The following is a 212,338-nucleotide window of genomic DNA, read 5'->3' as shown; positions in this document are numbered from 1 at the left end:
GAAGAGGGTGAGGACGACGAGGACGAGGAAGAGGGTGAGGACGACGAGGACGAGGAAGAGGGTGAGGACGACGAGGACGAGGAAGAGGGTGAGGACGACGAGGACGAGGAAGAGGGTGAGGACGACGAGGACGAGGAAGAGGGTGAGGACGACGAGGACGAGGAAGAGGGTGAGGACGACGGCGGAGATGGTAACGACGAAGAGGAGGATGAAGAAGCCGAGGAGGATGACGAGAGCGATGAAGACGAGGACGAGGGGGACAGAGATGATGCGAACGAAGCGGACGGTGACGGCGACGGCCGAGACGATTTCGGCACGGAGAACACCTCGACGCCGGTGGCGACGCGGACTGCGACGGGAACGCCGGTCCCGACCGCTACCGGGACCCGGGCGGGAACCCCGGCGGTGACACCGACCCGGACCTCGACAGTCACGCCGACTCCTGTGCGGACGCGATCGCCGACGCCGACCGCTACCCGGACGCAGTCGCCGACGCTGACCCCGCCCCCGACGCGGACTCCGACGCGGACGCAGTCGCCGACACCGACGACAGCGCCATCGGCCTCGTCGACGGCGTCACCGACCGCGACGGCGGCGCCGACCGCGACGCCGACAGCAGCGCCGACGGCCGAACAACCGGGGACGCCGACGGCGACCCGGACGCGGGAACCGGGTGCGAGCGGAGCCGACACGACGGGGACGACGAGCGGGACGGCCACCGATCGGACCCGGGCATCGCCGCCGACAGTGGGGTCGACCGCCAGCCCGGTCCGGACCGAACCGCCCGCGTCGGCCGCGCCGTCCACGCCGGTCCCGACGACGACCGGCTCGGCGTTCGCGGTCGTCGGCGCCGGGCTCGCGAACCGGACGGTCACGGCGGGCGAGTCGGTCGTGGTCACCGCCCGGGTCGCAAACCGGGGCGAGCGGGGCCACGAGGGAGTCGTGACGCTGTGGGTCGACGGCCGACTGGTCGCGACCAAGGGCGTCGACCTGGCGGCCGGCGAGACGGGAGTGGTCACGTTCGACCGGACCTTCGAGGACCGCGGCACGCACGACCTGACGGTCGCGGGGACCGAACTGCCCGCGGTCACCGTCATCTCCGCCGACCGGGACGACGCGCCGCCGTCGCCGACGCCGGGGAGTGCGTCCGCAGTCGCGGCGAACGGCACCGGCACCGCGGTACGCAGCGGCGTGGCCGTGGTCGCGACGGAGGGACTCGCCGACTGGGTCCGCGAGGGGTACGACGCCTCGGTCGCCGTCACGCTGGTCAACCGGGCGAACCGGACGGTCACACGGACCGTCCCGGTCGCCGTCGACGGGCGACGGGTCGCCACAGAGACGGTCCGGCTCGGCGCGAACGCCACGCGCACGGTCTCCGTCTCGTTCCCGGCCACCGAAGGGCGGGTGTCGGTCGCCGGCGTCGCGGTCGGACACCTCTCCGTCCGCGAGTCGGGTGCGTCCCGGGAGCCGACCGCGAACGCGGGCGCCGAGTCGTCGAGCGGGTCCGGTCCAGGGTTCGGGGTCGTCGCCGTCCTCGTTGCCGTCTCCGCGGTGATACTCCGCGGGCGGCGTGCCGGCGGGGACCGGTGGCTGGAGTGAGCGTCGAACACGCTCGGCGTGTCGGGGTCGCCGTGCGACACCGCTCGTTGCCGAGTTGCGGTCCGCGGGGCGACCGAACTGGACGCGGGCGGGGACGGTGCTCCGGCGACGGATAGCAAGGCTTGTCTGGTGCGGCCGCCGTGGTTCGTGCAATGAGCCACTCCTCGTCGCCGGTCCGCCGCGTCGCGGACTGGGATTCCGACCGGTTGTCGTCGCTGGCGGCCGACCACGGCACGCCGCTGTACGTCGTCGACCTCGACAGGGTCGCGGAGAACTACGAGCGGTTCGCGTCGGCGTTCCCCGACGCCCACGTCATGTACGCCGCGAAGGCCCACACCGGCCGCGCGGTGCTCGCGACGCTGCTGGAGGCGGGCGCGGACATCGAATGTGCGGCCCGCGGGGAACTCCAGCGGGCCATCGGGGCGGGCGCCGACCCCGACACGCTACAGTACACGGCGGTCAATCCTCCGGACGCCGACCTCGACTACGCCGCCGAACTGGGCGCCGACCACCCCGGGCTGACCGTCACCGGCGGCGCGCGGGACACCTTCGACCGGCTGGAAGAACGGGGTTACGACGGCCGCGTCGCCATCCGGGTCAACCCCGGCATCGGCACCGGCCACCACGAGAAGGTCGCCACGGGGAAGGACGCCAAGTTCGGGATCCCCTACGACGAGGTCCCCGCGCTGGCAGACGACCTCCGCGAGCGGTTCGACCTCGTGGGGTTGCACGCCCACATGGGGTCGGGCGTCCTCCACGACGACCTGGACGACCACTGCCGGGCCATCGCGAAGGTGGCCGAACTGGCCCGCGAGGTGGGCGACGCGGACCTGGAGTTCGTCGACTTCGGCGGCGGCTTCGGCGTCCCCTACCGCGAGGACGAGGAGCCGCTGGACATGGGGGTCGTCGGCGAGCGAGTGCGCGAGGCCGTCGGCGACCTGGCGGCGCAGATCAAGCTCGAACCGGGGCGCTACGTCGTCGCCGACAGCGAGGTGATCCTGACGGAGGTCAACACCGTCAAGGAGACGCCGGAGACGACCGTCGTGGGCGTCGACGCGTCGCTGGCGACGCTGATCCGGCCGGCGATGTTCGACTCCTACCACCCCATCGGGAACGTCTCGGCGCCCGACCGGGCCCCAGAGCCCGTCTCGATCGGCGGCCCGTGCTGTACGAGCGCTGACGTGTTCTGCACGGACCGGCCGGTCGCCCGCCCCGAGCGCGGGGACCTGCTGGCCATCGGGAACGCGGGCGCCTACGGCTACGAACTCGCCAACCAGTTCCACTCCCAGCCCCGGCCGGCGGAAGTGGCCGTCGAGGACGGCGAGACCAGGGTCGTCCGCCGCCGGGAGTCGATGGACGACGTGACCCGCGTCGAGCGCGAGGCGGGCGAGCGGGCCGCGACCGACGACGCCGCGGAGGGGCCACGATGATCTTCGACGTGCTCGACTTCCACGAGCGGGCGGTCCGCACCGAGTCCCACGAGTCCGTCGACGGGATGCGCGACCTGCTGGTCGAGACGCTCGAAGGGAACGGTGCGAAGCCGGTCGTCGACGAGGCGGGCAACACGCTCGCGACGCGGACGGGCGCCGGGTACGAGCCCGGCGACACCGCCGTCGAGAGCGACGGAGACGGCGACGCATCGGGCACTCACCTCGTCCTGAACACTCACATCGACACGGTGCCGCCGCACGTCCCGTTCGCCGAGCGCGAGGACGGGGCCGTCGTTGAGGGGCGGGGCGCCTGCGACGCGAAGGGGCCGCTCGCGGCGCTCGTCGACGCGTTCCTCAGCGCCGGCGTCGGCGAGGGCAACCGGCTGACGCTGGCGATCACGCCCGACGAGGAGACCGTCCAGACCGGGGCCGCTCACCTCGCGGGGACGCTCGACGCGGACGGGTTCGTCGTCGGCGAACCCACGGGACTGGACGTGTGCAACGCCGCCCGCGGACAGTACGAGGGGACGGTCACGATCACTGGCGCGGCGGCCCACGCAGCTACTCCCGGGAGCGGCGCGAACGCGATCCGCGCCATCGCCCCGATACTCCAGGCGATGGAGAGCTACGATGAAAAACGGGGGCCCGGCGAACACGAGTCGCTCGGACGACCGACGCTCACGCCGACCGTCGTCGACGGCGGCGAGGCCTCGAACCAGGTGCCCGAGGAGTGTACCATCACCTTCGACCGGCGGCCGGTCCCGCCGGAGACGCCCGAGGCGTTCGAGGCGGACCTGGCGGAACACCTCTCGGAGTGGGTCCCCTCGGGGATGGACCTGGACGTGGCCCTCTCGCCGCGGGAGACGCCCTTCTTGACCGCGTTCGCGACCGACCGGGACGACCCGCTCGTCGAGGCGCTGGCGGCCGCCAGCGGCGGCGAGGTGCGGCCGTTCGGTGCCGCGACGGAGGCGTCGTACTTCGCCGAGCACGCCCCCACGGTCGTCTTCGGCCCGGGGGACCTGGCGGACGACGAGGGCGCGGTGGCCCACAGCGAGCGGGAGTACGTCCGCCGCGACGAGGTCCGGGCGGCCGCGCGAGCCGTCCGCGACACCGTCGACGCGCTGCTGTAACGCGGCCCGAGCGGTCCCAGGCCGATTTACTCGGCCGGCGGCGCGACGACCCCGGGGAAAACCCGTCTTCGCGCAGGTAGCGTCATCCCCGGTCGCGTGGCGTGTCACGGGGTCTGATATCACCGCTCCCGGTGAAGTTCTACCGTGAGTCCCTGTCACGCTGCCTCACGGAAACTCTATTGTCGGGTGTGGCGTACGGGGCGGCAATGCGAGAACTCCTGCTGGGACCGGTCGCCGAGGCGCTCGGCGTGGTCCTGTACGTCGCGATCGCCGGCGCGATGGCGGTCGCCGGCGTGCTCACCGAACGAGCCGGACTGCACGACCTCGGCGCCGGACAGACGACGTTCGGCCTCTGGGAGGTCGCCGTCGGCGCGCTGCTCATCTACGCGGCGCTGAGCGTCGCCTACCACATCGTCCTGCCGCGCCTGCGCGGCGCGGAACCGACGGCCTGAGCCGGCGGGAGCCGCGGGCATCGCTCGATCACGCCAGGTACGACATCGCCTCCTCGTCGCTGACCTGCGCGAAGTTCCGGTAGTGGGCGCCGACCGCCCGGAAGTTCCGGGGGCGCTCGACGGCGACCACCTCGTCGGCCAGCGCCGCGAGTTCGTCGAGCGTGTCCGGCGGCCCGACGGGGACGGCGACGACCAGTGATTCTGGACGCTCGTCGCGGACGAGCCGGAGGCAGGCGCGCATCGTCGCGCCGGTGGCGACGCCGTCGTCGACGACCACGACCCGCTTGCCGGTCAGGGCCGGCCGGTCGCCCTCGCGGTAGGTGGCGGCCTTCCCGGCGGCGACCTCGCGCTCGCGTTCCCGCTCGCGGGCGAGGTAGGCGTCGCTGACGTTCAACCGGTCGAGCGCGCCCTCGTTGAGCCACGCCGCGCCGTCCTCGGCCACCGCGCCGATGGCGTACTCCTCGTTGTGCGGCGCGCCGATCTTCGAGGCGACGACCACGTCCAGCGGGGCGTCCAGCCGGTCGGCGACGGCTCGCCCCAGCGGGAGTCCGCCCCGTGGGATCGCGAGGACGATGTCGGCGGCGACCCCGCGGTCTTCGAGCGCGTCCGCGAGCCGTTCGCCCGCGGCAGTCCGGTCGCGGAACATGCCCGCGGGTACGCCTCACACGGGCAAAGGTCTGTGGCCGTCCGTCGCCGGTGTCCGACGCGGCCGGTGCCGATCCCGCTACTCCCGCGCGTCGTCGACGAGGTCGCTCGCGACGCCGGTGTAGCCCGCCGGGGTCAGCGCGTGGAGTTCTTCCCGCACGTCCTCGCTCACGTCGAGGTCGTCGATCATCGCCGCGAAGTCGGCCATCGACACGTCGCGGCCGCGGGTCGCCTCCTTCACGTGCTCGTAGGCGTCGTCGAAGCCCTCGCGGCGGAGGATCGTCTGGACCGCCTCGCCGATTATCTCGGGCGTCGCTTCGAGGTCGTCGGCCATCACCTGCTCGTTGGGGACGACCTTCGCCAGCCCGTTCTCCAGCTTCGAGTAGCCGATGAGACAGTGGGCCAGTGCGGCACCGATGTTCCGCTTGACCGTCGAGTCCGAGAGGTCCCGCTGGAGCCGCGAGGTCGTGACGTAGTCGCCGAGGAAGACCAGGTCCGAGTTGGCCTTCGAGAGGTTGCCCTCGCTGTTCTCGAAGTCGATCGGGTTGACCTTGTGGGGCATCGTCGACGAGCCCGTCTCGCCCGCGGCGGCCTCCTGGCCGAGGTAGCGGTCGGAGACGTAGAGCCACACGTCGAGGTCCAGGTCGAGCAGGACGTTGTTGGCCCCGCGGAGCGCGTCGAAGACCGCGGCCAGGTCGTCGCAGGGGTTGACCTGCGTCGTCAGCGGCTCGTGCTCCAGTCCCAGGTCGCGGACGAACGACTCGGAGAACGCCCGCCAGTCCACGTCGGGGTAGGCCGCGTCGTGGGCGGCGTAGGTGCCCGACGCGCCGGCGAGTTTGCCCGAGATCTCCGCGGTCGCCCGCTCGATGCGGCCGAGCGCCCTGCCCAGCCGGGAGGCGTAGACGGCCAGTTCCTTCCCGTAGGTCGTCGGGGTGGCGGGCTGGCCGTGGGTCCGAGCGAGCATCGGCAGGTCGCGGTGCTCGCGGGCCTGTTCGACCAGCGCGTCGCGCACGTCGCGCAGTTGCGGGACGAGCACCTCCTCGACGGCGGGCTTGACCAGCAGGCGGTGGGCGAGGTTGTTCACGTCCTCGCTGGTGAGCCCGAAGTGGATCCACTGGGCCGCGTCGAGCCCCTCGGGGAGGTGCTCGCGGACGAAGTACTCGACGGCCTTCACGTCGTGGTTCGTCGCCGAGTAGTCGCCGTAGCCCTCGGTCTCGATCTGTTTGATCAGCTCCGCGTCCCCGGCGTCGAACCCCTCGTAGACGGCCCGGAGACCCTCGCGCTGGCCGGCGTCGATTTCGAGGGGCGTCTCGGGCAGGTCGGCCAGCGCGATCAGGTACTCGATCTCGACGCGGGTCCGCGCCCGCATGAGCGCCTGTTCGCTGGCGTAGGGGACCAGCGGTTCGGTGTAGCGGGCGTAGCGTCCGTCCAGGGGCGAGACGGCCTGGAGCGGCGATCGGTCGGTCATGGTCGACCGTGTGACGAGTCGGCCAAAGAGCGTGTCGGTCGGCGGTCGCACGGTGAGTCGACCGACGCCATCGCCACAGCGGATCGCTCGGGCGCGGCGGCGCCCGAGCGATTGTGTCGCCCGTGTCGACTGTGTCTCACGCCATTCGCAACTACTTTGCGCGGCCCCGACCGCCCTTCGGACATGAAACTCGCAGGGATGGCCAGCAACCGCGGGCGGAACCTGTTGAACATCGCCGACCGCGCCCCGGGAGGGGCGGAGTTCTCCGTAATCGTGACTAACGACGCCGACGCGCCCGTCCTCGACGCGGCGGCCGAGCGCGGTATCCCCACGGAGGTCGTCGAGCGCGACGAGGGCGAGGACCGTCGCGCCCACGAGGAGCGGGTCCTCGACGCCCTCGCCGACTACGACTTCGACCTCGTGACCCTGGACGGCTACATGCGCCTGCTGTCGGACACGTTCCTCGACGCGGCGCCGACCACGCTGAACGTCCACCCGTCGCTGCTCCCCTCGTTCCCCGGCATGGACGCGTGGGGCGACGCGCTCGACTACGGCGCGAAAGTGGTGGGTTGCACCGTCCACGTCGTCACCAACGCCATCGACGAGGACGGCGAGATCATCGAGGCGGAGGTCGACGGCGGCCCCGTCGTCACCCAGGAACCGATCCCCGTCTACGAGGGCGACGAGAAGGAAGACCTCCAGGACCGCGTCCTCTACGAGGGCGAGTTCAGGGCCTATCCCCGCGCAGTCAAGTGGTTCGCCGACGGCGACGTGACCGTCGACTACGAGGCCAACACCGTCTCGGTGGAGAGCGACACCGGCGGCGACCTGCCCGCCCGCCTGTTCAGTTCCGAGGACCGCGCCGCCGACCTGCGCTACGGGGAGAACCCCCATCAGGACGCCGCGGTCTACGCCGACAACACCGTCGACGAGGCCAGCGTCGTCGGCGCCGACCAGCTCAACGAGGGCGCCAAGGCCCTGTCGTACAACAACTACAACGACGCCGACGGCGCCCTGAACCTGATCAAGGAGTTCGACGAACCGGCCGCCGCGGTCATCAAACACACCAACCCGGCGGGCTGCGCCACGGCCGACACGCTCGCCGACGCCTACGCCGACGCGCTCGCCACGGACCCCAAGAGCGCCTTCGGCGGCATCGTCGCCCTGAATCGCGAGTGCGACGAGGCCACTGCCGAGCAGATCATCGACTCGTTCAAGGAGGTCGTCGTCGCCCCCGGCTACACCGACGCCGCGCTGGAGACGCTGTTCGAGAAGGACAACCTCCGCGTCCTCGACGTGAGCGACCGGTACGACGTGACAGAGACCGTCACCGAGAAGAAGCTCGTCGGCGGCCGCCTCGTCCAGGAACGGGACACCCAGTCGCTGACCCCCGACGACCTCGAAGTGGTCACCGAGCGCGAGCCCACCGACGAGCAGGTCGAGGCGATGCTCTTCGCCTGGCAGACCATCAAGCACGTCAAGTCCAACGCCATCGTCTTCGCGAAGGGCACCGAGACCGTCGGCGTCGGCGCCGGGCAGGTCTCCCGGGTCGACGCGGTCGAGATCGCCGACATGAAAGCCCGGAAGGACGCCGAGGGCAAGAGCCCCGAGGGCGCCGTCATGGCCTCCGACGCCTTCTTCCCGTTCCCGGACGGCATCGAGAAGGCCGCCGAGGCGGGCGTCGAGGCGGTCATCCAGCCCGGCGGGTCGAAGAACGACGACATCGTGACCGAGGCCGCCGACGAGCACGACATGGCGATGGTCATGACCGGCCAGCGCGCCTTCCGCCACGACTGACCGACCGCCTCGCGGTCGCCGCTCCCGCTCGGGACTCCGTCCCGAACCCGTTCGCCGGCGTCTAGCGAGCGCGAATCGACTCGTTACTTTGAACTGTCGGGCGTCGAGTAATTCCGCCGTGCGCAGTCGACGGGCACGCCGCGGGCTCTCGCCGGTGATCGGGACGGTGCTGCTGGTGGCGATAGTCGTCCTGCTGGCGTCGGCCGCGGCCTACGTCGCCTTCGGCGCGACCGACCGCAACGAGCCCGCCCCGGAGGTGACGACGGAGCTCGAACCGGTCGACCGGCCGGCCGCCTACGAGCTCGAGCTCACGAACGGCGAGCGGCTGGACGGCGAGCGGGTCGAACTCCGCGGGGCGGCCGACGAGCGCGCGCTGGCGAACCGGGATCTCATGGCCGGCGACTCGGTGACGGTCTTCCCGACCGACGAGCGGCTGCAGCTCGTCTGGTTCGGCGACCACGGCGCGAGCTACGTCCTGCGGGAGTTCGAGGTCGAGCCGGGGGTCCCGGAGGCGGACGAGGGATGCTCGTTCGTCGACGGCAAGACGACCGTGGACATATACGCCGTGGTTCACTGTGACGTGATACTCCCGGGAGACATCGACATGGAGTCCGGCGGGACGGTCATCGGTCGAGTCGAAAGCGGCTCGGGCGGGATCGACATCGACAACGGCGGTCTGACGGTTTACGGGCCGGTCGCGGCGGACCAGTCCGTCGACATCGACGACTCGAACGTCACCGGGTCGGTCACGGCGGGCGACGACATCGCGGTCGACGGCGCGGAGATCTGGGGCGACGTGCGCGGCCCCGACGTGGACCTCGACACCGCGACTGTCCACGGGTCGGTCAGGAGCGCCAACCAGGTCGACCTCGACGGCGTGACCGTCACGGGCCACGTCTACGCGCCGAGCGTGTCGTGTACCGACAGCCCGACGGTCGACGGCCGGGCCTGTTCGAGCTACACGCCGAAGGACCCCGACGACTACTGAGCGGCTGCGCCGGTCGCGGTCGGCGGCCTCGCGGCACGGCCGAGCCGGTCGGACTCTCCCCGACCGGACGATTTACGGTCCGGTGGGGCGCGCGATACGCCATGACCTACCGAGCGATCCAGGTCGGGACCGGCGGCCAGGGCGGCCGCTGGTGCGAGACCTTCCTGCCGCCGAACGTCGAGAAGGGGCTGATAGACGTCGTCGCCGCCGTCGACGTGGACCCCGACGCTCACGACAACGCCGTCGAACACCTCGGGCTCAACCCGGCCGACTGCTACACCGACGCCGAGACCGCCTTCGCGGAGCACGACGCCGACTTCTGTACCATTGTGACGCCGCCGTGGGCCCACGAGGAGGTCGTCGACGCCGCGGTCGACCACGACCTGGACGTCCTCTCGGAGAAACCCATCGCCGACACCCTCGAAGCGTCGGTCCGCATCGCCGAGAAGGTCGACCGCGCGGGCCTGAAGATGGGCGTGACGATGAGCCACCGCTTCGACCGGGACAAGACGACCGTCCGCCGGCGCCTGCGCTCGGGCGAGCCCGGGCCGCTCGACTACCTCGTCGGCCGCTTCACCTGCAACGCCCGCACCTACGGCCGGTGGGGCGAGTTCCGCCACGAGATGGACAACCCCCTCCTCGTGGAGGGCGCGGTCCACCAGCTCGATTACCTCGCGGACATGGCCGGCGCGAAGTGCGAGCGGCTCTACGCCGACACGTGGCTCCCCGAGTGGGCCGAGTACGAGGACGACGTGCAGGCCACCGTCCAGATGCGCTTCGAGAACGGCGTGCGGGCGACCTGGGAGGGCGCGAAGGCCAACGCGACGACGCTGAACGGCTGGGGCAGCGACTACCTCCGCGCGGAGTGCCGCGACGAGACGCTCGTGCTCGACGACCGCGAGATCGAACGCTACCCCTACGAGCAGGAGCGGGAGTCGGTCGTCGGCGCGACCGACGCCGAGGGCGAGCCGGTCCCGCTGGACGAGCAGGACGCGTGGGGCAACACCTGGCTCGTCGAGCAGTTCGTCGAGTGGCTCGATACGGGCGAACCGATGGCGACGGACGTGCGGTCGAACCTCCAGTCGGTCGCGCTCGTCGAGGCGGCCATCGAGAGCAGCGAGCGCGACGAGGCCGTCGACCCGCAGGCGCTGCTCGCCGAGGCCCGCGAGGCCGTCGAGCTCTGACCCACGCGACGCTTTCGGGCGACCCCCGGACGGCACCCCGGCCGTGAGCCTTAGGTGCGCCCGCGTCGTGGTCGGGACATGGAACTGACGCACTGGGCTCGCGACCACGTCCCGGCCGCGGCGGCGCTGACGGTCGCGTTCGCCGCGCTGTCGGCCGTCTCGCTCGCCGGCGCGACGGGGTGGCTCCTCCTCGCCGCGCTGGAGGTCGGCGCGGCGTCGACGCTCGGGACCTTCCTCCCCCTGTTCGCCCTCGGAACCGTCCTCGGCCTCCCGCTGACCGTCGCCGCCGCGGTCGTCGCGGCGGTCGGTGCGGTCGCGCGGGTCTCGACCGCCGCGGCGGCGAAGCGTCGTGCGGCGAGCACGCGCCTCGGATTGATCGCCTCTCGGATCGAGCGGAACCCGCTCGCGGGGCTCCTCGGGATCGCCGCTCTCGTCGACGATCTCGACACCCGCTCGCCCGAACGCCGGGCCGACGACCGGATCGAGCGGCTGAAGGAGCGCTACGTCGACGGCGGCCTCTCGGAGTGGGAGCTCGAAGAGCGGACGCGGATCGTCCTCGACGAGGAGGGCGTCCACCGCGACCGCGTCCCGGCCGTCGACGACGAACTCCGCACCGGCGAGCGGAACTGAGCGGGCGCCGGGGGAGAGCGGTATCGTGCTACGGGTTCGCGGCGGCGGCTGAGCGGCCGGCCGCGACGTGCGACCGGCTACACCACGCAGTTATTTCCGGCGGCTGGCCCAACGGGGAGACATGGGACGAACGCTGCTGGGGATCGACCTCGACGAGTCGCCGGTCGGCGGGCTCATCGAGGGACTGCTCTCCGACGAGGACCTGGAGAAACTCACCGACGGCGGCCGCGACGTGGACGACGAGCACGGCGCGGACTCGCCCGACGACCCCTCGGTCGCGGACGACGCCGAAGCCGATGTCGGGACCGGTCTGGTCGACGACGCCGTCGAGTCCGGCGAGGGCGACCGTGACGGGGCGACCCGGTCGGAGTCCGGGTCGATCCCGGTGGGGACGAGCGGGGACAGCGACGCGTGGGACTCGCCGAGCCCGGACGGGCCGGACCCGGTCCCCTCGCCCGGCGCGGAGGACGTGGACGACGAGGACGGCGGCTGGAAGGCGAAGCTCCGGCCGGTCCTGCTGAAGGCGACTGCGGCGCTGGCCGTCCTCGCGGTCGTCGCGTTCCTCGCCTATCGCTACCTCGGGAAGGCCAGGTCCGTCGCGAGCGACAAGCTCGGGAGCGACGACGAGGCGGACTCGCCGCCGACCACCGGCGCGGCCGCGGGCGACGCCCCCGAGGCCCGCCGGCGGGCGAAGGCGCCGGACCGCGACGACCGCGAGGAGTTCGCCGACCGCCCCGTCGACGAGACGGTCGGGTACGCCGAGCGCGCGGCGTCGGGCGGCGAGAGCGACGTGTCCGGCGACGGCGAAGACGAGGCCGACGACGGGGAACCGGACACCGTCGGACGGCCGGCCGCCGACTCGGACGTGGGCGCGCTGGTCGGGCTGGCCGCGCTCGCGCTGGTCGCCGCGGTCGTCCGGAAGTTCGGCGAGGACCGCGAGTACGACCCGCTCGTCGACGGACCGGCCGACGACCGCGACGATGAGTGAGGGCGGCGCGAGCGACGGCGAAGACCGGGTGGACGCCGAGGGGGAGCGCGACCCGCTCGCCGGCCTCGCCGAGCGCGAGGGGTGGCACGTCGAGGGGGCGGCCGCCCGCGTCCACTACGAGGGCGAGGGCGACCGCTACAGCGTCGAGTATTACGCCCCGAGCGGCTGCGTGCTCTACTGGAAGGTGCCCCCGGAGGGCGGCGGCGAGACGGCGGTCCCGGTGGGCCGGGAGACGGTCCCGGGCCCGCTGCGAGAGCGCATCCGGATGGACCTCGACGCCGCCGGTATCGACCCCGAAGTCGAGCGACGGTCGCTGTAGTGTGGCGTCCGCGCTACGGGCGCTCGGTTCCGTGTCGACCGTGTCGACGGTCACGTTCCGGAGACTTCGCAGTTCGTTAGGCTAAAGCGCGCCCGTCCGGAACCGGGAGGCATGGAGTTTCACGAGGCGGCGGACTTTCTCTTCGATCTGCGACGGTTCGCGCCGCGGCCGGGCCTGGACCCGACCCGGGACCTGCTCGGCCACCTCGGCGACCCCCACGAGCGACTCGTCCCCGTCCAGGTCGCGGGGTCGAACGGCAAGGGCAGCACCGCCCGGATGGTCGAGCGGGCGCTTCGGGAGGCGGGCCTCTCGGTCGGGCTGTACACCTCGCCGCACCTCGACGACGTGCGCGAGCGGGTCCGCGTCGACGGCCGGCCGATGACCGAGTCGGCGGTGACGGAGTTCGTCGAGTCGTTCCGGGAGTACGCGACCGACCGGGCGACCGACGGCGACTCGCCCACCTTCTTCGAGACGCTGACCGCGATGGCGCTGTGGGAGTTCGACCGCCAGGACGTGGACGTGGCCGTCCTCGAAGTCGGCATCGGCGGGACGCTCGACGCCACGAGCGTCGTCGACCCGATCGCCAGCGCCGTCACCGCGGTCACGCTGGAGCACACCGACCTGCTCGGCGACACGGTCGCGGAGATCGCCCGCGACAAGTCGGGGGTCGCGCCCGCCGGCGCGCCGCTCGTGACCGCGACGACCGGCGACGCGCTGGCCGCGATCCGCGAGGAGGTCGACGACGTGGTGACCGTGGCCGACGCCGACTGGACGGAGCCCGACGACCCCGACGTCGTCGTCGAGTACGGCGGTCGCGAGGGGCTGGAGGGGGCGGTGACGGTCGAGGGGACCGACACCGTCGCCGGCGGGGACGGCGGCGACCGAGCGGACAGGGGGACCGACGCCGACGGCGACGTGTGGACCGTCGATACGCGCCTTCCGCTGCTGGGGGCTCACCAGGCGCGCAACGCCGGGGTCGCGGCGGCGCTCGTCCGGCAGGTGGCCGACCGGCTGGACGCGGACGTGGCGACCGAAGCCGTCGAGCGAGGGTTCCGCAACGCCCACTGGCCGGGGCGGTTCGAGGTGATGGACCGGGAGCCGCTGGTCGTCCTCGACGGCGCGCACAACCCCGGCGGCTGCGAGACGACCGCCGAGGTGCTCTCTACCTTCGACTACGACGCGGCCCACCTCGTCGTCGGCGCGATGACCGACAAGGACCACCGCGGGATCGCCGCGGCGTTCGACGGCGCCGACCTCGGTCGCGTCGTCGCCTGCCGGCCCGACCACGACCGCGCCGAGTCCGCCGAGGTGGTCGCCCGCGCGTTCGAGGCGGAGACCGGCGCCGACGTGACGACCCACGAGCCGGTCGCGGGCGCGCTCGACCGCGCGCTCGACGCCGCCGGCCCGGACGACGCAGTCGTCGTCTCGGGCTCGCTGTACGCCGTCGCCGAGGCGCGCACCCGCTGGTCGCGCCCCACCGTCCCGCTCGACGTGGACTCGGTGGCCGACGCCGAGGCGGCGCTGGAGCGGGCGCACGTCCCGGCGGACGACGCGAGCGGCGTTGCGGGCGACGCCGTCCACCGCGTCCTGCGGACCCGACTCCGGCCGCGCCGCGCCCGCCGTCTGCAGTCCGAACTGCGGGCCCTGGGCGGCGAGGTCGCCCTTCCGGCGCTGGCCGGCCAGGACGAGGAGCGCGTCGACGCGGTGGCGATGGCGACCCGCGACCAGTTCGAACGGCTCGCCGACGCGCTGGCCGAGCGCTCGGACGACCTGACGCCGCTGGCCGGCGAGATCCGGACCGCGATCGACGCGTCGCCGACGCCGAACGCCGCGACGCCGACGCCCGACGCCGAGCGGACGGCCGCCGAGCGGGGCTACCCGTGGGCCGACGGCACCGCGGTCATGGGCATCCTCAACATCACGCCCGACAGCTTCCACGACGGCGGCGAGTACAACACCGTCGCCGACGCCCGCGAGCGCGCCGAGCGGATGGTCGAGGCCGGCGTCGAGATCCTCGACATCGGCGGCGAGTCGACGCGGCCGGGCGGCGAGGTCGTCCCCGCCGACGAGGAGAAAGCGCGCGTCGTCCCCGTCATCGAGGCGGTCTCGGATCTGGACGCGATGATATCTATCGACACGCGCAAGGCCGAGGTGGCCCGTGCCGCGCTCGACGCCGGCGCGGACCTGCTGAACGACGTGTCCGGGCTCGAAGACCCGGAGATGCGGCTGGTCGCCGCCGAACACGACGTGCCCGTGGTCGTCATGCACAGCATCGAGGCGCCGGTCGACCCGACAACGAGCGTCGAGTACGACGACGTGGTCGACGACGTCATCGACTACCTGGCCGAGCGCGTCCTGCTGGCGGAGAAGGCCGGCCTCGACCGCTCGCAGATCCTCGTCGACCCCGGGCTGGGCTTCGGCAAGTCCGCCGCCGAGAGCTTCGAACTCCTGGGCCGGCTGGACGAACTCGCGGCGCTCGGCTGTCCGGTCCTCGTCGGTCACTCCCGCAAGTCGATGTTCGAACTCACCGAGGGCGGCCGCGAGGGGGCGCTCGACGAGACGGTCGCCGGGACGGCGCTGGCCGCCGGGCGCGGCGCCGACGTGATCCGCGTCCACGACGCCCACGAGAACGTCGCCGCCGTCCGCGTCGCGCAGGCCGCCGCCGACCCCGAGCGGTTCGACGAGGAGTGAGCCGGCAGAGGCCGACGGCGCGTCGGCGGCCGATACACTTTTTTCGCTCTCTGTCGGCCGGGCACACATGGACGAGGAGTCGCCGAGCGAGTCGCGGGACCTCGACGAGTGGGCGAGCGCCGTCATGGCCGGCTACGACGGCGTCGCCGAGGCGTACGACGACGACCGGGACCCGGCCCACGAGACCGCTCTCGTCGAGGCGCTGGGGGCCGACCTCCCCGCGGACGCACGCGTCCTCGACGCCGGCTGCGGCGGCGGGCGGGCGGTGCTGGAGGCGCTCGCCAAGGACTTCGAGACGGTCGGGCTGGATATCTCCCCCGAACAGCTAGCGCTGGCCCGCGAGCGCGCCCCCGCGGCGGCGCTCGCCCGCGGCGACCTCACTCGGTTGCCGGTCGCCGACGGCGCCGTCGACGCGGTGACGGCGCTACACTCGGTGATCCACGTGCCGCGCGAGCACCACGAGCGGGCGTTCGCGGAGTTCGCCCGCGTCCTCCGGCCCGGCGGGCACCTCCTGCTGACGACGGGCGTCGGGGAGTGGGAGGGGCGCAACGACAACTGGCTCGACGGCGGCGCCGCCATGCAGTGGAGCTTCCACGGCCGCGAGCGGAGCCTCGAACTGCTCGACTCGGCCGGCTTCGACGTGACCGAGGCGACCGTCCGCGACGACGAACTCGGCGGCGGCGAGTGGCTGTTCGTCCGCGCTCGCCGTCGGGAGTGAGTCCGGCCGTGGCGGCGGCCGCGAGGCCCGACGCCCGGCGAAGCGTTGACCGGGCGCGAGCTCCAACCGGGCGTATGTCCGATGGCTTCGTCCCGCCGGACGTGACCGTCCGCGGGCCCGGCGAGCCGGAGCTGGCCGTCGTCGGCGGCGTCCACGGCGACGAACCCGGCGGCGTCCGCGCGGTCCGTCGACTGCGGGCCGCGCCGCTGGACCTCGAACGCGGCGTCGCGTTCGTCGTCGCGCACCCGGCGGCCGTCGCGGCCGGCCGGCGCTATCTCGACTCCGACCTGAACCGGCAGTTCCCGGGCGACCCGACCGGGGACCGCGAACAGCGGCTCGCGGCGCGCCTCTGCGAGCGGATCGGCCCGCTCACGGCGCTGTCGATCCACGGGACGCGCTCGCAGCCGACGCCGTTCGCGTTCGCCCACCGGTCCGAGCCGGCCGAGTTCGACCTGGCGGCGGAGCTTCCGGTCCCCCACGTCGTCGACCACACGGGCGTCACCGAGGGGACGGTCACCACCTGCGGCACCGTCGTCGAGGCTGAGGTCGGTCCCCAGGGAACCGACGCCGCCGCCGACAGCGCCGAACACCTCGCGCGGGCGTTCCTGCGGCGCCGGGGCGCGCTCCCCGACGACCACCCCGACACCGCCTGCGACTTCTACCGGATGGTCGACACCGTCCCGAAGCCCGCGGGCGACTCCCACGAGGTGTACGTCTCGAACTTCGAGCGAGTCGCCGCCGGGACGGCCTACGCCCGCGCCGACGGCCGCGACCTGGTCGCCGACGCCCCCTTCCACCCGATCCTCTTCTCCGCCGACGGCTACCCCGACGTGTTCGGCTACCGGGGCGAGAAACTCGGCGAGTCGCTCGCCGAGGCGCGCGAGGCGGTCGCCGCGCTCGGCGCCCCGTCCGGCCGGTCCGGCGGCTGAGCGGGGCCGGCGACGGGCCCGGTCAGTTCAGCGTCGGCCGGTCGACCGGCCGGAACCGGTGACCGCAGCGCGGGCACTCGACGCGTCGCTCCCCGTCGGCGTCGACCGTCTCGAACGACCGCGACAGGCCGGTCTTCCCGCAGTCGGGACACCGGCGGAGGAACGGCGGGATCATCGCTACCACCGATCGGTAAGCGGGCGAGCGACAAGGACCCGTCGCCGCGGGGCCCGACTCACAGCAGGCCGTACTCGGTCTGGAGGTCCCGGTAGGTCTGGAGATACCGTTCGAGGACGGCGTCGTGGTCGAACGCGGCGTACTCCTCGTCGACGGTCAGCCGCTCGAACTCGCCGGCGTCGACGATGGCGTCGGCGATCTGCTGGGGGTCGGTCGCGCGGAAGCTGCGCTCGACCTCCTCGATGAGCTCGTGGGCGCTGGACTCGGCCTGGTACTCGACGATGCCGACGCAGCCGCAGGCCAGCGCCCACAGCAGCTCGCTCGCGAAGTACTCCCGGCGGGCCGTCTGGACGAACGCGTGGGCCCCCTTGTAGTAGGCCACTCGCTCGGCGCGGTCGCAGGCGCCGGCGAAGGTGACCCGGTCGTCGATCCGGAGGTCACGGACCTGTCGCTCGTAGCCCTCCCGTTCCGGACCGTCGCCGACGACCGTCGCCGACCAGTCGCGGTCGCGCAGCTCGGCGAGCCCGAGCAGGAGGCTCTCCAGGTTGGCGCTCCCGTCGAGGGGGTGGGCGTAGACCACGTCGACCTCCTCGGCGGGCTCGGTCTCCCTGACCGTCTCCATGTCGATGCTCTCGGGGACGACCTGCGTGGCCTCGGTCGTCGCGCCGCGTTCGCGGACGCGCGTGCGAACCATCTCCGAGGGGCTGACCACGGTGTCCGGGAGGGTGGCGGCGCGGTCGGCGAACCGCGAGTCGTCGACCGACTCGTCGCCGAACCACTCGACGACGAGGGGCGCCCGGGCGAGCGTGCCGCCGAGGCTCGCGGCGAGGACTCCGACGGGCGGGTCGGGTCGGGCGTGGACCACGTCGGGGTCGTAGAGCGCGAGCAGCGCGGGCAGGCGGAGGGCGAAGGAGGTGAGCGCGGGCGAGATGGTGACGCCGCGGTAGGTGACGCCGTCGCGTTCGACGGTCTCCTCGTCGCCCTCCCAGAACTGGGCGCAGAAGACGGTCACGTCGTGGCCGCGGGCGGCGAGGTGGCGTGCGACGCGTTCGAACCGGCGGGCGCCTTCGGTGTCCCGATAGTGGGTCGTCTCCATCGAGACGAACGCGACGCGCATACGCCGGACGATGGCGTCGGGTATCAAAAATCCCCGCGATCCCTCGGGGCCGAGCGGGTAAGGCAGCCGTACCGCGGCGCCTCCGTAGCCGCTCTCGCCGGAGTAACTCGCACCTACCGCGCAACAACGCTTATCGCCGCCCTGTGGGGATCGGGCCGGTAGTGAATCGACGGGCGTTCCTTGCGAGCGCCGGGGTGGCGCTGTCGCTGGGAGTCGCCGGGCGCCGGGCGGCGAGCACGCCGGATGCGCTCGTCGTCCGCGTCTGGTTCAGCGAGTCCGCGGCCACGCACGACGCCCTCGAAGACAGGGTCGAGGGGTACCTCGGCGGGGCGCTCGACGAGGCGCTCGACGCGGCCACCGTCGAGTTCGCGCCGTCGACGGTCGCGCTGCCACACGAGGGCGGCAAGGCCTCGCTCGGGAGGGACTGGCCGATGCGAGTCGCCGAGGGGCTGGTCGGGCTCGGGGAGGTCGACCCCGTCGGGGACGTGAACCTGCTCGTCACCGACGGCGACCCGCGGCGCCAGCCCGCCGGGTACGCGCGCCCCCACGTCGCCGCGGCGACCGGCGGGGCGTACATCGCCCGGATGCCCCCAGTCGAGGAGAGACCGACGGTCGTCCCCTACTCGGTCCCGGCCGCCGCGACGCAGCTGCTCCTCCACGAGGTCGGGCACGCCCTCGGCGCCACTCACGCCCACGGGACGGCGCGGCGGGAGGGCGACGCGCTCGTCGCGAGCCCGATGGTCGGCAGCTACCTCTGGGCGTCCGAACGGGTCCGCGAGGAACAGCTCGCCGACGGGAACGTCTGCGGGGGCGCGTACCCGAGCGACGACGGCGCCTCGGAGCGGCGACTCGACCTGCGCTACGCGGACTGCGCTGCGCGTGCGCTACGGTGACGAAAAAAGCGGCGAACGTCGTCGCGCCTTAGCTCGCGGCGTCCGTCTCGGTCTCGGTGTCGTCCTCGGCGATACCGTCGTCCGTCTCGGTCTCGTCGCCGATGACACCGCCGTCGTCGGTCTCGGTGTCCGTCTCGTCGCCGATGACGCCGCCCTCGTCGGTGGGCGTCCCGTCCTCGGTCTCGGTCTCGTCGCCGAGGCCATCCTCTTCGGTCTCGGTCTCGTCACCGAGGCCATCCTCTTCGGTCTCGGTCTCGTCGCCGAGGCCATCCGCTTCGGTCTCGGTCTCGTCGCCGAGGCCGTCGTCCGCCTCGGTCTCGGTGTCCATCAGGCCGTCGCCTTCCGTCTCGGTCTCGTCGCCGATCGCGGGGGTGCCGTCGTCGCCGTCCTCGCCGACGGCGGCCGTGTCGGTTCCGGCGCCCGGGCCGGGGCCCCCGCAGCCGGCGAGGGCGACCAGGGCGACGATGCAGACTGTCGCGAGTGTGCGGTACATGCGTTTCGACGCTGGGGCGTCGGCCGTTTCGTTATTCGCGGGCATTCGAGGAAGGGACGCAACGTTTCCCCCGTTGTGTCCGTCCCACCGGCGCCAAACCCGCACTTACTGTGGCGGTCTGGCACGCCTACCGGAACCGCGGGACCGCCCGCACGGGCCGAGCGGGCCCCGCTCGGCCGCCCGGAAGGACTTTCTCCGTCCCGCCGCTTGCCCGGGGTATGTACGACCTCGACCGGTATCTCAACGTGCGCAGCGCCTACGGCGCCTCGTTCGCGCCCGACGGGACGCTGTCCTTCCTGCTTGACGCCACCGGCACTCCCCAGGTCTGGACGCTCGACGAACCCCGGGGCTGGCCCGTCCAGCGCACCTTCTTCGAGGAGCGGGTCACCTTCGCCTCGTGGTCGCCCGAGCGCCGGGAGCTCGCGTTCGGCATGGACGAGGGCGGCGACGAGCGCGCCCAGCTCTACCGGCTGGACGCCGACGACGGGACGATCACCGACCTCACCGCCCGCCCCGACGCGAAACACCGCTGGGGCGGGTGGTCCCACGACGGCGACCGCTTCGCGTTCGCCTCCAACCGCCGCGACGAGTCCGTCTTCGACGTGTACGTCCAGGGCCGGACCGAGACGGGCGACGACGCCGAACTCGTCCACGAGGGCGACGGCTGGCTGTCGGTCGGCGGCTGGGCGCCCGCCGACGACCGCCTGCTCGTCTCGCAGGCCCACTGGAACTTCGACCAGGACCTCTACGTCCTCGACCTCGACTCGGGCGAGCGCCGACACCTCACGCCACACGACGGCGACGTGCGGTTCACGAGCGCCCAGTGGAGCCCCGACGGCGACGCCCTGTACCTGACGACCGACTACGAGTCGGACACGAAGTACCTCGCTCGCCTCGACCTGGCGGCCGTCGGCGACGACCCCGACGAGTCCGACCTGGCCGATGCGCTCGATGTCGTGGCCGACGGGGGCGAGTGGAACGTCGGCGGCGTGGCGCTGGACGACGACACCGGTCGGCTCGTCTACTCCCGGAACGTCGACGGCTACACCGACCTCACGGTCGGCGAACTCGCGGGCCCGGCCGAGATCGACGAGTTCCCCGCGCCGGACCTCCCGGGCGGGGTCGCCGGCGGCGTCGCCTTCGACGACGACGCCGAGCGGTTCGCGTGCTCGGCGACCGGCCGGACGGAGAACACGAACGTCTACGTCGTCGATATCGGGACTGGGGAGTTCGAGCGCTGGACTGACGCCTCCACCGCGGGCATCCCGAGGTCCTCATTCGTCGAGCCCGAACTCGTCCGCTACCCGACCTTCGACGACCGGGCGATCCCCGGGTTCTTCTCGCTGCCCGACGACTGGGAGGCCGGCGAGACTCCGGTAATCGTGGACATCCACGGCGGCCCGGAGAGCCAGCGCCGCCCCTCGTTCGCCGGGCTCACGCAGTACTTCCTCTCGCGGGGCTACGCCGTCTTCGAGCCCAACGTTCGCGGGTCGACGGGCTACGGCCGGGAGTACACCCACCTCGACGACGTGGAGAATCGGATGGACTCCGTGGCGGACGTCGAGGCGGCCGTCGAGTGGCTGACGGATCACGAGGCGATCGACCCCGACCGCGTGGTCGCGATGGGCGGCTCCTACGGCGGGTTCATGGTGCTGGCGGCGCTGACGGAGTACCCCGACCTGTGGGCCGCCGGCGTCGACATCGTGGGGATCGCCAACTTCGTCACGTTCCTGGAGAACACCGGCCCGTGGCGCCGCGAACTGCGCGAGGCGGAGTACGGATCGCTCGACGAGGACCGGGAGTTCCTCGAATCCGTCTCGCCGATCAACAACGTCGAGTCGATCGCTGCGCCCCTGTTCGTCCTCCACGGGGCCAACGACCCGCGGGTGCCGCTGGGCGAGGCCGAACAGATCGCCGAGGAAGCCGCCGAGCAGGGCGTCCCCGTCGAGAAGCTCGTCTTCGACGACGAGGGCCACGGGATCACCAAACGGGAGAACCGGATCGAGGCCTACACCGCGGTCGTCGACTTCCTCGACGAGCACGTCTGAGCGATGGGAGAGGACGAACGGGCGCCGGCCACCGACCTCCCGGAACGCTCCCGCGAGCGGGTCGCCGGCTGGCTGGCCGACCTGCGTGGGCGCTACGACGGCTTCGAGCGCGTCGACAGGCGGTGGGAGCTCGCGCCCGACGCTTACGAGCGCGACCGCGAACGGATCGCCGGTGGCGCCAACGGCGGCGCCGGGATCTGGGTCACGAACGACGCCGGCGAGGTGCTGCTCGTCCGCAACGAGGGCGACGAGGGCTGGGCGGACCCCGGCGGCAAGCGCGAGGCCGGCGAGTCCTTCGAGGCGGCCGCCCGCCGGGAGGTCCGCGAGGAGACCGCCGTCGAGGCGACGATCACGGGCGTCCGCGAGGCGCACGTCCTCGAACTCGTCGACCGGACGGACCCCGAGCGGCCGGCGCTGGCCAGCCTCATCGTGATCTTCGACGGGGAGCACGCGGGCGGCGAGCCGCGGCCACGGGAGGGAGAGATCGCCGCCGTCCAGTGGGCCGCGGAGCCGCCGGAGACGGTGCTGTACCCCGAGGTCGCCGACCGGCCGTACCCGGCGGGCGAGTGACCGAGGCGGCCGGCGACCCGCTCGCGGGCCCTGAACGAAGGAACGGGTTTATGGTGGAGTGGGCGCTGGTGCGGACGATGTCCGTGGCCGAGGTCTCCCGGGACAGGGTGGAGGAGCGGCTGGTCGCGCTGGAGGACGAGTACAGCGGGTTCCCCGTCAACCAGACGACGCTCGCGGTGGCGAGCGACGCCTACGAGCGCGCCGGCGACCGCTGCGAGGACGGGATCGTCGACGCGTACGTCCAGCTGTACAACGACAGCGAGGACGTGCTGCTGGTCGAGCGCGACGGCGAGTGGGTCGTCCCTCACGGCGAACCGGCGACCGACGAGCGCGTCGTCCCCGGGACCGAGGCCGCGGTCCGGGAGGCCACCGGCGTCGCCTGCTCGCTGACCGGCCTCGCGCGCGTGACGATCCTGGGCGTCCGCGACGAGGACGACCCCGAGCGGCCGCCGGTCTACCGACTGATCGCCGTCTTCGTCGCCGAGACGGAGGGATCGGCCGCGGCCGGGACCACGCCGACGGAAGGGACGACCCGGCGAACCGGGGCGAACGGCGACCCCGCCGGCGACGCCACCGACGATGCGACGCCCGAGGGCGTCCGCTGGCACCCCACCCTGCCCGAGTCGGCCGTCCCGTCGCACTGACGGGACTCTCGCGGCACCTCTCCCCCGCCGGGGACTCGCTCCACCGGAACACTTACCGCGGCGCTGACCCCTACACCCGCCAGTGGCAGCCATCGAGACCGACGGGCTCACGAAGCGCTACGGGTCGGTCGCCGCCGTCGAGGGGCTGGACCTGACCGTCGACGCCGGGACTATCTACGGCTTCCTCGGTCCCAACGGCGCCGGCAAGACGACCACGATGCGGCTGCTGACGGGTCTCACACGGCCCAGCGACGGGACCGCGACCGTCGCCGGCGTCGACGTGCGCGACCGCGACCGGCTGGGCGAGCGGATCGGCTACGTCCCCGACACGCCGCCGCTGTACGAGAAGCTCACCGCTCGCGAGCAGCTCTCGGCGGTAGCCGACGTGCGCGGGCTCGACCCCGAGCGCGCCCGCGAGCGGGTCGACGCCCTGTTCGACCGGTTCGGGCTGGCGGCCGCCGACGACCGCATCGAGAGCTACTCGAAGGGGATGAAACAGAAGACCAGCGTCGTCCAGGCCGTCGTCCACGAGCCCGACGTGCTCTTCCTCGACGAGCCGACGAGCGGGCTCGACCCCAACGCCGCGCGGACGCTCAAGGAACTGCTCACCGAGCTGCGCGACGACGGGACCGCCGTCTTCCTCTCGACGCACGTGCTCTCGGTGGTCGACGAACTGGCCGACACAGTCGGCCTGCTCTCCGAGGGGCGGCTGCTCGCCGAGGACGACCCCGAGCGGCTGGTCGCCGCCCGCGACGGCGACACGCTGGAGGACGCCTTCGTCGAGTTGACGAGCGACGACGTGTCTGTCCGCCTGCGCGAGTCGCCATGACCGACCCGGCCGTCGTCGTCGCGCGGACGGCACTCCGCCAGACCTACCGGAAGGTCCGCGAGTCGACGCGGATGACGGCCTTCTTCCTCCTGATACCGGCGTTTTTCGGGCTGCAGGTGTCCGGCCTCGTCGGCCCGGGCGCCTACGACCTGGGCCGGCGGTTCGCCGCCGGCGAGGTCGCGCCGGTCGTGACCCGCCTCCGCGGGGCGGTGCTGGCGGGGCTCGTCCTGCTCGCGCTGATGGGCGTGCTCGGCGCCGCGGGCGGCAACAGCGAGTTCAAGGACCGCTACGTGGCGTTCCTGACGGCGACGGACACCCGCGCGGTCGCCGTGGGGAGCGTCGCCCGCCAGACCGCCGTCTGGACGGCGCTGTTCTGGCCGGTCGCGCTCGCCGGCGCGGTCGCCTTTTCGCTCGGCGCCGGCGAGCCGGTCGCCGCCGTCTCGCTGGTCGCCGGCAGCCTCTGGCTGTTCGTCGTCGCCGGCGTCGTGACGGCCCCCGTGGGCTTCGCCGCGCGGTGGGTGCTCGACGGCTACGGCCTCTCGAACAACGCCCGGTTCGGCCTCGGCGTCGGGATGCTCGGGCTGTTCTACCTCGTCCTGTTCACCCGCGAGGCCGTCGGCGCCGCGCTGGCGCCGACGCCGCTGTCGTGGGCCGGCGACCTGCTGCTCGTGACCGTCCCCGGCGCCGGCGCCTCGCTCGCCCGCGCCGGCGGGTTCCTCCTCGGGAGCCTCGGCCTCCTGTTCGCGTCGCTGGCCGCCACCGTCCGCCTCGCCGAGGCGGTCTGGTACGGCGACCGCGCGCTCGACGACGGGGACGACGAGACCGAGGGGCCGCCGGCGTTGACGACGCCGGTCAGGGACGTGCTCGCGTCGGTCGTCCCGCGGCCGACCGCCGCGCTCGTCGAGACGACCTGGCGCCGGACCAAGCGCACGCCGAAGACGCTGTGGTACGTCTACCCGGCCGTCTTCGTCGGGCTCGTCACGGCCGAACAGCTGGTCTACAGCGGCCCGTTCGGCGCCGCGATGTACGCGCCGCTCGTCGCCGTTACCGGCGCGCTGGCCGCCGGCAGCGGCTTCACGCTCAACCCGCTGGGCACCGAGGGCGACGCCCTGCCCGGCCTGCTGACCGCCGGCGTCTCGGGGGCGACGTTCGTCCGTGCGAAGGCCTACGCCGTCGTCCTCCCCGCGATGCCGTTGCTCGCCGGCGCCGCGCTGGGCACCGCTATCGGCGCCGGCGTCCGCTCGCCGCTGGTCGTCGCCGCCGTCGGCGTCTTCGCCGTCGCCCTGGCGGTCGCCGCGCCGCTGTGCTCGCTGGCCGTCGGGGTCCACTACCCGCCCGGCGACGAGGGGCTGCTCGGCGAGGACGTGCAGATCCCGAACAAGTCCGCCTCCGCGGCCTACACCCTCGGGATGATCCTCGTCGCCGCGCCGGGGCTCGGCACCCTCGGGGCCTACGCACGACCGGCCGCGGTCGACCCGGCGGTCGTCGCCGCCGGCGTCTGCGCGACCGCCGTCCTCGCGGCCGCCGTCTCCTGGCGGGCCTATCGCCACGCCGTCGCGAAGGTCGACGCCTACTCGATGGAGTGACGGGCCCGAACCGAAACCGACTCCCGTCGAGCGCGGGCTCCTGAAACCATGACGGAATCCGACGGCATCAGCGTCGAGGGGCAGAACGCGGTGGTCATCGGCGGCACGAGCGGCATCGGGCTGGAGATCGCCCGCGCGTTCGCCCGCGGCGGGGCGGACGTGGTCGCGACCAGCCGCTCGGAGGAGTCGGTCGCCGAGGCCGCCGCGGAACTGCGCGATCTCGGTGCGGAGACGGTCGAGGTGACCTGCAACGTCCGCGACCCCGACTCCATCGAGACCCTCCGGGAGACCGTCGAGGACGCGCTCGGCGCGGTCGACACGCTCGTCACCTCCCAGGGCTCGGTCGCGACGACGCCGGTCACGGAGATGAGCGACGAGGAGTGGGCCCAGGACATCGACGTGCTCCTGACCGGCGCCTTCCGCGCGATCCGCGAGTTCGGCGCCGCGATGGACGAGGGAGCCATCATCAACGTCTCCTCGATGTCGGCCCGCCAGTCCCGGGAGGCCCGCCCGAGTTACGTCTCCGCGAAGGCCGGCCTGGACGGGCTCACCCGCGCCGCGGCCGCCGACCTCGCGCCCGAGGTGCGAGTCAACGCCATCGCCCCCGGCTTCGTCAAGACGGAACTCGCCGGCCCGAAACTGGAGGACGGCTCCGAGTTCCGCGAGGGCGTCGACGAGCGCACGCCGATGGACCGCGTGGCGACCCCCGACGAGATCAGCGGCGCCGCGCTCTACCTCGCGAGCGACGCGGCCTCGTTCACCACGGGCGAGATCATCACCGTCGACGGCGGCTACGACCGAAGCTCGGTCTGACGGGACCGCTCGCGCTCGCCGGCGGGGTAGTCGCCGAACGGTCTATCGGTTCGAGTAGCGCTGACATGTGCCCGCGCCGGCCGGCGCGGACCCGGCGAGATCGACCGACCCCGGCGTCGCCGCCGGTCCGACGAACGGGGCCGTAACCGCGGGACTGCGCCGACAAATATCGTCTTTTTCGCGCTGTGGGTCGACCTACCGGCGGGCCGCGTGGACGCGTCGGGGCCCCTCCGAGCGGTCGTCAACCGGTCGAGGTGTCGGCGTGTCTCCGCGGAGCCCGCGGTCGGTCGCCGCGCGGGGTAACGAGGCGTTGTCGCGGCGCCGACCCGTGGTTACTCGCAGTGGTCGCCGAATAACAACGACTGCGGTATCCGTGGCCGGCACCATGTTCGAGTCGTTACTCGGTGGCGGATCGACACGGGGACGGACTCTCCTGGTCGTCGCAGTGGTGTTGCTCGGGAGCACAGTCGCCGTCGGCGCGGCCGGGCTGGTCGCCGGGACCGACGACGGCGAGGACGCCCCGGGAGTACACGCCCAGGAGGTACAGGAGTCGCCCGACGCCTACCCGCCGTCTGTGAACCTCTCGTCGGCGAACGCGACCCTCCGCGGTGAGGCGGCCAACGACACGGCCGGCTGGTCGGTCGCGTCGGCCGGCGACGTGAACGGCGACGGTGTCGAGGACCTGATCGTCGGTGCCCCGCGCAACGCGTCGGCGGGGCCGAACACCGGCGCGGCCTACATCGTCTACGGGCCGGTCGACGAGTCGTCGGTGAACCTCAGCCGGGCCGATGTCGTGCTGCGCGGCGCCGACAACAACGACCTCGCGGGGTGGTCGGTGTCGACCGCCGGCGACGTGAACGGCGACGGTTACGCCGACGTGGTCGTCGGCGCGCCGTACAACGACAGCACCGCGCCCAACGCGGGCGCGGCCTACGTCGTCTACGGGGACGAGTCGATGCCGGCGACGATGAACCTCACCGACGCCGACGCGGTGCTGACCGGCGCCGAGGCCAACGCCCTCGCCGGCTACGACGTGTCGGCGCTCCGGGCGAACGCGAGCGACGAGGCTGGCGATGCGAACGGCGCCGACGCGAACGGTGACGACGAGTCGGACGATGCGTACGGTTCGGACGCCGCGAACGCGAGCGCCGTGCTCGTCGGCGCGCCCGGCGTCGACACCGACGAGGGGAGCGACGCCGGCGCGGCCTACGTCGTCGACGGCGAGTCGATCGCCGACGCCGCCGACGAGGTGGGGGACGCGCCGGGCGAGGTGAACCTCTCCGACGCCGACGCGACGTTCGTCGGCGAGCGCGCGGGGAGCAGGGCCGGCTGGGCGGTGGCGCCGGCCGGTGACTTCGACGACGACGGCGCGGCCGACGTGGTCGTCGGCGCGCCGCGGTACAACGCCAGCGCCCCCGAGGACGCGGACGCGGAGTGGATCAACCAGTCCGGCGCGGCCTACGTCGTGAACGGCTCCAGCGAGGGGACGGTCCCGCTGTCGGACGCGACGGCGACCTTCGTCGGGGAGTCGGAGCGCGACCGCGCCGGCTACGCCGTCTCGACCGCCGGCGACGTGAACAACGACAGCGTCGCCGACCTCGTCGTCGGCGCGCCGTACAACGACTCGCTGAACCGGACGAACTCGGGCGCGGCCTACGTCGTCTACGGCGACGACGACTTCGCAGCGTCCGGCGGCGAGTCCGACGACAGCGGTGACGAGGCTGAAGACGGCGACGAGGCCCGCGAATCGTCGCTCGCCGGGGCCGACGTTCGGCTGGCGGGCGCCGAACCGTTCGACCGGGCCGGCTGGTCGGTCGCCGACACCGGCGACGACGGCGTCACCTGCGACGGCGTCGCGGACGTGCTGGTCGGCGCGCCGCTGAACGACTCGACCGCGCCGAACGCCGGCAGCGCGTACCTGGTCGCCGGCGACGAGTCGCTCCCGGCGGCGGCGAACCTCTCGGACGCGTCGACGGCGTTCCTCGGCGCGGCCGACGGCGACCGCGCCGGCTACTCGGTCGGTGCCGGCGACTTCGACGGCGACGGCTTCGCCGACGTGGCGGTCGGCGCGCCGTACAACGACTCGCTGAACCGGACGAACGCGGGCGCGGCCTACGTCGCCATCAGTGGCTGCGAAGTCGTCGAGCCGACCGAGACGCCGACCGAGACGCCGACGGCCACGCCCACCGAGACGCCGACGGAAACCCCGACGCCGACCGAAACGGCCACTCCGACGCCGACGGAGACGGCCACGCCCACCGAGACGGCCACGCTGACGGAGACGGCCACGCCCACCGAGACGGCCACGCCGACCGAAACGGCCACGCCCACCGAGACGGCCACGCCGACCGAAGCTCCCGACGAGACGGAGACGCCGGACGGAACCGAGACGCCCGACGAGACCGAGGTGCCGCCGGGCACGGAGACCCCGGACGACACGGAGACGCCGACCGCGACGCCCGGAACGGAGACGCCGACAGCGACTCCGACTGCCACGCCGGGAACCGAGACGCCGACTGCCACGCCGGAGCCGGCCGAGGAGACGATCGACTTCGTCGCGTTCTGTTTCCCCTCGGACCAGACCGAGCGGCGGGTGATCATCTTCTCGGACGTAGCGGAGGTTGACGGCGAGCCGGTCGCGGCCGAGTACGACGAGGGCGGGAGCGGTCCCGCGCCGGTCTCGGTCGTCCACCAGGCCGGCGGCGCCCTCTACGAGGTCTCCGGCAGTCCCGGAGAGATCGAGGCCGGAGAGGGGAGCGAAGTGACCGGCGAGCGCTCGGCGAGCGAGCCCTGTGCCGCGGGCCAGGCCGACCTCCGGTTCACGGCGGGTGAACTCGACGACGGCGCAGCCAAGGCGTTCCCGGACAACGCCGACGTGGACACGCCGACGCCGACCGCGACCCCCACCGCGACGCCGGACGACGGCGGCGCGGGTAACATGGCCGACGGCGACGCCACCGCGCTGGAGACGATGTCCCGGTCGCCGCTGTTCCCCGTCCCCTTCTTCGCGATGATGGGCCTCTCGATGGTCGTCCTCGCGGGCAACAAGCTCCGGACCGAGGAGTGATAGAGCCGTAGCGGGACGGCTCCCTTCGACCGTACTTTTTTCGCTCCCGTGGACGACCAGCGGACGATGGCGACGAGCATCGACCGCGGCTTCCTCCGGATCGACGATCCGCGAGCGCTGCTCGTCGGTGACCGACCGCGACGGACCGCGCTCGCCCTCCTCGCTTCGGCGGTGCTCGTCGTCGCTGGCGCGGCAGTCAGGTCCGCGTTCATCCGTTCGTACTACGATCCCGGATTCCCCCTGTCGCAGTGGTCGGTCGTCAACACGGCGTTGGGCCTCTCTGTCCCGGGGTTCCTGGTAGTGGTCGCGCTGACGGCCGGCTACGCGTATCTGAACCGCGGGTATCTGCCGACGCTCGCGCTCGGTACAGCGTCGAAACTCGGTGCCGCGTCGGTCGTCGTTACCGACCTCTCGGTCGGCCGCGGTGGGCCGCTGGGAGACCCGACCGGCACGGTCACGCTCGGGTACCAGTTGCCGTCGGCCGCGGCGTTCGTCCCGCCGGTTCTGGTCCTGTCGACGCTCGGCTTCGCGCTCGGGTTGCTCGTTCGCCGATACCGCCGAACGCGCGACGGGACCCGGTGAGTGTCGGTCGCGGGAGCCCCGGGTGCCGGCCGCGGGAACGCGTGAGGCGCAACGGATTTCCCGCGTCGCTGCCGAGAGGGGAGCAACGTGGACGAGACGATCCGCTGGCTGCAGGGCCGCCCCTACTACGAGGGCCAGATCACCGAGCGGCGGACGACGCCCGGCCGCGAGGCGACCTTCGGCGACGTGGAGCTGGACTCGCGGCTGGCGAGCGCGCTGGAGTCGGAGGGGATCGACCGGCTGTACGACCACCAGGCGCGGGCCGTCTCGGCGGTTCGGGACGGCGACAACGTCGTGCTGGCGACGCCGACCGCCAGCGGGAAGTCGGTCGGCTACACGGTGCCGGCCTTCGAGCGGGCGCTCGATGAGCGGGCGACGACCCTCTATATCGCCCCGCAGGTCGCGCTCATCAACGACCAGGAGGAGACGCTCTCCGACCTCGCGCACGGCCTCGGCTTCGGGTCGGGCGTCTCCGTCGCGCAGTACACCGGTCGGCAGGACAGGAAAGAGAAAGAGGCCATCCGCGACCGCCAGCCGACGGTGTTGCTGACGACGCCAGACATGCTCCACTACGGGATCATGCCCCACGGCCACCGGCTGTGGGACTGGTTCTTCGAGCGCCTGGAGACCGTGGTGGTCGACGAGGTCCACGAGTACCGCGGCGTGTTCGGCAGTCACGTCTCGCTGGTCTTCCGCCGCCTCCAGCGGCTCTGCGAACGCTTCGACGCCGACCCCGACTGGGTCTGCTGCTCGGCGACCATCGGCAACCCGGTCGACCACGCGGCGACGGTCACCGGCCAGTCGCACGGGTCGTTCGAACTCGTCGACGAGGACACGAGCGCGACGGGGCCGACCCACTGGCTGTTCTGGAACCCGCCGGAGTACGAGGGCGGCGAGGGGTTCGGGAGCGGCCGCCGGCGCTCCAGTCACGTCGAGACCAAGCGGCTGTTCGTCGACCTCGTGGCGAAGGGCCACCAGACCGTCGTGTTCACGCAGTCCCGGCAGGTCGCGGAACGGTACGCGACCGACAGCGCGAGCGACCTGCGCGAGCGGGGCGAACACGATCTGGCGCGGTCCGTCGAGGCCTACCAGGCGGCGCTCACCGACGAGCGCCGCGGCGAGATCGAGGACGGCCTCGACTCCGGGGAGGTCCGGGGGGTGTGGTCGACGAACGCCCTCGAACTCGGCGTCGACATCGGCGGCCTCGACGCGGTCCTGCTCGACGGTTACCCCGGGACGCGGATGGCCGCGTTCCAGCAGGGCGGCCGCGCCGGCCGGGGGACCGACCCGTCGCTCGTGGCGATGGTCGCCGGCGAGGACCAGCTCGACCAGTACCTGATGGCCCACCCGCGCGATTTCTTCGACGAGGAACCGGAGGAGGCCATCTCCAACCCCGAGAACGAACACCTCCTGCCGGAGCACGCCCTCGCGGCCGCCCGGGAGACGTGGCTGCGGCCCGACGACGACCGCCACTTCGGCGAGCCGTTCCCCGATATCGTCGCGGACCTGACCGAGACCGGCGCCCTCGACCGCCGGAACACCGACGCGGGCGTCCGCTGGCTGTACTCGGGAGAGGGCAGTCCCCAACACGAGATGAGCCTGCGGACCGTCGGCGACCGCGAGGTCCAGCTTCGCGACCGCCGGAACGGGAACCGGATCGCGGAGCTCCCCTTCGCGGACGCGCTGCGGGACGCCCACGAGGGGGCCGTCTACCACCACCAGGGCCAGGACTACGAGGTCGTGGACCTGGACCTGCGTTCGGACGTGGCGGACCTGGCGCCCGTACGCCCGGACTACTACACGCAGGTACTCCACGACAAGACGATCACCGTCGAGGACGACCGCCGGGAGCAGACCCTGCCTACCCACCCCGAGGTGACCGTCCGGTTCGCCGACGTGAGCATGCGCAAGCAGATCACGGGCTTCGAGCGCTACGACAGGCAAAGCGGCGAGCCGATCGGCCGGGAGTCGCTGGACCTGCCCGAGACGACGCTGGAGACCGAGGCCGTCTACTTCACGGTCCCGGGCGCGGTCGAGACCGATATCCGGGTCGCGGGCGACGAGCCCGACGCCTTCCCGGGGGCGATCCACGCGGCCGAACACGGGATGATCTCGCTGTTCCCGCTGTCATTTCTCTGTGACCGGCGGGACGTTGGCGGGCTCTCGACGCCGCTGCATCCCCACACCGACTGCGCGACGGTCTTCGTCTACGACGGCTACCCCGGCGGCGTCGGGCTGACCGAGCGGGCCTACGAGACGGTCGTCGACCTGATGGAGCGGACGCTGGGGATGCTCCGGGACTGCCCCTGCGAGTCGGGCTGTCCGGCCTGCGTCCAGTCGCCCCACTGCGGCAACGCCAACGACCCGCTGGAGAAGGACCTGGCCGCCGACCTGCTCGCCGCGCTCGTCGAGTAGCCGCCGTCGGCTCCCCTCCCGAACCCGTCGCTCGACGAGCCGCCGACCTCGCCCGACGAGCGGCGGGACCCGCGCGGCGATCGCCCCGTTCCGAAACGGTCGGCGTCGTGATTGTTTCGAGTGTTCCGGACGTACGCCCGTCCGTTTCGACCGTTTCGGTCCGATCGGCGGGACCGTCCGAACTCGGCCGTGTGTACCGATTTCGGGGGGTTCGGAGCGACGGGACGGCGGTAAACCGCTACAACTGACGGGACGTGTTTGCGGTTCTTTGGCACTGTCGGGCGTCCGAAGAGACACGGGGCGAGGTGGACCACCGGCGTCGGCGGCGCCGGCCCGGATCCCCCCGTCACGAATCATGTCAAACATGCACACGCGCACGGCAGCGACACGGGACAGCAGTCGGGTCGACTCGGCGGGCATCCGGACCATGCACGACATCTTCTCCGACTGGGAGCGGCGGGCGATCCTCTATCACCTGCAGTCGGTCGGCGGTCGGTCGTCGGTCGAGGCGCTGGCGGCCCACCTCGTGGGGTGGTGGCGGGGCCGCGAGGAGCCGGCCGAGGTCGACGGGGAACTCGTCGACCGCGTCCGTCGGCGCCTCGGATGCGCGCACCTGTCGAAGCTCGACGACTTCGGGGTCCTCGCGTACGACCCGCGCTCGGGGACCGTCCGCCTCTCCGAGGAGATGAAACTCTCCGTCAGCGAGCCGTGGACGGACCGCAGCGGGTGCGAGTCCGCGGGCCGTGTACTCGGCGACCTCGCCGACGACGCCGCGCCCGGGGCGGAAGCGGGGACGGGGGCGGAGACGGAGGTCGACGGGCCGTCCGGCTGCGACGCGGACGTGACGACCGGGGGCGGGCGCCTCTCCTAACGACGGCTTACCGACGCGGGCGCCCGAGCGGGCGTCCGGAAAGCGGCGCCTGACCGCGGAAGGGTGGGCATACCCTTCAGACGGGGGCGTAAGGTTCCTAACGCCCGGAACCCTACAGGTAGCAGTCCCGCCCGCACGTGCGCGGGGCGCGGGAGCGGCCGGCCACGGCGGCGACGGCACACGATCCACGACTCCATGGTACGGAACGTCCACGTCTGGGCCTTCGCGGCGCTCTTACTGGCCGGTACCGCGACACCGCTCGCCCCGGTGGCCCCCGAGGCGCCGACGGGCGTCTCACAGGCCGATGCGGAGATCACGGAGACGAGTTACGAGGGCGACGGCGCCGTCGACGCCCTCGGCGAGGACCTCACGCTCTGGCAGTCCGGGGCCCACCGCTTCGCCGTCACCGTCGAGAGCGAGCGCGGCCTCGACGGCGGGTCGGCCTGCGTCGCCGTCGCGAGCGACGACCGCCGGCTGGGCTGTCAGTCCGTCTCGGTGGCGGCCGGCGACAACCGGACCGTCACCGTCGGCGTCGGCTCGTGGCCCGCCAACCGCACCGGCGAGCAGCGGCTCCGCGTCTCGGTGACGGCGCCCAACGCGTCGACCCCGCTGGACACCGAGACCTACCCGGTCACCGTCATCACGCGGGGCGGCGACCTCGACGACGACGGCCTGACCAACGAGCGGGAGGCGTCGCTGGGGACCTCGCTCCGGTCGAACGACACGGACGACGACGGGCTCTCCGACGCGGCCGAGGTCGAGACCTACGAGACCTCGCCCACGAACCCCGACACGGACGACGACGGGCTCGAAGACGGCGCCGAGGTCGACCGCTACCAGACGGACCCGACGAAGGTCGACACGGACGACGACGGCCTCGCCGACCGGCGCGAGCTCGAACTCGGGACCAACCCGAACAAGGCCGACACGGACGGCGACGGCGTCGCCGACGGCGCCGAGGTCAACACCTACGAGACGGACCCGACTGAGCCCGACAGCGACGGTGACGGCCTCGACGACGGCGCCGAGATCAACGAGTACGAGACGAACCCGCTGGAGAACGACACGGACGGGGACGGCCTCGACGACAACCTCGAGGTCAACACCTACGAGACCGACCCCAACCAGGTCGACACCGACGAGGACGGGCTGGAGGACGGCGCCGAGGTCGACCGCTACGAGACGGACCCGACCGACCCCGACACCGACGACGACGGCCTCGACGACGGCGCCGAGGTCCACACCTACGACACCAACCCCACCAACCCCGACACGGACGGGGACGGTCTCGAAGACGGTCCGGAGGTCCACCGCTACGAGACGGACCCGACCGACCCCGACACGGACGGCGACGGGATCCCCGACCCCAGGGAGGTCGACACCATGGGTGACCGGCTGTCGCTCGCGCTCGCCGGCCTGGTCGGCGTGACCGTCGCCGGGATCGCGGTGGTCGCCCTGCTGGCGTGGTCCGGCCGCGCGCCGCTCGCGCGGCTCCGCCGGGTGTTCGGGTCCGGCGCCTCGGGAGACGACCCCGGTGACGCGGGCGGGCCCGAAGCACCGGCCGCGGCCGCCGTCTCCGGCGACGCGGCCGGGACGACCGAGGAGCCGTCGGTCGCCGACGAGGAGGTGCCGACCGAGTTCCTCTCCGACGAGGAGGTCGTGTTCACGCTGCTCGACGAGCACGACGGGCGCATGCGCCAGGCCGACCTCGTCGACGAGACCGACTGGTCGAAGTCGAAGGTCAGCCGCGTCCTCTCGGCGATGGAAGACGAGGACAGCATCGTCAAGGTCGACGTTGGCCGGGGCAACGTCGTCATGCGCCCCGAGGACCTCCCGCCTGGCGCCGAATCGGCCTTCGAGGAGTAGGCGCCCGCCCCGCGGCGGCCGAGTTATTTCACCCGTCCGCGAGAACCGACAGGTATGCACGCTCGCACGCTCGCGGCGGCCGCGGTGGCCGGACTGGCGGTCTTCCTCGCGGTCGGGGCCGCGGTCACCGAGTTCGCGCTCCGGTGGATCGAGTTCTCGCTGTTCGTGGGGCTCCCGGTCGGGCTGGTCGCGGGCGCGACCGCCGCCGCGGCGGTCGTCGTCGGGAGCGGCGCGGACGCCTCCGACCGCCAGCGTCGCGTCGCGGCCGCCGTCGGCGCGTTCGGCGCCGCCTTCCTCCTCGTGCTCGCCGTCGCGGTCGGGGCGTTCTCGCTGCCGCCCTCCCGGGCGCTCACCCTGGCGACGCTCGTCGCCGTCCTCACCGCGGCCGGGACGAACGCCCTGGAACTCGCCGAGACCGACTCGCTGACGAGGTGACCGACACGCGCCGGCGGGGGACGGTCAGTCGGGCCGGAACCGCTCCAGGACCGGGATCTCGTCGATCCGCTCCTCGGAGAGCGCCGACCAGTCGACCCCGTCGGGTCGCTCGAACGGCGAGTCGGTGCGGATCGTCCGCTCGGGGGTGACGACCACGTCGATGGGCACGTCGTGGGCGTCGGGGTCGATCCCCTCGCGGACCTGCCGCTCGTGGACGGTGGTGACGACGGTCGTCTCGGCGTCGACCAGCCCCAGCTCCGAGAGGACGGCGAATTCCAGGTCGCTGTAGCCCTCGCCCTTGCCGACGCGGGCGCCGGCGGGGGAGACGGCGACGCTGCCGACGAGGACGAGGTCGATCCGGTCGACGGCGTCGGGGCCGACCTGTTCGGCGTGTGCGTCGACGCCCGAGACCGTGGCGGCGGCGTCGGGGTCGTCGAGGTCGGCGGGGTCGAGGCGGTAGAAACAGCGCTCGTCGCGCAGGCGCGGGACGGCCATGTAGACGGTCTTCCCGGCGTCGAGAGCGCCGCGGCGGGCGGGCAGCTGCGGCGCGTCGGGGTTGGCCTTGAGCGTGTCGGCGTCGGCCCACTCGGGGAGGTCGGCCAGGCGGTCGGCCGCCCGGTCGGCACCGGCGAAGTTGGGGATGCGGCCGTGGGGCGGGAAGGGGAAGCGGGCCTCGCCGCTGTCTTCGAGGTCGTCCCAGACGGCCTGTCGGAGGGTCTCCTTGTCGGGGCTCATCGTTCGACCGGTCAGAGCACGTCCGAGGCGGCCGTGTCGGCGCCCACGTCGGTCGTCACGTCGATGTTCTGGATCAGTTCGACGAGGGCGGCCAGCTGCGGGAAGGTGTAGACGGTGACCTCCACGTCGGCGTCGGTGGCGACGATGTGGGAGTCGACGACGAAGGCGATCTCCTCGTCGGGCCAGCCGCCCATCTCGTCGACGATGTCGCTGGCGGGGCCGAAGACGAACGAGGGCGTCGACATGTCGATGGTCGTGTCGAGGACGTTCGCCCAGCCGTCGATGAACCCGCTCGTCATGATGTTGCCGATCTCCTGCATGGCCGACCGCTCCATCTCGGTGAAGAAGCCGTCTTCGGCCTCGCCGCTCCCCATGTCGCCGACCATGCCCCGGGCGAGCCGTTTGCTCCCGGCGGGTTCGAGCACGAAGAGGACGTAGCCGTAGGGCGGTTCGGTCAGCTCGACGTAGATGCCGACCTGCTCGTCGGCGCCGAGGTGGGTGCGCACGTCGGCCATGTCGAGGAAGTTGATCTTCGAGACCTCGATCTCGGTGTCGAGTCCCGACAGCTGGTTGAGGTGGTCGGAGACGGTGGCCGCCCCCTCCCTGGCCATCTCGTTGAAGAGTTCGAGTTTCCGCACGTCGACCTCGTAATCCATACGTTTCGGTGGGACCGGACCACCGTAAACGTGCTGGCAACGGCGCACAGCACGGCTCGCCGCCCCTGCGGCTTCGACAGCGGCGTCGAAGCGGTAGTCCCTCGATACCCGGCGATAGGGCGCATAAGCGACGTATACTCTTGGGCGTGTCGCTCCCGGTAGCAAACGGCGGGTGGGCGGTCCGACGTGCCCCCGGCGACCGACCGACCCGTCCCGACTCCACACATGCCGCTCGCCACGACCGATCCGACCGCCCTCGACTCGTCGGCCCTCGACGGGCACCTCGGCGCGGTTCCGGGTTCCGTGTCCGACCTGGAACTGCTGCTGTGGGTGCTCGTCTGCTGGGCGCTGGTGCTCGATATCGTCCTGACCGCGTACGGCCTCTCGATCGGTCTCGTCGAGCGCAACCCGCTCATGCGACAGGCGCTCGAGACGTTCGGTCTGGCAGCGCTCGGCCTCGCGAAGGCCGGCGCCGTCGGCGTCGCGCTCCTCTTCCGTTTCCTCTGGCCCGAGTACGCCATCGTCGCGCCGCTCGGGCTGGCCGTCCCGTGGGTGCTCGCCGTCCTGTTCAACGCCGCGCTCCTGGCGTCGCTGTGACAGCGGGGCCGCTTCCGTGTTCCCGGCGCCGCTGCGACAGCGAGGCCGCTCCGGGCCCGACGACGTGGCGGCCCGGCCGCTCCCCTGTCGTCGCTTCTGCCGCGCGCACCCGCTCCCGTCGAGGGGCGAGTGTGGCCCGAAGCGATCCTTTTTTCAGGGGCTGTGACGAGCACCCACACGCACGATCCACCCCTCTGGGTGGGGGGTGGCGTGCGGTGGGTACGATGCGCGGCACACCACTGGCGAGTACGGACAGACTGCGGGGGATCGGCGAGCTGCTCGGTCGCGCGGCCGACGGCCGGCACGTCGAGCGAGCGCTGTGGCTGGTCGTCGCCGCGTCGGTGGCACTCGACGTGTACACCACGTGGCTGGGACTGTCGATGGGGCTCGCGGAGGGCAACCCGGTGATGCGCCGGGCCATCGGCGGCCTGGGGATCGCCGCGCTCGGCGCGGCGAAGCTCCTGGTCGTCTGCGGCGCCGGCGCGCTCCGGGCGCTCCGCCCGCGATACGGGACGGCCATCGCACTGGGGCTCGCGCTCCCGTGGACGGCGACCGTCCTCGTCAACTCGGTCGCGCTCGCGACCGCCTGACCGACGGGGTCGTGTCCGGACGACCGGGACGGCCGTGGGATCCGTCCCGGCGGCTCCCCCCAACTCTCCACAGAGGGACACGCTCCCCGTCCGGTTCGGTCCGACGGTCCGGAGTCACTGCTCGTCCGGTCGCTACTCGTCGGGTTCTGCCCGTCCGGTCGCTACTCTTCCGGTCGCTTCTCCGCCAGCACCGTCCGGTCGAACTCGCAGACGAGCGTGTCCGTGCCGTCCTCGACGCGGTAGGCCTCGACGTGCATCGTCACGACGCCGCGCTCGCCGTCGCTCGTCTCGCGTCTGTCCGTCACCGTCGACTCGGCGCGGAGCGTGTCCCCGTGGAACACCGGCGCCGGGTGCTCCACGTCGTCGTACGAGAGGTTCGCGACGATGGTCCCGTCGGTCGTCTCCGGGATCGACAGCCCCACCGCGAGGCTCATCGTGTAGAGGCCGTTGACGACCCGCTCGCCGAACTGCGTCCCCTCTGCGAACTCGGCGTCCAGGTGCAGCGGCTGCTGGTTCATCGTCAGGTCGCAGAAGCGCTGGTTGTCCGCCTCCGAGACCGTGCGGCGCTTGTCGTGGACGATGGTCTCGCCCACCTCGAACTCCTCGTAGTAGCGCCCGGGCATACCCCGACGGTCGGCTCGGCGGCGGTTAACGGTTGGGTGGCGCGGAGGTCTCCGGGTCGCGAACGACGGCGTCGGGTCGGCACGTCGGTGCCTGCCCGGGACGGCCGTGGTTTCAAGCGGCCGCCGCCCGGAGCGGGAGGTATGACACGCCGGAGCGTCCTGTTCGCGCCGGGCGACCGGCCGGAACTCATGCAGAAGGCACCGGCGACCGGCGCCGACGCCGTCGTCTTCGACCTCGAGGACGCCGTGGCGCCGGACAGGAAGGCCGAGGCCGGCGCGGCCGTGCAGGAGGTCCTCGCCGACCTCGGCCCCGGCGCCGACCCGGAGGTGTGCGTGCGCGTCCGGCCGCCCGGTCGGGGCGCGGCCGACGACCTCGACGCGATACTGGCGGGCGACGCGCGGGCCGCCCTCGACGCGCTCGTCCTGCCGAAGGCCGAGTCGGCCGACGACGTGACCGACCTGGCGGACCTGGCGGCGGAACGCGACGCCGACCCGCCGGTCCTCGCGCTGGTCGAGACCGCGGCGGGCGTCCTCCACGCCGAGGCGGTCGCGGCTGCCGAGCCGACCGACGCGCTGATATTCGGCGCGGAGGACCTGGCCGCCGACATCGGGGCGACCCGGACCGACGAGGGGACGGAGGTGCTCCACGCCAGGGAGCACGTCGTCCTCGCGGCGGCCGCGGCGGGGGTCGACGCGGTCGACACGGTGTACACCGACTTCGAGGACGAGGCGGGCCTGCGCGCCGACACCGAGTTCGCGCTCGAACTCGGCTACGACGGCAAACTCGCGATCCACCCCTCGCAGGTCGGCCCGATCAACGAGACGTTCACGCCGGACCCCGAGCGCGTCGAGTGGGCCGAGCGGGTGCTGGCCGCGAAGGCGGACGCCGACACCGAGGGGCGGGGCGTCTTCGCCGTCGACGGCGAGATGGTCGACGCGCCGCTGGTCGCGCAGGCCGAGCGGGTGATGGAGCGCGCGCGGGCGGCCGGCGTCCGCGAGTGAGCGGCCTCCGAGAGGGGCGAGCGGTCGACCGGCCGGGCCGCCGGCCGAATCCTTATCCCCGCGGTGACCCTTATCTGACGCATGTCAGAGGAGACGAACCCTTTCGAGAGTCTCCGGGAGCAGGTCGACGACGCCGCCGCCCACCTCGACGTCGACGCCGGCACGCTCGAACGGATCAAACGCCCCGAGCGCGTCCTGGAGACGACCCTCTCGGTCGAGATGGACGACGGGTCGATCGAGGTGTTCCGCGCCTACCGCTCGCAGTTCAACGGCGCCCGCGGCCCCTACAAGGGCGGCATCCGCTACCACCCGCAGGTCTCCCGCGACGAGGTCAAGGCGCTGTCCGGCTGGATGGCCTACAAGTGCGCGGTCGTCGACATCCCCTACGGCGGCGGCAAGGGCGGCATCGTCGTCGACCCCGACGACCACTCCGCGGACGAGCTCGAACGGCTCACGCGCGCGTTCGCCACCGAGCTGCGCCCCATCGTCGGTGAGGACAGGGACATCCCGGCACCGGACGTGAACACGGGCCAGCGGGAGATGAACTGGATCAAGGACACCTACGAGACCCTGGAGAACACCACGGAACCGGGCGTCGTCACCGGCAAGGCGCCCGACAGCGGCGGGTCGGCGGGCCGGGTCGAGGCGACCGGCCGGTCGGTGATGCTCACCGCCCGCGAGGCGTTCGACTACCTCGACAAGGAAGTCGAGGGTGCGACCGTCGCCGTCCAGGGCTACGGCAACGCGGGCTCGGTGGCGGCGAAGCTGCTGGAAGACCTGGGCGCCAGCGTCGTCGCCGTCTCGGACTCCTCGGGGGCCGCCTACGACCCCGACGGGCTGGACGTCCGCGCGGTCAAAGAGCGGAAGGACGAGACCGGCGACGTGGTCGACTACGACGCGCCCGAGACGCTCCCGAACGAGGAGCTGCTGACGCTGGACGTGGATCTGCTCGTCCCGGCGGCGCTGGAGAACGCCGTCGACGCCGACCTCGCCGAAGACGTGCAGGCGGACGTGGTCGTCGAGGCCGCCAACGGCCCGCTGACGCCCGACGCCGACGACGTGCTCACCGAACGGGACGTACACGTCTTCCCCGACATCCTCGCCAACGCCGGCGGCGTGACGGTCTCCTATTTCGAGTGGGTGCAGAACCGCCAGCGCTTCTACTGGTCGGAGCAGCGGGTCAACGACGAACTCGAGACGGTCATTGTCGACGCCTTCGACCGGCTGGCGTCGACCTACGAGGACCGCGAGTTGCCGAACTTCCGGACCGCCGCATACGTCGTCGCCATCGAGCGCGTCCTCCGCGCCAGCGAGCAGGCCGGCGTCTGGCCGTAGCGGAGCGGCGAGTCGAGCCGGTCCGCTCCCCCGGCGGACCACACTCGTTGGACACGCCGGTTTTACGGCCCGGGGACCAACCGACGGGTATGCCGGTCTACGAGCGCGAGACGGTCGTCGACGCGCCGTTCGAGGAGGTCTGGGAGTTTCACTCGCGAGCGTCGGGGCTGGAGGCGCTGACGCCCGACTGGATGCGCCTCCGGGTCGAGTCGTCGGTCGGGCCCGACGGCGAGCCCGATCCCGAGGTGCTGGAGACGGGGTCGAAGGTCGAGGCGACCGTCGCGCCGTTCGGCGTCGCGCCGCGCCAGCGGTGGGTCTCCTACATCGCCGCCCGCGAGGAAGGGGACGGCGAGGCCCTGTTCCGCGACGAGATGCTGCGCGGGCCGTTCCCGGAGTGGGTCCACACTCACTCCTTCGAGGCGGTCGAGGGCGGCACCCGCGTCCACGACCGCGTCGAGTACGAACTCCCCGTCGTGCGGGGGCTGCTGGGCCCGCTCGGTCGGATCGGCTTCGAGCCGATGTTCCGGTATCGCCACCGGAAGACGAGGGAGCTGCTCGAGTGAGCGCGGTCGGTCGGCGCCCCGGCGCGCTTCCGGAAACCGACCCCGGGTAGGCCAACGACTTTCCCGTTGCCCGTACATTGCTCACGTATGACAGACGTAGCTGTCGTCGGCGGAGGTCCCGCCGGCCTGAGCGCCGCACTGTTCACCGCGAAGAACGACCTCGACACCGTCGTCTTCGACACCGACGAGACGTGGATGCACAAGGCCCACCTGTTCAACTACCTCGGCATCGAGAGCGAGGACGGGACGGCGTTCGTGGAGGACGCCCGGGAGCAGGTCGATAGCTTCGGCGTCGACCGCCGCCAGGGCGAGGAAGTCCAGACCGTCGAGCAGGACGGCGACCAGTTCCGCGTCGTCGGCGAGGACGACGACCTCGCCGCGGACTACCTCGTGCTCGCGACCGGCGCGAGCCGCGACCTCGCGGAGGAGCTGGGCTGTGAATTCACCGACGAGGACGTGGTCGACGTGGGCGTGGACATGGAGACCTCGGTCGACGACGCCTACGCTACCGGCGCGATGGTCCGCGCCGAGGAGTGGCAGGCCGTCATCTCGGCCGGGGACGGCGCCGCGGCCGCGCTGAACGTCCTCACCAAGGAGAAAGGCGAGCACTTCCACGACTTCGACACGCCCGCGGACGCGGAGTAGACTCGCTACCGGGACACCGGTGCGACGACCGTCGGTCAGTGGGACGGCTCGCTCGATCTGGTGGCTGCGACCGTAACCGAGAGTGAGCGCTGAAAGCCCTCGCCGCGCTCGCGGTCGCTGAGCGACATACCCTCGCGGCCTCGCGGCCGCTTCGGGTAGGGGTCGCTCAGGCGACTGGATAAACGCGAGCGCGCCTCGCCCGTTTAGTCCACCAGGGACCGCCCCGCACAGCACCGCGACCACCCCGCACAGCACCGCAGCCACACACCCCCAGCCGATTGCGCTCCGCGCGCCTGCGGCGTGCGGTGCTCATCCACCGTCAGAGCAAGCGCTGACGAGCCTTCGGTCACACGCTCCCGAAGACCTCGCGCGGCTCCGTCGCGCGCATGAACGCGCGCTCCAGCGCGCGCCGACCGCACCGTAAACCGGTCTTACTGCGACCCGATCCCCACTCACTTCGGCCACCGCAAGACGAAAGGGGTCGCTGCCGAAAGGGTCGCCAATGGCCGGTGAGACGCTGTCGCGGCGGCTGGAGGCGCGCGTGTCGCCGGCGGCGGCGCTGGTCGTCGCCATCCTCGCGGTGTCGACCAGCGCCATCCTGATCCGCTGGAGTTCGGCGCCGCCGACGGTGGCGGCGTTCTACCGGGTGGCCTTCACGGTCGGGTTACTCGTGCCGCTGGCCGCCTCGCGCCACGGCGAGACCCTGCGGTCGCTGGGCCGGGGGGACGCGCTCGCGGCGGGGGCGACGGGGGTCGCGCTGGCGGTCCACTTCGCGGCGTGGTTCCAGTCGGTCGAGTGGACGAGCGTCGCCGCCTCGGTGACGCTCGTGCAGGCCCAGCCGCTGTTCGTCGCCCTGGGCGCCGCCGCCTTCCTCGACGAGCGGCTGACGCTTCCGAAAATCGGGGGGATCGTGCTGGCCGTCGCCGGCGCGGCGGTCATGTCGGTCGGCGAGTTCCTCGCGGGGACCGCGGTCGGCCCGCACCCGCTGGCGGGCAACGCCCTCGCGCTCGTCGGCGCGGTGATGATGGCCGTCTACGTCCTCGCGGGCCGCTCGCTGCGCGCCCGGGTCGCGCTCGTCCCGTACGTCACCGTCGTCTACGCGGTCTGCGCGGCGGTCCTCGGGGGGGTCGTCGTCGCCCAGGGCGACCCGCTGGCGGGCTACGCCGGCCACGAGTGGCTCCTGTTTCTCGCGATGGCCGTCGGTCCCGGGATCTTCGGTCACACGGTGATCAACTGGGCGCTGGAGCACGTCGAGTCGTCGGTCGTCAGCGTCTCGCTGCTGGGCGAACCCGTCGGGAGCACCGTGCTCGCGCTCCTCCTGCTCGCGGAGGTGCCGGGCCGGTGGACCGTGGCGGGCGGGGCGGTGGTCCTCGGCGGCATCTACCTGACCGCGAGCGCGCGGGAGTCGGGATCGTAGCGCCCGCGATCACGCGGCGTGCTTCTCGATCTCGCCCTTGACGGCGGCGCCGTCGAAGTCGTGTTCGGGGCGGATGTTGACGAAGTCGAGGAACTCGCGGGCGGCCATGAGTTCGTCGGGGTCGTGGACTTCCAGCGCGGCGGCGACGGCGTCGCGGGCGCCGATCAGCGGTTCGAGCGCGCCCAGCGCGCAGGCGGTGTCGTAGGCGCGGGCGTCCTCGATGGCGCCCTCGTCGACCTTCGTCGCGTCGATGAAGTACAGCTCGCCGCCGGAGACGAGGACGTTCTCCCGCTGGAGGTCGCCGTGGGCGAGGTTGTTGTCGTGCATCCGTTCGAGGTTCTCGAACAGCTCGACGGCGTGGCCCCGCACCTCGTCGGGCGGCAGCTCGTCCAGCGACCGGAAGTCGGGGAGGTACTCGAGGACCATGACCGCCACGTCGTCGTACTCGAAGGCCTCCTTCGGCTCGGGGGCGCTGACGCCGATCTCGCGCATCCGCTCGTTGGCCTCCAGCTCGTGTTCGGCCATCTCGATGGGCGCGTCGAACCGCTCGAAGAAGCCCTCGGTCCCCGAGGAGAAGGCACCGAGGTTGCGCCCGGCGGTCAGCAGCGCGTGGACCAGCGAGTTCTGCTCGGTGACGACCTTGACGAACAGCTCGTCGTTGACGACGCAGGGGGTCGACAGCCAGTTGTTCGCCTCGAGGAAGACGACTCTGGCCGTCTCCAGGTCGTAGCGGTCCATCACTTCCCGGACCGCCCCCTCGAGCGTCGGCCAGGGGACCGTCCCCCTGAGAAATCGCCGGAACGCCATCCGTTCGCCGAGTCGCGCCCCACGGGTTTAGTGGTTCGGTCCCCGGTCGAGGCGTCGCCGTTCGGCGCGTGAGCGCGGGGCGCTCGCGGACTCGCGCGCGGCCGCCCCCGTCGGACCCGGCCAGTTGCCGAGCTGATACTTATTCGTTTCGCCGAGTTTCCCGTCGGGCACCCCTGGACGGGGGGCCTTTTAGGCAGGGGCCGTCGCTCGAACCACCGATGACGCCCTCCACGCGCGACGGACCGACCGACGAACCCGCGGACGAACCGACGGCCGACGGGCCGACGACCAGCGACCGCTCGACCGAACGACGGGCCGGCGACGCCATCTTTCGGAGCGACCTGGGCCGTGCGAACCGATCGACCGCCGACGCCGACCGACCGTCCGGATCGGGCGACGGTCCCCGCGTCCGGGTCGACGGCGTCGGCAAGCGCTACGGCGACGAGTGGGCGCTCCGGGGCGTGAGCCTCGACCTCGACCCCGGGGTCGTGGGCCTGCTCGGCCCCAACGGCGCGGGCAAGTCGACGCTGATGGGGATCCTGACGACGTTCACCGCACCGACCGAGGGAACGGTCACCGTCGACGGGGTCGACGTGAGCGAGGACCCCACGGCGGTCCGCTCGCGGCTGGGGTATCTCCCCCAGGAGTTCGGCGTCTACCCCGACCTGACCGCCAGGGAGTTCCTCGAATACCTCGGGGCGCTCCGGGGGCTCGACCGCGCGACCGCCCGCGAGCGCGCGGCGGACCTGCTGGCGGTGGTGAACCTCGCCGACGCCGCCGACCGGCGGCTCGACACCTTCTCCGGGGGGATGGTCCAGCGCGTCGGCGTCGCGCAGGCACTCCTTTCGGACCCGGACGTGCTCGTCGTCGACGAGCCCACGGTCGGCCTCGACCCGACCGAGCGGGCGCGCTGCCGGACCGTCCTCGCCGACCTGGCGCGCGACCGCGTGGTCGTCCTCTCGACGCACATCGTCTCCGACGTGGAGGCGACCGCGAGCGACGTGGCCGTCCTCGTCGACGGCCGCCTCCGGCGCCACACCGACCCCGAGACGCTGATCGAGACCGTCGAAGGCCGTGTCTGGGAGTGCGTCGTCGGCGACGACGCGGCCCTGGCTCCGGACCTCCTCGTCACGAACACGGCCCGCCGGAGCGACGGTCGACACGTCCGCGTCGTCGCCGACGATCCCCCTACAGAGGACGCCGCCCCGGCCGACCCGACGCTCGAAGACGCCTACCTCGCGCTGCTGGAGGGCGGCGGTTCGACCGGGGGTGGGCGGCCGTGAGCGAGCGCCCGGCGGACGCCGCCCCGCATCGACCGAACGGCGACGGGGCAGCCGCCGGCACCGGTGGCACCGCGAGAGTTCCCACCGACGGCTCCCGGCTCGGCGCCGTCCTCGCGATCGCCCGGTCGGACCTCCGCCGGCGGTCGCGCTCGCCGAAGTACCTCGCCGTGGCACTGCTCGTCGCGTACCTCGCCCAGAGTGTCACGGCCGGCGACGTGCGGCTGTTCGTCGGCGGCGGCTACACCGGCCGGCCGACGGCCGCGTGGTTCGGCGCCTTCGCGGCCGTCGTCGCGACGACGCTGCTCGCCCTCGGCGGGTTCTCGCTGGTCCGCGGTCCGATCACCCGCGACCGCGACGAGGGGATCGCACCGCTGGTCGCCACGTCGCCGGTCGGCGACGCGACGTACCTCGTCGGCCGCTGGCTCGGCTACTTCGCCGTCCTCGCGGCCGTCACCGCCGCCCTCGCGCTCGCGACCGTCGCGGGATTCCTCCTCCACGGCGTCGGCCCCCTCGTCCTCTGGGACCTGGTCGCCCCGTTCGCCCTGATCACCCTGCCGACGATGGCCCTCGTCGCCGCCGTCGCCGTCTGCTTCGAGGCGGTCGCGCCGCTCGCTCGAACGCTCGGCACGGCGGTCTACGTCTTCGGGGTGATGACGGCGATGTCCGTCACCGCCGTCGCGCCGGTGCCGGTCTTCGACTTCCTCGGGATCGTGGTCGTCCGCGGCAGTATGCTCGCGGACCTCCCCGCCGACGTGTCCGGCCTCGAACGGCTCACCTTCCGGATCGCCCCGCCCGAGCAGGCGGCGACGTTCACCTACCACGGCATGGACTGGGGGCTCGTCGAACTCGGATCGCGGCTCCCGATGCTCGCGGCCGCGGCGCTGACCCTCGGCGCCGCGACGCTCGCGTTCGACCGCCTGCGCGCCGACGCCGGGTTGGCGAGTCGGCTCCCGAACCCGCTCGCTTCCGCCCGGCGGGGCTCGCCCGCCGAATCCGGGGGCGACACTGCCGCCCGGCCGGCCAGCGCCGACGACTCCGCCACCGGAGACACCACCACCGACGACTCCGCCACCACCGGCGACTCCGCGGGAACGGCGGTCGACCGACTCGGCGGAGTCGACCCGGCGACGCCGCGGCTCCTCGACCCGCGCGTCGTCCTCGCGGAGCTCCGGCTGGCCCTCCGCGGGCACCGCAAACTGTGGTACCTCGCCGTCGTCGCCGCGCTCGCCGTTCAGACGGCCGCGCCGCTCGACGCCGCCCGCGAACTGGTCGCCCCGCTGGCCCTGCTGCTCCCGCTTTCGGTGTGGTCCGGTCTCGGCGTCCGCGAGCGGCGCCACCGCACCGAGGCACTCGTGTTCACCGCACCCCGACCGGCGGGGCAGACTATCGCCGTCTGGTTCGGCGGCGTCGCCGTCGGCCTCCTCGCCGTCGCCGGGTACGCCGCCCGGGTCGGTCTCGCCGGCGACGCCGCCGCGCTCGCCGCCCTGCTGGCCGGACTCGCGGCCGCCCCCGCGCTCGCACTGGCCGCCGGCGCCTGGCTCGGGACCGGTCGCGCGTTCGACACCGTCTACCTGCTGGCGTGGTACCTCGGCCCGCTGCAGGCGGTCGCGCCGCTGGACTTCGTCGGCGCTACCGCGACCGACCCCGGGCGGACGGCCGCCTACGCGGCGCTCGCGGTCGGCTGTCTCGCAGTCGCCGTCGTCGGCCGCCGGAGGCCCTGAGCGATGCACAGGCCCTGAGCGGTCGACGCCGTCGCGCTGCGGTCCGCGCTCCGTCGACGCGACCGCGGGCGCAGCGGCTGACCGGCGGAATAAACGGAAGGAAGGTGTCGGGAGTCCGGATCAGCCGAACAGCTCGCCGAGGCCCTCGCCGCTGGCCTCCTCGTCGTCGTCATCGTCGTCGTCGCCGCCCTCGTCGGCTTCGGCTTCCTCGGCCTCGTCTTCGTCGCCGCCCTCGTCGGCGGACTCGTCGCCGCCGGCGGCGCCGCCCGCGGCCCCGCCGGTCGCGGCGGGGACGGCGGCGGCCTGCTCGACGGCGTCGTCGATGTCGACGTCTTCGAGCGCCGCGACGAGCGCCTTGACGCGGGACTCCTCCACGTCGACGCCCGCGGCCTCGAGCACGTCGGTCAGGTTTGCTTCGTTGATCTCTTCGCCGGTCTCGTTCAGGATGAGTGCTGCGTAAACGTATTCCATTGTTAGAACATGGCTCCCATGGCGTCGCCGACGTCCTCGTCGTCGTCATCGTCCTCGTCGGCCTCCTCGGCCTCGGCTTCCTCGTCGTCGGACTCGTCGGCGTCGTCATCGGTTTCGGTCTGGTCGTCTGCCTGTGCGTCAGCCGCGGGCTCCTCGACGTCCTGCAGCTCCTCCGGCAGGGCCTCGGGGTCGTCGACCTGCGCCGCCAGGGCCCGTACCTGCGCGTCGGCCTTCGAGACGAGGTCGTCCATGACCCCGGGGCTCTCGATGGCGCCCTGCAGGGCGAGGCTCTTGGCGTCGCCGCGGGCCTTCTGGAGCAGCGTCGGAGCGGTCTGGGCCGTCGGGTAACTCGCGTTGACCGAGAGGTTGCGGCCGCGGGCGGCCGCCGCCTCGATGTCGGCCCGGTACTCCTCGACGTCGAGTTCGAGCTCCTCGGGCTCGAACAGGACGCCGTCGGCGTGGACGGCGCGCAGGTCCAGCCCGACTTCCTTGGGCTCGATGCCGAGCTCGCTGAGGACGTTGGCGAGGTCGTCCGAGACCTCCTCGCCCGCGTCGAGCACGGTCGAGTCCGAGAGCACCTGGATCGACCCGTCCTGGATGCGGGCGTCCGCGCCGACCTGCTGGAGGTCGCCGACGAACGGCCCGGGGTCGATGCCCGTGTCGCCCTCCGGGATGACGATGTCGTTGGGGGCGACCTCGCCGGCGTTGATCGGCGCCGGCGTCTTCGAGGCCTCCAGCTGCTGGTAGAGCCCGAAGGGGTTGTCGTTGGTGCCGATGAGGCCGACCTGACCCGACACGTAGTCGGTCAGGTCCTCGAGGCCGGCGTCGACCTCCTCGAGCGCGCGCTCGATGAGCGTGTTGCGCGAGACGCGCAGTTCGGCCGTCCCGTACAGGTCCCGGCGCATGTCCTGGAGCTGTCGGGAGGGGATGCCGGTGATGTCGACGATGCCGACGCTGTCGTACGATTCGATCATCTCGACGACGTCGGCGACCTCCTCCTGCTTCCACTGGGGGATGGTCTCGGTCTTGCGTTCGGCGCTCATGTCAGGCGACCTCCACTGCCGGCCCCATCGTCGTCTTCACGTAGATGGAGTCGATGTTGAGCGGACCCTTCTCGAGGTCTGCGTGCAGGCGACGGAGGATGACGTCGATGTTGTCGCCGATGTCCTCGGCGTCCATGTCCTCCGCACCGACGCGCGTGTGGAAGGTGCGCCGGTCGCCGCTCCGGATGGTGACGGAGTTTTTCAGCCGCTCGACCATCTCCACCACGTCGTCGTCCGGCGCGATGGGGTCGGGCATCTTCCCCCGCGGACCGAGCACGGTCCCCAGGTAGCGGCCGATGTCCTGCATCAGTGACTCCTCCGCGAGGAAGAAGTCGGTCTCGTCGGCCAGGTCCTTGGCCTCGTTGTCGTTGTCGCCCAGGTCGGCGAGATCGTCGCTGTCGAGGACCTCTTCGGCGACGTCCTCGGCGCGCAGGGCTGTCTCGCCCTCCGCGAACACGACGATCTGGGTCTCCTGTCCGGTCCCGGACGGGAGGACCACGTCCTGGTCGACGCGGTTCGACGGGTCGTCTAGGTCGATGTCGCGCAAGTTGATCGCGAGGTCGACCGTCTCCCGGAAGTTCCGGGGCGGGGCGTCCTCGAGTGCGCGAGAAACTGCGTTCTCTATTTCCTGATCTGCCATTGTTCACCTCCGTAGTGCGCCAGCGGCTCCTACGGGTCAGTGAAACAGGCGAAGCCTGTCTCATCTCGGCGAACGCCGATGCGACACTTAAAGCCGTCGAACGCGGCCTGCAGCGTCACGCGTTGGCACCCGTCTCCGCCGGCGTCGGGGCCGTCGGCGCGGATTCGGCCCCGCGCCCTCGCGACACGGTCGCGCGTGACCGGCGACCGCGACCCGCCCGGCTCCGATCCGAGCAGGCTCTCGTGTCGACACCACACATAGAAAAGAACACACTAACAGATAGTATTCAAGACTGTTCGGGATCTCTACCTGATAGTTAGTGTCAGTAAATATAATAATCGATAGGACTAAATATCGATGCGCGGTAACGTGGTCCATGTCCCGTGATAACACGGACATTACGGAGATCCGAGTCGGCAGGGGCGTATCGCGTCGCGAGGTGATGAAACAGCTCGGTGCGGTCGCCGCGGTGGGCGGCCTCGGCGGACTCGCCGGGTGCACTCAGGGCGACGATTCCACGGACACGCCGGGGGGTGGCGGCGCGACCGGGACCGACGGCGGGGGAGACGGCGGCGACGGAGGTGGCGCACCGAACTACCAGCTCGTGGAGCTGAACCCGCCGCCGACGACGCTCGACTTCTCGTCGGAGCCCGACGCGCGCCAGATTACGATGGTGACCCACGACGCCAGCACGTCCTTCTTCGACCCGACGATCGGCGGGCTCCACGACGCGGCCAGCCAGCTGGGCTGGGAGGCCACGTTCACCGGCCCCTCGGGCGGGTTCAGCGTGCAGGAGCAGGTCAACATCCTCAACTCCGTCGTCGACTCCGGACCGGACGTCATCGCGACGACGATCGCCGACCCCGAGGCGTACGACGACGTCATCAACCGGGCGCTGGAGAACGACATCCCGGTGGTGACCTACAACACGCTGGCGCTCGACCGCGAGGGGATGCGCGAGAAGTACGGCCGGGCGCTGGCCTACACCGGCCAGGACCAGGTCGCCGCGGGGTACGTCTGCGGGCTCTCCATGCTCGACAAGCTCCCCGACGACGCGTCGCGGGTGACCCCCGGCCTCTCGGACCCCGGTCACAGCGCGCTGTCGGCCCGCGCCGACGGGATGGAGATGGCGATCCGACAGAACTCCGACGTCGAGGTGACCGACCGGCTCAACTACACCGGCGACTCCAACGAGGGGGTCTCGCGGATCGAGAACCACCTCACCGCGAACCCCGACCTGGACGGCATCATGGGCGCCGACGCGTTCACCTGGTTCATCGGCAACGCCATCGAGAACCAGGGGATGGCCGACGAGGTCGTCGGCGGCGGCTTCGACCTGACCTCCCAGACGCTGGAACACATCAACAGCGGCAACCTCGACTACACGACCGGCCAGGACCCCTACAGCCAGGGGTACGTCCCGACGATGCAGATGTTCGCCTACGTGGACCGGGGGATGCCGCCGAAGGACTACCCGACCGGCGCCGAGGTCATCGACGAGTCGAACATCGAGTTCGCACAGGAACGGTCCGGCGGCTGGGGCCAGCTCCGCGAGTACCACGGCGCCTGACCGTCGGCCCGCCGCCGAAACCGGTATTCTCCACCCATGTCCCAACAGGATCCGATACTCTACACGGAACGACTCACGAAACGGTTCGGGAACATCCACGCCGTCGAGGACGTGGACTTCGAGGTGCGGGAGGGCGAGGTCATGGCGCTGGTCGGCGACAACGGCGCCGGCAAGTCGACGCTCATCAAGATGCTCTGTGGCGTCCACGAGCCGACCAGCGGGCAGATCTTCGTCGGCGGCGAGGAGGTGTCGTTCGACGACTACAACGACGCCCGCGCGAAGGGCATCGAGACCGTCTACCAGGAACTGGCGCTGGCGCCCAACCAGACCGTCGCCGCGAACGTCTTCCTCGGCCACGAGCCGACCAGGATGGGGCGGCTCGGCCGCTGGCTCAACCTCGTCGACGAGGAGCGGATGGTCGAGGAGGCGAAGACGAACCTCGACCGGGTGAAGATCCCGGTCGACCCCGAGGCGAAGGTCAAGAACACCTCCGGCGGCCAGCAGCAGGCGGTCGCCATCGCCCGGGCGCTCCAGTCCGACCCCGACATCCTCATCATGGACGAGCCGACGAGCGCGCTCTCGATCGAGGGCGCGCGCAACGTCCTCCGGGTGATCGACGACCTGCGCGACCAGGGGCTGACGATAATCCTCATCAGCCACAACATCCGCCACGTCCTCGGGGTCGCCGACCGGGTCTCCGTCCTGTCGCAGGGCCGGCTCATGGGCGTCCGCGAGGCGGCCGACGCGACGCGCAACGAGATCATCGCGCTGATGATGGGCGCCGAGGACGAGTCCGAGTTCGAGGAGTTCGACCTCTCGCGGACCGCCGACTCGGAGGAGACCACCGCATGAGCGACGCGTGCGAGCCCCCCTCGGACGGGACCGCTTCCGAACGGAGCGAGGCGACGCTCGCCACGGACGGCGGGACCGCCGACAGCGGCGACGCCCGGGCGGTCAGCCGGTCGGGCGACTCCGCACTGAAACGGCTGTTCGCCAGGCGCGAGGTCGGCGTGTTCTTCGGGTTCCTGGTCCTGTTCGGGCTGATCGCGGTCACGCGCCCGGACATCTTCTTCGACTGGGACTCGATGTCCGGGGTCACATCGCGGCTGTTCCGGTCGGTCGCCCCCTACATCATCATCGGCATCGGGATGACCTACCTCATCATCGGCGGCGAGTTCGACCTGTCGGTCGGGTCGATGTACGCCGTCGGCGGCATCGTCTTCGCGATGCTGATGAACGACTTCAACCTCACCGTCCTCGCCGCCCTCGCCGCGGTGCTCGCGGTGGGCGGGGCCGTCGGACTGGCCAACGGCGTCATCGTCACGAAGGTCGGCGTCCCGTCGCTGATCACGACCATCGGGATGATGAGCGTCCTCCGCGGGGTCGCCTACTACTTCACGCCGGCCGGGTCCAGGCAGACCCCGGACCTGGCGCTGATCGACGTCTTCGGGGGGAGCATCACCGTCGCCGGGCTGGAGATCCAGAACCAGATCTTCTGGGCGATCGGCCTGACGGTCGTCTTCGGGTTCCTGCTCCAGAAGACCCGCTTCGGCTACCACGTCTACGCCACCGGCGACGACCAGGACGCCGCGGAGATGGCCGGTATCGACACCGACCGGGTCAAGATCATCAACTTCGTGCTGACGGCGGTGCTGGCGTCGTTCGCCGGCGTCGTCGCCATCTCCTACTTCGGGTCGATGTTCGGCTCGGCCGGCATCGGCTTCGAGCTGCTGGTCATCGCCGCGGTCGTCATCGGCGGGACCAACCTCTTCGGCGGCGAGGGGACCCTGCTCGGCATGTTCCTCGGCTCGCTGGTCATCGGCGTCATCCCCGTCCTGCTCGTCCTGAACGGGATGCCCGTCGAGCTCCAGGAGTTCCTCACCGGCGTCGTCATCATCGTCGCCGTCGTCCTCGACATCCTCATCCGCCGCTGACGGCGATTCCGCCCGTCCGCCGTCTTCGCCCGACCGCTCCCGCCCCGGTCGGTCCGGCTCGTGACCGCCCTTTTTGCTCCCGCGCGTGGTACTCGGTGGCATGAAGCGCGACCCGGACGCCATCCTCAACGCCGAACTGAGCCACGCCGTCGCCAGCATGGGTCACACCGACCACCTGATGGTCGTCGACGCGGGGTTCCCGATCCCCGAGGACGCCCGGCGGATCGACCTCGCGCTGACCCGGGGGGTCCCGGAGGTCTCGACCGTCCTCGAAGCGGTCCACGACGAGCTGATCCCCGAGCGGGTGCTCTACGCCGACGACGTGCCGGAGATGAACCCCGACTTCGATGCGTTCCTGCGGGACCTCTACGAGGGGTCGGGCGCCGAACTCGACACGATCCCCCACGAGGCGGTCCTCGACCACGGCGAGGGGGCGAAAGCAGTCGTCCGGACGGGCGAGTTCCTGCCCTGGGGGAACGTCGTGATCCAGTGCGGGACCGACCCGAAACCCTGGTTCGACGGCGAGAACGTCGCGATGCCAGCGGCGTACCGCGAGCGCTACGAGGAGATGTACGGCGAGCCGCCCTGAGCGCGGACCGGCGGCAGTCGCCGCTGTAGTCGCCCGTTCGTCGACCGTCGGCGTCCTGCACGCCGGTCACCACGAGTCGGCGACCAGGTCGTCGACGGCGGCTCGCCCGGGGAGCCCGGGCACCACCTCCGGGGCGGTCACCGCGAGCGCGCCGGCCGCGCAGCCGAACCGCACGGCGGCCCGGTCCTCCAGCCCCTCCGCGAGCGCGACGGCGAGGGCCCCGTTGAACGCGTCGCCGGCGCCGGTCGTGTCGACCGCGTCGACCGGCGGCGCGCGGACGCGTTCGACACCGTCCCCGGAGACGAGCAACGCGCCCGCGCCGCCCAGCGTCAGGACGACGGTCCCGGCGCCGAGGTCGAGCAGCTCGCGCGCGACCGCCTCGTCGGTGATCGCTCCCCTGCCTTCGCCGTCCCCCTCGTCTCCGCTGTCCGTTCCTGCCCCACCGTCGCCGCCGGCGCCCGCCAGCGTCCGGGCCTCGTGTTCGTTCGGCGTGAGGTAGTCGACGCGCGCCAGCACGTCGGCCGGCAGTTCCCGGGCGGGTGCGGGGTTGCAGACGACCGTCGTCCCGGCGGCCGCGGCCGCCTCCACCGCCGCCCGGACCGGCTCGTCGCCGATCTCCAGCTGGACGAGCAGCGCGTCGGCGGTCTCGATGGCCGCCGCTCGCTCGCGCACGTCGGCCGCCGAGAGGCGGTCGTTGGCCCCGGGCGCGACGGTGATCTCGTTCTCGCCGTCCTCGTCGACGATCACGAAGCCGACGCCGGTGTGGGTCGCCTCGTCGCGGGTCACCGCGTCGGCGTCGACGCCCTCCGCGTCCCAGAGCGCGACCGCGTCGTCGCCGTAGCGGTCCGCGCCGACTCGGCCGACGAACCGCGACTCGGCGCCGAGCCTGGCTGCGGCGACGGCCTGGTTCGAGCCCTTGCCGCCGGGACCCTCCGCGAACTCGCGGCCGACGACCGTCTCGCCGGGCGCCGGGAACGCCGGGACCTGCATCGTCAGGCCGACGTTGTAGCTGCCGACGACGGCGACGACGGGGTCAGTACTCGCCATCGCCGACGGCCCCGGTGACGATCTCGACCCCGCTGGACGCCCCCAGCAGGTCCGCGCCCGCGTCGAGCAGTTCGTTCGCGCCGTCCAGCGTCCTGATCCCGCCGCTGGCTTTCACCTTCACGTCGTCGGGGACCCGCTCGCGGAGGAACTCGACGCGCTCGACGGTCGCCTCACCGCCCTCGCCCCAGCCGCTGGAGTTTTTCACGTAGTCGAAGCCCGCGTCGACGGCCAGCTCCACGATCCGCCTGGCCTCGGCGTCGTCGAGGGCGCCGAGTTCGAGCATCGCCTTGACGGTCGCGTCGCCGCTGGCCTCGACGACCAGCTCCATCTCGCGGCGAACGTCCTCGAAGCGACCGGACTTGACGAACCCGATGTTCGGCATCACGTCGACCTCCTCGGCGCCGGCGGCGACGGCGTCCCGGATGGCCGCCGCCTTCGAGATGGGGCGGTCGCCACCCATCGGGAAGCCGACGGCGCTGCACACCGTCACGTCCGTCCCCGAGAGCCGCTCCCGCGCCAGCGGGACCCAGCACGCCTGCACCATCGCCCCGTCGAAGCCGTGCTCGACGCACTCGTCGCACAGCTCCTCGATGCGCTCCTGGTCGGCCGTGGGACCTACCTCCGTGTGCTGGATACGCCCCGCGACCTGCTCCGGTGTCCGTGTCATGTGTTACCTCCACACTGAGTGTCGGCCGAGGCGCGTATAACGTTGTGGCCGACCGGGTCGTCGGTGGCCCGCCGACAGAGAACAGGACACGCGAGGCTGCGGGACGGGAGTACCGGAAAATCGCCGGAGCCGTCGAGCGGTCGCCTCGAACCCGCTTACGCGGCGGCCTCGTCGGCGGAGACTCCGTCAGAGTTTGCTCTGACGACCCTTCGCGTCGTCAGCGCCGGCTTACGCCGCCGCTTCCTCGGCAAATACGTCGTCGTACTCGCCGTCGTCGATGCGCTCCTTGAACTCGCGGGGGTCGTTGCCCTCGATGGTGACGCCCAGCGAGGTGCAGGTGCCGACGACCTCCTTCGCGGCGTTCTTCAGGTCGTAGGCGAGCAGGTCGGGGTGTTTCTGCTCGGCGATCTGCTTGACCTGATCGACCGAGAGATCGGCGACGAAGGTCTCCTGGGGTTCGCCGCTGCCCGTCTCGAAGCCGGCCTCGTCTTTGATGAGCTCGGCCGTCGGCGGGACGCCGACCTCGATCTCGAAGCTCCCGTCGTCGTCGTACTCGACGGTGACGGGGACCTCGGTGCCGTCGAAGGCCTCGGTCTGGTCGTTGATCTCCTGGACGACTGCCTGCACGTCCACGGGTGTCGGGCCCAGCTCCGGGCCCAGCGGCGGACCGGGGTCGGCCTGCCCGCCCGGGACGAGCACTTCGATAGTTCCAGCCATACACGACGAAACCGGCGGGGCGGGTTTAAGAATTGCTTTTCCCGGACGACGCGTGCGGGGACGACACATGTTGGGTACGGTACCCAAGCCCACGCCCCCACAACGTCGGTCCAGTGTCGACCCCGAACCGGATCCGAGCCCGCCCCCGTCGACCGCCCGAGATCCCGTGATAGCGGCCCGCCCCATGCTGTAACTACTACCATAACAACTCAACAGTAACTATTTACGTCAGTAGTACAAAGGATCGGGTGCGAACCACGGGTCGGCGGCGACACGCCGTCGGCCCGGAGACACAATGACAAGCACGAACCAGCGAGTCACGGGCCGTCACGTCCAGCCCGTCGAACGCACGGACGAGGAGACCGGCGCGGAGACCGAGTCGGGGCGCGAGCGCGACGAGTGCCCGGAGTGCGGCGCGTCGGGGGTCACCGACGAGAAGCGGGGCGAGACGGTCTGCCAGGAGTGCGGCGTCGTGCTGGAGGAGGACGTCGTCGACCGCGGGCCGGAGTGGCGGTCGTTCGACGCCCGCGACAAGGCCGAGAAGAGCCGCGTCGGCTCGCCGACGACCGAGATGCTCCACGACAAGGGGCTGTCGTCGGTCATCGACTGGCAGAACAAGGACGCCCACGGCCAGACCCTCTCGGCGAAGAAGCGCGAGCAGATGTCCCGGCTGCGCACCTGGGACGAGCGGTTCCGCTCCCAGAGCGCCCAGGACCGCAATCTCAAGCAGGCGCTGGGCGAGATCGACCGCATGGCGAGCGCGCTGGGCATCCCGAAGGACGCCCGCGAGACGGCCAGCGTCATCTACCGCCGGGCGCTCGACGAGGAACTCATCCCCGGCCGGTCCATCGAGGCGATGGCCACCGGGTCGCTGTACGCCGGCGCCCGCCAGGCCGGCGTCCCGCGCACGCTCGACGAACTCGAAACGGTGAGTCGCGTCGACCGCAAGGAGTTCGCGCGCGCGTACAGGTACATCGCCCGCGAGCTCGAACTCGCGATGGAGCCGACCGACCCCGAGCAGTACGTCCCGCGGCTGGTCTCGGACCTGGATCTGCCCGAGGAGACCAAACAGCGGGCGGTCGAACTGCTGGCGGCCGGCAAGCGCGAGGCGGTCCACTCCGGGAAGAACCCGGTCGGCCTCGCCGCGGCGGCCATCTACGCGGCCGGCCGGCTCACCAACGTCGACGTGACCCAGCACGAGGTCGCCGACGCCGCCGACGTGTCGGCGGTGACCATCCGCGACCGCTACACGGAACTGCTCGACGCCGACGACCAGGTCGCCTGAGGTGACGACCGTGCCGACAGGCGCCCGACCCGACGCCGCTCGATGTCCTGGCCGTCCGCCGACCGGGAGGCGGCCCGCAGCGCGGCGTCGCGAACGACCACCGTTATACCCTCGACCGCGCAATGTCCTCTGAGAGAACCCGCATGTCCAACGACGAGTCCGCCGTCGGTCCCGACGAAGACGACCTGGTCGCCGAGACCGCGTCGCTGCTGGAGACGTTCGGGCTGACGAGCTACGAGGCGAAGTGTTTCGTCGCGCTGACCCGGATCGGCCACGGCACCGCCCGCGAGATCGCCGAGGTGGCCGAGGTGCCCCGCCCCCGGGTGTACGACAGCGTCGAGTCGCTGGCCGAGCGCGGACTCGCCGACGTACAGGACGCACAGCCGCGCCGCTTTCGCGCGCCCGAACCGCGCGACGCCGTCGAGACCATCCGCCGCGAGTACGGCGAGCGTCTCGACCGCCTGGAGGGGCTGCTCCCGCGGCTCCAGTCGCCCGAACCCCGCGAGGAGCGGGCCGGCGTCTGGGTCGTCGAGGGCGACGACGCCGTCAGCGACCGACTCGCCGCGCTCGCCGACGACGCCGCCGAGGAACTGCTCGTCGTCGTCGCCGTCGAGAGCCTGCTGACCGAGGAGGTCCGCGCGGCGCTAGCCGAGGCGACAGACCGCGGCGTCGATATCACCGTGGGCTCGCCGAGCCCCGACATCCGCGCGGCCGTCGCCGACGCCGCGCCCGACGCCGCCGTCGTCGAGACCTGGACCTGGTGGGAGGACTACCCGATCCGCGCCGGCGAGATCAGCTCGATCCTCATGGCCGACGGCCGCGAGCTGATCGTCAGCTCCGACCTGGAGACCGATCTCCCGGGGGTCGACCGCCACAGCGCCGTCTGGACCGACGACGAACGGGCCCCCCTCGTCGGGCTGATGCGGCCGCTGCTCGCCGAGGCGATCCGCTCGGGCCCGTCCGCTCGCGGGTCGGCGTAGTTCCGGCGAGGATCCGGGCCCGTCGAGAATCGACCGCTGCTGTGCCGGCGTCGCCGTCAGGCGACGGAGATGCCGTTGCGCGCGAGGAAGTCGCTGGCGCTCTTTATCTCGACCGGACTGCCGATGATCCGCACCCGGCACTCCTCCCGGCGGATGGTGACGGTGAACTGCCGTTCGAGGTCCTCGCGGACCCCCTCGATGGCGTCCGCTGGCAGGAGGATCTCCGTACTGTCACGGAGTCGGGCCGGTTCGGACATGATCGATGTTGTTCGACGCTCGCGGTATTAGTGTGTCGAAACACGATTCATTCCGGACCGTGAACATTTATCCGTGACAGGGGACTGGCGGTTCGGCCCGCGCGTCGCCGCCCGGTCGGCACCGGGGCGGAGGAACACCTTTTTCGGTACCGGTTGCCGACCCACAGGTAATGGGGCTCGAAGAGGAGATCCGCGAGATCGAGGAGGAGATCGCCGAGACGCCCTACAACAAGTCGACCGAGGAGCACATCGGCCGGCTGAAGGCCAAGCTCGCGGAGAAAAAGGAGAAGCTCGAGAACCAGACCTCCGCCGGCGGCGGCGGGGGCTACGCCGTCGAGAAGACCGGCGACGCCACCGTCGCGCTGGTCGGCTTCCCCAGCGTCGGCAAGTCGACGCTGCTGAACGCGATGACCAACGCCGAGAGCGAGGTCGGCTCCTACGAGTTCACCACGCTCGACGTGAACCCGGGGATGCTCAAGTACAACGGCGCGAACATCCAGATCCTCGACGTGCCCGGGCTCATCGAGGGCGCCGCCGACGGGCGCGGCGGCGGCCAGGCGGTCCTCTCGGTCGTCCGGACCGCCGACCTCGTCGTGTTCGTCCTCTCGGTGTTCGAGATCGACCAGTACCAGCGCCTCTACGAGGAGCTGTACAACAACAAGGTCCGCCTCGACACCGAGCCCCCCAACGTCACCATCCGCAAGAAGCACAAAGACGGGATCAGCGTCACCTCCAGCGTCGACCTCGATCTCGACGAGCAGACGATCAAGAGCGTCCTGCGCGAGCGCGGGTACGTCAACGCCAACGTGAACATCGGCGAGCAGGTCGACATCGACCGCCTGCTCGACGGCGTGCTGGACAACCGCGAGTACCTCCCCTCCCTGGTCACCGTCAACAAGGCCGACCTCATCGAACCCGACTACCTCGACACCGTCCACGAGCAGCTGCGCGACCACGACATCGACCCCGAGGAGGCGATCTTCATCAGCGCCGAGGAGGGGAAGGGTCTCGACGCGCTCAAGGAAGCGATCTGGGAGGAGCTGGGACTCATCCGGATCTACATGGACAAGCCCGGCCGGGGGGTCGACTACGAGGAGCCGCTCATCCTCCGGGAGGGCGACACCATCGAGGACGCCTGCGAGAAGCTCGGCGGGGAGTTCGAGGAGCGGTTCCGCTTCGCCCGCGTCTCCGGCCCGAGCGCCAAACACGACGACCAGCAGGTCGGCAAGGACCACGAACTCGCCGACGAGGACGTGCTCCGTATCCTCACCACGCGATGACCGAACGAACGGGGGTCCTCGCACCGTTCGCCCGGCACCGGCGCGCGCTCGTCCGGTACCGCCGCGGGCTCGCCGTCCTCGTCGCCGGGCTCGTCCCGTGGCTCGTGATCCCCTACGAGGGCGGCGTCAGCCTCGTCCACTCGCTCGCGCTGGTCGCCCCCGGGACGGGTGCGGTCACGTCGGTCTACCACTACGTCTTCGTGTACACGCGCGAGGTCCCGACCGCCCTGCTGGCCTGGCCGACGGCGTCGCTCCTGTACGGGACGGGTGTCGCCAGCGCCGCGCTCGCCCGGATCGACCGGGAGGACCGCCGCGTCACCGCGGGGCTGTTCGCGCTGGCGGCGTTCGACGTGTGCTACGCCGCGGTCGGGTTCTCGTCGCCGCGACTGCGGACGGTCGCCTACCCGCTCGGGGCCGCCTTCCTCGCGCTGGCGGCGTGGACGAGTCGGCCCTGACGTTCCGGGTCCGGTATCCTTTTCGAACTGGCTACCCAGTTTTCGCCCATGGACGGAACGCTCGACCACACGATGATGCGCGTCGAAGACCTCGACGAGTCGCTCGACTGGTACACCACACACCTCGACTACGAGGAGAAGGGCCGCTGGGAGGCCGACACGTTCACCAACGTCTTCCTCGGCCCCGAGGACGTCCACGAGGAGGGCGCGCTGCTGGAACTCACCTACAACCACGACGGCCGCTCGTACACGATGGGCGACGGCTGGGGCCACATCGCCGTCCGCGTCGAGGACGTGAACGACGCCTACTACGAGCTGATGGACGAGGGCGTCGAGGACTACCGCCGCCCGGAGGACAACCCCGGCTACGCCTTCGTGAAGGACCCGGACGGCCACGAGATCGAGATCGTCGAGCGCGACTTCGGCGCCCGCTGGAGCATCGACCACACGATGATCCGCGTCGAGGACGCCGACGAACACCTCGGGTGGTGGACCCGGAAGTTCGAGTACGAACACACCGGCCGCTGGGAGGCCGACAGCTTCGCCAACTACTTCGTCAAGCCCGAGGACGCCGCCGAGGAGGCGATGGCCGTCGAACTCACCTACAACTACGACGGGCGCACGTACGAACTGGGCGACGCCTGGGGCCACCTCGCCGTCCGCGTCGACGACCTCTCGGAGGGGTGGGACCAGCTGATGACCCGCGAGGCCGAGGACTACCGCGACCCCGAGAGCTGCGACAACAGCTACGCGTTCACGAAGGACCCGGACGGTCACGAGGTCGAGATCGTCACGTCGTAGATCGTAGTACGACCGCGAACGGAGTGATCGGCCGCTTTTTGCCCCATCTCTTTGCCGCGAGCGGTGCCCGGAGCGAGCCGCGCGAGCGAGGACATCCGAGCGGGAAAAAGGTGGGCGAACGACAACTACGCATTCACGGAGGACCCGGACGGCCACGAGGTCGAGATCGTCACGTCGTAGGGATCCGTCGGCCGATAGCGGCGCCGACCACGTCACGTACCGGCGCGGTAAGCACGGCGTACTCCCGGATTTCGGTACTTAATATACCCATCGTCGGCTCCGTGTGGGACAGGCGTCTGACACGTGCCGAGGGCACGTGAAACAGTCACAAACGGGTTCTGCGGGCCGATCTATGGCGGGAGGCGGCCGTTCCTCCCTCGGCTATGACCACAAAGCATTTATTACATCCGCCGGTGGTTCCTACCGTACCCCTACCCATGGCTGCAGTATTGAGTACACCACTGGCGGTTCGGCGCGGCCGACTGATGGTCGCGTGTCCGCGTGGTCGGAAAGCTGCTGTGGCCGCTGACAGAAGATCCAACAAACTATGACAGGAACCAACGACAAGCTTCGCAGCTTGTTCCTGACGATGCTGATGGTCGTCTCCGTGTTCGGAGGCTCCATCGCGTTCGCGGGAACAGCTGCGGCCGCCAATACCGACCCCGGCGTGGACGCAGCCACGGAGGACGAGGGGACCGGTAACGGCGACATCGTAGTCGAATTCAACCGTAGCGTTCGCAAAGCAAACGGTCCGAACGCTGGCAACCCGCTCGACGCCAGCAACTTCACGGTCTACGTCCGTGAGGCCGGCACCGACGACTTCACCGAGTACAACCAGTCCACTCGGCCCGAAGTCGACGAGCAGCTGGCCAACTCCGACGTGATCCACCCGGCCGACGCCGGCTCGGGCGCGACCGACGAGGTCGTCCGCCTCGAAGGTAACGGCCTGTGGGGCGACCTCAACCCGGCCGACGAGGTCAAGGTCAACGTCGGTAACGGCACCGCCATCGGTAGCTGGAACGGCTCCGACGTCGTCGGCGAGCGTTCCATCGGGAACGTCACCGTCGAGACGGCCGCAGGCGAGCTCGACCAGGCCGACGGCGCGCACAGCGACCGCGGTAGCGCCCAGCGCGTCTACCAGGGTCAGAACGTGCGCTTCAAGGCCGACCAGCCCGACACGCCGATCCTGCTCCGTAACGTCGAGACCGGAGAGATCCTCCTCGACGGGAGCACCGGCGCCGGGACGTCCATCGTCTTCGACAGCGCGGACCTCGAGTCCGGCACCACCTACCGCCTGATCTACGACGAGGGCGCTGGTGCTGCCGAGACGAGCAAGTTCTTCAACGTGACCTCGCTGCAGCTGTCGGCCTCGCTCGACGAGGACGGCACGCTGTTCGAGCACAACGAGGACGCGGAGATCACCGTCGAGGGTAGTTCCATCCGCGGTGGCGAGCCGGTCGCCATCGAGGTCGACGGCCCGGACACCGAGTACGAGCGCGTCTCCTTCGACAACCGCGGCGAGTTCGAGGAGACGTTCAACTACGGCACCAGTCTCGACGCCGGTGACTACACGGTCACCGTGACCGACGTCGCGACCGGCGCCGAGGTCACCGCCGGCGAGTTCTCCGTCGACGAGTTCCCCTCGGCTGACTCCGCCTCCTTCGGTGGCGGCGTCTTCGAGGAGGAGCGCGGTGACGTCGTGGAGATCCCCGTCCAGCTGAGCGACAGCCAGGAGGGTGCCCAGGCCACGGTCGCCATCGGTGACAAGGCCGACACCGGCTACGTCACGAACGTGACGGTCGCCGACGAGGACGGCGACGGTGAGGTCGTCCTCGAGTGGAACACCTACATGGCCGGCACCGGCGAGAGCGAGCACATCTTCACCGCGCAGGGTGAGGACAACGTCACCGACTTCGGTGGCGAGAGCGGCTCCTTCGTCGAGGCCGTCCGTGTCTTCGAGAACGACACGGAAGCGCCCAACGCTTCCAGCCTCGAGTTCGCGGGTAACGGTATCCTCGACCCCGCGTCGTACGACCTCGCGGTCGTCGCGAACAACGAGGACCAGTCCGAAGTCATCAACAAGGGCAACTTCAACTTCACTGAGGTCGACGCCGACGCGGTCGGCGCAGTGTCGATCAACGCCCGTTCCACCGAGAGCAGCAACGTCTGGGTCGTCCCCTCGGACAAGAAGGACCAGGTCGACCTGACGTTCATCGACGAGAACACCGACAACAACGAGGACCCGATCGACGGGAACCTCACGCAGTCCGACCTGGTGGCCAGCGAAGAGATGATCGTCCACCAGATCAGCGCGTCCGGTCTGGAAGGCGTCTTCCAGAACCGCACCACGACGGGTGCGAACGCGACCAGCGCCTTCCTCAGTGAGGTCGACACCGGTCTGTTCAACGCCAGCTTCTCCGAGCTGGACCCCGGTCCGAACCAGCCGCGCGAACGGTTCGACCTGAACGTTGACAACACGGTCGTCCTCCCGGACTACCAGAACGACACCTACTACGTCGCTGTTGACCTCGCGGAGGTCGACGAGGACAAGCTCGAGGACGGTATCGAGTACAACGCCTCGTTCTCCTTCGAGAGCTACAGCTCGGTCGGTCCGCAGATCGGCGGCGAGGGCGCCGGCACTGTCGGCTCCGACTGGACGTACGAGGTCGCCGAGGCGTCGCTCGACACCAACGCGGACGACGAGGTCGTCATCCGCAACCAGGCCGGTCAGACCATCCGCGGCGACACGAACGTCGCCCCGGGCACGGAGCTCGGCCTCCGCATCAACAGTCAGTCGGACACGAGTCCGTTCCTGACCACGCTGAACACCCACGTCACCGAGGACCGCACGTTCGCGGCGACGGGTGACTTCAGCGAGCGCGGCTCGGACATCAACTTCACTGTCGCGGTCCGCCGCGGTGGCGACCAGATCAGTGACGGCACCTACAGCGGTGTCATCCTGGCTCAGCCGACCGCCTCGGTCACCTTCAGTGACCAGGCCGTCGCTGAGGGCAACCAGGAAGTCGTCGTCGACTCCGCCACGCTCTCGGACGGTGGCTTCATCGCCATCCACGAGGGTAGTGCCAGCGGCGACGTGATCGGCGTGAGCGGCTACCTCGAGGCCGGCCAGCACTCCAACGTGCGGGTCGACCTCGACAGCCCGGTCAACGGGACCACCACGCTGGTCGCGATGCCGCACCTCGACGACAACTCCAACAACCTGTACGACTTCCCCGAGGCCGACGCGCCGTACACTGCCGACGGTAGCGCAGTGACCGACAGCGCCGAGGTCTCGCTGGACACCGAGACGGCTACCCCGACGGACACGCCGACGGACACGCCGACGGACACGCCGACGGACACGCCGACGGACACGCCGACGGACACGCCGACGGACACGCCGACGGACACGCCGACGGACACGCCGACCGAGGCGCCGGAAGACGGCGGTGACGGTGGCGACGACACGCCGTCGCCGACCACCACCGGTGACGGTGCTGGCTTCGGCGTCGCCGTCTCGCTCATCGCCCTGCTCGCGGCTGCGCTCCTCGCGGCGCGCCGTCGCGAATAAGGTAGCACCATCGGGCTGACGCCCGACCCCTAACCGCTCGACATTTTTTCGGACGCTACCCGGTCAGCGACAGCTCCGTCCCGCTCGTCGTTCGAGCGTCGCGTTCGGCGGTCTCCGGGCGAACCGCGAGTCCGCGACCGTCTGTGTGCGCGGCGGGCGTCCAACGACAAAGCATATACTCCCGATACCGTTACGTTGGAGCAACCGATGCTCGACGCCGTTCTCTCGGGGCTGGACTGGGCCACGCGCTTCTCGGACCCGCTCGCGTGGCTCGTCCTCGCGGCGTTTCTCGTGACGGTCGTCCTGGAGGCGGCCGACCGGCGCGAGCACGCCCGGCTGGCCGGGGTCGCGGCCTGGGCGCTGTTCGGCGTCTTCTGGTTCACGCTCATCTACCACTTCGCCGTCGTCCAGCGGAGCGTCATCGAGGGGCTCGGGACGCTCGTCGCCGTCCCAGCCTCCCTCTACGTCGGCTACCTGCTGTGGTCCGGCCGCGACTCGCTCTTTGTCCTCTCGCGGGCCATCCTCCTGATGGGGGTGGTCTTCTTCCCGTTCGAGTCGATCCCCGTACTGCGGCAGTTCCTGGTCGAGACGGTCACCGACCAGACGGCGGTCCTGATCTCGCTGATCGGCTCGGACCCGGCGCTCGTCACGGGGTACGAGACCATCGTCGACGGCCAGCGGGTCGTCGCGTACGACGGCTACATCGTCGGCGAGAAGCACCACCTCTACGAGAACACGTTCGTCTTCGCCGACGGGGAGAGTCCGATCTTCTACACGATCGTCATCGCCTGCACGGGGATCGGGAGCATGGCGATCTTCGCCGGGCTGATCGCGGCCGTCGAGGCGCCGCTGACCCGGAAGCTCCGCGCGCTCGCGGTGTCGCTGCCGGTCATCTACGCGCTGAACCTGGGGCGCAACGTCATGATCGCCGTCGGGTTCGGGGAACAGCGGTTCCACCTGTTCCCGGAACTGGTCATGTCGGTCTTCGGGCTGTCGGACCCGCGGCAGGTCTCCTACATCGTCATCGACCGCATCGTCGCCCAGAGCCTGTCGGTGGTCGCGCTGGTCGGGATCACCTACCTCGTCGTCCGCGAGCTCCCGGAGGTGCTGACCGTCGTCGAGGACCTGCTGTTCGTCGTGACCGGCTCGGAGTACGACCTGCGGGCCGCGCTGGACCTCGACCCGTCGGTCGCCGAGGGCGACCCGGAGGTCGGCGCCGGCGCGGGCACCCGATCAGACGACTAGTTCTTCGAGAAGCGTGTCGGGCGCGCCACCGAGCGCTGCGAGGGCGTCCCGTTCCATGAGGTGGAGCTCCCCGGGGACGACCAGCAGGTGGAGCGGGTCGCCGAACGACTCCCCGGCGAGCGTCGAGAGCCGGTCGGCGCGGACGGCGGGGTCGGGGCTGCCCGCGCGGGCGACGACGACGCCGAGCGTGTCCTCGTAGGCGTCGGCCAGGCGGGCGGCCGCCCGGTCGGCGCGCATGTAGTCGTCGCTGGCGGCGTCGATGTCGAGGAAGACCAGCGTGTGGAGGCCGCGGTCGCGGTTCCCCTCGACCGTGTCGACGACGCTCCCGGGGAGGTCGTCGCCGGCGTGGGAGCGCTCGAACGGGAGCGTCGTCGCCTTGCCGAAGCGGTAGTTCTGGAGGCCGGTGAGCGAGCTGGCGGCGGCCTGGGCGGTCGTCCCGTGGACGACGCGGGTCTCGATGCCCCGCTCGTGAGCGCGCAGCCGCAGGTCCGTGTGGGTCGTCGAGATCATGGTGTCGCCGGCGGTGCAGAAGACGACGTCCGAGTCGGCGGCGTCGTCGAGGATATCCCCGGGCGACTGCTCGACGCCCGTGCGGTCGCGGACCTCGATCTCGGTGTCGTGGGCGGCTTCGAGGTCCTCGATCGCGGCGCCGGCGAGCTTGCTGGTGTAGAACTCGGCGACGACGCGGTCGGCCGACCGGATGGCGTCTCGGCCCGCGACGGTGACCGACCGCTCGTCGTAGAGGCCGAGCCCGACGAAGGTGAGCATACGCCCTCTCCGGCGCCGAACGGATTAAGCCCCGCGAAGCGACGGCGAGTCCGGGCGGCCGCGGTGTCAGAGCCGAGGGCGGCCGAAGCGTCAGGCTTACCGCGCGACGGCGACCTACCGGAGGTATGGAGGTCTCCTGCGTTCGGGTGCCACGCGAGGACGGCGAGGCGACGCGCCGCCGGCTGGCCGACGCCGACCTGGTCGCCGAGGACTACGAGATCGAGGTCGCCGACGGGTGCCTCTACGTGCCCGTCACCGACCCCGCTGCGGTCCCCGACGAGTTCGAGGTCGTCACGCGGGAGGTCGACGCGCGGGAGACACAGACGATGCCGGCGGATCTGCTGGAGTTCGACCCCTCCTACGAGCGGCTCGGCGACGTGGTCATCGTCGACGAGGACGACCCCGAGCGCGCGCGGGCGCTGGCCGACGCCGTCGTCGAGTCGGCGCTGCCGGTGAAGACGGTCGTGAATCGCGCCTCGAAGGTCAAGGGGACCGAGCGGGTCCGCGACTGGGAGGTGCTGGCCGGCGAGAGCACCGAGGCGGTCCACCGCGAGTACGGCTGCGAGTTCGCCCTGGACCTGGCGACGGTGTACTTCTCGCCGCGGCTGGCGACCGAGCGCCACCGCGTCGCCGAGCAGGTCCGAGAGGGGGAACGGGCCTTCGATATGTTCGCCGGGGTCGGCCCCTTCGTCGTCCCCTTCGCGAAGCGCGGCGCGACCGCCGTCGGCGTCGACATCAACGAGGACGCGGTCGAGTACCTGCGGGAGAACGCCCGCCGTAACGGCGTCGCGGACCGCGTGACGGCGATCTGTGGGGACGTGCGCGAGGTGGCCGACGAGTACACGGACTGGGCCGACCGGCTCGTGATGAACCTGCCCCACAGCGCCGACGACTTCCTCGACACCGCCGTCGAACTGGCCGGCGACGACTGCGTGGTCCACTACTACGACATCCAGCACGAGGACGACCCCTACGGGCCGGGCGAACGCGCCATCCGCGCGGCCGCCGAACCGGAGTACGAGGTGGCCGTCGAACGGCGCCACACCGTCCGGTCGTACGCCCCCCACGAGTTGAACGTCTGCCTCGACGTGCGACTGCGGCGGGCCGACTGACGGGCGTGGACGGACCGGTCGAGCGGCGAACGAGGTCCGGCGACGGGGACTCAGTTCGCGAACTCGTCGTAACTGATAGCGCCCCGCTGGACGATGGCCTCGCTGCTCGGGAGTTCGCCGTTGGGGGGCTGGCCCTCGGTCGCGGGACCGCCGGGTTCGCCGACGACGAGCCGGCCCACCATCCCGAGCGCGGCGTGGGGGATACAGAAGTAGTCGTACGTGCCCGTCTCCTCGAAGGTGTGTTCGAAGGTCGCCCCCGCCTCGCTCAGGATGCCGCTGTTCCAGGGTTCGGCGCCCTCGGGGATGCGGGTCACCGACGCGGCGTCGAGCGACTCGGCGTAGGCCGTCGCGGAGTGGCTCCCCGACTCGTTGACCCACGTGATCGTCTCCCCGGGTTCGACGGAGAGCCCGATCGGCGTGAAGTAGTAGTCGCTCCCCTCGGTCACCATCTCCACGGTGTTCGGAACCTGTCCGGCGGTCCCGGCCGCGGTATCGGTCCCGGTGCCGGCGTCGGGATCCGTGCCCGTCTCGGTCGCCGTCTCGGCCGGTTCCGCGGTCGGACTCGGGGACTCTTCCTCGTCGGTGTCGGTCGGGTCGGCGCCCGCACCGGGAGCGCCCTCGCAGCCGGCGAGGCCGACCGACAGTCCGGTGACCGTAGACCCGACTGTCGCGAGATAGGTACGTCGGTTCACGTCCGCGCTTGGGACAGCGGCCGTTTGTGTGGCGGGCTTGCGATGTCCCGATCAGGTCCACGGGACTGTCAGGTCGACGAGCCACGCCACCACGGCGGCCCCCAGGAGGAGGACGCCGAGGCCGGTAGTCGCCGGCTCCGGGATGAGGAACAGCACCGCGCCGACGACGACGAGGAGCGTGATCAGCCCCTCGTCCCACCAGCCGCCCTCGTCGTCGACGGTCGCGTCGTCCTCGTGGCGTTCCTCGGCCATCGCCGGGTCGTCCGTCGTCGGTTCCGAGCGCAGGCTCGGCGCCCACGCGGTCACGCTCCCCGTCACGGAGGGGATCGTCGTGGTTTCGGTGTCGCGGTCGTCGATGCGCTCCTCTGCGGTGTCGTCCGTGGACCGGCGCATGCGCGGGATCGGACCGCGACCCTGTTGGCCCGAGTGGTTGCAGTGCAAAGCGCCAGGCCCGGCCGTCCCGGTCCGACACGGCCTCACAGAGTCGGGTCGATTCGCAATCCTTATTGCGGTTATCGGCGGTACGTTGAAACGGAGCCACCGAACGCGCCGGTGTAGCTCAGACTGGCTAGAGCGAATCCTTCGTAAGGATTAGGTCGAGGGTTCAAATCCCTCCACCGGCTCTTTCTCGCGGACGCAAGCCGACGAGTCGCAACTCCGCCGAGTCGGACCGATCGACCGGTAGCATCAAGCGGGTAGGGTCGGTGGATCGGGACATGCGGTCAGAGGACGACATCCGGGAACGGATCGCCGAACTCGAGGACGCGTACGACAGAACGGACCCGCCGACCTCGGAGATGGAGGACGAGGCGGAGGTCGCGATCCTCCGGGCCATCGAGGAACTGGAGTGGGTGCTCGAAGAACACGACGCCGAGTCCGGGTTCACGACCTGAGCGGCGCAATCCCTATCTCTCCCCGACCCCGCGGTTCGCCCGTGCAGTCGACGACACGCGACGCGCTGCTGGCAGCGGCGAGCGCCGCAGTCTTGCTCGTCGTCCTCGCGGCCACGGGATCGCTGTCGGTGCTGACTCGACCTGGGGCCGCCGCGACGGGCGTCGTCACGGCGCTTGCCGTCGAGGCGCTGTTCGTCGCGGACACCACCGTCGCGTACCTGTGGGAACGGCCCGCGGTGCAGGTCGGCAGCGCCCTCGCCCTGGTCGTCGGCGGTGTCCTCGCGGTGTGGACCGCCGACCCGTGGCTCGTCGCGGCGGCCTGCTGGGGGCTGGCGACGTACTTCGTCCTGCTGGCGCTGCTGGTGGCCGGCGTCTGGGAGTCGGCGTCGGCGTAGCCGAGGAGGACGCACACCGCCGTCAGTGCGTGAGCAACAGTACCTGGCCGCCGGTGCGGACGACGCAGAACGGGCCGCCGGGGTTCCCGAAGGTGTTCTCGCGCTTCTCGGAGACGAACAGCTCCTCGAATGCGTCGCCGCAGGCCGGGCAGGCGAAGTCGTTCCTGTTTTCGAGGTGCATCGTGGCCCGGTCCTGGCTCACCAGCTTCAGGCCGTGGCGGTACTCGTGTACGTCGAAGCCGTCCTCGACGTCGAGCGGTTCCATACCCGGAGATGGGGAGAAGCGGCCTTGAAACTCCCGCTCAGATCTCGGCGCCGACGTAGAGGACGACGACGAGGAAGATCCAGACAACGTCGACGAAGTGCCAGTACATCGAGGCGGTGCTGACGGAGGTGTGGCGTTCGGCGGAGTACTGGCCCTTGAGCGCCCGGGCGAAGACGATGCCCAGCAGGACCGCGCCGAGGCTGACGTGGAGGCCGTGGAGGCCGGTCAGCCCGTAGAACGCCGAGCCGAAGGCGCCGCCGGTGAGGGTGAACCCCTCGTGGACGATGAACTCGTAGTACTCGTAGATCTGGCCGCCGATGAACACGACGCCCAGCAGCAGGGTCAGCCCCAGCAGCTGGAGGAACCGCGACCGGTTGCCCTTCCGGAGCGCGGTGTGTGCGAAGTGCAGCGTGAAGCTGCTGACGACCAGTATCGACGTGTTGATGATGATGAGACTCCCGAGCAGGTCGGGGAAGGTGTCCGTCGACCAGGTGCCGACGCGGATGAAGAAGTAGTAGACGAACCCGGCGCCGAAGGTGGCGATCTCCGACCCGAGGAACAGTATCATCGCGAGCCGGAGCGTCCCGGCGCCGTGTTCGTCGGTGCCCCTCTCCCAGAAGTTGACGACGAACGCGTGGTACAGCCAGCCGTAGAGGCCGACGAGGAACAGGCCGACGCTGGCGACGGTGGCGACCGGGCCGTACATCGGGTCGACGAGCGGTTCCTGGCCGCGACCGAGGACGAACAGCGCGGCGGCGACGTAGATGCCCGCCGCGCCGACGGCGGTGACGAACGGCCACCAGCTGGCCTCGCCGAACCCGCGCGGCCAGTCCTCGACCGCCGGCAGGTGGTGCCCGCCGTGGTCCCCGTGGTCCTCTGACGTATCGTCCGCGAGACTCATACTACGGGCTTGCGCCAGCAGCACCAAAAAGCCTCCCAAACCGTCCGCGCCCCGCCGATGTCCAGCGGATCTCCCGGACCGCTCCGAACGTGTTCGCAGTCAGTCACGGGCAGGGCTCTCGGCCTCCGGCCGGGCTTCGATACTTTGACCGGGAGGGGGGTCTAACTCCCGACAGATGGACCGACGGACTCCGACGACCGAGGTCGGCCGCAAGGCGGCGACTGCGCTGGCCGCCGGGCTGGCCGTCGCACTCGCGGCGCGGCCGGTCCTGGCCCACGGCGGGTCGCTGGGGGAGTCGGCCCGCGAGTCGCTGACCGTGCCGACGTGGCTGATGCTGGCGACCGGCGGGGCCGTCGTCGGCGCCTCGTTCCTGCTGGCGACGTTCGCGACCGACCGGTCGGCGCTGGACTGGCTGGTCGACAGCCGGCGGCGACTCCCGCTCCCGGCGCCGACGGCGCTCCGGTGGGCCGCCGGCGCGCTGGGCGTCGCGGCGCTGGTCGGCATCGTCGTCACGGGGTTCGTCGACCCGACGGACCCGCTCTCGAACCCCGCCGTCGTGGTCGTCTGGGCGGGGTGGTGGGCCGGCTTCGCGATGAGCACGTACCTCGTCGGCAACACCTGGCCGGCCGTCAATCCCTGGCGGGCGATCGCCGAGGTGCTACCCGATCTGGGTCGGGAGTACCGCTGGACGCTGGGCGCCTGGCCGAGCGTCGCGGGCCTGCTCGCGCTCGTCTGGATCGAGGTCGTGAGCCCGCTGGCCGACGAGCCGCGGGTCCTCGCGATTACGGTCGTCGCCTACTCCGTCGTGACGCTCGCGGGGGCGGTCGTCTACGGGACCGGGACGTGGTTCCGCGAGGCCGACCCCGTCTCGCGGGTGTTCCGCTACTACGGCGCCGTCGCGCCGGTCGGACGGGACGCCGACGGGTCGCTCTCCCTGCGGCTCCCCGGCGCGGCGCTGACGAGCGACCGCCTGGACGGGGTCGACGAGGCGGCGTTCGTCGTCGCCGTCCTCTGGGTGACCACCTTCGACGGGTTCGTCGCCACGCCGGCCTGGCGGTGGCTCGCCCGCTCGCTGGTGAACCTGGGCTACCCCATCCCGCTGCTGTACCCCGGCGCGATGGTCGTCGGGTTCGCGCTCTTTCTCGGCGTCTACCTGCTCGCTGCCCGACTGGCCCGCCGGACTGCTCCGACCTACGTCGCCGGCGAGACGCTCGCCCGGCGGTTCGCCCCGCCGCTGCTGGCCATCGCCGCCGGCTACCACGTCGCGCACTTCCTGGGCTACTTCCTCTCGCTGATCCCGGCCCTAGTGGCGGCGGTGACCGCGCCGATGGCGACGGTGAACCCCCCGCTGATCGTCGTCCCCGGCTGGTTCGGCGGCGTCGCCATCGCCGGCGTGCTCGGCGGCCACCTCCTGGCCATCCTCGCCGCCCACGTCACCGCCTTCGACCTGTTCCCGGGCCGCCTGCAGGCGATCCGCAGCCAGTACCCGTTCATCGCCGTCATGGTCTTCTACACGATGGCCAGCCTCTGGATCGTCACCCGACCGGACGTGCCGCTCCCCTACCTCACATGACCGAGCAACCACCCACCGGCGCCGCCGGCGCGAGCGACAACCCCGACGAGTCGGACGCGAGCGGCGACACCCGAGGACCGGACGGCCCCGGAGCCGACGACATCGCCTACGAGGTGCCGCCGGCGGAGACGGCCGCCGAGTGCGAGTACTGCGGGCGCCCCTTCGAGTCCGAGGGACTGCTCGCGCTGCACCACGGGCGGGCTCACGGGTCGGCACTCACCGACGACGAACGGGCGGCCTACGAGGACGCCTACGAGGCCGAGTCCGGCCAGCTCGGCCGTTTCCGGCTGAAGGCGCTGGCGATCCTGGTGTTGCTGTACTTCGGCCTGCTGATGGTGTACGCGGTGGTCTGACCGCCGCCGTCGGCGGGGCCGGGAACGTGTGTTCGGGCTCCTCCCGAGGTGGCGGGAGCGGGGCTCGGGCGCCAGGAACGTAAGTTTCATGCGCGCGAGGGGGCTGGACACGTGTATGGAACTGCGGGTCATCGAGAAAGAGCCGACGATGATCTCTATCGAGATCGCGGGCGAGGACCACACGTTCATGAACGTGCTGAAGGGCGCGCTGCTGGAGACCGAGGGGATCACGGCGGCGACCTACGACGTCAACCCCGAGCAGTCGGGGGGCCAGACCGACCCCGTGCTGACCATCAAGACCGACGAGAACACCGACGCGCTGGACGCGCTGGAGACCGGCGCCGAGCGCGTCATCGAGAAGTCCGACGACTTCCGCGAGGCCTTCGAGGCCGCCGCCTGAGCGCGGACCCCTTCTCCTCCCCGTCGACGCGGCCCGACGGCCGCGGCCACACGCTTTTGAGGCGGTCCGCCGTTCGTCCGGACGTGACCGACCGCGACGGGGCCGCGGGCGACGACCCGGACCGCGACCCGGATCCGGACATCGACGACGTGCTCGACGACCTGGAGGAGCTGGAGGAGCTGGTCGACCGGCCGGAGGAGCGCGAGCGGGTCCGCGAGGCGATGCGCACGGCCCGCCGGGCGAACAGGCCCCGCGTCGTCGGCCGGATCCACGACGCCTTCGACCTGCGTGACGCCGGCGAGGCGGTCGTCGGCGCCTTCCTCTTCGGCATCCCGATGGTCGTCGAGGGCGGCACCCAGGAGATCGGCGTGGCCATCGCGGACTCGCCGGTCGCCGTCGCGCTGACCGCCGCCCTCGGCTTCCTCGTCGTGCTGGGGATCCTCCACGCCGCCCGGTTCGAGGCGGTCGAGGCGGACCTGATAGCCGGCGTCGTCCCGCGGCGGCTGGTCGGGATCCTCGGCATCTCCGCGGGCATGGCCGTCGGGCTGATGACGCTGTGGCGGCGGGTCGACTGGAGCCAGCCGGACGTGGCCGCCGCCCAGTGTCTCGTGACCGCGGTCGTGATGGCCGTCGGCGCGTCGCTGGGCGACGTGTTGCCGGAGTAGCGCGACGGCTCCGGCGACCCCGCGGACGGTCAGTCCGCCCGCTCGGGCTCCGGGACGGCGTAGTCGTCGTAGGCGTCGACCTGTTCGGCCTCGCTGCCGATCCCGGTGGTGACGATCATCCGCATCCCCTGGCGGACGCTCATGTCCGTCTCGTGGATCTCCGACTCGGGCACCATCACGAGCCGGCCGGCGGTGGGGTTGGGGCTGTTGGGGAGAAACACCGAGTGGGCCCGGTCGCCGGTGGCCTCGTCGAAGGCCTCGGTCCCCTCGCCGGTGACGAAGCCGATGGAGTAGACGTCCTCGCGGGGGTACTCGACGAGGACCGTCCGCTCGAACTGCGAGCCGGTGTCGACCAGGGAGGTCGCCACCTGTCGGACGCCGCCGTAGATGGTGCTGACCAGGGGGACGATGTTGATCGTCCGCCCGAGGTTACCGAACAGGTGTCGGCCGATCGACCACTGGGCGACCAGGCCGAGGGCGGTCACCACCGCGACGATCAGGACGACCGCGAGCACCTGCGCGGCGAGTTCGACGTTCGCGGCCGTCTCGATGAGGCCGAGCCTGTCGACCAGCGGGTTGACGAACTGCAGGGAGAAGGAGACCAGGATCTGCAGGATGTAGAGGGTGATCGCCAGCGGCGCGACGAGGATGAGCCCGGCCACGAAGCTCTCCTTCAGACGGCTGGTCAGTGGCATACGCCCCGGTGGGGCGTCCGGACGGAAAGCTGTGTGGGGTCGGGAAGGGGAGCGCTACCGGACGGTAGCCGGTCGATACCGGCGGGTGCTCTCGCTCCCGGGACGCTCGCCGGGCGTCCGGTCCCGCCGCGGTCGGTGGTCCCGGGGCGGTCCGGGGTCGGCTCGGGAGCGCGCGAACGGTCGAAACGGTGTGGCGGTCGAGCGATACCGACCGGGTTACTCGCCCCTCCGGAATCCGTTACCGCGCCGTTCGAGCCGCTTACTCGCCGCTCGCGGGTGAACGGTCGGGCCGTTCAAGAGGGGCCCGCGGCTTGTCCGAGTCGACTGTGACACGAGACCGTTCGCATTCGACGGACACAGCGGACCCGGAGCCGACCGCTCGTTCCGGGTTCCACGCGTGGATGGACGCGACTGCCGACCGGTTCGCGACGGCCGACGAACGCCGGGTGGAGGTGTTCGTCCGGTCGATGCTCCCGCCGCTGGGCGCCAAGTCCCGACAGGAGGCGCTGATCGCGCGACTCGACGAACTGGCCGCGGCGTCGGCGCTCGACGGCGTCTCCGTGACGGTCACCGGGAACCGCCTCTGCCTGTGTGACACCTGTTCGGGCACCGACGGCGGCGGCGACCTCATCGACCGGATCGCCGAACTCGACGAGTGGGGCGACGAGTACGACGCGACCGCCAGCCCCTTCTTCGAGACGAGGGAACTCGACTCCTCGATCGCCGGCGAAACCGCGCGGGCGCTCGTCCCGCCGCGGGTGAGCGCCGCGCTCTACTGCGACGAGGCCCTCGCGGGCGTCTTCCCCTGCCGGATCGGGGGCCGCGAGTACACGGTCGCGGACCTGGTCGACGCGCTCGACCGCTTCGCCGGGGAGCGCCAGCTCGTCGTCGAGCCCTGACGGCCGTCCGCCGCCGGGCCGTGACCGGATCTCCGGGTCGAAACGCCCGCGAGCGTATCGACCGCCTACCCGCCCCCGCGGGGGGCAAGTCGATACATAACAATGTCACGTTCTCGGCTACGCGGAGGCATGGCAGAGTCGCCTGTCGCCCGAACCGACCGGACCGGAACCGAGGGAGCAGCGCCGCCGTCCGCGGGGTGGTCCTGATGTGCGGGATCACCGCCGCGGTCGGCGCCGACGACGCGGTGTCGACGCTGCTGACGGGCCTCGAGAACCTCGAGTACCGGGGGTACGACTCGGCGGGGGTCGCCGTCGCGAACGGCGCCGGCGTCGAGGTCGTCAAGCGCGAGGGGAAGGTCGAGGAACTGGCCGACCTGCTCTCGCGCAGCTCGATCGCCGGCCGCGTCGGGCTCGGACACACCCGCTGGAGCACGCACGGCCCGCCAACGAACGCCAACGCCCACCCCCACACCGACTGCTACGGGGACCTGGCGGTCGTCCACAACGGGATCATCGAGAACCACGGGGAGCTGCGCGACCGCCTCGCCGAGATGGGCCACACCTTCTCCAGCGACACGGACACGGAGGTCGTCCCGCACCTCGTCGAGGCCTACGTCGACGAGGGGGCGACGGTCGAGGCCGCCTTCCGGCGGGCCGTCGACGACCTCTCGGGGAGCTACGCGATCGCCATGGTCCACGAGGACGAGGAGACCGTCTACGCCGCCCGCCAGGGCTCGCCGCTGGTCTTCGGCGTCGGCGACGACGCGTACTACCTCGCCAGCGACGTGCCCGCGTTCCTGGAGTTCACCGACGACGTGGTGTACCTCGAGGACGGCGACGTGGTCCGGGTCGCGCCCGACGGCTACGAGGTCACCGACACGGACGGCCGGGCCGTCGACCGGTCCGTCGAGACCGTCGAGTGGACCTCCGAGGACGTGGAGAAGGGGTCGTTCGACCACTACATGCGCAAGGAGATCGACGAGCAGCCGACGGCCATCGCCCAGGCAGTGCGGGGCCGCGCCGACGGCGACGAGGTCGCCTTCGAGTCGCTGTCGCCGGGCGCGTTCGCCGACGTGGACCGTGTCCACTTCGTCGCCTGCGGGACCTCCTACCACGCGGCGCTGTACGGCGCGCAACTGCTGCGCGAGCGGGGCGTCCCCGCGCGCGCGTACCTCGCCAGCGAGTACGCGGTGACCGCGCCGCCGACGGAGGAGGGGACCGTCCTCGTCGGCGTCACCCAGAGCGGCGAGACCGCCGACACGCTCGCGGCGCTCCGCGAGGGGGCCTCCGAAGGCTTGCGGACTCTCGCAGTGACAAACGTCGTCGGGTCGACGGCCGCCCGCGAGTGCGACGACACCGTCCTGATCCGGGCGGGGCCGGAGATCGGCGTCGCCGCGACGAAGACGTTCTCCTCGCAGGTGGCGACGCTCGGCCTGCTCGCCGAGCGGATCGCGGCGGAGACCGGCGGGTCGGGCTCGGCGCCCCCGGGGCTGCCGGCGGCGCTCGAGGACGTGCCCGACGGGGTCGAGACGATCCTGGCGGACTCCTCGGCGAGCGCGCTGGCGGACCGCTACGACGACAGCGACGCGTACTTCTTCATCGGCCGCGGGACGGCCCACCCGGTCGCCCTGGAGGGGGCGCTGAAGCTCAAGGAGATCTCCTACGAGCACGCCGAGGGGTTCCCGGCCGGCGAACTCAAACACGGCCCGCTCGCGCTCGTGACGCCGTCGACCCCGGTGTTCGCGGTCTGCACCGGGCAACACACCGAGAAGCTCGTCGGGAGCATCGAGGAAGTGAGCGCGCGGGGGGCGCCGGTCGTGGCGGTGGCCCCGCGCTCGGAGCGAGAGGTGGCCGAGGCCGCCGACGACGTGCTGTGGGTGCCAGAGACCCATCCCGAGCTGGTCGGCGTCCTGGCGAACGTCCAGCTCCAGCTGCTGTCCTATCACACCGCGACGCTGCTGGACCGACCCGTCGACAAACCGCGCAACCTGGCCAAGAGCGTCACAGTGGAGTGACCCGCCGCTACTCGTCGCACTGACCGAAGCCGCGAGCCATCGTCGCCCGGCGGCTCATCGCTTGTTCGTCAGGTCACACACCGCGCTCTCGTCCGAGACGATGAAGGCGTCGTCGCGCAGCTGCTCCTCGGAGTCGGGCAGGAAGATGACCTGGTCCGGGTCGTCGACGACGTTGATCTTCTCCCACGCGACCAGCTCGTAGCCGAGGTTCTCTTCGAGGTCGGGGTCGACCGGCTGGTCGAGCCAGTCGGTCGGAAGGGACCGCTCGCCCCGCGACTTGGTCTGTCCGTCCGTCCACACGTCCGCGTTCTCGTTGTCTTCGGTCATATTTCGATGGCTCGTCCCGGTGGCGGCCGCGCCCGCCACGACTCGGGGGTCACACTTGCGGTAGTGCCCACCTACTCGTATAACGCTACTGTCCGTTTGAGATGACTTGTCCGAGAGACGGTTGCGGGTTCGGTACGTGATACGTACCACGTGCTAACGGCGAGAACTGCTACCACAGGCCGAGACTACCGCCGCGCAACCGGCGGACCCGCCGACTCACGCTCGCTCGCCGCGACGGCTCCGGGCTGTAGGTGTCGCTTACTCCGCGGTCGGGCCGGGGGAGTCGGCCCGTGTCGGCGAGACGACGTTCGTGAGGTGATCGTTTGACCGCTTGTCCAGAACCATCGCGAGGACGAGAAAGAGGAGGCCCAACCCGACGGCGGCGACGGTCGGGACGGCCGTCCCTCGCAGGAGCGCCAGGAGGCCGGCGCCGACGCCGGCTGCGACGCCGCCGGCCCCGAGCAGGTAACACAGCGCGACCGGGTGGGGACGGCCGGAGAGGTACTTGGCGCGCAGCCGCCACAGGAAGTTCCGCAGCAGCATGCCCGACACCCGGGGGATGTACGTCGAGTAGTCGATGTGGCTCTCCTCGTCGCCGTAGACGGCCGGCGTCGGCACGTCGACGACGCGCATGTCGGCGACGTTGAGCCGGACGAGCAGGTCGTTGCAGTAGCCGTAGAACTCGTACATCTCGTCGACGCCGGCGGCCTCGATGGCCTCCGCCGAGATGGCGGTGTAGCCGTTCTGGGGGTCGCCGATCTCCCAGTACCCGCTTGCGATCCGCGTGAGGTACGTGAGCGTGACGTTGCCGACGTAGCGGAACGGGGGCATCGAGTCGGCGTGGTCGCCCAGCAGGAGGCGGTTGCCCTTCGCGTAGTCGGCCCGGCCGTCGACGACCGGGTCGATGATGCGCTCGATGATGTCGGGGTCCATCTGGCCGTCGCCGCCCATGACGGTGACGACCTCGACCCCGTCGGCGACGGCGCGCTGGTAGCCGGTCTTGATCGCGCCGCCGACGCCCCTGTTCTCGCTGTGCTGGAGCGGGACGACGCGCCGCTTGGTCCCGCCGTCGCCGACCAGTTCGGGCGTCGGCGCGTTCTGTCGCTGTGCGTGTTCGCGGATCTCCGCCCAGGTCCCGTCCGTGGAGGCGTCGTCGACGGGGTAGATGCGGTCGACGAACGCCGGGATCGAGTCGATGACGTCACCGACGAAGCCCGCCTCGTTGTACGCCGGCACGACGACGCCGATTGTCGTGTCCTGATACATGTGCGTGGTAGTCGCCGGTCGGTCGTAGGCGAACCGCGGGTTTTGTTATGGTTCTCATACGGCCCCCGAGGCGGCCGGAACCGGCGGGCCGGCCCCCGGCGGACGCCCGGCCAGTTCGGAGCAGCCGGCCGGTCCCCCCGGGTAGTCGGCCGGCCGGCTCGGATCAGTCGGCCGGTCAACTCGGGACGGCCGCCCGGTCGACCAGCGTCGCCAGCCCCTCCTCGAGGTCGTAGGTCGGCTCGTACCCCAGCCGGCTGCGCGCCCGCCCGAGCGCCGCCCGCCTGTGCGTGACCGCGTTCTCGCGGGGCTCGACGTGGACGACCTCGCTGTCCGAGTCGACCAGATCGACGACCCGCTCGGCGACCTCCCGGACGGGGACGCCGGTCCCCGTCCCGACGTTGTAGGCTCGCCCGGTCGCGTCGGTCGTCGCCGCCAGGAGGTTCGCCCGCACCACGTCCGAGACGTGGACGAAATCCCGCGTCCGCGTCCCGTCGCCCTCGACCGGGAGCACCCGCCCCGAGCGCGCACGGTCGAGGAAGGCGCCGACGACGCCGTCGGCCCCGGACGGGTCGCCGCGGTCGTCCGTCCAGTCGGGCCCGTAGACCTCGAAGTACCGGAGGGCGACCGTCTCCATCCCGTAGCGGTCGGCGAACTGGCGGGTGTACTGGTCGGCGGCCAGTTTGTCGATCCCGTGCGGCGACACGGGCGTCTTCCGGTCGGACTCGCGGACCGGGAGCGTGTCGGGCGGGCCGTACACCGCGGCGCCGGTGGCGGTGACGACGCGGGCGTCCTCCCGGCGGGCCGCGTCGAGGACCTTCACCGTCCCCGACGCCGTCCGGCGGTGGCCCTCGACCGGCGACCGGGTCGAGGTCCGGCGGTCGGCCAGTGCCGCCTGATGGAAGATCACGTCGACGCCGCGCATCGCCGGCCCGAGCTCGGTCGGGTCGCGCACGTCGCCCCTGACCAGCTCCGCGCCCTCCGGCACGCGCGCCGGGTCGCCCGTCGAGCAGTCGTCCAGCACGGTGACCTCGCAGCGGTCGGTCAGCGCGGCCGCGAGGTGGCTCCCGACGAAGCCCGCCCCGCCGGTCACGAGGACCGACGCCCCGTCGAGGCCGCTCGCCGGGTCAGTCCCCACGCCGGGTCACCCCCGCGCCGGACGCCAGTTCGGTCGAACCGCCGTTTCGATGCCGCTCGCCGCTGTGCGGGGCCGCGACGCCCGCCCCGTCCGGTCCGTGACTGACACGCATTGCCCCGTGTCGACGCGCCGTCCGCATAGTTATACGTCGCCTGAACCGGCGGTTATCCACCGCCTTCGCGAGTTCAGTCGTCGGTTCCCGACTCCGCCCGCGGGCGCCGCCGGGCCGCGACCTCCGCCATCGTCTCGACGGGGACGGCGTCGCGGCGGTCGTCGATCGCCCGCAGGACGGCCTCGATCCGGTCGACCGCCGCGTCGTCGACCAGGTTGTTCGGGTGCAGCCAGAGGTGGAGCACGCCCTCGCCCTCCGCCGCGGCGTCCAGCCCACGCTCGACGAGTTCGACGACGGGGTCGCCGACGAACCGCTTCGTCGCCCGCAGCGCCAGCCCCTCGAAACTGTAGAGGAACAGCGACGCGGGCAGGTTCACGAGACCGCCGTCCTCGACCGTCGGCTGGACGAGCGGCGGGCGGCCGTCGCCGACGGCGACGGTCCGCAGCTTCTCCGGGAGCGACCGGCGCTCGACGGGGCGACGGCCGCGGTAGACCTCGAAGCCGTACTCGGGCAGGAGGTCGACGTGGCCGACGTCGTTCCGCGGGAAGACGAACGACCGGCCGTCGATCCCCCACTCGTCCAGCAGCGCCCGGCTGCGCGCGAGCTCGCCGGCCGCCATCGCGCGGGTCGTCCCCGGCGCGCCGAACTCGACGTGGGCGTACGTGTGACAGCCGATATCGTGGTCGACGGGCGACTCCCGGAGCTCCTCGACGAGCTCGGGACCCCGCGTCAGGTCCGGCCGGTCGGCCCACTCACCGCGCTCGCGGGCGAACCACCCGGGTCCGACCGGGTGGTCGGCGTGGCGCCCGTCGCAGTCGTCTTCGAGGAGGTGGGCGACGACCGCCCAGGTCGCCGGCACGTCGTAGGTCTCGCAGAGCCGCCGGAGGGTCCGCCACCCCGACCGGCCGCTCTCGACCCTGTCGCCCGGCGGCTCGTCGTAGTCGACGAACCCCCAGGCCAGCTCCGCGTCCACGGACAGGACTACCGATCCCACGCGTCTCGACTCCCCTTCATGCCAGCCCCGAGGCCCCACACGCTGATTGTAATGGCACGGCTACCCCGCCGATCCGCCGCCCGGACCCGCCGAGCGCTCACCGGCGCTGCCACTACGCCGATGTGCCGACATACCACTCCAACATTCATAGAAGAAATAATAGATTAAATATACTACCTCAACTGGCGCTCGATTCGGCTTCTCGACAGATATCGCGTTTCCGCCCCAAATAAACATAATACCGCTATATCGATCCGGGTGGCCGTGACTGGTCCGATCCGTCGCGGGCACGCTGATTCGAACCGCATAGTCGATTTAAGGGAGATGTAGAGGTTCTATCGAGTTCCCAGCCCGAATCTCCGGACAGGCGGCAACAAATAACATAAATCTTATCTTTGTGGGTTCTACATCTATCTCTGATGTTTTCGCGGGCGCCGGAAGTGCGGAGTCGGAGTTCGGTTCCCGGGCGCCGGGGACCGGTATCGCGATCGATAGCGCGGGACGGGGTGGTTCAGGGGCCGCATAACAATACCCGGATGCGGTCACGTCGGGGCCATGACGGGACTCATCGGACGATCGGCCGGCGGCGAACGGCTGGAGGAGCTGGCCGAGGCGATGGCGAGCGAGGACTGGTACGAACTCGACAGCGTACGGGCGGGAGCGGCGGCCGCCGGCGTGCTCGAACACGGGACCCGGGACCCGGACGCGAACGTCGTCTGGCGGGGCGACGGTCTGCTGGGCGTCGTCTACGGCGTCGTGTCGAACCGCGACCGGCTCGCGCTGTCGTGGGAGGACCTCTTCCGCGGGGTCGCCGACGACTCGCGGGACACCCTCTCGCGGCTCGACGGGCCGTTCGCGCTCGCCTGCGTCGACGCCCGCGCGGGCGCGGTCCACCTGGCGACCGACAGGGCCGGGACGCGCCCGCTCTACTACGCGGTCGGCGACACCCACGGCGAGGACGACACCGACGCACCCGAGGTCACTTTCGCCTCGGAACTCGGTCCGCTGGTCGCCGAGCGGGCGGACCCGGCGCTCGACGCCCGCGCGGTGAGCGACTTGCTGCTGTTCGGCGGCGTCGTCGGCGAGCGGACGCTCGTCGAGGGGGTCGCGAGCCTCCCGCCGGCGACGCGGGTGACCGTCGACGGCGGGGCGTCGACCGAGCGCTACTGGGAGCCGGCGTCGCCGGGGCTGGCGCCGTCGGGGTACCCCGACCGGTGGCTCGGCGACTACCGGCGCGCGCTCGCGGACGCCGCGACGACGGCCGGCGACCCCTCGCTGTGGTTCCCCGGCGACGCCGACAGCCGGATCGCCGCGGCGGTGCTGGCCGACCGGTCGCCGCCGGTCCGGACGCTGACCGCGGGGGCGCAGTCGAGCGGTGACAGGGAGGCGGCCGCACAGGTCGCCGCGTCGCTCGACGCGCCGAACAGGCAGGCCCACGGCGACCCGGACCACCACCTCGTCGACGCCGTCGCGGACGCGGTGGCGTCGACCGACGCGATGGTCGCGTGGTCGACGGTCGACGCCCTCCCCTACGTGACCGACCGGCTCCACGCGGACGCCGACGTGCTCGTCCACGGCGACGCCGCGCTCGACGCGGCGACGTGGGCCGGCGCGGTCGGCGCCGACGATTCGGTCGCGGGCGCGCTCTACGAGAACGAGCGCGTCTGCCCCGCCGGTGCGGTGCGGGACCTGCTCGCGGCCGACGTGGACCCGCTGGCCGCCGTCGACGCGCTCGTCGAGACCAGCGTCGACGGGCCGCCCGAGCGGACGGCGGTCGACGCGGCCGCGCGCGTGCGGGCGGCGACCGAGCTACGGGGTCGCGCGGTCCAGCGGGCGCAGGTCGGCACCAGGTCGCTCGCGAGCGGCCCGCTGCTGGACACCGCCGCGCGGATGCCCGCCGCCTACCGGGTCGGGACGCGCCCCATCTCGGCGCCGGTCGGCGCGGGCGCCCCGCCGATCCGGCGGGCGGTCGTCGAGCGCCTCGACGCCGACCTGGCGGGGCTCCCGGCCGGGCCGGTCGGCGTCGAACCGGCCGACGGGTCCGCGTCCGGGGGCGACGGATCGGGCGGGGCGCCGGGCACGGCACCCGACGTGACGACCGGTGACGCCTACGCCCGCCGGTACGCGACCGACGACCGATTCCGGCGGTTCGTCGACGACCTCCTCGACGGCGTCGCCGAGCGCGACCCGCTCGACGGCGAGGCCGTCTCCGCGCTCCGGGACCGGCTCGCGGCGGGCGAACTGCCGACGTTCACGCCGGTCGCGGCGCTGACGGGACTGGAACTGTGGGCGCGTCGGCACCTGGACGACGCCGCCGCCCGCGAGCGGTCGACGGTCGAGGCCTGAGTCGGCGGTCGAAGCCCGAGTCGTCGGTCGAGGACTGAGAACGGTCGGCGGTCGATATCCGAAAGCGGGCGGTCGTTCGCGGTCGGGACTCCTTCTCGCTACTGGGCCTGGTAGAGCGCGAGCGCGTCGGCGATCGCCTCGCAGTCGGCCTCGGAGACCCCGGGGTGGACGGGCAGGGAGACGACCTCGTCGGCGGCGCGCTCGGCGACGGGGAACCGCTCGTCGACGCCGTCGTAGGCCGGCTGTTCGTGGATCGGCGTCGGGTAGTAGACGCCGGTGTCGACCCCGTGGTCGTCGAGGTGTTCGACGAGCCGCTCGCGGTCGGGCGTCCTGACGGTGTACTGGTGGAAGGCGTGTTCGACGCCGTCGGGGACCGTCGGTGGGTCGACGGGCGCGTCGGCCAGCGCCTCGGTGAGCGCGGCGGCGTTGTCCCGGCGGGCGCGGACGAACCGCGACAGGCGCTTGAGCTGGACGCGGCCGATGGCCGCCGCGATGTTGGTCATCCGGAAGTTGTGGCCCAGTTCGACGTGGTCGTACTGGTCGTCGCGGCCGTGGTTGACGAACCGTGCGGCACGGTCGGCGACCGCCTCGTCGTCGGTGACGACCATCCCGCCCTCGCCGGTGGTCATGTTCTTCGTCGGGTAGAAGGAGAAGGCGGCGGCGTCGCCGAGCGACCCGACCGGCTCGCCGCGGTAGCGGGCGCCGTGGGCCTGGGCCGCGTCCTCGACGACGGCCGCGTCGTACTCCGCGGCCAGCGCCGTCAGTTCGTCCATCGGCGCGGGGAGCCCGTAGAGGTGCACCGGGAGGATGGCGTCCACGTCGCCGCCGCGGATCTCGATGGCCTCGCGGACCGCCGTCGGGTCGAGGTTGTAGGTCTCGGGGTCGATGTCGGCGAAGACGGGCTCGGCGCCGCAGAAGCGGACGGCGTTGGCCGTCGCGACGAACGAGAACGGCGTCGTGACGACGGTGTCGCCCTCGCCGACCCCGCAGGCCCGCAGCGCGGTGTGCAGCGCCGTCGTCCCGTTCGAGGTGGCGACGCCGTGGTCGACGTGGCAGGCGGTGGCGAACTCGCGTTCGAACGCGCGGACCTCCTCGCCGTCGGCGATCATCCCGCTGTCGAGCACTTCCCCGACCCGTTCGCGCTCCTCGGTGCCCAGCGCGGGCTCGGCGATGGGGATCTCGCGGTGGTCCTCGAGGCTCACAGCTCGTTCCCCCCGTCCAGTTCGTCGGGCAGGGGTTCGTGGCGCGCGGGGTTGCCCATCGCCAGCGTCCCGGGCGGCACGTCCTCGGTGACGACCGAGCCGGCGGCGACGAACGACCCCTCGCCGACGGTCACGCCGGGGAGGATCGTCGCGTTCGCGCCGACCGAAACGTCGGATTCCAGCGTGGCGCCGACGAGTTCGCTCGTCTCGCGGACCGGGTACGGGTCGTTCGTGACGACCGCGTGGGGGCCGAGGAACACGTCGTCGCCGACGACCGTCTCCGGCGGGAGGTAGACGCCGGTCTGGCAGCTGACCCGCGACCCGACTTCCAGGTCGCCGTCGAGGACCGCGTGGCTCCCGACGAGGACGTCGTCGCCGACGGTGGTCCCGCCGCGGACCAGCGCGTGGTGGCCGGTCGAGAAGCCGTCGCCGATCTCGACGTCGGTGTAGACGATGGTGCCGCCGCGGACCGTCGCGCCGTCGCCGATGCGGGTCGGTGCGTCGCCCGGGCCCCCGGGCTCGCCGACGACCGCCGTCTCGGCGATCTCGCAGTCGTCGCCGGTCCGGACGGTCGGGAGGTCGTGCTCGCTCATGTGACGGTCGACGGTCGGCACCGTGCGACCTTTGTTATGGAGCGCCTGTGGGCGTCCCCGCCGCGATACGCTCCCGGGCACCGCGCGGCGGCGGCCGCCCCAGGCCGCCCGCCGTCAGTCGCAGCGCGTCGCGCCGGTCGGTCCGTCGGCTCCCGTCACTCCGCGGAGAACTGGTCCATCGCGAGTTCGAGGTACGGGACGGCGACCGCGGTCGTCTCGGTCGGGCGGACGAGCCCCGCCTCGCGGTCGTACTCGACCAGCCCCGCGTCGTCGAGCTTCGGGAGGTTGGAGTGGACGAGCCTGGTTGCGACCCGGTCGCGGAAGTCCCCGGTCGAGAGGTCGTCCGGCGCCGCCCCGTCGACGACGTTCTCGACGAGGTCGTCGAAGGGGACCGGCCCGTCGGCCCGGTGCAGGTACGCCAGCGCGTACCGGTTGCCGGGCCGGGCCAGCAACTCGAACAGGTCGTCGACAGAGACATCGCTCGCGCGGGCGGCGTCGGGCCCCCCCTGTTCGGTCGGCGCGTCCGCGTCGGACGCCTCACTCTCCCCCCGGGAATCGCTCGGATCGCCGGTTCCCCGATGGTCGTCACTCGTCCGGCGCTCCGGTGGCTGCTCTGACCCCATACCCGCTACTTCTCACGGCGCTGTTATATATTCTCGCCCCTTACTACGGAGTTGTCGGTCCGTGAAACGGGACTCCAGTCACCCCGCGCGGTCAGGCCGGGGCGGACGCGGGAGGCCCGGCCGCCCGTCGACCGTCCAGACCCACCCCGCGAGGGCCAGCAGGAGGAGTTCGACGACCAGATAGGCCACTCCGAGCGGCGTCGCGAGGAAGGCGACGAACTGCTCGACGAGCGCCAGCAGGTACGGGGCGGTGTGTGCGGGGCCGTCGCCGGGCGCGGCCCGGAGCGGCCACAGCAGGAACCACAGTTTGGCGTCCCCGCCGAGGACCACCGGGTAGACCACGTCGCCGGGGAGGTGGCTCAGGTAGCCGACGGCGAACGCGAGGGCGGGTCGCCCGCGGCCGACCGCGGCGCCGACCGCCAGGACGGCCAGCGAGAGCGGGACCGCGGTCAGCAGCGAGTGGGCGAGCGTCGTCCCGCCCGGGAGCACGCCGAGCCACCAGCCCAGCGGCTTGTCGACGAGGTCGGGGAACTGCGTCCCGAGGGCGACGGCGGCGGCGGTCGCCCCCGTCGGCGGCTCGCGCCAGACGAACCGCCCGACGACGGCATAGGCGAGGTAGCCGACGGCGAGGTGTTCCCACGGCCACATGCTATCGCCCGCCGGCCGGTCGGGCGCGGTCGTCCGGCGGGCGCGGGGCGAGCGACACTCGGGGTGAACCGTTCATGCGCGGGGCCGCGCGAGCCAGCGGGATTGTTATGGCGAGGTTACGGCCGCGATCCGCGGGTCAGGCCGACCGTTCGAGCCGACGGAATCGCGGTACGGAGAGCGAAATTTCTGGAGCGTCGAAACCTCTTTACGTGGTAGCCGACTCGGTGTGAGTACAGCGGAAAGTGGGACACAAGCGGGTCCCGACGGCAATCTCCGCGTGAGTTCCCGGTCACAGACCGGCAGCAGGACGCACCCGTCCGACACTACATCGCAACAATGAGCACAGATTGGGACGACGTCAGCTTCGTCATCAGTTCGCGGTATCGCGTCGCGGTCCTCAAGCGACTCGCAGACGGCCCCTCGACGCCGTCGCAGATCGCCTCCGACGAGGACGTGGGCATCGCACACGTCTCGCGGGCGCTCCAGCGCCTCCGGGAACGGTCGCTCGTGGATCTCCTGGTCTCCGACGACCGCAAGAAAGGCCGCGTCTACGGTCTCACCGAGCAGGGCCGCGACGTGTGGGACAAGATCGAAGCCGAAAACATGGTCTGACGCCCCCGCCCGGCCGGCACGCGCGGCGCAGCTGTCGGCCGCCGACAGGCCGCCTCTCTCGGCCGTCCCGTCCGGAGCGGTCCGTCCCCGTCACGCCCGGGGACGCCCGTCGGTCCTGCTGCATCCACCGGGGTCGTTCGCCCGACCGCCGGGTACGGTCACCTTACTCCCGTATCGTTCGCACGCTACCGTCTCGTCTCGCGTTCGTGGGCGCCTGCGATCGCGACTGGCTTTACAGACATAGGTTTGTAATGGATACCCCGGCGGTAGGTGGCCGTTTCGGCGGCGGCCCGGTTGGAATACGTCCCGTTCGGGACCGGTTCGGTGGCGGCTCAGTCGAGCGATCGGCGGCGTCGAGCGCGCGCGAACCGCGCTGCGTGTCGAGTGCGTGCGGACTGGATACGGACACCGTGCGGGTCGGCTCCGCGGTCCCGCGGCGTGGCGACCCGGTGGCTAGCGAGTGCCTGCGAGTCGCGTGCCGCGACGCCGTCGGTCGGTCACGCGGCGCGAAGTGGCTTTAGGGCCCGGATTACTATCGGTCGATAGGACGGGATCACAGCCGATGACAGAACACCTCTCAGACAGCGACCTGGAGCGGATCGCCCAGTTCGTGGACACGCCGGCCTACGAGCGCGAGCCCGAGCAGCTGCTGCCCGAGGACGTCGAGGAGGAGTAGGCGGCGGCCGTCCCAGCCGGGTCCCTGTCGCGTGACCGCCGTCTTCTGGCGGTTCGTTCCGCTCGACCAGCGGCGCGACCGGAGCGCCGTTCGACCTGCGGCGCGGCCGGACCGACCCCGGTCGCCGGTCGGTGCCGGACCGGTCGACTCGCCGGGGGCTCCGTGCAGGCGGACCCGCCGGGTCACTGGCGACCGTCCCGTTCGCTGTCGCCGGAGAGGCGCGCGTGTGCGCTCGCGAGCGCGGGCTCCGACCACGACGGGGGTTCGCCCGGTGGCCACCGATCGCGACGGACAGCGGCTCGGCTCGGGCGTCGACGGACACTGGCCGCCCGCGGCGGCTCGGCCGGACGGTGGCTCCCGAACTCAGGGATGGCGGCGGAGGTCGTCGGGGACCTGCCGGCGGTTCATGGTCCACACGACGATGTGCGCGCCGACGGTGAGGAGGAAGCCGGAGAAGATGATGACGCCGAGGGTGACCTCGGTCATGTCCGCGAAGATCCACACGTTCAGGTTCGACAGGGCGACCAGGGCGATCCCGAGCAGCGCGAGCGGGAGGTACAGGTACTGCCAGGGGACCTCCCGCTCGCCCGGGTTCAGGTACTGGTCGACGTCGTTGGCCGCCGGCGTCAGCTCGACCTCGCCGGTGTCCTGGTCGTAGCGGACCAGCCCGGCGTCCTCGAGCTTGGGGACGTGGGTCTGGTACAGCGAGACGTAGACCCGCTTGCGCTGTTGTTTCGTCAGTTCTTCGACAGTCGTGTCGTTCTCCCAGGCCGCCACGTCCTCCGCGAGCTCCGTCAGTTCGACCGGCGCGTCCTCGGTGCGGAGCAGGTAGAGCACGTAGCGGCGTCTGGCGCTACTGAGGATGTCGAAGACGACGTCCTGGGTGAGCGTCTCCTCGTCCGTCGACATCCATCAGCAACCCCCGCGTCGGTCTGTCGGGGTACTGGCACTACTGGCAGCCACCCCATTGTCGTATCTCGACACAACCGGGGAGTTTAGTGGGTCTCACTTTGTTACGAACCGGTTACTTCGCCCCCGCCCACCCGGGTGCCACGGATCGACCGATACGGCCGATCTACCGTCCGTTCCGTCGATACCGGGGGCGCCTCGTCCCCCGGGTCGACCCGTATCGGCCGGCTACCGGTCAAAGGAAACGCATAACAAAGCCGACGCTCGGCGCTACCCCCGGGTGATTCATGAAGCACGGACGGTCGTCACCGGCGGTCAGGTCCCCGTTGTGTAGTCACGGTCGGAGCGGGTCGAACGACGCCCTCGCGCGGGTGAGACAGCGGCCGGGAGCGGTCGCTGCGCGCCGGCCGCGACCCGGTGTCGGCGCCGGGGACGGAGGGCGGGCATGAGCGAGCGGGTCCGCGCCGGCGTCGTCGGCGTCGGGAACATGGGCCGCCACCACGCCCGCGTCTACAGCGAGCTCCCCGGGGTCGAGCTGGTGGGCGTCGCCGACGCCGACCCCGACCGGGCCGCCGAGGTCGCCGCGGAGTTCGACACGACCGCCCGCGACCGCGACGCGCTGCTCGCCCGGGCGGACGCCGTCTCCGTGGCGGTCCCGACGCGGTTCCACGAGGCGGTCGCGCGGGCGGCCATCGACGCCGGCACCGACATCCTCGTCGAGAAACCGTTCGTCACCGACCCCGAGGTGGGCCGGGACATCCTCGCCGACGCGCGCAAGGCCGACTGCCTCGTCGGCGTCGGCCACGTCGAGCGGTACAACCCCGCGGTCGTCGCCCTGCGGGACGTGATGGTCGAGGCCGACCCGATCGCCTTCGCCGCCCGCCGCCAGGGGCCGCCGGTCGACCGCGACAGCGTCGACAGCGTCGTCTTCGACCTGATGATCCACGACGTCGACGTGATCTGCTCGCTGACCGACGAGCCCGTGACCGACGTGGCGGCCGCCGGCGCGGCCGACGGGGGCCACGTCGTCGCCCAGCTCCAGTTCGCCGACGGCCGCGTCGCGTCGCTGACGGCCAGCCGCGTCACCCAGGAGCGGGTCCGCGACCTGGCGGTGACCGCCGAGGACTGCCACGTCGAGGTCGACTACATCGACCAGTCCGTCGAGATCCACCGCCACTCGCTGCCGGAGTACGTCGCGGCCGACGGCGACGTGCGCTACCGCCACGAGAGCGTCATCGAGCGGCCGACCGTCGAGACGGGCGAGCCGCTGAAAAACGAGCTGTCCTCGTTCGCCGACGCGGTCCGCGAGCGGGCCGAGCCGGAGACGACCGGCGAGGACGGCATCCGCGCGGTCGAACTCGCCGAGCGGATCGAGGCGGCCATCGCGCGCGACGCCGACGTGACGCCCGCGGAGGTGTCCAGCCCGTGAGCAGCCAGCGCCCGGAGCCGACCGCCCTCTACGGCGCCGACGCCGGCGAACCCGACCAGCGCCGCGCGTTCACCGGCGGATCCGTCCCCGTGGCCGTCTACGGCCTCGGGAAGATGGGCCTGCCGCTGGCCGCCGTCTACGCCGATGTCTCCGGGAACGTGACCGGCGTCGACATCGACTCCGAGGTCGCCCGCGCCGTCGACGCCGGCGAGTGCCACGTCGAGGGCGAGCCCGACCTCCCGGCGCTCGTCGAGCGGCTGGCCGCCGACGGGTCGCTGTCGGCGACGACCGACGCGGCCGGCGCCGCCGCGGACGCGAGCGTCCACGTCGTCATCGTTCCGACGCTCGTCGCGGACGACCGGCCGGACCTGTCGGCGCTGGAGGCGGCCGTCCGGTCGGTCGGCGAGGGGCTCGACCCCGGCGACACCGTGGTCGTCGAGTCGACGGTGCCCCCGCGGACCTGTCGCGACCGCGTGATCCCGTGGCTCGAAGCCGAGAGCGGCCTCGAACTCGGCGAGTTCGGCCTCGCCTTCTGCCCCGAGCGGACGATGAGCGGCCGCGCGCTCGAGGACATCCGCGGCGCCCACCCGAAGGTCGTCGGCGGCGCCGACGACGAGAGCCGGCGGGTCGCCGAACTGGTCTACGGGGAGATCACCGACGCGGAGATCTACGCGGTCAGCGACCCCGCGACGGCGGAGTGCGTGAAGGTGTTCGAGGGGCTGTACCGCGACGTGAACATCGCGCTGGCGAACGAGCTGGCGACGCTCGCGGGGGAGTTCGGCGTCGACGTGCCCGAGGCAATCGCGGTGGCCAACACCCAGCCGTTCTGCGACATCCACGACCCCGGCCCGGGCGTCGGCGGCCACTGCATCCCCTACTACCCGTACTTCGTCATCTCGGAGTTCGACGGGGCGACGCCGCTTCTGGAGACGGCCCGGGGCGTCAACGAGTCCATGCCGGAGTACACCGTCGAGCGGGCGGCCGACGCGCTGGCCGCCGAGGGACGGGACCTGGCCGGGGCCACCGCGGCGGTGTTCGGCCTGACCTACCGGCCCGGCGTCGACGAGACGCGCGCCTCGCCGGGGGTCGACGTGGCCGAGCTGCTGGCCGACCGCGCCGACCGGGTGTACGCGGTTGACCCGGTCTGTACGGACTCGCCCCCGGCGGGCGTCGAGCGCGTCTCCCTCGACGACATCGGCGCCCGGGAGCTGGACCTGGTCGTGGTCGCCACGGCCCACGAGGCCTTCGAGTCGGTGCCCTGGGCGGCGTTCGACGACCTGGTCGTCCTGGACGGGCGTCGGCAGCTGGACCCCGAGAACGTCCCGCATCCGGTCGCTCGGCTCGGCGACGGGTCGGCGGGGAACTAGCGCGGGTCGGGCGGGGCGACTATCGCGGTCCGGTCTGTCTGACGAGCACGTCGCCGTTGGACTGGACCGTGACCTCGTGGGCCTCGAGTTCGAACACGACGCGCCCGGCGAGCTCGCCCGTTTCGCGGTCCGTGAACAGCCGGTCGAGCGCGTCCGGGTCGACGGCGTCGTACAGCGTCTCCTCCATCTCGGTCGGCGCGACGCCCTTCGCCTCGGCGACCGCCTCGACCACGGCGATGCTCAGGTCCGTCCCGGCCGGTCGGTCGGCCGCCTTGGAGTGAACCACGCTGGAGCCGCCCTCCCGGGCGGCGACGCGGTCGTCCCCGTCGGTCGTTCGTTCCGCCATCCTCACCCCTCCCGATGTCGTCCGGCAGTCGTTTCGGACACCATTCCAGTACTGCACGGAACGTTCGGCCCGTTCGCAATGAATCTTCGGGATTGTGGCGCGTCTGTCCGGGTCAGGGAGTCCTCGACCGCACTCGCCGGATCCCTCCAGGTGCGCGCCCACGGATAAATGGTCGCGTCCCGGACAGAAACGCGCGGGCCGAGCGCGGGTCGGGGTAAGCGGGGGATTGCGGACCCTAGACCGGCCCGAACGGCCCCGCTGCGGCCGGTCACTGGCCCCCGGTCGTGCACGCTCGAACGGCACCGATTCGGTCGGTACACGCGCTGATACGCGCGGAAATCACTCCCTTACGATGCGAACGGGTCCCATACCGCCGTCGGTTCGTTCGTAATCCCGACCGTACTCGCGGGCTCGCGCGGCCGACCGGAGTAACCGCCGCGTTATGCACCCGCTGTTGATTGTTCAATCAAGAAAGATTAAGTGGGCGTGCGCCATCACGCACACACGGCGCAACGCACTCTGTGGAGGGGTCTCCAGCGCCGGGGGTACGGACACATGAATGCCGACATATCCCACGGAATCACGAATCGCACGGTAACTGTCACGGACACGCTCCGGCGGGCGACTCATGAGTGACCGCTCACGAGCGCCCGTCGCCCGGGGCGTGGCCGAGGACCGGAGACGCGGGTATCGGGAGGTGAGCGCCTGATGTCCTCGACATCACAGCGCACGAGCGAGAGCGACCTCCTCTCGGAGGAGGCCGACGAGCCCGAGCCGGAGGCGGTCGACGAGACCGAATCCGTCCCGGAGGAGGCGGCCGACTCCGAGGAAGTCGCCGACCTGCCGCTCGACCACGTCTTCGAGATCCTCAAGAACGAACGGCGCCGCACGGTGCTCCACTACCTGCAGGAACACGGGGGAACTGTCTCGCTGGGGGAGCTCGCGGAGCACGTCGCCGCCGTCGAGAACGGCACGACCGTCGCACAGGTCACGTCCAACGAGCGCAAGTGCGTGTACGTCGGACTCTACCAGTGCCACCTGCCGAAGATGGACGACATGGACATCGTCGAGTTCAACCAGAACCGCGGCCGGATCTCGCTGGGCCCCAACGCGGTCCAGCTCTACGAGTACCTGGAGGAGTCCGACGGCGCCGACCGTCCGTGGCCGCTCTACTACGGGTCGCTCACGGGCGCCGGCGTCCTCGGGCTGGCCGCCAGCCAGCTCGGCGCCGCCGCCGTCGGCCTGACGCCGACCGTCGTCGCGACGGTCGCGCTCGTCGGGATCGCCGGCGTCGCCGCCGCGCAGACGCTCGACCGCCGCGACGGCTGAGTCGCGTCCATCTTCTCCGTTCTTTCGCGCCGACAGCGACGGCTGTCCGGGCGAGTCGTCGGTCGCGCGGCCACGGAAGTCGGACCGACTGTCGACAGCCGCGGCTATCGGGGTCGGGACGTGCGTCAGAAAGCGGGGCCGGATCGCCCGGTCGGCGGGCCGACAGGCCGGTCGGCGGGCGGCTTCCGGCGGGTGGGCCCGTCCCTAACGGACCGCGTCCAGTTCGACGAACGCGGGCGCGGTCGCCGAGATCCAGGTCGCCATGCGCGTGTGCTCGTCGACGCCCGTGGGATAGATGGTACACTCGTCGGGGGCGTCCTCGTAGCGCTCGACGACCGCCCGCAGCTCCCGGGTCGGCGCCTCGCGTTCGCCCTGACTCCGCGGCGTCGTGTCCGTCGACATATCGTCACGGACGGCCTCCCGACCTATTGTAATTGGTCGTCTACAGGGGCGGAAAATCCCGTATAGAGAAGTTAAAACCGAAGAACTGGGGGAAACGGTCGCAACCGTCACGTTCGGTGACGGGTCCGGGGCTCGCGGCGGTCACCGCCCGCAGCGGTAGACCTCCCGGCCGGCGACGACGGCGCGGGTCACCGTCGGCACCGGGTCAGGGTCGACGACGACCAGGTCGGCGCGGGCGCCGGGCGCGAGTCGCCCGCGGTCGTCGAGGCCGGCGACCCGGGCGGGCTCGCTGGTCACGCGGGCGACGCGGCGGGCGAGCGGCTCGCCGGTGTCGACGAACACCGAGGCCAGCAGGGCCTGGGGGCGGTAGTCCGAACACAGCAGGTCGACGACGCCGGCGTCGACGGCCTCGCGCGCGTCGAGGTTGCCCCAGAGGCTCCCGCCGCGGACGAGGTTCGGCGCGCCCATCGCGGTCGCGGCGCCGCGCTCGTGCGCGCGGCGGGCGGCCGCGAGCGAGACGGGGTACTCGCACAGGTCGACGCCGTGCTCGACGGCGTGGTCGACGGCCGCGGGATCCGCGTCGTCGTGGGAGGCGACCAGCACGTCCGCCGCCGACAGCTCCTCGGCCAGGTCCGCGACCCGCTCGCGGACGGTCGCCTCGGGGACGCCCCGCCGCTCGCGTCCGGCGCGGGCGGCCTCGTCGGCGGCGGCCCCGCGCCCGTCGGCGTAGCGGCTGGCGAACGCCGCCTCGTCCTCGAACTGGCCGCGGCCGGGCGCATGGGCCATCAGCGACGCGATATCGACGACCGGCCGCTCGACGAGGTCGCCGACCGCCGCGACGGAGGCGGGGTCGGTGACCTCGCAGCGGGCGTGGACGCGGTGGTCGGCCACCAGGTCCGCGCCCGCGGCGACGGCCGCCAGGAGCTCGGTCGCACCCTCGATCGACCTGTTCTTCTCCGGGGCGTCCTCGAACGCGATGGCGTCGAACTTGGTGGTCACGCCGGCGGCCAGCGCCAGCCGGTCGGCCGTCGCCAGCGCGGTCGCCGCGTCGACGCGCTCGCCCGACCGCGGGAAGCGGTAGCGCTCGACCTCGTCGCCGTGCAGGTCGACCAGCCCCGGGAGGACGACCCGGCCGCCGGCGTCGATCCGTCCGGTCGGTTCGACCGCTGCGATCCGCCCGCCCTCGACGACGACGCGGCCGCCGTCGAGGGTGCCGTCGGGCGTGACCACGGTCTCGCCCTCGACGACCAGCCGCTCGGTCCGTTCGCTCATTGCCAGTCCGTCAGGGGTGCGGGCCGGATAGTAATGGGTCGGCTACGCGGGCGACACCGGCGAGTCCGCGCTGGTATCGGACACTGGCGGCCCGTCGGCGGCGCCAAAGAATGGAGCGGGGAATGGGGCGAGGGCCCGCGGTCGTCCGGGACGGGTACCGGACCCGGCGGGCGTCCCGCGGCGAATCGACGGTGGTAGGGTCTTCCCCCGACCCCCACGTGGTGGGAGCGACGGATCGCACTTGGTTATACTCCGCATACGGCCCGTTTCGGGCTCGATACCGTCGGTACCCCGGTCAGAACCGTCGGTATCCAGATCGATCCCGTCGGATCTCGGTCGGTCGCTCCGCGGGCGGACCGGCGGCGCTCGCCCCCGGCGGTTCGGCGGCGGGCCGCGGTGGGGAAGCCGGTCGCTACTCGACCGGCGGGATCGAATCCCCCGGTTATCCGGCCACGTCGGGCCGTTACCCGGTGCGTACCGCCGTGAACGATTGGGGCCGTTTAACCGTCTCACTCCCCACTCTCCGGTTGCCGTCGACCCATCGACCGGCACCACCTGACACGCCCGAACCCCTGTGCATCGCCGACGCGGCTCCCGTTCCCGTCGGCTTCCCAGCCCACCGGTCGGCCGCTCCTTCGGTGTGGCGCCCCCGCCCGGGGCGCCGCGCGGGAAGACGGCTTCGTCTACCAGCGGTCCGCGGCGCGCCGCCGGCCACCCAGCCCGTGACCCGAGGGCCGGCGGCACGCCCGGTGTGACCGCGCCGCGAGTATTCTACGACCACCGACAGGTATACGGTCCCGGCCGACGAGGGCCGCCCATGGGTTCGGAGGACGCGGTCGAGGGCCGGCGGTCCAAGGTCGAACGGCTCGTCGCGGCGTACGGGCTCGACGGGATGGGCGACGAGCTCGTCGACAGGTGGACGGGCTCGGAGGGCTCGCGAACGAGTCTCAGGGACCTGGCCGACGAGTTCAACAGGGCGCTCCTGCGGGCGGCGCTGCGGCGGGCCGGCCGCAACCCGACCGAACACGCCGTCGCCGAGGCCTACGAGACGCTGGCCGACGACGACGCGAGCGAGGGGCGCAAGGCCGAGGTGCGCAACGACCTCTCGCGGGCCGGCGTCGACGTGGACGCGCTCCGCGACGACTTCGTCTCCCACCAGGCGGTCCACACCTACCTCACCGAGGTCAGGGGCGCGACCCCGCCGGAGTCGACGGCCGACCCGGTCGCGACCGACGTGGAGTCGCTCCAGCGGCTCGTCGGGCGGACGACCACCGTCGCACAGGGCACGCTCGCCCGCCACCGCGACGCCGACCGGGTGACCCTCGGGGAGTTCGACGTGTTCCTCGACCTGCGGGTGCTCTGTCACGACTGCGGCGCCGACCGGGACGCGGTCTCGCTGCTCCGCGACGGGGGCTGCGCGTGCGACGACGACCGCGCTCGCTGACACACGAACGCATTTAGGGCCGCCGCTCCCGGGGTCGAACATGGACGGTGGGGCGGACGACTCGGACGACGCCGACCTCGACGGCGCCGACCCCGGCGGCGCTGCCTTCGACAGCGACGGCCCCGACACCTGGGAGTCGGCCGGGGGGAACGACGCGGACGGCGACGGTCCAGCGAACGACGACCCGGCGAACGAGGAACTGGTCGACCCCGACGGCTCGGCGACCGGCGACGACCCCGGCGACGCCGGGGCGGGGACCGCGACGGTCTCGGTCAGGAACGTCGGCGGCATCCGCGAGACGACGGTCGAACTCGCCCCCGGCGTGACGGTGCTGGCCGGGCGCAACGCGACCAACAGGACCTCCTTCCTCCGGGCGCTCCGGGCGGTGCTGGGCGGCGACGCGACGCCGCTGCGACGCGGCGCCGACACCGGGAGCGTCGAGCTGACCGTGGGCGGGGAGACCTACACCAGGCACCTCGAACGGACCGACGGCGGCGTGGTCGCGTCCGGCGACCCGTACCTCGACGACCCGGTGCCGGCCGAGACCTACGCGGTCCTGCTCGAAGACAACGACGTGCGGCGTGCGGTCAGGGCCGGCGGCGACCTCGCCGATGTCGTCATGCGGCCGGTCGATACCGACGCCGTCGAGGCGGAGATCGAGCGGCTGACCGCCGAGAAGCGACGGGTCGACGACGAGCTGCGCGAGCTGGACGGCGTCGACGGCGAGCGGGCGGAGCTCGCCGGCGAGCGCCGCCGCCTCGAGTCGGAGATCGACGACCTCGAATCGGAGCTCGCCGACCTGGAGGACCGGATCGAGGCGGCCGACGCCTCGCTGGCGGACGGCATCGAGCGCGACGAGCGCCTGGAGGCGCGGCTCGACGAGCTGCGCGAGGCGCGGACGGAACTCGAGTCGGTGATCGACGACCTCGACGCCGAGCGGGACACGCTCGCGGCGGTCGAGCGCGAGCGCGACGAGATCGAGGAGGACCTCGCGGCGGTGTCGCCGGTCGACGAGGCCGAGATCGAGGCCCTCGCCGAGGACGTGGGGACGCTGCGCGAGCGCAAGCGCCGGCTCGACGGCGACGTGAGCGCCCTCCAGGGGATCGTCCGGTTCAACGAGCAACAGCTCGAGGCGGGGCGCCTCGACGAACTCGCCGGGATCGACCGGGACGACCTGGCACGGGACGAGGGGGGCCGCGACGGGGCGGCCGGCGACGGGGACGGAGACGGGGAGAACGACGCTCGGGCCGGCGACGCGATCGGGAGCACCGCGGAGGGCGACGAGGGGGGCCACGTGACCGACCGGCTGTCGGGGACCGAGCGGGTCACCTGCTGGACGTGCGGGTCGACCGTCGACCGGGGGGCCATCGAGGGGACGCTCGACCGGCTGCGCGACCTCAGGGAGCGGACGCTCGCGCGGCGGCGCGACCTCACCGAGCGGATCGACAGGCTCGACGCCCGCCGCGAGCGCCTGGAGCAGCGGCGGGCGCGGCGCGCGGACCTGCGGGCGGAACGCGACCGCGTCAAGTCGGAGCTACAGCGCCGCGAGGAGCGGATCGGCGACCTCGAACGGCGCCGCCGGGAGCTCAACGAGCGCGTCCAGGAGCTGGAGGCGGCGGTCGAGGACCTGCGGACCGACGACTACGCGGACCTGCTGGACCTGCACCGGCGGGCCAACGAGCGCCAGGTCGAACTCGAACAGCGGCGGTCGGACCTGGCGGCCGTCGAGTCCGAGCTGGCCGCCCTCGACGAGCGCCGCGAGGAGCGCGACCGCCTCCAGGCCCGCCGCGAGGAGCTGCAGTCCGAGCTCGTCGAGTGCCGGACGCGGCTCGACCGGACGGCGGCCGAGGCGGTCGAGACGTTCAACGAGCACGCCGACGCGCTCGTCGACGCCCTCGACTACGGGAACGTCGCTCGCGTCCGCCTGACGCGGACGACCGGGACCGACCGGTCGGGCGCGGACGTGGGTACGTTCGACCTCCGCGTCGTCCGCGACGGCGAGACCGGTGTGTTCGAGGACTCGCCGACCAACCTGAGCGAGAGCGAGCGGGAGGTGGTCGGGCTCGTCCTCGCGCTGGCCGGCTACCTCGTCCACGACGTCCACCGGGAGTGTCCGTTCCTCCTGCTGGACTCGCTGGAGGCCATCGACGCCGAGCGGATCGCCGACCTGGTCGACTACTTCGCCGACTACGCCGAGTACCTCGTCGTCGCGCTGCTGTCGGAGGACGCGGCCGCCGTGGAGACGGCCCACGACCGCGTCACGGGGATCTAAAGGGCCCGTCCTCTCCGGGGTCGGTCACGCGTGCCTCCGCGCGTCGACCGGGTCGATCCCCTCCGACAGCCGGACGCGGTCGTTCGTGCTCTCGGCGACGACCCTGCGGTCGATCGTGACGGTCGTCCGCGACCCGGTCTCGGCGGTCGGATCGCCCGGTTCCGACCGCCCCGGGTCCAGGAGGACGTGCGCGCGGTCGTCGTCGGTCCGCACGATCGTCCCGACCGCGGTCCCGTCGTCGGCCACGACTCGCTTTCCCCTGTCGGTTCCCTGGAAGTTCCGTCTCATGTGTGTCGGCCTCCCGTGAGGATGCGCTTCCCTCTAGCCGCGTCCCGAGTATAAACCCGGAACCCCGTCCCGCCGGGGCGGCCCACCGTTGCGACCGTCCCGCTCGCCGCCCCGCCGGTAACACCCGCCTACCGCGACGGCCGTCGCCGGCACCCACGATGCCGTCGACCGTCGATAGAACTATCCTATCTCGTATGGTATTCGAATAGTATACAAACTCTTATATTTTGGCAGGATATCGGTGAGATCGTACTCAACGGGGCTCAAAGCCGAAATATCAGTTTTTCACGAACACACTGAACGGTAGATCGCGTGAAATTCAACGCTGTGGTCGATCTGTGGGCGATACGAATTCTGTGAAGATGCAGCCCCAGATTGATATTATTTTCGTTATATATTGGGAAACGATAGAACTACCGGATTGTTCCCGGATCGGCCGGAGCGGATTCAGGGTGCGCCGACCAGGACGAACGTACTCTCGGCGTCGCCGTTCTCGATCTGCCGGCGTTCGTCGGGGTCGATGCGGAGGGCGTCGCCGGCCTCCATCGGGACCTCGTCGCCGGCGACGGTGACGGTCGCCGCGCCCTCGACGAGGACGTACACCTCCTCCTGGCCCTCGTCGGCGTGGTCGTGCGGTTTGCCGGTCCAGCCCGGTTCGCACTCCAGCACGGACACCCCGAGGTGCTCGCAGCCCAGTTCGTCGCGGAGGAAGTGGAGCCCGCCGCCGACGGCCTCGACCTCCTCGTAGTTGACTTTCGTCGACATCGCCGGGACGTACGCTCGCCAGTCGCAAGTGCTCTGCGCCGCTCGAACCGCCACATTCGAAAGTGGGTGCTGAACGCCCTCGGCACGCTGCGGTGCTCATCCCTCGCGCGGCTACGGTCGCGCGCACGAGAGCACGCTCCAGCGCGCGCCGACCGCACCGCGACAGCACCCCCCTGCGGTGGAGCACGGCTCGATTGCGCCGAACGTCGCGGGCCGTCTCGGGAGGGTCGTCAGCCGAGCACGTCGGTCGTCATCGTCCCGTTGCGGCCCAGCGAGTCGAGCTCGACGGTCTCGGAGCCGCGCGGCGTCTCGACGGTCGCGGTGACGGTGACCGAGACGTTCGTGGACTCGCCGCGGCGGACGTGGGTGACCCACCACTCGTCCATCCGGCCGTTGTCGAGGACCATCTCGAAGCCGACCGAGCGGGTCTCGCCGGGGGCGACGCGGTAGTGCTCGGGGACCGTCCGGTCGGCCAGCACCACGTCGTTCAGCGCCACGCGGTAGTCGACGGCGGTCACGTTCACCGGGACCCGCCGCTCGTTCGCCAGCGTCGCGTTCACGAGGATCGGGGCGGTTTCGGGCGTCGCGTGCCCCCACGCCGCGGCCTCGGACCGGACGACCAGAGCGGGTTCGCCGCCGACGGCGACGGTCTCGGCGTCGCCGCCCATCCCGGCCAGCAGGTCGGTCCGGAACGCGCTCGTGCGGTTGGGGACGGCCACGTCGAACGTCGTGAAGCCGAGGTCCGCGCGGACGGCGGGAGTGGTGGCGACCGTCGAGCGCTCGCCGCCGTTGAGGTGGCGGGCCCACCAGGCGGGCACCTTCGAGTTGTTCATCGCCGAGACGAGTTCGAACGCCGACCGGCCGGCGTCGAGGCCGTCGGTCCGGTGGTCGCCGCGCGCGACGGCGATACCGTTGATAGTCGTGCGCTGGGTGGTTTCGAGCGCGAGCAGGTCGTTGATGCGCTCGTCGTTGGGGTTGTCGATGGCGACGCTGGTTCGGATCTCCGTGGTGTCGTCGGTGACAGCGCCCCACTCGCGGGCGGCGCCGGCGATCCGCGGGCGCTCGAACTCGGTGTCCCGCTCGGGCGGGCTCCGGGCGGTCACCGACGCCGCGCCGCCGCCGAGCACGTCCGTCTCCAGTTCGAGCGAGCGCTCGTAGACCCGGATCGGCACCCGCTCGTAGCCGCCGTCGCGCTCGACGAGGCCGTACAGCGCCACCGAGAGGGTGCTCCGCTCGCCGGCCCGGACGTGGGTGGCCCACCAGTCGGCCATCTTCGCCGAGTCGAGGCCCATCCGCACGTCGAGGGTGCCCGTCTCGCCGGGAGCCACGTCGATCCCCGAGCGCTGGCGCCCCTCCGCCAGGGTGACGTTGTTCATCTCGACGACGTAGTCGACGCCGTCGAGCGTGACGGGGTAGTCGTGGACGTTCTCGACCGTCGAGGAGACCGACAGGGGGGTCACCGACCCGTTCGCGTCGCCCCACGCGGCCGTCTGGTTTCCGACGACGAGGAACGGGTCGCCGCGGAACCGGACGGTCCGCGCCTCGCCGGTCGCGAACCCGCCGAGCAGGTCCGTCTCGACGGTCGAGCGCTGGGCCGGGACCTGCCGGGAGAAGCCGGGCCCGGAGACCGTCGCCGTGACCCGCAGCTCCGAGGTCTCGCCGTCGTTCACGTGGGCGACCCACCAGTCGGCGATCCGGTCGTTGTCCATCTCGGTCGAGAGCCGGAGCCGGCTCGTCCCCGCCGGGAACCCGACGCCGGACTTCTCGCCGCGAGCGAGCACCACGTCGTTGAGCCGTGCCGCGTAGGCCACGCTGACGACGCCCGGGACGCCGACGGGGTTGGGGTTGTCGACCGTCGCGGTCGTCTCGATGGCCGTCGACTCCGCCGTCACGGTCCCCCACTCGCTCTCGACGCTCCCCACGGCCGGCGCCGCGAGGACGCCCGTGGCGACGAGGGCGGCCAGGACGACCCCGACCGCCAGGAGGACCGCCGCCGACCCGGCGAGAACCCGCTTGACGCGGCGTCTGGATACCATTGAGGGACCAAGCCCCCGGACCGGGAAAAACGTCTCGCCCCAGATTTCGGGGGCGATAGCGGCCCCCTGTTCCGCGCGTGAGGCCTCCGTGGGCCCTGCGCGGAGCCGTGGGGCGAGCGCGGCGTCAGCCGCCGGGCGCCCGCTCAGAACGTCTCGGGGATGTCGGGGTCGTGTCCGCCGCCCTCCTCGTCGGCGGTCCGGTCCTCGTCGAACAGCGTGCCGCCGTACGGCCGGAAGTCGAAGTCGTAGACGGCGGTCACCGACTCCAGCGCGTCCTCCCGGCGGGCGATCTGAGTGGTGTCGAACTCGGAGCGCTCGACCGCCGCGACGAGTTCCTCGTCGTCGATCCGGCCCTCGGCGTAGGCGGCGGCGACGCCGTCGCGGAAGGCGTCGGCGTTGCGCCGCAGCCGCCTGGCCTCCTCGAACGACGACCGGATCTCGGGGGTCGGCTCCGCCCGGTTCGTGGGGATGCGCTCCAGCTCGTCGGTCGCCCGGCGGTCGTACTCGGCGGCCTGCCGGAGCACCTCGACGGTCTGTTCGACCGCCGACAGCTCCGCCCACTCCTCGCGGGCCGCCGGCGCGACCATCGCGTCGACCACCTCCTCCCAGGTCGTCGACCGCTCGGCGTCCTCGAACGCCTCCGCGACGAACGCCCCGACGTGCTCGTCGGGGATCGGGACGCCCATCGCCTCCTCGTCGTCGGACGACTCCGCGCCGCCCTCGGTGGTATCCGGCTGTGCGTCCAGCGAGTAGGTCTCGGTGTCGTCACTCATGGTTCGAATCACTCCCGTCGCGGCGGGGTTCGCGGGGGGGTCCGTCCCCGTAGCCCTGCGGTCGCGGGTCCGGACCGGGGTGAGAGCCCACCCGGCCGCCCGTGCCATCGACCGGGCGGGGGCCGTCGGCCGGCCCGTCGTCGACGCGTCCCGGCGGTGCGTCGGCCCCGCCGGGCGGGCGCGGTCGCTCGCCGTCCGGTCCGCCGCGCGGCCCGGCGGCGTCGATCTCCTCGGGGTCGACGCCCTTCGAGCGGGCCAGCGCTCGCTCGGCGGTCTTCCGCACGTCGTCGCTGCGGTCCTCCAGGCCGTGGGCCTCCAGAGCCTCCTCGGCGCGGTCGGTGCCGAGGTCGCCGAGCCCCTCGGCGGCCTTCGCGCGGACGAACGAGCCCGGATCGCGGGCCAGCACCGCCGCGAGCAGGCGGACGGCCCGCTCGGTCTCGGCCGCGTCGGGCAGGTACTGGGCGGCGTACTCGCGGACCGCGGGGCTGGGGTCGGACTTCAGCCGGTCGACCAGCGTCTCCGCGCCGGCGGCGTCGGTCCGCGCCAGCGCGATGAGCGCGTTCCGGCGGACGGCGCCGTGGTCGTCCTCCAGCGCCGCGCGCAGGCGGTCGGCGGCGCCGGGGTCGACCCGCGACAGCGCCACCACGGCCTCGGCGCGCACCCACTCGTCGGGGTCGCCGAGCGCGGCCGCGACGGTCTCCTCGCCCCGCCCGGCCACGCCGAGCGCCTCAACGGCGAACTGCCGGGTGTCCGGGTCGTCGGCCGACCGCGCCGTCTCCGCGAGGGCGTCGACCGTCGCGTCGTCGAGGCCGGTCTCGTCGCAGTCGGGGTCGTCACAGCCCGAGTCGGCCTCGTCGACGAGCGCGAGCGCGGCGTCGCGCTTGCGCGGCTGATCGTCGTCGAGGGCCGCGCGCAGCCCCGCCTCGTCGTCCGCCGGGGCCCGCCCGCGTGCGCTCCAGTTGTCGTATTCCTCGGTCATACTGCCCTCCAGTAGGTGACCAGCCAGACGAGCACCGCCGCGAGGACGACCCCACCGACGAAGCCGGGAATGGCCAGCGCCCGGCCGTCGGCGCCGTCGGTCTCGTTGCCACCGCCGACCTGCAGGACGCTCCCGCTCGCCGCGCCGCCCGTATCGGGCACCGAGAGGTTGCCCGTGTCGGGGTCGAGCGTCGAGTACTGCAGCGTGAGCGACTTCTGGCCGTTGGCCTCGTCGGCGCTGCCGTTCCAGACGGCGAAGGCGACGTACACCTGCTCGTCGGTCAGCGGCGCGTCGTACTGCCCGGCGCCCGTGCGGTTGCGGACGAAGGTGACCCGCCAGCCGTCGTCGGTGCGCTCGCCGGTCGCGTCGACCGGCTGGGCCGGCGCGTAGCTCAGCGAGCCGTAGCCCTTCGCGTAGTAGTTCTGCGCGCCGTCCTCGTAGCTGGCCCGCGAGAGCGGATTGTCGGCCTGCCGGCCGGGCATCGTCACCGAGTCGTTGTGCGGGTAGGCGTACATGTCGCCGCTACCGGGCGCCTGCTCGGGGCCGTGGCGCCAGCTGGCCCGCCAGTACCAGATGTTCACCGGCGTCCCGGCGGTGCCCATCGTGATCGGCGGCTGGTTCCCGGCCTTGAGCATCACCGCCGCGCCGTCGCTGAAGTTTCTCGGCGAGGCGATGTTGGCGTCCATCGTCGGGTCCTCCCACGAGAGCCGCACCGCGACGTGGCTCCCGTTGGCGACCGTCTGCACGTCGAGCTCGTCGACGCTCCCGCCGCCGAACGGTGGCGCCATCTGCTGGCGGTTCAGCGACACCGTCCGCGTCGGCGCGTCCTCCCAGGCCGGCGCCGTCGGCTCGGAGGGCACCTGCTGGACCTGTTCGAGCGGCTGGCTCCCGCCGGTCACCGCCGCGGCGACCGCGGCCTGGGCCGCGAGCAGGAGCGCGACCGCCACGACCGCGAGCGTGGTCGCCCGCGTCGCCGCGCTCCGGTCGAGCGGCACCCGACCGGCCAGCCACGCGAGCGGCCCGCCGGACGGATCGTCACTCGCCATCGTCGCTCACCTCCCCGGCGGCGTCGTCGGGTTCGCTATCTCCCTCGTCGTCCCCGCCGCGGGCCGCGTGGTCGCGTTTGACCAGTTCGGCGGCCAGCCGCGCGGCCGCGCGGTAGGCCCGCTCGCCGTCGGCGGGGTCCTCGCCGACTGCCGCGTCCACGTCGTGGGCAAGCGCGGGGACGAACTCCGCGAGGTGCGTGTCGACGACCGTCCGCTCGGCGTCGGCCAGCCGCGCGGCCGCCTCGTCGTCGCCCTCGTGGACCGCCGCGGCGCGCTGGGCGGCGACGACCTGCATCAGCTCCAGCTCGGCGGCGACGTGGTCCTGGCGCTCGGCGAAGTCGTCGGCCGGCTCGACGCCGAACGTCTCCATCAGCCCGACGACCGCCGCGATGCGGCGCTGGGACTCGCCCACGTCCGAGCCGGTCGTGTAGTGTGCCTCGTAGGGGACGACCGGGTACTCCCCGCCGTCGGGGAGGCCGAACAGGTCGTTGTACGCCGCCTCCAGGTCCGAGACGGCGGCGTCGGCCACCGCATCGAGGAACGCCTCGGCCTCGTCGTGGAGGCCGAGCCGCTCGGCCGCCTGCAGGACGCCGTCGCGGGCGTCGTGGGCGGTCAGCGTCGCCCGCGTCTCTACGTCGGGGTAGCAGAAGGCGCCCCCGACCGCCGCGTACAGCGTCGCCCGAGCGCTGTGGAGCCGCTCGCGGGCCTCGCGGTCGCCGTCGCGGTCGTCGGTCGCAGGGCCGCCGGCGGGCGACCCGTCGGTCGCCGCTTCCGAGTCGATGCCGGACCGTGCGGACGAAGCGTCCGCGTCGTCGAGTCGTGTCATGGCTGGTTGGTCCACATCTCGCCCTCTCTGACCTCCAGCTGTTCCTCGAAGGGCACGTCGACGACCTTGTTGCCGTCGCGGTCCCAGCCCTTCACGCGGTGCTCCTTGACGTTGTACGTCTCGATGAGCTTCGTCGTCGCGCCGAACAGCTGGAGGATGCCGAGGACGTGGTGGGAGGGGTTGCGCACGCGCTCCTGGACGATCTCGATCGACTCCCGGTAGGTGTCGCCGGGCCAGTCGTTGCGCTTTTCCTCGGTGTTCGGCGTGAACATCTGCGTGAGGAACTCCGGCGGCACGTGGTAGGGGGGCATGTAGAACACCTGCGGCCGGGTGCCGAACTGCGGATAGAGGGGCAGCGCCACTTTCTCGTCGGAGTGGACGAGGTAGTTGATCGGCGACCGCCCACCGGGGGCGTCCCCGCCCGGCGACGCGGCGTCGGGGCCGCGGTTGATGTTGCCGTGCAGCCGCGTCTTCCCGATACACGAGGAGACACAGCGGGGGACGAACCCCTCCTCGATGCGGGGGTAACAGCCGACGGGCTTCTCCGAGACGCCGGTCTCGGGGTTGTACATCGGCTTGTGGTACGGACACCCCTTCACGCACTTGCGGTAGCCCCGACACCGTTCCTGGTCTAAGAGGACGATGCCGTCCTCCTCGCGCTTGTAGATGGCCTGGCGGGGACACGCGGCGAGACAGGCGGGGTTCTTGCAGTGGTTGCACAGGCGGGGCAGGTAGAACTGCCAGATGTCGTGGTACTCGCCCTCCTCTACGTCGCTCTCGACGACCTCGCCGGTGGGGTACTCGCCGTGGACCTGGTCGTCGCCCAGGGCGGGGTACTCCCACTCCTCCTTGTCGGCGATGTACCCGCGGACGCGCTCGCCGGACTCGGCGGCCTCGTAGATGGTCTCGCCGGAGTCCAGGTCGTCGAGCAGGCGCATGTCCCAGCCCATCGGGTAGCCGCCGTAGGGCTCGGTCTCGACGTTCATCCACCACATGTACTCCTCGCCCTTGCCGGAAGTCCAGGTGGACTTGCAGGCAAAGGAGCAGGTGTTGCAGTTGATACAGCGGTTCGTGTTGACGACCATCCCCCAGTGGTAGTCGCGCTCCTCGTCGCGGCGCTCGTAGGGGTAGTCGTGGCTGCGTCCGAGCTGTGGGTTCTCTACCTGTGGCATCAGTCGTCACTCTCCGTCGTAGTCGCGTTCGATCCGTTCGCTCCGCTCGATCCGTCCTGCAGCGACCCGCTCACGTACGACTGGAAGGCGTCGTCCTGTCGGGCGTCGGCCGGCTTCCAGTCCGCCTCCTCGTACTTCTCGACTTTGACCAGCGCGTCGCGCTCGACGCCGGTCGGTCCCCAGACGGCCTCCTCGTAGCCCTGTGCGAACGCGGAGCCGTGCCAGGAGATCCCCTCGTCGACGAGGTCGCTGACGTTCGGGTCCCCGAACGTCGGCTTGTGGACCACGTCGTCGGTCTCCAGGATCGGGTCCAGCCAGATGTTCGTGGCGACGTTGTAGCCGACCACGTCGTCCTCGTCGTCCGACTCGTCGGGGAAGTGCTGCTCCCACCAGCCGTGCCAGATGGTCAACTGGCCCACGTCGCCGGCGTCGCTGGGCCGCTGGCGGTCGCTGACCATCACCCGGATGACCAGGTCGCCGCGGTCGCCGGTGATCTTCACGTAGTCGCCGTTCTCGACGCCGATGTCCGCGGCGTCGCTCGGGTGCATCTCGACGAACGCCTCGCCCAGCGGCGGCGCGGTGTCGGCCTCGCCGTCGCCGGTCGGGAACGAGAAGTCGTCGACGAGCCGCTCGGTCCCCTCGGGGTCGGCGTTGGGACTCCCGAAGTCCCGGGAGGCCCAGATGAGGTTCCAGTCGGTCATCCCCCACGAGGAGTGGGTCCGGTACTTCGGGTGGGGGGTGTTGTAGTGGAACTGGTAGCCGTCCTCGTAGAGGTCGTTCGTGCCGCCCTTCGCGTCCTCCCAGGTCTCCCCGGTGTCGTAGGGCGTCCCCTCCGGGCTCTCGAAGTGGTCGATGTCGTCGCGGCCGAGTTCGATGAACCGGTCTTCCTCCTTGTGGAACTCTATCCGGCCGGTCTTCGTGTAGAACGGCCTGTCGTCGTTGACCTGCGAGTAGAACGGGATCCGCGGGTAGGTCTTGAGGTTTAGCCGCTCTGGGCCGTCCCGGAGGTCCTCCACGTCGATGTCCTGGGTCGTGATCCCGGCGTCGAACGCCTCCTGGATGTACCTCGTGGGGTCGCCGTCCTCGTCCAGGAACTCCGCGAAGTACTCGCGGTAGGAGTCGACGTTGCGCTCCTCGGGCGGGATCTTCTCGTCTAACTTCTCGGCGACCATCGCGACGACTTCCCCGTCCTGCTTGGTGTCGTAGATGGGGTCCATCACACCGTGGTCCATGTGGACGAACGGGTTCTCCGGACCGACGGTGATGTCGGGGTACTCGCACTCCAGCCAGGAGGGGGCCGGGAGCACGATGTCCGCGTGGCGCGCGGAGTAGGTCATGTGCATGTCCGAGACGATGAACAACTCGTTGGCGGTGTCGGGGTGTTTCACGAAGTTGTTCATCACGTGCTCCTGGTGTTTGGTCTGGTTCAGGAGGTTGCAGTTCATCGTCCAGAGGACCTCCGGCCTGGCCATCGTGTAGGAGTCGGTCCCCTCGGGCAGGACCGGTTCGTCCTTGTCGCCGTGGGGGACCAGGTCGAGTTCGCGCTCCTCGTCGCCGCGGATGGCGTGGGGGTCCAGCGTCTCGCCGCCGAAGAAGGCGAAGGCGTGACCGGGGTACATCCCGTGGGCCTTGTGGCCGTCCGGGTTGACGTACTCGGGGTAGCCGTCCAGCAGTTCGATCTTGTACTGCCCCGAGTAGTTGTAGTAGCCGGCCCCGCGCTCGCCGATGTTGCCGAGCATCGCCTGCACGAAGAAGATGCCCCGCTGGACCTCGCTGGCGCCGTAGAACCAGTGGTTGATCCCCTCGCCGGTGAACCACTGGCCCTTCTCGGCGTCGGCGAACTCCCGGGCGGTCGTCCGCAGCGCCTCGGCGGGGATCGTGGTGATCTCCTCGACCTGTTCGGGCGAGTAGTTCTCCATGACGTTGGCCTTCTGGCGGGCGAAGTCAGACCGGACCGGGACGGTCGACCCGTCCGCGAGTTCCACGTCCGTCTCGACCTCCAGCTGCGGGTCGGCCGGGGTCTCCGCGCCGACCGCCTCGCGGTCGACGGCGTACAGGTCGCCGTCCTCGCCCAGGGCGACGAACTGTCCCCAGTCGCCCTCGACGTGGTGACCGGGTTCGCCCTCGACGCCGCCCTCCGGCGGTTCCACGTCCTCGAAGACCTCGTGGGCGCGCAGGTACTTGCCGTCGTCCTCGCGGACGAGCAGTGGCAGGCTGGTGTACCCCCGCATGAACGACTCGTCGTAGAGCTCCTCGTCGATGATGACGTGGGCGAACCCGAGCGGGAGCGCGGGGTCGCTGCCCGGCCGGATGGGGAGCCAGCGGTCGCACTTCTGGACCGTCGGGGAGTAGTCGGGGTAGACGCCGACCATCTTCCCGCCGCGCTCGCGGCTCTCCTGCAGCCAGTGGTTGTCCGCGAGCTTGTTGTGGATGAGGTTCTTCCCCTGGATGATGGTGTAGTCCGCCTGGCGCCACGCGGAGGCGTCCGAGTCCGAAGTCTGGTAGCCGGTGGTCATCACGTGGCCCGGCGGCAGGTCGGCGTACCAGTCGTACTCCGTCCACTCGCAGCCCCCGAAGATGGAGGCCAGCCGCCGGCCCGCGCCGTGGCGGGTGAACAGCCCGTCGGCCTTGATGGCGTTGAAGATCTGGAAGTGCTTCGTGTCCTCCAGGTTGGCCATCTTCTCGGCGATCAGATCGACGGCCTCCTCCCAGGAGACGCGCTCGAACTCGTCCTCGCCGCGGCCCTCGGGGCTGGGGTCGTCGGGGTCCCACCCCTTGCGGACCATCGGGTACTTGATCCGCGAGGGCTCGAAGGTGCGGCGGTGCAGCGTCAGCCCCTTCATGCACCCGCGGGGGTTCCAGTGCTGAGAGACGCCGGCGTCCTCGTAGCCCGACGGGCCGACCGAGGGCTCCTCGTTGTGGTAGACCTGCTCGGCCCGGATGGGGACGCCGTTTTTCATGTAGAAGTTCAGCGCGCACGACTGGGTACAGTTGGGGTGACAGACCGTCCAGTCGACCGCGTCGTACTCGTAGATGTCGTGGTACACCTGCTCCCAGTCGCGGTTGGGGTAGGATTTCAGGGGGTTGTCGACGGACGTGACGGGGTCGACCGCCTGGGTCGCCCCCCAGGCGGTCCCGACCAGGGCGCCGACGCTCCCGGCGCCGGCGGCCGCCAGGAAGTCGCGTCGGGACAGCGTCACGTCCGCTCACCTCCCGGAATCTGCGCTGTGTGGCGCATATCCGGTATCACGGAGTCGCCCTCCGTCAACCCGCAAGCGCGTTCCAGCGCGTCAGGAACCGGGGCGAAAATATTCCCACACGTGTACAGGGATCCCCTCCCGAATGCTGCGGCTCTTTAAGTACTCCCACGGTCGACGGCCGGGGATCGGGGGCTCTCTCCCCGTCCCGACCGCCGTCCGGGATAAGTGAGTCGAACATATTCGAGCGGGGTTCCCGGAACCTGAGAGCGGCGAACGGGGTTCTTTGGGGCGGGTCCACTCTCCCCGCACATGGGAGTCGAATCGACAGGCGGCATCCAGGTGAGACTCGCCGTGGAGGCCGCGGGCTCGTGTCCCGTGGCGGCGGCGACCGGCGGCGACACCATCGCCCGCTCGGCGCGGTGGAGTTCGGCCGGCGACGGCGAGGGGACGGTCGAGGAGTTCGACCTCGTGGGCGACGCCGACGAGGCCGACCTCCCCGAGGACGCCTCGGTGGTCTTCGAGACCGACCGCTCGGAGCGGGTGCGGTTCACTCGCGAGGGCGAGGACTGTATCTGCGAGGCCGTCGAGGCGCTCGGGACGCCGGTGACGGACGTGAGCGCCTCGCGGGGGACCCTGCGGCTGAGTTTCCACGCGACGGACGTGGAGACGGTCAGGGCGGCGGTCGACGAACTCGACGAGGCCTACGGCTCGGTCCGGATCGACCGGCTGGCCCGGACGGGCGACGGCGAGGACGACGACATGGTCCTCGTCGACCGCGGGCGGCTCACCGACCGCCAGCAGGAGGTGCTCGAGACGGCCATGGAGATGGGCTACTTCGAGCGGCCCCGGTCGGCCAACGCCACCGAGGTCGCCGACCGACTCGACATCTCCCCGTCGACGTTCGCCGAACACCTCGCGTCGGCCCAGTCGAAGGTGCTCGACTCGCTGCTGGAGGGGTCGGCGTGACGGGGAGACCCGCCGCCCGCGACGCCGTCACCTGTAGAACGGTTATAAACTCGAACAAACATTTAATGCAAATCCGTGTGAGGGTTTGACAATGCGCTCCAGGACGCTCGTCATCGTGCTGGTGGTGCTGGCCGTGTTGCTCCCGATGTGGTTCGTCGCGATACAGGGCGAACCGCCGTCGGAGGAGATAGCGATCGACCACAGCGTCAGCGAGATCCGGCCGCTGGAGGGGCCGATCGACACGCCGACGAAGCTCTCGCCCAGCCAGGTCGGCGTGATCGTCTGGGTGGCGCTGCTGGCTCTGCTGGGCGTGCTCGCCTTCTTCCACCGGTTCATGGACCGGCTGGCCCGGCCCGGCGGGGGCGAGTCGACGGCGGTAGCCGACGGCGGCGTCGCGAGCGACGCCCCGTCGGACCCCCGCTCGGACGGCGGGGTCGTCACGTTCCCGTGGATCGAGACCGACGACCGCTGGGTCGTCACGTACCACGACGCCAGCGACGCCATCGAGGGCCTCGTCGCGATGGGCGGGCTGACGGTGCTGACCATCGTCTTCGCCGCGCTGTTCACCGGCGAGTACCTCACGCTGGCGCGCACGCAGTACTTCGGCATCTACGCGTTCGGGATGTTCATGTCGCTGACCGGGCTGACCGTCTCCTACTACGCCTGGTTCATGCCGCACGTCGAAGTCGCCGAACGGAGGGACCACTGATGACCGACGAGACCCGACCGGATCTGGACGACGTTGACCTGACGCGGAGCTACCCGGGGGCCGACGCGGCCGGCGGCGAGCGCGAGGAGTGCAGTTCCTGCGGCGGCGGGACGGACGCCGAGCCGAGCATCTACCAGGAGTTCTGGGGCGACGCCCGCGCGGAGATGGAACGGCGCGACTACGCGAAGGCGCTGGCGACGGTCGGCGGGCTGACCGCGCTTGGCAGTCTGGCCGCGCCGCTGGCCAGCCTGACCCGCGTCTTCGAGCGGAGCTACACCGGCCCCGTCTACTCCGACGGCGTGCCGCTGGTCGACGCCGACGGCCAGCGCATCCAGGAAGGACGCCTGAGCGAGGGCGAGCAGCTGACGGTGTTCCCGGAGCCGCGCCCGGGCATCGACCGCGCGCCGACGCTGCTGGTCCGGTTCGCCGAGGACGCCTACGGCGGCGGGACCCGCATGGAGGCGACGGTCGGCGGCTACGCCGCCTACTCGAAGGTCTGCACGCACGCGGGCTGTATGGTGGCCAACCGCGACGGGCAGACGCTGGTCTGTCCCTGCCACTCCGGGCGGTTCGACCCGCTGTCGGGCGCGGCCGTCACGGGCGGCCCGCCGGGCCGGGCGCTCCCGCAGTTGCCCATCACGCTGTCGAGCGAGGGGTACCTGGTCGCGACCGGTGACTTCGAGGGAGCGGTCGGCCCCGGAGGTGGGGAATGAGCCGTCTCGACCCCCTCTACCGCGCGTACGGCTGGGCCGACGCCCGCCTCGACCTGGACGAGGACCAGTCGCTGCTGGGGAAGGCCTTCCCCGCCGAGGACTCCTTCCTGCTCGGCGAGGTCGCGCTGTTTTGCTTCCTGATCCTCGTGTTGACCGGCAGCTTCCTCGGGTTCTTCTTCGAGCCGTCGACCTCCGATGTCGAGTACGAGGGCAGCGTCGCCCAGTACCAGGGCGAGGAGATGCCCGAGGCGTTCGTGAGCGTCCTCAACATCACCTACGACGTGCCGTTCGGGATGCTCATCCGCCGGATGCACCACTGGGCGGCCCACCTGTTCGTCGCCTCGATGGCCCTGCACATGCTCAGGGTGTTCTTCACCGGGGCCTACCGCAACCCGCGCGAGCCCAACTGGCTCGTCGGCACCGGGCTGGCCGGGATGTCGATGTTCGCGGCCTACACCGGCTACGCCCTCCCGTTCGACGAGTTCGCCAGCACCGCCGTCGGCATCGGCTACAACGTCGCGCTGTCGGTGCCGCTGGTCGGCGACCTGCTCGGCAAGCTCGTCTTCGGCGGGGAGTTCCCCTCCAGCGCCACGATACCCCGGTTCTACTTCCTGCACGTGTTCGTGATACCGCTGGTCATCGCGGGGCTGATCGCCGTCCACATGGTGATCCTCGTGCGGCAGAAACACACCGAGGCGGGCCGGGACGGCGACGTGAACGCCGTCGACGGCGCCGACCGCGAGCGCGTTGACCGCGACGACGACAGCGTCGTCGTGGGCCTGCCGGCGTTCCCCAACCAGGCCGCGGTCAGCGCCGTCGTCTTCTTCCTGACCTTGGCGGCGCTGTCGCTGCTGGCCGGCTTCCTGCCGGTCCACAACATCGCCGAGTACGGCCCGAACGACCCGGCGTCGACCCCGGCGCTCATCATGCCCGACTGGTTCCTGATGTGGGGCTACGGGTTCCTGAAGCTCGTCCCCTCGTGGATGAGTTTCGACGTGCTCGGCGTCCACGTCAGCTCGGAGTTCGTCGGCGGTCTCCTGCTGCCGGGGCTGGTGTTCGGAGCCGTCGCCCTCTGGCCGTTCGTCGACTACCACGACGACCCGGTCCACTTCACCGCGGACCCGATCGAGCGACCGTGGCAGACGGCCGTCGGGATCGCCGGCGTCACGTTCATCATGGTCGCCTCCATCGCCGGCATGGACGTGATCGTCGCCGACGTGCTCGGGACCTCCACGGCCGCCATCAAGCCGCTGCTGATCGGCGCGCTCGTCGGCGTCCCGATCGTCTCCGGGCTGATCACCTACGCGACGCTCGGCGGGTTCGGCGACGATCCCTCCGGCGGCGGCGGGGATCCCGAACCGGACGCCGAGATCGCCGACGGCGGGGAGGCCCGGCCCGACGGCGGCGACGCGCCCGACGACGGTGACGCCGGGGAGGGCGAACGATGAGCGACGACGGCCCCGCCGTCGCGCTGTCGGCGCGGCGGTACCGCTGGCTGGACAGAGTCACGAAACTCGCGGGCGTCGCGCTGGTCGCGGCCGGCCTGGAGGTCGGCGGCGACACGTTCGCCGGGATCGCGCTGGCGGCGGCCGGCGTCGCCTGCGGGCTCGCGACCGTGCTGATCACGAAGCAATGACCGACGAACCCCACATGACCGACCAAGACACGACCGAGGCGGAGCCGACTGGCACCGAGCGCGAACCGACCGACAGCGACGCGGCCGCGACCGACGGGGGCGCCGACGTGGACGTCTCCCGCCGGGACTTCCTGAAGGGCGTCGGCGCGGCGGGCGTCGCCGGCGCGGGGGCCTCCCAGACCGGCCTCGCCCAGGACTTCCTCCAGATGACCCGGCTGCAGGTCGTCAACGACCCCATCGGCGACTACCCCTACCGGGAGTGGGAGGACCTGTACCGCGAGGAGTGGGACTGGGACTCCAAACACCGCTCGACCCACTCGGTCAACTGCACCGGGTCCTGTTCGTGGGAGGTGTACGTCAAGAACGGCCAGGTCTGGCGCGAGGAGCAGGCCGGGGACTACCCGAACTTCGACGAGAGCCTGCCCGACCCCAACCCGCGGGGCTGCCAGAAGGGCGCCTGCTACACCGACTACGTCAACGCCGACCAGCGCATCAAGTACCCGATGCGCCGCACCGGCGAGCGCGGCGAGGGCAAGTGGCAGCGCATCTCCTGGGACGAGGCGCTGACCGAGATCGCCGAACACGTCGTCGACGAGGTCGAGGCCGGCCGCTACGACGCCATCTCGGGGTTCACGCCGATCCCGGCGATGAGCCCCGTCTCGTTCGCCTCCGGCTCTCGGCTGGTCAACCTGCTCGGCGGCGTCTCCCACAGCTTCTACGACTGGTACTCGGACCTGCCGCCGGGCCAGCCGATCACCTGGGGCACCCAGACGGACAACGCCGAGAGCGCCGACTGGTACAACGCCGACTACATCATCGCCTGGGGGTCGAACATCAACGTCACCCGCATCCCCGACGCGAAGTTCTTCCTCGACGCCGGCTACAACGGGACCAAGCGCGTCGGTATCTTCACCGACTACTCCCAGACCGCCATCCACACCGACGAGTGGCTCTCGCCGCAGGGCGGCACCGACACCGCGCTCGCGCTCGGGATGGCACAGACCATCGTCGAGGAGGGCCTCCACGACGAACAACACCTCAAGGAACAGACCGACATGCCGCTGCTCGTCCGCGAGGACACCGGGAAGTTCCTGCGGGCGAGCGAGGTGCCGGGGGTCGGCGAGGACGCCGACCGCCCGGAGAAGACGTTCGTGATGGTCGATTCCGACGGGAATCTGCGGATGGCGCCCGGGTCGCTCGGCGACCGCGACGGCCAGAACGACCCCGAGTCGAGCATCGAACTCGACTTCGACCCCCAGCTGTCGGTCGAGCGGTCGGTCGACCTGGCCGAGGGCGCCGACGCCGACAGCGTCGCCGTGCGCTCCGTGTGGGACAATCTCCGCGACGAGTTCGCGGAGTACACGCCGGAGTTCGTGACCGAGGAGACGACCGTCGGCGAGGAGACCTACCAGCGCATCGCCCGCGAGTTCGCCGAGGCCGACAGGGCGAAGATCATCCACGGCAAGGGCGTCAACGACTGGTACCACAACGACCTGGGCAACCGCGCGATCCAGCTGCTCGTCACCCTGACCGGCAACCTCGGCGAGCAGGGCACCGGCCTCGACCACTACGTCGGCCAGGAGAAGATCTGGACGTTCAAGGGCTGGCAGACCCTCTCCTTCCCGACCGGGTCGGTCCGGGGCGTCCCGACGACGCTGTGGACCTACTTCCACGCGGGCATCCTCGACAACACCGACGAGGACACCGCCGAGAAGATCCGCGAGTCCATCGACAAGGGGTGGATGCCGGTCTACCCCGAGGAACGGGAGGACGGCTCGCGACCCGACCCCTCGACCATGTTCGTCTGGCGGGGCAACTACTTCAACCAGGCCAAGGGTAACGTCGCCGTCGAGGAGGAGCTGTGGCCGAAGCTCGACCTGGTGGTGGACATCAACTTCCGGATGGATTCGACGGCGCTGTACTCGGACATCGTCCTCCCCGCCGCGAGCCACTACGAGAAGTACGACCTGAACATGACGGACATGCACAGCTACGTCCACCCGTTCACGCCCGCGGTCGAGCCGCTGGGCGAGGCGAAGACCGACTGGCAGATCTTCCGCGACCTCGCCGAGAAGATCCAGGAGGTCGCCACCGAACGGGGCGTCGAACCCATCGACGACCGTCAGTTCGACCGCGAGATCGACCTGCAGTCGATCTACGACGACTACGTGCGCGACTGGCAGACCGGCGAGGAGGGGGCCCTGGCGGAGGACCGGGCGGCCTGCGAGTACATCCTCGAACACTCCGAGGAGTCGAATCCCGAGGGAACCGACGAGCAGATCACGCTCGACGACACCATCGACCAGCCCCAGCGGTTCCTCGAGGCGGGGAGCCACTGGACCTCGGACATCGAGGACGGCGAGGCGTACACCCCCTGGAAGAACTACGTCCAGGACAAGGAGCCCTGGCCGACCTTCACCGGCCGCCAGCAGTACTACGTCGACCACGACTGGTTCCTCGAACTCGGCGAGGAGCTCCCCACCCACAAGGAGGGACCGGCCAACACCGGCGGGAGCTACCCGCTGTCGTACAACACGCCCCACAGCCGGTGGTCGATCCACTCGACGTGGCGCGACAACGAGACGATGCTCAACCTCCAGCGGGGCGAACCCACCGTGTTCCTCAACCCCCAGGACGCCGCCGAGCGGGGCATCGAGGACGGCGACACGGTGGAGGTGTTCAACGACCTCGGCAGCGTCGAGGTGCAGGCGAAGATCTACCCGTCCAGCGAGCCCGGGACGGTCCGGCACTTCTTCTCCTGGGAGAAGTTCCAGTACCCGGACCGGGACAACTTCAACACGCTCGTCCCGATGTACATGAAGCCGACCCAGCTCGTCCAGTACCCCGAAGACACCGGCGAACACCTCTATTTCTTCCCCAACTACTGGGGGCCGACGGGCGTCAACTCCGACGTGCGCGTCGACGTGCGGCCGGTCGACCAGGGCGAGGGCGACGGGTCGTCCGAGAGCGACAGTGAAGGAGAACAGGCGGACCTGCGGCTGGCGGACGGCGGATCTCAACCGGGAGACCCGGCCGCCGACGCGGGAGGTGACGGCTCGTGAGCACCGACGACGCCCAGAGCGAGGACACGCACATCGACATCGCGGACGGGGTCGACCACCAGGTCGCGATGGTGATGGACCTCAACAAGTGCATCGGCTGCCAGACCTGCACGGTCGCGTGCAAGACCCTCTGGACCGAGGGCGGCGGCCGGGACTACATGTACTGGAACAACGTCGAGACCAAGCCCGGCGACGGTTACCCCAAAGACTGGGAGGACTCCGGCGGTGGCTGGCAGTCCGACGAGCACAGCGAGCGCGAGCCCGGAGAGATCCCCGCCAAGGAGCGCTACGGCGGCGACTGGGAGTTCAACCACTCGGAGATCATGTACGACGGCAGCGACGAGCCGCTGCGCCCGCAGAACGTCGACCCCGAGTGGGGCCCCAACTGGGACGAGGACGAGGGGGCCGGCGAGTACCCCAACAGCTACTACTTCTACCTCCCGCGGATCTGCAACCACTGCACCCACCCCTCCTGCGTGGAGGCCTGCCCGCGGCAGGCGCTGTACAAGCGCGAGGAGGACGGCATCGTCCTCGTCGACCAGGAGCGGTGTCGGGGCTACCGCTACTGCGTCGAGGGCTGTCCCTACAAGAAGGTGTACTACAACGCGGCGAAGAAGAAATCGGAGAAGTGCATCTTCTGCTACCCGCGCATCGAGGGCGAGGGGCCGGACGACGAGGTCCACGCGACCGCCTGCGCGGAGGAGTGCCCGCCCCAGCTGCGGCTGGTGGGCTACCTCGACGACGAGGACGGCCCCATCTACAAGCTCGTCGAGGAGTACGAGGTGGCGCTGCCGCTCCACCCGGAGTTCGAGACCGTGCCGAACGTCTACTACATCCCGCCCTACGCCCCGCCACAGCACTCCGAGGACGGCGAGAGCATCCAGGGCGTCGACCGCATCCCGCGGGAGTACCTCGAAGAGCTGTTCGGCGACCGGGTGAACCAGGCCCTCGATACGATCGAGCGCCACCGCGACCGGACGCGCCGCGGCGAGGACAGCGAACTCATGGAGATACTCCAGGACAAGAACCCCGCACAGCAGTACCGGCTGGAGGTGTTCGACGATGACTGAGGGGTGCGAGCGGACCGCGCCGGACCGCTCCTGGGTCGGCGTCGCCGCGCTGGTCGTCCTCGCGGTCGTCGGCGCGGCCGTGTTGCCGACGCTGTCGAGCGCGCGGCCGGCCAACGAGGTACCGGTCGGCGACGTGGGCGCGAACGCGACGGACCCGACCGCCGAGTCGTGGACGGCCGTGCCGAGCGTGGAGCTCGCGCTGGCGAGCGCGCCGAGCGGGCTGCCCGAGGCGAGCAACGTCTCCGTCCGGGAGGCGCAGGTCCGGACGGCGACCAACGGCTCGCACGTGTTCGTCCGGGTCTCCTGGCCGGACGCGACGGCCGACCGCAACGCCTCGGGGCTCCGCGAGTTCGCCGACGCCGTCGCCGTCCAGCTCCCCGAGAACGAGAGCGCCCGCCCGCCCATCGCCATGGGCGGGACGAGCAACCGCGTGAACGTCTGGTACTGGAGCGGGACCGGGACCACGGAGGAACTGCTCGCGGGCGGCGCCGGCACGACCACGTCGTTCGAGCGGTCCGCCGTCGACGCCCAGGCCGTCCACGAGGACGGCGAGTGGCACGTCGCGTTCACCCGCGAGGCCGAGATGGCGGGCAACCGGACCGACCTGTCCGGCGAGCAGGACGTGGACGTGGCGGTCGCGGTCTGGAACGGCTCCTACGACGAGCGGGCCGGCCGCAAGTCCGTCAGCGAGTGGAAGTACCTCGCCATGGGGCCGGGCCCGCAGGGGCCGCCCTACGAGACCATCCTGTGGACGGTCGCCGGGCTGGCGATCCTGTTCGCGACCGTCGTGACCATCGAGGGCGTCCGCCGAACGCGGGGTGAGGCCGCGTGAGCGACGCCGAACCCGCCGACCAGGGGGCCGCGGACGCGGAGGACGCCCCCGAGCGCGACCACGCGGCGGTCGACGACGACCCCCCGACCGACGCCGACCGCGACGCGGCGGCGCGGGGCGCGCTGTACGCGCTGGCCGCCCGCGCGATGACGGAACCGGACGAACAGTTGCACGAGGCGCTCGCGTCCGGCGCGCTCGACCGGGAGTGTCGGCGGCTGCTCGACCGGACGGCCCTCGACGTCGAGCCCCCCGCCCTCACCACCGACGACGACCGCGAGACGGTCTGCGCCCGGTTCAACGACCTGTTCGTGCTCGGCCAGACCACCGTCGAGGACCGCACCGACGGCACCATCGACGCCGAGGGGCCGGACGTGTCGCTGTACGAGTCGGGCTACCGCCCGGAGGCGTCGTGGAACGACGTGAACCTCGACCTCGCTCGCGCGTACGACTACTTCGGCGTCGAGGTCGACGAGCAGCGGCGGGAGAACCACGACCACTACCGGCTGGAGCTGGAGTTCGCCGGCTACCTCTGTCGGCGCGAGGCGGCGGTCGACCCGGACGCCGCCCGCGCGCGGCTGGACTTCCTCGACCGCCACCTCGCCGTGCTCGCGGAGGGGGTCGACGAGGCGCTCGCCGGCGAACCCGGGACGGGCTACTACGGCGAACTCGCCGCCTTCTGCCGGCGGCTGGTCGCCGCCGACACCGAAGACCTGGCCGACCGGCTGGAGGGGGAGGGCGAGCCGTGAGCCGGCCGACCGCGAACGCCGGCGACTCGACCGCCGGCTCCGGGGACCGAACCGCCCCGTCCGACGCCCGCGAGCGGCTCGCCGGCGGGATCCCCGGCTCGCCGGCGGCACTACTCGGGGCCGCCGCGCTCGTCCCGACCGCCGGCGTCCTGGTCGTGCGGCTCCTCCGGAACGCGCCCGGGGGCCTCCCGCCGGTCGGGCGGGCCGCGGCCCCGACCGTGACGGCGCTCGCGGCGGTCGTCCCGGCGCTGGCGGCCCTGGGACTCGCCGTCGGGGTCGACGCCCGCGCCGAGCGGGTCGCGCTGGCGGCCGTGGGCGTCTTCGGGCTCGTGGGGGCGGTCGACGCCGCCGCGTGGCTCCCGGCGGCCGCCGCGGTCCTCGCCGGGACCGGCGCCGCCCTCGTCGTCGGACTCCGCGAGCGAGCGCACGCCCGGGTCGGCGCAGTGGACTCACTCCGGGCCGCGCTCGCGCCGGTCGCGCGTCCCGGGGCGGTCGCCGCGCTCGGCACGCTCGCGCTCGCGTGGTCGCTCGCGGCCTCCGCGGGGTTCGGGACGACGACGCTCCGGCCGGCGGGCGCCGCCGTCGCCTTCGCGACGCTTGCCGCGCTCCCGCTGGCTCGTCGGCTCGACGGAGTCGTCGACCTCGGGCTGTGGGCGGTCACCGCGTTCGCGGTCGTCGTCGCCGCGGCGTCGGCGCCGTTCGTCGCCGGTGCCGTCGCGCTCGTCGCGTTCGACGCCGGGACGGTTCCCCTGTCGCTGCTCGCGCTGGGGATCGGCGGCGCAGTCGCGACCGTCGTCGCCGACGCGCGCCGGCGGGCGTTCGGCCCCGCGGTCGCCGCGGCGCTGCTGCTGACCGCTGGCGTCCCGGCGACGCTCCCCCGCGCCGTCGCGTTCGCGCTCGGACTCGTCGTGCTGGTCCGCGAGTGGGCGCCAGCCGGCCCGGTGGCCCGAGAGACGACGGGAGGTGTCGCCGATGCGTGACCCCGAGGAGGCCACGGACGGGCCGACGGACCCCCGGGTCCACCCCGAGCAGAGCCCCGGGTTCGACGTCGACCACGCCGGCCTCGAGGACATCGAGGTGAGCCGCGAGGATGTGACGATCGGCGAGGCGACGCCCCGGGAGCTGTCGGCGGCCGACACGTCTCTCATCGCCAGCGAGACGGCGCAGGAGAAGCTCGAACGGCTCGCGACCGGCGACGCGGTCGAGCGCCAGCGGGCGGCGCTCGCGCTCGCCGAGGAGGACCACGACCCGGCCATCGTCGAGGCGCTGATCACCGCCGGGCTGGAGGACGACGACGCCGACGTGCGCCAGTTCGCCGTCGAGGCGCTGGCGAAACTCGGCGGCGAACGCGCGGGGCCCGCCGCTCTCGAAATGACGGCGGACGACGATCCGTGGGTCCGCGCCGAGGCGGTCGTCGCGCTGGACCGCATCGACCGCGAGGCCTACGCCGACCGCATCGAGGAGGCGCTCGACGCCGACCACCACGCGGTCCGGCGCAACGCGCTGGTCTCGGTGTTCAAACGCCGCGGCGAGGGCGCGCTGGAACCGCTGCTGGACGCCGCCGACGACGAGAGCGAGCGCGTCCGCGAGTGGGCCGTCCACCTCCTGGCGGGCGTCGACGACGACCGCGCCCGCGAGGTCCTGGCCGAGACGGCCGACGACGAGTCCGAACCGCGGATCGTCCGCGGCACGGCCGCGCGGGCGCTGGAGGCCGACCCCGGCCGGTTCCGCCGGCAGTTCACCGGGGCGCTCGACCGCGGCGACACCACCCTCCCGGGCGAGGACCACCTGAATCGCCAGCCCGACCTCTGACGTTCCCCTCGCTGTCCACCCTATCATGTCCGAACACACTGACGCCGACGCACACGCCGAAACGGACGGTACCGACGACGAATCGACCGAAGACGACCTGAGAGAGGAGGTCGAGGCCGCGCTCCGGCAGGTCCGGGACCCCGACGCGGGCAAGGACGTGTTCGAGGCCGGCCTCGTCTCCGACATCGCGGTCTCGGCGAGCGCGGTCACGGTCGTCGCCGACCTGAACGACTTCCGGCCCCAGGAGGGCGAGCAGGTGACGAGCGCGATGCTCCAGGCCGTCTCCGACGTGCCGGGGGTCGAACACGCCCACATCGAGCGCGAGACGGCCCACGCCGCCGACGAGGACCGTTCGACCGGCCTCGCCGACGTGGACCGGGTGATCGCCGTCGCCAGCGCGAAGGGCGGCGTCGGCAAGACGACCGTGGCAACGCATATCGCCTGCGCGATGGCCGGCGCGGGCCTGGACGTGGGGCTGTTCGACGCCGACATCCACGGCCCGAACGTCCCCGAGGTGCTGGAGGTCTCGGGGCCGGTCTACTCCGACGACGACGGCAACCCCCTGCCGGTCGGGGCCGGCGACCTCGACGTGATGAGCGTCGGGCTCATGGAGTCGGGCGCGCCGCTGGCCTGGCGGGGCGCGATGGCCCACGACGCCCTCTCGGAGCTGTTCGAGGACACCGCCTGGGGCGACCTGGACACCCTCGTGGTCGACCTCCCGCCGGGGACCGGCGACGTGGTCCTCACCACGCTCCAGGAGGTCCACCTCGACGGCGTCGTCTTCGTCACCACTCCCTTCCACGCCGCCGTCACGGACACCGCCCGCTCGCTGGACCTCTTCGAGGAGAACGACGTGCCGGTCCTCGGCGTCGCCGTCAACATGGCCGGGTTCACCTGCCCGACCTGCGGCGACGAGCACGACCTCTTCGAGCACGGCGAGCCGCTGGAGGGGCTCGACGCGCCCATCCTCGCCGAACTGGACTTCGACCCGAGCGTCCAGGCGACGCCCCGCCCCGGCGAGTTACCCGAGCAGATGCAACAGCTCGGCGAGGACGCCCACGAGCGCGTCGAGGAGGTGTGGTCGGTCGACGTACCGGACGAAGCCGCCGACCTGCGCGGCGTGGAGGCCGACGCGCGCCACGACCGCGTCCGCGAGGCGTTCGATGCGACCGAACGGGGTGAGGAACTGGTCCTCGTCTCCGACCGCGACCCGACGCCGGTCCGTTCGTTCCTCGCCTCGCTGTCGGCCGAGGCCGACGGCCCAGGCGATCTCGACCCCTTCGAGGTCGAGCAGTTGAACCCCGAGACGTGGGTGCTCCGCACGGTCAGGCCGTAGTCGGGCGGCGAAGCGGGTACGGTCCGTCCGGTCGGTTCGCGTCCGCTCTTGCCCGGTACGTTGCGCTATTGTGAGTTCATAGCAGCCCTCTTGTGGCCCAGGGGGCACCCTTCGAGTGAGCAACACGATGTCGGGACGACCCCAGTCAGCGGACGACGCCGTCTCCGAGCCCCGAGCCCCGTCGATCGACCCCGGTCAGCCGGGCCCCGCGGACCCGCCGGCGCTGGAACTCGCGCTCGTTCGGTACGCCGACCGGCCCGACCGGTGTACCGTCCACCCGCCCGACGCGACCGGCGTCGAGCGGATGTCGACGTGGATCTCCGTCGACCGGAGCCTCGTGGTCGACGCCGCGTCGATGCGGTAGTCGCCGCGCCGAAGCGGTAGTCGCCGCGCCGATGCGGTAGCTGCTGCGAGGTTCCGGCGGGCGACCAGAGCGGTCCCGGACGGCTTTTTGTCCCGGCCGCCGAACCGCCGGTGATGGGACACGAGGGCTTCACGGAGGTAACTCGGCTGGCCGCCGCGCGCGAACAGCTGCTGTCGGTCGTCGACTCGCCGACCGCCGCCGAGTCGGTCCCCGTCCCCGAGGCGGACGGCCGGGCGCTCGCCGAGCCGGTCGACGCGACCCGCGACGTGCCGGGGTTCGACCGCGCGGCGATGGACGGGTACGCCGTCCGCGCGACCGACACCCACGACGCCGGCGACCGCTCGCCGGCGGTCCTCGACGGGACGGACGGCGACGTGGGCGCCCGACGGGCCCGCTACGTCCACACGGGGAGTCCGGTGCCCGACGGCGCCGACGCCGTCGTCAGGGTCGAGGAGACGGAGGCCCGCGGCGAGCGGGTCGAGGTGTTCGCAGCGGTCGCCCCCGGCGAGAACGTCGCGCCCGCCGGCGAGGACGTGGAAACCGGCGACCGGCTGTTCGAAGCCGGCCGGCGGCTGCGCCCCTCGGACCTGGGACTGCTGAAGGCCGGCGGCCACCGCTCGGTGTCCGTCCGCGAGCGACCGACCGTGAGCGTCGTCCCGACGGGCGAGGAACTGGTCGAGTTCGACCCCGGCTACGGCGAGACCACCGAGACCAACGGACTGACCGTCTCGCGGCTGGTCGAGCGCTGGGGCGGCGACGCCACCTACCGCGACATCGTGGGCGACAACGAGGCCGCGCTTCGCGCGGCGGTCGAGCGCGACACCGACCACGACATCGTCGTCACGACCGGCGGCTCCTCGGTGGGCGAGCGGGATCTGATCGCCGACGTGGTGGCCGACCTGGGCGAGGTGCTCGGCCACGGCGTCGCGCTCAAACCGGGCCACCCCGTCGGCTACGGCGTCGTCGACGACACGCCGGTACTGACGCTGCCGGGCTATCCCGTCTCCTGTCTCGTGACCGCCGTCCAGCTGTTGCGCCCCGCGGTCGCCCGCGCCGGGGGGTTCGAGCCCGAGCCGTTCCCCGAGTTCGAGGCGGCGCTCGACCGGAAGATCGCGAGCGAGGTCGGCGTGCGGTCGTTCGTGCGCGTCCGGGAGACGGGCGAGGGGACCGTCGAACCGGTGCGGGGCGGCGCGGGCGCGCTCTCCTCCGTCGCCGCGGCCGACGGCTGGGTGGTCGTCCCCGAGAGCGTCGAGGGCGTCGCGGCCGGCGAGTCGGTCACCGTCCAGCGGTGGGAACCGCACTGCTGAGCCCGCCCGCCGGCCGGCGCCGACGACGGCACACCCTCGAACTGTAGGGACCGGGCTTTTGCGGTTATCCGCTCTGGTTGCGGTAGCGAGGGACTTCTCTCACTATGTACCAGACAGACCCGGCGAACACAGATTCGGACAGCACTACGACGCGGCACGACGGTGACCGCACGCTCCTCTCGGCGATAGTCGAGGCGGTCGGGGCGGAGACGGGACGGGACCCCCTCGACCTGGACCCGCTGTACAGTGCGCTCGACACGGAGGCGCTGGAGCGCGTCGTGTCGCCGGACCGCGGCGCCGATCCCCCGGCGGGACACCTCCGGTTCCGCTACGAGTCCTGCGACGTGACCGTCACCGGCGACGGCCGCGTGACCGCCGCCCGCCGCGAGAACGGGGCTCGCTGACTCACCGCTTCGGGACGCTCGCTCGCCCGCGCTCGGGGACCGGTCACCGGTCGGCCGCGTCGAACATCGCGGCGAACAGTTTGCGTTCGGCGGCGTGGACGTGTTCGGAGAACGTCGCCGAGGAGATGCCCAGGCCCTCGGCGACCTCCTCGCCGGTGGCCTCGCGGGGCCACTCGTAGTACCCCGCCTCCAGCGCCGTCCGGAGCACCTCGCGTTGCCTGTCCGTGAGGTGGGTGTGCAGCGCCTCCCGGAGGCAGGCGTCGGAGAACAGCGGCGTCAGGGAGTCGATCCGGCGCTTGGCGGCCAGGTCGGCCTCCGGGACGGCGTCGAGGAACGAGTCGACGACCTCGCCCGGGTCGTACGGCGGCGGGATCTCGGCCCTGATGCGTCCGCTCCCGTCCGCGCTCCGGACCTCCCGCGGGAGCGCGCCCCGCTCGGCCAGCGCCATGGCCGGGCAGTCCCCGTCGACCACGAACTCGACGAGGCCGCCGCGGTCCCACTCCTCGATGACTCTGGCCTCCAGCGTCTCGAACTCCTCGGCCCCCTCGGCGATCCGCCGGGCGTCGGTCCCCGCCACGTCGAAAAACTCCGCGTACTCCCCGTCCTGCCGTGGAACCATCTCCGCGAGTTCGAACCTGCACGCCTCCGCCTCCGAGGCGCCCACGAACGGGTATTTCGTGTCGCGGATCGTGAACTCGACCTCGAACACCGACTCACCCGGGTCCGACGGCGAAGGGCGACTCTCCATCCTCTCGGCGTACGCGGCCGCGTTCAAAAAGCGTCACGCCCGAGTACGTCGGCCGCGGTCGCGGCCGCCGCTCACCGGTCGGGCCGCTCGTGGGACCAGAAGGTGTCGTCGACGGTGACCTCCTTCTTGAACAGCGGCACCTCGTCCTTCAGCCGGTCGATGCCGTCCTCGACGGTCTCGAAGGCCTCGCGGCGGTGGCCCGCGAGGACGACGACAAAGACGATGTCCTCGCCGGCCTCGACGACGCCGGTGCGGTGGTGCATGCGGACCTCCAGCACCCCGTCGCGCGCTTCGAGCTCCTCGCGGATGGCGGCCGTCCGCTCCTCGGCGACGCCGTCGTACTTCTCGAACTCCAGGTGTTCGGTGGGCTCGTCGTCGGGGCCGTCCTGCGCGCGGACCCGGCCGGTGAACGTCGCGATTGCGCCCGCGTAGCGGGCGTCGGGCGAGCGCTTCACCTCGGCCACGAGCGACCCGAGCGACTCGTACGGTTCCAGGTCGTCGAGGGCCGCGATCACCGAGTCGAGGTCGACCGCGTCAGCGTCGGCGGCCGTCGCCACGGTCTCGCCGGCGTGGCCGCGGCCGCCGAGCGCGACCGTCGGGAGCGGCCGGTCGCTGTACCCCTCGACGAGACAGTAGTCGCAGTCGGCGGCCAGCTCGTCGAGGGTCCCGGTCAGCGACCGCTCCGCCCCGGTGGCGAACCAGCCGGCGTCGTCGGTGATCCCGTAGGTGGCGTCGGCGCCGGCGGCGCGGTGGCGGGCGGTGTCTTTCCCCTCGGTGTCGACGGTCGGCTCGGTCTTCAGGTGTTTGACGGTCGCGACGCGTCCGCGGTCGGCGAGCCGGTCCGCGAGGCGCTCGACCAGCGTCGTCTTGCCCGAGTCCGACGGCCCGACGATCCCCAGGACCTGCATACCCGTACTCGGCGGCCCGACGGCTTGTAAATTCCGCGTCACCGGTTCGGGCCCGGCGTCGCTACGGGCCCGGCCGCTCCCGATGGACAGTCACATACCCGGGGCCGACCGACGTAGCGGTGATGAGCGACCACGAGGGTCCGCGCGTCCGCGGCGTCGTCCTCGCCGGCGGCCGGAGCACCCGCTTCGGCGACGCGGACAAGGCGCTGGCGACCTACGAGGGGCGACCGCTCGTCGCCCGCGCCGCCGACGCCGTCGCCGCGGCGACGGAGGGGCCGCCGCTGCTCTCGGTTGCGACCGACGAGCAGGCCGACCGGCTGCGCGACGCGCTGGGCGACCGGCCGGTCGAGCCGGTCCGGGACGACCCCTCGCTGTCGGGGCCGCTGGCGGGACTGGCGGCCGCCGCCGCGGCGACCGACGCGCCCTGGCTGTTCGCCTGCGCCTGCGACATGCCGCTGGTCTCGCCCGGGAGCATCGACGCGTTGCGCGCGCGACTCGCTGAAGCCGCCGCGAGCGGCGACCGAGCCGACGCCGTCGTCCCGGTCGTCGACGGGTACGACCAGCCGCTGCACGCGCTCTACCGGCGCTCGACGCTCGCCGGCGCGCTGGCGGACCGCTCGCCCGGCGACGCGCTGATGGGGCTGCTCGACGGGCTGGCCGTCGAGCGGGTCGCGGCCGATGCGGTCGACGCGCCGCTGGCCGAGGCGACGACGAACGTCAACACCCGCGCGGAGCTGGCGGCGCTTCGAGAGAGCGACGCCGGCGAGTAGCCGTCCCGGGCACGCGAGCCGACCTCGCCCGGGGCCGCGAGTCGGCCGCGCTCGGCCCGGCGAGTTGCGCCTGCAGGCCGCCGGGCTATTCCGTTCGGCGCCCAAACGCGGTCGCAATGGTCGACGTCATGGGACACGTAGCGATGGCGCTGCTCTGGGCGCTCCCGGCGTGGTTCGTCTGGCACGACCGGGTCAGCGTCGTGTTCGTCGCCATCGCCGCCGTCGTGGCACCGATACCCGACGGGGACAAGTACCTCGCGATGGCGTTCCCGGACGCCGTCCACCACCACGGGGTCACGCACACCGTGATATTCGCCGTCGCGGCGGCGCTCGTCGCCGGCGCGCTCGCCGCCTGGCTGCTCACCGACCGCGTCGACGGGTGGGTCCGCGGCGACCGGTTCGACGCCTCCAGCATGTTCGTGTTCGCGACCGGCGCCGTCCTCGTCAGCTGGCTGAGCCACGTCTTCGCCGACATGCTGTCGGCGCCGGACATCTCGACGCCCATCGAGCCGCTGTGGCCCTTCGTCGACGGCTCCTGGGGGATCGACCTGATCTGGTACAACAACCCGCTGTGGAACGTCGTCTTCCTCGCCGTCATGGTGCTCGCCCACGGCGTGCTGGCCTACAGCGCGTTCAAGGTGGACCACCCCTACCGGATCGAGAAGGCCTGAGCGGCCGTCCCGGCGGCACTCGACGGTCGCCCCCGCAGGCACGACCCCGTTTTCACGCTACAGCCGGTGGCCGCACGCGCAGTTGCCGACGCAGTAGGTGGTGTCGGCCTCCCCCACGTCCAGGCCGACGGCGGCCATCGCCGCGAGCAGGCTCGCCGGGCCGTCGGACTCGGGGCGGACCCGGGCCGCCGTCGACCCGTAGGGCGCGGCCCCGACCGGGACCCGCTCGACGAGCTCCCGCGACTCGGCGTCGATCACCGCCACCTCGTCGTTCGTCTGGACCGGGACGTACAGTTTCTCGCGGCCCGGGTCCCACGTGCCGGCGAACGCCGAGCCGCCGAGGTCGATCCGGTCGGCCACCGCCTCCGCCTCGATGTCGACGACGGACACGTCGTCGGTCCCCGGCGTGAAGACGTAGCCGTAGCGCGAGTCGGGACCGACCTCGCTGGTGAGCGCGCCCTCCCCCAGGCCGTCGGCCTCGGGGGTCAGCTGCGCCAGCAGTTCCGGGTCGGCGGGGTCGCTCGTGTCCCAGACGCTCTCGGTTCCCGTCTGATGCTCGACGATCAGGCGGTCGCCGTTCGGGGCGACCGTCCCCATCCACGGCGCCGAGGCGGCGGCGTCTCCGTCGGAACCGCCGCCGTCGCTGCCTGCGGCCGGCACGTCGATCTGCGTCTCGATCTCGAAGGGGTCCAGCCGGAGGACGGTCAGCGTGTCGCCGAACAGGTCGGGGACGTAGGCGACGGCGCCGTCGGGGTGGACCGTCACGTCGCAGGGCCCCGGCCCCTCCCGGTCGCCGCGGCCGCCCTCGTCGGCCCGGTCGATCCCCGCGAGGACCTCCCCGAACGTCTCCGAGTCCCGGTCGGCGTCGACCAGGAGGTTCCGGTGGGCGGGCTCGCGGGCGCTGACGACGGCGGCCGACCCGTCGGGCGTCAGCTCCTGCCAGTTCGACCCCGACCCCGTCTCGACGCGTGCGACCTCCGAGAGCGACCCCGCCGTCAGGGCGCGGACGCCCCGGCCGACGTTGAGCCACAGGGGGTCCTCGGGAGCGGTCGTCAGGCCGGGCGCGTACTGGTTCGAGGGGAACGACGCGGAGAGGCCGACGTGCTGGGTGGCGACCACCTCGTCCCGTTCGGGGTCGATCAGGCTCACCGTCGCGTCGCCCGTGTTGAAGACGACGACCGTGTCGTCGCCGGTCCCCTCGCCGCCGGACGGCGTCGCGCTATCCGTCCCGCTCCCGCCGGGCCCGCTCGGACACCCCGCGAGCGCCGCGCCGGCCGTCGCCGACCCGGCGAGCACCCCCCGGCGGGAGACGCTCGCCCGGTCGCCGGCCCGTTCGTCTCCGGCCGACTCGTCGGCGGTTCGGTCGTCGCCGCCCCCGTCCGCCGTCCCGTCCCGCCGGTCGCGGTTCGGATACAGCCGCGACCCGTCGCCGTCGGTCATACCCGTGCCTGGGACCGTCCGGAAAAGTAGCTGCTGGTGGCGTGCGCGGGTCGCGCGAACGCGGGTCGCGTCTCGGCGTCCGCGACGGCCACCGCGGAGACCGCGTCCGTCCCGCCGTCACTCCCCCTCGGGTGTGACGACCTGGTTCCGGAGGCCGTCGCGGCGGTCGGTCTCCTCGATGCGTTCGAGGTTCTCGACGAGGATGTCGGCGAGCCGCTCCCAGTAGTTCGGCGTCGAGCCGGCGTTGTGCGGCGTGATCCGGACGTTGTCGAACTCCCACAGCGGGTGGTCGGCGGGCAGCGGCTCCGGGTCGGTCACGTCCAGCGCCGCGCCGCCGAGCTTGTTCCCGCGGACCGCGTCGACCAGCGCCTCCGTGTCGACGATGGGGCCCCGGCCGACGTTCACGAGGACGGCCTCTGTCGGCATCGCCGCGAGTTCCGCCTCGCCGACGAGCCCGCGCGTCTCGTCGGTCAGCGGCGCCGCGACGACGACGTACTCCGACCGCGAGAGCGCCCCCTGGAAAGACTCGTCGTCGGTGAAGCCGACGACCTCGTCGGTCGGACCGCCCTTCTCCGGGCTGTAGCGGGCGCCGATCGTCTCGACGCCGAACCCCTCCAGGCGCTCGACGACCGCCTCGCCGATGGCGCCCATGCCGACGACGGTCACCGTCGACCCCCGGAACTCGCCGCCGCGGAAGTGCTGCCAGGTGTTCGTCTGCTCGCGGCGCCACCCCTCGTCGAGCCGCCGTGCGAAGCCCAGCAGCCAGCCGACCACCTGCTCGGCGATGTTCGGCCCGTGGACGCCCGAGGCGTTCGTCACGGCCACGCCGCGCTCGCGGAAGGCGTCGAGCGGCAGGTGGCCGACGCCCGCCGACCCGCCGGCGAACAGTTCGAGGGCGTCGGCGCGGGCGAGCAGCTCCTCGTCCATGTGCATCCCGGTGACGACCCGGGCGGCGCCGACCGCCTCGCGGGTCTCCCCCTCCGTCCGCGGGAGTTTGACGTGGTAGCTCGGGAGCCGCGACCGGAGCTCCGCGGCGTACTCGCTCGCGGGGTCCCCGTGTGCGGGCTGGTTCAACACGACGATGCGGTCTGATCCGGTCATACATTCGAGTGGGCGCTCCGGCGGAAAAGCGTTCGCGACCCGGCCGGTCGTTCCCCGATCGCGGACGGCGATCCCGGACTCGACGCCGCCTCGCCCGCACTTGCGCACCTATTAGTGGTCGCTCGCGCTATCGCGACACATGACTGCTGTCACTCGCGGTCGCACGGACGGTCGAACCGGGGGGCGGATCCGGTGAGCGACGCCGTCGACCTGCTCGTGCGCGGCACGCTCGTCAACGTCAACACCGGACGGCTGGAAGAGAGCGCGGTGGCGGTCGACGACGGCGAGGTCGTCGCGCTCGCGGAGCGGCCGGCCGACCGCGAGATCGAGGGGGCGTACGTCGCGCCGGGGCTCATCGACGCCCACATGCACGTCGAGTCGTCGATGGTGACGCTGCCGCGCTACGGCGAGGCGGTCGTCCCCCGCGGCGTGACCAGCGTCGTCCACGACCCGCACGAACTCGCCAACGTCCTCGGCGCCGAGGGGATCCGGAACGTCGTCGCCGACGCCCGGCACACGCCGCTGAAGGCGCGGTTCGGCGTCTCCTCGTCGGTCCCGGCCAGCCACCTCCAGGACGCCGGCGCGACCGTCGACGTCGACGACGTGCGCGAGCTGCTCGACATCGACGAGGTGGTCGCGCTCGCCGAGGTGATGAACATCCCCGGCCTGCTGGCGGGCGACGAGTCCGTCCACGCGAAGATCCGCGCCGCCCGCGAGCGCGGGCTCACCGTCGACGGCCACGCCCCCCGCGTCACCGGCGACGACCTCCAGGCGGTCGCCCGCTACCTCGACACCGACCACGAGAGCATCTCCCTGGCCGAGGCCCGCGAGAAGGTCCGGGCGGGCCTGCGCGTCTACCTCCGCGAGGGGTCGTCCAGCAAGAACCTCGCCGATCTGGTCGGTCTCGTCGACGAGGTCGACAGCCGCCGGATCTCGCTGTGTTCCGACGACCGCGACGTGACGGACCTGGTCGAGGAGGGCGGCGTCGACCACGCCGTCCGCGCCGCCGTCGACCGCGGCGTCGACCCCGTCGAGGCCGTCCAGCTGGCGACGATCAACACCGCCGAGGCCTACGACCTCCCCTTCGGCCGGATCGAGCCCGGCGCGCCCGCCGACCTGGTCGTCCTCTCGGATCTCGAATCCTGGTCGGTCGACCACGTCGTCGTCGACGGCGTCGTCGACCCGACGGAGGGTCGGGCCGAGCCGCCGACCTCGGAACTCGCGACCGACACCGTCCACTTCGACCCCGTCGACGCCGCGGACCTGGCGGTCGAACGCGACGGCGACGGGCCGGTGACGGTCAGGGTCGTCGACGCCGTCGGCGGCATCCAGACCGCGCGGATGGAGGCAGAGGTGCCGGTCGGGCCGCTGTCCGGCGGGTCGGCGGACGCCGGGAACATCGGGGACGAACCTGGCGACGACCCGCGCGTCCTCCGCGCGGACACGGACGCCGACGTGCTCCCGATGGCCGTCGTCGAGCGCCACGGCGGCGACGGGGGGATCGGTCGCGGGTTCGTCCACGGCCTGGGCCTCGATCGCGGCGCCGTCGGGTCGACCGTCGCCCACGACGCCCACAACTGCATCGTCGCGGGGACCGACCACGCGGCGATGGCCCGCGTCGCGAACCACCTCCGGGAGGTCGAGGGCGGGGTGGCGGTCTACGACCCCGCCGAGGACTCGGTCACGTCGCTGGCGCTCCCGGTCGCCGGGCTGATGTCCGACGAGCCGCTTTCGACCGTCGCCGACGAGTTCGCCGCCGTCGAGTCGGCCGCCGAGGCGGTCGGCCTCGACCCCGAGGGCGGGCTGATGGAACTGTCCTTCCTCGCGCTCGAAGTGATCCCCGAGTACCGACTCACGAACAGGGGACTCGTCGACGTGGAGCGGTTCGACTACGTCGACCTCGTGGTCGAGGGCTGACCGCCTGCGGCGAACGTCCGGTTGCGGCCGGCCCGATCCGGCGCCGACCCGCTCAGGCGACCGTCTGGAGGACGCCGCCGGTCCGGACGGCGAAGTAGACGACGAACGCGGCGGCCAGCGCCCACTGGCCGAGTCGCACGTCCTTGCGCTCGCCGCGCGCGGCCTTGACGACCGGGTAGCTGACGATGCCCGCGGCGATGCCGTAGGCGATCGAGAACGTCAGCGGCATGACGATGACCGTCAGCCCCGCGGGGATCGCGTGGGTGAGGTCGTCCCACTGGACCTTGACGACGTTCTGGAGCATCAGCAGCGCGACGACGACCAGGGCGATGTGGGAGGCGTACAGCGGGACGGCCGCCGCGAGCGGCACGACCGCCAGCGCCCCGAGGAAGAGGACGCCGACGACCAGCGCCGTCATCCCCGTCCGGCCGCCCTCCTGGACGCCGGTCGCCGACTCGACGAACGTCGTCACCGTCGAGGTGCCGATGATCCCGCCGACGGTCGTCCCGATGGCGTCGGCCATCAGGGGCCTGTCGATGTCCGGCAGGTTCCCCTCCTCGTCGAGGAAGCCCGCGACCTGGGAGACGCCGGTCAGCGTCCCCGCGGTGTCGAAGAAGTCCACGAAGAAGAACGTGAACACGACGAGCGCGAACGCGAAGGCGTCGACGTTCTGGAAGCCGTCGAGGAACGCCCCGAACAGCGGCGAGATGTCGTACTGCGCATCGGGGATGTTCGCGGTGAGCGTCCCGCCGCCGACCAGCCCCGCCGCCTCGACGAGGTAGCCGCCCGCCGTCGTCGCGAGGATCCCGAGGAGGATCGCGCCCCGCGTCCCCTTGACGTAGAGCGCGAGCGTCAGGAACAGGCCGAGGACGGACATGATGGCGACCGGGTCGGAGGCGACCGAGCCGAGCGTCACGAGCGTCGCCCCGTCGTCGACGACCAGCCGCATCTCCTGGAGCCCGATCATCGCGAGGAAGACCCCGATCCCCGTCCCGACGGAGAACTTCACCGGCGCCGGGAACAGCTCGATGATGTACTCGCGGGCGCCGACGGCGGTGAGGGCGATGAAGATCACCCCCTCGACGACGACCGCGGCGAGCGCCGTCTCCCAGGGGATCCCAAGCGCGCCGATCACGGTGAACGCGAAGAAGGCGTTGAGTCCCAGGCCCGGCGCCTGCGCGAACGGCCGGTTCGCGTAGAAGGCCATCACGAAGATGGCCACCGACGCCGCGAGGATGGTCGTCACCGCCAGCATCTGTTCGACCTCCCCCGGCGCGTACCCGTCGATGACGATGCCGGGTTTCTCGCCGGGGATCCCCGTCAGGATCGAGGGGTTGACGACGACGATGTAGCTCATCGTCAGGAACGTCGTCAGCCCCGCGAGGACCTCCGTCGTCAGGTCCGTGTCGTGTTCCGCGAACCCGAAGTAACTCGCCAGGACGGACTCGTTGCCCGACCCGGCGCCCGATCCGCCCGAACCGTCGCCCGCCGCCGGCGTGTCTCCCGACATGCGCTGATACCCCACGAACGTCCGCAGAGCCGCTTATACCTTACCGTCTGTCCGGAGCGGGCCGCGCTGCCGCTCCGCGCCTCGCGCGCCCGTCTCGCGAGCGACGATAGCTCCCGAACGTTTAACGGCCACGCCGGACCACCCCCGGGCATGCACCGACGCTTCGTCTCGCCGCGCGCCTACGTCCAGGGGGCCGGCGCCCTCGACGACGCGGGCGCCGAGTTCGACCGCCTCGACGCCGACCGCGCGTACGTCCTCGGCGGCGACACCGCCCTGGTGACCGCCGGCGACGCCGTCTCGGCCGGCCTGGCCGACGCCGGGGTCGAGCTGGCCCACACCGCTTCGGCGGTCGACCGCTGTACCGACTCCGTCCTCGACGACCACGTCGACGCCGCCGCGGCCGCCGGCGCGGACCTGGTCGTCGGCGTCGGCGGCGGCGTCGCGATGGACGTGGCGACGGCCGTCGCCGACCGGGCCGACGCCGAACTCGCGGTCGTCCCGACCATCGCCAGCACCGACGCGCCCACGAGCACCGTCGCCGTCGTCTACGACGACGCCGGGAACTTCCGGGAGGTGCGCTACCGCGACCGCAACCCCGAACTCGTCCTCGTCGACACCGCCGTCGTCGCCGGGGCGCCCGCCCGCTTTCTCGCCTACGGCATGGGCGACGCCGTCGCCACCCGCTTCGAGGCCGAGGCCGTCGCCGCAACCGGCGGACGCACCGACGCCGACGGGGCGTCGAGTTTCGCCGCCCGCGCGCTCGCCGAGGAGGCCTACCGCCGCGTCCGCGAGCACGGCCCCGACGCCCTCGCCGCGGTCCGGCGCGACGCCGTCACGCCCGCCGTCGAGCGGGTCGTCGAGGCCAACACCCTCCTGTCGGGACTGGGCTTCGAGAGCGGCGGCACCGCCGGCGCCCACGCCGTCCAGATCGGTCTCACCAACGCCGGCGTCCGCGAGCCTCACGGCCTGCTCGTCGGCTTCGGCACCGTCGCCGAACTGCTCGCCCGCGACGCCGGTCCCGACGTCGTCTCCGAGGTCCTCGACGTGCTGTTCGACATCGGTCTCGACGTGACCCTCGCCGAACTGGGCGTCGACGAGGACGACCTGACGGCCGTCGGGGAGGTCGCCTGCGAGCACGGGATGGGACTGGAGCCCGTCGACGCCTCGCCGCGCCGGGTGGCCGACGCGGTTCGGACGGCTGACGAGCTGGTCCGGGAGCGACGGGGCGAGTGAGAGTGCGGCGTCGTGCGCCGTCGAACTGCGGGAATCCCGACCGGTTCGGGCCGGTCCCGGCGGCGATGCGGGGTCGCGGTCTGTGTCGCTCGAACCCCCTTTCGGATGTGAACCGTGGCCGGAGCGGAGCCCCGCCCCGATTGAAACCCTTCGCGGACACCGTTTGCCCGCCGGGTCAGCGGCCCGACCGACCCGGAAACCGCACTCGAACCCGGAACCGGCCCGGCGGAGCGAGTCGGGCTCACCCGGAGTCGGGACGGACGGCCAGCACCGGCACGGCGGAGCGAGTCGGGCTCACCCGGAGTCGGGACGGACGGCCAGCACCGGCACGGGCGAACGGGAGACGACCCGCTCGGTCGTGCTCCCCAGCAGCACGCGGTCGAGGCCGGTGCGGCCGTGAGTGCCCATCGCCACGAGGTCGACCCCCGCCTCGTCGACGTAGTCGAGCAGGTCGGCCGCGGGGAACCCCTCCTCGACGGCGGTCACCGCGTCGAGCCCCTCGTCGCGGGCACGCTCGGCGACGGCCTCGACGGCGGCCTCGCCGGCCTCGGTGAGCCGTTCCAGCTGGCGGGTCGGCGGCTCGACGCCCGTCCTGGTCGCCATCGATCCCAGGTCGACGACGTGGACCGCGTGGACGGTCGCGTCGAAGGCCTCTGCGACGGCGAGCCCGTGGTCGACCGCCGCCTCGGCCGCGTCGCTGCCGTCCGTGGGGACGAGCACGTCGTCGTAGTCGGTGACGGGGTCGGCGTCGGTCTCGCGGGCGGTCAGGACCGGCCGCGCCGCGTGGCGGAGGACGTACCGCGCGACGCTCCCGAAGACGAGCCGCGAGAGCCCGCGCCGGCCGTGGGTGCCCATCGCGACGGCGTCGAACTCGCCCTCCGCTGCGTAGTCGACGATGGCCTTCGCGGGGTCGCCGGAGACGACCGCCGTCTCCACGGGCACGCGGTCGCCGGCCAGCGCCGCCGCGTCCTCGACGGCGGACTCGGCCCCGCGCTCGACGCGCTCGCGGAACTCACCCGAGACCCCGCCCGCGTTGAACGGTCCGGCCGCCGGTTCAGGTCCGCGACGCCGAGCACCGTCACGGTCGCGTCGAACGCCGCCGCCAGGGAGACGGCGTGGCGGGCCGCCCGCTCGGCGTGCGCGCTGCCGTCGGTCGGCACCAGGATCGTCTCGTACATGTTCGAGGGTTCGCCCGGCGAGTATTTGAAACCGGCCACGGTTCCCGGCGGACGGGACCGACCGGGGCTCGTACCCCCTCGACCAGCCGCGTCGGGGGCCGCCGCCAGCAGACGGTTTCCGACCCGCCCGTCAGTGGCCTTTTCTCGATTCGGCCCGCAGTCCCGTCATGCGCGTCGCCGTCTTCGGCGCCGGATACGCCGGCCTGACCCTCGCCCGCGAGCTCGAATCGTCGCTCCCCGAGGCGGCCGACCTCGTCGTCGTCGACGAGGACGCCAGCCACCTCGTCCAGCACGAACTCCACCGGGTCGTCCGCCGACCCTCCCTGGCCGACGAGATCGTCGTCGACCTCGACGAGATGCTCGACCGCGCGACCGTCCGCGAGGCGACCGTCACCGACATCGACACGGCGGCGGGCGTCGCCGCCCTCGGGGAGGGCGGAGACGGCCCGGCGGAACCCACCGAACTGTCCTACGACGTGGGCGCCGTCTGCCTGGGCGCCGAGACCAACTACTACGGCCTGCCCGGCGTCGAGGCCCACGCGACGCCGCTCAAGCGCCTGGCCGACGCCGAAGCCGTCCGCGCGGACTTCCTCGACGCCGTCGACGCCGGGACGGCCGCGGACCCGGCCCGCGTCGTCGTCGGCGGGGCGGGCCTGTCGGGGGTGCAGGTCGCCGGCGAGCTCGCCGCGCTCGCCCGCGAGGAGGGCGCCCGCGACGCCGTCGAGGTGGTCCTCCTCGAACAGGAGGGGACCGTCGCGCCGAACTTCCCCGAGAACTTCCAGCGGGCGGTCCGCGAGGAACTGGAGGCCCGCGACGTGCGCGTGGAGACGAACCACGCCGTCGAGAGCGCCGACGACGAGAGGGTCGCGTTCGCCGACGGGTCGACCGAGCGCTACGACGGGTTCGTCTGGACCGGCGGGATCCGCGGCCCGGACGCCCTCCGCGGGGAGCGCCCGGTCGTCCGCGGCGACCTGCGCTACCGCGACGGCACCTTCGTCGTCGGCGACGCCGGCCGGGTCGTCGACACCGACGGCGAGGCCGTCCCCGCCAGCGCCCAGGCGGCCATCCGCGAGGCCCGCGTCGCCGCCGACAACGTCGCCCGGCTCGTCGACCACGAACTCTCCGGCGAGGGCGGCTTCGAGCCACGGCTCGACGGCTACCGCTTCGACTCGCTGGGCTGGCTCGTCAGTGTCGGCGACGGCGCCGTCGCGCAGGTCGGCCCCACGGTGTTGAGGGGACGGTCGGCGAAGGCGCTCAAAACGTCGGTCGGCGCCGGCTACCTCTCCAGCGTCGGCGCCGTCGAGAACGCGGCCGACCTCGTCCGGGAGGAAGTGGGGTGGCCCGAGGGAGACGAGGAAGACACGGCGCCGGATCCCTCCGGAGAGGGCGATTCCGGCCGGATCGGGGAGTGACCGACTCGCGAACGGACGGTGGATCGTGCTCGGTGTCGGTGGTGCTGTCAGGTGCGGTCGGCGCGCGCTGTCCATCGCGGTGACGATCACTGCTACGAGCGCACCGAGGGCGTTCCGCGCCGCCGCACTTTTGGGAATCGCCCCCGAGATCTCAGACGATGCCCTCCAACAAGACGACAGGCGCGGCCCCGATAGCGACCGGCGTCCTCCTCGCCGGCACGGCCGCGCGAGAAGTCGCACGGCACGGACTCGAACGCTGGACCGCACTGGCGCTCGTCGGCGGCCTCTCGGCGGTCGCCGTCGGCGTCGGCGTCCTGACCGGCCGCGGCGGGTTCGGTACCGACAGCTCGGACGACCGGCGCGACCGGACGACGACGGTCGCACTCGCCGGCCTCGCGCTGGTGAGCGTCGCCGTCGGCGCCGCGGTCGCGCTGGCGTAGCGCCGCTCGCTGGTTACCCGCCCGTCGACCGACGACGGGCGGAAGCGGCGCCGGACGGGCCGCAGTGCGCGGTCCGTCCGGTCACCGTCCGGGGGTCGACGTGTTCGATACCGTGTACTCGCTGTCGTTCAGCGATATCCGGACGAACGCGTCGCTGTCGGCCGTGAGTCGCGTCGCGTTCGTCTCGCTCGGGGGCGAACCCCCGGAGGCTTCGTCGCCTCCGAATCGGGTCGTCCCGTTGCCGACCCGTTCGATCTCGATCTTGTCCCGTTCGAACTCGTCGGCGGTCACGACGGCGGGCTCGTCGACGGCGACGACCGAGCCGTTCGACACGTCGGCGACGACGCGGGTCGGCGCCGTCTCGTTGCGCGCGACCCAGACCGACACCGGGTCGCCCTCGGTGACCGGCGCCCACACCTCGAAGCGGACGCGCTCGCCGTCGACGGCGTCGCGGACGGTCTCGTTCGCCCACGCCGTCCGCCAGGCGTCCTCGACCGTCGCCGCGTCGAGTTCGTCGTCGGGGTCGACGGTCGCGACCGTGTAGTTGTCGGGCGGTTCGACTGGCGCCGGCGTCCCCGTCGCGGGGGCGGCCGGCGAATCCGTCGCGGTCGCGGCCACCACGCTGCCCGTCCCGAGGACGAACACCGCGGCGGCCGCGAGTGCGAGTAGTTTCCGTCGCATTGTCTCAGTGGGGCGGTCGCCCCGGCGACACCTTCGGAGAAAGCCCTCAAAGTCGTTGATTGGAAAGGGGACGGAAGCGGTTCGAAACGCCCGAAATCCGCCGTTTCGTGGGTAGGGTGAGCGTGCCGAGCGGGTCGGGCGAGCGTGACGAATCGGTCAGGTGAGCGTGACGAGGTTGCCCATGCCGCGGCGCTTGCGCTCGAGGAGGTCGCGGTGTTCGAGCGCGTCGAGCGTCCGGCTGACCGTCGCCTTCGACAGGTCGGTCTCCTCGACGATCTCCCGCTGGGGGAGCTCGCCGCCGGCGTCGAGGACGAGCCTGAAGACGGTCTCCTCGTTGCCGGTCAGCCGCTCCGCGGCCGCCTCCCACTCCTCGCGGCGGGACTCCGGATCGGCCGCGCTCGCTGTCCCGGAGTCGACCGCGGCCACCGTCCCGGAACCGGCGGCGGTCGCCCGCCCGGAGTCGTCGCCGGCCGCCCCCTCGGCGCGTTCGGGCGCGGCGTCCGGCGCGCGGGTCGCGCCGTCAGCGACGGGCTGTGCCGCGTCGGGGTCAGCGGCCGGAGTCCGGGTGTCGGCGCGGTCGTCCGTCCGGTCGGAGTCGGTACCGGGCTGGTGGGGAGCGGTATCGGACCGGCTTGAGTCGCCCACGAGCAGGTACGTGCCGGCCGCCCCGAGGAGCGCCGCCGAGAGGCCGACCACCGTCACGTCGCCGTACGTGAAGTACTGCCCGATGCGGGTGGTCTGAGTGCCGTCGGCGCCCATCGAGACGACGACCGGGGACGGCGAGATCAGCTGGACGGCGAGCACGAGCGCCGCGGCGACGACGGCGACCGCGGCGAGGAGGTGTCGCGCGTGGAGGGCGCGGGGGTCCATGGCCGCCGCTAGCCGGGGACACCCCCAAATGCGTATCGCTCTCATCCCGGCGTTCGGCGCTGAAACGTCCGTGAAACGCGTTTCCAACGCGTTCGGAACGCGTTTCATCGACGGGTTGATTGGCTCTTCCGACCGACCGATCACGGGATGGCGACCGACGACCGCACCCGGACGACCGACTATCGGGCTCGGGCGGCCCTGCTCGTCGGGCTGGTGGCGCTCGGCGTCGGACTCGCGGCGGCCGGGACCGCGCTGTTCCCGGGCGGACCCGCCGACGCCGGCGAGCCCGGCGCGGCGTTCGTGGTCTCGGAGACGAACGTGAGCGTCGCCGACGCCGACCGCGACCCGACCGTGGTCGCGAACGTCTCGTCGGCGAGCCGGGTCGAGATCGAACGGGTCGACAGCGGGCGGTTCAGAGTCAGCACCGACACGCCGCTGTCCGACCGCGAGCGCCGGCGGGCGAAGGCGATCGCCCGGTCGAACGAAACCGTGCGACGGGCCCTCGCCGCGATGGACGGATACGAACTGGCGGTCGAACCGATACGGAAACTCACCGTCGGGTCCGCGGCCCGGGTGAACGCGACCGCGTGGTCGGTGAACGGGTCCGACGGGGTCCGGACCTTCCGGGTCGAGAACGTCACCGGCGGGTCGGACGGGTCGGTCGTCGTCGGGCGGTCGCGCGACTACGTCGACGGCGCGGCGAGCGTCGAGATCCGCCGCTCCCCGTCAGGGGAACTCGCCTACAGGGCCCGGGTGGACCTGGCGAACGGAACGGTGACCGGCGTCACCGACTGGGCGGCGGTCCGGGACGGCTGACAGGCGAGCCGACGCACTCGGCCGGAAAGGGAACAGGGTCCGGAGTCGGCCGGTCGCCGCGCGTTCCCGACGGAACTACCTTTCAACAGCGAGAGAGTCCCCGCCGTCGACGGCGCCTCGCGCCGTCTGCCCGTGGCGTCGAAGACGCCGCGCTGTTCACGGCGGGCGTGAATCGCGTAAACCCCTGTGAGGAACCGTCATGTTACAACTGGCGTGAGTCTCCAACGATCACCGACAGCTTTACTTTCACTATGATTGGCTGTCATTTATCTCCCCACAGCTCCTACAGGTGGTTGGCAGATGAAGCGGACCAACACGTTCGCCGTGCGACCGCTCTCCGAGACCGGAGAGCAACTGCTACGGGATCTGTTGGACGCTTCCGCCGCTCTCTGGAACGAGGTTAACTATCAGCGCCTCATGCGGTACAACGACGAGGACGGCTTCGGGGGAGATGTGTGGGACGCCGACACCGGCAGTCTCGAAGGGAAGTACAAAGGCGTTCTCGGTGCGTCCACGGCTCAACAAGTGATACGGAAGAACAGCGAAGCGTGGCGCGGGTTCTTCGAGAACAAGGAAGCGTATCACGACGCCTCGAATGCATCGGTCACGGAACACCCCAACCACCGGGGTTTCGTGGCAACGAGGACGATGGACGGCAACTCAGAACCGTCATTCGCAACACGTCGTACACCGTCGAATGGGGCAAGCGGTCCCGGCTTGAGATACTGGTCGGCAGCGAGTTGAAAGACCGATACGACCACACCGGGCGTCTCCGCTTGGAAATCGCTGGCGACCCGAATTGGCCCGACTACGAGAAACAGGGCCGGTTAGACCTATGGTACGACGAGACTGACAACACCTTCCGAGCTTCGCAACCCGTGACTGTTTCTAACGAGACACGGGCAACTCCACTGGCCTCAGAGAAGGCCGCTCTGGACATTGGTGCAAATAATCTCGTCGCCTGTACCACCACAACCGACGAACAATACCTGTACGACGGCCGTGAGCTGTTCCATCGATTCCGTGAGACGACACGAGAAATAGCCCGGTTGCAGTCCAAACTACCGGACGGCCGATACAGTAGCGAGCGTATCCGGCGACTGTACCGCAAGCGAACCCGCCGCCGTGATCACGCCCAAGAAGCGCTGTGTCGTGACCTGCTGGAACGACTGTACGAGGAGGGCGTAGAAACGGTGTATATTGGCGGGTTGACGGACGTGCTGGAGACACACTGGTCGGTCAAAACCAATGCCAAGACCCACAACTTCTGGTCGTTCAAGCAATTCACCGAGCGGCTAGCGTGTACCGCCGAGGAATACGGTATCTCGGTGGAAGTCCGGTCGGAGGCATGGACCAGTCAAGAGTGCCCCCAATGCGGTTCGACAGACCGAACGACACGGCATCAGGACACACTCACCTGTCCCTGTGGATTCGAAGGCCACGCCGACCTCACAGCCTCAGAGATGTTCCTAGAGCGGCAGACAGAGCAGTCAGTCAGGCCGATGGCACGGCCCGTGCGGTTCGAGTGGGACGACCACAACTGGTCGGGGATATCACACCCTCACGAAAGTCCCAAAGAACAGCGCACAGACCCGAGTACTGTCCACCGTGACGGGAATATTGTCTCCAGAGAGTCTTAGATTGTTGAGACTCTCACGGAGGAAACCGCGCCGTTTACGGCGCGGAGGATGTCATGCCCGGTATCGCTCGGCGTGTTCGGGACAGAACTCGGGATCGCGCAGTTGCGCCCGGACGACGCCGGGCTGGCGGTGGGGATTCGTCAGCCGACAGTCCGCGTCGTCGCAGAAGCCCTCGCCGGTCGCCAGGTAGTGGTAGCACTGGAGGACGTAGCCCCGAACGGCCTCGGTCGTCCGGGGGTCGTCCTCGACGAGGAACTCCCCCTCGACCTCGTTCTCCAGGACCTCCCGCGGGGGCGCGCCGCCCGACAGCAGAGCGTGTTTCTGCTGTTCCTTGTAGTACTGCTCGGGCTTGGCGGGCGCCTCGTACAGCCCCGGCACCGACACGACGCCGGGCTGGCCGAGGACGTTCACGCGCTTGTGCCAGCGGCCGTCGTGGTCGCCCCAGGTCCCCACCACGCGGTCCACCAGCGGGACGTGCAGGTGGTCGAGTCCGCGCTCCTCGTCGGGCAGCAGGCCGTTCAGGATCTCCTGGACCGCCAGGCCGTCGTAGATGACGCCGCCGCCGCGCTCGGGGTCCTCGATCGCCCGCTCCTCGTAGCGGACGATCCCGACCATCGTGTTGCCGGTCTCGCGTTCGTACGGCGAGAGCACCCGCGCCTCGGCGAACGACTCCGCGAGGTCCTGGTCGTCGTTCCCGTTCCCGTCCCCGAAGACGGAGAGGAAGCGGTCGCGCACCCTCACGTCGGCGTCGACGCGCTCGCGGAGCCACTCGGCGACCGCGTCGGCGTCGGCCGCCGTCGTCGGCGCGCGGTAGAGCGTGACCTCGTCGACCATACGAACCGGTGGTACCACCGCGTGAAACGCGTTGCGGCTCGGGACGACCCCGCCGGTCCCGCCGCTATATCTCGCTGCCGTCGAAGCGCTCGTGGCGCTGGTCGTCCAGCTCCGCGAGGTGTTCCCTGATGACGCTGCGCCTGTCCTTCCGGTTGCACGCCGGCGCCGGGCAGCCGACGTACTCCCGCTCTCTGGTCGCCGTCTCGGGCATACGTCGTGCTACGGGCTCCCACACCATATTCGGACCGGTCACTCGGTTGCCGAGTACCTGCGGGTTCCTCACCCGAAAACACTATACACCAATGAACAGATACCGACACTAACATACAACTATGGGCAACGAGAAGTTCGAAGTCGAGGCCGACTTCCTGACGATCGGGCGGACGTTCGCGGAGTACCGGCGGATGTTCGACCTGCGAGCCGGGGACATCGCGGGCCGGGAGCTACTGGACTGCGGCGGGGGCGCGGGGGCGTTCACGGCGACGGCGGCGGAGCTGGCCGAGCGGGCGGTCGCGGTCGACCCCCTGTTCGGCCCGCCGCCCGACGCCCTCGAACCGGAACTCACCGATGCGATCGAGTACAACGTCGCCCAGCTCCGCGAGAAGCGGGAACTGTTCGTCTGGGACTTCTACGGCGACGTGGAGACGCGAGGGCGGTACCTCCGCGCGGCGGCCGAGCGGTTCCTCGCCGACTACGAGACTCACCCAGAGCGCTACGTCGCGGGCGCGCTCCCGGCCCTCCCCGTCGAGGACGACGCGGTCGACCTCGCGCTGGTCTCGAACCTGCTGTTCACCTACGACGACCGGCTGGACCGGGCGTTCCACGAAGCCGCGGTCCGGGACCTCGCTCGCGTCGCCCGCGAGGAAGTCCGCGTCTTCCCGTTGCACTCGCTGGACCGCACGCGCTCGGCGTTCGTCGAGCCCGTCGCCGACGCGCTCCGGGCGGACGGTCACGGCGTCTCCGTCCGCGGGGTCCCCTACGAGTTCCAGCCCGGCGCGACCGAGATGCTGGTCGTCGAGCCGTCGTGAGGCCGCGGGCGGCGGGGTCGACGATCGTCCGAACGGCGGCGTCCGCCGTCACCACAGCGGCGGCATCCGCCTGGTCTCCTCGGCGTCCTCGCGGACGGCCGCGGCCGTGTGCTCGGCGCTGATGAGACACATCGGGACGCCGATGCCGGGCGTCGTGTAGCCGCCGACGTAGTAGAGCCCGTCGGGCTCGCCGCGGTGTGACGGTCGCAGGGGGCCGGTCTGGAAGAGCGTGTGGGCCAGTCCGAGCGCGGTCCCCTCCGGGGCGTTGACCCGCTCGGCGAACTCGGAGACGCAGGCCTCCCGTTCGACAGCGATCCGGTCGCGCAGGTCGACGCCCGCGTGCTCGGCGATGTCGTCGAGCACCTGTCCGCGGAACCGCTCGCGACGGTCGGGCGAGTCGTCCAGTCCGGGCGCGACGGGGACGAGGACGACTACCGTCTCGTGGCCGTCGGGCGCGACCGTGTCGTCGGTCCGCGAGGGGACGTTCACGTAGTAGGCGGGGTCGTCGGGCCAGGCCGGGTCGTCGAAGATCCGCTCGAAGTGGCCGTCCCAGTCGGTCGGCAGGACGAGCGTGTGGTGTTCCAGGCTCTCCAGGTCGCCCTCGACGCCGAGATACAGCATGTACGCCGAGGGGGCGTAGGTCCGGTCGGCCCAGTAGTCGTCGCCGCGGCCGTACTCGGGTCCGAGGAGGGCGCGCTGGACGTGTGCGGGGTTGGCGTTGCAGACCACGCGGTCGGCGCGGTGGCGGTCGGTCCCGCCGGCCCCGTCCGGCCCGTCCCCGTCGCCGCTCGGTCGCGTCTCGACCGCCAGCCCGCGCGGTCGGTCCGCGATTGCGGTCACCGTCGTCCCGGTTCGGTAGTCGACGCCGCGCTCGCGGCCCAGTTCGACCAGCGCCTCGACGACGCTGTAGATCCCGCCCTCGGGGTAGAAGACGCCGAGTTCGAAGTCGACGTGGGCCATGAGGTTGTACAGCGCGGGGGTGTTGTGGGGGGCGCCGCCGAGGAAGACCAGCGTGTACTGGACGAGCTGGCGGAGCTTCGGGTCCTCGAAGTAGCCGGCGGCGTGGTCGGCCATCGACCCCAGCAGGGCGATCCCGCGGGCCGACCGCGCCACGTCGAGGTCCGCGAAGTCCCGGAGCCTGGGACGGTCCTCGTAGACGAACCGGTCCATGCCGACCTCGTAGGTGAACTCCGCCTCGTCGAGATACTCGCGGAAGGCCTCGCCCGCGCCGTCCTCGTAGGACTCGAAGATCTCGGCGACCGCCGCGGGGTCGTCCGGCACGTCGACGCGGTCGCCGTCCTTCCAGACGATCCGGTAGTGCGGATCGAGCCGGTCGAGGTCGTAGTAGTCGGCGGGCTCGCGGTCGAAGAAGTCGAAGTACCGCTCGAAGACGCCGGGCATCAGGTACCACGACGGCCCGGTGTCGAACGTGAAGCCGTCGGCCTCGATGCGGTTGGCGACGCCGCCGACCCGTTCGTTCCTGTCGAGGACGGTCACCTCGGCGCCGAGCTCGGCCAGCATGGGAGCGGTCGCCAGCCCGCCGAACCCGCCGCCGACGACGGTCACCCGCTCGCCCGCCAGCGGGTCGCCCGACAGGTCCGGCCCCTCCGGCGTCGTCTCCCGCGCGGGCGGCGCGGCCGGGTCCCCGGTCGATTCGCGTGTCATACCGGACGTGGAGGACTCCCGGCCTATCACCCACGGGCCGCGTTCCCAGCGGGCTGGAACGCCGCCCGGTTTTTAAGCCGTGTCAGTCCTCCACATCCGCCGATGGCGCACGCCGACCCGGAGTTCTCGCTGCCGGGAGCCGAGCGGGCGGGACCGACCGGGCGCCTCCTGCGGGCGTCGCGAGCCGTCTTTCTGTGGCTGACGGTCGCGTTCGCGGTCGCCACCTACGCCGGCGTGACCCTCCCGCTGGCCGCCCAGGCGGCCGTGTACCTGAGCCTGATGGGGACGGTCAGCCTCTACCACGGCGGGTTCGAGCACGTCGCCAACCTCCGTGGCCGGGTCGAGTCGCTGCAGGCCCGCTACCTCGCGGCCTACGTCGGGCTGCTGGGCGCGGCGCTGGCGCTGTTCGCCGCCGCGCCCGTCGCGGGGCTGGTCGTCGCCGTCGGGATCACCGTCCTCAAGGCGGGTCACGGCGGGATCGCGGTCCGACGACGGGTGCGCTCGGGCGACGGTCTCGGGACCTGGCGGGCGCGGCTCGTCGGCGCCGCGGTGCGGGGCGGCGCGGTGATGGTCGTCCCGTACCTGGCCGCCCCGAGCGTGTTCAGCGCCGTCGCCTACGCGATGGCGGGGCTGTTCGCGAGCGACCCCGCGGTCGGCTGGCTGTTCGACCCCGTCCGCCGGGCGTTCGTCGGCGGCTGCTACGCCGGCCTCCTCCTCGGCTACCTCGCGGCCACGCGGGGGACCGCCGACCCCTCGGCCTGGCGCGCGGAGGCCGCCGAGGTGGGACTGCTGGTCGCCTTCTTCGCCGTCGTCCCGCCCATCGTCGCCGTCGGCGTGTACTTCCCCTGCTGGTACGCGACCCGGCAGGTCGCCCGCATGACCGACGGGTCGCCCGACGCGACGCTGGCCGACGCCCTCCGGCGCGTCCTCCGGGACGGCGCGCTCCCGTGGGTCGGCGCGCTGGCCGTCCTCGCCGGGCTGGTCGTCTGGCTCCCCGAACCGCCGACCAGCGCCGTCGGCTGGGTCGCCGTCTACAGCGTCTTCGTCGCCTGCGTCGCCGTCCCCCACGTCGTCGTCGGCAGCTGGCTCGACCGCACCCGCGGGATCTGGTCGGTCCACTGAGCGGTCCGCTCGTCGGACCGCCGGTTCGCGGTGGGGGTGGTCTGCCGGCCAGTCGCACGCCACCCCAAGCGGTTAGGTCCGGCCGGTCGAACCGCCGGCATGGTCGACGCCCGCGAGTATCACGAGCGGACGAACCACTCGCCGGAGCGGCTCCGGGAGATGTCCTTCGAACTCGACGAGTCCAACCGCCCCCGCCCGTACAAGGTCTACGAGGTCCTGCCGCGATTCGCGCCCGAGAGTGAGCCGGACCCGCCGGAGACGCCCGCGCTGGCCGCCGTCGCGACCGACGGCGCGGACCCGCCGGCCGCCGCGCCCGACCCCGCCGGCGACCCCGACATCGCGACGCTCTGCCACTACGCCGCCGGGGTCACGAAGGAACTGGAGATCGGCGGCCGGGAGATGCGGTTCCGCGCCGCGGCCTGCACGGGGAAGCTCTACCACGTCGACCTGTACGTCGTGACCGGCGACTGCGGAGAGTTCTCCCCCGGTGTCTACCACTTCGACCCCGAGGGCGGCGAGTTCGACGTGCTCCGGGAGGGCGACTACCGGGGCGTCCTGGCGGCGGCCAGCGGCGACCACGCCGGGGTCGCCGACGCGCCCGTGACCGTCGTCGCCGCGTCGGAGTGGTGGCGCAACGCCTGGAAGTATCGGGAGCGCACCTACCGCCACGCCTTCTGGGACTCGGGGACGATCCTCGCGAACCTGCTTGCCGTCGCCCACGGCGGCGGTCACCGCGCGGAAGTGGTGGCGGGCTTCGCCGACGACCCCGTGGCGGAGTTGCTCGGCCTCGACCCCGACGACGAGGCGCCGCTGGCGCTCGTCCCCGTCGGCTCGGGGTCGGCGGTGTCCGACGGTGCAGAGACACCCGAGGTGGACCCCATCGATCCTGCGGAACGGCCGCTCTCCGAGGACCCGGTGGACTACCCGCTGGTCGCGGACGCCTGGCGCCAGAGCCGGCTGGAGGACGGCGACGCCGCCGAAGCCTGGCGCGAGACGTTCGCCCACGAGGTCGCGGACACCTCGCTGGGCGAGCGCGCGGACGACGCGGAGTGGGTCGACCTCGACCCGGTCGACGCGGAGACCGCCTCGGCGCGACCGGTCGGGGCGACCATCGAGCGCCGCGGGTCCTGCCGCGAATACAGTCACGAGCCGATCAGCGCCCGGAAGTTCGCGACGGTGATGGACCGTGCCATGCGCGGCGTCCCCGCCGACGCCTTCGCCGGCGACCTCCGCGGGCTCGTGGACTGCTACTGTCTCGTCCACGCGGTCGAGGGGGTCGACCCCGGCGTCTACGAGTACCACCCCGGCGCCGACGAACTGGAGTGGGTCCGGGAGGCGGACCGGGAGAAAGCGGGGCACCTCGCACTCGGGCAGTCGGTCGTGGGCGACGCCGCGGTGAACGTCTACCTGATGGCGGACGTGGACGCTGTGGTCTCGGAGTTCGGCAACCGCGGCTATCGGCTCGCGCAACTGGAGGCCGGGATCGCGCTCGGTCGGCTCTACCTGGCGACCTACGCCCACCGGACGCTGGGTGGCCGCGGGTTCACCTTCTTCGACACCGAGGTCGCGGAGTACCTCTCGCCTCACTCGGATGGACAGACCCCGATGACGCTGTTCGCGTTCGGCAAGCCCGCGTGAGAGTCAGGACTGCGGTTCTGGCGGTTCGCCGGTCGCGTGGTGCGGCCCGACTGGCCCGTGCTCGGGACAGGTGCCCGCTATTGGGGTGGCGTTGAGACAGCACTGCCGACTGTCCGTGGCTGCGAGGTCTTTCTGGAGTTGTCGGCCGCAGAGTCGGCAGTACTCGCGCTCGTCTGTCACTATTCGTGTCTTGAGGGTTCGTCAGTGAAGGTCTGTCGGTGGCGGCCGGCGAAAGGCCTACAACCGCGCTGGGGGTCGATGACGGCATGAGTGATTTCGCTGTCACGGCTCCGGGACCGCCCCAGAGCGTCGTAGCCGTCCTCGTCCTGCTGTTCGCGCTCTACTTCGCGAAGCGACTCTACGAGTGGGCGGAAACCGAGTTTCTCTGAATCTGTTCGTGACGAATTCGAATGGCTGCGAGCGACAGCAAGCGTTGAAAGCCCTCGGCGTGCTCGCTAGCAGCCATTGCGACCGCAGGAGACAGCAGGCGTTGAAAGCCCTCGGCGCGCTCGCGGTCGCTGAGCGACATATCCGCGCTCTCCGCAACGCCCGCGCGGATAGGGGTCGCTCAGACGACTGGACGAGCGCGAGCGCGCCTCGCCCTTTCAGTCCGCCAGGAATAGCACAGCACCGCAGACGGCCACGAACCTCCCCAACCGATTACGATGCTCGCAGGCTGCGCTTCTCATCCCTCGCGCGGCTCCGTCGCGCGCATGAAAGCGCGCGACAGCACGCGCCAAAACGAGTGTTCAGTTGGCTACGCTAATCGTCGGCCGGGGCCGCGGCGTCGCGGCTCGTCAGGTCGACGGGGTCGGCGTCGACTTCGAGTTCGTCGAGCGCGACCTGGGCGGCGCGCTTGCCGGAGACGAGCATGGCGCCGAACGTCGGGCCCATGCGCGGGAGGCCGTACGTGGTGGCGGTGGCCATGCCGGTGACGACGAGGCCGTCGTGGGCGAGGCCGGTGTGCTCGACGACGGCGTCCTCGCTCTCGCCGACCCACATCGAGTCGTGGCCCGGCGAGTCGTGGCCGGGGGCGCCGTACGTGTCATCGTCGGTCTGGTCCATGCCGCTGGCTTCCTCTTCGAGACCCGGAGCGTTCAGCACGCCGCGCTCGTCGAGCTTCTTGACGGCCATCGCGTCGTGGCCGGTCGCGTCGATGACCAGATCGGCCTCGACGGCGATGGGGTCGACGCAGGTAATCTCGCGCGGGAGGGCGTGGACCGGCGTCCAGTTCATCACGATGCCGCCGACGCGGTGGTCCTCGCGGATGACGATGTCGGTGAACTCCGTCATGTTCTGCATCTTCGCGCCCGCGTCGCAGGCGGCCTTGATGAGGCCGGAACAGGCCTCGGGCCCGTTGGCGACGTAGAGCCCCTCGCTGTCCTTGGACTGCTTGTGGTCCACGTCGAGTTCGTCGAGGACCTGCTGGGCCGGGTCGCGGACGGTGACCTTGTTCATCAGGAACCCGCCCAGCCAGAAGCCGCCGCCGAGGTAGTTGTTCTTCTCGACGACCATGGTCTGGACGCCCCGCTCGGAGAGCTCCTTCGCCGCCATCAGCCCCGAGGGACCGCCGCCGACGATGATCACGTCGCTGTCCGAGAAGTCCATGAACTCCTCGGTCCACTCCTGACCGATCGCTCGGGTGACTTCCGCCTCGCCCACGTCGCTGAACTTGTCGAAGCCTTCCTGGCTCATATCACTCTGTGTTACCAGCCAGTGGTAAAACCCCTTTCGTTATAACCCGCTTGTACAATCGACTGAACGCGAGCGCGATGCGAGAGTCGAGCCGCGGCGGCAGCGGGGTCGTTGTACAACGCGCTTATACGGCGGCCGGGGCAAGCGTGGGTATGGCACTGCGGCTGCCCAGCGAGATCGTGGTCGAGCGGTTCCTCCCGACCGCGCGGGCGATGCTGGCGACGGAGCTACACGACCGGGGATTCACCCAGAAGGAGGTCGCCGAGCGACTCGGGCTCACGCAGGCGGCGGTGAGCAAGTACCTCCGGGGCGACGTGACTGTCGAGGAGCGGTTCGCCGAGGACGAGCGGATGGTCGCAACGGTCGAGACCATCGCCGAGGGGTTCGCCGACGGCTCGATGGACGGCTACGAGGCGCTCGCGGAGCTGCTCGACCTCGTCCGCGCCTTCGAGGACCGCGGCCCCATCTGCGCCGTCCACGAGGAGGAGATGCCCGCGCTGGAGGGGCTGGGCTGTGACCTGTGCGTCCGCGGGACGGACGACGCGGTCCTCGCCGAGCGGGAGGCGCTGGCGGCCGTCCGCCGCGGAGCCCGCCGGGTCGCCAGCGAGCCGGCGATGGCCGAGCACGTCCCGAACGTGGGCACGAACGTCGGCACCGCGGTCCCCGACGCCGCCGACGCGACCGACGTGGCCGCCGTCCCCGGGCGCCTCCAGGCGGTCAACGGCCGGATCATGGTCCCCGCGGACCCCGAGTTCGGCGCCTCCCAGCGCGTCGCCGAGACGATCCGGGCGGCGATGGCCGTCGACCCCGACGTGCGGGGGGCCCTGAACCTCGCCACCTCCGAGGCGCTGCTCGACGCCGCCCGCGAGCGCGGGATCGACCCCTTCGAGTTCGACGCCGACTACGACGACCGCGGCGAGCGCCTGCGCGCGGGCTTCCGCGAGCGCGGCGGCGTCCCCCGGGTCGCCTACCACGGGGGCGCGTTCGGCATCGAGCCGGTCGCCTACGTCTTCGGCGCGACGGCGACCGAGGCGGCGGCCCTCGCCGTCGACCTCGCCGAGTCGGCCCGGACCGAGTGACTACAGGGACTGTCTCACTGACCGATGGTATTTACTGGTTGACACACGCAGGTTCGGACGATGGGTCCCCGCCGCTCGACAGCGACCGTCCTCCTCGTTGCACTGCTCGTCCTCGCCGGGTGCTCGACGCTCCTCGACGGCGGATCGACACCCGTGGCGACGGACGATGGATCGATGCCCGCGTCGACGACCGCCGACGGGTCGACCGGACCGACCGGGACTCCCTCGGCCGCGCCGACTCCCACGGCGACGCCGAGCCCGGTAGCGACGGCGACGCCATCGCCGACTCCGACTCCGACTCCGACTCCGACGGCGACGCCATCGCCGACGCCTACCCCGACCCCGACGCCTACCCCGACCGCGACCCCGACCCCGACCCCGACTCCGTCACCCACGCCGACGGCGGCACCGACGCCCGTTCCGCCGGCCGGGAAGACCTCCGAGGGTGTCGGCGAGAGCGACCCCGTCGTCGTCCGCGGCGGTGACCTCCCGGTCAACGCGACCGCCGTGTACCAGCGGGTCGAGCGAGTGATGGACGCCGACGCGCCCGCACCGACGGTGCGGGTGAACGACGACGGCCCGATCAACTTCTCGACAGCGGAACTCACCCCGGTATACGAGGCGCTGGGCTACCGGAGCGGCGCCGGGTCGGTCGCGAGGTGCGGACGGTTCTATCCCGCGTTCGCGACCGACGACACCGTCACGGTCGCGCCGGGGAATCTCTCGGCCGACGCCGTCGAACTGATCCTCGCCCACGAGTACGTCCACATCCTCCAGGACGGCGTCGAGGGGTACGACCGGGTCGGCGATGTCGAGAGCTTCGCGGTCAGGCGTTCGCTCTCGGAGGGAAGCGCTGTCTACGTCGCCGACCGGTACGCCGACCGCTACGACAGGCGCTGGAACGGCACGACGCCGCTGGGCATCCGTGAGTGTATCTACGACCGCATCGGCGACGCCAACCGGGAACTCGCCGGCCGCTACTACTTCGGCGCGCGCCACTTCGCACAGCGGGTCGACTCGCCGGCGGATCTCTCGGCGGTGTACCGCTCGCCGCCCCGGACGACCGAACAGGTGATCCACGGCCACGAACCGTACGAGGAGCGGGTCGCGAACCTCTCGGTGTCGGTCCGCCAGCGCGGCCGCTGGGTCGGCGACACCCGCGAGCGGGCGGGCGAACTGCGACTCCGGTCGTGGCTCCGGACCGGTCTCGACGCCGACCGCGCCGCCACCGCCGCGACCGGGTGGGGCGCCGACGAGCGGCTCACGTTCGAACGCGACGAGCGGACCGCCGTCGCCTGGGTCCTCCGGATGGACTCGGCCGGCGACGCCGAGGAACTCGCCGCGGCCTTCGACGACCTCGAAGCGACGCTGGAGTCGCGTGACGCGACGAGCGTCGAAACGGCGCGCGTCGGGGAGGAGACGGTCGTCGCCTTCGCCGGCCCCGACTCGTTCGTGGCGGACGCGGAGGCCACCGGCTCCGCGGACGACGTCACCGTGACCGTTCCGTAGCCGTAACTGTCGGACCGAACGTATTTTCAGGTTATACTTCTATGGGGCGGTATGGCGAACCGTCGAGTCCTCCCGACGCTGTCGCTCGCCGCGTTGCTCGTCCTCGCGGGGTGCGGAGCGCCGTTCGGCGCGAGCACCACACAGGGTCCGACGCCAGACGCCGCCGGCACCGAGTCGCCGGCGACGTCGACCGCGCCGCCCGGCGGACAGGCCCCGTCGCCGACCGAGAGCGGCGACGAGTCGGCCGGATCGGGTATCGGCGAGAGCGACCGCGTCGCAGTCAGGAATGGGACGCTCCCGTTCAACGCGACGACGGTGTACCGACGGGTCGAGCGGCTGACGAACGAGAACAGACCGGCGTTCGAGGTGGTGCTCGAAGACCGGGACCCGGTCGACCTCGGGAGGCTCGAACCGAGTCCGACGCAGACGGCGCTCGGCCTCCATGCAGACGAGGGATCGATGGCCGAGTGCGGACCGATCTATCCGGGGAGGGGCACGGGCGATAGTACGGTGGCCATCACGAAAGGGAACGTCTCGGCCGGGAGCACAGAACTGTTGCTCGTCCACGAGTTCGCCCACTCGTTCCGGACGGGACCGTCGGAGTTCGTCGAGGCGGTCAGGGACGGCGAGGTGGCCGACAGCCTCACAGAGGCGAAGGTGGTGTACATCACCGACCGGTACGCAGACCGCTACGACAGGCGCTGGAACGGAAAGCGACCCGTCGAGATGCGCGAGTGCATCTACGACAACGCGCCCGGCACCTACCGGACGGTGGCCGGACAGGTGTACTTCGGTGCCCAGTACGTCGAGGCGCGGGTCGACTCGCCGGCGAACTTCTCGGTCATCCACCAGTCGCCGCCCCGGACCGAAGAACAGGTGGTCCACCGCCTCGCTCCCGGCGAGGAACCGGTCCGCGAACTCACTGTGACCGCCGAAGCCGGCGACCGCTGGACGGTCGGGGAACGCCGGGACGGCGGCGAGATCGAACTCCGGGCGTGGCTCCACGCCGGCCTCTCCGACGAGCGCGTCGACACCGCCGCGACCGGGTGGGGCGCCGGCCGGATCGTCCGGTTCGACGGCGACGACGCCGCCGGCGTCGCCTGGACCCTCCGGATGGACTCGCCCGACGACGCTGACGAACTCGCCGCGGCCGTCTCGGACCTCGAAACCGACCTGGAGGGACGCAACGCGACGAGCGTCGAAACGGCGCGCGTCGGGGAGGAGACGGTGGTCGCCTTCGCCGGTCCGGAGCCGTTCGTCGCGAACGCCACCGCCAGCGGGACCGCCGGCAACGTCACCGTCGCCGCGCCGTAGCCGAGTCGTCCCCTACCGGACCGCCCCGACGCCCGCCGGCATCGCGCTTTTGTCCGTCTCGCTCCAAGCTACCGTATGCCACAGCAGGAGCCCGACGACGCCGCGGTCGGCGAACCGAGCGACCGGTGGCGGGCCGACCCGGGGGCGTCGACGGGGACCGACATCGAGTGCGAGGGCTGGCGTCAGGAGGCCGCCCTCCGGATGCTCGACAACAACCTCGACCCCGAGGTCGCCGAGCGACCCGAGGACCTGGTCGTCTACGGCGGGACCGGCCGCGCCGCCCGCTCGTGGGACGCCTACGACGCCATCGTCGGGGAACTGCACGACCTCGGCGAGACCGAGACGCTGCTCGTCCAGTCGGGCAAGCCCGTGGGACGGTTCGAGACGCACGAACGAGCGCCGCGCGTCCTCATCGCCAACTCGAACCTCGTCGGCCGCTGGGACACCTGGGAGCACTTCCACGAACTCGAAGCGAAGGGCCTGATCATGTACGGGCAGATGACCGCCGGGTCGTGGGCCTACATCGGGACCCAGGGCATCGTCCAGGGCACCTACGAGACGCTGGCCGAAGCGGGCCGCCAGCACTTCGGCGGGTCGCTGGAGGGTCGGATCGTCGTCACGGGCGGGCTCGGCGGGATGGGCGGCGCACAGCCGCTCGCGGTGACGATGAACGAGGGGGTCTGCGTCGCCGCGGAGGTCGACGAGGACCGTATCGACCGCCGCATCGGGACGGGCTACTGCGAGGAGAAGACCGACGACCTCGACGAGGCCATCGAGCGCGCCGAGGCGGCCGCGGCGGCCGGCGAGCGCTACTCCGTGGGGGTGCACACGAACGCCGCCGACATGCTCGAAGCGATGCTCGAACGGGGGTTCGTCCCCGACGTCGTCACCGACCAGACGGCCGCCCACGACGCCCTGGAGGGGTACTACCCGTCGGGCTACACTGTGGCGAAGGCCGACGAGTTGCGCGAGCGCGACCCCGAGCGCTACGAGCGCGAGAGCCTGGCGACGATGGAACGCCACGTCGACGCCATCCTGGAGATGCAGGAGCGCGGCGCCGTCGCCGTCGAGTACGGCAACAACATCCGCGGCCAGGTCGCGGACTTCCGGGCCGAGCGGGGGGAGGAGAGCGACGATCAGTCCTGGCCGCTGTCGGGCGCGGCCGACGAAGACCGCGACGCCTTCGATTTCCCGGGCTTCGTCCCTGCCTACGTCCGCCCGCTGTTCTGCGGGGGCAAGGGTCCGTTCCGCTGGGTGGCGCTGTCGGGCGACCCCGCCGACATCCACCGGACCGACGAGGCCGTCAAGGAACTGTTCCCGGAGAAGGACGCCCTGCATCGCTGGATCGACCTCGCCCGGGAGCAGGTGTCGTTCCAGGGGCTCCCCGCGCGGGTCTGCTGGCTGGGCGCGGACACGGATTCGGGGGGACTGACCGAACGGGCCCGCTTCGCCCTGCGGATCAACGACCTCGTCGCGGACGGGGAGATCCGGGCGCCCGTGGTCGTCACGCGCGACCACCTCGACGCCGGCAGCGTCGCCTCGCCGAACCGGGAGACGGAGGACATGAAAGACGGCTCGGACGCCGTCGCCGACTGGCCGATCCTCAACGCCCTGCTCAACTGCGCGGCGGGCGCCGACATCGTCTCCGTCCACGACGGGGGCGGCGTCGGCATCGGCAACGCCCTCCACACCAACAACCACGTCGTCCTCGACGGCACCGACCTGGCCGCCGAGACGGCCAGGCGCGTGTTCACGACCGACCCCGGCACGGGCGTCGTCCGCCACGCCGACGCGGGCTACGAGTCGGCGCTGGAGCAGGCCCGCGAATCGGATATCGCGGTCCCGATGGAGGACCGGGATGAGTGACGACGCTCGCGAGACCGCCGCGGACCCGCTGACCTCACCGCCCGAGTGGGTCGGCCCCTCCGCGGACCCCAACGACGAGCAGTTCGGCGACGTGGTGAAGCCGACCACGCTCGACGACCTCGACGAGTACGGCGCGGTGTTCGTCGGCGAACCGTACGACGGCGCGGTCATCGGCCGGCGCGGCGCGGTCGAGGGTCCGGCGGCGATCCGCGAGTCGCTCGCGGCGGCGAAGACCCACCACGTCGACCAGGGACCGATCTCCGTCGCGGGCGACCCCGCCGACGAGGACGGCGAGAACGTCCCGAACGAGCGGATCCACGGGCCGACCGGCCCGGGCGTCGGCCTCGGTGACCTGGGGGACGTGGCAGCGCTTCGTACCGACGACGGCACCGACTCCGACGAGCCGTCGGTCGCGACCGTCCAGGAGCGCGTCCGGGCGGCGACCGAGCACCTCTACGGCCGGGGCGTCGTCCCCGTCTTCCTCGGGGGCGACAACTCGCTGACCTACCCGAACGCCGCGCCGCTGCTGGAACGGGGGTCGCTGGGCGCCATCAGCTTCGACGCCCACCTCGACTGCCGACAGATCCGCGACGGGACCGGCCCGACGAGCGGCACGCCCTACCGGCAGCTGTTCGCCGACGGGCTCGACGAACTCGCCGTCGTCGGTGCCCGGAACTTCGAGACCTCGACGGCCTACCACGACTACCTCCACGAACAGGGAGGGCGCGTCTTCACGCCGGCCGACGTGGCCTCCGATCCCATCGACGCGATGGACGACGCCATCGCCTCGCTCGGCGACGTGGACGCCATCTACGTCAGCGTCGACGTGGACGTGCTCGACGCGGCGGCCGCGCCGGGCGTCAGCGCGCCGACGCCGGGCGGCCTGACGACCCGGGAACTGTATCGGCTGCTCGAACACGTCGCGACCCACGGCCGCGTGGCGGGCTTCGAGGTCGTCGAGTGCGCGCCGCCGCTCGATCGGGGGCGGCGGACCGTCGACGCCGCTGCCCGCGCGGTCGCGCACTTCCTCGCCAGCCTCGCCGCGCCGAAGGGTCGCCACTCCCGCAGGGGGGCGCTCGATGGCTGAGCTCACTGCCGTCGTCCACGGCGCCATCGAACTCGCCACCGCGACGGGGGACCTCCAGAGCGACGACCCCGCGGGGCTCCGTTCCGACGCAGCGGTCGCGGTCGTCGACGGCGAGATCGCGGCGGTCGGCCCGACCGACGAGGTGACCCGCGAGTATCCGCCCGAAAACGCCGTACACGACGTGGACGCCACCGGTCGCGCGGTGATCCCCGGCTACGTCGACTCCCACACCCACGCCTGTTTCGCCGGCGACCGATCCGACGAGTTCGAGGCGAAACTCCGCGGGACGACCTACGGCGAACTGCTCGCGAGCGGCGGCGGCATCCACCGCACCGTCCGTGCGACCCGGGCGGCGAGCGGCGAGGAACTGCTGGACAACCTGCTCGAGCACCTCGACGTGATGGTCGCCCACGGCACCACCACCGTCGAGGTGAAGTCGGGCTACGGCCTCGACACCGAGACGGAGCTGCGGATGCTCGACGCCGTCGACCGCGCCGACGACCGCCACCCGGTCGACGTGGTCCCGACGTTCATGGGCGCCCACGCCGTCCCCAGGCCGGCGGACCGTCCGGACGACGAGTACGGCGAGGGCGACCCCGTCGACGCCGACGACTACGTCGACCGCGTGGTCTCCGAACAGCTGCCCGCGGTCGAGAAACAGGGGATCGCGGAGTTCTGCGACGTGTTCTGCGACGAGGGGGCGTTCACCGTCGACCAGTCGCGGCGGGTACTGGAAGCCGGCGCCGAGCGCGGCCTGACGCCGAAGGTCCACGCCGAGGAACTCGCCCACCGCGGCGGGGCGAAACTCGCCGCCGAGGTCGGCGCCGCCAGCGCAGACCACCTCCTGCACGCCACCGACGAGGACGTGGCGGCGCTCGTGGAGGCGGACGTGACGCCCGCGCTCCTGCCGGGCACCGCCTTCGGTCTCGGCGCCGACTACGCCGACGGACGGGCGATGGTCGATTCGGGTGCGCCCGTCGCCGTCGCCACCGATTTCAACCCGAACTGCCACTCCCAGAGCATGGCCTTCGCGAGCGCGCTGGCCTGCGTCGAGATGGGGCTCACGCCGGCCGAGGCGCTGGTCGCCGGCACCCGCAACGGCGCCCGCGCGCTCGACCGCCCCGACCTGGGCGTCGTCCGCGAGGGCGCGCCCGCCGATCTGGTCGTCCTCGACGCGCCCTCGCACGTCCACGTCCCCTACAGCTACGGGATCAACCGCGTCGCCACCGTCCTCAAGGACGGACGCCCAGTCGTCGGTCCCGAGTGGACCGGCGAGCGCGACCGAGATGCCGACTCGGGGGGCGAGCGATGACCGAAGTCGTCCTCGACGGCGAGTCGCTGACGCCCGCGGAGGTCGCGGCGGTCGCCCGCGACGGCGTCCCGGTGTCGGTCACCGACGACGCGCGGGAGGCGGTCCGAACCGCCCGCGAGCGCGTCGACGATGTCGTCGAGAGCGACGAGGCCGTCTACGGCGTCAACACGGGCTTCGGCGAACTCGTCGACGAACGGATCCCCCGCGAGGAGGTCGCGCAGCTACAGACCAACCTTCTGCGGAGCCACAGCGCCGGCAGCGGCGAGGAACTGCCCACCGAGGCGGTCCGCGCGATGCTGGTCGCCCGGGTCAACGCGCTCGTCAAGGGGTACTCCGGCGTCCGCGAGGTCGTCGTCGACCACCTCGCGGCGCTGCTGAACGAGGGCGTCCACCCCGTCGTCCCGCGGACGGGGAGCCTCGGCGCGAGCGGCGACCTCGCGCCGCTGGCCCACGCGACCGTCGTCCTCCTCGGCGAGGGCGAAGCCGAGATCGAGGGCGAACGCCTCGACGGCGAGGCGGCGCTCGCCCGCGCGGGGCTGGAGCCGCTGACGCTCCGCGCGAAGGAGGGGCTGGCGCTCATCAACGGCACGCAGTTGACGGTCGGGATCGGCGCGCTGCTCGTGGTCGACACGGAGCGACTGGTCCGGGCGGCCGACACCGCCGGCGCGCTCACGACCGAGGTCACGATGAGTTCGCCGGTGCCGAGCCACCCGGCGATCCAGGCGGTTCGCCCCCACGACGGCCAGGCCGCGAGCGCGGCGAACCTCCGGCGGCTGACCGCCGACTCGGGGATCGTCGACTCCCACCGCAACTGCGACCGCGTCCAGGACGCCTACTCGACGCGCTGTCTCCCGCAGGTCCACGGCGCCGTGCGCGACGCCGTCGCCCACCTCCGGGAGGCGGTCGAGACGGAACTCAACAGCGCCACCGACAACCCGCTCGTCTTCCGCCGGGACTCGATCGCCGACCGGACCGACGACGGGGCCACGGCGGCGACCGACCGCGCCAGCGGTACCGACCGCGCCGCGGTCCTCTCCGGCGGCAACTTCCACGGCGCGCCGCTCGCCCACCGCCTGGACTACCTCGCCGCCGCCCTGACGGACCTGGCCGCCATCAGCGAGCGCCGCGTCGACCGGATGCTCAACCCCAACACCCAGGAACCGCACCTCCCGCCGTTCCTGACCACGGATCCGGGCCTGCGCTCGGGCTACATGATCGCCCAGTACACCGCCGCCGCGCTCGTCAACGAGTGCCGGAGTACGGGTCGGCCGTCGACGGACAACACCCCCGTCAGCGGCAACCAGGAGGACCACGTCAGCATGAGCGCGGCCGCCGCGTGGGGCGCCCGCGAGACGGCCGACCGCGTCGCCCGCGTCCTCGGGGTCGAACTCCTGTGCGGTGCTCAGGCCGCCGAGTTCGTCGACGACGACCTCGCCCCCGGTCGCGGTAGCGGCGCGGCCTACGAGGCCGTCCGGGAGCGCGTCCCGCCGCTGGAGGGCGACCGCCCGCTCGCCGACGAGATGGCCGCCGTCGCCGACCTCGTGACCTCGGGCGCCCTCGAAGAACGGGTGAACGCGGCGCTGGACGAGCCGCTGGACTGACTAATCGGCTCGGGGTTCGCGCCGCTCAGGCCTCGCCGTCCACGTCTCCGTCGCACTCCCCTTCGCCGTTACCCTGGCCGTCCCCGTCGCCGCCCTCTCTGATCGCCCGCTCGGCGGCCGCCAGCGCCTCGGTTGCGTCGAACTCGGCGACGATAGATTCGAGGGTCTCGCGGTCGGCGTCGGACAGATCGCGGGCGTGGTCGGTGATCCCCGGGACCGCGCGGATCACGTTGTCGACGATCGGCACGTCGGCGGCCCGAGCCGAGCGCGACATCGGGTTGAGGTCGATCACGACCTCGACCTTGCCGAGTTCGCCCAGCGCCTCGGCGCGGTCGCCGTCCTCCAGCGGGACCAGCACCACGTCGGCGTCGCCGATGCCGTCGGCGTCGACCTTCGCCCGCTCGTGGTCCAGGCCCGGGATCGTCCCGTCGGCGGCCAGCCCCTTCACCTCGCTCGCGCCGTGCTCGCGGAGGTGGTCGGCGATCCGCTCCATGCGCTCGTCGGTCCGGTTGAACAGGTTCACCTCGATGTCGGCGCCCGTCGCCTCGGCGAGGTCGACGATCTCGCCCGGGACCAGCGCGGCGACGTTGCCGTTGACCGAGAGGACGGGGTGGTCGGCCAGCAGGAGGTGGGCGGCCGCCGCCCGCTCGGCGGCGTCGGCAGAAGGGAGCGTCCGTTCGCCGAGCAGGTAGTCGAACGCCTCGCCGCGGCCCTGCGCGATGAGTCCCTGGCGGGAGGTGATCCCGGCGTCGACGCCCGCCTCGATGCGGTGGCGGGTGAGCAGCGACTCGTAGCGGGGGTGGCTCTCGGGGATCTCGATGTCGGCGTCGGTCATGCCCGGACGCTCGCGGGCGAGCGCCGAAAAGCCGACGTTTTCGGTCGTATCGACGCGGGACCGGCTACTCCACGTCGATCCGGTGGCCGGTGGCCGGACCGCACTCCTCGAAGAGGGCGCCGAGGAGCTTGCGCTGGGCGGCCCGGAGGTGCTGGGAGAACGTCGACGGCGAGATGTCCAGCTCCGCGGCGACCTCGGCGCCGGTCGTCTCGCGGGGCCGCTCGAAGTAGCCGACCCGGTAGGCGGTCACCAGCACCTCCAGCTGGCGGTCGGTGAGCTCTCTGGCGAGCACGTCCTGGACCTTGTGCCGGAGAAAGAGCGGTCCGTCCTGTGGACGGTCGCGCTTGGCGACCAGTTCGACCGCCGGGTGTTGCTCCAGCAGGGCGTCGACGACGGTTCCGGCGTCGCGCGAAGGGAGGACCTCGGCGACGACGCGGCCGTCCCCGTCCTCGGCCCAGAGGTCGCGGAGGAACGCCGCCTCGTCGGCCAGCGTCGTCGCGACGCACTCGCGGGGTTCCTCGACGTGACAGACCACGACCCCGTTGTCGGTGTAGCGGTCGACCAGCCGCTCCTCGACGGGCTCGGTCTCGGCGATCCGCTCGACGGTCGCGGGCGAGGCGTCGCGCACCTCGAAAAACTCCAGGTACTCGCCGTCCGAGCGGGGCAACAGCTCCCGGAGGACCCACCGACAGGAACCGCGCTCCGACCCGCTGACGAACGGGTACTCGGCGCTGGTCACCCGGAACTCGAGCTCGGTCGGCTGGTCGGCTGTCGGCGCCATCCTACCAACCACTCCACAGGTGCGGCGGAAAGTACCTTGTGTCGTTCGGGGTGACCGGGGACCCCGGGGGTGCCGGGGCCGCCGGGGTCGAAGCCCGGCGCCGTCGGTCACCTCGCATACTGGCTCGATCCCTCGGCGCCGAACCGCGGGCGGTCCGGGTCGTCTGTCGCCGACGCGGCGGCCGCGCTCAGCTCCGTCGAGAGCGCGAACAGCGCCCGCTCGTGTGCGCCCTTCGAGCGGTGGACCGCCGTCGGCGTGACCGCCATCCCGTCGTACTCGTCGAACGTGCCCGCCGGGAGCTCGCGCTCCTCCTCGAACTCGCGACGGACCAGCGCGAACAGCGCGTGCAGGTAGAGTGACTCGCGTTTTCGCATGGGTGGGTCGTGGACGGGCCCGCGCCGTCGCGTCCCGGTTGGGACGGGAGCGCGAGGCCGGATGGGGTGGGGTGGGATACGGTCGGACCGATTTCCGCGTTCGTCGTCGGTCCGCCGGAGACGAGGGACGGGACGGACGAAAAACGAATACCAGATTACTGCGGTCCGCCGCCGTCGGGGAGTAGGCGGTCTCTACTCCGGGAGCGACCGCTCGGCGGGCGGGTCGAGCAGCGTCGCACCCGTCGGGTCGATCCGGCAGACCGTCGGGTCGTAGCCCGCGTCCGTCAGCCCGGTGTCCAGCGCCACGACCGTCCGTCCGAGCATCCCCATCGTCGCCTCGCCGCCCGCCTCGGCCACGTCGGTCACCACCTCGTACACCCGGTCGGGGAGCAGTTCGGCCTCGCGGGCGAACTGCCGGGAGGCCGCCATGAACCGCCCCAGCGTCGGCTCCTCGACGAGCCGCGAGAGCGCCCGCTCGCCCGCCGCCGAGATGGCCTCGGTGTCGCCGCCGATCACCTCGCTCGTCGACAGCTCGCCGAACGTCTGGAACTCGACGCGCGAGCGGGCCGGCACCGCGTCCATCCGGTTGTGCTGGGGGCTCCCCGGCTCCAGCCGGACGGGGGCGCCGCCGTGGAGCTGCCCGACCACGTCGCCCAGGCCGGTCCCGGCCTGGACCTCCGCGCCGTGGGCGACCGTCGCGAGTTCGTACGTCGAGAGCCGCCGGTCGAGCAGGTCGTTCGTCGCCAGCGCCGCCCCCAGCGCCATCGCGCCGGAGACGCCGAAGCCCGACCCGACCGGCAGGTCCGTCACCCCGCGGACCGCGACGGTCGCCTCTAACGCCGCGAGGACGCGCTCGACCGCCTCCACCTCGACGGTCTCGCCGTTCAGCGTCACCTCGGTCGCGTCGGCGCGTCGCACCGTCACGGTCACGCCCTCCGAGAGCGCCAGCCCCGCGCCGCGCGACCCCGCCTTCGTCGGGTCGTCGTCCGGGTCGACGGTGAAAAAGCCCGTCACGTGCCCGGGGACGAACGCCCGTGCCACCGCTGTCATACTCGCCCGTCGGTGCGGCGCCGGTAATGCGTTTCGCCCTCGGGCCGCCGCGACGGGGCCGACTCAGGCCCTGTCCGGCTCGCGGTCGCGTTCGTGGCCGGGTTCGCGTTCGTCGGTCCGGTCGCGTTCGTCGGTCCGGTCGCGTCCGTCAGCCCGGTCGCCCTCGCGGTCGTCGGCCGTCTCGCCGGCGAGGAACGTCTCGGCGTCGTCGATCGACTCGGTCTCCAGCAGGCGCTCGACGCGCCGTTCGAACTCCGCGTCGTCGATCTCGCCGGCGGCGTAGCGCGCCCGCAGTTCCGCCAGCGCGTCGTCGGTCCCGTCGTCGCGGCTCCGGTCACCGCGTCCGCGCTCGTGTTCGCGTTCTCGTTCCCGGTCGCGGCTGGACTCGTAGTACTTCGCCAGCGCGACCGCCAGCGGCATCCCGCCGCCGAACCCCACCGGGAAGGCCACCCAGAAGTAGTCGACGCCCAGGAACATGAGCGAGAAGGCGACGCCGAGCGTCAGGAACGTGACGGCGCCGGTCGCGACGCCGACGAGCGGGCTCTCCTCCTCGTCGGCGTCCGTGGTCGATTCCGCGGCCATACCGGATCGACGGCGGCCCCGCATTTGTATTTTCCTCGACACGGTCGGCGAGAGACGGGCGGCACGCGGCGGGCGACCGCGACCGGCGTCGGCGCCGGGAGCGACGGCGGCGACCCACAGAGTTATTGTATACGGTGGGGGACATCGTATCGAGTATGCCGTCAGTCAGCGCGCGCCTCCCGAGCGAGGAGAAGGAGGAACTGGACGCGGTCGCCGAACTGCTCGACGAGGACCGGTCGACGACGATCCGGAAGGCCCTGCGGGAGGGACTGGCCGAGCTGCGCGTCCGCCGCGCGGTCGAGCGCTACCAGTCCGGCGACGCCTCGGTCGCCGAGGCCGCCCGGATCGCGGGCGTCTCGCTGGGCGAGTGGCTGGAGATCGCCCACGAGCGCAACCTCACCACCCAGCTGGCCGCCGAGGACCTGAGCGACGACGCCTACACCGCCCAGCAGCTGTGACCCGCATCTACGTCGGCCCGACGACGCTGTACGCGCTCGGCCAGGTGGGCGAGCTGGACCTGCTGGAGAGCTTCGACGGCCGGCTCGTCGTCCCCGAAGTGGTCGAACGGCAGGTGACGACCGAGCCCGCCCGCAGCGCGCTGGAGGGCTTTCTCGACGAGACCGACGTGTCGACGGCGGTCCCCGACACGGCCTACGAGCGGGCCGTCGAGGTCGTCGGCATCGAGGAGGGCACCCACGAGGCGGCGATGCTCGCCGGCGTCGTCGCCCACGCCGACCCGAACGACCGCCACGCCGTCGCCGTCGTCTCCGAGGACCGCCGCGTCCGCCGCATGGCCGAGGGACTCGGCGGCGCCGTCACCAGCAGTTTCGGCGTCGTCGCCCGCGCCGCCGCCGAGGACAAGTACCTCGCCCGGTCGCAGGCCCGCCGGATCGTCCGCCGCATCGACGCCAACGGGATCCAGATGACCGGCGAGATGCGTTCGCAGGCTGTCGGCGCGGTCGGGGAGTAGGACTACGAACCGGAGCATCCGCGATCGAAGCGAGCGGTTCGCGGGGCCGAACGCAGTGAGGTCCCGCTTTTTCACCCGTGTTTTTGCCGCGGGGGTTCCCGCAGGGAGCGGCGCGACTGAGGAAACCCCCGCTGGAAAAAGATGGGCGCAGATGCGGTCGCAGGCGGTCGGCGCGGTCGGGGATTAGTTACTCCGCGGCGGCGAACGGCGTGTCCGTCCGGAGCCGGACGGCCGGCAACGGATCGGAATCGGGCCGTGGGGTCGGTCGTCGGTCCGCGGGCTCCCGACCCTGCATAGTTTGGCATGGTGTTCTCCCTCATGGAGGGCCAACGTCGACGCGTATGTTCCCATCCATCCAGGGGGGTCCGGCGCTGCAGGCCTCCCAGGCCGAGGTGTTCCAGCGGATCAACAACGACCTGCTGCTGTCGTCGTCGCTGTGGGCGAACATCGCGCTGGCGGGGCTGTCGATACTGCTCTTCGTGTACATGGGCCGGAACGTCGAGGGGACGCGCGCGAAGCTCATCTGGGGGGCGACGCTGCTGATCCCGCTGGTCTCGATATCGAGCTACACGGCGCTGGTCTCGGGGCTGACAGTCGGGCTGGTCGAGATGCCGCCCGGCCACGCGCTGGCCGGCGAGGAGGTGCTGAGCCAGTGGGGTCGCTATCTGACGTGGACGCTGTCGACGCCGATGATCCTGCTGGCGCTGGGGCTGCTGGCGGACGTGGACCTCGGGAGCCTGTTCACGGTCGTCGCGGCGGACGTCGGGATGTGCGTCACCGGGCTGGCCGCCGCGCTGGTCACCTCCTCGTACGGGCTCCGGTGGGCGTTCTACGGCATCAGCTGCGCCTTCTTCGTCGTGGTCCTGTACGCCGTCCTCGTCGAGTGGCCCCGGTCGGCGACGGCGGCGGGCACCGACGAGATATTCGGGACGCTGCGCGCGCTGACGGTCGTGCTGTGGCTCGGCTACCCGGTCATCTGGGCGGTCGGCGTCGAGGGGCTGGCGCTGGTCGAGTCGGTCGGGCTCACCTCCTGGGGCTACTCCGCGCTCGACATCGGCGCGAAGTACGTCTTCGCGTTCCTGCTGCTGCGGTGGGTCGCCGCCAACCAGGACGTGGTCGAGACCGCCGGCCTCGGGACCGACACGGCGAGCGGCGCCGCGGCCGTCGACGACGACTGACCCGCTGGGTCCGCCGGGACCCGTCGGGGTCCGTCGCCCCCGCGCTCCGTTCTCAGCCCTCTTCGGCGGCCTCGTAGAACTCGCCGTCGTCGAGCACGGGGTCGTCTTCGAGGAATTCGACGCCGCGGGCGGTGGGCTCGACGCCCGTCTCGCGCTCGAACTCCGCCAGCAGGTCGCTGCCCCAGCCCATGCCGGCGACGGCGTCGAACGCGCCGAACAGCTCGGTGAGCATCGGCGCCGGCGGCGCGTGGGCGAACGCCCGGAAGCGAAACCGGTGGGCCATCGCGAACCGGTAGAGCATGTCCTGGCCCGCGAGTCCCGCCTCACCTTCGTACCGGGCTATCTCTTCGGGGCCGTCCTCGCCGTCCGACCGGTAGAGCACCGCCTCCGTGCAGGTCTCGGTCTCCGAGTCGAACGTGCCGACCGCCGCCCGCTCCCACAGGTCGGCGCTCTCGACGAGCAGGCCGGGCACCGGCTCGTTCACGAGGGCGTAGCAGTACTCGGCGACCCACGCCAGGTCGACCGCCCGCTCGGCCCCGTCGCCGTCGACCAGGTCGCCGTGGACGCAGTCGTCGTCCGGCACGTCGACCGGGTGGTGGTCGTCGAACCACGCGACCAGCGACTCGCGGGTCGCCCCGTCCGCGCACTCGAACGTGTAGGCCGTCCACTCCACGGCCTCGCTTCGTGACTGCCCCTGAAAAGCGTTTGCGCCAACGTCGCGGTTCGTCTACGGCGACAGACGCCGCCTGTCGCGGACCGCGGCGAGATCGAGCGACGCTACGGGGAGAGCCGCTGGCGATCTCGCGGGAAGAGGACTGCCTCGCGGATGTTGCCCAGCCCGAGCATCGTCATGACCAGCCGCTCGCCGCCGAGGCCCCAGCCGGCGTGGGGCGGCATCCCGTACTTGAACATCTTGGTGTAGTAGTCGAACTGCTCGGGGTCGAGCCCCTGCTGTTCGAACCCTTCGACGAGGTGGTCGTAGCGGTGTTCGCGCTGGCCGCCCGAGACGAGCTCCATCGTCGGGTGCATCATGTCGAAGCCCGTCGACAGCTGCTCGTCGTCGTCGTGGTCCTTGATGTAGAACGGCTTGATCTCGCTGGGCCAGTCGGTGATGAAGTAGTGCTCGCCCACGTCCTGGCCGAGCGCGTGCTCGCCCTCCGTGGGGAGGTCGTCGCCCCAGACGAGCTGCTCGTCGAGCTCGCCCGTGGCGTTGATCCGCTCGATGGCCTCCTCGTAGGTGAGCCGCGGGAACTCGCCGTCGGGCGCCTCGAACTCGTCGGCCAGGTCCAGGGTCTCGAGCTGCTCGGCGCAGTTCTCGGCGACGCCCTCGTAGGCGGCCGTCACGACGGTCTCGCAGGCGTCCATCGCCTCGGTGTGGTCGTAGAACGCCGACTCGAAGTCGATGGAGGTCGCCTCGTTGAGGTGCCGCGGCGTGTTGTGCTCCTCGGCGCGGAAGATCGGACCGATCTCGAAGACCCGCTCCAGGCCGGAGCCGACCATCAGCTGCTTGAACAGCTGCGGGCTCTGGTTCATGAACGCCTCGCGGCCGAAGTAGGTGATCGGGAACAGTTCCGTCCCGCCCTCGGTGCCGGTGGCGACGATCTTCGGCGTGTTGATCTCCGTGGCGTCGAGGTTCCGGAAGGCCTCGCGGACCGAGCGGAGGACCTCCGCTCGGATCTCGAAGATGGCCTTGACCTCGTCCTTGCGGAGGTCGAGCGTGCGGTTGTCCAGCCGCGTCGAGAGGTCGGCGTCGACCTTCCCGGAGGGGTCGAGCGGGAGCTCGGGGTCGGCCTCGGCGACCACGTCGAGCGAGTCGGGGGTGATCTCGACGCCGGTGGGCGCGCGGGGCTCCTCCTCCACGTCGCCGGTGACGGCGACGACCGATTCGCGGTGAACCCCGAGTCCGGTCTCGACGAGGTCGTCGTCCATCTCGTCTTTCTCGAACTTGACCTGGATCTTCCCGGACTGGTCGCGGAGGATGAGGAAGGCGATGCCACCGAGGTCGCGGATCTCATGGACCCAGCCGGCGACCGTGACGGTCTCGCCCGGCTCGGCGTCCGCGGTGTAGGTGCGGTCGTCCATGGATGTGCCTTTCGGTGGCCCCGACTTAAGGACAGCCCTTCCGGGTCAGCGACTCACACGCCGCCGGGGGACGGTGCGGCCGGCGCGTCCCGCTGGGTCCTCGCTTGTCCCGCGTGGCCCTGTCGCCCCCGGTTCCGTCGGTCCCGCCCCGCGCCGTCGACGGGTCTGCGCTCCGAGTGGCCCCGCCGCTCCGCGCCGGCCTCCTGTCTCGTTCACTCGTCGAAAAAACGGGTAGGTCTACGATTCGTCGCCGCCGTCGGTGAGGACCTCCACGTCCTCGTTGCCCCCCTCGTTGGCGAATCCCGGCATCTCGTCGTCGGTCTCCGCCTCCTCGTCCTCGGGTTCACGGTCCCAGACGCGCGAGGTGTATTCGTGGCACATGGTATCACACCATCCGATACGCAACACTGGTCGTAAATGAACCCTTCGGCAGGGGTGTCCCACCACGTCTCTCGGGGGACTACGCTCCGGATTCCGGGCGCGCTCACCCCGTCACCCCGGAGACGGGTCGTCGGTGCAGTGACGATTCCGGTGAAACTGTCGTTACTTCCGGGCGGGGTCGTCGTGGCCGTGGGGAGGCGCGCGCCGCTGACGAGAAGCGCGCGGAGATCGACCCCTCCTCCGGCGACTCCCCCTCGCGGAGGGACCGTTCGATACTGCGCGAGAACTCCGTAGTCGGCTCTGTGAATCGGTGAGGGACGACCGATCGGGGTGACCGTATCCGTCGACGAGCGGCGGAGTCGTCGCTCCGCTCACACGTCGCGGACACGCGGGGACGACTGAGGACCGGCCGTCAGTCGCCGAGCGTCGCGGGCGTGGCGTCTTTGGCGCCCTCGACGGTCTCGGCGACGGCGTCGACGCCCTCGTCGTGGACGAGGTCGCCGACGACGACCGTGTCGGCGTGTTCGGCCATCGTGTTGGCCGACTCGTAGTCGTGGATGCCCCCGCCGTAGAAGAGGGTGGCCTCCTCCAGCGCGTCGGCGGCGGCGGCGACGACCTCGGGGTCGCCGAAGGTGCCGGAGTACTCGGCGTAGACGATCTCCTGGCCGAGCATCCGCTCGCCGACCTCGGCGTAGGCGGCCACGTCCTCGGGGTCGAGGTCGCAGTCGGACTGGGTGAGCTTGGCGGCGGCGGAGTCGGGGTTGAGGACGATGTACCCCTCGGTGAAGGTGCGCGCCCAGTCGATGTCGTCGTCGATGCGGACCCACTCCTTGTGGACGCCGGAGAGCCAGGCGATGTCGCCGGCGTTGAGGACCGCGGGCACGAGGTAGCCGTCGACGCCGCCGCGGTGGACGACGTTGGCGGGGTTCGACGGCTCGACGTACAGCGGCACGTCGTACTCGGCGCAGGCCTCGACCACGTCGGCCATCTTCTCCTCGGTGACGCCCGTCGTGCCGCCCACCTCGATGGCGTCCGTGCCACAGGTGACGACGTCGGCGTACGTCTCCCCGTCGACCAGCTCCTTGTCCGGGTCGACCTTCAGGATGTGGTCCCAGTCGTCCCACGGCCTCTGCATACTCGCACACACCTCGCGGGACCGTAAAACCGCTTCGGATGGGAGTAGCTGCGGGTCTCGGTGGAGGAGTAGGGGCGGGACCGACCGCAGTCGATAGTGAGCGCTGAAAGCCCTCGGCCCGCTCGCGGTCGCTGATCGACATATCCGCGCTCTCCGCACTGCCCGCGCGGATAGGGGTCGCTCAGGCGACTAAACTGCACGCGAGCGCGCCTCGCCCTTTCAGTCCGCCAGGACAGCACCGTCACCGCACGGCACCGCAGACGGCCACGAACCTCCCCAGCCGATTCGCGACCCGCGAGTCGCGAATCCACCGTCAGAGCACGCTCTGACGAGCCTTCGCTCGCAGGCTCGCGAAGACCTCGCGCGGTGTCGTCGCGCGCATGAAAGCGCGCTCCAGCGCGCGCCGGCGTGGAGGGGTCGTCGGGCGGGTGTTCGCCGTCAGACCTAACTCGTCGCTGTCCTATCCACGGGTGATGGCAGACGGTGCGCGGCTGACGACGGTCGAGGACGTTCGCGAGGACGGATCGTTCCTGTTCACGGCGACCAACTCTTTCGACATGGAGGAGGAGGTCATCGTCGTCCCCTGCGACGACGAGGTGGCGGCCGACGGCGGGGCGCCGGTCGACGGCGAGGGCGGCGTCGCGGCGTGGATCAACCGCTGCACCCACGAGGCTCAGCGCTTCGACACCGGCCGCGGCGTCCCCATGCGCGACGGCGAGATCATCTGCCCCAAGCACGGCTCGATGTTCAACGCGTGTTCCGGCGAGTGCGACAACGGCGAAGCCGCCGGAACCACGCTCCCCGACGTGGACGTGACCGTCGAGGACGGCGACGTGTTCCTCGTCGACGAGGACTACACCTTCGAACACGAGGGCGGCATCGACGACGGCGACGACGGGCCGAGTTCGACCAGCCACGTCGGCTTCTGAGGTGCGGTCGAAAGGGATCGATCTCGCTGGGTCCGACTCGCCCGGAGGTTCAAGACGGACAGAGCGCCTACTCCGTCGTGAGATGGCGACCCAGCGACACGGGATCGTGCCCGGCGACGAGTCGTCGATCCACGACGAGCCACACGTCGAGGGGCGGCGAGTGACGGTCAGAGTCGTCCAGGCCCGCGTCGAGGAGCGCGGCGACGACCCCGAACGCGTCGCCGACCAGCTCGGCCTCGACATCGCCAGCGTCTACGAGGCGCTGGCGTACTACCACAACAACCCCGAGGAGATGCGGGCCGTCGAGCGACGCCACGACGAGGCCCTCGCCGCCGCGAAGCGCCGCTCCGACCTCTCGCCGTCCGTCAGTCGATAAAACGGCTCGACTCAGTCGCTCTCGGCGGTCCCGTCGGCTCGGCCGGCGGTGTCGACGAGCTCCCGGTCACCCTCCTCCGAGTCGCCGTCGGGGCCCTCGTCGTCGTCGCCGGCGTCGACCTCCGGAAGCTGGGAGATCCAGTCGCGGATCTGGCTGGCGCTGACGCCCTGGATCTCCGTGGCGAGCACGTCCGGGTCGACCTCACGGAGGTCCGCCGGTTCCTCGACGCCGGCGGTCTCCAGGCGCTCGGCGGTCGCGGGGCCGACGCCGTCCAGGTCCTCCAGGTCGTCGACGGCCTGGCGGGCGCGGTACTCCCGGTAGTTGCAGATGGGACAGCCCAGCTCCCACGGGTCGTCGTCGTCCTCGCCGCTGTGGACGACCAGTTCCGGCAGGTGGTGCTCGTCGCAGTACTCGTCGGTGATCTCGATGTCGCCGCGGCGCGGGAGCGGCAGCGAGTAGTCGCAGTCGGGGTAGCGAGTGCACCCGACGAGCCGCGAGCCCGACCGGAGCTGCTTGATCGCCAGCTCGCCGCCCTCCTCGTCGCCGCAGTCGGGGCAGCGGCCGATGACCTCGTCCTCGGTGTCGTCGGCCTCGTCGGCCTTGCACTGCGGGCAGCCGTGGACGAACGTGTCCCGGCCGGCGAGCATCTTCACGTGGTTGAGGCCGTGCTCCTCGCAGGTCTCCTCCAGGACGAGCGGCTCGCCCGTGCTCGGCAGCGGGAGCGTGTACTGGCAGTCGGGGTAGCCGTCGCAACCGACGAAATACGAACCCTGCCGGCTCTGACGGACCAGCAGGTCGTGGTCGCTCTCCGGGCAGGGACCCAGGCGGCGGTCGGCCTTCAGCGACTCCTGGAGGTGGTCGCCGATCGCCTCACGGGAGTCGCGCAGTTCCTCGAAGACGCGTTCGAGCATCTCCCGGGACTCCTCGGTCACGTCGTCGAGCGTCGCCTCGCCGTTGGCGATGGCGGACATGTCCGCCTCCAGCTGGGCGGTCATGTCGTCGCTGACGACCCGGTCGGCGTACTCCTCGGCGGCCTCGACGACCGCCTCCGCGAGCGCGGTGGGCCGGGGCGGGTCGTCCTCGATGTACCCGCGGTCGTAGAGCTTCTCGATGGTGTTGTGCCGCGTGGCCTTCGTCCCCAGCCCCAGGTCCTCCATCCGCTGGATGAGCCGCGACTGGCCGTACCGGCGGGGCGGCTGGGTCTGTTTGGCCTCCAGTTCCACGTCGGTCACGTCGAGCGCGTCGCCCTCCTCGACGGGCGGGAGGAACGACTCGCTCGCCGACGAGTACGGATACACGTCGTGGTAGCCGGCTTCGAGCAGGCGCTTGCCGGTGGCCTTCAGCTGGCAGTCGTTGGCCTCGGCGACGACGCGCAGGTGCTCCCAGGTCGCCGGCTCGGCGACCGTCGCGAAGAACCTGCGGACCACGAGCTCGTAGACCTCCCACTCGTCCTCGTCGAGTTCGTCGCGGTCGGGCACCGCGCCGGTCGGGTGGATCGGCGGGTGGTCGGTCGTCTCGTCGTCGCCCTCGGTGGGCTCGATCTCGTCGAGGTCCAGCAGCGACTCGGCGTCGTCGCCGAACTCGTGGGTCATCGTGAACTCGTCGAGGAGTTCCTCCGGGTCCAGGTCCTCCGGGTAGACCGTGTTGTCCGTCCGGGGGTAGGTGATGTACCCCGTGGTGTAGAGTTCCTCGGCGATGGACATCGCGCGCTGGGCCGAATACCCGAGCGACCCCGCGGCGGAGATGAAGGCGGTCGTGTTGAACGGCGCCGGCGGGTTGTCCGTCCGGGTGCGCCGGCGGACCGACGTGACCTCGGCGCTGGCCGCCTCGCGCAGCCGGTCGTAGGCGTCGTCGGCGTCGCCCTCGTTCCAGACCCGCTCGGCCTCGCTGCCGTCGTCGTCGTAGAAGTACTGCGCCTCGAAGGTCTCGCCGTCCTTCGCGAGGTCGGCGAAGATCTCCCAGTAGTCGTCGGGGTCGAACGCCTGGATCTCCCGCTCGCGGTCGACGATGAGCTTGAGGGTGGGCGACTGCACGCGCCCGACCGAGATGAAGTCCTCGCCGAGTTGCCGGGCCGACAGCGAGAGGAACCGCGTCAGCGCGGCGCCCCAGACGAGGTCGATGATCTGCCGGGCCTCGCCGGCGGCCGCCAGGTCGAAGTCGATGTCGTCGGGTTCGGCGAACGCCTCCTTGACCTCGCGCTCGGTGATCGAGGAGAACCGCACCCGCTTGACCGGGGCGTCGGTCTCCTCGCGGATGAGCTCGTAGGCCTCCTTGCCGATGAGTTCGCCCTCGCGGTCGTAGTCGGTCGCGATGACCGCCTCGTCGCACTCGCGGGCGAGTTGCCGGAGGGTTCGGACGATGTTCTCCTGGGTGGGCGACTTGACGATGTCGGCGTCGATCAGCTCGACCGGCTCCACGTCGCGCCAGTCGCCGTACTCCTCGGGGAAGTCGACGCCGACGACGTGGCCGGAGAGACCGACGCAGGTCGTCACGCCCCACTCGTAGACGTTGACGCCGTTGCGCTGGGTGGTCGTCGCGGCCCCGTCGCTCAGGATCTCCGCGATGCGCCGCGCGGCGTTGTTCTTCTCCGTGATTATCAGCTCCACCGGGCGCCACCTCCGGCTCCGCGGGTTGGGGTCATGGGCGTCGATAGGGTGGTCCCCGTCCTAAAGGTTTCGGGCGAAATCGGCGGACAGCGGGCGTGTGCGTGCGATCGAGCGCACGCGAACGGGAGCGCGTGCGGGGCCGTGCGGGGCCGTGCGAGCGGATGCGTCGCGCGGGCACGTGCGGAGGACCCGGAATGGCTCAGCGGCCGGTCTCGCGACCCGGTACGGCGACCGACTCGTAGGGGGCCTCGGCGGGCGAGTCGCGCGCGAGCGACGCGCTGTCGGCGCCCGTGTCGACCACCCACGACCAGATCGTCGACCGCGGGTCGTCCTCGGCCCCGTCGAGGCCCCACGCGACGCCGGCCTCCGGGTCGCCGACCAGGCGCCGCAGGTCGGCCGGCCCGACCGTCCCCTCGCGGTCGTCGGCCCACGCCTCGACCACACAGTGGCGCGGGCAATCTGCGGGGGTCCGATCGACCGACTGGTGAGTGCGCATCCGCGCCGAGTCGAACTGGTTGGTCGCGACCAGGAGGTGGTCGCCGTCGTCCGGTCGCCGCATCTCGACCGCTCCGGGGCTCGCCTCGACGACCGCCACGTCGCCGTCCGCGTCCGCGACGAGGACGTTCACGTTCCGCGCGTGCGGGACGGATTCGAGGTAGTCGACCGCCTCGGCGGCGGTCTCACAGGTATCGAGCACCGTCCGGACGGCCAGCGGCCACATCACGCCCGGGTCGTACTCCTCGGTCGGGACCCCGGCGAACCCGACGGCGAGACCCGCCTCGTTGACCCCGTCCAGCCGACCGGCGAGCCCGTGGGCGCAGCCGACGCTCGCCAGCCGGTCAGTCGGATCGGTCCGGTACAGCTTCGAGTACTGCCGGAAGGAGGGGTAGAAGTCGTGGTTGCGGGCGAACAGCGCGCTCCCGCTCTCGGTGCGTTCGCCGGGGACGCCGACGAGCGAACACCCGGGGTCGGCGTCGGCCGCCAGCGCCACGGCCCGGACGCCCTCGCGTTCGACGCCCGCCGCCTCGGCGACCGCGTCGAGTTCGTCGAGCAGCCCGGGCGCGTGCTCGCGGACCTGCGGCACACATTCGCGGGCGAACTCGCGGACCGCCGGCGACGGGTCGAGCGACTCGGGCGCCACGTCCGCGAGCGACCGATCGGAGTCGGCCACCTGCGCCGCGAACTCCGTCCCGAGGTCCGCGGGCGACCCCCGGAGATGAAACTCGTCCATGCCACGCGGCTCGGAGCCGACCCCGATAACGGCTGGGGTGGCGTGCGAACGGGTCCCACCCTACGCCGCCTGCTCGGCCGCGCCGCTCGCCTCCGGTTCGCGGGGGACCGCGCAGGCGGGGTCGTGGCTCGCCCGGACCGCGCTCCCGGTCAGGAGGAGGACGCTCGCGGCGAAGAAGAGGCCGCCGACCGGCGACGACGGGTCCATGAACGCCCAGTAGACGGGCGTGGCGGCCGCGCCGAACAGCGCGCCGGCCGCGCCGTAGACCGCGGGCGCGCAGCAGCCGCAGGCGGTCGCGCCGGCGGTCGTGAGCGTCCCGACGACCGCCCGCGGGGAGTCGACGGACCCGCCGGCCGTGAGCTGGCGCGCCGCCAGCGCCGCGTTACTGGCGACCAGCCCGCCGAGGATGGCCACGAGCAACAGCGACCCCAGCGAGACGTACCCCGACAGGGGGACGGCGGGGAAGTAAAACTCCAGGGCCGGCCAGTACACCAGCGGCGAGGCGACCTGGTAGGGGGTGACGAACCCCTGGCCCGCGACGTCGGCGGTCAGGTCGGGGTTCACCGAGAGCGTCCCCGCCGAGAACAGGTAGAAGACGCCGAACAGGGCGAAGGTGACGACGGCGGTGAGCGCGGGGACCCGCGCGGCCAGCACGCGCGGGAACGACGGCCCGGCGTCGCGGTAGAAGACGTAGAGGATGGCACCGGGCACGGCCGCGGCCAGCAGGTACCCCAGCGGGTTCGTCAGCCCCTCCCCGGGCAGCAGCGTCGGGTAGGCGATCCACGCCGCCAGCAGGAGGCCGAGCCCGACGTAGCGGGGGCGCTCGGGCCACTTCCAGCGGACGACGACGAGGCTCCCGAGCGCCACGGCGATGGCCGAGACGGCGTTGATCACGGGGAACCACTCCGTCCAGTCCGGCGTCGCAGCCGGCGCGATCTGCACCTCGACGAGGCCGATGGTTCCGGCGATGACCGCCACCGCACCCGCCGAGAGGAGCCCGGCGCCGAACCGGTCGCTCCGCGCCCCGTCGCGCAGCATCCGATAGCCGCCGATCCCCGCGGCGATCCCCAGGACCGTGACCGCGCCGAGGACCCAGTGTGGCGTCCCCGCGTGCGTCGTTCCCGCGTGGCCGACGACCGCGTCGAGGCCCCCGATGGTCCCCGCGGCCGCCGCGAGCGCCTGGCCGAGGCCGAGTGTCATTGTCGAACGTCGGGCCCGGACGACAAAGGACGTTCTGATACGCGCGTCGAAAGCGCGGGTCGCCGCCCCGGAGCGAGTGGGCGGCGGCGACCGCCACCGGAGACGAGCCGTTTCCGGTCCGGCGGCCCCCGCCGGAGACGGGTACGTTTACGGTCGGGTGGTTCCTGCGGGGAGACAGTGGCAGAGACCGACTCGCGCGTCGACATGACCACCGGCGCGGTGACCCCGCGGCTGTTCAGGCTGGCCTGGCCGCTCGTGGCCGGCAACCTCCTCCAGACCGCCTACAACCTCGCGGACATGTTCTGGGTCGGCCGCGTCAGCGCCGAGGCCGTCGCCGCCGTCTCGCTGATGTTCCCGACCGCGTACCTGTTCATCTCCGTCGCCATGGGCCTGACCGCGGCCACCAACGCCGTCGTCTCACAGCACATCGGCGCCGGCAACGAGCGGCGCGCCCAGCGGACCGTCGCCCAGTCGGTCCTGCTGGCCGTCGCCGTCGCCGCCGCGCTCGGCGCGTTCGGCTTCGCCGTCCGCCGGCCGCTGGTCGCACTCATCGGCGCCCGGGGCGCCGTCTTCGACGCCGCCGTCGCCTACATCGAGTTCGTCTTCCTCGCCATCCCCTTCACCTTCCTCTTTTTCGTCTTCCGCTCGTCGCTGCGGGCCGCCGGCGACACCAGGACGGCCATGTGGCTCGTCGCCGCCAGCGCCGGCCTCAACATCGTCATCGACCCCGTGTTCATCCTCGACTGGGGACCCTTCCTCGGCCTCGGCGCACAGGGGGCCGCTATCGCGACCTTCATCTCCCGCGGGGTCGCCGCCGCCATCGGGCTGTACATCCTCGTCGACGGCGGCTGGGGCATCCGCCTGCGACTCGGCGACCTCTCGCCCGACTGGCAGATCCTCCGGCGGCTCGTCGCGGTGGGCTACCCCGCGACGCTCGACGGGCTGACCCGCTCGCTGGCCGCGGTCACCTTCGCCGCCCTCGTGGCGCGGTTCGGAGCGGTGGCGACGGCCGCCTACGGCATCGGCATCCGCCTGATGTCGGTCTCCTGGACCGTCTCCGGGGCGGTCGGCCAGGCCGCCGCGACCGGCGTCGGTCAAAATCTCGGCGCCGACCAGCCCGATCGCGCGGCCGACGTGACCTGGACGGCCACCGGCGGCGCGATGGCCGTCCTCTTCGCCGCCGGCGGGCTCGTCTACGCGTTCCCCGCTATCGCGATGGGCGTGTTCATCGGCGAGCAGGCCGTGATCGACGCCGGCGTCACGCTCCTGCGGATCATCGCCCCCTTCTGGGCCTTCTTCGGCGGCCTGATGGTCGTCCAGGGCGGGTTCCGCGGCGCCGGCCGGACCAAGGTCGCGTTCGTTCTCTCCCTCCTTTCGCGGTGGGTCTTCCGGGTGCCCGTCGCGGTCTTCCTGGCCTACGCCGTCGCCGTCGATCCGCTCGCGGTGACCCCCGTCGACGTGAACGGCCTCTGGTGGGCGATGGCCGCCTCCGCGCTGGCCTCGTTCGTCGTCGGCGTCGCCTGGTTCCGCCGCGGCGGCTGGCGCGAGGCCGTCATCGACGACGAAGGCCCCCCAGCTGGCGACGGGGTCGGCGACGCCGTCGACGGCGAGGAACCGGTGACGGACTGACCCGAACGTGGAACGAGTGCCCACCCGACCGGTCCCGCGGTTCGCCCACGGTCCCGGGTCTACGAGCCGTCGAGTCCCGACGCCCGGTCCGGCGGTTCGTCGTCCATGCCCGCCCACTCGTACACGAGGTCGAAGCCGCCCTCGTCGTCGGCGAACGCGTAGGCGGCGCTCGCGGTCCCGGGCGTGCAGTGTCCGGCGTGGCGCGCGTAGCGTCCGTCCGGGGACGGGACGCCGGGTTCGTCGTCGCCCTCGGCGGCGGCGTAGGTCTCGGCGAACGCTGACCGCGACAGGGTCCGCCTGACCGGTTCGTCCGGGTTCGACTCCCCGAGTTCGCGAACGGCTTCCGGGACGGCCGCCGGCGGTTCGGCACCGTCCGGGGCGTCCGAGGGGTAGCAGGTGACCGTGTACGTCTCCTCGCGCGCCAGCCACGTCGCGTCGGGGACGGCCCACAGCGCCTCCCCGGCGTCGCGGCCGAGCATCCGCTGCTGGCACTTCGCCAGCCACACCGCCAGCGCGACCGGGTCTCCGCGCTCCTCGACGCGGCCGGCCAGCGAACTCCAGACGTGGCCGGTCGCGGTCTCGAAGTCGTGTTCGCTCGTCCGCGGCCACTCGGTGAACGGCGTCTCGTGGTAGCCGTGGTACCCCCGGACGACGGCCCGCGTCTCCGGCGTGGTACACCGGAAGTCCTCCGCCTGGGTCCCCTCCCAGGTCGGGACCGTCACGATCGGGAACCGCTCGGTCTCGAACGACATCGTCCGGGCCGTCTCCTCCGTGAAGTCGCCGAAATCGACCTCGAAGGCGACCGCGCCGTCCGGGTCGTAAGCCGTCAGCGCGACGCCGTACCGTTCCAGCGCGTCCACTTCTCGCTCGAAGTCCAGGAAGGCCGTCCCGCTGAAGCGCTCGCCGGCGGGGTCGAACTCGGAGATACCGCCGTCGAGGTACGCCCGCGGCGGGCGTCCGGCGTCGCCGCGACACGGTGTCGGCGTCCCGTTCTCCCCAGAACTCACCGGCGACTCGCAGCCCGCGAGCATCGCCGCGCCGAGGGCCGCCCCGCGCCGAACCACCGCGCGCCTGGTCGGGTCTGACACGTTCGACGCTGTGACTGGACAACAGTTAGACCGACCGGAGGATACAGTCGCCGTTTCAGGCACCGCCAGTCCGTCGACGGACCGAACCGACCGGCGACTGACACCGCCGAGTCGGGTACGGGGCGCGACCGCTCGTCGTCGTTACCCGTCCAGTTCCTCGCGGAGCGCCCGGTTCACGTCGCCCGGGTCCGCGCTCCCGCCGGTCTTGCCCATGACCTGCCCGACGAGGAAGTTGATCGCCCCGTCGTCGCCGTCGCGGTAGTCGGCGACGGCGTCGGGGTTCTCCTCGATGGCCGCCTCGACGGCCTGCTGGACCTCGTCGCCGCTGGTCTTCCCGAGGTCCTCGCGCTCGACGATCTCGTCGGGGGAGTCGCCGTCGTCGAGCATCCCGCGGAGCACTGTCTCGCGGGCGTTCTTCGTCGTGATCTCGTCTTCGGCGACGAGTTCGACCAGCCGTTCGATCTCGTCGAAGCGGTCGGACACGTCCGTAATCGCCATGTCGCGGTAGTTGAGCTCGCCCAGGAGTTCGTCGGCGACCCACGTCGCGGCCAGGTCGGGGTCGAACTGCTCGGCCACGTCCTCGAAGAAGTCCGCGACCTCCTTCGTGCTCGTCAGTTTGTCGGCCGCCTCCTCGTTGAGGCCGTACTCCGCGCGGAAGCGCTCGCGTCGGGCATCGGGGAGTTCCGGGATAGCGAGCTTCTCCTTCCAGTCACTCACTTTGAGCGGCGGCAGGTCGGCCTCGCGGAAGTACCGGTAGTCTTTCTCCTCCTCCTTCGAGCGCATCGAGAGGGTGACGCCCTTGGACTCGTCCCAGTGGCGCGTCTCCTGCTCGACCGCGCGGCCGCGCTGGATGGCGTTCCTCTGGCGGGTCTCCTCGTAGGCCAGCGCCTTCTCGGCGCCCTTGTGGCTGGAGATGTTCTTGACCTCCGTCCGGTTGGCCGACTCCAGGGTCTCCTCGTCGATTGCGCCGTCGTCGCCGACCTCCGCGCCCTCGACGATGGAGAGGTTGGCGTCGACGCGCAGCGAGCCGTCGCGAGTGGCGTCGAAGATGCCCAGGTATTCGAGGACCTCCGTGAGCTTCGCGAGGAACGCGCGCACCTCGTCGGGCGAGCGGAAGTCCGGTTCGGTGACGATCTCCATCAGCGGCGTGCCCGCGCGGTTGTAGTCGACCAGCGTGTAGTCGGCGGTGTCGATGGAACCGCCCTTGTGCTGGAGGCTGCCGGGGTCCTCTTCGAGGTGGGCGCGGCGGATGGCGACCGAGCGGCGCTCGCCCTCCACGGAGAACTCCAGTTCGCCGTCGGCGCAGATCGGCGCGTCGTACTGGGTGATCTGGAAGTTCTTGGGGAGGTCGGGGTAGTAGTAGTTCTTCCGGTGGAAGGTCGTCTCCTCGGGGATGGTGGCGTCGATGGCCTTGCCGACCTTGACGGCGGCCTCCACCGCCCCCTCGTTGACGACCGGGAGCGCGCCGGGCAGGCCCAGGCAGACGGGACAGGTGTGGGTGTTCGGTTCGTCGTCGCCCACGTCGGTCGAGCAGCCACAGAAGATCTTCGTGTCCGTCTCCAGCTGGACGTGGACCTCCAGCCCGATGACGGTCGCCAGATCCTCGGACTCGACGGCTTGTGCGGTCATTACCCGCGGTTCGGCGCCGCCCGGCTAAAGGCTAACGACCACGGGCGGACGTCGACTCGCGGCCGCGGCGACACGGCGACCGCGGATCAGTTCCGGGCCGCCCGTCGCGCGAACAGTCCGACCGGTGCGAGCGCCGCGAGCCAGGGGACCGCGGAGGCGCTCGCTCCGGACGGCACCGCCGGCGGGCTCCGGAGCGACGCGCTCGCGGACGTTCCCCCGTCGACCCGGGCGCCGGCCTGGAAGATGAACTCGCCCTCCCGACCGTGCACGTACACGTCCTCCGTGAACGCGGTCGCGTTCTCGGGGAGCGTCGGACGCTCGCCGACGCTGACGTGGAAGGCCGCCGCGTCGCTCTCCCCGGTCCGGTAGATGTACGCGGTCTCCCCGGGGTCGAGGCGTTCGTCGAGGGTGACGGTTCCGAGCGTCCCGGGCCAGTCGCTATCGTTGACGGACAGCCGCGTTCCGGCGTCGACAGCCGGGCCGCCGGTCAGCGACAGTTCGACGAGTCGGTCGCCGCCGGTCACCTCGGCGGTCACCTGGGGCGGGTCAGAGACCCAGTTCGGCTTCGAGACGAAGTCGCCGCTCGCCCGCTCCGTTCCGAACGTCACCGTCCGCGTGTCGGTCTCGCCCCCGTAGTCGACGGTGTAGGTGATCGTCCCGTTGACGATGCGACCGTCGCCGGTCACGTCGACGATCCCCCGCACGTCGACCGGATCACCGTCGGTACCGAGGGCTGTGTCGGTGGCGAGGCCGGTCGCGTTCAGGACGACGCGGTCGCCCTCGTCGGTCGGCCTGACGCCGACCGGCTCCCAGGTGGCGTCCTCCAGGTGGTTCGAGATGGTCTGTCGGGAGTACCCCGCGATCGACTTCGCGCTGTCCCGCAGGTCCGTCGGGCCGTCGAGGTACCACGTCTTCCCGTCGTACGCGACCCCCGCTTCGGTCGGCCCGATCCAGAGGGTCAGTTCGGGGTCCTCGGTGTCGTCGAGCGTCGTGAGCGAAGCGTCGCTGTCGTTCGCCGTGCGTACCGTCTCGAGCGGTCCCGTCGAGTTCTCGACTCTCAGGTGGGCCCGGTGGGGGATCGCCGAGAGCCGATCCCGAAACGCTTCCCGCAGCCTTTCGGTATCGACGTTCTCGGTGTACACGCCAGGGGGCAGATCCATCGACGAGAGCGGTTCGAGCCCCGGCGGCGGCGTCGGTGTCGGCGCCGCCGTGGGTGTCGAGGTGGGCGTGGGAGACGGCGGCGGCGTCGGTGTCGCCGTCGGAGTGGGTGTCGGCGTCGGCGTGTCCGTCGGCGTCGCCGTCGGTGTGGGCGTCGGTGTCGGGGTAGCCGTCGCCGTCGGTGTGGGCGTCGCGGCGGGTGTCGGCGTCGGTGTCGAAACTGCCGTCGCCGTGGCAGTCGCCGTCGGCGTCGGTGTCGCAGTGGCAGTGGCTGTCGCCGTCGGCGTCGGCGTGGGTGCCGACTCCGCGGTGGCCGTCGCCGTCCCGCTCTCGCCCGTTTCGGCCCCAGTGACGGTTTCTCCGTCGGGCTGTGCCTCGGTGTCCGTCGCGGGGTCGGTCGCTCCGCCGGCGGTCGCGGGACTCGCAGTCCCCGACCCCCCGAAGGCGTTACACCCCGAGAGGAGGACCAGCGCCACGACAGCCAGGGCGGCTACCTGTCGGACCATATTGTTGTCTCAGAACACTGTTTGAAAATTCTTTACATCCGGTTACGGGTCGGTCCCGATCACGTGCCGAACCCCGTCCGGTAACGCGACCGAGCGGTCAGAGCGGGGAGTACCGTCGTCAGACCGATCCAGCGCCCGTCTCGCACGCGGTTTCGACCGCCGCGCCGAACTACCGGTTCCCCTGTCGGCCGGTGATCCCGGTCTGTCCGGAGAAGGCGGCGCACGCCCCGGCGTCCCCGTCGACCCGCCGCCCCCGATGATCGAACACCCGGAGAACACGACGAGCGCGGCGACCGCCAGGTGGTCGGTTTCCGATCCATGCCCGGGCCCAGACCGGCGTCAAATAAGGACAGCAAAACTGACACCGACGTTTCGTATCGATGCCGGGGAGCGGACCGCGCGGCCGGTCGCCCGGAGCGACCGCCGTCACGGAACGGGTCCGCGCGTCGCCGGGGACACGCCGGCGGTAGGCGGTTCCTATCAGGATCGGTGCGAATGTCTGACGTAGGTTTATGACGGGGGAAGCCACTCGTAGTGGTATGTGCGGTAACCGAGTCGAGGAGCTCGAATCACGCGTCAAGGAACTCGAGGCGTCCGTCGAGGGGCTGACGGACGAGCTCGTCGAGTGCAAGGTCCGGCTGCGCGAGCTGGAGAACGCGGTCGACGAGGACCTCGGGTTCACCCCCGAGGAGTCCGGCGACCCGTCGGAATCTCCAGACGAAGCCGCGGCCGACAGGACTAAAACCGAGGCTACCGACGAAGAGGATAGCACGGAGAGCGGCCCCGGCGACATCATCATCGCCTAGGCCGGCTCTCCACCGCGAGCGACCATGCACATCAAAGAGCTCGTACTCGACAACTTCAAGAGTTTCGGCCGGAAGACTCGCATTCCCTTCTACGAGGATTTCACCACCGTCAGCGGCCCGAACGGCTCCGGTAAGTCCAATATAATCGACGCCGTCCTCTTCGCGCTGGGCCTGGCGCGGACCTCCGGCATCCGCGCCGAGAAGCTGACCGACCTGATCTACAACCCCGGCCACGCCGACGACGACGTGGACACGTCCGGCGAACGGGAGGCCAGCGTCGAGGTCATCCTCGACAACGAGGACGGCACCCTCTCCCGGTCGCAGGTCGTCACCGCCGCCGGCACCGAGAACGTCGGCGACGTGGACGAGATCTCCATCCGCCGGCGCGTCAAGGAGACCGACGACAACTACTACTCCTACTACTACATCAACGGCCGCTCGGTCAACCTCTCGGACATCCAGGATCTTCTCGCCCAGGCCGGCGTCACGCCCGAGGGGTACAACGTCGTCATGCAGGGCGACGTGACCGAGATCATCAACATGACCGCCGGCGCGCGTCGCGAGATCATCGACGAGATCGCCGGTGTCGCCGAGTTCGACCAGAAGAAGGAGTCGGCCTTCGAGGAACTGGAGGTCGTCGAGGAGCGCATCGAGGAGGCCGAACTCCGCATCGAGGAGAAGGAGACGCGCCTCGACCAGCTCTCCGACGAACGGGAGACCGCCCTGGAGTACCAGGACCTGCGCGACGAGAAAGGGGAGTACGAGAGCTACCGGAAGGCCGCCGAGCTGGAGGACAAGCGCGAGGAACTCGCCGCGGCGGCCGACGCCGTCGACCAGCTGGAGGCCGAGCTCGAGGACCTCCAGATGGAACTCGACGAGCGCCAGGGACGCGTGCTCAGGCTGGAAGACGAGCTCGACGAACTGAACGCCGAGATCGAGCGCAAGGGCGAGGACGAACAGCTCGCCATCAAACGGGAGATGGAGGAGGTAAAGGGTGACATCTCCCGGCTCGAAGACAAGATCGAGTCCGCCGAGGAGACCATCGAGGACGCCGAGAACGAGCGCCGCCAGGCGTTCGTCGAGATCGACCGCAAGCAGGAGACCATCGACGACCTGGAGTCCGACATCCGCGAGACCAAAGTATCGAAGTCCTCGCTGAAGGCCGACGTGCAGGAGAAGGAGAGCGAACTCGAGGAGGTCCAGGCGCGCATCGACGAGGTCGGCGAGGAGTTCGAGGAGGTCAAGGACGAACTGGAGGGGAAACGGGAGACGCTGGAGACGCTCAAATCCGAGAAGAACGACCTCCAGCGCGAGCAGGACCGCCTGCTCGACGAGGCGCGTCGGCGGTCGAACGAGCAGCGGGAGACCGAGTCGGAGATCGAGGAACTGGAGGAGCGGATCCCCGAGATCGAGGCCGAGATCGACGACCTGGAGGGCGAACTGGAGAAGGCCCGGAAGAACCAGGAGACCATCGCCGAGGTGGTCGCCGACCTCAAGGACGAACGGCGCGAGTTACAGGACGAACTCGACGATATCGAGGACGAGCTGACGGCCAAACAGCAGGAGTACGCCGAGTTAGAGGCCAAGGCCGGCCAGGACGGCGACTCCTCGTACGGGCGCGCGGTGACGACCATCCTGAACGCCGACATCGACGGCGTCCACGGCACGGTCGGGCAACTCGGCGGCGTCGACCCCGAGTACGCGGTGGCCTGCGAGACGGCAGCCGGCGGCCGGCTGGCCCACGTCGTCGTCGACGACGACGGCATCGGCCAGCAGTGTATCGACTATCTCAAGTCGCGGGGCGCGGGACGTGCGACGTTCCTGCCGATCACGCAGATGCAGAACCGCTCGCTGCCGAGCCTGCCGAGCCACGACGGCGTCGTCGACTTCGCGGCCAACCTCGTCGACTTCGACAGCGAGTACGCCGGCGTCTTCTCGTACGTCCTCGGCGATACCCTCGTCGTCGAGGACATGGACACCGCCCGGGACCTGATGGGCGACTTCCGGATGGTCACCCTGGAGGGCGACCTCGTCGAGAAGTCCGGCGCCATGACCGGCGGCTCCTCGAAGGGCACCCGGTACTCCTTCTCCGGCGGCCAGGGCCAGCTGGAGCGGATCGCCGCGACGATCAACGACCTGGAGGACGAGCGCCAGTCCGTCCGCGAGGAGTTACGGGACGTGGAGGACCGCCTCGACGACGCACGCGACAAGGAATCGGACGCGGCCGAGCAGGTCCGCGACATCGAGACCGACATCGAGCGCCGCGAGACCGAGCGCGAGGAGGTCGAGGAGAAGATATCGGACCTCGAAGACCGGCTCGAAGAGATCGAGAGCGAGCGCGACGAGGTCTCCGCGGACATGGACGCCATCGAGGCCGACATCGAGGACAAGACCGCGGAGATCGAGGAGCTGGAGGCCGAGATCGAGGAACTCGAGGCCGAGGTCGAGGACTCGGAGCTGCCCGACCTGACCAGTCGCGCCGACGAGATCCGCGCCGAGATCGACGAGCTGGAGGACCAGATCGACGACCTGGACGGCGAGCTGAACGAGCTACAGCTGGAGAAGGAGTACGCCGAGGACGCCATCGACGACCTCCAGGAGAAGATCGAGGCAGCCCAGAACCGCAAGGCCGAGAAGCAGGAGCAGATCGAGGAGTTCGAGAGCGATATCGCCGAGAAGGAGGAAGTCCTCGCGGAGAAGGAGGAGGCCGTCGCCGAGCTGGAGTCCGAGCTGGCCGACCTCAAGGACGACCGCGAGGAGCTGAAAGAGGACCTCAAGGAAGCGCGCGCCGAGCGCGACGAGAAGAAAGAGGAGGTCGGCGCGGTCGAGAGCGACCTCGAGGAGCGCCGGGACGAGGCCGAGCGCCTGGAGTGGGAGGTCGACGAGCTCGAGTCGGCGGTCGGCGACTACGACCCCGAGGAGATCCCCGACCACGACGAGGTCGAGTCGGAGATCGCCCGGCTGGAGTCCGAGATGGAGGCCCTGGAGCCGGTGAACATGCTCGCCATCGAGGAGTACGACCGCGTCGAGGACGACCTCGACGACCTGACGGACAAGAAGGCGACGCTGGTCGAGGAGGCCGAGGGCATCCGCGACCGGATCGACCGCTACGAGCAGAACAAGAAGGAGACGTTCATGGAGGCGTTCGACGCCATCGACGAGCACTTCCGGGACATCTTCGAGCGGCTCTCGAACGGGACCGGGCACCTCCACCTGGAGAACGAGGAGGACCCCTTCGACGGCGGGCTGACGATGAAGGCCCAGCCCGCGGACAAGCCGATCCAGCGGCTGGCGGCGATGTCCGGCGGGGAGAAGTCCCTGACCGCGCTGGCCTTCATCTTCGCGATCCAGCGGCACAACCCCGCGCCGTTCTACGCGCTCGACGAGGTCGACGCCTTCCTCGACGCGAAGAACGCCGACCTCGTCGGCGAGATGGTCGACGAACTCGCCGGCGAGGCGCAGTTCGTCGTCGTCTCCCACCGCTCGGCGATGCTCGAACGCTCCGAGCGGGCCATCGGCGTGACGATGCAGGGCGACAACGTGAGCGCGGTGACGGGCATCGACCTCAGTTCCGAGGGGGTGCCCGCGGATGACTGACGAACGGGACGACGGCGACGGGGACGAGGGCGACATCCCCCTGAACATCGCCGGTCACGAGGACCGCGACCCGCCCGGCGAGGGCGGAGCGAACCCGTTCGGCGGGAGCGGCGACGGCGACGATTCGGGTGACACGAACGAGGGGTCCGCGGACGAACTCGTCACCGGCGACCCGTCGGTGGACGGGCAGCCGGACCCGACGGTGGACGAAGAAGCGGACGCGGCCGCCTCGACTGCCGGGGGCGACGGCGAGGACGAGGAGGTCGAGCCGGTCGAGGTGCTCGTCAGCCTCGCCGAGGAGGGGGAGATCGACCCGTGGGACATCGACATCGTCGCGGTGACGGACAAGTTCCTCGACCGCCTCGACGAGGGCGACCTGCGGACCTCGGGGCGGGCGCTGTTCTACGCGAGCGTCCTCCTGCGGATGAAGAGCGACGCGATGCTGGACGACGGCGACGAGGAGGAGGAGGCGGAGCCGTGGGAGGAGCCCTGGGAGCAGGGCGGCGAGACCCCCGACGACGGCTTCGAGGGGCCGGATCCGTTCGCCGCGCTGGAGTCGGAGATGGACCGCCGGCTGGAGCGCCGTCGCGCCCGCGGGATGCCCCAGACCCTGGACGAGCTCGTCCGGGACCTGCGGGAGGCCGAGCGGGACAACTGGTGGAAGGAATCGCGGGAGTACGACACCAGCGACTCGCCGGGCGGGTTCGACCGGGGGACCCAGGAGCTGGACTACCGCACCGGCGACGACCTCCGGATGGACGAGGAGCCCAGCGCCGCCGACGTGACCGACACCGCCCACGAGGAACACGTCGACGAGATCATCGACGACGTGCACGACGCGCTGCGCGAGCAGTACGACAAGGGCCGCGACGAGGTGCTCTACCGCGAGATCTCCGAGACCGGCGGCTCGCGCGTGCTCACGTTCCTCGGGCTGCTCTTCCTGGCCCACCGCGGGCACGTCCGGCTCACCCAGGACGAGATGTTCGGCGACCTGTGGGTGCAGGACCCCAACGCCCCCACGGGCTCGGAAGAAGCGGTCGCGGACTGATTCGACCGTCGAACCGCCTGCGCGTCACTACTGACCGACCAGCGACCGCACGCGACGAAACGCTTATTCGCGTCGGCGTTGTATGTTAACGTTGACCATGACCCCGACCAAGTTCCGGGAGCGGCTGGAGGAGGCCGACGGGCGGGTCGACACCGAGGCCTTCTACGGGGCGCTCCGGTACGTCCGCGACGACGGGCGTCGGCGGCGGGAGCGCCGCCGCTGAGGCGACGAGCGGTCGGTCGCTGTTTCTGCGGGGCGCTACCGGACGGTGAGAGTCCGTTCACAGCACGCCGGACTGCAACAGCGAGATGAGTAGCGTCAGTGCGGGGAGGCTGACGAGCGTCGTGACGAGGACGACGGTGCTGGCGAACTCGGAGACGGTGACGCCGTCGACGGGGGTCGAGTCGCCGAACTCGATGAGGAGGATCAGCGGCGTCACCGCCGACGGCGTCGAGGCTTCGAGGACGAACACCCGCGCGACGGTCCGGTTCTCCAGTCCGGCGCCGGCGGCGGCGCCCGCCGCGAGGACGCCCACGGCGACGACCGGCGCGACGGCCATCTTCAGGACAGTCGCCGTCCCGACGGTCCGCAGCGTCGCGCCGTAGTCCGTCCGGGCGAGTTCGATCCCGAGGATGATGAGCATCAGCGGGATCGAGGCGTTGCCGAGCATGCCGACCGTCTCCATGAGCGTCGACCCCTCGGCGGGGAGAACGCCCAGTTCGCGCCCGGCCAGCGCGGCCGCGACGGCGTAGACCAGCGGCACCGTGAACACCCGCCGCAGCCCCTCGGTCCAGTCGTCGCTGCCCGAGCGGGCGGCGATGTACACGCCGACGGTGTAGACGAGCACGCTCTGGGTCGTCAGGAAGATCACCGCCGTCGACCGACCGGTCGGCCCGAACGCGAACGCCGAGAGGGGGATCCCGTAGTTGCCGGAGTTCGAGAAGACGCTCACCAGCACCAGCGCGGAGAGTATCGGTTCGCGCACGCCGACGAGGCGCCCGACTCCCTCCGCGAGGACCGTCATCACGACGGTGAACGCGGTCACGCCGGCGGCGATCCCGGCCAGCGTCGCGCCGCTCAGGTCGGTCGTCGCGACGCTGTGGAAGACCAGCGCCGGCGCGAGGACGTAGACGACCGTCGTGTTCAGCGGGTCGACGTCGACGTCTTTCGCCCGGCCGAGGACGTACCCCAGCGCGGCCATCCCGACGACCGGGAGGATCGCAGACCCGAAGATCGAGAGCAGCGACACGCCCCTGGGATCGACCGCCCGCGCCTCAACGCTTCCGAATCCGGTCGGGCGCTCCGGGACGTGGGGCCGCGGCGAGACGCGTCGGGCAGCCGTCCGCCCTCACCGACCGGTTACCAGGCGGTCGCGGGTTCGTTTCGTCTACCCTGCGGCCCCGGACGCCCTCCGGCGGCGCGGCGGGGTCGAGTAAGCCCCGGTTGCGTCCCGCGGCGACCGAGAAGGGGGCACATAGTTAACGAAACACACGCCCGACGGGCACGCATGAACCTCGCCGTCATCGGCTTCGGCAACGCCGGGGGGAAGGTCGTGGACAAACTGCTCGCCTTCGAGTCGGACACGGGCCGGTCGCTGTGCCGGTTCGCCCTCGCGGTCAACTCCGCGGAGATCGACCTCGCCAAGCTCGACTACGTCCCGCGGGACAACCGCATCCTCATCGGCCAGACCGACCAGCGCGTCAAGGGCCGCGGCGCGGGCGCCGACCCGGAGGTCGGCGCGACCATCGCGCGCCAGGACCACCACGAGATCGAGCGCGCCATGGACGGCGTGCCGATCCACGACATCGACGGCTTCCTCGTCGTCGCGGGCCTCGGCGGCGGCACCGGCTCCGGCGGCGCGCCCGTCCTCGCCGAGACCCTGAGCGACCGCTACGCCGAGCCGGTCTACGGCCTGGGCGTGCTCCCCAGCGCCGACGAGGGCGGCCGGCCCGCGTTCAACGCCGCCCGCTCGCTGACGAGCTTCACGGAGGCCACCGAGAACCTCGTCCTGTTCGACAACGACGCCTGGCGCCAGCACGGCGACTCCGTCGAGACGGGCTACGAGCGCACCAACGAGGAGATCGCCCGCCGCGTCGTCACCCTGCTCGCCGCGGGGGAGCTCGACGGCTCGCGCATCTCCGAGGCCGCCATGGACTCCTCGGACGTGAAACGCACCCTCGCGACCGGCGGCGTCAGCTCCATCGCCTTCGCATCGACGGAGGTCGAGTCGGTCCCGCGCGGGGAAGGGGGGCTCATCAGCCGGTTCACCAACGGCCACGACGAGAACCGCGACGAGAGCGACCTCACGATGAAGGTCCACGGGCTCGTCCGCAAGGCCGTCAAGTCCCGGCTGACGATCCCCGCCGACATCGACTCCGCCGAGCGCTCGCTGATCGTCGTCTCCGGCCCGCCCTCGGAGTTCTCCCAGAAGGGCATGCGTCGCGCCCGCGAGTGGCTCGAGAGCGAGACCGACAGCGTCGAGGTGCTGGCCGGCGACGACCCCCGCGAGGACGCCGACACGCTCTCGGTCGCGGTGTTGCTCTCGAACGTCACGCGGGTCGACCGCATCGACGCCCTCCAGGAGCAGGCCGTCGACGCCAAGTCCAACATCCAGCAGCAGGCCGACACCCGCGAGGACGAGATCGACGACCTCGTCACCGACGACGCCGGCGAACTCGACCCGATCTGAAGTAGTTGAAACTCTTCGAGGAGCGGACCGCAGCACCGGCACCGCGACCGCCGACCGCGGGAGTGACCTTCCGACCGCGAACAGCGTGAAAGCCCCCGTCCGCTCCGGGAAGACGGGCGACGTAAGCACCGCAGACGAGCGGAGCGAGTCGAGGAGCGCAGCGAACCGCGGGAGTCGAACGCGTCGGGGCTTTCACGCTGTCTGCGGCACCAGCGATACTGCGGTCGCGGTCGGCGTGTCGTCGGAGCGCAGTCACGCGAGCGTCCGCATCCACACCCGCCTCTTTATTGCGGACGTGACCGACAGACCGAGCACATGACCGAGAACCGTCGCGTCCAGCTCGTCGACGCGTTCACGACGGAACCGATGGCCGGCAACCCGGCGGGGGTCGTCGCCGAGGCGGCCGACCTCGCCGACGACCAGATGGGGGCTATCGCCTCCGAACTCGGCGCGAGCGAGACGGCGTTCGTCCTGCCGAGCGACGAAGCGGATCGGCGCCTGCGCTACTTCACGCCCGAGCGCGAGGTCGACCTCTGTGGCCACGCCACCGTCGCGGCGTTCGCGTCGCTGGCCGAGCGCGGCGAGGTCGCCGACGGCGAGCACACCGTCGAGACCGAGGTCGGGACCCTCGACGTGGAGGTCGAACCCGACGGCACCGTCTGGCTCACGCAGTCGCCGCCCGAGGTCCGCGAGGTCGACGTGTCGCTGGAGGAGGCGGCCGACGCGCTCGGCCTCGACACCGCGGCGCTGTCGGAGGTCGGCGAGGACCTGCCGATCGCCCGCGCCTCGACCGGCCTGCCCTTCCTCGTCGTTCCGGTCGGGTACTTCGAGCAACTGTCGGCGGTCGACCCCGACCTGGACGCTATCGAGAAACTGTGCAAGACGAACGGCGCCGAGGGGCTGTACGCGTTCACGTTCGACACGCTGGAGGGCGAGGCGACCCTGCACGGGCGGGCGTTCGTCCCGCTGGCGGGCATCCCCGAAGACCCCGTGACGGGCACGGCCAGCGGCGCGGTGGGCGCCTACCTGCGCTACCAGGCCGCGCTCGACGCCGACGACCCGCTCGTGTTCGAGCAGGGGCACTTCCTCGACCGCCCGGGTCGAGTACTCGTGGACACCCGCGAGGGCGAGGAGGGCGTGACCGCGCCGCGAGTCGGCGGCCGGGCGGTCACGACCCTCGACGGCGACCTCGCGATCCCCGAGAGCGACGAGGACGACATCATCGAGGCCTGACGAGGAGGTCACCCGGACGTTTTGCCGCTCAGCGGTCGCGCCGGAGCGACCCGAGGAGTGCGAACGCGAGCAGGACTGCCAGCGCGCCCGCGGCGGTCGGGACCGGACCGTCGGCGCTGGTCGCCGAGCCGCCGTCGGTCGTCCCGTCGACGCCGGACGGGGCGCTCGTCGGCGACGGTGCAGTCGCGGTCGCGCCCGACACCGCGGCCGCCGTCCCGGTGGTCCCGGTCGTCGCCGGACCGGCCGTCTCCGTCGCAGTCGCGGTCGGCGTCGGGGAGGGCGTCGGCGTCGGACTCGGGGTGGCTGTCGGCAGGTCCGGCGACGCCGCTCCGGACAGCGCGACGGTCCGGAGCCAGCCGGCGCGGCCGTCCGCGAACGACTCGCTCATCCCGACGGCCGTGTAGTTGCGCTCGGCGGCCCGCTCCACGTCGACGAACCAGTCGTCGCCGGGGCCGCCCGCGGTCCGCCGGTCGAGCACCGTCCCGTTCGGCCGGACGCGGAGGAACACGGCGTCCCGGTCGCCGTCGGTAGTGTGTCCGACCCCGACGACCGCGCCGCCGCCGGTCCGTTCGACGTTGAGCAGGCTCGTCCGCGGGGGCGCCGAGAGGACCGTCGACGCCGGCTCGCGACCCCGCTCGTCCGTCCGGATCAACACCGGCCGACTCACGTTGTCGGTGAAGTCGTACTCGTTGGCGAGGACCGCGAACCCGCCGTCGGTCCGGACCAGCCCCGCGGCGTCGAGGTTCTCCGAGCGCTGGAACGTCCGGGTCCACGCGACAGAGCCGCGCGCGTCCAGCTTCCGCAGCGAGAGCGGCGCCGGCCATTCGCCGAAGCGGTTCTCCAGCACGTACACGCCGTCGGAATCGACGGCGAGGTTCACCGCCGACCCGTTGCCGTCCGACGCGGTCCTCGTGTGGGTCCACCGCTCGGACCCGTCGAGATCCGTGCTGACGACCGTCGACCGGCGCGTGTCGCCGGGCTCGACCCAGCCGGCGACGTACAGCCGGCCGTCGACCGCCCGGACGGCGTTGCCCTTGTCGAGGAGGTCCGAGCGGTCCCACTCGACGGCGCCCGTCGCGTTCACCTTCAGGAACGCGTCCGTCCCGGCGACCGCGTACCCGCCGTCGCCCGTCCGGTTCAGGTCGGTCACCGACCCGCCGTCGTACGTCTCGCGCCACTCGACCGTGCCGTCCGGGTCGGTCCCGACGAGGACCGCCGCGCGTCCGCCCCCCGCGGCGTCCGTCGCACCGCCGAGCACGTAGCCGCCGTCGGCGGCCCGTTCGAGCGCGTAGAATATCGTGCCGTCGCCGCCGAGCGTACGGTTGATACCTGATCCGAGCCCGGCCGCGCTCGCAGCCACGCCACCGTCCACGATCCCGGTGGCGTCGCCGGCCGCGACCGCCGGCCCCGCCGGCCCGACAGCCGGATCGGACGCGCCGGCCGTCGCCGCCGGGACCGTCGCGGCGACGAGCAAGCCCGCCAGGACGACGACGCCTGCGCGTGCGACTCCAGTCGACAACATACCCGTAGATTCCGACGGCCGGTGTTTGCTCTTGGGGTCGCGGCGAGCGCTTCGCCGTGCGACCGCCGACCGTGCGAGGGTGCCACAGGTACTCGGAAGCGAAACAATGTTCGACAGAACGTCGCCGTTACCGCCTCTAACGCAAAGTTTTTACCGGTATTCGGGCCGGAAAGTTCTTGGGCGTCCTCGGCGACACTGTGGGTACGGTCATGGCATTACTCTGGCTGGACGACATCACGGCCGAGGATTTCGACTCGGTCGGAGGTAAAGGCGCATCCCTGGGGGAGCTGACATCGGCGGGGCTGCCGGTTCCGCCCGGGTTCGTCGTGACGGCCGAGACGTACCGGTCGTTCATCGAGGAGACCGGCATCGACGAGGAGCTGTTCGAGGCCGTCGACGTCTCCGTCGACGACTCCCAGGCGCTGGCGGAGGCCGCCGAGCGCGCCCAGGAGCTCATCACGGAGACCGAACTGCCCGACTCCATCCGCGAGGAGATCCTCGCGGCCTACGACGACATCGAGGACGGCGACGCCTCCGTGGCGGTCCGCTCGTCGGCGACGGCGGAGGACCTGCCCGACGCCTCCTTCGCCGGCCAGCAGGAGACGTTCCTCAACGTCACCCGCTCGGGCCTGCTCGACAAGGTCCGGGACTGCTGGGCCTCGCTTTTCACCCAGCGGGCCATCTACTACCGCCAGGAACAGGGCTTCTCCCACGACGTGGTCAACATCGCGGTCGTCGTCCAGCTGATGGTCGACGCCGAGAAGAGCGGCGTCATGTTCACGAGCCACCCCACCACGGGCGCCCCACAGGCGATCGTCGAGTCCGCGTGGGGCCTGGGCGAGGCGGTCGTCTCCGGCGCCGTCTCCCCCGACAAGTACGTCCTCGACCGCGAGACGGGCGAGCTGCGCGACGCAACCGTCGCCACCAAGAAGGTCATGCACGTCCGCGACGAGGAGACCGGCGAGACCATCGAGCGGCCGGTCCCCGAGGACAGGCGCGACGAACAGGTCCTCTCCGAGGCGGAACTCGACCGCCTCGTGGGCCTGGGCGACGAGATCGAGTCCTACTACGGCGACCCCCAGGACGTGGAGTGGGCCATCGCCGACGGCGAGCTGTACGTCCTCCAGTCGCGGCCGATCACCACCATCGACGAGGACGCCCAGGAGGTCGAAGGGGCATCCAACAGCGTCGAGGACGTGGCGGGCGTCGCCGACGGCGGCGCGGCCGCCGCCGACTCGGGCGGGGGCAGCGGCGGGTCGGAGGGCAACGTCGTCTTCTCGGGCATCGGCGCCAGCCCCGGCCGCGTGTCGGGCCCGGCCCGGATCGTCCGCAAGCTCGACCACCTCGACAAGGTCGAGGAGGGCGACGTGATCGTCGCCGAGATGACCACCCCCGACATGGTGCCGGCGATGAAACGCGCCGCCGGCATCATCACCGACGAGGGCGGCATGACCAGCCACGCCGCCATCGTCTCGCGGGAACTCGGCGTCCCGGCCATCGTCGGCACCGAGCAGGGCTCCGAGCGGCTCCACGACGGCCAGGTCGTCACCATCGACGGCGAGAAGGGCACCGTCGAGCAGGGCGACGCCACCGGCGGCGACGAACGGGAACCCGTCGAGGAGGTCCGGCCGCAGGCCCCCGTCAAGCCGATGACCGCGACGGAGGTCAAGGTCAACGTCTCCATCCCGGACGCCGCCGAGCGCGCCGCGGCGACCGGCGCCGACGGCGTCGGCCTCCTGCGGATGGAGCACATGATCCTCTCGACGAACAAGACGCCCGAGCGGTACATCGAGGACCACAGCGCCGAGGAGTACGTCGACGAGATCGTCGACGGGGTGCGGGGCGTCGCCGAGGAGTTCTACCCCCGGCCCGTCCGCGTGCGCACGCTCGACGCGCCCACCGACGAGTTCCGCCAGCTGGAGGGCGGCGCCGACGAGCCCGCCGAGCACAACCCGATGCTCGGCTACCGGGGCATCCGCCGCAGCCTCGACCGCCCCGATCTGTTCGCCCACGAACTCGCCGCGTTCCGCCGGCTGTTCGAGCTGGGCTACGACAACGTCGAGATCATGTTCCCGCTCGTCAACGACGCCGAGGACGTGCTGCGAGCCCGCCGGCTCATGGAACAGGAGGGCATCGACCCCGACAAGCAGGACTGGGGCGTGATGATCGAGACGCCCGCCGCCGCGCTGGGCGTCGAGGCGATGGCCGACGCCGGCATCGACTTCGTCTCGTTCGGCACGAACGACCTCACCCAGTACACCCTCGCGGTCGACCGCAACAACGGGCGGGTCGCCGATCGGTTCGACGAGCTGCACCCCTCGGTGCTCAAGCTCATCAGCGAGACCATCGAGACCTGCCGCGAGGAGGGTGTCGCCACGAGCATCTGCGGCCAGGCCGCCTCGAAACCCGAGATGGTCGACCACCTCGTCAACGAGGGGGTCACCTCCATCTCCGCGAACATCGACGCCGTCCGCGACGTGCAACACGAGGTCAAGCGCGTCGAGCAGAAGCTGCTGCTCGACGACGTGCGTTGATCAGAACGGGTCGTCGGGCGTCGCCAGTCGGGTGACGCCCGCCACCGCGTCGAAGTCGTCGTCGAACGAATAGAGGTGCTCGATCCCTTCTCGCTGCAGGTGCGCTACGACAGTCGCGTCGCCGAACGCGAGGCCGTCGTACGTCTCGAACAGGTCGATCGCCCGGTCGTAGTCTTTCCGCGGCGCGTGATGGATCTCGAACCCGGCCGACGCCTTCAGTGAGGCGTACAGCGCGATCGCTGCCTCGTGGCGCCGACGGCCGTGGATCCAGTTCAGCATCTCCAGAACGACGTAGTTCGTGACGCGTCCCGTCGGGAGTCGCCCGCGGTCGATACCGTCGACGATAGCAGTCGCGGCATCGTGGTGCCGGTCGTCCGCGTCCGCTCTCCCCACCAGCACACTCGTGTCGACGGCCGCGACCGGCGTCACGCGTCCTCCGAGAACGCGGTATCGCCTTCGTGTCCCGCGAGGTCGTGCGTTTCGAGGCCGTCGCCCCCCATCGAGACGGCCTCGAAGTCGTCGAACGCGCCGGACCGCTGTTTGACGACGGTCACGGTGAGGTCGCCGTCCTCGTCGACATCCCAGCGCAGTTTGTCCCCGGCTTCGATGTCGAGCCGCCGACGGAGCGACGCCGGGACCGTCACCATCCCCCGGTCGTTCACCTTCGTCTCCTCTGTCGCCATGTCCGGACGTACCACCTCCGACCGGATACATGTTTCTCCACATGTCCCGGAGAGCGTCGGTGAAACGCGACCGACAGCGCCGCAGAGTCAGAAGAACGTCAGCTTGTCCCGCCGATAGAGGTCCAGTTCCGAGACCATCGACGGGTCCTGCCTGGCGGCGAAGCGGACGGCGTCGGCGATCTCCGTGGGCTCGGAGACTTCGCCCTCGTCGAAGCGGTCCTCGAAGGACTCGCCGCTCTCGCTGGCGAACTCGCTGCGGACCTCGGCGGGGTTGATGGTCGTGACGGCCACGTCGTCCGCGCCGGCGTCCGCGGAGACGCTCTTGGCGAACCCGCGGACCCACCACTTCGTCGCCGCGTAGACCGGGTTGAAGGGTCGGGGGTACTGGCCGGCGAAGCTCCCGATGAAGACCACAGTACCGGAGGACTCCCGGAGGTGGGGCAGCGCGGCCCGGGTCGCGAAGAAGTAGCCGTCGACGTTGACCTCCATCATCGTGCGGTAGTCCTCGGTCGAGAGGTCGTCGACGCCATCGCCGGCGACGACGCCGACGTTGTTCACCAGCAGGTCGAGCCCGCCGAACTCGGTGACGGTCTTCTCGACCAGCGCGTCGACGGCGTCCTCGCTGCGGACGTTCGTCGGGACGACCAGCGTCTCCACGCCGTAGGCGTCCTCCAGGTCGGCGGCGATCGATTCGAGCCGTTCCTCGCGGCGGGCCGCCAGCGCCACGTCCGCGCCGTCCTCGGCCAGCGCGTGGGCCGTCGCCTCGCCGATGCCGGAACTCGCGCCGGTCACGATCGCCGCGTCGCCCTCCAGGGACTGCTCGGTGGACATGCCACGGGATAGAACGGCCGCCGCTATAAGTGTCGGTAGTCGCCCGGGCGGGTCGCGGCCGCAGTACCGCTCCCGGCCCGCCCGCTCCCAGCCCGACCGGTCCCGCCCGGACCCGGTCGAACCTGCTCGGACCCTCGAAGCCACCGGGGCCCGATTTGTCCGACGCCGAACCGGCCGCGTCCGGTCCCGGAGCGGCGCACGTGCCGGTTCCCGGGTCCGCGGAATCTGTCCCCCAATAGATATTTAGACGCGGGGAGAGAAACGTAACTATGAATAATGGGGGAAACACGTCCCGCCTGTTCGGGGCGCTCGCCGATCGTGACAGGCGTATCGTGCTCTACTACCTGCGAGAGCACGAGTCGGCGTCCGTCGGGACGCTCGCGGACCTGGTGACCGGGTGGGCGGAGGCGGGACCGGGCCCCGACCGGCCGGTCGCCCGGGAGGACGTGCGGGTCGCGCTCCACCACGTCCACCTGCCGGCGCTCGACGCGGCGGGACTCGTCGAGTACGACTCCGACGAGGGGCGAGTCACGCTCGTCCCGCTCTCGGCCGGCGGGGAGGCGGCCGTCGACGCGGCACTGGCGGCCGACACGACCGAGGCGGGCGTCGACCTCGACGCTCTGCTCGCTTCGGCAGGCGACCCGGGGGCGGAGGATGGGGGGTGACGGCGGGGACCGCCTCCGCGAGCTACGCGAGCGGGCGCGCGGCCCGCGGAAGACGATAACGACCTTCGGCCCGGAGCCGTACGACGACCTGGCGCCCGTTCTCGACCGGTTCGACGCCGACCTGCGCCACGAGTCGCTGCCGATCCCCGAGGAGTCGGGGTATCTCGTCGTCGAGCGCGACGGGGAGTACCTCGGGGCCGTCCCGGCGGCGGCGTTCGACGAACTGCGGGACCCCTCCGGGGGCGCGCCCTGGGACGCGACCGCGGACGCGTCGGCCTACCGCGAGCTGGTCGGGCTGCTCTCGGGAACCGCCTTCGAGATGGACGACAGGAGCCGGCTGGTGGCGACCGCCCGCGAGGTCGAGGACCGCGCCTGGCGGACCGGTCGCGGGAGCCTCTACGCGACCTTCCAGTCGCTGTCGGCCTTCCGGGCGCAGGTCCCGATGTACGAACACCTGGCGGGGACGACCGACCTGTCCGTCACGGTCTTCGGCGAGCCCGACTGGGAGCCGCCCGCTATCGACGGCGTCGCCGTCCACCGCGACGAGACGGGGGAGGTCACCGACTTCTGGGTCGTCGCCTTCGACGGCGCCGGCGAGGACGACGCCAAGTCCGCGCTGATCGCCGCGGAGGAGCGACCGGGGACCTACGCCGGGGTGGTGACCTACGACCCCACGGTCGTCGACGACCTGACCGCGTATCTCGGCGGCCTGGCCGCCTCGACCCCGTGAAGCGCGGGCTCCGACACCACAGGAGCTAAACGAGTCGCCCCCCTGCCTGTGGGTATGCAGCTGGCCGAGCCGCAGGACTTCGAGCGCGTCCTGTCGTCGATGTGTACCGAACCCCACCCCGCGGCTCGGGAGGCGGCCGAACGGTTCCTGGCGACCAACCCCGGCGACCCCGGCACCTACGAGAGCGTCGCCGCTCTGGAGGAGCGGGCGGTCGACCTGCTGGGCGAGGTGACCGGCCACCCCGACCCCGAGGGCTACGTCGCCAGCGGCGGGACGGAGGCCAACATCCAGGCCGTCCGGATCGCCCGCAACCGCGCCGACACCGACGACCCCAACGTCGTCGCCCCCACGAGCGCCCACTTCTCCTTCACCAAGGCCGCCGACCTCCTCGACGTGGAGTACCGCACCGCGCCGACGACCGACCACCGCGCCGACCCCGCGGCGATGGCCGAACTCGTCGACGAGGACACCGTCTGCGTCGTCGCCGTCGCCGGCTCGACCGAGTACGGCTACGTCGACCCGGTCCCCGAGGTCGCCGACCTCGCTCACGAGGTCGACGCGCTCTGTCACGTCGACGCCGCCTGGGGCGGGTTCGTCCTCCCCTTCACCGACCACGCGTGGGGCTTCGACGACGCCGCCGTGGACACGCTGACCATCGACCCCCACAAGATGGGCCAGGCCGCCATCCCCGCCGGCGGGCTGCTGGTCCGCGACCGCGAGCTACTGGACGAACTCGCCATCCGGACACCCTACCTGGAGTCCACGTCGCAGGTGACGCTGACCGGGACGCGCAGCGGCGCGGGCGTCGCCAGCGCCGTCGCGGCGATGGACGCGCTGTGGCCGGAGGGCTACCGCGAGCAGTACGACCGGTCGATGGACAACGCGGAGTGGCTGGCCGACCAGCTCGCCGCCCGGGGCCACGACGTGGTCGAGCCGGACCTGCCGCTGGTGGCGGCGGACCTGTCGGTGCCGATGACCGAGGAGCTGCGCTCGCGGGGCTGGCGCGTCTCGAAGACGGGCGCCGACGAGATGCGCGTCGTCTGCATGCCCCACGTCACCCGCTCGATGCTGCGGTCGTTCGTCGCCGACCTCGACTGGTACTGAGCTACGTAGGGCAAATATGAAAGTTTACGACACCCCGCGCGTTACCGCCGGTCGTGCTCCCCGTCGAGGTCCCCGCGCTCCTGCTCGGCAGTTCCTGTAGCGACCCCGGCGGCGCGGTCGTCACCGCCGTCTGCACCGCGACGGGCCCCGCCGGTCTGCTCATCGTCCTCGTCTACTCCTTCCTGATCACGTTCATCCTCCCGCTGCCCTCGGAGATCGTCCTCCCGCTGGCCGACCAGCTCCGGCTGGGCCTGCCGCTGTGGGCCAACCTCGCGATCGTCGTCCTCGTCGCCAGCGTCGGCAAGGCCGGCGGCAGCGTCTTCGCGTTCCACATCGGCCAGGAGGCCAAGGAGTCGGGCCCCGTCATCCGGTGGCTCCGCCGGTCGCGGTTCGACATCATCGAGTGGTCACAGTCGAAGGTCGTCCAGCTCTCGAAGAAGTACGGCTACGCCGGCCTCGCGCTGGCGCTGTCTGTGCCCGCCTTCCCCGACACGCTCTCGGTCTACGCCTTCTCCGTGCTCGAAGACGACTACGTCAAGTTCGCCGCCGCCACCTTCGTCGGCAGCGTCGGCCGCTTCCTCGTCTGGATCCTCTTTTTCCGCGGCGCCGTCGCGAACCTGTGAGCCGAGCGGCGTCGCGACCGGTGGGTCAGACCGTTCCAGCCGATCCGGCGGCCGTCGCGGCCCCTTTCCGCCGTCGGTGCGCTTACAAGGGGGCCGGGTCACTGTTCGGGGTAATGGAAGGGGTGCTGTGGTACGTGTTCGCCAGCACCCGCGGGGGTGACAACCGGGCGCGCATCCTCCGTGCGATAGACGAGCGGCCGCGCAACGCCAACCAGCTCGCCGAGGACCTCGACCTGGACTACACCACCGTCCGCCACCATCTCGACGTACTCGAGGACAACAACGTCGTCGAGGCCAGCGGCGACGACTACGGCGCCGTCTACCTCCCCACCGACCAGTGTCGCGCAAACTGGGACACCGTCGAGGAGGTCCTCGAGACCGTCCTGGAGGACGATTCATGACCTATCACGCCAGCCGACCGACCGACCCGTCGAACGAGCTGCCGAGCGACGTGCCGCAAAGCGACCGGCCGAGGGCCGCGGGGCCGCCGGCGCCCGGAGGGCCGTCGAGGCTACGAGCGACCCGACGACTCCCCGGGCCGCGAAGTCGGGTGACAATTCGGACAGCCTATTTGCGGGAGCGTCACAAAAGGGGGAGTCAGCAATGACCATGTGGTTCGAGGCCGCCCGGCTCGCCGTGGTCGCCAACGTCGCCCTGCTGGTCGGCCTGACCGCGGTCTGGGCGCGCAACTACCGGGCCCACGGCGCGAAACACACCCTGGGCCTGCTCGTCTTCGGCGCCTTCCTCCTCGCGGAGAACCTGCTGGCGGTCTATCTCCTCTACTTCCACAGCACCTTCCACGGCTGGGTCTACTCGGCGGCACCGGTCGCCCAGCGCGGCATGATGGCGCTGAACGTCCTCGAACTGCTCGCGCTCGCCTTCCTCGTGAAGATCACCTGGGAGTGACCGTCGGTTGCCGGGTCCCTGCGGCGTCCGTCCCGGTTCTCGCCCGGTTCGTGCGTGATAACCACGCTATCGACGGTGTTTACCATGTCACCGAGCGAAACAGTCGTATGGAGTACCGCCGCGTCACCTCCCAGATCCTCGTCGGCGCCGTCGTCGTGCTGCTGGGCGTCGTCCTGCTGGCCGAGACGACCGGCATCTACGACGCCGACCGGCTGCTCGTCTACGTCCCGTCGCTGTTCGTGCTGGTCGGCCTGTTCGCGGTCGTCGCCAGCGGCTTCCGGAACCTCTTCGGTCCGCTGGCGGTTGTGATCGTCGCCGGCGGCTGGCAACTGGTCGCGCTGGACGTGCTGGCCCCCGAGACGGTGTTCTCGCTGTGGCCCGTGTTGCTCGTCCTGTTCGGGCTCTCGCTGATCGCCGGGCAGTACCGCGCCCGCGCCGTCGCCCGCGAATCCGACTTCCTCACGTCGGTGGCCGTCTTCGGCGGCCGCGCCGAGCGGTCGACCTCGAAGACGTTCCACGGCGCCGACCTCACCGCCGCGTTCGGCGGGGTCGAACTCGACCTCCGGGACGCCGTCGTCGAACACCCGCCCGCGACGATCAACGCCAACGCCCTGTTCGGCGCCGTGGAGGTCGTCGTCCCCCGCGAGTGGAACGTCCGCGTGGACGTGCTCCCCATCCTGGCCGGCGCCGAGGACGAACGTCCCCGCCGCGAGGCGGAACACGACGAGGTCGACCTGGTCATCACCGGATTCGCGCTGTTCGGCGGCGTCGCAGTCCAGGACTGAGAGCGCGTACGGGCCCGGGACGGGCGCCCGCGGGCCGGGTCGCCGCGACGCCGACCGACGGCGGACGGTGACAACCTTTTTGTCCCGAGGGGTCTCATCCCGACGTGATGACAGTCCCGTCCACCCGCCGTATGCGTATGCGCGGCTCCTTCTAGCGCCGGGTGGACCCACCGCGCCGCCGCGGGCTCATACCCCCAGCCGGGCCTTCGGGCCCGGCCGGTCGACGGCGGGGAAGGCCGGCATCCGACCGGGCACAGACCGACCAGCGAGCGGACCCCGACGGCAGCGACCGACGATGACAGCGAATCACCGCGTTAAAGAGTCGACTGGAGGTATCGAGTAGTATGAGCCACGAGGAGTTCCCCACTGACAATCCCGCCGTAGTGACCTGCGGGTTGCCCTACGCCAACGGCGACCTGCACATCGGCCACCTGCGGACGTACGTCGGCGGCGACGTGCTCTCGCGGGCCCTGGAGACGCTCGGCCAGGAGACGGCCTTCGTCTCCGGGTCGGACATGCACGGCACCCCGATCGCCGTCCAGGCCATCGAGGACGGCGTCGACCCCGAAGACTTCGCCCTGGAGTGGCACGAACAGTACGAGGAGACGTTCCCGAAGTTCGACATCGACTTCGACAACTACGGCCACACCCACGACGACACCAACCGCGAGCTCACCTACGAGATCGTCGAGCGGCTGGAGGCGGAGGGGTACGTCGAGGAACAGGCGATCAAGGTCGCCTGGGACCCCCAGGAGGACCAGCCCCTGCCCGACCGCTACGTCGAGGGCACCTGCCCGTACTGCGGCGCCGACGCCCGCGGCGACGAGTGCGACGAGGGCTGTGGCCGCCACCTCGAACCCGGCGAGATCGAGGATCCCGTCTCGACGATCTCCGGCAACCCCGCGGAGTACCGCGAGCGGACCCACAAGTTCTTCCGCGTCTCCGAGCTCGCCGACTACCTCTCGGACTTTCTCGACCGCCTGGAGGGGACCAGCAACGCCCGCAACCAGCCCCGCCAGTGGATCGAGGACGGTCTCCAGGACTGGTGTATCACCCGGGATCTGGACTGGGGGTTCGACTACCCCGGCGACGACGGCGAGGACCTGGTGCTGTACGTCTGGGTCGACGCGCCCATCGAGTACGTCGCCTCGACGAAGCAGTACACCGAGCGGGTCGGCGCCGACACCTACGACTGGGAAGCGGCCTGGAAGGCCGACGAGGTCGGCGTCGAGGCCGGCGGCCCCGACTCCGGGGAGATCGTCCACATCATCGGCCAGGACATCATCCAGCACCACACGATCTTCTGGCCGGCCATGCTCCACGTCGCGGGCTACAACGAGCCACGCGCCGTCGTCGCCAGCGGGTTCATGAACCTCGACGGCGACGCCTTCTCGACGAGCCGCAACCGCGCGATCTGGGCCCGCGAGTTCCTGGACGAGGGGTTCCACCCCGACACGCTGCGGTACTACCTCACCACGGTCGGCGGCTTCCAGGACGAGATTGACTTCTCCTGGGACCGGTTCGCCGAGCGGGTCAACGGCGAATTAGTGGGGAACGTCGGCAACTTCGCCTACCGCTCGCTCCTGTTCGCCGAGCGCAACTTCGGCGGCACGCCCGACGCCGACGTGAGCGAGGAGGTCCGCGAGCGCATCGAGGACGCGGTCGAGGAGTTCGAGGCCGCGGTCAACGACTACTCCGTCCGGAAGGCCACCCAGGCCGCCGTCGACCTGGCGGCGTTCGGTAACGAGTACATCCAGCGCCACGAGCCCTGGAACCTCGACGACGACGAGGCCGCGCCGGTCATCCGCGACTGCGTCCAGGTCGCCAAGGCCGTCGCCGTCCTCGTCTACCCCGCCACCCCCGACACCGCCGAACGGCTCTGGGAGCAGCTCGGCGAGGACGGGTCGGTCGCCGACGCCACGCTCGACGCCGCGCTGGAGGCCCCGCCCGCCGACTTCGGCGAACCCACCGAGCTGTTCGAGAAGATCGACGAGGAGCGCGTCGAGGAACTGAACCAGAAGCTCGAAGACCGCGTCGAGGAAGTGGCGGAGGACGCGGACGACGGCGGTGACGACGGAACCGAAACCGACGAGGCCGCCGGGAGCGACGAGGGGAGTATGGACTTGGAAGCCCTCGCCGAGGAGCGCATCGGGTTCGACGACTTCGAGGAGCTGGACATCCGCGTCGGGCGGATCGAGTCGGCCGAACCCATCGAGGACTCGGACAAGCTCGCCCGCCTCGAAGTGGACATCGGCCTGGAGACGCGGCAGGTCGTCGCCGGCATCAAGCAGCTGCACGACCTCGACGAGCTGCCGGGGACGAAGGTCGTCCTGCTGGCGAACATGGAGAAGGCGGAGCTGTTCGGCGTCGAGTCCAACGGCATGGTGCTCGCGGCGGGTGAGCAGGCCGACCTGCTGACCACCCACGGCGACGCCGAGCCCGGGACGAAGATCCGGTAGCGAGCGGCAGGCGGCCGCTCCGTTTTCGGCGCTCGGTTTCTACTCGATGTGGTAGTCGCTCACTCGCCGGACCGCCAGCACGTACGCCGCCGGCACGGCGGCGACGAGGGCGACGGCGACGCCCAGCGCGACCCGTTCGAGCCCGGCGACCGACAGCGAGAGGCCGAAGGGGAGCCGGGGGGCGAGCAGCGAGTGGATCACCAGCCCGTAGAGTTCGTCGGTGAGGACGCCGGCGGCGCTGACGCCCAGCGCGGCGAGGATCGAGTACAGCGAGAACGCGGCCTTGCTCGGCGGCGTCGCCGTCCGGTCGGCGGTCACGTCGACGCCGTCGAAGCGGGGGAACCGCGCGCCGACCGCGGCCGCGACGACCGCGCCGCCGGCGACGACGACGAGCGCGAGCGCCGCGAAGCCGACCGCTTCCGGGGTCGAGCGCCCGCTGGCGCGGGCCGCCGCGCCCGAGAGCACCGCCGCGACGGGGGCCGCGGGGGCGACGACCGCGAGGACGGTCCCGTGGACGACCTCGCGGCCGCTCGCGCGCGAGGTGAGGAGGCCGGGGAGCGCCGCGCCCTGGTTACCCAGGAGGTTGAGCGGCGCGGCGACGCCGGCCGCCCACGCGCCGTACAGCATCGCGAACCACGGCGCGTACGACGGGACCGTCCCGGTCGCGAGCGCGCCCTCGACCATCGGGAGCGCGAACAGCAGCGGCACCGCGGCGAACAGCAACTGCAGCGGCGCCCGGTAGGCGCGGACGAGCGTCGTCGCCGCGACGCCGACCGTGCCCTGCCGGCGACAGACCAGCCCGAGGGCGTCGCCCAGCCGCGTCGAACCGGTCGGCGTGACCGTCCCGGACGCGGCGCCCGACGGCCCGGCGGTCGACCCCTCGTCGGGTTCGGACTCCGCGTCGGTGTCGCGCTGCTCGTCGGTGAACCACGCGAACTCGGCGGCGCGGACCGTCGCGAGGACGCCGACCGGGGCGGCGGCGACGGTCAGACCGAGCGCGGCCGCGGCGCCGAGCGTCGAGGCGCCGGCGCCCGGCGTGGTCGCCAGCGCGAGGTCGCCCAGCCAGGCCAGCGGCGGCCCGCGCAACACGGGCGAGAGGGCGTCGATGAGCGCGGGGAGATGCCCGGCGAACATCACCCAGAAGTACGCCACGGCGACGACCGCACCGAGGACGGGCTTGAGCCGCGAGAGCCACTTCGACCGGCGGACGGCGCCTTTCAGCGCCAGCCCCGCGGGGTAGCCGATCGCCATCGCGCTGACCAGCAGCGCGGCGGTCGCGGCGAAGCCGCCGGCCAGCGGCAGCGGCGTGCCCGCGCCGGCGGCCAAGCCGGCGAACCCGACGCCGAACGGGACGGCCACGTACGGGACGTAGGCGACGGCGTTCATCAGGAGGAGTCCGCCCGCAACGTCCTTCGGCGGGCGGATCGTCAGCATCCCGGCGGGCTCGTCGATCTCGCCGTAGGAGCCGACACCGGCGACGACGCCCATCGCGAGGACGAACACCCACCCGGTGGCGACGAGCAGGGAGACGGTCGCGGCGGGGGCGGCGTCGCCGCTCGCGAGCGTCGCGCCCCAGTCGCTCGCCGCGTCGAAGGCGATCGGGAGCACCGCGAGGATGGCGAGCGCCCCCAGCGCGACCATCGCGAGCCACACGTCCTGGGCGCGGACCCGCCGGACCATCCGCCGCAACTCGACGCGGGCGACGGTCGCGCTGACGGCGGGCGACGGGAACCGCCCGCGCCGGCCCGGCGACGCGGGTCGGTCCCTCGTCGCCGCCCCCCGCTCAGGCCTCGACTCGTTCGTCCGGGACATCCTCGTCCTCCGTGATGTCGAGGAACGCCGTCTCCAGGTCCGCCTCGCCGTCGTCGCGGGCGCGCCGTTTCAGCTCCGCCGGGGGCCCCTCGGCGACGAGCTCCCCGTCGTCGATGACGCCGACGGTGTCGGCGAGTTCGTCGACGACCGAGAGGACGTGCGAGGAGAGGAAGACGGTCACGTCGCGCTCTGCGACCGCCGCGACGGTCTCGCGCATCGTTCGCGCCGCACGCGGGTCGAGCCCGCTGGTCGGCTCGTCGAGAAAGACCACCTCGGGGTCGCCTAGCAGCGCCGCGATGGCGCCGACCTTCTTCTGCATCCCCGTCGAGTACTCCCCGATCCGGCGGTCGGCGTCGCCCGCCAGCTCGAACCGCGCGAGCATGTCGTCGATTCGCTCGCCGGCCTCCGCCGGTGGAAGCTCGTGGAGCCGCGCGACGTACCGCAGGTGTTCGCGGCCGGTCAGCTCGTCGTAGACCGGCGGGTCGGCCGGCAGGTAGCCGATCCGCTCGGTCAGCGCCGGCCGGTCGTCGACGGCGGCGCCCGCGACCGTCGCCGTCCCCTCGGTCGGGCGGGTCAGCCCGGTCAGCATCCGCATCGTCGTCGTCTTCCCGGCGCCGTTGGGGCCGAGGAAGCCGTACACGTCGCCGCCCGGGATCGACAGCGACAGGTCCGAGACGGCCAGTTCCTCGCCGTACCGCTTCGTCAGTCCGTCGGCGACGACGGCGGGATCGGTCACCGTCGCTCACCCCCGGAACTCGCGGACCGCGCGGGAAGCGGTTCCCGCGCGAGCGACTCGCGTTCGACGCCACGCCGCTGTCGGGCGGACGGCCGCTCGCACCGCGACGGCCACCGCTCGGCTGGAGGGCACGCTCGCATACTCCGAGGGGAACCGCCTGAAACAAAAGCGCTTGGAGAACGGCGTTTCTATCTGCTATCGAACAGGAGTCGGTCCACGGCGCGGCCGGCGACGACAAGCCCTATTGGTCGCCGGCCGTAACGAGCGGCCATGGCAGACGACGCCGGGGCCGAGGACGACGAGGAGGAGTGGCGGTTCTCCGTCGACGAGGTGGGCGACGACACCGGCGACGTCGAGGAGGCCGACACCCTCGACGATGGCGACGAGTGGGACGTGGCGGTCGGCGAGGAGGACGACGACGGCCCGACGGTCGCCTTCGGCGGGACGGACGGCGACGACGGCGACGGGAGCGGGGGCGGGGAGAACGGGGGCGGCGGCAACGTCGCCGGGTCGGTGACGCCGGACCTGCCCGTCGAGTCGGACACGCCGAGCCTGGAGAGCGCGGTGTTCGTCGCCGCCGGCGCGCTGCTGGTCCTGCTGGTGTTCGCCAGCGTCGTCACGCCGCTGACCCCGTCGACGGTCGGCGCGATCGCGCTCGGCGTCGCCGCCGTGACCGCGGTCGTCTACGCGGTGTTCGTACGGTTCTGACGGCTCCGGCGGCGGCGCGGTGGAAACCCGCACGAGCAGAAGTGTTTTCGGGCAGGCGACCGAATCTCCGCTATGTTCGAGTGGATCGGTCAGACCTCGGTCCTGTCGTGGATCGGGTCGAACCTCTCGCTGTTCCTCGTGCTGGCGGGCGCCGGACTGATGTTCGCCGAGGCGTTCGCGCCCGGCGCGCACTTCGTCGTCCTCGGCGTCGCCCTGCTGGTGGCGGGGCTCGTCGGCCTGCTGTTGCCCCCGGGACTCGGCGTCCTCGCGCCGCTGATCCTCGCCGGACTCGTCCTCGGGGCGGGCGGCGCGGCGCTCTACGTCTACCGCCAGTTCGACTTCTACGGCGGCAAGGGGACCGACCAGACGAGCGACTCCGACTCGCTACGGGGCAAGACCGGCCGCGTCACCGAGCGCGTCTCCCGGAGCGGCGGCGAGGTCAAGCTCGACGGGGGCGGGTTCAACCCCTACTACCGCGCCGAGAGCGTCGACGGCGAGATCGAGGAGGGGACCGAGGTGATGGTCGTCGACCCCGGCGGCGGCAACGTCCTCACCGTCGAACCCCTCGCCGGCGGCGTCGACGACATCGACCGCGCGCTCGCCCGCGAGCGCCAGCGCGAGGGAACGGCGACCGACGACGAGGGGGCGGCGACCGACGGCGAGGGGACGGCGATAGACGACGCCGCGGCCGACTCGGACGGCGAGTCCGGGGGTTCCGAGTCCGAGGACTCCGACCGGGACCGCGAGTTCGAGACGGACACCGCCTGAGCCTCACCGGGTCCCGACCGCGGCGACCGCCCGGCTCCGGGACCGCCGACCCGACATCGACGCCGCCCGGAACTGTGGTATCTCACCCAACACTTTTGACTGGGTGGAGCAAACTTCGAACGTATGAGCCCCGCACCAGTGTTGCAGAGCGTCGGTGGCGCCCTTCCGATCGTCGCAGTGCTGCTGTTGCTGCTGGCGGTCGTGGTCGTCTACAAGTCCGTCGAGATCGTCAACGCCTACGAGAAACGGGCCCTGACGGTCTTCGGCGAGTACCGCAAACTGCTCGAACCGGGTATCAACATCGTCCCGCCGTTCGTCTCGAAGACCTACGCCTTCGACATGCGGACCCAGACGCTGGACGTGCCGCGCCAGGAGGCGATCACCCGCGACAACTCGCCGGTGACCGCCGACGCGGTCGTCTACATCAAGGTCATGGACGCCAAGAAGGCGTTCCTCGAAGTGGACAACTACAAGAAGGCCGTCTCCAACCTCGCCCAGACCACCCTCCGGGCCGTGCTGGGCGACATGGAACTCGACGACACGCTCAACAAGCGCCAGGAGATCAACGCGAAGATCCGCAAGGAGCTGGACGAGCCCACCGACGAGTGGGGGATCCGCGTCGAGAGCGTCGAGGTCCGCGAGGTCAACCCCTCGAAGGACGTCCAGCAGGCGATGGAGCAGCAGACCTCCGCCGAGCGCAAGCGCCGCGCCATGATCCTGGAGGCGCAGGGCGAACGGCGCTCGGCCATCGAGCAGGCCCAGGGTGAGAAGCAGTCCGACATCGTCCGCGCCCAGGGGAAAAAGCAGTCGCAGATCCTCGAAGCGCAGGGTGACGCCATCTCGACCGTGCTGCGGGCGAAGTCCGCCGAGTCGATGGGCGAGCGCGCCATCATCGACAAGGGGATGGAGACCCTCGAGAACATCGGCCAGGGCGAGTCGACCACGTTCGTCATGCCCCAGGAGCTCACCTCGCTGGTCGGCCGCTACGGCAAGCACCTCTCCGGCGGCGACGTGAGCGACATGGCGAAGGTCAACGGCGAGAGCGAACTCGACAGCCTCGACTTCGACAGCGAGACGCGCGAGCTGCTCGGCCTCGACGACATCGAGGAGATCCTCGGCCAGATCGACCAGGAGGCGGAGGTCGACGTCGAGGAGATGGAACAGGAGGCCCAGGCCATCAAGGAGGGCAACGACGCGACGAACATCCGCGACCCCGACGAGGTCATCCAGGAGATGGACGCGGAGATGGACCCCTCCGGCAGTCCGGTCGGCGGCCCCGGCGGCGACGGCAGCGGCGGGAGCGCCGACACCGCCTCCGACGGCGAGCGCGAGCCCGAGACGGAGACCGAGTAAGACGCCCTTGCCGCGCCCTCCCGGGCGGTGACCCGCCCGCCGACCCCGTTTTCCGCGACCGTTCGACCAGCCGAAGCCGTTTTACCACCCCACTGCCAAAGGGCTCGTAATGGCGCGAGAGGGGGATGTCGACGAGAGCAAGCGGGCGACGCTCCGTCGGTTCGCCGCGCTGGGGGCGTCCAGCCCGTTCGTCGGCTTCGCGAAGGACAGCGACAGCGACGCGCCCGACGCCCTGCTCGGGTACGTCGCCGCGACGCCCGGCGCGCACTTCTCGAAGATCCGCGACGACCTGCAGCTGGGCACGGGGGAGACCCAGCACCACCTCCGGCGGCTCGAACGGGAGGGCGTCGTCGAGAGCCGCGAGGACGGCGAGTACCGGCGGTACTTCCCCGCCGACCGCTTCTCGGAGTTCGAGCAGGTAGCGCTGGGCTACCTCCGCCGGGAGACCCCCCGCGGGATGGTCGTCGCGCTCCTGCGCGACCCGGCGGCGTCGGGCACCGCGCTCGCCGAGGAACTGGGCGTCTCCGCGCCCACCGTCAGCAAGTACGCCAGCCAGCTGGAGGAGGCGGGCCTGCTCTCCCGCGAGGACGGCTACGCGCTCCGGCGGCCGGAGACGCTGCTCCTGTTGCTCGTCCAGCACGCCGACTCGTTCGGGCCCGAGGCCGCCGAGCTGGCGGCCGACGCCGACGACATCGTCACCTACGACCCCTGACGGGCACTCGGGCCGAACTCCCGTGGAACACGAAGACGCACCATCCGCCAGCCGTCGCTGGCGGGTGTGAAAAAGCGCGAGAGGGAGTTCGGTTACGCCGTGACCTTCCAGGTGGTCGACGAGGAGTAGCCCCACTTCTCCACGTCCAGATCGAGGTCGCTGTTCTGGATGGCGGTCATGTTCGAGCCGACCTCCTTGGCCGACAGATCGAGTTCGTCGCCGATGAGCCGCGACTTGAAGTAGGTCTGCTGACCGGCGTTGTCGCGGAGGTACTCGAGGATCCGGCGCTGCTTGGGGGTGAGTTGGTCGCCCGTCGCGCTCGCGGTGGTCGCGCTCATACTTCCAGGGAGGTACCGTTCCCCTAAAGCGGGTTTGGTACGATCGGTAAAACCCGACGCCCTCTTGCGATTAGTTGGTCCGCCCCCGGTCGTAACGCCGGCCTACGGCGGGCTGGACGGGGGCCGTTGGTGCCGTTGGTTAACCGGTCGTACCAGCGGGGTCGGTGACGCCGTCGTCCGGGTAGGTTCGGCGGCCGCGCCGCTCGGCGGGTGGCTGGCGGGCGGGGGTGCCCGGAGAACTACAGGTCCTCGTCGATGATCTCGCCGACCGCGAAGTTGGACTTGACCTCGGTGACCTCGATCTTGACGCGCTCGCCCACGTCGGCGCCGGGGACGATGATGACGTACCCGCGCTCGACGCGCGCGATGCCGTCGCCCTGTTTGCCGATGTCCTCGATCTCGACGTAGCGGATCTCGCCGGCCTCGACCGGCGGCTGCGGTTCGGAGGGGACGTTGTCGTCGTCCCGCTGTTCGGACTGTTGCACCTCCGAGGAGATGAGCGCGACGCGGTACGTCTCCCCCGGTTCGACCGCCCCCGTCTCGATCTCCCGCTTGGGCACCTCCACGACGTATCGGTCGCCGTCGTCCGACACGTCCGCACTGAACAGACACAGCAGTTTATCCGAGATTTCCACGATGTAGACCTCCGGGTGGGTCATAGACCCCCTGTTTTATCAAAGTATGCCACCCCTCCCCCACCAGATCGGTGCGCGGAGCGCGACTGGCGCCGGTCCCGTCACTCGCCGGGCGCCGGTTCGGCGCCCTCACTCGACGGGCGACCCGTCCGGTCGCTTGGGCCCCTCGGAGTCGAAGACCACCACCTCGCCGGCGTCGCGCTCGACCGGCCGGTAGCCGTCCCGGACGGCGATGGCCTCCGCCAGTTCGCGTACCGCTCGCTCCTTGAGCGCCCGGGCCAGCTCCTCGGCCTCCTCGCGGGAGATGTCCCGGCCCAGCCCCTCGCACTCGTGGGCGCGGACCATCCCCTCCTCGTCGACCGCCTCGCCCATCGGCTGGCTCGTCCCGCCCAGGGCCACGCTGAACGGGTAGGTCCGGCAGACCAGCGGGCGGTCGTCGTGGACCGTGCAGGCGCCGACGCCGTCGTCGTCCTCGGCGTAGAACCGGCAGTCGCCGCAGTCGTCGGTCTGCAGCGCCCACTCGAAGGTCTCGCCCTGCGGGCCGTCCTCGCCCTCGACGAGCCCGTAGGGCATCGGCCGCGCCACGTCCCGCCAGTCGTAGTCGCCCGTCTCCTGCAACTGGCGGACCTCGTCGGGGAACACGGTCGCGGTGTGGTCGTGACCGTCGCTCCCCCCGGTCTTCCCGCCTGCTTCGGGCTCGCTCTCCGCGCCCGCTTCGGCGTCGCCCTCGCAGCCCTCGACGGCCTTGCAGCAGGCGCCACAGCGGGTGCACTCGAAGCCGATGGCCTCGATGGCGTCGGCCAGCTCGGCCACGTCCAGCGCCTGGGCGCGCTCGCGTTCGGCTTCGAGACTCTCCATGGGCGAGCTACCGGGCCGACGGGGAAAAGCGCGTCGCGAGCGGCCGGCCGCGAAGACCGGTCGAGCTACGCCGGTCGCGCCCGCTCGCCGTCCCACCGGACTCGCCCCTCGACGGCGAGCTTTTCGAGGTGTGCGCGGACGGTCGCCTCCGCGAGGTCGCGCACGCCCGACAGGTCCCTCTCGTAGGCGGCGTCGGTGACTGCGGGGACGGTCTCGGCGCCCGCCGCGACAGCCTCGCGGACCCGGCGCTCGCGGTCGAGCCGGTGGGCGACCAGCCGCGTCGCCGTCGCGCGGACCGCCGGGCCCTCCACGCTCGGGCCGTGGGCCGGGAGGAGCCGGTCGGGCGCCATCGCGTGGACCCGGCGGAGCGAGGTGAGGTACGCGCGCAGGTCGCCCTCGGGGGCGCCGACGACGACGCTCCCCTCCGCGACGGCGAGGTCGCCGGCGACGAGGACGCTGTCGTCGGCCCTGCCGACTCCGCTCGCGGCGAACGCGACGTGCTCGGGCGCGTGGCCCGGCGTGTCGACC

At 71.5% G+C, this 212,338-nt stretch carries 202 protein-coding genes, 1 tRNA gene and 3 pseudogenes (1 of these 206 only partly in view); 124 read left to right on the top strand and 82 right to left on the bottom strand.

Annotated features, from left to right (window positions below; genetic code table 11):
* From E3328_RS21905 to E3328_RS08295, 4 genes and pseudogenes are all read left to right on the top strand, one after another.
* A pseudogene (locus tag E3328_RS21905) lies at window positions 1–1,599 on the top strand (hypothetical protein); the annotation flags it as partial.
* Window positions 1,600–1,751: 152 nt separating this feature from the next.
* Window positions 1,752–3,029 (top strand): diaminopimelate decarboxylase, encoded by a 1,278-nt coding sequence (gene lysA / locus E3328_RS08305; RefSeq protein WP_135364110.1) that lies wholly within the window; start codon window positions 1,752–1,754, stop codon window positions 3,027–3,029.
* Window positions 3,026–4,159: a M20 family metallopeptidase gene (locus tag E3328_RS08300; protein ID WP_135364109.1), complete on the top strand. Its 1,134-nt coding sequence runs from the start codon at window positions 3,026–3,028 to the stop codon at window positions 4,157–4,159. The genes lysA and E3328_RS08300 overlap by 4 nt, the downstream gene beginning before the upstream one ends.
* Window positions 4,160–4,365: 206 nt before the next feature.
* Entirely contained in the window at window positions 4,366–4,611 is a 246-nt protein-coding gene (locus E3328_RS08295; RefSeq protein WP_135364108.1) for a DUF8151 family protein, read from the top strand.
* 28 nt (window positions 4,612–4,639) lie between these two features.
* Here the strand turns inward: E3328_RS08295 and E3328_RS08290 are convergent, their stop codons facing one another.
* Together E3328_RS08290 and purB are read right to left on the bottom strand one after the other, a co-directional pair.
* A complete protein-coding gene (locus E3328_RS08290) occupies window positions 4,640–5,257 on the bottom strand; it encodes a phosphoribosyltransferase (protein WP_135364107.1) in 618 nt (205 codons plus the stop codon).
* Window positions 5,258–5,335: 78 nt separating this feature from the next.
* Window positions 5,336–6,724 carry an adenylosuccinate lyase gene (gene purB / locus E3328_RS08285; protein ID WP_135364106.1) on the bottom strand — a complete coding sequence of 463 codons (1,389 nt, stop codon included), beginning with the start codon at window positions 6,722–6,724 and terminating at the stop codon, window positions 5,336–5,338.
* A gap of 183 nt (window positions 6,725–6,907) precedes the next feature.
* Here purB and purH point away from each other — a divergent pair, with 183 nt between their 5' ends.
* From purH to E3328_RS08240, 9 genes are all read left to right on the top strand, one after another.
* Window positions 6,908–8,521: a bifunctional phosphoribosylaminoimidazolecarboxamide formyltransferase/IMP cyclohydrolase gene (gene purH / locus E3328_RS08280; protein WP_135364105.1), complete on the top strand. Its 1,614-nt coding sequence runs from the start codon at window positions 6,908–6,910 to the stop codon at window positions 8,519–8,521.
* Window positions 8,522–8,639: 118 nt separating this feature from the next.
* Window positions 8,640–9,509 (top strand): type IV pilin domain-containing protein, encoded by an 870-nt coding sequence (locus E3328_RS08275; protein ID WP_167837341.1) that lies wholly within the window; start codon window positions 8,640–8,642, stop codon window positions 9,507–9,509.
* A 101-nt stretch (window positions 9,510–9,610) separates the two neighbouring features.
* Window positions 9,611–10,693 (top strand): Gfo/Idh/MocA family protein, encoded by a 1,083-nt coding sequence (locus tag E3328_RS08270; RefSeq protein WP_135364103.1) that lies wholly within the window; start codon window positions 9,611–9,613, stop codon window positions 10,691–10,693.
* A gap of 78 nt (window positions 10,694–10,771) precedes the next feature.
* On the top strand, window positions 10,772–11,323 hold the full coding sequence (locus E3328_RS08265; RefSeq protein ID WP_135364102.1) for an SHOCT domain-containing protein: 552 nt from the start codon (window positions 10,772–10,774) through the stop codon (window positions 11,321–11,323).
* A gap of 121 nt (window positions 11,324–11,444) precedes the next feature.
* On the top strand, window positions 11,445–12,311 hold the full coding sequence (locus E3328_RS08260; protein ID WP_135364101.1) for a hypothetical protein: 867 nt from the start codon (window positions 11,445–11,447) through the stop codon (window positions 12,309–12,311).
* Window positions 12,304–12,630 carry a DUF7538 family protein gene (locus tag E3328_RS08255; RefSeq protein WP_209452142.1) on the top strand — a complete coding sequence of 109 codons (327 nt, stop codon included), beginning with the start codon at window positions 12,304–12,306 and terminating at the stop codon, window positions 12,628–12,630. The genes E3328_RS08260 and E3328_RS08255 overlap by 8 nt, the downstream gene beginning before the upstream one ends.
* A gap of 111 nt (window positions 12,631–12,741) precedes the next feature.
* The gene (gene folP / locus E3328_RS08250) at window positions 12,742–15,321 is read left to right on the top strand and encodes a dihydropteroate synthase (protein ID WP_135364100.1); all 2,580 of its coding nucleotides are present in this window, start codon (window positions 12,742–12,744) and stop codon (window positions 15,319–15,321) included.
* Between the two features lie 67 nt (window positions 15,322–15,388).
* Window positions 15,389–16,039: a class I SAM-dependent methyltransferase gene (locus E3328_RS08245; protein ID WP_135364099.1), complete on the top strand. Its 651-nt coding sequence runs from the start codon at window positions 15,389–15,391 to the stop codon at window positions 16,037–16,039.
* Window positions 16,040–16,113: 74 nt separating this feature from the next.
* Window positions 16,114–16,968, top strand: a complete 855-nt coding sequence (locus E3328_RS08240) for a M14 family metallopeptidase (RefSeq protein ID WP_135364098.1) — start codon at window positions 16,114–16,116, stop codon at window positions 16,966–16,968.
* 22 nt (window positions 16,969–16,990) lie between these two features.
* On the opposite strand, the gene E3328_RS21900 is transcribed toward E3328_RS08240, so the two are convergent.
* Entirely contained in the window at window positions 16,991–17,143 is a 153-nt protein-coding gene (locus E3328_RS21900) for a hypothetical protein (RefSeq protein WP_167837340.1), read from the bottom strand.
* A gap of 58 nt (window positions 17,144–17,201) precedes the next feature.
* Entirely contained in the window at window positions 17,202–18,260 is a 1,059-nt protein-coding gene (locus E3328_RS08235; RefSeq protein ID WP_135364097.1) for a glycosyltransferase, read from the bottom strand.
* 161 nt (window positions 18,261–18,421) lie between these two features.
* Here E3328_RS08235 and E3328_RS08230 point away from each other — a divergent pair, with 161 nt between their 5' ends.
* On the top strand, window positions 18,422–19,153 hold the full coding sequence (locus E3328_RS08230) for a peptidase M10A and M12B matrixin and adamalysin (protein WP_135364096.1): 732 nt from the start codon (window positions 18,422–18,424) through the stop codon (window positions 19,151–19,153).
* A 28-nt stretch (window positions 19,154–19,181) separates the two neighbouring features.
* Here E3328_RS08230 and E3328_RS08225 read toward each other — a convergent pair whose 3' ends face one another.
* The gene (locus tag E3328_RS08225) at window positions 19,182–19,646 is read right to left on the bottom strand and encodes a hypothetical protein (RefSeq protein ID WP_135364095.1); all 465 of its coding nucleotides are present in this window, start codon (window positions 19,644–19,646) and stop codon (window positions 19,182–19,184) included.
* A 218-nt stretch (window positions 19,647–19,864) separates the two neighbouring features.
* Between E3328_RS08225 and E3328_RS08220 the strand changes: the two genes are divergently transcribed.
* The 12 genes from E3328_RS08220 to E3328_RS08165 all read left to right on the top strand — a co-directional run bounded on the left by E3328_RS08220 (window position 19,865) and on the right by E3328_RS08165 (window position 35,372).
* Window positions 19,865–21,694: a S9 family peptidase gene (locus tag E3328_RS08220; protein ID WP_135364094.1), complete on the top strand. Its 1,830-nt coding sequence runs from the start codon at window positions 19,865–19,867 to the stop codon at window positions 21,692–21,694.
* A gap of 3 nt (window positions 21,695–21,697) precedes the next feature.
* Window positions 21,698–22,264, top strand: a complete 567-nt coding sequence (locus E3328_RS08215; RefSeq protein WP_135364093.1) for an NUDIX domain-containing protein — start codon at window positions 21,698–21,700, stop codon at window positions 22,262–22,264.
* Window positions 22,265–22,341: 77 nt separating this feature from the next.
* A complete protein-coding gene (locus E3328_RS08210) occupies window positions 22,342–22,908 on the top strand; it encodes an NUDIX hydrolase (RefSeq protein WP_135364092.1) in 567 nt (188 codons plus the stop codon).
* Between the two features lie 82 nt (window positions 22,909–22,990).
* Window positions 22,991–23,737 (top strand): ABC transporter ATP-binding protein, encoded by a 747-nt coding sequence (locus tag E3328_RS08205; protein ID WP_135364091.1) that lies wholly within the window; start codon window positions 22,991–22,993, stop codon window positions 23,735–23,737.
* On the top strand, window positions 23,734–25,323 hold the full coding sequence (locus E3328_RS08200) for a hypothetical protein (RefSeq protein WP_135364090.1): 1,590 nt from the start codon (window positions 23,734–23,736) through the stop codon (window positions 25,321–25,323). Before E3328_RS08205 ends, E3328_RS08200 begins: the two co-directional genes overlap by 4 nt.
* 48 nt (window positions 25,324–25,371) lie before the next feature.
* The gene (locus tag E3328_RS08195; RefSeq protein WP_135364089.1) at window positions 25,372–26,136 is read left to right on the top strand and encodes an SDR family NAD(P)-dependent oxidoreductase; all 765 of its coding nucleotides are present in this window, start codon (window positions 25,372–25,374) and stop codon (window positions 26,134–26,136) included.
* A 385-nt stretch (window positions 26,137–26,521) separates the two neighbouring features.
* Window positions 26,522–29,203, top strand: coding sequence for an integrin alpha (locus E3328_RS08190; RefSeq protein WP_135364088.1), 2,682 nt, complete (start codon window positions 26,522–26,524; stop codon window positions 29,201–29,203).
* Between the two features lie 66 nt (window positions 29,204–29,269).
* Window positions 29,270–29,785, top strand: coding sequence for a hypothetical protein (locus tag E3328_RS08185; protein ID WP_135364087.1), 516 nt, complete (start codon window positions 29,270–29,272; stop codon window positions 29,783–29,785).
* A gap of 87 nt (window positions 29,786–29,872) precedes the next feature.
* On the top strand, window positions 29,873–32,200 hold the full coding sequence (locus E3328_RS08180; protein ID WP_135364086.1) for a DEAD/DEAH box helicase: 2,328 nt from the start codon (window positions 29,873–29,875) through the stop codon (window positions 32,198–32,200).
* Between the two features lie 364 nt (window positions 32,201–32,564).
* Window positions 32,565–33,071 carry a DUF7344 domain-containing protein gene (locus E3328_RS08175; protein ID WP_135364085.1) on the top strand — a complete coding sequence of 169 codons (507 nt, stop codon included), beginning with the start codon at window positions 32,565–32,567 and terminating at the stop codon, window positions 33,069–33,071.
* A gap of 195 nt (window positions 33,072–33,266) precedes the next feature.
* Window positions 33,267–34,937, top strand: a complete 1,671-nt coding sequence (locus E3328_RS08170) for a helix-turn-helix transcriptional regulator (RefSeq protein WP_135364084.1) — start codon at window positions 33,267–33,269, stop codon at window positions 34,935–34,937.
* 54 nt (window positions 34,938–34,991) lie between these two features.
* Complete coding sequence (locus E3328_RS08165; RefSeq protein WP_135364083.1) at window positions 34,992–35,372, top strand: DUF8147 domain-containing protein; 381 nt, start codon at window positions 34,992–34,994, stop codon at window positions 35,370–35,372.
* Window positions 35,373–35,396: 24 nt separating this feature from the next.
* Here the strand turns inward: E3328_RS08165 and E3328_RS08160 are convergent, their stop codons facing one another.
* Window positions 35,397–36,107, bottom strand: coding sequence for a 5-formyltetrahydrofolate cyclo-ligase (locus E3328_RS08160; RefSeq protein ID WP_135364082.1), 711 nt, complete (start codon window positions 36,105–36,107; stop codon window positions 35,397–35,399).
* An 11-nt stretch (window positions 36,108–36,118) separates the two neighbouring features.
* Complete coding sequence (locus tag E3328_RS08155; RefSeq protein WP_135364081.1) at window positions 36,119–36,763, bottom strand: chemotaxis protein CheC; 645 nt, start codon at window positions 36,761–36,763, stop codon at window positions 36,119–36,121.
* Between the two features lie 225 nt (window positions 36,764–36,988).
* On the opposite strand from E3328_RS08155, the gene E3328_RS08150 reads away from it, so the two are divergent.
* Both E3328_RS08150 and E3328_RS08145 read left to right on the top strand, forming a co-directional pair.
* Window positions 36,989–37,360, top strand: coding sequence for a DUF5658 family protein (locus E3328_RS08150; protein ID WP_246022934.1), 372 nt, complete (start codon window positions 36,989–36,991; stop codon window positions 37,358–37,360).
* Window positions 37,361–37,584: 224 nt separating this feature from the next.
* Window positions 37,585–37,950 carry a DUF5658 family protein gene (locus E3328_RS08145; protein ID WP_135364080.1) on the top strand — a complete coding sequence of 122 codons (366 nt, stop codon included), beginning with the start codon at window positions 37,585–37,587 and terminating at the stop codon, window positions 37,948–37,950.
* A gap of 161 nt (window positions 37,951–38,111) precedes the next feature.
* Here the strand turns inward: E3328_RS08145 and E3328_RS08140 are convergent, their stop codons facing one another.
* Window positions 38,112–38,768 (bottom strand): MaoC family dehydratase, encoded by a 657-nt coding sequence (locus tag E3328_RS08140; RefSeq protein ID WP_342775083.1) that lies wholly within the window; start codon window positions 38,766–38,768, stop codon window positions 38,112–38,114.
* Between E3328_RS08140 and E3328_RS08135 the strand changes: the two genes are divergently transcribed.
* The 5 genes from E3328_RS08135 (at window position 38,715) to E3328_RS08115 (ending at window position 43,535) form a co-directional block, all read left to right on the top strand.
* The gene (locus E3328_RS08135) at window positions 38,715–39,575 is read left to right on the top strand and encodes an HpcH/HpaI aldolase/citrate lyase family protein (RefSeq protein ID WP_135364078.1); all 861 of its coding nucleotides are present in this window, start codon (window positions 38,715–38,717) and stop codon (window positions 39,573–39,575) included. The genes E3328_RS08140 and E3328_RS08135 overlap by 54 nt on opposite strands.
* Window positions 39,576–39,656: 81 nt before the next feature.
* On the top strand, window positions 39,657–40,910 hold the full coding sequence (locus E3328_RS08130) for a Glu/Leu/Phe/Val family dehydrogenase (RefSeq protein ID WP_135364077.1): 1,254 nt from the start codon (window positions 39,657–39,659) through the stop codon (window positions 40,908–40,910).
* Between the two features lie 89 nt (window positions 40,911–40,999).
* On the top strand, window positions 41,000–41,473 hold the full coding sequence (locus E3328_RS08125) for an SRPBCC family protein (RefSeq protein WP_135364076.1): 474 nt from the start codon (window positions 41,000–41,002) through the stop codon (window positions 41,471–41,473).
* 87 nt (window positions 41,474–41,560) lie between these two features.
* The gene (locus tag E3328_RS08120; RefSeq protein ID WP_135364075.1) at window positions 41,561–42,118 is read left to right on the top strand and encodes an NAD(P)/FAD-dependent oxidoreductase; all 558 of its coding nucleotides are present in this window, start codon (window positions 41,561–41,563) and stop codon (window positions 42,116–42,118) included.
* Window positions 42,119–42,620: 502 nt separating this feature from the next.
* Window positions 42,621–43,535, top strand: coding sequence for a DMT family transporter (locus E3328_RS08115; RefSeq protein ID WP_135364074.1), 915 nt, complete (start codon window positions 42,621–42,623; stop codon window positions 43,533–43,535).
* Between the two features lie 9 nt (window positions 43,536–43,544).
* Here the strand turns inward: E3328_RS08115 and E3328_RS08110 are convergent, their stop codons facing one another.
* The gene (locus E3328_RS08110) at window positions 43,545–44,342 is read right to left on the bottom strand and encodes an RIO1 family regulatory kinase/ATPase domain-containing protein (protein WP_135364073.1); all 798 of its coding nucleotides are present in this window, start codon (window positions 44,340–44,342) and stop codon (window positions 43,545–43,547) included.
* 218 nt (window positions 44,343–44,560) lie between these two features.
* Between E3328_RS08110 and E3328_RS08105 the strand changes: the two genes are divergently transcribed.
* Together E3328_RS08105 and E3328_RS08100 are read left to right on the top strand one after the other, a co-directional pair.
* Complete coding sequence (locus tag E3328_RS08105) at window positions 44,561–45,625, top strand: ABC transporter ATP-binding protein (protein ID WP_135364072.1); 1,065 nt, start codon at window positions 44,561–44,563, stop codon at window positions 45,623–45,625.
* A complete protein-coding gene (locus E3328_RS08100) occupies window positions 45,622–47,346 on the top strand; it encodes a hypothetical protein (protein ID WP_135364071.1) in 1,725 nt (574 codons plus the stop codon). The genes E3328_RS08105 and E3328_RS08100 overlap by 4 nt, the downstream gene beginning before the upstream one ends.
* Before the next feature lie 120 nt (window positions 47,347–47,466).
* Here E3328_RS08100 and rpl12p read toward each other — a convergent pair whose 3' ends face one another.
* From rpl12p to E3328_RS08085, 3 genes are read right to left on the bottom strand one after another with little or no spacing between them, the layout of a single operon-like run.
* Window positions 47,467–47,817 (bottom strand): 50S ribosomal protein P1, encoded by a 351-nt coding sequence (gene rpl12p / locus E3328_RS08095; protein WP_135364070.1) that lies wholly within the window; start codon window positions 47,815–47,817, stop codon window positions 47,467–47,469.
* Window positions 47,818–47,819: 2 nt separating this feature from the next.
* Window positions 47,820–48,860, bottom strand: a complete 1,041-nt coding sequence (locus E3328_RS08090; RefSeq protein ID WP_135364069.1) for a 50S ribosomal protein L10 — start codon at window positions 48,858–48,860, stop codon at window positions 47,820–47,822.
* Window position 48,861: 1 nt separating this feature from the next.
* Window positions 48,862–49,500, bottom strand: a complete 639-nt coding sequence (locus E3328_RS08085; RefSeq protein ID WP_135364068.1) for a 50S ribosomal protein L1 — start codon at window positions 49,498–49,500, stop codon at window positions 48,862–48,864.
* 442 nt (window positions 49,501–49,942) lie between these two features.
* On the opposite strand from E3328_RS08085, the gene E3328_RS08080 reads away from it, so the two are divergent.
* From E3328_RS08080 to rbsD, 4 genes are all read left to right on the top strand, one after another.
* Window positions 49,943–51,070: a sugar ABC transporter substrate-binding protein gene (locus E3328_RS08080; protein ID WP_135364067.1), complete on the top strand. Its 1,128-nt coding sequence runs from the start codon at window positions 49,943–49,945 to the stop codon at window positions 51,068–51,070.
* A 36-nt stretch (window positions 51,071–51,106) separates the two neighbouring features.
* Complete coding sequence (locus E3328_RS08075) at window positions 51,107–51,922, top strand: ATP-binding cassette domain-containing protein (RefSeq protein WP_135364066.1); 816 nt, start codon at window positions 51,107–51,109, stop codon at window positions 51,920–51,922.
* The gene (locus tag E3328_RS08070) at window positions 51,919–53,004 is read left to right on the top strand and encodes an ABC transporter permease (RefSeq protein WP_135364065.1); all 1,086 of its coding nucleotides are present in this window, start codon (window positions 51,919–51,921) and stop codon (window positions 53,002–53,004) included. The genes E3328_RS08075 and E3328_RS08070 overlap by 4 nt, the downstream gene beginning before the upstream one ends.
* A 100-nt stretch (window positions 53,005–53,104) precedes the next feature.
* Window positions 53,105–53,593 (top strand): D-ribose pyranase, encoded by a 489-nt coding sequence (rbsD, locus tag E3328_RS08065; protein WP_135364064.1) that lies wholly within the window; start codon window positions 53,105–53,107, stop codon window positions 53,591–53,593.
* A 66-nt stretch (window positions 53,594–53,659) separates the two neighbouring features.
* Here the strand turns inward: rbsD and E3328_RS08060 are convergent, their stop codons facing one another.
* The 3 genes from E3328_RS08060 to E3328_RS08050 all read right to left on the bottom strand — a co-directional run bounded on the left by E3328_RS08060 (window position 53,660) and on the right by E3328_RS08050 (window position 56,024).
* Window positions 53,660–54,640 (bottom strand): ribokinase, encoded by a 981-nt coding sequence (locus E3328_RS08060; protein ID WP_135364063.1) that lies wholly within the window; start codon window positions 54,638–54,640, stop codon window positions 53,660–53,662.
* Entirely contained in the window at window positions 54,627–55,307 is a 681-nt protein-coding gene (deoC, locus tag E3328_RS08055; protein ID WP_135364062.1) for a deoxyribose-phosphate aldolase, read from the bottom strand. The genes E3328_RS08060 and deoC overlap by 14 nt, the downstream gene beginning before the upstream one ends.
* A gap of 228 nt (window positions 55,308–55,535) precedes the next feature.
* Window positions 55,536–56,024: a 50S ribosomal protein L11 gene (locus E3328_RS08050; RefSeq protein ID WP_135364061.1), complete on the bottom strand. Its 489-nt coding sequence runs from the start codon at window positions 56,022–56,024 to the stop codon at window positions 55,536–55,538.
* Window positions 56,025–56,319: 295 nt separating this feature from the next.
* On the opposite strand from E3328_RS08050, the gene E3328_RS08045 reads away from it, so the two are divergent.
* Window positions 56,320–57,309, top strand: a complete 990-nt coding sequence (locus E3328_RS08045) for a transcription initiation factor IIB (protein ID WP_135364060.1) — start codon at window positions 56,320–56,322, stop codon at window positions 57,307–57,309.
* Window positions 57,310–57,452: 143 nt separating this feature from the next.
* The gene (locus E3328_RS08040) at window positions 57,453–58,289 is read left to right on the top strand and encodes a TrmB family transcriptional regulator (RefSeq protein WP_135364702.1); all 837 of its coding nucleotides are present in this window, start codon (window positions 57,453–57,455) and stop codon (window positions 58,287–58,289) included.
* Window positions 58,290–58,345: 56 nt separating this feature from the next.
* Here the strand turns inward: E3328_RS08040 and E3328_RS08035 are convergent, their stop codons facing one another.
* Window positions 58,346–58,546 carry a VNG_1110C family protein gene (locus tag E3328_RS08035; protein ID WP_135364059.1) on the bottom strand — a complete coding sequence of 67 codons (201 nt, stop codon included), beginning with the start codon at window positions 58,544–58,546 and terminating at the stop codon, window positions 58,346–58,348.
* 170 nt (window positions 58,547–58,716) lie between these two features.
* Here E3328_RS08035 and E3328_RS08030 point away from each other — a divergent pair, with 170 nt between their 5' ends.
* From E3328_RS08030 to artA, 5 genes are all read left to right on the top strand, one after another.
* Window positions 58,717–59,826 (top strand): OBG GTPase family GTP-binding protein, encoded by a 1,110-nt coding sequence (locus E3328_RS08030; protein WP_135364058.1) that lies wholly within the window; start codon window positions 58,717–58,719, stop codon window positions 59,824–59,826.
* On the top strand, window positions 59,823–60,281 hold the full coding sequence (locus E3328_RS08025; protein WP_135364057.1) for a TIGR04206 family protein: 459 nt from the start codon (window positions 59,823–59,825) through the stop codon (window positions 60,279–60,281). The genes E3328_RS08030 and E3328_RS08025 overlap by 4 nt, the downstream gene beginning before the upstream one ends.
* Before the next feature lie 48 nt (window positions 60,282–60,329).
* Window positions 60,330–61,082 (top strand): VOC family protein, encoded by a 753-nt coding sequence (locus E3328_RS08020; protein ID WP_135364056.1) that lies wholly within the window; start codon window positions 60,330–60,332, stop codon window positions 61,080–61,082.
* A gap of 547 nt (window positions 61,083–61,629) precedes the next feature.
* Complete coding sequence (locus tag E3328_RS08015; RefSeq protein WP_135364055.1) at window positions 61,630–64,653, top strand: DUF7282 domain-containing protein; 3,024 nt, start codon at window positions 61,630–61,632, stop codon at window positions 64,651–64,653.
* Between the two features lie 207 nt (window positions 64,654–64,860).
* Window positions 64,861–65,898 (top strand): archaeosortase A, encoded by a 1,038-nt coding sequence (gene artA, locus E3328_RS08010; RefSeq protein ID WP_135364054.1) that lies wholly within the window; start codon window positions 64,861–64,863, stop codon window positions 65,896–65,898.
* Here the strand turns inward: artA and dph5 are convergent.
* Window positions 65,887–66,666 carry a diphthine synthase gene (gene dph5 / locus E3328_RS08005; RefSeq protein WP_135364053.1) on the bottom strand — a complete coding sequence of 260 codons (780 nt, stop codon included), beginning with the start codon at window positions 66,664–66,666 and terminating at the stop codon, window positions 65,887–65,889. The genes artA and dph5 overlap by 12 nt on opposite strands.
* Before the next feature lie 125 nt (window positions 66,667–66,791).
* On the opposite strand from dph5, the gene E3328_RS08000 reads away from it, so the two are divergent.
* Window positions 66,792–67,778: a class I SAM-dependent methyltransferase gene (locus E3328_RS08000; RefSeq protein ID WP_135364052.1), complete on the top strand. Its 987-nt coding sequence runs from the start codon at window positions 66,792–66,794 to the stop codon at window positions 67,776–67,778.
* 50 nt (window positions 67,779–67,828) lie between these two features.
* On the opposite strand, the gene E3328_RS22515 is transcribed toward E3328_RS08000, so the two are convergent.
* Together E3328_RS22515 and E3328_RS22340 are read right to left on the bottom strand one after the other, a co-directional pair.
* The gene (locus E3328_RS22515; protein ID WP_167837339.1) at window positions 67,829–68,470 is read right to left on the bottom strand and encodes a plastocyanin/azurin family copper-binding protein; all 642 of its coding nucleotides are present in this window, start codon (window positions 68,468–68,470) and stop codon (window positions 67,829–67,831) included.
* A 51-nt stretch (window positions 68,471–68,521) separates the two neighbouring features.
* On the bottom strand, window positions 68,522–68,863 hold the full coding sequence (locus tag E3328_RS22340; protein WP_209452188.1) for a hypothetical protein: 342 nt from the start codon (window positions 68,861–68,863) through the stop codon (window positions 68,522–68,524).
* Between the two features lie 155 nt (window positions 68,864–69,018).
* Between E3328_RS22340 and E3328_RS07985 the strand changes: the two genes are divergently transcribed.
* The 3 genes from E3328_RS07985 (at window position 69,019) to E3328_RS07980 (ending at window position 69,758) form a co-directional block, all read left to right on the top strand.
* Window positions 69,019–69,093: transfer RNA gene (locus tag E3328_RS07985), tRNA-Thr, on the top strand.
* A 93-nt stretch (window positions 69,094–69,186) separates the two neighbouring features.
* Window positions 69,187–69,363: a hypothetical protein gene (locus E3328_RS21890; RefSeq protein ID WP_167837338.1), complete on the top strand. Its 177-nt coding sequence runs from the start codon at window positions 69,187–69,189 to the stop codon at window positions 69,361–69,363.
* Between the two features lie 41 nt (window positions 69,364–69,404).
* Window positions 69,405–69,758, top strand: a complete 354-nt coding sequence (locus E3328_RS07980; protein ID WP_135364051.1) for a hypothetical protein — start codon at window positions 69,405–69,407, stop codon at window positions 69,756–69,758.
* Window positions 69,759–69,780: 22 nt separating this feature from the next.
* Here E3328_RS07980 and E3328_RS07975 read toward each other — a convergent pair whose 3' ends face one another.
* Together E3328_RS07975 and E3328_RS07970 are read right to left on the bottom strand one after the other, a co-directional pair.
* Window positions 69,781–70,023, bottom strand: a complete 243-nt coding sequence (locus E3328_RS07975; protein ID WP_135364050.1) for a DUF7385 family protein — start codon at window positions 70,021–70,023, stop codon at window positions 69,781–69,783.
* 37 nt (window positions 70,024–70,060) lie between these two features.
* Complete coding sequence (locus tag E3328_RS07970; protein ID WP_135364049.1) at window positions 70,061–70,924, bottom strand: cytochrome c oxidase subunit 3; 864 nt, start codon at window positions 70,922–70,924, stop codon at window positions 70,061–70,063.
* A gap of 175 nt (window positions 70,925–71,099) precedes the next feature.
* On the opposite strand from E3328_RS07970, the gene E3328_RS07965 reads away from it, so the two are divergent.
* The 4 genes from E3328_RS07965 (at window position 71,100) to E3328_RS07950 (ending at window position 73,915) form a co-directional block, all read left to right on the top strand.
* Window positions 71,100–72,497 (top strand): hypothetical protein, encoded by a 1,398-nt coding sequence (locus E3328_RS07965; RefSeq protein ID WP_246022932.1) that lies wholly within the window; start codon window positions 71,100–71,102, stop codon window positions 72,495–72,497.
* A complete protein-coding gene (locus tag E3328_RS07960) occupies window positions 72,494–72,850 on the top strand; it encodes a C2H2-type zinc finger protein (protein ID WP_394345905.1) in 357 nt (118 codons plus the stop codon). The genes E3328_RS07965 and E3328_RS07960 overlap by 4 nt, the downstream gene beginning before the upstream one ends.
* A gap of 115 nt (window positions 72,851–72,965) precedes the next feature.
* Window positions 72,966–73,250 (top strand): DNA-directed RNA polymerase subunit L, encoded by a 285-nt coding sequence (locus E3328_RS07955; RefSeq protein WP_135364048.1) that lies wholly within the window; start codon window positions 72,966–72,968, stop codon window positions 73,248–73,250.
* An 83-nt stretch (window positions 73,251–73,333) separates the two neighbouring features.
* A complete protein-coding gene (locus tag E3328_RS07950) occupies window positions 73,334–73,915 on the top strand; it encodes a DUF2391 family protein (RefSeq protein WP_135364047.1) in 582 nt (193 codons plus the stop codon).
* A 29-nt stretch (window positions 73,916–73,944) separates the two neighbouring features.
* Here E3328_RS07950 and E3328_RS07945 read toward each other — a convergent pair whose 3' ends face one another.
* Window positions 73,945–74,610, bottom strand: coding sequence for a DUF502 domain-containing protein (locus E3328_RS07945; protein WP_135364046.1), 666 nt, complete (start codon window positions 74,608–74,610; stop codon window positions 73,945–73,947).
* A gap of 401 nt (window positions 74,611–75,011) precedes the next feature.
* On the opposite strand from E3328_RS07945, the gene E3328_RS07940 reads away from it, so the two are divergent.
* Entirely contained in the window at window positions 75,012–75,509 is a 498-nt protein-coding gene (locus E3328_RS07940; RefSeq protein ID WP_135364045.1) for an HTH domain-containing protein, read from the top strand.
* 206 nt (window positions 75,510–75,715) lie between these two features.
* Complete coding sequence (gene glmS / locus E3328_RS07935) at window positions 75,716–77,524, top strand: glutamine--fructose-6-phosphate transaminase (isomerizing) (RefSeq protein ID WP_135364044.1); 1,809 nt, start codon at window positions 75,716–75,718, stop codon at window positions 77,522–77,524.
* Window positions 77,525–77,578: 54 nt separating this feature from the next.
* Here glmS and E3328_RS07930 read toward each other — a convergent pair whose 3' ends face one another.
* From E3328_RS07930 to E3328_RS07915, 4 genes are all read right to left on the bottom strand, one after another.
* Entirely contained in the window at window positions 77,579–77,851 is a 273-nt protein-coding gene (locus E3328_RS07930) for a hypothetical protein (protein ID WP_135364043.1), read from the bottom strand.
* A gap of 258 nt (window positions 77,852–78,109) precedes the next feature.
* Window positions 78,110–79,117 carry a glycosyltransferase family 2 protein gene (locus E3328_RS07925; protein WP_135364042.1) on the bottom strand — a complete coding sequence of 336 codons (1,008 nt, stop codon included), beginning with the start codon at window positions 79,115–79,117 and terminating at the stop codon, window positions 78,110–78,112.
* A 175-nt stretch (window positions 79,118–79,292) separates the two neighbouring features.
* Window positions 79,293–80,252, bottom strand: a complete 960-nt coding sequence (locus tag E3328_RS07920) for an NAD-dependent epimerase/dehydratase family protein (protein WP_135364041.1) — start codon at window positions 80,250–80,252, stop codon at window positions 79,293–79,295.
* A 185-nt stretch (window positions 80,253–80,437) separates the two neighbouring features.
* Entirely contained in the window at window positions 80,438–81,358 is a 921-nt protein-coding gene (locus E3328_RS07915) for a polysaccharide deacetylase family protein (protein ID WP_135364040.1), read from the bottom strand.
* A 555-nt stretch (window positions 81,359–81,913) separates the two neighbouring features.
* On the opposite strand from E3328_RS07915, the gene E3328_RS07910 reads away from it, so the two are divergent.
* Window positions 81,914–83,704: an asparagine synthetase B family protein gene (locus E3328_RS07910; protein WP_135364039.1), complete on the top strand. Its 1,791-nt coding sequence runs from the start codon at window positions 81,914–81,916 to the stop codon at window positions 83,702–83,704.
* Window positions 83,705–83,802: 98 nt separating this feature from the next.
* Here E3328_RS07910 and E3328_RS07905 read toward each other — a convergent pair whose 3' ends face one another.
* The 4 genes from E3328_RS07905 to E3328_RS07890 form a co-directional block, all read right to left on the bottom strand.
* Window positions 83,803–84,906, bottom strand: coding sequence for a DegT/DnrJ/EryC1/StrS family aminotransferase (locus E3328_RS07905; protein WP_135364038.1), 1,104 nt, complete (start codon window positions 84,904–84,906; stop codon window positions 83,803–83,805).
* Window positions 84,903–85,499: an acyltransferase gene (locus E3328_RS07900; protein WP_135364037.1), complete on the bottom strand. Its 597-nt coding sequence runs from the start codon at window positions 85,497–85,499 to the stop codon at window positions 84,903–84,905. The genes E3328_RS07905 and E3328_RS07900 overlap by 4 nt, the downstream gene beginning before the upstream one ends.
* 155 nt (window positions 85,500–85,654) lie before the next feature.
* On the bottom strand, window positions 85,655–86,122 hold the full coding sequence (locus E3328_RS07895) for a DUF7344 domain-containing protein (protein ID WP_135364036.1): 468 nt from the start codon (window positions 86,120–86,122) through the stop codon (window positions 85,655–85,657).
* 78 nt (window positions 86,123–86,200) lie between these two features.
* The gene (locus tag E3328_RS07890; RefSeq protein ID WP_135364035.1) at window positions 86,201–86,770 is read right to left on the bottom strand and encodes a metal-dependent hydrolase; all 570 of its coding nucleotides are present in this window, start codon (window positions 86,768–86,770) and stop codon (window positions 86,201–86,203) included.
* A gap of 336 nt (window positions 86,771–87,106) precedes the next feature.
* Between E3328_RS07890 and E3328_RS07885 the strand changes: the two genes are divergently transcribed.
* Window positions 87,107–87,382, top strand: coding sequence for a winged helix-turn-helix domain-containing protein (locus E3328_RS07885; RefSeq protein ID WP_135364034.1), 276 nt, complete (start codon window positions 87,107–87,109; stop codon window positions 87,380–87,382).
* A 1,039-nt stretch (window positions 87,383–88,421) separates the two neighbouring features.
* Here E3328_RS07885 and E3328_RS07880 read toward each other — a convergent pair.
* A complete protein-coding gene (locus E3328_RS07880; protein ID WP_135364033.1) occupies window positions 88,422–88,967 on the bottom strand; it encodes a DUF7344 domain-containing protein in 546 nt (181 codons plus the stop codon).
* 445 nt (window positions 88,968–89,412) lie between these two features.
* Between E3328_RS07880 and E3328_RS07875 the strand changes: the two genes are divergently transcribed.
* Both E3328_RS07875 and E3328_RS07870 read left to right on the top strand, forming a co-directional pair.
* Window positions 89,413–90,396 (top strand): Gfo/Idh/MocA family protein, encoded by a 984-nt coding sequence (locus E3328_RS07875; protein WP_135364032.1) that lies wholly within the window; start codon window positions 89,413–89,415, stop codon window positions 90,394–90,396.
* Window positions 90,393–91,763, top strand: a complete 1,371-nt coding sequence (locus E3328_RS07870; protein ID WP_135364031.1) for a nucleotide sugar dehydrogenase — start codon at window positions 90,393–90,395, stop codon at window positions 91,761–91,763. Before E3328_RS07875 ends, E3328_RS07870 begins: the two co-directional genes overlap by 4 nt.
* Window positions 91,764–91,782: 19 nt before the next feature.
* Here the strand turns inward: E3328_RS07870 and E3328_RS07865 are convergent, their stop codons facing one another.
* Entirely contained in the window at window positions 91,783–92,109 is a 327-nt protein-coding gene (locus tag E3328_RS07865; protein WP_167837337.1) for a HalOD1 output domain-containing protein, read from the bottom strand.
* A 708-nt stretch (window positions 92,110–92,817) separates the two neighbouring features.
* Between E3328_RS07865 and E3328_RS07860 the strand changes: the two genes are divergently transcribed.
* The gene (locus E3328_RS07860) at window positions 92,818–93,438 is read left to right on the top strand and encodes a DUF7344 domain-containing protein (RefSeq protein ID WP_135364030.1); all 621 of its coding nucleotides are present in this window, start codon (window positions 92,818–92,820) and stop codon (window positions 93,436–93,438) included.
* Between the two features lie 204 nt (window positions 93,439–93,642).
* Here the strand turns inward: E3328_RS07860 and E3328_RS07855 are convergent, their stop codons facing one another.
* Both E3328_RS07855 and E3328_RS07850 read right to left on the bottom strand, forming a co-directional pair.
* Window positions 93,643–93,840, bottom strand: a complete 198-nt coding sequence (locus tag E3328_RS07855; protein ID WP_135364029.1) for a DUF7511 domain-containing protein — start codon at window positions 93,838–93,840, stop codon at window positions 93,643–93,645.
* A 141-nt stretch (window positions 93,841–93,981) separates the two neighbouring features.
* Window positions 93,982–95,112, bottom strand: coding sequence for an alpha-D-ribose 1-methylphosphonate 5-triphosphate diphosphatase (locus E3328_RS07850; protein WP_135364028.1), 1,131 nt, complete (start codon window positions 95,110–95,112; stop codon window positions 93,982–93,984).
* Between the two features lie 817 nt (window positions 95,113–95,929).
* On the opposite strand from E3328_RS07850, the gene rdfA reads away from it, so the two are divergent.
* Both rdfA and E3328_RS07840 read left to right on the top strand, forming a co-directional pair.
* Entirely contained in the window at window positions 95,930–96,556 is a 627-nt protein-coding gene (gene rdfA / locus E3328_RS07845) for a rod-determining factor RdfA (protein WP_135364027.1), read from the top strand.
* 40 nt (window positions 96,557–96,596) lie between these two features.
* Window positions 96,597–98,828: an archaea-specific SMC-related protein gene (locus E3328_RS07840; RefSeq protein WP_135364026.1), complete on the top strand. Its 2,232-nt coding sequence runs from the start codon at window positions 96,597–96,599 to the stop codon at window positions 98,826–98,828.
* A gap of 24 nt (window positions 98,829–98,852) precedes the next feature.
* Here the strand turns inward: E3328_RS07840 and E3328_RS07835 are convergent, their stop codons facing one another.
* The 9 genes from E3328_RS07835 to E3328_RS07795 form a co-directional block, all read right to left on the bottom strand.
* Entirely contained in the window at window positions 98,853–99,116 is a 264-nt protein-coding gene (locus tag E3328_RS07835) for a hypothetical protein (protein WP_135364025.1), read from the bottom strand.
* A 447-nt stretch (window positions 99,117–99,563) separates the two neighbouring features.
* Entirely contained in the window at window positions 99,564–99,881 is a 318-nt protein-coding gene (locus E3328_RS07830) for a cupin domain-containing protein (RefSeq protein ID WP_135364024.1), read from the bottom strand.
* A gap of 230 nt (window positions 99,882–100,111) precedes the next feature.
* Window positions 100,112–101,917, bottom strand: a complete 1,806-nt coding sequence (locus E3328_RS07825) for an LEA type 2 family protein (RefSeq protein ID WP_135364023.1) — start codon at window positions 101,915–101,917, stop codon at window positions 100,112–100,114.
* 143 nt (window positions 101,918–102,060) lie between these two features.
* Complete coding sequence (locus E3328_RS07820) at window positions 102,061–102,690, bottom strand: hypothetical protein (RefSeq protein WP_135364022.1); 630 nt, start codon at window positions 102,688–102,690, stop codon at window positions 102,061–102,063.
* Window positions 102,683–103,669, bottom strand: a complete 987-nt coding sequence (locus tag E3328_RS07815; protein WP_135364021.1) for a HEAT repeat domain-containing protein — start codon at window positions 103,667–103,669, stop codon at window positions 102,683–102,685. The genes E3328_RS07820 and E3328_RS07815 overlap by 8 nt, the downstream gene beginning before the upstream one ends.
* Complete coding sequence (locus E3328_RS07810; RefSeq protein WP_135364020.1) at window positions 103,666–104,715, bottom strand: ethylbenzene dehydrogenase-related protein; 1,050 nt, start codon at window positions 104,713–104,715, stop codon at window positions 103,666–103,668. The genes E3328_RS07815 and E3328_RS07810 overlap by 4 nt, the downstream gene beginning before the upstream one ends.
* On the bottom strand, window positions 104,705–105,541 hold the full coding sequence (locus E3328_RS07805; RefSeq protein ID WP_135364019.1) for a TorD/DmsD family molecular chaperone: 837 nt from the start codon (window positions 105,539–105,541) through the stop codon (window positions 104,705–104,707). The genes E3328_RS07810 and E3328_RS07805 overlap by 11 nt, the downstream gene beginning before the upstream one ends.
* Window positions 105,538–106,713: a 4Fe-4S dicluster domain-containing protein gene (locus E3328_RS07800; protein ID WP_135364018.1), complete on the bottom strand. Its 1,176-nt coding sequence runs from the start codon at window positions 106,711–106,713 to the stop codon at window positions 105,538–105,540. Before E3328_RS07800 ends, E3328_RS07805 begins: the two co-directional genes overlap by 4 nt.
* On the bottom strand, window positions 106,713–109,913 hold the full coding sequence (locus tag E3328_RS07795; RefSeq protein WP_135364017.1) for a molybdopterin-containing oxidoreductase family protein: 3,201 nt from the start codon (window positions 109,911–109,913) through the stop codon (window positions 106,713–106,715). The genes E3328_RS07800 and E3328_RS07795 overlap by 1 nt, the downstream gene beginning before the upstream one ends.
* Window positions 109,914–110,222: 309 nt before the next feature.
* Between E3328_RS07795 and E3328_RS07790 the strand changes: the two genes are divergently transcribed.
* From E3328_RS07790 to E3328_RS07720, 15 genes are all read left to right on the top strand, one after another.
* Window positions 110,223–110,879, top strand: coding sequence for a helix-turn-helix domain-containing protein (locus E3328_RS07790; protein ID WP_135364016.1), 657 nt, complete (start codon window positions 110,223–110,225; stop codon window positions 110,877–110,879).
* Window positions 110,880–110,970: 91 nt separating this feature from the next.
* Window positions 110,971–111,588, top strand: coding sequence for a hypothetical protein (locus tag E3328_RS07785; RefSeq protein ID WP_135364015.1), 618 nt, complete (start codon window positions 110,971–110,973; stop codon window positions 111,586–111,588).
* Complete coding sequence (locus tag E3328_RS07780) at window positions 111,588–112,301, top strand: QcrA and Rieske domain-containing protein (protein WP_135364014.1); 714 nt, start codon at window positions 111,588–111,590, stop codon at window positions 112,299–112,301. Before E3328_RS07785 ends, E3328_RS07780 begins: the two co-directional genes overlap by 1 nt.
* On the top strand, window positions 112,298–113,749 hold the full coding sequence (locus E3328_RS07775) for a cytochrome b (RefSeq protein WP_135364013.1): 1,452 nt from the start codon (window positions 112,298–112,300) through the stop codon (window positions 113,747–113,749). Before E3328_RS07780 ends, E3328_RS07775 begins: the two co-directional genes overlap by 4 nt.
* On the top strand, window positions 113,746–113,937 hold the full coding sequence (locus tag E3328_RS07770; RefSeq protein WP_135364012.1) for a DUF8120 family protein: 192 nt from the start codon (window positions 113,746–113,748) through the stop codon (window positions 113,935–113,937). The genes E3328_RS07775 and E3328_RS07770 overlap by 4 nt, the downstream gene beginning before the upstream one ends.
* A 14-nt stretch (window positions 113,938–113,951) precedes the next feature.
* On the top strand, window positions 113,952–116,999 hold the full coding sequence (locus tag E3328_RS07765) for a nitrate reductase subunit alpha (RefSeq protein WP_246022931.1): 3,048 nt from the start codon (window positions 113,952–113,954) through the stop codon (window positions 116,997–116,999).
* Window positions 116,996–118,069, top strand: a complete 1,074-nt coding sequence (narH, locus tag E3328_RS07760; protein WP_135364011.1) for a nitrate reductase subunit beta — start codon at window positions 116,996–116,998, stop codon at window positions 118,067–118,069. Before E3328_RS07765 ends, narH begins: the two co-directional genes overlap by 4 nt.
* Window positions 118,062–118,901 (top strand): ethylbenzene dehydrogenase-related protein, encoded by an 840-nt coding sequence (locus E3328_RS07755; protein ID WP_135364010.1) that lies wholly within the window; start codon window positions 118,062–118,064, stop codon window positions 118,899–118,901. Before narH ends, E3328_RS07755 begins: the two co-directional genes overlap by 8 nt.
* Window positions 118,898–119,647 carry a molecular chaperone TorD family protein gene (locus E3328_RS07750; RefSeq protein ID WP_135364009.1) on the top strand — a complete coding sequence of 250 codons (750 nt, stop codon included), beginning with the start codon at window positions 118,898–118,900 and terminating at the stop codon, window positions 119,645–119,647. The genes E3328_RS07755 and E3328_RS07750 overlap by 4 nt, the downstream gene beginning before the upstream one ends.
* Window positions 119,644–120,627, top strand: coding sequence for a DUF8068 family protein (locus tag E3328_RS07745; protein ID WP_135364008.1), 984 nt, complete (start codon window positions 119,644–119,646; stop codon window positions 120,625–120,627). Before E3328_RS07750 ends, E3328_RS07745 begins: the two co-directional genes overlap by 4 nt.
* Window positions 120,620–121,459: a HEAT repeat domain-containing protein gene (locus tag E3328_RS07740; RefSeq protein ID WP_135364007.1), complete on the top strand. Its 840-nt coding sequence runs from the start codon at window positions 120,620–120,622 to the stop codon at window positions 121,457–121,459. Before E3328_RS07745 ends, E3328_RS07740 begins: the two co-directional genes overlap by 8 nt.
* Before the next feature lie 25 nt (window positions 121,460–121,484).
* Window positions 121,485–122,795 carry a P-loop NTPase gene (locus tag E3328_RS07735; protein ID WP_135364006.1) on the top strand — a complete coding sequence of 437 codons (1,311 nt, stop codon included), beginning with the start codon at window positions 121,485–121,487 and terminating at the stop codon, window positions 122,793–122,795.
* 127 nt (window positions 122,796–122,922) lie between these two features.
* Window positions 122,923–123,159, top strand: a complete 237-nt coding sequence (locus E3328_RS07730) for a DUF7511 domain-containing protein (protein ID WP_135364005.1) — start codon at window positions 122,923–122,925, stop codon at window positions 123,157–123,159.
* 113 nt (window positions 123,160–123,272) lie between these two features.
* The gene (locus E3328_RS07725) at window positions 123,273–124,466 is read left to right on the top strand and encodes a molybdopterin molybdotransferase MoeA (RefSeq protein WP_135364004.1); all 1,194 of its coding nucleotides are present in this window, start codon (window positions 123,273–123,275) and stop codon (window positions 124,464–124,466) included.
* 104 nt (window positions 124,467–124,570) lie between these two features.
* The gene (locus E3328_RS07720) at window positions 124,571–124,870 is read left to right on the top strand and encodes a HalOD1 output domain-containing protein (RefSeq protein ID WP_135364003.1); all 300 of its coding nucleotides are present in this window, start codon (window positions 124,571–124,573) and stop codon (window positions 124,868–124,870) included.
* A gap of 43 nt (window positions 124,871–124,913) precedes the next feature.
* Here E3328_RS07720 and E3328_RS07715 read toward each other — a convergent pair whose 3' ends face one another.
* Together E3328_RS07715 and E3328_RS07710 are read right to left on the bottom strand one after the other, a co-directional pair.
* Window positions 124,914–125,618 carry a helix-turn-helix domain-containing protein gene (locus E3328_RS07715; protein WP_135364002.1) on the bottom strand — a complete coding sequence of 235 codons (705 nt, stop codon included), beginning with the start codon at window positions 125,616–125,618 and terminating at the stop codon, window positions 124,914–124,916.
* Window positions 125,619–125,689: 71 nt separating this feature from the next.
* Window positions 125,690–126,526, bottom strand: a complete 837-nt coding sequence (locus E3328_RS07710; protein WP_135364001.1) for a molybdopterin synthase — start codon at window positions 126,524–126,526, stop codon at window positions 125,690–125,692.
* A gap of 122 nt (window positions 126,527–126,648) precedes the next feature.
* On the opposite strand from E3328_RS07710, the gene mobA reads away from it, so the two are divergent.
* On the top strand, window positions 126,649–127,296 hold the full coding sequence (gene mobA, locus E3328_RS07705; protein ID WP_135364000.1) for a molybdenum cofactor guanylyltransferase: 648 nt from the start codon (window positions 126,649–126,651) through the stop codon (window positions 127,294–127,296).
* A 128-nt stretch (window positions 127,297–127,424) separates the two neighbouring features.
* Window positions 127,425–127,967 carry a metal-dependent hydrolase gene (locus E3328_RS07700; RefSeq protein ID WP_246022929.1) on the top strand — a complete coding sequence of 181 codons (543 nt, stop codon included), beginning with the start codon at window positions 127,425–127,427 and terminating at the stop codon, window positions 127,965–127,967.
* A gap of 57 nt (window positions 127,968–128,024) precedes the next feature.
* Here the strand turns inward: E3328_RS07700 and E3328_RS07695 are convergent, their stop codons facing one another.
* Together E3328_RS07695 and E3328_RS07690 are read right to left on the bottom strand one after the other, a co-directional pair.
* Entirely contained in the window at window positions 128,025–129,407 is a 1,383-nt protein-coding gene (locus E3328_RS07695) for a YncE family protein (RefSeq protein ID WP_135363998.1), read from the bottom strand.
* 117 nt (window positions 129,408–129,524) lie between these two features.
* Window positions 129,525–130,508: a D-2-hydroxyacid dehydrogenase gene (locus E3328_RS07690; RefSeq protein WP_135363997.1), complete on the bottom strand. Its 984-nt coding sequence runs from the start codon at window positions 130,506–130,508 to the stop codon at window positions 129,525–129,527.
* Window positions 130,509–130,700: 192 nt separating this feature from the next.
* Here E3328_RS07690 and E3328_RS07685 point away from each other — a divergent pair, with 192 nt between their 5' ends.
* Window positions 130,701–132,425, top strand: coding sequence for an adenine deaminase (locus E3328_RS07685; RefSeq protein WP_135363996.1), 1,725 nt, complete (start codon window positions 130,701–130,703; stop codon window positions 132,423–132,425).
* Between the two features lie 52 nt (window positions 132,426–132,477).
* Here the strand turns inward: E3328_RS07685 and E3328_RS07680 are convergent, their stop codons facing one another.
* The gene (locus E3328_RS07680) at window positions 132,478–133,935 is read right to left on the bottom strand and encodes an NCS2 family permease (RefSeq protein ID WP_135363995.1); all 1,458 of its coding nucleotides are present in this window, start codon (window positions 133,933–133,935) and stop codon (window positions 132,478–132,480) included.
* 150 nt (window positions 133,936–134,085) lie between these two features.
* Between E3328_RS07680 and E3328_RS07675 the strand changes: the two genes are divergently transcribed.
* Complete coding sequence (locus tag E3328_RS07675; RefSeq protein WP_135363994.1) at window positions 134,086–135,168, top strand: iron-containing alcohol dehydrogenase; 1,083 nt, start codon at window positions 134,086–134,088, stop codon at window positions 135,166–135,168.
* A 294-nt stretch (window positions 135,169–135,462) separates the two neighbouring features.
* Here E3328_RS07675 and E3328_RS22510 read toward each other — a convergent pair whose 3' ends face one another.
* Entirely contained in the window at window positions 135,463–136,110 is a 648-nt protein-coding gene (locus E3328_RS22510) for a universal stress protein (protein ID WP_281275769.1), read from the bottom strand.
* Between the two features lie 131 nt (window positions 136,111–136,241).
* A pseudogene (locus tag E3328_RS22730) lies at window positions 136,242–136,346 on the bottom strand (universal stress protein); the annotation flags it as partial.
* A gap of 167 nt (window positions 136,347–136,513) precedes the next feature.
* Between E3328_RS22730 and E3328_RS07665 the strand changes: the two are divergent.
* Both E3328_RS07665 and E3328_RS07660 read left to right on the top strand, forming a co-directional pair.
* A complete protein-coding gene (locus tag E3328_RS07665; protein WP_135363993.1) occupies window positions 136,514–137,758 on the top strand; it encodes an NAD(P)/FAD-dependent oxidoreductase in 1,245 nt (414 codons plus the stop codon).
* A 158-nt stretch (window positions 137,759–137,916) separates the two neighbouring features.
* Window positions 137,917–138,198, top strand: a complete 282-nt coding sequence (locus E3328_RS07660) for a hypothetical protein (protein ID WP_135363992.1) — start codon at window positions 137,917–137,919, stop codon at window positions 138,196–138,198.
* An 81-nt stretch (window positions 138,199–138,279) separates the two neighbouring features.
* Here the strand turns inward: E3328_RS07660 and E3328_RS07655 are convergent, their stop codons facing one another.
* Both E3328_RS07655 and E3328_RS07650 read right to left on the bottom strand, forming a co-directional pair.
* A complete protein-coding gene (locus tag E3328_RS07655) occupies window positions 138,280–138,879 on the bottom strand; it encodes a hypothetical protein (RefSeq protein ID WP_135363991.1) in 600 nt (199 codons plus the stop codon).
* A 156-nt stretch (window positions 138,880–139,035) separates the two neighbouring features.
* The gene (locus E3328_RS07650) at window positions 139,036–139,749 is read right to left on the bottom strand and encodes a DUF7343 domain-containing protein (RefSeq protein WP_135363990.1); all 714 of its coding nucleotides are present in this window, start codon (window positions 139,747–139,749) and stop codon (window positions 139,036–139,038) included.
* Window positions 139,750–139,896: 147 nt separating this feature from the next.
* Between E3328_RS07650 and E3328_RS07645 the strand changes: the two genes are divergently transcribed.
* Complete coding sequence (locus tag E3328_RS07645; RefSeq protein WP_135363989.1) at window positions 139,897–140,565, top strand: hypothetical protein; 669 nt, start codon at window positions 139,897–139,899, stop codon at window positions 140,563–140,565.
* A 300-nt stretch (window positions 140,566–140,865) separates the two neighbouring features.
* Window positions 140,866–142,205: pseudogene (locus E3328_RS07640) on the top strand (RNA-guided endonuclease InsQ/TnpB family protein).
* Window positions 142,206–142,256: 51 nt separating this feature from the next.
* Here the strand turns inward: E3328_RS07640 and E3328_RS07635 are convergent.
* Entirely contained in the window at window positions 142,257–143,039 is a 783-nt protein-coding gene (locus tag E3328_RS07635; protein ID WP_135363988.1) for a DUF7001 family protein, read from the bottom strand.
* Window positions 143,040–143,103: 64 nt separating this feature from the next.
* A complete protein-coding gene (locus tag E3328_RS21885) occupies window positions 143,104–143,250 on the bottom strand; it encodes a hypothetical protein (RefSeq protein ID WP_167837336.1) in 147 nt (48 codons plus the stop codon).
* A gap of 121 nt (window positions 143,251–143,371) precedes the next feature.
* Here E3328_RS21885 and E3328_RS07630 point away from each other — a divergent pair, with 121 nt between their 5' ends.
* Window positions 143,372–144,067, top strand: coding sequence for a class I SAM-dependent methyltransferase (locus E3328_RS07630; RefSeq protein ID WP_135363987.1), 696 nt, complete (start codon window positions 143,372–143,374; stop codon window positions 144,065–144,067).
* 48 nt (window positions 144,068–144,115) lie between these two features.
* Here the strand turns inward: E3328_RS07630 and E3328_RS07625 are convergent, their stop codons facing one another.
* The gene (locus E3328_RS07625) at window positions 144,116–145,732 is read right to left on the bottom strand and encodes a phytoene desaturase family protein (RefSeq protein WP_135363986.1); all 1,617 of its coding nucleotides are present in this window, start codon (window positions 145,730–145,732) and stop codon (window positions 144,116–144,118) included.
* A 102-nt stretch (window positions 145,733–145,834) separates the two neighbouring features.
* Here E3328_RS07625 and E3328_RS07620 point away from each other — a divergent pair, with 102 nt between their 5' ends.
* The 3 genes from E3328_RS07620 to E3328_RS22725 all read left to right on the top strand — a co-directional run bounded on the left by E3328_RS07620 (window position 145,835) and on the right by E3328_RS22725 (window position 148,881).
* Complete coding sequence (locus E3328_RS07620) at window positions 145,835–146,854, top strand: Brp/Blh family beta-carotene 15,15'-dioxygenase (RefSeq protein WP_135363985.1); 1,020 nt, start codon at window positions 145,835–145,837, stop codon at window positions 146,852–146,854.
* Between the two features lie 99 nt (window positions 146,855–146,953).
* Window positions 146,954–148,492: a SagB/ThcOx family dehydrogenase gene (locus tag E3328_RS07615; RefSeq protein ID WP_135363984.1), complete on the top strand. Its 1,539-nt coding sequence runs from the start codon at window positions 146,954–146,956 to the stop codon at window positions 148,490–148,492.
* A gap of 266 nt (window positions 148,493–148,758) precedes the next feature.
* A complete protein-coding gene (locus tag E3328_RS22725; protein WP_281275768.1) occupies window positions 148,759–148,881 on the top strand; it encodes a hypothetical protein in 123 nt (40 codons plus the stop codon).
* Between the two features lie 373 nt (window positions 148,882–149,254).
* On the opposite strand, the gene E3328_RS07605 is transcribed toward E3328_RS22725, so the two are convergent.
* Window positions 149,255–150,187 carry a sulfide-dependent adenosine diphosphate thiazole synthase gene (locus tag E3328_RS07605; protein ID WP_135363983.1) on the bottom strand — a complete coding sequence of 311 codons (933 nt, stop codon included), beginning with the start codon at window positions 150,185–150,187 and terminating at the stop codon, window positions 149,255–149,257.
* Window positions 150,188–150,339: 152 nt separating this feature from the next.
* On the opposite strand from E3328_RS07605, the gene E3328_RS07600 reads away from it, so the two are divergent.
* The 8 genes from E3328_RS07600 to hutH all read left to right on the top strand — a co-directional run bounded on the left by E3328_RS07600 (window position 150,340) and on the right by hutH (window position 159,955).
* On the top strand, window positions 150,340–151,266 hold the full coding sequence (locus E3328_RS07600; protein ID WP_135363982.1) for a thiamine-phosphate synthase family protein: 927 nt from the start codon (window positions 150,340–150,342) through the stop codon (window positions 151,264–151,266).
* A 119-nt stretch (window positions 151,267–151,385) separates the two neighbouring features.
* On the top strand, window positions 151,386–151,751 hold the full coding sequence (locus E3328_RS22335; RefSeq protein WP_209452140.1) for a hypothetical protein: 366 nt from the start codon (window positions 151,386–151,388) through the stop codon (window positions 151,749–151,751).
* 46 nt (window positions 151,752–151,797) lie between these two features.
* Window positions 151,798–152,775: a hypothetical protein gene (locus E3328_RS07590; protein ID WP_135363980.1), complete on the top strand. Its 978-nt coding sequence runs from the start codon at window positions 151,798–151,800 to the stop codon at window positions 152,773–152,775.
* Window positions 152,776–152,826: 51 nt separating this feature from the next.
* The gene (locus E3328_RS07585; RefSeq protein WP_135363979.1) at window positions 152,827–154,089 is read left to right on the top strand and encodes a hypothetical protein; all 1,263 of its coding nucleotides are present in this window, start codon (window positions 152,827–152,829) and stop codon (window positions 154,087–154,089) included.
* A gap of 75 nt (window positions 154,090–154,164) precedes the next feature.
* Complete coding sequence (hutU, locus tag E3328_RS07580; RefSeq protein ID WP_135363978.1) at window positions 154,165–155,955, top strand: urocanate hydratase; 1,791 nt, start codon at window positions 154,165–154,167, stop codon at window positions 155,953–155,955.
* A complete protein-coding gene (gene hutG, locus E3328_RS07575) occupies window positions 155,948–157,042 on the top strand; it encodes a formimidoylglutamase (RefSeq protein WP_135363977.1) in 1,095 nt (364 codons plus the stop codon). Before hutU ends, hutG begins: the two co-directional genes overlap by 8 nt.
* Window positions 157,035–158,354 carry an imidazolonepropionase gene (gene hutI / locus E3328_RS07570; protein ID WP_135363976.1) on the top strand — a complete coding sequence of 440 codons (1,320 nt, stop codon included), beginning with the start codon at window positions 157,035–157,037 and terminating at the stop codon, window positions 158,352–158,354. Before hutG ends, hutI begins: the two co-directional genes overlap by 8 nt.
* A complete protein-coding gene (hutH, locus tag E3328_RS07565; protein ID WP_135363975.1) occupies window positions 158,351–159,955 on the top strand; it encodes a histidine ammonia-lyase in 1,605 nt (534 codons plus the stop codon). Before hutI ends, hutH begins: the two co-directional genes overlap by 4 nt.
* A 25-nt stretch (window positions 159,956–159,980) precedes the next feature.
* Here the strand turns inward: hutH and E3328_RS07560 are convergent, their stop codons facing one another.
* The 5 genes from E3328_RS07560 to E3328_RS07540 form a co-directional block, all read right to left on the bottom strand.
* Complete coding sequence (locus E3328_RS07560; RefSeq protein WP_135363974.1) at window positions 159,981–160,790, bottom strand: 4-phosphopantoate--beta-alanine ligase; 810 nt, start codon at window positions 160,788–160,790, stop codon at window positions 159,981–159,983.
* 64 nt (window positions 160,791–160,854) lie between these two features.
* Window positions 160,855–161,571, bottom strand: coding sequence for a helix-turn-helix domain-containing protein (locus E3328_RS22330; protein WP_135363973.1), 717 nt, complete (start codon window positions 161,569–161,571; stop codon window positions 160,855–160,857).
* 107 nt (window positions 161,572–161,678) lie between these two features.
* Window positions 161,679–161,945, bottom strand: coding sequence for a UPF0058 family protein (locus E3328_RS07550; protein WP_135363972.1), 267 nt, complete (start codon window positions 161,943–161,945; stop codon window positions 161,679–161,681).
* Between the two features lie 192 nt (window positions 161,946–162,137).
* Window positions 162,138–162,995 (bottom strand): pantoate kinase, encoded by an 858-nt coding sequence (locus E3328_RS07545; protein ID WP_135363971.1) that lies wholly within the window; start codon window positions 162,993–162,995, stop codon window positions 162,138–162,140.
* A gap of 63 nt (window positions 162,996–163,058) precedes the next feature.
* On the bottom strand, window positions 163,059–163,577 hold the full coding sequence (locus E3328_RS07540) for an SHOCT domain-containing protein (RefSeq protein ID WP_135363970.1): 519 nt from the start codon (window positions 163,575–163,577) through the stop codon (window positions 163,059–163,061).
* Window positions 163,578–163,732: 155 nt separating this feature from the next.
* Here E3328_RS07540 and E3328_RS07535 point away from each other — a divergent pair, with 155 nt between their 5' ends.
* The 3 genes from E3328_RS07535 (at window position 163,733) to E3328_RS07525 (ending at window position 165,725) form a co-directional block, all read left to right on the top strand.
* Complete coding sequence (locus E3328_RS07535) at window positions 163,733–164,035, top strand: UPF0175 family protein (protein ID WP_135363969.1); 303 nt, start codon at window positions 163,733–163,735, stop codon at window positions 164,033–164,035.
* Complete coding sequence (locus E3328_RS07530; protein WP_135363968.1) at window positions 164,032–164,547, top strand: PIN domain-containing protein; 516 nt, start codon at window positions 164,032–164,034, stop codon at window positions 164,545–164,547. The genes E3328_RS07535 and E3328_RS07530 overlap by 4 nt, the downstream gene beginning before the upstream one ends.
* A gap of 341 nt (window positions 164,548–164,888) precedes the next feature.
* Window positions 164,889–165,725 carry a bacteriorhodopsin gene (locus tag E3328_RS07525; protein WP_135363967.1) on the top strand — a complete coding sequence of 279 codons (837 nt, stop codon included), beginning with the start codon at window positions 164,889–164,891 and terminating at the stop codon, window positions 165,723–165,725.
* Window positions 165,726–165,777: 52 nt separating this feature from the next.
* On the opposite strand, the gene E3328_RS07520 is transcribed toward E3328_RS07525, so the two are convergent.
* The 4 genes from E3328_RS07520 to E3328_RS07510 all read right to left on the bottom strand — a co-directional run bounded on the left by E3328_RS07520 (window position 165,778) and on the right by E3328_RS07510 (window position 169,323).
* Window positions 165,778–166,398, bottom strand: coding sequence for a hypothetical protein (locus E3328_RS07520; RefSeq protein WP_135363966.1), 621 nt, complete (start codon window positions 166,396–166,398; stop codon window positions 165,778–165,780).
* Window positions 166,399–166,502: 104 nt separating this feature from the next.
* Window positions 166,503–167,807, bottom strand: coding sequence for an aspartate--tRNA(Asn) ligase (gene aspS, locus E3328_RS07515; protein ID WP_135363965.1), 1,305 nt, complete (start codon window positions 167,805–167,807; stop codon window positions 166,503–166,505).
* A 237-nt stretch (window positions 167,808–168,044) separates the two neighbouring features.
* The gene (locus tag E3328_RS21870) at window positions 168,045–168,188 is read right to left on the bottom strand and encodes a hypothetical protein (RefSeq protein WP_167837335.1); all 144 of its coding nucleotides are present in this window, start codon (window positions 168,186–168,188) and stop codon (window positions 168,045–168,047) included.
* Window positions 168,189–168,600: 412 nt separating this feature from the next.
* A complete protein-coding gene (locus E3328_RS07510) occupies window positions 168,601–169,323 on the bottom strand; it encodes a phosphoglycerol geranylgeranyltransferase (protein WP_135363964.1) in 723 nt (240 codons plus the stop codon).
* A 473-nt stretch (window positions 169,324–169,796) separates the two neighbouring features.
* Here E3328_RS07510 and E3328_RS07505 point away from each other — a divergent pair, with 473 nt between their 5' ends.
* Complete coding sequence (locus E3328_RS07505; protein WP_135363963.1) at window positions 169,797–170,252, top strand: Rieske (2Fe-2S) protein; 456 nt, start codon at window positions 169,797–169,799, stop codon at window positions 170,250–170,252.
* A gap of 82 nt (window positions 170,253–170,334) precedes the next feature.
* A complete protein-coding gene (locus E3328_RS07500; protein ID WP_135363962.1) occupies window positions 170,335–170,628 on the top strand; it encodes a DUF433 domain-containing protein in 294 nt (97 codons plus the stop codon).
* 11 nt (window positions 170,629–170,639) lie between these two features.
* Here the strand turns inward: E3328_RS07500 and E3328_RS07495 are convergent, their stop codons facing one another.
* The 3 genes from E3328_RS07495 to E3328_RS07485 form a co-directional block, all read right to left on the bottom strand.
* Window positions 170,640–173,234 (bottom strand): DNA topoisomerase I, encoded by a 2,595-nt coding sequence (locus tag E3328_RS07495; protein ID WP_246022927.1) that lies wholly within the window; start codon window positions 173,232–173,234, stop codon window positions 170,640–170,642.
* Between the two features lie 199 nt (window positions 173,235–173,433).
* Complete coding sequence (locus E3328_RS07490) at window positions 173,434–174,465, bottom strand: C45 family autoproteolytic acyltransferase/hydrolase (RefSeq protein ID WP_135363961.1); 1,032 nt, start codon at window positions 174,463–174,465, stop codon at window positions 173,434–173,436.
* A 60-nt stretch (window positions 174,466–174,525) separates the two neighbouring features.
* A complete protein-coding gene (locus E3328_RS07485) occupies window positions 174,526–175,665 on the bottom strand; it encodes a hypothetical protein (protein ID WP_135363960.1) in 1,140 nt (379 codons plus the stop codon).
* A gap of 204 nt (window positions 175,666–175,869) precedes the next feature.
* Here E3328_RS07485 and E3328_RS07480 point away from each other — a divergent pair, with 204 nt between their 5' ends.
* Window positions 175,870–177,294, top strand: a complete 1,425-nt coding sequence (locus tag E3328_RS07480; RefSeq protein ID WP_135364694.1) for an MATE family efflux transporter — start codon at window positions 175,870–175,872, stop codon at window positions 177,292–177,294.
* A gap of 59 nt (window positions 177,295–177,353) precedes the next feature.
* On the opposite strand, the gene E3328_RS07475 is transcribed toward E3328_RS07480, so the two are convergent.
* From E3328_RS07475 to E3328_RS21865, 3 genes are all read right to left on the bottom strand, one after another.
* Window positions 177,354–178,382: a hypothetical protein gene (locus tag E3328_RS07475; RefSeq protein ID WP_135363959.1), complete on the bottom strand. Its 1,029-nt coding sequence runs from the start codon at window positions 178,380–178,382 to the stop codon at window positions 177,354–177,356.
* Window positions 178,383–178,523: 141 nt separating this feature from the next.
* Window positions 178,524–180,011: an Asp-tRNA(Asn)/Glu-tRNA(Gln) amidotransferase subunit GatB gene (gene gatB / locus E3328_RS07470; protein WP_135363958.1), complete on the bottom strand. Its 1,488-nt coding sequence runs from the start codon at window positions 180,009–180,011 to the stop codon at window positions 178,524–178,526.
* A gap of 86 nt (window positions 180,012–180,097) precedes the next feature.
* On the bottom strand, window positions 180,098–181,171 hold the full coding sequence (locus E3328_RS21865; RefSeq protein ID WP_167837334.1) for a hypothetical protein: 1,074 nt from the start codon (window positions 181,169–181,171) through the stop codon (window positions 180,098–180,100).
* On the opposite strand from E3328_RS21865, the gene E3328_RS21860 reads away from it, so the two are divergent.
* From E3328_RS21860 to E3328_RS22720, 5 genes are all read left to right on the top strand, one after another.
* Window positions 181,146–181,700, top strand: a complete 555-nt coding sequence (locus E3328_RS21860; protein WP_167837333.1) for a hypothetical protein — start codon at window positions 181,146–181,148, stop codon at window positions 181,698–181,700. The genes E3328_RS21865 and E3328_RS21860 overlap by 26 nt on opposite strands.
* Window positions 181,701–182,214: 514 nt before the next feature.
* A complete protein-coding gene (locus E3328_RS07460; protein WP_135363957.1) occupies window positions 182,215–182,481 on the top strand; it encodes a DUF7518 family protein in 267 nt (88 codons plus the stop codon).
* Between the two features lie 24 nt (window positions 182,482–182,505).
* Window positions 182,506–186,078, top strand: a complete 3,573-nt coding sequence (smc, locus tag E3328_RS07455) for a chromosome segregation protein SMC (RefSeq protein ID WP_135363956.1) — start codon at window positions 182,506–182,508, stop codon at window positions 186,076–186,078.
* Entirely contained in the window at window positions 186,071–187,126 is a 1,056-nt protein-coding gene (locus E3328_RS07450; RefSeq protein ID WP_135363955.1) for a segregation/condensation protein A, read from the top strand. Before smc ends, E3328_RS07450 begins: the two co-directional genes overlap by 8 nt.
* A 97-nt stretch (window positions 187,127–187,223) precedes the next feature.
* Window positions 187,224–187,349 (top strand): hypothetical protein, encoded by a 126-nt coding sequence (locus tag E3328_RS22720; protein WP_281275766.1) that lies wholly within the window; start codon window positions 187,224–187,226, stop codon window positions 187,347–187,349.
* Between the two features lie 57 nt (window positions 187,350–187,406).
* Here the strand turns inward: E3328_RS22720 and E3328_RS07445 are convergent, their stop codons facing one another.
* Window positions 187,407–188,375: an AEC family transporter gene (locus E3328_RS07445; protein WP_135363954.1), complete on the bottom strand. Its 969-nt coding sequence runs from the start codon at window positions 188,373–188,375 to the stop codon at window positions 187,407–187,409.
* A gap of 258 nt (window positions 188,376–188,633) precedes the next feature.
* Between E3328_RS07445 and E3328_RS07440 the strand changes: the two genes are divergently transcribed.
* Together E3328_RS07440 and E3328_RS07435 are read left to right on the top strand one after the other, a co-directional pair.
* A complete protein-coding gene (locus E3328_RS07440; protein WP_135363953.1) occupies window positions 188,634–189,815 on the top strand; it encodes a tubulin/FtsZ family protein in 1,182 nt (393 codons plus the stop codon).
* A 315-nt stretch (window positions 189,816–190,130) separates the two neighbouring features.
* Complete coding sequence (locus E3328_RS07435; protein WP_135363952.1) at window positions 190,131–191,048, top strand: PhzF family phenazine biosynthesis protein; 918 nt, start codon at window positions 190,131–190,133, stop codon at window positions 191,046–191,048.
* Between the two features lie 28 nt (window positions 191,049–191,076).
* On the opposite strand, the gene E3328_RS21855 is transcribed toward E3328_RS07435, so the two are convergent.
* Window positions 191,077–192,570 (bottom strand): hypothetical protein, encoded by a 1,494-nt coding sequence (locus E3328_RS21855; protein ID WP_167837332.1) that lies wholly within the window; start codon window positions 192,568–192,570, stop codon window positions 191,077–191,079.
* 209 nt (window positions 192,571–192,779) lie between these two features.
* Between E3328_RS21855 and ppsA the strand changes: the two genes are divergently transcribed.
* Window positions 192,780–195,104 carry a phosphoenolpyruvate synthase gene (ppsA, locus tag E3328_RS07425; RefSeq protein WP_135363951.1) on the top strand — a complete coding sequence of 775 codons (2,325 nt, stop codon included), beginning with the start codon at window positions 192,780–192,782 and terminating at the stop codon, window positions 195,102–195,104.
* Here the strand turns inward: ppsA and E3328_RS07420 are convergent, their stop codons facing one another.
* From E3328_RS07420 to E3328_RS07410, 3 genes are all read right to left on the bottom strand, one after another.
* Complete coding sequence (locus E3328_RS07420) at window positions 195,105–195,533, bottom strand: type II toxin-antitoxin system VapC family toxin (RefSeq protein WP_135363950.1); 429 nt, start codon at window positions 195,531–195,533, stop codon at window positions 195,105–195,107.
* Window positions 195,530–195,787, bottom strand: coding sequence for an AbrB/MazE/SpoVT family DNA-binding domain-containing protein (locus tag E3328_RS07415; RefSeq protein WP_135363949.1), 258 nt, complete (start codon window positions 195,785–195,787; stop codon window positions 195,530–195,532). The genes E3328_RS07420 and E3328_RS07415 overlap by 4 nt, the downstream gene beginning before the upstream one ends.
* 87 nt (window positions 195,788–195,874) lie before the next feature.
* Window positions 195,875–196,618, bottom strand: a complete 744-nt coding sequence (locus E3328_RS07410) for an SDR family oxidoreductase (RefSeq protein WP_135363948.1) — start codon at window positions 196,616–196,618, stop codon at window positions 195,875–195,877.
* 269 nt (window positions 196,619–196,887) lie between these two features.
* On the opposite strand from E3328_RS07410, the gene E3328_RS07405 reads away from it, so the two are divergent.
* The 8 genes from E3328_RS07405 to metG all read left to right on the top strand — a co-directional run bounded on the left by E3328_RS07405 (window position 196,888) and on the right by metG (window position 203,890).
* Complete coding sequence (locus tag E3328_RS07405; RefSeq protein ID WP_135363947.1) at window positions 196,888–197,283, top strand: DUF7344 domain-containing protein; 396 nt, start codon at window positions 196,888–196,890, stop codon at window positions 197,281–197,283.
* The gene (locus tag E3328_RS07400) at window positions 197,273–198,013 is read left to right on the top strand and encodes a DICT sensory domain-containing protein (RefSeq protein WP_135363946.1); all 741 of its coding nucleotides are present in this window, start codon (window positions 197,273–197,275) and stop codon (window positions 198,011–198,013) included. Before E3328_RS07405 ends, E3328_RS07400 begins: the two co-directional genes overlap by 11 nt.
* A 54-nt stretch (window positions 198,014–198,067) precedes the next feature.
* The gene (gene mfnA / locus E3328_RS07395; RefSeq protein ID WP_135363945.1) at window positions 198,068–199,117 is read left to right on the top strand and encodes a tyrosine decarboxylase MfnA; all 1,050 of its coding nucleotides are present in this window, start codon (window positions 198,068–198,070) and stop codon (window positions 199,115–199,117) included.
* A 53-nt stretch (window positions 199,118–199,170) separates the two neighbouring features.
* Window positions 199,171–199,740, top strand: coding sequence for a YqaA family protein (locus E3328_RS07390; protein ID WP_135363944.1), 570 nt, complete (start codon window positions 199,171–199,173; stop codon window positions 199,738–199,740).
* Window positions 199,741–199,853: 113 nt separating this feature from the next.
* Window positions 199,854–200,141, top strand: a complete 288-nt coding sequence (locus E3328_RS07385) for a winged helix-turn-helix domain-containing protein (RefSeq protein WP_135363943.1) — start codon at window positions 199,854–199,856, stop codon at window positions 200,139–200,141.
* Window positions 200,142–200,343: 202 nt separating this feature from the next.
* Complete coding sequence (locus E3328_RS07380) at window positions 200,344–200,646, top strand: DUF8036 family membrane protein (RefSeq protein WP_135363942.1); 303 nt, start codon at window positions 200,344–200,346, stop codon at window positions 200,644–200,646.
* A gap of 107 nt (window positions 200,647–200,753) precedes the next feature.
* Window positions 200,754–201,431, top strand: coding sequence for a LiaF transmembrane domain-containing protein (locus tag E3328_RS07375; protein ID WP_135363941.1), 678 nt, complete (start codon window positions 200,754–200,756; stop codon window positions 201,429–201,431).
* A gap of 344 nt (window positions 201,432–201,775) precedes the next feature.
* Window positions 201,776–203,890 carry a methionine--tRNA ligase gene (gene metG, locus E3328_RS07370; protein ID WP_135363940.1) on the top strand — a complete coding sequence of 705 codons (2,115 nt, stop codon included), beginning with the start codon at window positions 201,776–201,778 and terminating at the stop codon, window positions 203,888–203,890.
* A gap of 39 nt (window positions 203,891–203,929) precedes the next feature.
* On the opposite strand, the gene E3328_RS21850 is transcribed toward metG, so the two are convergent.
* Together E3328_RS21850 and E3328_RS07360 are read right to left on the bottom strand one after the other, a co-directional pair.
* On the bottom strand, window positions 203,930–205,702 hold the full coding sequence (locus E3328_RS21850; protein ID WP_167837331.1) for a hypothetical protein: 1,773 nt from the start codon (window positions 205,700–205,702) through the stop codon (window positions 203,930–203,932).
* Window positions 205,674–206,438, bottom strand: a complete 765-nt coding sequence (locus tag E3328_RS07360) for an ABC transporter ATP-binding protein (RefSeq protein WP_135363939.1) — start codon at window positions 206,436–206,438, stop codon at window positions 205,674–205,676. The genes E3328_RS21850 and E3328_RS07360 overlap by 29 nt, the downstream gene beginning before the upstream one ends.
* A gap of 270 nt (window positions 206,439–206,708) precedes the next feature.
* Here E3328_RS07360 and E3328_RS07355 point away from each other — a divergent pair, with 270 nt between their 5' ends.
* The 4 genes from E3328_RS07355 to E3328_RS07340 all read left to right on the top strand — a co-directional run bounded on the left by E3328_RS07355 (window position 206,709) and on the right by E3328_RS07340 (window position 209,979).
* A complete protein-coding gene (locus E3328_RS07355; RefSeq protein WP_135363938.1) occupies window positions 206,709–207,146 on the top strand; it encodes a DUF7312 domain-containing protein in 438 nt (145 codons plus the stop codon).
* A gap of 72 nt (window positions 207,147–207,218) precedes the next feature.
* The gene (locus tag E3328_RS07350; RefSeq protein ID WP_135363937.1) at window positions 207,219–207,914 is read left to right on the top strand and encodes an NfeD family protein; all 696 of its coding nucleotides are present in this window, start codon (window positions 207,219–207,221) and stop codon (window positions 207,912–207,914) included.
* A 123-nt stretch (window positions 207,915–208,037) separates the two neighbouring features.
* Entirely contained in the window at window positions 208,038–209,267 is a 1,230-nt protein-coding gene (locus tag E3328_RS07345) for an SPFH domain-containing protein (RefSeq protein ID WP_135363936.1), read from the top strand.
* Window positions 209,268–209,376: 109 nt separating this feature from the next.
* A complete protein-coding gene (locus E3328_RS07340) occupies window positions 209,377–209,979 on the top strand; it encodes a winged helix-turn-helix transcriptional regulator (protein ID WP_135363935.1) in 603 nt (200 codons plus the stop codon).
* 92 nt (window positions 209,980–210,071) lie between these two features.
* Here the strand turns inward: E3328_RS07340 and E3328_RS07335 are convergent, their stop codons facing one another.
* From E3328_RS07335 to E3328_RS07320, 4 genes are all read right to left on the bottom strand, one after another.
* The gene (locus E3328_RS07335; RefSeq protein WP_135363934.1) at window positions 210,072–210,317 is read right to left on the bottom strand and encodes a DUF7123 family protein; all 246 of its coding nucleotides are present in this window, start codon (window positions 210,315–210,317) and stop codon (window positions 210,072–210,074) included.
* 239 nt (window positions 210,318–210,556) lie between these two features.
* The gene (locus tag E3328_RS07330; protein ID WP_135363933.1) at window positions 210,557–210,952 is read right to left on the bottom strand and encodes a TRAM domain-containing protein; all 396 of its coding nucleotides are present in this window, start codon (window positions 210,950–210,952) and stop codon (window positions 210,557–210,559) included.
* Between the two features lie 129 nt (window positions 210,953–211,081).
* Entirely contained in the window at window positions 211,082–211,810 is a 729-nt protein-coding gene (locus tag E3328_RS07325; protein WP_135363932.1) for a YkgJ family cysteine cluster protein, read from the bottom strand.
* Window positions 211,811–211,875: 65 nt separating this feature from the next.
* Window positions 211,876–212,338, bottom strand: partial view of an MBL fold metallo-hydrolase gene (locus tag E3328_RS07320; RefSeq protein ID WP_135363931.1) — the 3' portion only. 356 nt of this gene lie beyond the right edge of the window; 463 of the gene's 819 nt are visible here — the last part of the coding sequence; the start codon falls outside the window, past its right edge; it ends in the stop codon at window positions 211,876–211,878.

The sequence above is a fragment of the Halosimplex halophilum genome, assembly GCF_004698125.1.
GTDB lineage: Archaea > Halobacteriota > Halobacteria > Halobacteriales > Haloarculaceae > Halosimplex > Halosimplex halophilum.
This window is presented reverse-complemented; position numbering and strand designations above follow the sequence as displayed.

Excerpts from the sequence above, each read along its gene's own strand:
- lysA (WP_135364110.1), top strand. The coding sequence starts at position 1,752 with ATGAGCCACTCCTCGTCGCCGGTCCGCCGCGTCGCGGACTGGGATTCC.
- E3328_RS08300 (WP_135364109.1), top strand. The coding sequence starts at position 3,026 with ATGATCTTCGACGTGCTCGACTTCCACGAGCGGGCGGTCCGCACCGAG.
- E3328_RS08295 (WP_135364108.1), top strand. The coding sequence starts at position 4,366 with ATGCGAGAACTCCTGCTGGGACCGGTCGCCGAGGCGCTCGGCGTGGTC.
- E3328_RS08290 (WP_135364107.1), bottom strand. The coding sequence starts at position 5,257 with ATGTTCCGCGACCGGACTGCCGCGGGCGAACGGCTCGCGGACGCGCTC.
- purB (WP_135364106.1), bottom strand. The coding sequence starts at position 6,724 with ATGACCGACCGATCGCCGCTCCAGGCCGTCTCGCCCCTGGACGGACGC.
- purH (WP_135364105.1), top strand. The coding sequence starts at position 6,908 with ATGAAACTCGCAGGGATGGCCAGCAACCGCGGGCGGAACCTGTTGAAC.
- E3328_RS08270 (WP_135364103.1), top strand. The coding sequence starts at position 9,611 with ATGACCTACCGAGCGATCCAGGTCGGGACCGGCGGCCAGGGCGGCCGC.
- E3328_RS08265 (WP_135364102.1), top strand. The coding sequence starts at position 10,772 with ATGGAACTGACGCACTGGGCTCGCGACCACGTCCCGGCCGCGGCGGCG.
- E3328_RS08260 (WP_135364101.1), top strand. The coding sequence starts at position 11,445 with ATGGGACGAACGCTGCTGGGGATCGACCTCGACGAGTCGCCGGTCGGC.
- E3328_RS08255 (WP_209452142.1), top strand. The coding sequence starts at position 12,304 with ATGAGTGAGGGCGGCGCGAGCGACGGCGAAGACCGGGTGGACGCCGAG.
- folP (WP_135364100.1), top strand. The coding sequence starts at position 12,742 with ATGGAGTTTCACGAGGCGGCGGACTTTCTCTTCGATCTGCGACGGTTC.
- E3328_RS08245 (WP_135364099.1), top strand. The coding sequence starts at position 15,389 with ATGGACGAGGAGTCGCCGAGCGAGTCGCGGGACCTCGACGAGTGGGCG.
- E3328_RS08240 (WP_135364098.1), top strand. The coding sequence starts at position 16,114 with ATGTCCGATGGCTTCGTCCCGCCGGACGTGACCGTCCGCGGGCCCGGC.
- E3328_RS21900 (WP_167837340.1), bottom strand. The coding sequence starts at position 17,143 with ATGATCCCGCCGTTCCTCCGCCGGTGTCCCGACTGCGGGAAGACCGGC.
- E3328_RS08235 (WP_135364097.1), bottom strand. The coding sequence starts at position 18,260 with ATGCGCGTCGCGTTCGTCTCGATGGAGACGACCCACTATCGGGACACC.
- E3328_RS08225 (WP_135364095.1), bottom strand. The coding sequence starts at position 19,646 with ATGTACCGCACACTCGCGACAGTCTGCATCGTCGCCCTGGTCGCCCTC.
- E3328_RS08220 (WP_135364094.1), top strand. The coding sequence starts at position 19,865 with ATGTACGACCTCGACCGGTATCTCAACGTGCGCAGCGCCTACGGCGCC.
- E3328_RS08215 (WP_135364093.1), top strand. The coding sequence starts at position 21,698 with ATGGGAGAGGACGAACGGGCGCCGGCCACCGACCTCCCGGAACGCTCC.
- E3328_RS08210 (WP_135364092.1), top strand. The coding sequence starts at position 22,342 with ATGTCCGTGGCCGAGGTCTCCCGGGACAGGGTGGAGGAGCGGCTGGTC.
- E3328_RS08200 (WP_135364090.1), top strand. The coding sequence starts at position 23,734 with ATGACCGACCCGGCCGTCGTCGTCGCGCGGACGGCACTCCGCCAGACC.
- E3328_RS08195 (WP_135364089.1), top strand. The coding sequence starts at position 25,372 with ATGACGGAATCCGACGGCATCAGCGTCGAGGGGCAGAACGCGGTGGTC.
- E3328_RS08190 (WP_135364088.1), top strand. The coding sequence starts at position 26,522 with ATGTTCGAGTCGTTACTCGGTGGCGGATCGACACGGGGACGGACTCTC.
- E3328_RS08185 (WP_135364087.1), top strand. The coding sequence starts at position 29,270 with ATGGCGACGAGCATCGACCGCGGCTTCCTCCGGATCGACGATCCGCGA.
- E3328_RS08175 (WP_135364085.1), top strand. The coding sequence starts at position 32,565 with ATGCACACGCGCACGGCAGCGACACGGGACAGCAGTCGGGTCGACTCG.
- E3328_RS08170 (WP_135364084.1), top strand. The coding sequence starts at position 33,267 with ATGGTACGGAACGTCCACGTCTGGGCCTTCGCGGCGCTCTTACTGGCC.
- E3328_RS08165 (WP_135364083.1), top strand. The coding sequence starts at position 34,992 with ATGCACGCTCGCACGCTCGCGGCGGCCGCGGTGGCCGGACTGGCGGTC.
- E3328_RS08160 (WP_135364082.1), bottom strand. The coding sequence starts at position 36,107 with ATGAGCCCCGACAAGGAGACCCTCCGACAGGCCGTCTGGGACGACCTC.
- E3328_RS08155 (WP_135364081.1), bottom strand. The coding sequence starts at position 36,763 with ATGGATTACGAGGTCGACGTGCGGAAACTCGAACTCTTCAACGAGATG.
- E3328_RS08150 (WP_246022934.1), top strand. The coding sequence starts at position 36,989 with ATGCCGCTCGCCACGACCGATCCGACCGCCCTCGACTCGTCGGCCCTC.
- E3328_RS08145 (WP_135364080.1), top strand. The coding sequence starts at position 37,585 with ATGCGCGGCACACCACTGGCGAGTACGGACAGACTGCGGGGGATCGGC.
- E3328_RS08135 (WP_135364078.1), top strand. The coding sequence starts at position 38,715 with ATGACACGCCGGAGCGTCCTGTTCGCGCCGGGCGACCGGCCGGAACTC.
- E3328_RS08130 (WP_135364077.1), top strand. The coding sequence starts at position 39,657 with ATGTCAGAGGAGACGAACCCTTTCGAGAGTCTCCGGGAGCAGGTCGAC.
- E3328_RS08125 (WP_135364076.1), top strand. The coding sequence starts at position 41,000 with ATGCCGGTCTACGAGCGCGAGACGGTCGTCGACGCGCCGTTCGAGGAG.
- E3328_RS08120 (WP_135364075.1), top strand. The coding sequence starts at position 41,561 with ATGACAGACGTAGCTGTCGTCGGCGGAGGTCCCGCCGGCCTGAGCGCC.
- E3328_RS08115 (WP_135364074.1), top strand. The coding sequence starts at position 42,621 with ATGGCCGGTGAGACGCTGTCGCGGCGGCTGGAGGCGCGCGTGTCGCCG.
- E3328_RS08110 (WP_135364073.1), bottom strand. The coding sequence starts at position 44,342 with ATGGCGTTCCGGCGATTTCTCAGGGGGACGGTCCCCTGGCCGACGCTC.
- E3328_RS08105 (WP_135364072.1), top strand. The coding sequence starts at position 44,561 with ATGACGCCCTCCACGCGCGACGGACCGACCGACGAACCCGCGGACGAA.
- rpl12p (WP_135364070.1), bottom strand. The coding sequence starts at position 47,817 with ATGGAATACGTTTACGCAGCACTCATCCTGAACGAGACCGGCGAAGAG.
- E3328_RS08090 (WP_135364069.1), bottom strand. The coding sequence starts at position 48,860 with ATGAGCGCCGAACGCAAGACCGAGACCATCCCCCAGTGGAAGCAGGAG.
- E3328_RS08085 (WP_135364068.1), bottom strand. The coding sequence starts at position 49,500 with ATGGCAGATCAGGAAATAGAGAACGCAGTTTCTCGCGCACTCGAGGAC.
- E3328_RS08080 (WP_135364067.1), top strand. The coding sequence starts at position 49,943 with ATGAAACAGCTCGGTGCGGTCGCCGCGGTGGGCGGCCTCGGCGGACTC.
- E3328_RS08075 (WP_135364066.1), top strand. The coding sequence starts at position 51,107 with ATGTCCCAACAGGATCCGATACTCTACACGGAACGACTCACGAAACGG.
- E3328_RS08070 (WP_135364065.1), top strand. The coding sequence starts at position 51,919 with ATGAGCGACGCGTGCGAGCCCCCCTCGGACGGGACCGCTTCCGAACGG.
- rbsD (WP_135364064.1), top strand. The coding sequence starts at position 53,105 with ATGAAGCGCGACCCGGACGCCATCCTCAACGCCGAACTGAGCCACGCC.
- E3328_RS08060 (WP_135364063.1), bottom strand. The coding sequence starts at position 54,640 with ATGGCGAGTACTGACCCCGTCGTCGCCGTCGTCGGCAGCTACAACGTC.
- deoC (WP_135364062.1), bottom strand. The coding sequence starts at position 55,307 with ATGACACGGACACCGGAGCAGGTCGCGGGGCGTATCCAGCACACGGAG.
- E3328_RS08050 (WP_135364061.1), bottom strand. The coding sequence starts at position 56,024 with ATGGCTGGAACTATCGAAGTGCTCGTCCCGGGCGGGCAGGCCGACCCC.
- E3328_RS08045 (WP_135364060.1), top strand. The coding sequence starts at position 56,320 with ATGACAAGCACGAACCAGCGAGTCACGGGCCGTCACGTCCAGCCCGTC.
- E3328_RS08040 (WP_135364702.1), top strand. The coding sequence starts at position 57,453 with ATGTCCAACGACGAGTCCGCCGTCGGTCCCGACGAAGACGACCTGGTC.
- E3328_RS08035 (WP_135364059.1), bottom strand. The coding sequence starts at position 58,546 with ATGTCCGAACCGGCCCGACTCCGTGACAGTACGGAGATCCTCCTGCCA.
- E3328_RS08030 (WP_135364058.1), top strand. The coding sequence starts at position 58,717 with ATGGGGCTCGAAGAGGAGATCCGCGAGATCGAGGAGGAGATCGCCGAG.
- E3328_RS08025 (WP_135364057.1), top strand. The coding sequence starts at position 59,823 with ATGACCGAACGAACGGGGGTCCTCGCACCGTTCGCCCGGCACCGGCGC.
- E3328_RS08020 (WP_135364056.1), top strand. The coding sequence starts at position 60,330 with ATGGACGGAACGCTCGACCACACGATGATGCGCGTCGAAGACCTCGAC.
- E3328_RS08015 (WP_135364055.1), top strand. The coding sequence starts at position 61,630 with ATGACAGGAACCAACGACAAGCTTCGCAGCTTGTTCCTGACGATGCTG.
- artA (WP_135364054.1), top strand. The coding sequence starts at position 64,861 with ATGCTCGACGCCGTTCTCTCGGGGCTGGACTGGGCCACGCGCTTCTCG.
- dph5 (WP_135364053.1), bottom strand. The coding sequence starts at position 66,666 with ATGCTCACCTTCGTCGGGCTCGGCCTCTACGACGAGCGGTCGGTCACC.
- E3328_RS08000 (WP_135364052.1), top strand. The coding sequence starts at position 66,792 with ATGGAGGTCTCCTGCGTTCGGGTGCCACGCGAGGACGGCGAGGCGACG.
- E3328_RS22340 (WP_209452188.1), bottom strand. The coding sequence starts at position 68,863 with ATGCGCCGGTCCACGGACGACACCGCAGAGGAGCGCATCGACGACCGC.
- E3328_RS21890 (WP_167837338.1), top strand. The coding sequence starts at position 69,187 with ATGCGGTCAGAGGACGACATCCGGGAACGGATCGCCGAACTCGAGGAC.
- E3328_RS07975 (WP_135364050.1), bottom strand. The coding sequence starts at position 70,023 with ATGGAACCGCTCGACGTCGAGGACGGCTTCGACGTACACGAGTACCGC.
- E3328_RS07970 (WP_135364049.1), bottom strand. The coding sequence starts at position 70,924 with ATGAGTCTCGCGGACGATACGTCAGAGGACCACGGGGACCACGGCGGG.
- E3328_RS07965 (WP_246022932.1), top strand. The coding sequence starts at position 71,100 with ATGGACCGACGGACTCCGACGACCGAGGTCGGCCGCAAGGCGGCGACT.
- E3328_RS07960 (WP_394345905.1), top strand. The coding sequence starts at position 72,494 with ATGACCGAGCAACCACCCACCGGCGCCGCCGGCGCGAGCGACAACCCC.
- E3328_RS07955 (WP_135364048.1), top strand. The coding sequence starts at position 72,966 with ATGGAACTGCGGGTCATCGAGAAAGAGCCGACGATGATCTCTATCGAG.
- E3328_RS07945 (WP_135364046.1), bottom strand. The coding sequence starts at position 74,610 with ATGCCACTGACCAGCCGTCTGAAGGAGAGCTTCGTGGCCGGGCTCATC.
- E3328_RS07940 (WP_135364045.1), top strand. The coding sequence starts at position 75,012 with ATGGACGCGACTGCCGACCGGTTCGCGACGGCCGACGAACGCCGGGTG.
- glmS (WP_135364044.1), top strand. The coding sequence starts at position 75,716 with ATGTGCGGGATCACCGCCGCGGTCGGCGCCGACGACGCGGTGTCGACG.
- E3328_RS07930 (WP_135364043.1), bottom strand. The coding sequence starts at position 77,851 with ATGACCGAAGACAACGAGAACGCGGACGTGTGGACGGACGGACAGACC.
- E3328_RS07925 (WP_135364042.1), bottom strand. The coding sequence starts at position 79,117 with ATGTATCAGGACACGACAATCGGCGTCGTCGTGCCGGCGTACAACGAG.
- E3328_RS07910 (WP_135364039.1), top strand. The coding sequence starts at position 81,914 with ATGACGGGACTCATCGGACGATCGGCCGGCGGCGAACGGCTGGAGGAG.
- E3328_RS07900 (WP_135364037.1), bottom strand. The coding sequence starts at position 85,499 with ATGAGCGAGCACGACCTCCCGACCGTCCGGACCGGCGACGACTGCGAG.
- E3328_RS07895 (WP_135364036.1), bottom strand. The coding sequence starts at position 86,122 with ATGGGGTCAGAGCAGCCACCGGAGCGCCGGACGAGTGACGACCATCGG.
- E3328_RS07890 (WP_135364035.1), bottom strand. The coding sequence starts at position 86,770 with ATGTGGCCGTGGGAACACCTCGCCGTCGGCTACCTCGCCTATGCCGTC.
- E3328_RS07885 (WP_135364034.1), top strand. The coding sequence starts at position 87,107 with ATGAGCACAGATTGGGACGACGTCAGCTTCGTCATCAGTTCGCGGTAT.
- E3328_RS07880 (WP_135364033.1), bottom strand. The coding sequence starts at position 88,967 with ATGTCGACGGACGAGGAGACGCTCACCCAGGACGTCGTCTTCGACATC.
- E3328_RS07875 (WP_135364032.1), top strand. The coding sequence starts at position 89,413 with ATGAGCGAGCGGGTCCGCGCCGGCGTCGTCGGCGTCGGGAACATGGGC.
- E3328_RS07865 (WP_167837337.1), bottom strand. The coding sequence starts at position 92,109 with ATGGCGGAACGAACGACCGACGGGGACGACCGCGTCGCCGCCCGGGAG.
- E3328_RS07860 (WP_135364030.1), top strand. The coding sequence starts at position 92,818 with ATGTCCTCGACATCACAGCGCACGAGCGAGAGCGACCTCCTCTCGGAG.
- E3328_RS07855 (WP_135364029.1), bottom strand. The coding sequence starts at position 93,840 with ATGTCGACGGACACGACGCCGCGGAGTCAGGGCGAACGCGAGGCGCCG.
- E3328_RS07850 (WP_135364028.1), bottom strand. The coding sequence starts at position 95,112 with ATGAGCGAACGGACCGAGCGGCTGGTCGTCGAGGGCGAGACCGTGGTC.
- rdfA (WP_135364027.1), top strand. The coding sequence starts at position 95,930 with ATGGGTTCGGAGGACGCGGTCGAGGGCCGGCGGTCCAAGGTCGAACGG.
- E3328_RS07840 (WP_135364026.1), top strand. The coding sequence starts at position 96,597 with ATGGACGGTGGGGCGGACGACTCGGACGACGCCGACCTCGACGGCGCC.
- E3328_RS07835 (WP_135364025.1), bottom strand. The coding sequence starts at position 99,116 with ATGAGACGGAACTTCCAGGGAACCGACAGGGGAAAGCGAGTCGTGGCC.
- E3328_RS07830 (WP_135364024.1), bottom strand. The coding sequence starts at position 99,881 with ATGTCGACGAAAGTCAACTACGAGGAGGTCGAGGCCGTCGGCGGCGGG.
- E3328_RS07825 (WP_135364023.1), bottom strand. The coding sequence starts at position 101,917 with ATGGTATCCAGACGCCGCGTCAAGCGGGTTCTCGCCGGGTCGGCGGCG.
- E3328_RS07820 (WP_135364022.1), bottom strand. The coding sequence starts at position 102,690 with ATGAGTGACGACACCGAGACCTACTCGCTGGACGCACAGCCGGATACC.
- E3328_RS07815 (WP_135364021.1), bottom strand. The coding sequence starts at position 103,669 with ATGACCGAGGAATACGACAACTGGAGCGCACGCGGGCGGGCCCCGGCG.
- E3328_RS07810 (WP_135364020.1), bottom strand. The coding sequence starts at position 104,715 with ATGGCGAGTGACGATCCGTCCGGCGGGCCGCTCGCGTGGCTGGCCGGT.
- E3328_RS07805 (WP_135364019.1), bottom strand. The coding sequence starts at position 105,541 with ATGACACGACTCGACGACGCGGACGCTTCGTCCGCACGGTCCGGCATC.
- E3328_RS07800 (WP_135364018.1), bottom strand. The coding sequence starts at position 106,713 with ATGCCACAGGTAGAGAACCCACAGCTCGGACGCAGCCACGACTACCCC.
- E3328_RS07790 (WP_135364016.1), top strand. The coding sequence starts at position 110,223 with ATGGGAGTCGAATCGACAGGCGGCATCCAGGTGAGACTCGCCGTGGAG.
- E3328_RS07785 (WP_135364015.1), top strand. The coding sequence starts at position 110,971 with ATGCGCTCCAGGACGCTCGTCATCGTGCTGGTGGTGCTGGCCGTGTTG.
- E3328_RS07780 (WP_135364014.1), top strand. The coding sequence starts at position 111,588 with ATGACCGACGAGACCCGACCGGATCTGGACGACGTTGACCTGACGCGG.
- E3328_RS07775 (WP_135364013.1), top strand. The coding sequence starts at position 112,298 with ATGAGCCGTCTCGACCCCCTCTACCGCGCGTACGGCTGGGCCGACGCC.
- E3328_RS07770 (WP_135364012.1), top strand. The coding sequence starts at position 113,746 with ATGAGCGACGACGGCCCCGCCGTCGCGCTGTCGGCGCGGCGGTACCGC.
- E3328_RS07765 (WP_246022931.1), top strand. The coding sequence starts at position 113,952 with ATGACCGACCAAGACACGACCGAGGCGGAGCCGACTGGCACCGAGCGC.
- E3328_RS07755 (WP_135364010.1), top strand. The coding sequence starts at position 118,062 with ATGACTGAGGGGTGCGAGCGGACCGCGCCGGACCGCTCCTGGGTCGGC.
- E3328_RS07740 (WP_135364007.1), top strand. The coding sequence starts at position 120,620 with ATGCGTGACCCCGAGGAGGCCACGGACGGGCCGACGGACCCCCGGGTC.
- E3328_RS07735 (WP_135364006.1), top strand. The coding sequence starts at position 121,485 with ATGTCCGAACACACTGACGCCGACGCACACGCCGAAACGGACGGTACC.
- E3328_RS07730 (WP_135364005.1), top strand. The coding sequence starts at position 122,923 with ATGTCGGGACGACCCCAGTCAGCGGACGACGCCGTCTCCGAGCCCCGA.
- E3328_RS07725 (WP_135364004.1), top strand. The coding sequence starts at position 123,273 with ATGGGACACGAGGGCTTCACGGAGGTAACTCGGCTGGCCGCCGCGCGC.
- E3328_RS07720 (WP_135364003.1), top strand. The coding sequence starts at position 124,571 with ATGTACCAGACAGACCCGGCGAACACAGATTCGGACAGCACTACGACG.
- E3328_RS07715 (WP_135364002.1), bottom strand. The coding sequence starts at position 125,618 with ATGGAGAGTCGCCCTTCGCCGTCGGACCCGGGTGAGTCGGTGTTCGAG.
- E3328_RS07710 (WP_135364001.1), bottom strand. The coding sequence starts at position 126,526 with ATGCAGGTCCTGGGGATCGTCGGGCCGTCGGACTCGGGCAAGACGACG.
- mobA (WP_135364000.1), top strand. The coding sequence starts at position 126,649 with ATGAGCGACCACGAGGGTCCGCGCGTCCGCGGCGTCGTCCTCGCCGGC.
- E3328_RS07700 (WP_246022929.1), top strand. The coding sequence starts at position 127,425 with ATGGGACACGTAGCGATGGCGCTGCTCTGGGCGCTCCCGGCGTGGTTC.
- E3328_RS07695 (WP_135363998.1), bottom strand. The coding sequence starts at position 129,407 with ATGACCGACGGCGACGGGTCGCGGCTGTATCCGAACCGCGACCGGCGG.
- E3328_RS07690 (WP_135363997.1), bottom strand. The coding sequence starts at position 130,508 with ATGACCGGATCAGACCGCATCGTCGTGTTGAACCAGCCCGCACACGGG.
- E3328_RS07680 (WP_135363995.1), bottom strand. The coding sequence starts at position 133,935 with ATGTCGGGAGACACGCCGGCGGCGGGCGACGGTTCGGGCGGATCGGGC.
- E3328_RS07675 (WP_135363994.1), top strand. The coding sequence starts at position 134,086 with ATGCACCGACGCTTCGTCTCGCCGCGCGCCTACGTCCAGGGGGCCGGC.
- E3328_RS07665 (WP_135363993.1), top strand. The coding sequence starts at position 136,514 with ATGCGCGTCGCCGTCTTCGGCGCCGGATACGCCGGCCTGACCCTCGCC.
- E3328_RS07660 (WP_135363992.1), top strand. The coding sequence starts at position 137,917 with ATGCCCTCCAACAAGACGACAGGCGCGGCCCCGATAGCGACCGGCGTC.
- E3328_RS07655 (WP_135363991.1), bottom strand. The coding sequence starts at position 138,879 with ATGCGACGGAAACTACTCGCACTCGCGGCCGCCGCGGTGTTCGTCCTC.
- E3328_RS07650 (WP_135363990.1), bottom strand. The coding sequence starts at position 139,749 with ATGGACCCCCGCGCCCTCCACGCGCGACACCTCCTCGCCGCGGTCGCC.
- E3328_RS07645 (WP_135363989.1), top strand. The coding sequence starts at position 139,897 with ATGGCGACCGACGACCGCACCCGGACGACCGACTATCGGGCTCGGGCG.
- E3328_RS07635 (WP_135363988.1), bottom strand. The coding sequence starts at position 143,039 with ATGGTCGACGAGGTCACGCTCTACCGCGCGCCGACGACGGCGGCCGAC.
- E3328_RS21885 (WP_167837336.1), bottom strand. The coding sequence starts at position 143,250 with ATGCCCGAGACGGCGACCAGAGAGCGGGAGTACGTCGGCTGCCCGGCG.
- E3328_RS07630 (WP_135363987.1), top strand. The coding sequence starts at position 143,372 with ATGGGCAACGAGAAGTTCGAAGTCGAGGCCGACTTCCTGACGATCGGG.
- E3328_RS07625 (WP_135363986.1), bottom strand. The coding sequence starts at position 145,732 with ATGACACGCGAATCGACCGGGGACCCGGCCGCGCCGCCCGCGCGGGAG.
- E3328_RS07620 (WP_135363985.1), top strand. The coding sequence starts at position 145,835 with ATGGCGCACGCCGACCCGGAGTTCTCGCTGCCGGGAGCCGAGCGGGCG.
- E3328_RS07615 (WP_135363984.1), top strand. The coding sequence starts at position 146,954 with ATGGTCGACGCCCGCGAGTATCACGAGCGGACGAACCACTCGCCGGAG.
- E3328_RS22725 (WP_281275768.1), top strand. The coding sequence starts at position 148,759 with ATGAGTGATTTCGCTGTCACGGCTCCGGGACCGCCCCAGAGCGTCGTA.
- E3328_RS07605 (WP_135363983.1), bottom strand. The coding sequence starts at position 150,187 with ATGAGCCAGGAAGGCTTCGACAAGTTCAGCGACGTGGGCGAGGCGGAA.
- E3328_RS07600 (WP_135363982.1), top strand. The coding sequence starts at position 150,340 with ATGGCACTGCGGCTGCCCAGCGAGATCGTGGTCGAGCGGTTCCTCCCG.
- E3328_RS07590 (WP_135363980.1), top strand. The coding sequence starts at position 151,798 with ATGGACGCCGACGCGCCCGCACCGACGGTGCGGGTGAACGACGACGGC.
- E3328_RS07585 (WP_135363979.1), top strand. The coding sequence starts at position 152,827 with ATGGCGAACCGTCGAGTCCTCCCGACGCTGTCGCTCGCCGCGTTGCTC.
- hutU (WP_135363978.1), top strand. The coding sequence starts at position 154,165 with ATGCCACAGCAGGAGCCCGACGACGCCGCGGTCGGCGAACCGAGCGAC.
- hutG (WP_135363977.1), top strand. The coding sequence starts at position 155,948 with ATGAGTGACGACGCTCGCGAGACCGCCGCGGACCCGCTGACCTCACCG.
- hutI (WP_135363976.1), top strand. The coding sequence starts at position 157,035 with ATGGCTGAGCTCACTGCCGTCGTCCACGGCGCCATCGAACTCGCCACC.
- hutH (WP_135363975.1), top strand. The coding sequence starts at position 158,351 with ATGACCGAAGTCGTCCTCGACGGCGAGTCGCTGACGCCCGCGGAGGTC.
- E3328_RS07560 (WP_135363974.1), bottom strand. The coding sequence starts at position 160,790 with ATGACCGACGCCGACATCGAGATCCCCGAGAGCCACCCCCGCTACGAG.
- E3328_RS22330 (WP_135363973.1), bottom strand. The coding sequence starts at position 161,571 with ATGGCGCCGACAGCCGACCAGCCGACCGAGCTCGAGTTCCGGGTGACC.
- E3328_RS07550 (WP_135363972.1), bottom strand. The coding sequence starts at position 161,945 with ATGCGAAAACGCGAGTCACTCTACCTGCACGCGCTGTTCGCGCTGGTC.
- E3328_RS07545 (WP_135363971.1), bottom strand. The coding sequence starts at position 162,995 with ATGACAGCGGTGGCACGGGCGTTCGTCCCCGGGCACGTGACGGGCTTT.
- E3328_RS07540 (WP_135363970.1), bottom strand. The coding sequence starts at position 163,577 with ATGGCCGCGGAATCGACCACGGACGCCGACGAGGAGGAGAGCCCGCTC.
- E3328_RS07535 (WP_135363969.1), top strand. The coding sequence starts at position 163,733 with ATGCCGTCAGTCAGCGCGCGCCTCCCGAGCGAGGAGAAGGAGGAACTG.
- E3328_RS07525 (WP_135363967.1), top strand. The coding sequence starts at position 164,889 with ATGTTCCCATCCATCCAGGGGGGTCCGGCGCTGCAGGCCTCCCAGGCC.
- aspS (WP_135363965.1), bottom strand. The coding sequence starts at position 167,807 with ATGGACGACCGCACCTACACCGCGGACGCCGAGCCGGGCGAGACCGTC.
- E3328_RS21870 (WP_167837335.1), bottom strand. The coding sequence starts at position 168,188 with ATGTGCCACGAATACACCTCGCGCGTCTGGGACCGTGAACCCGAGGAC.
- E3328_RS07510 (WP_135363964.1), bottom strand. The coding sequence starts at position 169,323 with ATGCAGAGGCCGTGGGACGACTGGGACCACATCCTGAAGGTCGACCCG.
- E3328_RS07505 (WP_135363963.1), top strand. The coding sequence starts at position 169,797 with ATGGCAGACGGTGCGCGGCTGACGACGGTCGAGGACGTTCGCGAGGAC.
- E3328_RS07500 (WP_135363962.1), top strand. The coding sequence starts at position 170,335 with ATGGCGACCCAGCGACACGGGATCGTGCCCGGCGACGAGTCGTCGATC.
- E3328_RS07490 (WP_135363961.1), bottom strand. The coding sequence starts at position 174,465 with ATGGACGAGTTTCATCTCCGGGGGTCGCCCGCGGACCTCGGGACGGAG.
- E3328_RS07485 (WP_135363960.1), bottom strand. The coding sequence starts at position 175,665 with ATGACACTCGGCCTCGGCCAGGCGCTCGCGGCGGCCGCGGGGACCATC.
- E3328_RS07480 (WP_135364694.1), top strand. The coding sequence starts at position 175,870 with ATGACCACCGGCGCGGTGACCCCGCGGCTGTTCAGGCTGGCCTGGCCG.
- gatB (WP_135363958.1), bottom strand. The coding sequence starts at position 180,011 with ATGACCGCACAAGCCGTCGAGTCCGAGGATCTGGCGACCGTCATCGGG.
- E3328_RS21865 (WP_167837334.1), bottom strand. The coding sequence starts at position 181,171 with ATGGATCTGCCCCCTGGCGTGTACACCGAGAACGTCGATACCGAAAGG.
- E3328_RS07460 (WP_135363957.1), top strand. The coding sequence starts at position 182,215 with ATGTGCGGTAACCGAGTCGAGGAGCTCGAATCACGCGTCAAGGAACTC.
- smc (WP_135363956.1), top strand. The coding sequence starts at position 182,506 with ATGCACATCAAAGAGCTCGTACTCGACAACTTCAAGAGTTTCGGCCGG.
- E3328_RS07450 (WP_135363955.1), top strand. The coding sequence starts at position 186,071 with ATGACTGACGAACGGGACGACGGCGACGGGGACGAGGGCGACATCCCC.
- E3328_RS22720 (WP_281275766.1), top strand. The coding sequence starts at position 187,224 with ATGACCCCGACCAAGTTCCGGGAGCGGCTGGAGGAGGCCGACGGGCGG.
- E3328_RS07440 (WP_135363953.1), top strand. The coding sequence starts at position 188,634 with ATGAACCTCGCCGTCATCGGCTTCGGCAACGCCGGGGGGAAGGTCGTG.
- E3328_RS07435 (WP_135363952.1), top strand. The coding sequence starts at position 190,131 with ATGACCGAGAACCGTCGCGTCCAGCTCGTCGACGCGTTCACGACGGAA.
- E3328_RS21855 (WP_167837332.1), bottom strand. The coding sequence starts at position 192,570 with ATGTTGTCGACTGGAGTCGCACGCGCAGGCGTCGTCGTCCTGGCGGGC.
- ppsA (WP_135363951.1), top strand. The coding sequence starts at position 192,780 with ATGGCATTACTCTGGCTGGACGACATCACGGCCGAGGATTTCGACTCG.
- E3328_RS07415 (WP_135363949.1), bottom strand. The coding sequence starts at position 195,787 with ATGGCGACAGAGGAGACGAAGGTGAACGACCGGGGGATGGTGACGGTC.
- E3328_RS07410 (WP_135363948.1), bottom strand. The coding sequence starts at position 196,618 with ATGTCCACCGAGCAGTCCCTGGAGGGCGACGCGGCGATCGTGACCGGC.
- E3328_RS07405 (WP_135363947.1), top strand. The coding sequence starts at position 196,888 with ATGAATAATGGGGGAAACACGTCCCGCCTGTTCGGGGCGCTCGCCGAT.
- E3328_RS07400 (WP_135363946.1), top strand. The coding sequence starts at position 197,273 with ATGGGGGGTGACGGCGGGGACCGCCTCCGCGAGCTACGCGAGCGGGCG.
- mfnA (WP_135363945.1), top strand. The coding sequence starts at position 198,068 with ATGCAGCTGGCCGAGCCGCAGGACTTCGAGCGCGTCCTGTCGTCGATG.
- E3328_RS07385 (WP_135363943.1), top strand. The coding sequence starts at position 199,854 with ATGGAAGGGGTGCTGTGGTACGTGTTCGCCAGCACCCGCGGGGGTGAC.
- E3328_RS07380 (WP_135363942.1), top strand. The coding sequence starts at position 200,344 with ATGACCATGTGGTTCGAGGCCGCCCGGCTCGCCGTGGTCGCCAACGTC.
- E3328_RS07375 (WP_135363941.1), top strand. The coding sequence starts at position 200,754 with ATGGAGTACCGCCGCGTCACCTCCCAGATCCTCGTCGGCGCCGTCGTC.
- metG (WP_135363940.1), top strand. The coding sequence starts at position 201,776 with ATGAGCCACGAGGAGTTCCCCACTGACAATCCCGCCGTAGTGACCTGC.
- E3328_RS21850 (WP_167837331.1), bottom strand. The coding sequence starts at position 205,702 with ATGTCCCGGACGAACGAGTCGAGGCCTGAGCGGGGGGCGGCGACGAGG.
- E3328_RS07355 (WP_135363938.1), top strand. The coding sequence starts at position 206,709 with ATGGCAGACGACGCCGGGGCCGAGGACGACGAGGAGGAGTGGCGGTTC.
- E3328_RS07350 (WP_135363937.1), top strand. The coding sequence starts at position 207,219 with ATGTTCGAGTGGATCGGTCAGACCTCGGTCCTGTCGTGGATCGGGTCG.
- E3328_RS07345 (WP_135363936.1), top strand. The coding sequence starts at position 208,038 with ATGAGCCCCGCACCAGTGTTGCAGAGCGTCGGTGGCGCCCTTCCGATC.
- E3328_RS07340 (WP_135363935.1), top strand. The coding sequence starts at position 209,377 with ATGGCGCGAGAGGGGGATGTCGACGAGAGCAAGCGGGCGACGCTCCGT.
- E3328_RS07335 (WP_135363934.1), bottom strand. The coding sequence starts at position 210,317 with ATGAGCGCGACCACCGCGAGCGCGACGGGCGACCAACTCACCCCCAAG.
- E3328_RS07325 (WP_135363932.1), bottom strand. The coding sequence starts at position 211,810 with ATGGAGAGTCTCGAAGCCGAACGCGAGCGCGCCCAGGCGCTGGACGTG.